Source organism: Mesorhizobium sp. L103C131B0, assembly GCF_000502275.1.
GTDB lineage: Bacteria > Pseudomonadota > Alphaproteobacteria > Rhizobiales > Rhizobiaceae > Mesorhizobium.
This window is the reverse complement of the sequence record NZ_AYXC01000001.1, coordinates 1-222624: the sequence shown is the minus strand read 5'-3', so window position 1 is coordinate 222624 and position 222624 is coordinate 1. Positions and strand designations below refer to the sequence as shown.

The window sequence follows — 222624 nt, the reverse complement described above, 5'->3', positions numbered from 1 at the left end:
TGTTCCTTTCCGCCAGCGCAAAGACCGAGCCCCGGGCGATGACAAAGAAGTCCCTGAGCTTGGCGAGGCGGGTGATGATGTCGTGGGTCAAGCCATCGGCCAGCCCGCCACGAACGCCGCTACCGGCGTCTTCGGCAAATGGCATCACGGCCAGCGCAGCCTTGTGCGGCGTCGCGGCTTCGGTGGCGGCAAGCGCGATCGGACTGTGGCCCGCCACCGGCGCAACCGCAGGCTGTGCCGGCAAAGTGGCGCAGTGACGTTCCGCGCGAATGGCAAGCCACGCCTGGCGCACGGGGCCGAAATCCAGCTCTTCCGATTGGAAGAGCGATGCTGCTGCGGCAAGATGGTCCTCGCAGGCACGGAACTGGCCGCGCCGCGCCAGCCTCACCAGGAGTGCGACATGGGCGCTGCTGTCGAACGGGGTCAATTCCAGCCATTTTTCGAGATGGGCGGAGACGTCTTCGGAATCGGCCGGCAGCGTCTTGACCAGATGTTCCAGTATAGCAGCTTGGCAGGAACCGAAACGGCGGCGCTGCGCGGTCAGCCAGTTGTTGAAGAGAGGGCTGCGGTCGATCTCCAGCCCTTCGAGGAAGTCGCCGACGAACAGGTCGGAGAGCAACTGCAGTCGCGTCGGCTCGAGCGTTTCGATGCCTGCGGCAGCCGCCGCCGCAACATCCAGAACGTCGACTGAGATGCCGTCGAGGTCGAGCGCGATCGTATCGCCCGATGTTTCGATCCTGCGGCGGCCCGGTTCGTCGAGCGCGGCCCGCAGCTTGCTCAGGCACCAGCGAAGCTCACCCCTGGGATCATTTGGAACATCCCACAGCAACTCGCAGAGCTTGCCACGTCCGACCGGATGGGGCGCCAGCGCCAGATAGGCCAGCAGCGCGCGCAGCTTGCGCGATGCCGGCAAGACCACCGGGACGCCGTCGCGCGCAATCGTCGGCGGCCCAAACAGGCGCACGACAACACCTTGATGGCTGCTCGCCAGGCTCGATTCCACGCCAGATACCACGCCTGCTCCCACGCTGACCTGTCGGCCCCTGCTTTACCACCGAGCACGACAAAGTGCACCCGGCTCGCAAAATTTGTGCGCCGAATGTGGTGTTTACCACACTGCCGCACGTCAAGGATCTGTAGTGCGGCAAGGTGTCGAAATCTCGCCGCCCAAACCGCCGGTGTGTAACCGGCCCGTGAGCAAGAACCAGGAGTTTACCCATGTTGCATCAGCAGAAAATCAGAACCACGGCCGGCCGCGGCCGCCTGTTCGACAGCATTCTCGACACCATCGGCGACACGCCGGTCATCCGCGTCAATAATCTCGGACCGGCGCACGCCACCATCTACGTCAAGGCCGAGTTCTTCAATCCGGCGGCGTCGGTGAAGGACCGGCTGGCGCTCAACATCATCGAGGAAGGTGAACGCACCGGCGCGCTCAAGCCAGGACAGACCATCGTCGAGGCGACCAGCGGCAACACGGGCATCGGTCTTGCCATGGTCTGTGCGCAGAAGGGCTACAAGCTGGTGGTGACGATGGCCGACAGTTTCTCGGTCGAGCGCCGCAAGCTGATGCGGATGCTGGGCGCCAAGGTGGTGCTGACGCCGCGCGCCGAGAAAGGCTTCGGCATGTACAAGAAGGCGGTGGAACTGGCCGAAGCGAATGGCTGGTTCCTGGCGCGCCAGTTCGAGACCAAGGCCAACGCCGACATTCATGAAGCAACCACGGGACGCGAGATCGTCAACGATTTCGCGGGCTCGCGGCTCGACTATTTCGTCACCGGCTACGGCACCGGCGGCACCGTCGCCGGCGTGGCGCGGGTGCTGCGCCGCGAGCGGCCTGAGACCCGGATCGTGCTCACCGAACCGGCCAATGCGCAGCTTGTCGGCAGCGGCAAGCCGCAGATGCGTGGCGCCGGCGGAGCGCCGGCCGCCAGCCATCCGGCTTTCGAACCGCACCCGATCCAGGGCTGGACGCCGGATTTCATCCCGCACGTCCTGCAGGAGGCCATCGCTGGCAACTTCTATGACGAGGTGATGCCGATCGCCGGGCCGGAGGGCATGAAATGGGCCAAGGCGCTGGCGCAGCAGGAAGGCATCTTCACCGGCATTTCCGGCGGTTCGGCTTTTGCCGTGGCACGCCAGATCGCCGGCACGGCGCCGGCCGGTTCGGTGATCCTGTGCATGCTTCCCGATACCGGCGAACGCTATATGTCGACACCGCTGTTCGATGGCATCGAGGCCGAGATGAATGCGGAAGAGCTTGCTCTCTCGCGCTCGACGCCCGGTTGCCAGTTCCCGGCATGATGACGCGGGAGCAAATTTCATGGACGCGATGCCTGGACACTCGGCTACCGAGGAAACGCTTGACCCCTCGGACTGGGCCGATGTGCAAAGCCTGTCGCATCGGATCGTTGACGATGCCGTCGCTTACCTGCGCGATGTCAGGCAACGGCCGGTGTGGCAGGAGATGCCTGGAGATGTGAGGCATTTCTTCACCGCCTCGCTGCCGCAATCGCCGACCCCGCTTGCCGACATCTATGGCGATGTCGTGGACAAGGTGATGCCCTATCCGATGGGCAACATCCATCCGCGCTTCTGGTCCTGGTATATGGGGTCGAGCAATTTTACCGGCGCGATCGGCGATTTCCTGGCGGCAATCCAGGGCTCCAATCTCGGCGGCGGCAATCATGCCGCCGCCCTGATGGACGGCCAGGTGGTCGACTGGTGCAAGCAGATGACCGGCATGCCGGCTTCGGCCAGCGGCACGCTGGTCAGCGGCGGTTCGATGGCCAACATCATCGGGCTGACCGTGGCGCGCAACACCAAGGCCGGCATCGACGTGCGCGAGCACGGCGTTGGAGCAATCGAAAAGCCTTTGCGTTTCTATGGCTCGGACCAGGTCCATTCCTGTCACCGCAAGGGGATGGAAGCGCTCGGTCTCGGCAACAAGGCGCTGCGCCGCATTGCCAGCGACGCCGGCCTGCGCATCGACATTGAAGGTTTGAGGACTGCGATATCGGAAGATCGCGCGGCCGGGTTCAAGCCGGCCTGCATCATCGGCAACGCCGGCACTGTCAACACCGGCGCCATCGACGATCTGCAGGCGCTGGCCAAGCTGGCGCATGAGGAGGACCTCTGGTTCCATGTCGACGGCTGCATCGGCGCGCTGATCGCGATCGCGCCTGAGAATGCACATCGCGTCGCCGGCATCGAATGGGCCGATTCCATCGGGCTCGATCCGCACAAATGGCTGCATGCGCCTTTCGAGGCAGGCTGCGCGCTGGTGCGGGATGCCTCGGCGCATCGCAAGACCTTCGCGGTGACGCCGGAATATCTGGAATCGACACCGCGCGGCCTCGCCTCCGGCCAATGGCTGCACGATTACGGCCTGCAGACGTCACGCGGCTTCAAGGCACTCAAAGTGTGGATGGCGTTGCGAGAACACGGCGTCGAAAAATTCGGCCGCCTGATCGACCAGAACATTGCGCAGGGGCAGTATCTCTCAGGGCTGATCGCGGCCGAACCAGCGCTCGAACTGTCGGCGCCGACCAGCATCAACATCGTCTGCTTCCGCTATCGCGCGGATGGTCTCGATGGCGAGCGCGCGAAAGCGCTCAACACCGAGATCATGCTGAGGCTGCAGGAAGACGGAACCGCCGCCATTTCCGATACCACGGTGCAAGGCCGGCATTGCCTCAGGGTGGCGATCAACAACCACCGGACCCGGCGCGAGGATCTCGACCTTCTCGTCGCCGAAACGGTCCGCCTGGGCAACGAGATCGCTTCTGCCTGACCGGCCATGGGGTAGTTCTCAGCCGCTGGCGGCCTCCTTTAAATCGCCCTCCGTAGCGGGAAACGTCACGCCGGGAAGGTAAAATGTGATCGGCCGGATTTCGTAGACTGCCGAGGGATTCACGCGGCGCAAGTCGCGCGCAGCCGCAATCGCCGCCTCCTGCGTGGCGCAGTCGAGGACATAAAGACCCAGCAATTGTTCCTTGGTCTCGGCAAACGGCCCGTCGATGACGATGCCTTCGCCCGGACCGCGCAGCGTCACGGCGTCGGCGGTCGCGCCCAGTCTTGCCGCCGGCCCGAGCTTGCCTTCGCGGGTCAGCCTGGCGTTGACTTCGAGCAGGTCGTGCATCAGCGCCGCATCCTGCTGCGGCGTCAGGGACTGGATGGTCTGTTCGACGTGATAGGCCAGGATGGCGTAAAACATGCGGCGATCTCCTCCTGTTCGAGCGGCTGCACTATTGCAAGGTTGGGTTGGCTGATCCACCCCCGGTGCCCATCGAGACGCTAGTCTGCTGCCTCATGCCGCCAGCGGCAGGCTGAGCTCCGTCAGCAGGCCGCCGCGAGGATGGTTGGACAGGTTGACATCGCCGCCGGCGGCACGCGCAATGTTGCGGGCAATGGTCAGGCCTAGCCCGAGACCGCCGGTCTGGCGGTTGCGCGATTGCTCCAGCCGCACGAAGGAACCGAACACCTGGTCGAGCTGCGCCTGCGGTATGCCCGGCCCCTCGTCGCGGATAACCAGCGTGACCGTGCCGTCCGACTGCCGCAAGCTGACATGGGCTTTCTTGCCGTAGGTCACGGCATTCTGGACCAGATTGTTGACGCAGCGCTTGAGCGCCACCGGCCGCGCCATGCAGATCATGCCACGCGGCCTGGCGCCGTCATGGTCGAACGTGACGTCCTCGAAACTGTCGGCGATCGATTCCACCAGCGACCAGAAATCGATCCGCTCGCTCTTCTCCTCGGTGACTTCGAAGGTGGCGAAGTCGATGACGGAGCTGGCGATGCTCTCGATGTCGGCGAGGTCGTGGGCGAGCGCCTCGCGCGCCGTCGATCTGCGCAACAGTTCCAGGCGCAGCCGCATGCGGGTCAGCGGCGTGCGCAGATCGTGGGCGAGCGCGGCGGCCAGATGTTCGCGGTCCTCGACATAGTCGCGCAGCCGGACCTGCATGGCGTTGACGGCTTTGGCCGCGGCGCGGATTTCGCGGCTGCCGGTCTCGGCGATCGGCGGGCTCTTCAGATCCGTGCCGATCCGGTTGACCGCCGTTTCCATCATCCGATAGGGCGCCGTCAGCCGGCGCAGCGACCAGATCGACATGATCACCACCAGGGCCGCGATCAGCGAATAGAGCGGCAGGCTGTCGAAGCTCAATATCGGTCCGACCGGCGTGTTGGGCTCGGTGAAATTCAGCCATTGGCCGTCGGCGAAGCGGACAGATGCCGTCAGCTTGTCGCTCTGGGCGAAGCTGGCCGCCAGCGATAACAGGTCGCGCTCCACCGCGCCGACATCCTTGGTCACGGCCACACCGCCGGGCGCGTTGGCTGCCTGGGTTGCCGGATCGCGCCGGACGCGGGCGTCGGTGATGCCGAATTTCGACAGCCGCCCGACCAGGATGTCCTCGAGTTCGGCCAGTTCGTCGTCGCCGGCGATCGACGAGGTGACCGCGGGCGTGTCCGAAACGGTGAGCGCATAGGTGGCGTTGAACAGACCGGAGGCCGTCAGCTTGCGCTGCTCCGGCGTGTCGTCATGCATCAGCTGCACCAGCGAATAGGCGCGGTCGTTAAGCCGGTAGAGATCGACCTCGTCATTGGCGACGGCGCGATCGCGCGAGACGATATAGAGCGTAGCGACCTGGCTGATCAGCAGGCCGGCAATGACGATGAGCAAAACCCAGACCGGCAGGGTTTGCGGCAGGAAACGTCTCATTCGGAGGTGGTCTCGGGCAGAAACTGGTAGCCTCCGCTGCGCACGGTCAGGATCAGTTTCGGCGTCTTGGGGTCGTCTTCCATCTTGCGCCTGAGGCGGCTGACCAAGATGTCGATGCTGCGATCGAAGGAATAGTCGCTGTCGCCGCCGGAAAGCTCGATGAGCTGGTCACGGGTGAGCACTCGCTGCGCGCTTTTAACGAAGGTCTGCAACAGGTTGAACTCCGCCATCGTCAGCTCGACCCTGACGTCGCCCGGCGCCATCAGCCGGCGGCGCGAGCAGTCCATCGTCCAGCCGGCGAAATGATAGATCTGCTTGGTGGTGGCGCGCTTCGGCTCGGCAGCACCATTGCGCCTCAAAACGGCGCGGATACGGGCCAGCAGCTCGCGCGGATCGAAGGGTTTGGGCACATAATCGTCGGCGCCCATTTCCAGGCCGACGACGCGGTCGGTGGTCTCGGTCACCGCCGTCAGCATGATGATCGGCGTCGAGTAGCTGGCGCGCAGGTCGCGGCAGAGCTCCAGCCCGCTCTTTCCTGGCAGCATCACATCAAGCACGATCAGGTCTACCTGCGTGCGGCGCAGTATGTCTTCCATCTCGACGCCGTCGGCGGCAACCGTGGTGCGCAGGCCGCGCTTCTGGAAGAATTCCTGAAGCAGGTCGCGAATGCCCTTGTCGTCGTCGACGATCAGTATGTGCGCATCGGATTTCACGGCGATCCTGTCATTGCTGGCGGCCGGTCGGCGGCTGCCTTCTGAGTCTGCTTCTGTGGCGTCACCCACACGATAGAATTCTGGCCACATGTTGGCCAGCGGCGATGATCGCCCGCAAAGCCGATTTGCCAGAAACAATTCAGAAACAAAATTCTATAGTCCGGAAAAACTCCCGAAAAAAATCAAGGGCATAAAGGGTGCCGTGGCGGTCAGGACATCGGCTGCGACGCGAAGTCTCCGGAGTAACGGACATCACCAATGCACAGGTTCACGATCAGCTTGATGGGTGCGCTGCTCAGCATTCCGCTCGCCACAGCCGCGGTCGGAGCCACAACCGCAAAGGTGACGCCGATCACAAGGAGCGAGCGCTGCATCGATCTCAATCGCCAGGTAGACGAAGCCCTTGAAACCCATGCCGCGGCAACGCAGGTCACCGCGGCGAAAGCACTGCAAAGAAAGGGAAACCGGTTCTGCGCCAACAAGAAACAGGCACAGGGTATCCGGATGCTCGCGAACGCTTTGAAGCTGCTTGGAGTGACACCGATCGACCCGGTTCAGTGACACTCGAAACTGACCCGCACAAAGAAGGAAATGAAGCCATGAAAAAGTCCATCCTCTCCGCCACCGGTCTCGCCGTCGCTCTCGCTTTCGCAATGCCGGCTCTGGGCAATGCCGCTGCCACCACGACCGCTGCTCCGGCTGCTTCCACGACCACCGCTCCGGCGACCACGACCGCCAAGCCCCCGGTGAAGAAGGTCGTCGCCAAGAAGCCCGTCAAGAAGCACAAGAAGGCGAAGAAGGTCGTCAAGACGGACGCCCCGAAGGCCTGATCCAGACAGCCAACAGGCTTGTCTGTAACAAGGCCGCTCCAGCACCCCCCCGGCTGGAGCGGCCTTGTCGTGTGAGTGCATGATTACCCGTTGATGGGTGCCGGCCACCCAGGACTTTAACCCGTTTGCAATGCCGGTCCGGTAGGATAGCCCGCATGAAGAAGCGGCTTTCATCCATTCTGCGCTCGATGGCCATCGGCGGCCTTGTGGCCTCGGCAATGGTCAGGGTGCTGATCCAGTTCACCGCCAGCCCGGTGCCCGATCCGGTGAGCGGGCGCACGGAGCCGTCGCTGTTTGCACCGGCAATCTCCAGCAGCTGGCAATACATCACACCATGGCAAAGCCTGCTGCTTACCGTGATCACCGGCGCGGCGCTGGCCTGCTTCTTCGGCTGGCTCGCGGTCGCCTGGGTCGAATACAAGGTGGCCGGATCAAGGCCGGATGCGGCATCCAGCGCACGGCAATTCCAGGCTCGTCGCGTCGCCGATCGCCAGAGCCGTTGAACCGCAGCGTACAGTTCCTAAATTTGTGAACAGCAGCACTTCCGGGAAGCCGGTTTGGCGCGCCGATCAAAATGGACGACGGCTTTCCCCCATGACAAAGTGAGAGCGACCCCTAGCGCGATACCGGTTCCCGATGCCTGAAATCAGTTCCAAACCCCGCACCAAGACGAAGCCGCGGACCGAGCGGCCGAAGCTCTATAAGGTCATCCTCATCAATGACGATTTTACGCCGCGCGAATTCGTGGTGACGGTGCTGAAGGGCGAGTTCAAGCTCAGCGAAGACCAGGCTAATCGGGTGATGATCACCGCGCACCGGCTCGGCGTTTGCGTCGTTGCCGTCTTCACCAGGGATGTCGCCGAGACCAAGGCGACACGGGCCATCTACGCGGCCAAGGCCAAGGGGTACCCGCTGCTGTTTACGACGGAGCCGGAGGAGTAGGTTGAGCGTCTTTCTCCCCGTATAGTGACGGAGAAGGGATCCTTACCTTCCCTCTCTGTACCACATCGCGCCCATGGCCAGCAGCAGCAGGCAAAGGCCGAGGAAGCCGCCGAACAGGGGTACGCGCGAGACGGCTTTGAGCACGCTGTCGTCGGTGCTGCGCAGGCCGATCCAGTCTGCGCCCGAGGCCGCACCGGAGGCGCGGACCGGGACGATGGAGGGCAGGGCGACGCTGCCGGTGAGCTGGCCAAGGGTGGAGGAGGCCGCCAGCCGGCGCACGCTGCCGCCGGTGGCCTCAGTCGGAGCCTTCAAGCGGTCCTCGGTAGAGACGACGTCGGAGAATTCCGGCGCGTTGACCGGGCCGACATGGGCGAGTGCGGTCAGGTCACCATTGCCGATCTGGTAGAGGCCGATCTCCTTGGTCTCGATGCTGCCCAGGAAAACGCCGGGTTCGGACTTCTCCAGCTTGACGATCAGCGCCTTGCCCGAAGGGGTGATCACCTGCGCCGGGCCGGGATCGTCGCTCATCGTCTGGCGGCGGATTTCCAGCATCATGCCGCGGCCGTCGGCGGTCAGCCGCTCTTCCTCGAGTTCAGGTTCCTTCATCAGCCAGTGGGCGATGCGGCGGTAAAGCTGGACATGCGGCCCGCCACCCTCGAAGCCGCGCGCCCATAGCCAGCCCTGATCGGACAGAAGCATGCCGACGCGGCCTTCGCCCTTATGATCGAGCAGAAGCAGCGGGCGGTTGTCGGCGCCCTTCATCACCACTTCGCCTTCGGGGTTCTGCACGCCGATGGTGCGGAACCAGCGGCTCCAGCGCGGCGGCTCGGTCGCCGAGCCGTCGAGGCCGCGCGTCACCGGATGACGCTGGCCGAGATCGGTGAGGCGCGGATAGAAGGCCTTGTCGATGACTTCGCCGGTCGGCATTGCCGGCAGCGACGACATTAGCGGGGTGCGGGCAATCGAGGAGTCGCCGGCATATTCCGGCCCGGCGGCGATCAGCAGCGCGCCGCCCTTTTCGACGTATTCGGAGATGTAGTCGTAATAGAGGATCGGCAGCACGTCGCGGTGCTGGTAGCGGTCGAATATGATGAGATCGAAATCCTTGATCTTCTCGACGAACAACTCGCGGGTCGGGAAGGCGATCAGCGACAGTTCGTTGATCGGCGTGCCGTCCTGCTTTTCCGGCGGCCGCAAAATGGTGAAATGGACGAGATCGACCGAGGCGTCGGATTTCAGCAGATTGCGCCACGTGCGCTCGCCGGCATGCGGTTCGCCGGAAACCAAAAGCACGCGCAAGTTCTCGCGGATGCCGTCGATCAGCGCGATGGCGCGGTTGTTGGCGTCGGTCAGTTCGCCCGGCTCGCGGTCGATGGAGAGTTCAACGATGTTCCGGCCGGCGCCGGGGATGGTCACCTGCAGCGGCATCGCCTGGCCGATGGTCGCCTCTTCGACCGCGACCTGCTCGCCATTGACCGAGACGCGGACATCGACCGGGCCGGTTTCGCCGTCGGTGGCGATGACGCGGTAGGTCATGTCGAGCGGCTTGCCGACGAGGCCGAAGCGCGGCGCGTTCTCGAAGCGGATGCGGCGGTCCTTCTCGTGCTCGTTGCCGGTGATCAGCGCGTGCAGCGGCGCATTGAAGTCGGGGGCGGCCGGTGCGTCATGCACCTCGCCATCGGTGATCATGATGGCGCCACCGATGCGCGAGGGCGGCACGTCGCGGAAGGCGCCTTCAAGCGCTGCAAAAAGCTTGGTCTCGGTGCGCTCGTCGGCGGCTTCCGACTTGCCGGCCTCGACGACGCGGACGTCGAACTGCTTGAAGCGGCCAAGGCGCTGCTGCAAACCGGCAAGCGCTTCGTCGGTCTGTTTGGTCCGGTCACCGATATCCTGGCTCTGGCTGCGGTCGACGATGACGGCAACGACGCTCTTCAGCGCCTCGCGCTCCTCATCGAGGAAGACCGGATTGAGGAGTGCTGCGCCCAGCGCAATCAGCGCCGCGAAGCGGAAGATCGCGCCGCGCTGGCGAAACCACAAGCCGACAGCCGCCAGCACCAGCAGCGGTGCGAGCACCAAAGCCAGCAAGGGCCAGGACAGCAGCGGTTCGAAGGAAATCGACCAGTTCATCGTTTACCCTCCCCCTTGTGGGGAGGGTCGATCCGCGTAGCGGAGCGGGGTGGGGGTAGGCGACAGAGCGCTAGCGCTGCACCCCCACCCCGGCTCACTGTCTTCGCTTCGCTGCGGCAGCGAGCCGACCCTCCCCACAAGGAGGAGGGTGAGGCTGCGCCGCCGGCGCCAGACAGGATCGAGACGAAATTAGCCAATACCGCCATTCTACTGCCCCAGCCGTTCGAGCAGGATCGGCACGTGCACCTGGTCGGATTTGTAGTTGCCGGTCAGCATGTACATCATGATGTTGACGCCGGCGCGCAGCGCATAGATGCGCTGCATCGGATCCGATGGCACGGTCGGCAAAAGCGGGTCACCATTCTCGTCGACGGCCCAGGCGCCGGCAAAATCATTGGCGGTGATCAGGATCGGCGAGACGCCGTCGCCGACGCGTACCGGCCGATTCTCGGCATTGCTGGCCTCCAGCGAGGCTTCCACCCAGAGCGGGCTGCCGGAGAAGCGGCCGGGAAATTCGGGCAGGATGAAGAAGGATTTGGTCAGCACATGGTCGGCGGGCACCGGCTCCAGCGGCGGCACGTTGAGATTGCCGAGAATGTCGCGCAACCGTTCCGTCGCCGGGCTCGCCGAATCCGCACCGATGCCGTTGGCGAACTGGTCGCGCGTGTCGAACAGCACCGTGCCGCCCTGCTGCATATAGGCGTCGATGCGGGCGATCGCGGCTTGGCTCGGCATCGGCGCGGAAGGATCGATCGGCCAGTAGATCAGCGGATAGAAGGAAAGCTCGTCCTTCGAGATATCGACGCCCGCCGGCGCGCCCGGCTCGAGCGCGGTCTTCTCGATCAGGAAGCGGGTCAGGCCTTCGAGCCCGGCGCGGCTGATCGAATCGTCACCGGGCACACCGGTCAGCACATAGGCGATGCGGGTCTTGGCAATATCCTCGATAGCCGCGGCATCGCCGGGCTTGGCATCGTCGGCGCGGGCGAGGTCGGCATGGCCAAACAGCATGCCGAGGCCAAGCAGCAGCGCAGCCGTCGTTGCCGCAGCCGAGCGGGCGCGGCGCGGCCGGCGCGACATCAGCCCGCCCATCCAGAACACCGCCAGCGTGTCGAGTAGCATAAGCACAAGTGCCGCTGTGACCAGCGATCCCTTGAGGTCGCGCGATTCATCGAAAGCGTACTGGATATTGGTCACCGGCACTGTGAATTGCGGGCGCACCAGCGGCGCGAAGGCGGTGGCCGGGTCGAGCAGATTGTGGGCGAAAACGCCGGTTTCCGAGCCATAGAGGCCGGGCGGGTTCTCGAACGTCACCGGCAGCGAGCCGGCGCCGGGGACCAGCGGTCGTGCGTCCGGCGTCGGCGGCACCAAAGTGCCGTCGGCGGCTATCATGCGATAAGGCGCCAGCGACGTAGCAGCGGCTTCGGCGTTGGCGACCGCCGCACCCTGGTTGCGCGACAGCTGCACGATGCGCCGCAGCATCTCGACGAAGCTGCCGGAGATCGGCAGCGTCGACCATGTCGCTTCCGGGGTGATGTGGAACAGAACCAGCGTGCCCTTGCCCTTCTTCAACCCGGTCACCAGCGGGGTGCCATCGGCAAGGGTTGCCCAGGTGCGTTCGACGATGTCCGGGGTCGGTTCGGCCAACACCTGCCGGCTCACCGTGACCTCGGCCGGCGGTGCGAGGTCGGCGAACGGGCCGTTCTTCGGGAATTCGGTCACCGCTTGCGGCGTTGTCCATGACAGCGCGCCGCCAAGCGAGCGCTCGCCGGTGCGCAGCCTGACCGGCAACAGATCATCGTCATTGCCGGCGGCGGCCAGCCGCGAACCGGCAAAGCGCACCAGCGTGCCGCCATTGTCGACCCAGTCGACCAGCCGCTGATGGACCTGCGGCGGAATGGTACCGATATCGGCCATGACGATCATCGCCGGCTTCTGGTCGAGAAGCTGCGGGATGGCGTCGGCGAGATCGACGCTCGACGGTTCGACCAGATCGGCGAAAGGCTGCAGCGCGCGCCTGATGTAATAGAGCGGCGACAGAAGCGGCTGCGCCTGGTCGGCCTCGGCCTGCGATAAAAGTCCGACGCGGCGGCGCTTGGAGCTTTCGTCGAGCACGCGCACCGCACCTGCCTGGCGTTCGCCGTCGAGCGCGATCGAGGCGAAGTCGTTGCGCAGTTCGAACGGCACCGCCATCGTGCCGGTGGCGGTGGTCTCACCCGGCGCGAAGGTCAGCGTCGCGTCGGCGATGCGGCGGCCCTTGTCGTCGAAGGCGCCGGCTGTGACTTGTGCCGGCGCCGGATCGCCGGGCGCGCGAATGGCGGTCAGGGCGAAGCCGTCGACCTCGTTCTCGGCGCCGGTGAGCCCAGTCAGCGCCAGCCGGTCGGAATTGGCCCAGACGACACGGGCGGCATTTTTCGACAGCAGTGTGTTGAAGGCGGCCTCGTCGCCCTTTGCCGCAAGGCCGTCGGCGAGAACGGCAACGCTGGCGCCGAGCAAGGCTTCCAGCACGCCGGCGACGCGGGCATAGACAGCGGGTCGGTCGGTCGGGATCGGCCTCGGCTTGGCGGCGCGCAGCCGGTCGAGGGCAGCCGCCGCATCGAAGGGGCCGATCTCGGCGTTCGGCTTTTCGGCGGTGAAGGCGATGACGACCGGTACGCCGTTCGAACCGGCATCGGCGATCAGCCGCTGGGCGGTGGCGACGCGCTTGCCCCAGTCGGCGGCACTCGCCCAGTCATTGTCGATGACCAGCGCCAGGGCGGCGCCCTCGGCCGGCAATTTTTCGCGCGGATTGAAGACGGGTTCGGCCAAAGCGGCGACGACAAGGGCTGCCATCAGCAGCCGCAGCAGCGTCAGCCACCACGGGCTCTGCTGCGGCGTTTCCTCGCGCTTCAGCACGCGAGCGAGGATCTTCAGCGGCGGAAAGATTTCGGACTGCGGCTTGGGCGGCGTGAGCCTGAGCAGCCACCAGATCACCGGCAGCGCCAGCAGGCCCCACAACACGATGGGAGCGCCAAAGGAGAGCGGCAGCCAGCTCATGCGCCGGCCCTTCCCACGAATGCGCCATCGGCGGTCATCGCCATGTGGATGCGCACCAGCGCCTCGGAAGCGAGGCGGTCGGTGTGGTTGACGGTATAGCTCCAGCCGAGGCGCTTGCACCAGCTGGCCAGCTCCTGGCGGCGGGCGGTGTAGAGCAGGCGATATTCGTCGCCGAGCATTTCGGCGCGGCCGGCGGTCAGCTTGTCGCCGGTCTCGGGATCGGTGAATTCGGTGCGGCCGGCATAGGGAAAGGTCTCCTCCGCCGGATCGGCAACCTCGATCAGATGCGCACGCACGCCATGCCGCGCCAGCACATCGAGCCATTCCATGGTCTCCTCGACCGGGTCGAGGAAATCGCTGACGACGACGATGTCGCAGAAGCGGCGGACGGCGGACAGGTCAGGCTTTGCCGGCGGGTCGGCGGCGTGCATCAATTGCGCCGCGATGCGCTCGGCGCCGTTGCGGGCGGTGAACGGATCGGTCAGGCCGGGCCACGCGATGCGCTCGCCGCTGCGAGATAGCAATTCGGCCATGGCCAGTGCCAGCACCAGCGCGCGCGATTCCTTGGAAACGCTGGCGCCAGTCGATTTGTAGAGCATGGAGGGCGATGGGTCGGCCCAAAGCCACACCGTGTGGGCTGCTTCCCATTCGCGGTCGCGCACATAGGTGTGGTCGTCCCGGGCCGAACGGCGCCAGTCGATGCGCGAGGAATCGCCTTCGACATAGGGGCGGAACTGCCAGAAATTCTCGCCGATGCCGCGCTTGCGGCGGCCATGCCAGCCGGCAATTACCGTATTGACGATACGGCGTGCCTCGACCAGCAGGTCCGGCACCAGCGAAGCCCGCAACCGGCCCCTGGCGAGCGCGTCGCGCGTCGCTGCCGGTGCCTGGACTTCGCCGATACGCGCCATCAGATTCCTTTGGCCAGTTTCGCTACCACGTCGCGCACGGTCGTGCCCTCGGCGCGGGCGGCAAAGGTCAGCGCCATGCGGTGCTGCAGCACCGGTTCGGCCAGCGCGCGGATGTCGTCCACCGACGGCGCCAGCCGCCCGTCATAAAGCGCGCGCGCACGGGCGCACAGCGTCAGCGCCTGGCTGGCGCGCGGGCCGGGACCCCAGGCGACATGCTTGTCGGTCTCGGCATTGCCCTGGCCGGGACGCGCCGAACGCACCAGTTTGAGGATGGCGTCGACGACGGTTTCGGGCACCGGCATACGGCGGATCAGCGTCTGGATTTCCCTCAGCCGCGCCGGCTGCAGCACGTTTTGCGCCTTGGCGTCCTCGATGCCGGTGGTTTCGAGCAGGATGCGCCGCTCGGCCTCGATTTCGGGATAAAGGATGTCGACCTGCATCAGGAAGCGGTCGAGCTGCGCTTCGGGCAGGGGATAGGTGCCTTCCTGCTCCAGCGGGTTTTGCGTCGCCAGTACATGGAAGGGCGCGGGCAGGTCGTGGCGAATGCCGGCGATGGTGACGTGATATTCCTGCATCGCCTGCAGCAGCGCCGACTGGGTGCGCGGCGAGGCGCGGTTGATCTCGTCGGCCATCAGCAATTGCGCGAAGATCGGGCCGGAGATGAAGCGGAAGGAGCGCTTGCCGGCCTCGTCCTGTTCCATCACCTCTGAGCCGAGAATGTCCGACGGCATCAGGTCGGGTGTGAACTGGATGCGGCGCGAATCGAGGCCGAGCACGACACCGAGCGTTTCGACCAGCTTGGTCTTGGCAAGGCCGGGCACGCCGACCAGCAGCGCATGGCCGCCGGCAAGCAGCGCCACCAGCGTGCGCTCGACCACCACTTCCTGGCCGAAAATGACGCGGCCGACGCCGTCGCGCACCCTGGAAATATCGGCCAGCGCCGTCTCGGCCTGGGCGATCATGTCCTTTTCGCTGATTGGGCTTTCCTTTACCATTACGCTCATGCCGCATCGATCCTTGTGCTGGAAGTACCGGCTTGCACTGTAGTGCCTTAGAATGCCGCGATTCGGCTTCGCCTGGCGCCTACGAATGAATTTAAATCACAGACTTAGGCTGACAAGCGGAACAACAGTGACTATTTCGTGACCATGACGGAACGCTCCGAACATCGCGAACACAGCCTTGCTGCCGCAACCGAGGCGCGCGGTCTCGAAGCGTTGATCTCGCGTGCGGCTCGCGCCGGCAAGGGCGCGGCGCCGGTGGAGCGCTGGAATCCCGACTTCTGCGGCGATCTCGACATGGAGATCAAACAGGACGGAACGTGGTTCTATCTCGGTACGCCGATCGGCCGCATGCCGCTGGTGCAGCTGTTTTCCAGCGTGCTGCGCAAGGACGAGGATGGCAGGACCTATCTGGTGACGCCGGTCGAACGGGTCGGCATCCGCGTCGTGGACGCGCCTTTCATCGCGGTTGAAATGGATGTTTCCGGCGCCGGCGCCGAGCAGACCATCACTTTCCGCACCAATGTCGGCGATGTCGTCGAGGCCGGGCCTGGCCATCCGCTGCGCTTCGTCGACGAGAACGAGACCGGCGGCCTGAAACCCTATGTGCTGGTGCGCGGGAGGCTGGAAGCGCTGGTGGCGCGGCCGGTGATGTACGAACTGGTCGAGCATGGCGAGGAGATCGATATCGGCGGCAAGACGATGTTTGCCGTGCGCTCGAAAGGCGAAATCTATCCGATCATGCCGGCGGAAAAACTGAAGCGGCTGAGCGCATGATGGATCAGGTGAGGCCGCCGCCGTTTTCCACAGCGGATTTTCGCGCGCGGGTTGCGGCGCAAGCTGAAGCCCATGCCGGCGACGATTATGGCGATCATCGCTTCAACCCCGGCCATCCACGGTTGACGCAGCTCAAAGCGCTGCGCGACGCCGCGGTGCTGATCCCGGTCGTCGATCATGGACGCGACGCGACCGTGCTTTTGACGAAGCGGGCGGAAAAACTGCGCAGCCATTCCGGGCAGGTGGCTTTTCCCGGCGGCACCATTGATCCCACCGATGCGACCCCGGAAGCAGCGGCCTTGCGCGAAACCTTCGAGGAGATCGGGCTCGGCCAGGACCGCATCGAGATCATCGGCCGCATGCCCGATTATGTCGCCGGCAGCGGCTATCGCATCGCGCCGGTGCTGGCGATCGTCGAGCCCGGTTTTACGCTGTCGCTCAATTCCGACGAGGTCGACGCCGCCTTCGAAGTGCCGCTTTCGTTCCTGATGGATCCGGCCAACCACACCAGGGACAGCCGCATGTGGAACGACCTGGAATGGTTCTTCTACGATATGCCCTATGGCGGCCAGCGCATCTGGGGCGTCACCGCCGGCATCATCCGCACGCTCTATGAAAGGCTCTATGCTTGAGTGATCCGATATCGCTGGCGGGCAGAGCCGACTGGCTGGGTGAAAAGCATCTGCAGCGGCTGCTTGCCGTGCTGGCGCAGGGCGGCGAGGAAGCCCGCATCGCGGGCGGCGCGGTGCGCAATGCGCTGATTGGGCAGCTGGTCGCCGATATCGACCTTGCTACCACTTGCCTGCCCGAGGAAACCGTTCGCCGCGCCGAGGCGGCGGGCTTCAAGGCGGTGCCGACCGGCATCGAGCACGGCACGATCACGGTGATTGCCGGCGGCGCGCCCTATGAGGTCACCACGCTGCGCGCCGACATCGAGACCGATGGCCGCCGCGCCAAAGTGTCGTTCGGCCGCGACTGGAAGGCCGACGCCGAACGGCGCGATTTCACCATCAACGCGCTCTATGCGGAGGCTGACGGGACGGTCGTGGACCTGGTCGGCGGCGTCGGCGATATCGAGGCACGAAGGCTGCGCTTCATTGGCGATGCCGAGCAGCGGATCCGCGAAGACTATCTGCGCATCCTGCGTTTCTTCCGCTTTTTCGCCTGGTATGGCGAGGGTCGGCCCGATGCCGAGGGATTGAAGGCCTGCGCCCGGCTCAAGGACGGTCTCGCCCATCTCTCGGCCGAACGCATCTGGTCCGAGCTGAAGAAGTTGTTATCGGCCCCAGATCCGTCGCGCGCCTTGCTGTGGATGCGCCAGGCCGGCGTGCTCACCAGCGCCCTGCCGGAAAGCGAGAAATGGGGCATCGATGCCATTCATGGGCTGACCAAGACAGAGAAGGATCTGGGCTGGGCGCCGGACCCGCTGCTCAGGCTGGAGGCGATCGTGCCGCCCGATGCGGCGCGGATGAAGACAGTGGCCGAGCGGCTGAAACTTTCGACCACTGAGGCGGAGCGCCTGCGCCACTGGGCGCTGACGGCTGCCGTCGAGCCCAAGACAAGCGAAGCGGAACTGGCCAAGAAACTCTATTCCGGCGAGCGCCAGGGTTTTCTCGATCGCCTGCGGCTGTCGCTGGCGTCGGCGCGAGCGCGGGCTCTCGAGGACAATGACGCGCTGGTTCAGGCCGGCGGGTTTTCGCGCCTGCTCGCTTTTGCGCTGAAATGGGAAAAACCGGTGTTCCCAGTCAAGGGCGGCGATCTGACGGCGCTTGGCGCGTCGCCGGGGCCAATACTCGGTGCGATCCTGAAAAACCTGGAAAAGGAATGGATCGGGTCCGGCTTTGCGCTCGATCGCGACGCGCTGCTGGAGCGCGCCGCGGAAGCCTTGAAGGCCAGATAGGACTGCTCAGGCCGCGTCGCGAACTTTCTCGATGCGCGAGCGGATCGCCTCGATCATCGTCTCGCGAATGACCGTTTCGCCATGTGTCTCGCGCATATGGTCCACGGCGCGGCGCATGACCTCGGCTTCCTCACCGGCACGCGTGTGCCACTCACAGCCGGGAACCAGCGAGCCGCAATGGAATTCCTTCATGGGATTTTCTCCTTTCCTCCTTGGAGCCTGTGTCTCTCATGGGCACACGAAGCTCCGCCATCTCTGTTCCGCGCCCTGTCACAGCAGTCGGTTTCGGGGGCACGCACGGGGGAGCTAGCATAACACGGTTCGACCATTTTGGTTGCCGTGGGTGCGAAAAAGGCGGAGCAGCGCTGCTCCGCCCCTCTTGCCGGGCTAAGCCAAGGCGAGAACGTTCGGTCTTGTCCCGGTCACTTCTCGATCTTGACGGACTCGGCAACCTTGTTCTTGCCGCTCATGTCCCAGGAAACGCGGACCTTTTCGCCGGCCTTCAAGCCTGGATCCTTGAAGGTCTGGGGCAGCGTGAAGGTGGATCCATCGTCCAGAACAAGGCTCATGGCCGTGCCATCATAGGTCTTGACCGTACCGGTGGTGTGCTTGACGGCGGCAAAGGCGACCGAACCGGAAGCGAGAAGGGCAGCGGCGGCTGCCGAAACAATGAGCTTTCGCATGTAATACTCCTGGAAATGCGGGCATCCGTTTGGAAAATGCTCCGCCTTGTTCAGGGCCGTCCGGTAGCGTCGTGTCGCGGTTCGGGACTGAACCGCCGGCGCTTCCCGGCCCGAAACGACAAATAGTCTTTTTATTTCAATTGCCTATTAGACGAAAAAGATAATGGCGATGCCACATTGGCTGCCCAGATTCGGCGAATGGGACGTCAATGCGGCTCACGTTGCGCTCACCGATAGTTTACGGCCACCTGACCTCCGGCGGCAGGCTGGACAGGATCGAGGCGACATTGCCCCCGGTCTTCAGGCCGAAAATGGTGCCGCGATCGTGAAGCAAGTTGAATTCTGCGTAACGGCCGCGGCGAATGAGCTGCTCGTCGCGGTCGTCGTCGGTCCAGTTCTCGTTGAAATGGGCGCGAACCAGGTGGCCGTAGACGACAAGGAAAGAACGCCCGACATCCTGGACGAAGTTCAAATCGGCATTCCAGCCGCCTTTCTCCTCCCCCGAATGCAGCCAGTCGAAAAAGATGCCGCCGACGCCGCGCGGCTCGTGGCGGTGCGGCAGATAGAAATACTCGTCGCACCAGGCCTTGAACTTCGGGTGGTCGGCGACACCGGCATTCTTCTCGCAGGCGAACTGCATGGCGCGGTGGAAGGCGATGGTATCGGGGTCGTCTTCGGTGCGATGGCGATCAAGCACCGGTGTCAGGTCAGCGCCGCCGCCAAACCAGTGGCGCGACGTCACGACCATGCGGGTGTTCATGTGCACGGCCGGCACGTTGGGGTTCCAGGGATGCGCAATCAGCGAAATGCCTGATGCCCAGAAGCTCGGGTCTTCCTCGGCGCCGGGCATCTGCTTCCTGAATTCGGGCGAGAATTCGCCATAGACGGTCGAAGTATGGACGCCGACCTTCTCGAAGACGCGGCCCCGCATCATAGACATGGTGCCGCCGCCGCCCTTTCCATTGTCGCGTTCCCACGGCGTCTTTTCGAAGCGGCCGGGCGACCATTCGGCCAGTGGTCCCTGCAGTTCCTGTTCGATCTGCTCGAAGGTTGTGCAAACGCGCTCACGCAGCGTCTCGAACCAGAGCCTGGCCTTCATCTTCTTCTGTTCGATGTCGGCTGGCAGGCCTGCCGGTATTTCTGGTCGTTCCAAAATGCTGTCTCCGGTCGCAGCCGACAAAGGACCTAGTGGAGTGAATTTGACATTTGCAGACAGCGTGGCGCAGGGCACGACGCAAATGTCAAATTCGAAAACTCTGCTAGAAACATAAACTTGCTAGTGGTCCTTGTGATTCCAACATTCGCAACGGCGCCTGGGGATTAGGGAGGCGAATGTTGGAATCGGACCACTAGCCTTTTCCGGGCGCGATCCCTAATCTCTTAGGGGCAAGGGTCAAGTGTCATCTGGTTCGGCCCAGGAGTTCTTTCATGCGCACGCCGGCAAGACCGCCGCTGCATGGCCTGAAGAAAAGGCTCGATCGTTCACGCGCCGAGCGCGAGCGCATGCCGCGTGACGGGTTTTTGCGGGAGACCTTTGTCTTGCCGCGCCCCGATGCGCGGCTCAAAGCCAAGGAATGGTTCGAACGCTTTCCCAAGCAGGCCTACTGGACCGAGATCGAAAGCTGGTTCGAACGGCCGGGCGATGTCATAGAATTCACCATACGGCGGCTGCCGGCGGCGGATTAGGATCCCACCAGCAGTCGCCTTGCGCCCGGCCCTTGCGCACTCAAGCGATCTTCCCTGTTTCGCAGCGGGCATTTGTCGATCGACATGCAGCCGCAGCCGATGCAGTCGGTCAGGCCGTCGCGCAGCTTCTTTAGCTGAGTGATCTTGCGATCGAGGTCGTCGCGCCAGCCGGTCGACAACAGGTTCCAGTCCTCGCGCGTCGGGGTGCGGCCTTCTGGGAGCGATTCAAGTGCGGCGCCGATCTCGGCCAGCGAAATGCCGACCTCCTGGGCGATCCGGATGATCGCCACCCGCCGCAGCACGTCGCGGCCATAGCGCCGCTGGTTGCCCGACGTGCGGTGGCTGCGGATCAGCCCGCGCGCCTCGTAGAAATGCAGCGCCGACACCGCCACGCCGCTGCGCATCGCCACCTGGCCGACCGTCAATTCCTTTACCGGAGCCATCTCGATTTTCCGCTTGACCTCAACTTAAGTTGAGCTTGTAGCCAGGAAACGTCGATAGGCCAACTGAGGAGAAGGCGATGTGCGCCTGGGTGAGAATGATGCAAGACGCAACGGCCGTTGGCGATGACGACAACGCGCTGAAGGTCTAGCCGAGCTGCCGGATGGCTTCACCGGCGACCATGGCGACGGACAGCGCGACGTTGATGCTGCGCGTGCCCGGCTGCATCGGGATCGTCAGCCGCTCATCCGCCGCCTGATGGACAGGATCCGGCACCCCAGCGGATTCGCGGCCGAACAGCAGGATGTCGCCTTGGGCGAAGCTGAAGCCCGCATAGGGGGTCGCGGCTTTGGTGGTGAGCAGCACCAGCCGGCAGGCTTCGCCCTTGCGCCAATCCTCGAAGGCGTTCCAGTCGACATGGCGGGTCAGGGCAGCCATTTCGAGGTAGTCCATCCCGGCGCGCTTGAGCGCTTTGTCGGAGAGCGGAAACCCGGCTGGTTCGATGATGTCGACGCCAAGGCCGAGGCAGGCGGCGAAGCGCAGGATAGTTCCGGTGTTGCCGGAGATGTCAGGCTGGTAGAGGGCGATGCGGAGACGGTGGTTCATTTCCGCGTCTTTCTAATAAGTGGCAGATCGGCCACAGCGGGTGGCTGGTTTTGGAAATTGCTGGACCTGCGGGTGGCCATTTTCTGCGAAGTCGATTATACCGCACGCATTGTCAACCCGAACCGATGGAGGGGTATTTCATGATGACCATGCACATCCAGCGCCCCTCCCGTGGGCTTACCTGCCTGCTGGCGGTTTCGGTACGACGATTTACCTGATTTCTTGGATCTGATCGCACCGATTCCCGCCGAAGCCAATTTTCGGCTCTCGAAGGAATCCTGCGATGTTTTTCAACCGGTTAAAGGGGCCAAGCGCCCCAGCTGAGCATGTCGCGACCGAGGCCTATCCTCGTGTCTCGACGGATACAATCCGTGCCTCCGGCCGAACGCCGGCGCACGACATTGCTTCGCCTTTTTATGTCTATTTTCACACGGAGGACGGACCGATGTTCGATCCCTATAAGATACCGGGTTCAAGAAGCCTGCACGAACGCAAGACGGCGACCTGGGCGTTGCTGGTCGGCGAGACCTATTCGTCGGCGGTTCACGCCCAGACGCGCCGGCGTCCGCATCGCGGCATGTTGCCGGATGTCGATTTCTCGCGTGCGGTTCCCGACCACAGCCGGCCGTCGCTGGTGCGCCGGATCATCCGGCTGATCCGGCCGGGCGCGAAAAACCGGACTGGCGGCGGCGTGCCGTCAGCTCAGTCGAAGGCTTCTGTCGGTGAAAAGCCCGCAAGTCCCTATATTGCGCGAAGCAGGACCGATGGCCCGGGTGATTCCGGGCCGTCGGTCCCCGCCGACGTACGGTCTGGGGACGCGGAGCGCCCCGGGGATTTTTCCCGCGCCGCATGAGCGGACAAAAGTTTTGTGAGCATCACTATGTTTAGCTGGTTTGAAAGAAGGCTCGATCCGTTCCCCGCAGCGGAACCGGTCGAGCCGCCGAAGACGCTGGTTGCCTTCTGCGTGCATTATACCCGCGGCGCCTGGCCATACATCATCCTCGACGCGGTGCTGGTGACGGCGATTGCCATCGCGGAAGTGTGGATGTTCGGCTTCATGGGCCACATCGTCGACTGGCTGTCCGGGCAGAACCGCGAAACCTTCCTGCAGACCGAGAGCTGGAAGCTCGCCGGCATGGCCTTCGTCGTGCTGTTCGCGCTGCCAGGTACAGTATGGCTGCATTCTTTGCTCAACCAGCAGACGCTGATGGGCAACTACCCCATGCGCATCCGATGGCAGGTGCATCGTTATCTCTTGAAGCAGTCGATGAGCTTCTACCAGGACGAATTCGCCGGCCGCATCGCCACCAAGCTGATGCAGACGGCACTCGCCGTGCGCGAATGCGTCATCAAGGTGATTGAGGTGCTCAATTACGTAATCGTCTATTTCCTCGGCATGCTGTTCATCGTCGGCTCGGCCGATTTGCGGCTGGCGGCACCTCTCGGCGTCTGGCTGCTCGGCTATATCGGGTTGTTGCGCTATATCATCCCGAAGCTGGGCAAGGTCGGGGAGGCGCAGGCCAATGCGCGCTCGACTATGACCGGCCGCGTCGTTGACAGCTACACCAACATCCAGACGGTCAAGTTGTTTTCCCATGCACGGCGCGAAGCAACGTTCGCGAGAGAAGGCATGGCAGGCTTCCTTGACACGGTCTACCGGTCGATGCGGCTGGTGACGGTGCTTTACGGCCTGCTCTATATCCTCAACGCGCTGCTCCTGTTTTCGGTGACGGCGACGGCGCTGTGGCTGTGGCTCGGCCAGGCGGTGACGATCGGCGCCGTCGCCGTGGTCATCGGCCTCGTGCTCCGTATGTGGGGCATGTCGCAGTGGATCATGTGGGAAATGTCGAGCCTGTTCGAAAACATCGGCACGGTGCAAGACGGCATCGCCTCGATCTCGCTGCCGCGCCTGGTCGAAGACCGGCCGGGGGCGAAGGACATTGCCGTCACCAAGGGCGAGATCCGCTTCGACGACATTCGTTTCCACTATGGCAAGCAGAAGGGCGTCATCGAGAACCTGTCGCTGACGGTGAAGCCCGGCGAGAAAGTCGGCATTGTCGGGCGCTCGGGTGCGGGCAAGTCGACGCTGGTCAATCTCCTGTTGCGGTTCTACGACCTCGAAAACGGCCGGATTCTGATCGATGACCAGGAGATCGCCTCGGTGACGCAGGATTCGCTGCGCGCGCAGATCGGCATGGTGACGCAGGACACCTCGCTGCTGCATCGTTCTGTGCGCGACAATATCCTTTACGGGCGGCCCGATGCGACGGAGGAAATGCTTGTCGAGGCAGCCGGGCGGGCCGAGGCGCTGGAGTTTATCGGCAGGCTTTCGGATCACACAGGACGTAAAGGGCTCGACGCTCATGTCGGCGACCGCGGCGTCAAATTGTCCGGCGGCCAGCGGCAACGCATCGCCATTGCTCGCGTTATGTTGAAGGACGCACCGATACTTATCCTTGACGAAGCGACGTCGGCGCTGGATTCCGAAGCCGAGGCCGCCATCCAGGAGAATCTCTACAAGCTCATGCAAGGCAAGACCGTCATCGCCATTGCGCACCGGCTGTCGACCATCGCGGCAATGGACAGGCTCGTCGTCCTCGACAAGGGCCGTGTCATCGAGGAGGGGTCGCACGAGGAACTCGTCGCCAGCGGCGGGCTCTACGCGCAGCTCTGGCAGCGCCAGTCGGGCGGGTTCCTGCTCGACGACGGTCCGGTCGATGCCGCCAATGACGCTGTTGCCAACGACATCGGCGTGAAGGGTGAAGCCGCAGAGTGATGACGTCAGCATGATGACAGCCGTCTATCGCTGGTTCGAGAACTGGGTCTATCCGTTCAGGGAGCCGGCGGACCTTCGGCCGCAGTCAAGCGTCGGCGGCTTCCTCTGGCACTATGTCGGCCAGGCGAAGTTCGCCTTCTTCGCCATGCTTGTCATCGGCGGCATCGCGCCGCTGATCGAGGCCGGGCTTTTCTACTTCGTCGGGCGGCTGGTCGATATTCTCGACCAGCTTCCTGGCGAGCGCAGCTGGCACGCGCTGTGGACCGCCGCCGGTCCTGAACTGGTGTTCATGATCGTCGTGGTGGCGGTCATCCGCACCGTCGTCGTCGGCCTGTCGGCGCTGGTCAACGAACAGACGATCACGCCGGGCTTCTACAATCTGGTGCGCTGGCAGGCGCACCGGCACGTATCGCGCCAGTCCTACACCTTCTTCCAGAACGATTTCGCCGGCCGTATCGCGACAAAAGTCTGGCAGGCGGGGCAGGCGACCGGCGACCTGATGGAGAGCTTCATCGAGGTCATCTGGTTCATGCTCATCTATACGGTGACGACCTTGGCGCTGGTCGCCGGGCTGGATCTGCGCCTGGCCGTGCTGGTGGTGATCTGGATCCTCGCGTTCGCCTGGCTGGCCAAGCTCTATCTGCCCTCGATCCGCAGGCATGCCGAGGCCACGGCTGAAGCTGGCTCGATGATCAATGGGCGCATCATCGATTCCTATTCCAACGTGCAGACGCTGAAGCTATTCTCGGCCGACGGCGACGACCGCTACATCAAGAACGGCTTCGACATCTATCTCGATGCACTACGGCCCTTCACCCGCCGGCTGACCGGCGTGCGCATGGCGCTGACGACGCTGTCGGGCATCATGATCACCGCGATTGGCTGCTTTGCCGTCTATCTCTGGGTCGAAGGGTCGATCACCGTCGGCGCCGTCGCGTTCACGCTGTCGCTGGTCTTGCGGCTCAACATGCTGCTCGGGCGCGTGATGATGCAGCTCAACGGCATATTGCGAAATCTCGGCGTCCTGGAAAACTCCAAGGCGCTGATCTCGCAGCCGCTTGGCCTTGTCGATGCGCCGGATGCGAAAGAGCTTGTCGTCGCCGGCGGCCGCATCGAGGTGAAGAATGTCGAGTTCCACTACGGCAAGGGTTTTGGCGTGCTGAATGGCATCGACCTTGTGGTCAAGCCTGGCGAGAAGGTCGGGCTGGTCGGGCCGTCGGGCGCGGGCAAGACGACGCTCGCCAACCTCATCCTGCGCCTCTACGACCTCGAGAGCGGCAAAATCCTGATCGACGGGCAAGACGTCGCCGAGGTGACGCAGAACTCACTGCGCGCCAATATCGGTGTGGTCAGCCAGGACACGGCGCTGTTCCACCGCTCGCTGCGCGACAACATCAAGCTCGGCATGCCGGACGCGACCGAGGCCGAGGTGATCGCGGCGGCGAAGAAGGCCGAGGCGCACGAGTTCATATTGGGCCTGCGCGACAACCGGGACCGTACCGGCTACGAGGCTTTTGTCGGCGAGCGCGGCGTGAAACTGTCGGGCGGCCAGCGCCAGCGCGTCGCGATCGCCCGCGTCTTCCTCAAGGATGCGCCGATCCTGATCCTCGACGAGGCGACCTCGGCGCTCGATTCCGACATCGAGGCGGCGATCCAGGAGAATCTGGCCAGGCTGATGGAGAACAAGACGGTCATCGCCATAGCGCACCGGCTGTCGACCATCGCCGCGCTCGACCGTCTTGTGGTGCTGGACGGAGGCCGCATCGTCGAACAGGGCACGCATGACGAGCTGGTGGCGCTCGACGGGCTCTATGCGCGGCTGTGGAAGCGGCAGTCCGGCGGCTTCCTCTACCACGAGGAAAGCGTGCTGGAAGAGACACGGCCGGCGGAGTAGGGCATGGCAGCGTCGCCTGATATCGGCTACGTCCTCAAGCGGCTGCGGCCAACCGCGCCGGCCTTCGATGCGCTGAAGGAGGAGAGCCGGCTGGAAGGCTACTGGATGCTGGTGCGGCTGGCGGATGGCTGGGCGGGCGCCGCAACAAGTTCCTGAAACGAGGCGAGGCGCTGTTTGGTGCATGGCATGGCCGAGAACTCGCTGGTGTGTGCGGGTTGAACATCGATCCTTATTTCGAAGGCAGGGACCACGGCCGGGTCAGGCACCTGTTCGTCAGCGCGCGTCATCGCCGCAGCGGCATTGGCCGCATGCTGGTCGAGACCGTCATTGACAGGGCACGTCAGCATTTTGCCGTGCTGAACACCCGCGCGCCACAAGAAGCCTTTGGGTTCTATGAACGGCTTGGTTTCCAGCCGGTGGTGAGCGAAGAATTCGTCACGCACCGCATGATGCTCTCTCAAGACAGAAAAGGAGGCTGAGATGTCACTGCGTCCGCCATCCCTAGGCGCCTCGGCTGCCGAAGCCGCGTTCGACGCCCTCGGCCATGAGATACTGGCTGAAAAGGCCGCAGCGCTCGGCCGTGCCGGCCAACGGGTCGAGGAAACGCTGGCCAAGCTCCGTCAGAACAACGGCGACGAGGAGCAGCGACCGCGGCTGCTCAAGGAGGCTGCCGCGGCGGTGCACGCCTATTTCATCCAGCGTGAACTCTGCGGCCTGCGCCGGCATGAGTCGGCCATCCGCGAATACGATATCCCAAGGGCCGTGCTGGTCAGGCTCGGTGCAAGCTAGAGGTCACCAGCCGGCAACAATCATTCCAGCCATTCGGTGATGAAGCTGCCGTTTTCGTGGATGTCGGTCGTTTCGAGCGGGCCTGGGCCAAGATTGGTGAATTTGTGCGGCGTATCGGGCGGCACGATCAGGATCTGGCCGGCCGTGGCCTCTATCTGCTGGTCGCCGATCGTGAACAGGCCGGTGCCTTGCCGGATGATGAAGATTTCACAATAGGGATGCGTGTGCAGGCGCGGGCCGCCGCCAATCTCTTCCTGATAGTTGAAAATCAGGCAGGAGTTGGAGTCGTAGGCGCCGCATTGCAGTTCGCCCTGCCAGCGGCCGGGCGTCCTGGTCCAGGTCTCGCGGTCGATAATATGTGCCATGCCGGCGAGACTAGATCACGGCAACCTGTCCTGTCGAGAGAGGCGGGGAGCCTCGGATTTGCTGATATTTCCCTGTTGTTTAGCCGCCTTTGCCGACCTTTGGGCATCTGGCCAACTGACGCGCTGTTCTGTCCCCGCGACAATCTGCCCTTGTGGCTTCAGCCCGCTGGACAAAAACGGGCTTCACGCATAAACCGAAATCCAAATGCCGGAGGAATTCGCTAGCTTGTTCGCCATGCGCTGTCGGGCCGGCGCGATGGAGCGGGGACAAAGCTCGGCCGCCGGCTCGGAAGAGGCGAAAGGATCAGGCACCCGTGAGCGCAACCGACACCCAGGATCCCAACCGTCGTGATTTTCTCTACGTCGCCACCGGCATGGCCGCAGTGGTTGGCGCAGGCGCCGTTGCCTGGCCCTTCATCGACCAGATGCGCCCCGATGCCTCGACGCTGGCGCTGGCCTCGGTCGAGGTCGACGTCGCCTCGCTGACGCCTGGCATGTCGCTGATCGTCAAATGGCGCGGCAAGCCGGTCGTGGTGCGCAACCGCACCGAGCAGGAGATGAAGGACGGCGAGGCCGTGAACCTTGCCGACCTCAAGGATCCTATTGCCCGCAACGCCAATCTGCCCGCCGATGCGCCGGCGACCGACGCCAACCGCACCACGCCCGGCAAGGAAGCCTGGATGGTGATGGTGCAGGTTTGCACGCATCTGGGGTGCATTCCGCTTGGCCAGGAAGGCGATTTCGGCGGCTGGTTCTGCCCGTGCCACGGTTCGGTGTACGATACCGCCGGCCGCATCCGCAAAGGCCCGGCGCCGGAAAATATGGCCGTGCCGGTATTCAAGTTCATTTCCGATACCAAAATCCTTATTGGTTGAGGCAGGGGATAATTCGATGAGCGAGGGACACTCGACCTATACGCCCAAGACCGGTATCGAACGCTGGTTCGACGCCCGCATGCCGCTGCCGCGCATGGTCTATGACAGCTTCATCGCTTATCCGGTGCCGCGCAACCTCAACTATGCGTGGACCTTCGGCGGCATCCTCACGATCATGCTGGTGGCGCAGATCCTGACCGGTATCGTGCTCGCCATGCACTATACCGCCGACACCAATCTCGCCTTCAATTCGGTCGAGAAGATCATGCGCGACGTCAATTCCGGTTGGCTGTTGCGCTACATGCATTCCAACGGCGCCTCGTTCTTCTTCGTCGCCGTCTACATCCACATCTTCCGCGGGCTTTATTACGGCTCCTACAAGGCGCCGCGCGAGCTGCTGTGGATCCTCGGCTGCATCATCTATCTGCTGATGATGGCGACCGGCTTCATGGGCTATGTGCTGCCCTGGGGTCAGATGAGCTTCTGGGGCGCCACCGTCATCACCGGCTTCTTCAGCGCCATTCCGCTGGTCGGAAACTGGATCCAGGAACTGCTGCTCGGCGGTTTCGCCGTCGACAACCCGACGCTCAACCGCTTCTTTGCGCTGCACTATTTGCTGCCGTTCATGATTGCCGGCGTCGTCGTGCTGCACGTCTGGGCGCTGCACGTGGTCGGCCAGTCGAACCCGACCGGCATCGAGGTGAAATCGAAGACCGACACCGTTGCCTTTACGCCCTATGCGACCATCAAGGATGCATTCGGCATGATCGTGTTCCTGTTCTTCTTCGCCTATTTCGTCTTCTACCTGCCGAACTTTCTCGGCCATCCGGACAATTACACGATCGCCAACCCGCTGAAGACGCCGGCCCACATCGTGCCGGAATGGTACTTCCTGCCGTTCTACGCGATCCTGCGCGCCATCACTTTCAACATCGGGCCGATCAACTCCAAGCTCGGCGGCGTGCTGTGCATGTTCGGCGCCATCGTCATGCTGTTCCTGGTGCCGTGGCTCGACACCTCCAAGGTGCGCTCGGCGGTCTACCGGCCCTGGTACAAGCTGTTCTTCTGGCTGTTCGTCGCCGACGCTGTCCTGCTTGGCTGGCTTGGCTCGCAGCCGGCGGAAGGCGGCGGTCTGTTGACCCTCCTGATAGGTGAGGTCTCGGGCAACTACGTTGGCTACGCTCAAGCGGCGACACTGTTCTACTTCGCCTTCTTCCTCGTCATCCTGCCGGTGCTTGGCCTGATCGAGACGCCACGCAGACTGCCGAATTCGATCACCGAGGCGGTGCTGGAGAAGAACAAGGGTGCCGGAGGGGGACATCCGGCCGGTGCGACCGCGGCGCCGGAAACCAAAGGCTGAGTGAGAATCTAAGGGGATTTGGCATGAAAAAGATTCTCACCTCGCTCGCCCTGCTAGGCGTGTTTGCCGCTGGCATCGGAGCCGTCGGCAGTGTGGCGATCGCCGCTGAAGAGGCGCACAACGCGGCGGCACCGACGCATTTCCCGATCCACGAGCCGAAGGAGATGGACTGGACTTTTGCCGGTCCGTTCGGCACCTACGACAAGGCGCAGCTGCAGCGTGGCTTGAAGGTCTACAAGGAAGTTTGCTCGGCCTGCCACTCGATGAATCTGGTGGCGTTCCGCACGCTGGAGGACCTCGGCTATTCGGAAGCGCAGATCAAGTCCCTGTCGGCCGAGTACACCATCCATGATGGACCCAACGATGCCGGCGACATGTTCGACCGGCCGGGCAAGCCGTCAGACCATTTCCCGGCGCCGTTCGCCAATGAGGAGGCGGCTGCCGCTTCCAACGGCGGCGCTGCCCCACCGGATATGTCGCTGCTGGCCAAGGCGCGCGGCGTCGAGCGCGGCTTCCCGCGCTTCGTCTTCGACATCTTCACGCAATATGCGCAGGGCGGCCCGGACTACATCCATTCGCTGCTGACCGGCTACGACGAGACGCCACCTGCCGGCATGGTGATCCCCGAAGGCACCCACTACAATCCATACTTCATGTCCGGCGTGTCGCTGAAGATGCCCAAGCCGCTCTCTGACGGCCAGGTCACCTACGATGACGGTTCGCCGCAGACGATCGACCAGTATTCGCGCGACGTCTCGGCGTTCCTGATGTGGGCGGCCGAGCCGCACATGGAAGACCGCAAGAAGACCGGCTTCCGCGTGCTGGTGTTTCTGCTTCTGTTCGGGGCGCTGATGTATCTGACCAAGCGCAAGGTGTGGGAAGGCGTGGCGCACTAAGCAGCATCTTATTCCTCGGAAATGGAAAGGGCGTCTTCGGACGCCCTTTTTGCTTGCCAAACCGGACATGGTTCGCGTCTTGGCACAGCAGCCGTCCAGTAAGAAGTCCGTTGGCACGGCGCCATGCGATTGGTATTGCACGTGCGCCCGGCGGATCGCCGGCTAGAGGGGCATTTGGATCGATGATGCGGCTACGCGACTGTCACAACTTTTCCGATTTCCGGCGCATGGCCCAGCAGCGGTTGCCGGGCCCAATCTTCAACTACATCGATGGCGCGGCCGACGACGAGGTCACCTATCGCCGCAACACCGAGAGTTTCGAGCGCTGCGACCTCGTTCCCAACGTGCTGCGCGGGGTAAGCGAGATCGACATGTCGGTGACGGTGATGGGCCAGAAGCTGGCCATGCCCGTCTATTGCTCGCCGACCGCCTTGCAGCGGCTGTTCCATCATCAAGGCGAGCGCGCGGTGGCCAAGGCTTCGGCCAAATTCGGCACGATGTTCGGCGTGTCCTCGCTCGGCACTGTCAGTCTTGAGGAAGCGCGCAAGATCAGCAGCAGCCCGCAGGTCTACCAATTCTATTTCCACCGGGATCGCGGCCTCAACCGGGCGATGATGCAGCGGGCGAAAGCGGTTGGAGTCGAAGTGATGATGCTGACCGTCGACAGCATCACCGGAGGCAACCGCGAGCGCGACAAGCGCACCGGCTTTGCCATCCCCTTCAAGCTCAACCTTGCCGGCATGCTGCAGTTCGCGCTGAAGCCGGGCTGGGCGATCAACTATTTCACCCATGAGGGGTTCAAGCTGCCGCAGCTCGACGAGCATGTCGACATGGGCGGCGGCACGATGTCGATCAGCCGCTACTTCACCGAGATGCTCGATCCGTCGATGACCTGGGACGATGTTGCCGAGATGGTCAGACTGTGGGGAGGTCCGTTCTGCCTCAAGGGCGTCATGTCGGTGGAGGATGCCAAGCGCGCCGTCGAGATCGGCTGCAGCGGCATTGTGCTGTCCAACCATGGCGGCCGGCAGCTGGACGGCTCGCGGGCGGCGTTCGACCAACTGGCCGAGATCGTCGATGCCGTCGGCGACAGAATAGACGTCATCATGGATGGCGGCGTGCAGCGCGGCACCCATGTGCTGAAGGCGCTGTCGCTCGGCGCCAAGGCTGTTGGCGTCGGCCGCTACTATCTGTTCCCCTTGGCGGCGGCCGGACAGCCGGGCGTCGAGCGGGCGCTGGAGCAGATGCGGGTCGAGATCGAGCGCGGCATGAAGCTGATGGGCTGCAGTTCGATCGAACAATTGTCGCGCAACAACCTCCGTTTCAGGTAATCTCGACCCATGAAATCCTCGCTCGAAGACACGCTGCTCGCCGCGATCCGCACCATTCCGGACTACCCCAAGCCCGGCATCCTGTTTCGCGACATCACCACTTTGCTCGGCAATGCGCGCGCCTTCCGCCGCGCCATCGACGAGCTGGTGCATCCCTATGCCGGGCAGAAGATCGACAAGATCGCCGGCATCGAGGCACGCGGCTTCATCCTCGGCGGTGCGGTCGCGCACCAGCTTTCGGCCGGTTTCGTGCCGATCCGGAAGAAGGGCAAGCTGCCTTACGAGACGGTACGCGTCGCCTACAGCCTGGAGTACGGGCTGGACGAGATGGAGATGCACAAGGACGGCGTTGCGCCGGGCGAGAAGGTGATCCTGGTTGACGACCTGATCGCGACCGGCGGCACGGCGGAGGCGGCGGTCAAGCTGCTAAGGCAGATCGGCGCCGATATTCTTGCCGCGTGCTTCGTCATCGACCTGCCGGATCTCGGCGGACGGGCGAAGCTCGAAGCGCTGGGCGTGCCGGTGCGGACGTTGATCGGGTTTGAGGGGATTAGTGAATAGTGAATAGTGAATGTCAGCGTTCAATGACAGGCGCTAGGCTTACTCACACACTCTGATATTGAATACTCACTACTCACTATTCACTACCCAGCCTTCACCAGCACGGCGCTGTCGAACTCCAGCACCTTGTCGCCTGCCGAATCGGAACCTTCCGAGCGCAGCGCCAGCAGGCGCCAGCCGGGGCGGGTGGCAAGCGGGCGGTGGGACAGGGCCGTGCGCATGAAGGTGACGGTTTCTCCGGCATAGACCGGCTTTGGCCATTTCAGGTTCCTGAAGCCGGGGGAGGGGCCGAATTCTGGTACCGGGCCGGGTCCGGTCCATTGAGAAGCGTCCATAGGATTTTTGAGATTGAGCTTCATCCAGGTGGCCGCGGTGTGCCAGCCTGAGGCGCAGAGGCGGCCGAACACGCTTTTCTTCGCCGCCTCCTCGTCGACATGAAAGACCTGTGGATCGTATTTGCAGGCGAACGCCTTGATCGCCTCGGTTTCGAATGTGTGCGAACCGAGGTTGATGGTTTCGCCGATGCGGAAGAACGCGTCGAGGCTCATGCGCCGGCCTCGCGGGTCAAGAACATGACAGTGTTCTCAAGTTCGAAGACGCTTTCACCGCGCTGGTTGAACAGTTCGCTGCGCAAGGTGACGAGGCCGAGCTGAGGCCTGGATTTCGACAGGCGCCTGGCAAGCACGCTGGTGCTGCCGGCCAGTGTGTCGCCGGCCAGCACCGGCTTCTTCCATTTGACCTGGTCGATGCCGGGCGCGCCTTGCGCGGTCGAGTCGAGCAGGAAGGCGTCGCACAGCATGCGCATGAAGATCGCGCAGGTGTGCCAGCCGGAGGCGGCCAAGCCGCCAAGGATGCTGGCCTTGCCGGCGGCTTCGTCGAGATGCATCGGCTGCGGGTCGAATTCGGTGGCGAATTCGATGATTTCGGCCGCACTCACCTGCTTGGCGCCGAGGTCGATCGATGCGCCCTCGGTGAAATCCTCGTAGGCCCAGCTTTTTGCGGTCATGATCCCAATCCGGTTGTACGATCACCGGGCATCCGGATGCCGTCCGGGCGGCGTTTGGTCAAGCGAATTCTATTGGGCCTACAACCAGCCGCGGCGGCGGAAATACCAGAACGGCAGGATCGCCGACAGGATCATCAGGCCGATGGCGAAGGGATAGCCGAGCTCCCATTTCAGCTCCGGGATGACGTCGAAATTCATGCCGTAGATCGAAGCCACCAGCGTCGGCGGCAGGAAGATGACGGCGGCGACCGAGAAGATCTTGATTATGGCGTTCTGCTCGATCGAGATCATGCCGAGCGTCGCGTCGAGCAGGAACGAGATCTTCTGCGACAGGAAGGTGGCGTGGTCGGCGAGCGACAGCACGTCGCGCGATACTGTCTTGATGCGGGCGCGGACGTCCTTGCTCATCTTGATCTGGGTCGCGACATGGGCAAGGAAGCCGGTGAGGCGCTGCAGCGAGATAAGGCTGTCGCGGATCGAGGAGGCAATGTCCTCCTTGCGGCCGATGGCCTTGAGCAGTTCCTGGAAGTCGCGATTGCGCTTGTTCACCTTAGTCGACCGCGCTTCGAAGATATCGCGCGAGATCGTCTCGATGTCACGGCCGGCGCGTTCGAGAATATCGGCTAGGCGATCGACGATCGCCTCCAGCAGGCCGATCAGGATGGTGTTGCCGGTGGTGCAGCCTGTCGCCACCTTCTCGGCGCGCAGGGGAAAGGTCTTGAACGCCTTCGGCTCATGATAGCGGATGGTGACCAGTCTCGGGCCGGCAAGCACAAAGGTAACCGGTGACATCAAGGGATCATCGATTTCGGTCTGCGCCGGCAAGGTGGCGGTCATGAAGTAGGCGCCGTCCTCGATGTAGAGGCGGCTCGAAATCTCGATCTCCTCCATCTCCTCGCGCGTCGGGATGGCAACGCCGAGCCAGGTCTCGATCGTCGCTTCTTCTTCCTTGGTCGGGTTGAGAAGGTCGGCCCAGACGACCTGATCGCCATTGGCCACGAGATCGTCGGCGAGGCGCAGGCGATCATTGTCGACGACGAAGGCCTTGATCATCGCCGGTCTCCGTTGGTTGAGCCCAAGGTTTCGTTTAATAGCGATGGGTCTTGCACGCGCCGCCGTTCCCACGGGGATGGCCAAGTCGCATGCAAACGGCCATAGACCCGGTGCCAAGGGCAGTCAAGCGAAGCGGCATGCCGGCTCCTCCACTTGACGAAGCCGTGATCGGTCGCCGTCAGCGCGCCAGCCGCGGCGCCTCAGGTGTTGAACTTGAACAGCAGGACATCGCCATCCTGGACGACATATTCCTTGCCTTCGTCGCGCGCCTTGCCGGCTTCCTTGGCCGCCACTTCGCCGCCCAGTGTGACGTAGTCGTTATAGGCGATGGTCTGGGCGCGGATGAAGCCGCGCTCGAAATCGGTGTGGATGACGCCGGCCGCCTGCGGGGCCTTGTCGCCCTTGTGGATCGTCCAGGCGCGGGTCTCCTTCGGCCCGGCGGTGAAATAGGTGATGAGATGCAACAGATCGTAGCCGGCGCGGATGACCTTGTTGAGGCCAGGTTCGTCGAGGCCGAGCGAGGACAGGAACTCCATCTCTTCCTCGTCGGAGAGCTGGGCGACTTCGGCTTCGATCGCGGCTGAGATCACCACGGTGCCGGCGCCCTGCGCGGTCGCCATCTTTTCCACGGCCCTGGTGTGCTCGTTGCCGGTGGCGGCGTCGGCTTCGGCGACGTTGCATACATAGAGCACGGGGTGCGAGGTCAAGAGGTTCAGTCCCTGCAGGATGCGCAGGTCTTCCGCTGAAATGCCGTTGAGCAGGATGCGGGTCGGCTTGCCGGCCTGGAGGAGCTCGAGTGCGGCCTCCATCATCGGCAGCACGGTGGTTGCTTCCTTGTCCTTGCTGCCGGCGCGCTTGCGGATCTGCACGATGCGGCGCTCGAGGCTGTCGAGGTCGGCGAGCATCAGCTCGGTCTCGACCGTATCGGCGTCGGCGACAGGGTCGATCTTGCCCTCGACATGGGTGATGTCGTCATCCTCGAAACAGCGCAGCACATGCACGATGGCGTCGACCTCACGGATGTTGGCGAGGAACTGGTTGCCCAGCCCTTCGCCCTTGGAGGCGCCGCGCACCAGGCCGGCGATGTCGACGAAGGAGATGCGGGTCGGGATGATCTCCTTAGACTTGGCGATTGCGGCGATCTTCTGCAGCCGCGGATCAGGCACCGCCACCTCGCCGGTGTTCGGTTCGATGGTGCAGAACGGATAGTTGGCGGCCTGCGCCGCCGCCGTCCTGGTCAATGCGTTGAAAAGCGTCGACTTGCCGACGTTGGGCAAGCCAACGATGCCGCATTTGAAACCCATGTGTCCGGTCCTATCGGGAAACTAGAAATTTGATGAGGGCTATGGGCGATAGGGGTGAGCAACGTCAAGCCCCGCAGTCCCGATCCTATCGACGCTCAGTCCTTCTTGCCGAACAGTTTCTTCAGCATGGCGGCCATAGGGCCGCTTTCCGGCAGCTTGGCCGGCGCCTGCTGTGGCCGTGCCTGGCGGATGTGGCTCTGGGCTTTCGGGCTCTGCGTGTTCGGCGCCTTGGGCGGCGGGCGGTCGTCGTCGCTGGTCGGCACGAGCTTGTCGCGAAGCGCCAGCGTGATGCGGTTCATGAAGGAACTGTCTTCGCCCTTGGCCAGCAGTCCGGCATCGTCGGCGATGGTGTCGAGCAGCACGTCCAGCCACCCGCGGTCGGCCTTGGCGAAGTCGCCTAGGACATGGCCGTGCACCATTTCCGGGACACCGGGGTGGCCGACGCCGATGCGCACGCGGCGAAAATTCTTGCCGACATGCTGGTCGAGCGAGCGGATGCCGTTGTGGCCGCCGGCGCCGCCGCCGACCTTGACCCGCAATTTGCCGGCCGGCAGGTCGATCTCGTCGTAGAAGACGGTCAGCGCCTCGGGGCCGAGCTTGTAGAAGCGCAAGGCTTCGCCGACCGGCTGTCCCGACAGGTTCATGAAGGTCTGCGGTTTGATCAGGAGAATCTTCTCGCCGGCAATCGTGCCTTCGGCGATCAGGCCCTGGAACTTCTTCGACCAGGGCGAAAAGGAATGGCGGCGGGCAATTGCGTCCGCCGCCATGAAGCCGACATTGTGCCGGTTATCAGCGTATTTCGCGCCCGGATTGCCGAGGCCTGCAAAGACAAGCATCGTGCGCTCCGGGCTCGAAAATTACTTCTCTTCGGCAGCAGGAGCCGCCGCTTCGGGGGCTGCCGCTTCCGCCGTCTCTTCCGTCTCCGGCTTCATCGCCGAGGAGCCGGCAATGGTCGCGATGGTGAAGTCGCGATCGGAGATCACCGGCTTGACGCCGGCCGGCAATGTAACCGCCGAGATGTGGATCGAATCGCCAATGTCGGCGCCGGTGAGATCGACGGTGATGAATTCCGGGATCGCATTGGCCGGGCAGTGGAACTCGACTTCGTGACGCACGATGTTGAGCACGCCGCCGCGTTTGATGCCGGGCGACTTGTCTTCATTGATGAAGTGCACGGGCACGTCGACGTTGACCTCGGTGTCCTTGCCGATGCGCAGGAAGTCGACATGGACCGGGAAATCCTTGACCGGGTCGAGCTGGAAATCCTTGGGCAGAACCTGGATTTTCTTGCCGTCGACATCGATCGTGGCGATCGTGGTCAAAAACCCGCCGCCATGGATCTTGTAGAAGACGTCCTTGTAGTTCAGCGCAATCGCCAGGGGAGGCTGTCTGTCGCCGTAGATAACTGCAGGCACTTTACCGTTGCGGCGAACTGCACGGGCGGACCCCTTACCGACCTGTTCGCGCGCTTCGGCCTTGAGCTCGTAAGTATCGTGGCTCATGGCATTTCCTTTCGCGTTTTATGGAGCGTTTGCGGTGGCAGTGTGCCTGGACCGTAAACGTCGAAAGCCGCCAGGCCTGGATGTCCGAATGCCAGAAACCGCATACGCGGAGCTTTGTTCGGGATCACAAGGGAAGGCAGCCTTCCGCCGCGTTGCCTCCAAGGGTGTCTACGCGGGTGGCGGCTCTATAGCGGAAGGCGGGAAAGGGTGCAAGCCATGGCGGGCAAGGGTGGCCGATGCCTGCGTTGGGCGCCGCATTGCGCTCAGGCCGGCAGGTCGGTGGGCGGATTTGATCCGTTTCCCTTGGCGCCACCGAGCGTGGACAGAGCGCTCAGCAGTTTCGTCCGGTCCTTGCCGATCATGAGCACGCCGCTGTCGGGCGCCAGCAGCGCCGAGAACGGCAGCATGGCGGCGCCGATCGAGGACGCTTCGGGGCCGAATTGCCCCGGCACGATCTCCGGCGCCACGATGCCGATGGCGCTGGCCTGGTTGAACTGGGCCTGCACCCTTGCCAGCAGTTCGAGATGGATCGGCCTGGGCAGGATCGAGTCGAGAACGATGGCCTCGATATCGATGATGGAGGTGATGGCGATGATCGCCTCGACCAGCGCGCTCGCGCAATCGTCGATCCATTCGAACAAGGGCGCGCGCGCCTCGGGCGGCAACGGATCGAGCTCTCGCACGCGGTTGATCACCACGCCGCGCGACCTCAGGTGATTGACCAGCACATAGATCGAGGCGCGATGCAGCAGGCTCTGGTAGCGCGCAGGCTTCGCCGCCACCGAATCGAGGCTTGAGGGCGAGACCGGCAAGGGTCCGAGGGCAGCGCTGTTGCCATGCGGCCCGGTATGGACCCTGCCGCCTTGCACCAGGCCGCCGCCGACAAAAGTGTCGATCGAGATGTGCATGAAATCGCGGAAGCGGGCGCCGGCGCCCTGGACAAGTTCGGCCAGCGCCGCCGACGTGGCGTCGTTTTCCACGAACACCGGCGTCTTCGCCGGCGTGGCAAAGCATGTCGTCAGGTCGATCGCCTCCCAGCGGCTGCCGAGATCGTCGGGAAAGCCGAGTTCCTCGCTCCAGCCGCCGAGGAAATAGGGTGAGGCAATGCCGACGCCGACGATGCTGGCATCGCCAAGCCCATCCACCAGCTTTTCGAAGGTGGCCAGCGCCATGTTGCCGGCCTTCAGCACCAGATCAGGATCGGGGAAGCGGTATTCGTGCGACTCTCTTGCGCGGATTTCACCGGCGAAGTCGACCAGAACGGCTTCAAGCGCACGCCGGCCGATCTTGATGCCGACGCTGTAGATGCGTTCCGGTGTCAGCCGGTAAAGCGTGGAGGGCGATCCGCGTTGCCCGAACCTTTTTCCCACTTGCTTTACGAATCCGGATGATTCCAAGCCGTCGACGATGGCAGCGACGGCCGCCGGCGTCAGGCTGGCCGCGCGCGCCAGATCGGACTTGGAGGCTTCCTTGAGGCGACGGATGGCGTCGAGCACGAAACGCTCGTTGTAGTGGCGAACTTTGACAGAATTGCTGCCTTTCCCTGACAAAACCCGCGTCTCCTCAAATGTCGCCGTTCTTACCGCAAGAGGCCGAAACCACCTTCGACCGAAGCATCCTGCGACGCCTGTGCGAGAGGCGACAGTGCGCGTCGGAACCATGGAAGTCAATTTTGCCGTTGCGCCTTTGCGCTATTTAATATAGCAAATTGAAAAAATAACTAGTCAGGGAGGAGACGTGCTGCACTCGGGCACACAAAGCGAAGCCGACGCTGCGGTGGTGCGGGCTGTTCCTGTTGCCCTGGTTCAGGCGACGAAGGCTTTCGGCGGCACGATTGCGCTCAAGGACGCCTCCTTCGAATTGCGCTCCGGCGAGGTGCTGGCGCTGCTTGGCGAAAACGGCGCCGGGAAGAGCACCTGCGTGAAGCTTCTGGCCGGTGTGCATTCTCCCACCAGCGGTCATGTCGAGGTTGACGGCAAATCAGCCGTCTTCCATTCGCCGCATGACGCGCAGGCGGCCGGCATTGCGGTCATGCACCAGCATCCTGGCTTGTTTCCCGATCTGTCGGTGGCGGAGAACATCTATCTCGGCCACATGCCGCGCGACCGCTTTGGCGGCATCGACAATGCCGCCATGCTGGCCGGCGCGCGCAAGGTGCTGGCGACCGTCGGGCTCGACGTGCCGGCGGCAACGCGGCTGGGAACCCTGCGTACCTCAGAACAGCAACTGGTCGAAATAGCCCGGGCGCTATCGCTGGATGCGCGCGTGCTGATCATGGACGAACCGACGGCGGCGCTGTCGCAGCGCGAGGTCGAGCGGCTGTTTTCCGTCGTTGCCGATCTCAGGCTGCACGGCGTGGCGATGATGTTCGTCGGCCACCGTATGGACGAGATCTTCCGCATCGCCGACCGCATCGCGGTGCTGCGCGACGGGCGCCTGATCGGCGTCAAGCCGAAGGCCGAGCTTGGCCGTGCTGCCGCCATCAGCATGATGGTCGGGCGTGAAGTCACCGACCTCTATCCCGAACGGCGCCATGCCTCAGGCGCGCTGGTGCTGGAGGCGAAGGGACTTTCGCGCGCCGGCGGGTTTGCCGGTATCGACCTCAAGCTTCACGCCGGCGAGGTGCTGGGGCTTGGCGGCCTGGTCGGCAGCGGACGCACCGAGATTGCGCGCGTGCTGTTCGGTATCGACCGGCCCGACGCCGGCGAAATCCTGATCGACGGCAAGCCCGTGCAGTTCGCCTCGGCGCGCGACGCCATGGATGCGCGCATCGCCTATGTGTCGGAAGATCGCATGGGCCAGAGCCTGGTGATGGATTTCTCCATCCTCGACAATGCGGTGCTACCTGTTCTCGACAAGGCCGCACAACGCGGTCTCTACGGCACCGACCGCGCCATCGGTCTGGTGGCGGACTGGCTGAAGCGCATGAAGCTGCGCTTTTCCGGCTACGGGCAGCCGGTGAAAGAGTTATCCGGCGGCAACCAGCAGAAGGTGGTGCTGGCCAAATGGCTGCGCACCGAGCCGCGCGTGCTCATCCTCGACGAGCCGACGCAAGGCATCGATGTCGGTACCAAGGCGGAAGTGCATGCAATGATCGCTGACCTTGCCGCGCAAGGCATGGCGATCCTGCTGATCTCGTCAGAGATGCCCGAGCTGATCGGCATGTGCGACCGCATTATCGTGCTGCGCGAAGGCCGCCAGACTGCTGAGTTTTCGCGCGGGCAAGCCACGCAGGAAAAGGTACTGGAATCGGCGACCAGGACCGATGAACGTGCCGGCCAGGCAGCGCAGATAGAACGCGCCGCCGAGGAGGAAAAGGCAAAAGGACCGTTCGATTTTCTGAAGCGGCGGGAATTCGGCCTGCTTGCGGCGATGCTCGCCGTCGCCATTCCGGTCACCATCATCAACCCGCGCATGGTGAGCGCGGCGAACCTCACCGCTGTGTCGATGGACGCGGCCTTGCTGATTGTCGCCGCACTGGCGCAGATGCTGGTGCTGATCACCCGCAACATCGACCTGTCGATCGCAGCTGTGATCGGCCTCTCCGCCTATATGGCGGCCAGCATGGTTCAGGCCTATCCCGGATTGGACATCGGCATCGGCCTGATCACCGCCTGCGCGGTCGGCGGCTTTGCCGGACTGCTCAACGGCCTTGTCGTTACCAGGGGAAAGATCCCGGCCATCGTCGTTACGCTGGCTTCGATGTCGATCTTCCGCGGTTTCAACTCGATCTGGGCGGCGGGCGACCAGGTCAGCGCCGACGAAGTCACGCAAGCCTGGCTCGACATGACCGGGCTGAAGATCGCAGGCGTGCCGCTGATCGTCATCATCGCTATTGTCATCCTGTGCGCCGGCTATGTGCTGCTCTATCGCACCGCAACCGGGCGCGAGCTGTTTGCCACCGGTTCCAACCCGGACGGCGCAAGGCTGATCGGCATTCCGGTCGACCGGCGCATCCTGCTGGCCTTCGGCATGGCCGGCCTGCTAGGCGGCCTGTGCGGCGCCCTGTGGGCTTCGCGCTACGCCACCATCGATGCCCGCGTCGCGCTCGGCTTCGAACTCACGGTGATCGCCTCTGCGGTGGTCGGCGGCGTCGCCATCCGCGGCGGCTCGGGCACGCTGCTCGGCATCATCCTTGGCGCGCTCACGCTCTTGGTCATCAAGAACGGGCTGACGCTGGTGCGCGTCGATCCGCTCTGGCTGCAGGGCGTCTATGGCCTGGTGATCCTGGTTGCCATCGGCATCGACACCTTCATCGTGCGGCGCGCCGAACAGGCGAGACAGGCGAGGGCGAGATGAGAAAGTTTATCCGCTCGATCGACTTCTGGGATCTGCTGCTGGCGACCGCCTGCCTCGCCGTCTTTATCTATGCGGCGGTCTTCGTGCCGAATTTCGTCTCCGGCTTCAACCTCTCGCAATTGGCCGCAAGCGCCTCGGAAAAGGCGTTGCTGATCCTGCCGATGACGCTGCTCATCATCACCCGCGAGATCGACCTGTCGATCGCCTCGGTGCTGGCGCTGACATCCGTGGTGTTTGGCCTGCTCGTCCAGGGCGGCGTGCCGACGCTGGCGGCCATTCCGCTGACGCTGGTCTTCGGCGGCCTGCTCGGCGCCTTCAATGGCTATCTGGTTTCAGGGCTGGGGCTGCAGTCGCTGGTGGTGACGCTCGGCACCATGGCGCTCTATCGAGGCATTGGCTACATCCTGCTCGGCACCGGTTCGGTCAACATATTGCCGCCGGCGGTCGTCGATTTCGGCATCAGCAATCTGCCGGGCACACAAATCCCGTGGACCATCGTGCCGTTCCTGCTGCTGGCGCCGATCTTCGCGGTGGTGCTGCAGAAGACGCCGACCGGCAAGCGCATCTATGCGCTCGGCGGCAGCCCCGAAGTGGCGCGTTATTCCGGCATCGATACGCGCAAAATGGTGCTGAAGCTGTTCGTTGTTTCGGGCATGGTCGCAGCCATCGCCGGCATCGTCTACACCGCGCGCCTCTCCAACGCCCGCGCCAACAATGCGCTCGGCATGGAGCTCGATGTCATCACCATCGTGCTGCTCGGCGGCGTCAGCGTCTTCGGTGGTAAGGGGCGGCTCACGGGGGTCATGCTGGCGCTGCTGTTGATCGCCATCATCCGAAATGTGCTGGCGCTCAACCAGATCGGCGGCGACGCTCAAGGCATGATCATCGGCCTGCTTCTGATCGGCTCGCTGCTGGTCGGCAATTACTGGCGCTCCCTGGAGGAGCGGCTGTCAAGATCGCGCGTCCTGCGCGAAACCAAGGGGTGATCTCGGGCCCCTTTCTTCAAGCCCGAATTCTGACGGAGGAGACACAATGAAAGCGTTTAGAATAGCCCTGCTCGCATCCGCGGTTCTGCTTGCGCCGGCCTCGCTGGCCTACAGCCAGGAATGCGCCAAGGAACCGGTGACCGTCGGCTTCCTGCCCAAGCTCGACACCGATCCCTACTTCAAGGTGGCTTTCGGCGGCGCCGAAGAGGCGGCGAAGGAAATTGGCGGCACCGCCACCCAGGTCGCCCCGTCGCAGGCGACGGCCGAGGCACAGATCGAATTCATCAACAGCCTTGTGTCGCAGAAGGTCGGCGTCATCGCTATCGCCGGCAACGACGCCAATGCCGTTGCGCCTGCGCTGAAGCGCGCCGTTCAGCAAGGCGTCCGGGTGATCTCGTACGATTCCGACGTCGCGGCCGATGCGCGCGCGGTGTTCGTGAACCAGGTGAAGGGCGACAGTCTGGCCGAAATGATGCTGGAAAGCGCATTCAACCTCAGCGGCGGCGAAGGCGAGTTCGCCATCCTGTCGTCGACGCCGACGGCGACCAACCAGAACGCCTGGATCGACTTCATGAAGGCGAAGATGGCGGCAGAGCCGAAATACGCCAAGATGAAACTGGTGCAGGTCGCCTATGGCGAGGAGAGCGAGCAGGTCAACCAGCAGCAGGCCTTGGCGCTGGTGCAGGCGTTTCCGGATCTCAAGGTGATCATCGTGCCGGCAGGCATAGGCCTTCCGGCGGCCGCGCGCGCACTCGAGGAAGCCGGTATGATCGGCAAGGTCAAGCTGACCGGCCTTGCGCCGGCCACTTTGATTTCGAAATACATCAAGGATGGCGCTGCCCAGGATATCTGGTGGAATGTCACCGATCTCGGCTACCTGACCTATCAGGCGGCCCAGGCGCTGGCGCAGTGCAAGATCACCGGCAAGGAAGGTGAGAAGTTCACGGCAGGCAGGCTCGGCGAGTACACGATCGGCGCCAGCGGTGAACTGATCCTCGGCCCGGCCAAGATCGTGACGCCGGAAAACCTGGCCGAGTTCAAGTTCTAGAGCGTTTCACCGTTTCACGGAAACGGCGAACCGCTCTATCCCTTTGTTTTACGCAATTCCGGACGGAAAACCGGTCACACTTTTCCTGGAATTGCTCTAAGCCTCCCAAGGCTTTGCGGGCGCCGGTTCGAGCCGGCGCTCGCCTTTCAATCCTCAGTCGAACAGTGCGAGGGCGACGATGAAACTCTTGCTGGCAGGCGAGACCTTCGCGGCGACGACCTCGGTCGCCGCCGGCGGCGATGTGCTGACGAGTGCGACGTGGGTAAACGGCGCGACGGCCTTCAATGCCGCACTTGCCGCAGAGGGCATAGCGGTGACGCAGATCGGTGGCGATCGCTGCGCGGCCGAATTTCCGTATGACCTCGACGCGCTGGCCGAATACCAGGCGGTGGTGATCTCCGATGTCGGCGCGCTGACCTTGCTGGTCACGCCGGAGGCCCGCGCCGGGCGCATCGGCGTCAACCGCCTCGACGTCCTCAAGGCCTATGTCGAAGGCGGCGGCGGGCTGATGCTGGCCGGCGGCTATATGGGGTTCCAGGGCATGTTCGGCACGGCGCGTTTCCACGACACCCCGGTCGAGGACGTGCTGCCCGTGCGCTGCCTGCCATTCTCGGACGGGCTGGAAGTGCCGCAAGGCCTGCAGCCGTCGATCCTTCAGGCGTCGCATCCAATCCTTGCCGGTGTCGCGGGCCCGTTGCCGCCGATCCTCGGCATGAACAAACTCGATTTCAGGCGCGATGGCTCGTCCCAGCTGCTGGCGACCTGCCATTATCGTGGCACGGACTGGCCGCTGCTTGCTGCTCGCAGCGTTGGCCACGGCCGCACTGTCGCCTGGGCGACGGATATCGGCCCGCACTGGCTGTCGCAGGACTTTCTCGGCTGGCCGCTCTACGGCAAGCTGATGGGCAACGTCGTGCGCTGGCTGGCCGGCAAGGATTAAGCCTGGCGTGTTTGTAGGGCAGCTAGTCCGGCTTGCTGCTCAACGCTTCGCGCAGCGCCTGGATCCGCCGATTCAAGGCATCGAGATCAGCCATCGTCATGCCCGAGCGTTCGATCAGGGTTTCGTTGAGGCAGTTGCACTGGACGAGCAGCGCGCGGCCGGCAGGCGTCAGGTCGACCTGCACTTGGCGCTCGTCCGTCTGGCTGCGCTGGCGGGTGACGAGACCGGCCTGTTCCATGCGCTTCACCAGCGGCGTGATGGTGCTCGATTCCAAAGCGAGCCTGTGCGCAATCGAGCCGACCGACATCCCGCCGGCTTCGGCAAGTGCGTTCAGCACGAGATATTGCGGATAGGTGATGCCCATCTCGTCCAGCATGGGCTTGTAGGTGCGATTGATTGCCATGCTGGTGGCGTAAAGCGTGAAGCAGAGCTGGTTGTCCAACGGGAGAGGCACGAGGCATTCCTTTGCCGACTGAGCACATCAATATGTACCACGAAAAATGATATCGCGATACATATTTTCTGTAGACAAGGATTTGGACCTGCGCTAGTCGTATGGTTATCGCGATATTGATTATCGCGGAAGCAATCAATGGAGAGCGAGATGACCAAGCCCGGCAGCAGCACGATCACCACCAAGGACGGCACCGAAATTTTCTACAAGGATTGGGGAACGGGACAACCCATCGTCTTCCATCACGGCTGGCCGCTGAGCAGCGACGACTGGGACGCCCAGATGCTGTTCTTCCTGTCCAAGGGCTATCGCGTCATTGCCCATGACCGGCGCGGCCATGGCCGCTCCACCCAGACCGATACCGGCAACGAGATGGACACCTACGCCGCTGATGTCGCGGAGCTTGCGGCGCATCTCGACCTCAAGGACGCGATCCATGTCGGCCATTCCACCGGTGGCGGCGAAGTGGCCCGCTATGTCGCGAAGTACGGTTCCGGTGGCCGTGTCGCCAAGGCCGCACTGCTCGGCGCGGTGCCGCCGATCATGCTGAAGACGGCGGCCAATCCGGGTGGCCTGCCGATCGAGGTGTTCGATGGTTTCCGCTCCGCCCAGGCAGCCAACCGCGCCCAGTTTTTCCACGATATTGCGGCCGGCCCGTTCTACGGCTTCAACCGCCCCGGCGCCCAGGTATCGCAGGCTGTCGTCGAGAATTGGTGGCGCCAGGGCATGATGGGCGGCACCAAGGCGCATTATGATTGCATCAAGGCGTTCTCGGAAACCGACTTCACCGACGATCTGAAGGCCATCGACGTGCCGGTGCTGGTCATGCATGGCGACGACGACCAGATCGTTCCCATCGCCGACTCTGCCCTGCTCTCGGTCAAGCTGCTCAAGAAGGGCGAGCTCAAGATCTACAAGGGCTTCCCGCATGGCATGGCGACCACCCATGCCGATGTCATCAACGCCGACCTGCTGGCCTTCTTCAAGGCGTAGAACCGTTCAGTTGAATAGACATCATCCAGTCGGATAAGCAAGGCACCCGCCGCCGGGCGGGTGCCTTTGCTTTCATCGAAATGTCAGCGAGGCGGTGCCTTATTTATCGAGAAAACCAGTGATCAGCTTGACGGTCGCGTCGGGGTTTTCCTCCATGATCCAGTGTCCGGAAGCGGGCACGATGCCGCTCGTGACATGGGTCGCAACAAGCCGCAGGAGATCGGCCTGCGTGGTGCCGGCGGATTTTTCACCGCCGACAGCCAGCACCGGCATGGTCAGTTTGCCGCCGGCGGCAAGCATCGCCTGGTTGTCGATCGCGTCCTGGTCAAACGCCTTGAACTGCTCGAAAGCGTCATGCATCGCATGCGGGCGGGCATAGAGTCTGGCGTAGTGCTTGCGCGTGGCCTCGTCGATCTTCTTGGGGTCAGCCGACAGTTCGTTGTAGAAGCGATCGAGATAGATGCGCTCGCGCCCTGCGACCAGCCGCTCCATATCCGGGCCGCGGAAGTTGAAGTGCCAAAGCAGTGGGCTTTGCTTGATCTTTTCCCAATCGCCGATGCCGGGCAGCGGCGCATCGATGATGACCCATTTGGTGATGCGCTTGGGATATTGCGCGGCAAGCGCATAGCCGACCATGTTGCCGATGTCGTGGGTGACGAGATCTGCCTTGTCGATCTTCAGGGCATCCAACACGCCGGCGATGTCGACGGCCTGGCTCTTCTTGGCGTAGCCCGCTTCCGGGTGGGCCGACAGACCCATGCCGCGCAGGTCCGGCACGATGACGGTGTGGTCCTTTGCGAGGGCGATGGCCGCGGCGCCCCACATGTCTCCGGTATCGGCAAAGCCGTGCAGCAGCACGACGGCGGGACCCTTGCCGCCAACGCGCACATAGAGTTTGGTGCCGTTGGTTTCGACGGACTGCGTCTTGAAACCCGGCGGAAAGGGAACGATGCGTGCCGTCGCCGGCAAGGTAACAAGAAGCACACCCAATACGGCCAATACGATCTTGCGCATGTCATCCCCCAGAGACGTCGAAGGCCCCAAGCCTTCGTTGATGACTATCTCTAGCAGGCTTTTCAACCAGCGCATGGTGAAAGAATCACAGAGGGCGCAGCAATGCCGCGCCCTGCGTCAAATCCGCAAAATCGACCGGTTTTATCTGGCCGCCGCTTGCGCCTTCCTGGCTTCCTTCATGTTGGGCAGGAACACCGTCAGCAGGCCGAGCAGCGGCAGATACGAGCAGATCTGGAAGACGAAATCGATGCCCTTCATGTCGGCGACGACGCCGAGCACAGCGGCTGCAATGCCGCCCATGCCGAAGGCGAAGCCGAAGAAGATCCCGGCGATGGTGCCGACACGTCCCGGCACCAACTCCTGCGCAAACACGACGATGTTGGAGAAGGCCGAGGACAGGATCAGGCCGATCAGCACCGTCAGCATCATCGTCCATTCGAAATTGGCGTAGGGCAGCGCCAGCGTGAACGGCAGCACGCCGACGATCGAGAACCAGATCATCGCCTTCTGGCCGTAGCGGTCGCCGAACGGTCCGCCGAGCAGGATGCCCAGCGCCGAGGCGCCGAGGAACAGGAACAGCATGACCTGGCTCATCTGCACCGACACGCCGAACTTATGGATGGAATAGAAGGTGTAGTAGCTGGAGAGCGAGGCGATGTAGGCGTTCTTGGTCAGCACCAGCAGCGTCAGCACCGCCAGCGCTCCCATCACCTTCTTGCGCGGGAAGGGGGAGACGAAGCTTGCCGCCTTGCGATTGCCCTGCGCGGCGCGCATCCGGCTGTACCAGCCGCCGACCCGCGACAAAACGATGATGCCGATCAGAGACCCGACGGCGAACCATGAAATGCTGGTCTGGCCGAAGGGCACAACGATGAAGGCAGCGAGCAGCGGCCCCATCGACTGGCCGAAATTGCCGCCGACCTGGAACAAAGATTGCGCCAGGCCAAAGCGGCCGCCGGAGGCAAAGCGGGCAATGCGCGAGGATTCCGGATGGAAGATCGCCGAGCCGATTCCGATCAGCGAGGCGCCGACCAGAAGCAGCGCATAGTGGCCGGCATAGGCCAGAACGATCAGGCCAATCAGCGAGGACGCCATGCCGTAGGGCAGCGAATAGGGCATTGGACGCTTGTCGGTGATCATGCCGATGACCGGCTGCAGCAGCGACGCAGTGACCTGGAAGGTGAAGGTCAGAAGACCGATCTGCCAGAAATCGAGACCGTAATTCTCTTTCAGCAGCGGATAGATCGCCGGCAGCAGCGATTGCATGATGTCGTTGATGCCGTGGCAAAAGCTCACCGCCAGAATGACGGTGAAGGCGGTCGCCTGGGCTGAAGGGAGGCTGGCGCTTGGCTGCGGTGCAATGCTGGTGGCTGTATCGGTCAAGGCAGGCTCCGAGGTCTTTTGGCGGGTGTTTGCCCGCGGGCAGGCTTGGTGGCCGCTCCCGCGGACCGCCTTAAGGACGCTCGTCTGAAGCGCATGGGGCGACGCCCCTGCGGAGCGCCTTGGGGATGGCTGCCTTATAAGCTGCTTGCGAGGCGACTTCTTTCGTGGTTTGGTCCAATAGTTTCGCAAGTGGGCCATAGCCGATGCCACATCGCAGGGATATCTTCCGCGCCGGCAATGCCGATCTCGGCCGATTGCACGAAAGCCGCTGGCAGTGGCTGGAGGAGGTTTCCGGGCCGGCGGTGGCTTTGCCGACCGAATATCCCGACGGCTACCACGTTCCGCAACACCGCCACAGCCGCAGCCAGCTGCTGCATGCGCTGGTCGGTGTCGTGCTGGTGACGACCAGGTACGGGCGCTGGATGGTGCCACCCGACCACGCAATGTGGATACCGGCCGGCACCGAGCATTCCGTCGAAATGCTGGGCGATGTCTCGATGCGCTCGGTCTATGTCATGCCGGGCGCGATCCCGGGCCTGCCGGAAGGTTTGCGCGTCGTTGGCATCACGGAGCTGATGCACAGCCTGATCGTCGAATCGGAAAAGCTGCCGCAAGGCGGCGAACTGGAAGGCCGCGGCGGGTTGATCATGAACCTCTTGCTGCACGAGATCCCGACCTTGCCGGAACGGCCGCTCGGCCTGCCGTTCCCGTCTGATCCCAGGCTGGCGGCGCTCTGCCGACGCTTCGTGGCGGCACCGTCGCCGCATGCCACGATCGACGAGTGGGCCGATGCCGCGGGGATGAGCCGGCGCTCCTTCACCCGTGCCTTCCACCGCCAGACCGGACTGTCCTTGTCGACATGGCGCCAGCAGGCCTGCCTGTTCGCGGCACTTCCCAGGCTCGCCGACGGCGAGCCGATCACCAGGGTGGCGCTCGACCTCGGTTATGACAGCGTGCCGGCATTCATAACCATGTTCAAGCGCATGCTCGGCGCCTCGCCGCGCGGCTATATGCGCGGCGCCCGCGACGAAGGCATGCGGCGGGCTCAGCCTCGGCTTGAGGCCCCGGCGCCGTAACGCCAGGAAAAGCCCGCAGCACTTTGTCGTAGGCCCTAGTCCAGCTGAACGCCGCTGGCCTTGACGATCGGTTCCCATTTGGCGAGTTCGGCCTTCACATGCGCTCCAAGCTCTTCCGGGGTGGAGGCCACGATCGAGGCGCTGAACTGGGCCATGCGGGCGATCACATCAGGGTCTTTCAGGGCTTCAACTGCCGCCTTCTGAAGAACGGCGACGACCTCCGGCGGCGTGCCTGCGGGCGCGAACAGAGCGTTCCAGCTGTAGGTTTCATAGCCGGGAATGGTTTCGGCAATGGCCGGTATGTCGGGGAAGGAGGGAACGCGCTCCTTGGTGGTGACGCCAAGCGCTCTCAGCGTCCCGCTCTTGATATGGCCCGATGAAGAGGGGAGGTTGTCGAACATCATCGGCACCTGATTGCCGATAACGTCGTTCAAGGCCGGTCCGGCGCCCTTGTAGGGAATGTGCTGCATGCTGACGCCGGCCATCGTCTTGAAAAGCTCGCCGGAGAGATGGAGCGGGGTGCCATTGCCTGATGAGGCGTAGGCATATTTGTCCGGATCCTTCTTCAGCATCTCGATCAGTTCCTTGACGTCCTTGGCAGGGAATTCAGGGTTCACGACCAGGACGTTTGGCACCAGCACGAGCAACGATATCGGCGCAAAATCCTTCTCCGCATCGTAGGGCTTTGTCTTCAGGATCAGCGGGTTGAGCGCGTGGGTTGCGACCGTGCCCATCAGGATCGTGTAGCCGTCCGGTTCGGCTCGGGCGACCTGGGCAGCGCCGATGCTGCCCCCGGCGCCGCCGACATTTTCGACGACAATCTGCTGGCCCAGCTTTTCGGACATCTTGTTGGCGACCAGGCGCGCGACCAGATCCGTCGAGCCACCGGCGGAAAAGGGGACAACCATGGTGATGGTCCGGTTCGGAAAATCGGCGGCCCAGGCCGCCGGTGCTGAAAGGGTGGCTGCGATGGAAACCGCGAGCCCGAGCAAAGTCCTACGCCGCATCTGCTACTCCTCCGTTGATTGGAGGGGCAGTATGGCCATGGTGAACTCCTCGCACAATGCAACCATGGACTGACTGCCCGCCTCAGGAGATCGGGCTTGACACCGATGCTTCGGTTGGCGTGCGCGAGAACGCCTCACCCCTCAGTTCAATCAGCCTTGGTCCAGCTGAAAACAAGCCATTTGTATCGTGACGTCTCTTCAGGCTCGGCCGTGTAGGTCATCTGCATGTCGCCGCCCTCGGCGTAGATGTCGAGCCTGGGCGCCGTGTCCAGTTCGAGCCACAGGGAATCGTTCTTGAACGACCATGTCCCGCACCAGACGCAAGGCCCCGATGCTGGGTCACCCGGTTGGTGAAAATTGTAGCGGCCGTCCGCCGTGATCTCCAGATAGTCGGAGGCGCCGTAAAAGGCGGTCACAGTCTGCTGAAATTCGGTCGCAGACGCTTCCTGGTCGGGCTTCGCCGGCTCTTTCAGATCACGCGGTGGCCGGATTGCGGACCCTGCGATGCTCCATTTGCCGATGAAATCCTTTTCGGTGGGAAGATATTCCGTTTGCGCCTGCGCGGTCGAAACCGGAGCGATTGTCGGCGCATAGGCCGCGCTGGCGATGCCGATTGCGAGAAGCATTCCTGCGATGCCTGCAGCCTTGATTCGATTGCGCATCAGCTGGCTCCTTTCACGACGGTTTGGGGCAGATTCCAAAAAGGAGATTACCCCCGAGCCAGGCCCGTGGGCACGCTTTTGGGCAACATGGATTAATCGAACAGGCTCGACACGGACTCTTCGGTCGCTGTGCGCGAAATCGCCTCGCCCATCAGGTCGGCGATGGAGATGACGCGGATATTCGGGGCGTCGAGCACGCCTTGCGTCGGCTGGATGGAATCGGTGATCACCAGTTCCTGCAGCTTCGAGCCGCTGATCCGGGCGACCGCACCGCCCGACAGCACGCCGTGGGTGATATAGGCGGTGACGCTGGTAGCGCCGTTGGCGAGCAGCGCATCGGCGGCGTTGCACAGCGTGCCGCCGGAATCGACGATGTCGTCGATCAGCAGGCAATCCTTGCCGGCGACCGCGCCGATGATGTTCATCACTTCGGATTCACCGGGACGTTCGCGGCGCTTGTCGACGATGGCCAGTTGTGCGTCGAAGCGTTTGGCGAGCGCGCGGGCGCGCACCACGCCGCCGATGTCGGGCGAGACGACGACGACATTGGCAAGCTGTTTGTATTTTGCCTTCACGTCACGGGCCATCACCGGCACCGAGAACAGATTGTCGGTCGGAATGTCGAAAAAACCCTGGATCTGGCCAGCATGGAGGTCGAGCGTCAAGACGCGGTCGACGCCGGCGCGGGTGATCATGTTGGCGACCAGCTTCGCCGAGATCGGTGTGCGGCCCGAGGCCCGGCGATCCTGCCTGGCGTAACCGAAATATGGGATGACCGCGGTGATGCGCTTGGCCGAGGAGCGCATGAAGGCATCGATCATGATGAGCAGTTCCATCAGATGATCGTTGGTCGGGAACGAGGTCGACTGCAGGATGAAGACATCCTCGCCGCGCACGTTTTCCTGGATTTCGACGAAGATTTCCTGATCGGCGAAGCGTCTGACGCTGGCCTTGCCCAGCGGGACATTGAGATAGCGGGCGACCGCTTCGGCCAGCACCCGGTTGGAATTGCCCGCGAAAAGCTTCATGCACCGTTCCTGGCGAAGGATGGGGAGGTCCTCTTAATCGGGCTTGTAGCGAGCCGTGCCGGTATTGCAAGCCTCGTTGACGGGAATCCGCCGGCTAATCTCAAAAACGTCAACAGTGAACGGGAGCCGGTAACAGGCGGATCAGCCGGCGCTGCCGCCGAGCCAGGCCGCGAACTGGTCGATCGTCTGGTCGGCGATCGCCTGCATGGTAGCGGGTGCAACCGCGGGCCAGCCTTCGGCGGCATTGACCGAGGGCGCCTTCTGCTGGCCATTGATGCGGTGTAGCCGGTTGCCGGCGGGGTCATAGACGTCCCAGACATAGATAACGGTGGTGTCCTTGCCTTCCGTCATCGTCGAGAAGTAGCCCTTCAGCACATGGGTGGCGGCTTGGTCGGCGCTGCCGGCAAGGGTGATGCCGCGCTGCTTGGCGCGTGTCTGCAGTTCGGCCGTCAGCGGCGTTGCCGCTTCCACCGAGGCGCCGACGATCGGCGCGATCTGCAGCCGGGTCTTCGACGAAGCGGCGGCGCTCTGCGCGGGGTTGGCGGGTGTCGTGGCGCCGACGGCCGGCGCTGGTGTGGCGGCGGGCGCAATGCCCGGGGCGGCCAAGGGCTGAGCCGAGGCTGCCGGCGGCGTGATGGCGGACGGCTCAAGGACGTCCTTGGCGTTGGTGCAAGCGGCTAGCACAAGCGCTGCGAGCAATGACACGGTCGTCACATGCGATCGTCTCATCTGCCCGAAAACTCCTTAGTCGTGAACGCCCCCGCGTGGACCAACCATTATGGATTCACTGTACGATCAAGTCGAGATCATGGCGTGAAAGCGGCTTCGGCTGGGATTCGGTGGTCAGGTAGGTGCGGCCAAGCGTCATCGCCGTCTCGGTTTCGGAGTCCATGATGATCATGTGCGCGAACAATGTCATGTTGGGCGCGATCGGCTCGGGATTGCCCTGGTAGAACATCGGCATGTCCATCCAGGACGGGGTGAAGCGGGCGCCGACGGAATAGCCGCAGGCATTCAACCGATGCTTGGTCAGGCTGTGCGCCTCCAGCGTGCGGGCATGCGCGTCGAAGACGTCGCCGAAGGTGTTGCCGGGCGTCATCGCCTTCTCGACCGCCAGAAGAGCCGCGCGGGCGGCGTCGAACAGCTCCTGATGACGCTTCGACGCCTTGCCGGTCAGCACGGTGCGCATCATCGGCGCGTGATAGTGATGGAACACGCCGGCCCATTCGAGCGTCAGCTGATCGTTCTTGGTCAGCTTGCGGCGCCCGGCCTTGTAGCGGCAGAGCAGCGCGTCGATGCCCGAGCCGATGATGAATTCATTGGCCGGATAGTCGCCGCCGCCGGCAAACACCGCGCCCTGCATGGCGGCAAGGATCAGCGCTTCGTCGCCGCCCTGCTTGATCAGCGGCAGGGCCGCTTCGAGCGCGTCGTCGGAAAGGTTGGCGGCCTTTTCGGCCTTGGCGATTTCAGCCGGGCTCTTGAACAGGCGCAGACGGCCGACAATACCGGAGGCGTCGGCGATCTGGCCGAAGGTCTGCAGCTGCTCGTCGACGCGGCGGCCATTGAAGGCGGTCAGGCCATGGGTGTCGTATTCGACGCCGATGCGAGCGCCGAGGAGATTGAGGTCGTTGAGCAGGTTGCGCAGGTCGACCGCCGGGTTGGCGCCGTCGCGGTCGGTCCACAGCACGATGTTGTCGATGATCGATGTGTGGCGCGCCTGGCGCAAATCGGCCGAGCGGGTGAGCAGCACCATAGAGCCGTCAGCCTTCATAACCAGGCACTGGAAGAAACAGAAGCCGAACGTGTCGTAGCCGGTTAGCCAGTACATGCTCTCCTGGGCGAAAAGCAGTACAGCATCGAGCTTCTTTTCCGTCATCTCGATCATCAACCGGTCACGCCGGGCGTCAAATTCCGACCGTTCGAAATGCAGCGCCATTATCCGTTCTCCAAAACAATTGCCGAAACCTGCCGACCGTAGTCCGGTTCCTTGCGATGCGTCGCGCGCCGGTAGGAAAAGAAGAGATCCTCCTCAGCATAGGTGCAGCGGCCAAGCCCCTGCGCGGTCACGCCAGCCTTCTTCAGCCGGTCGACCGTATAGAGGTTGAGATCGAACATTGCATGCGCCGGATTGGCCGAAGGCGCGAAATAGCCGATGTTTTCGGCATCGGCTTCGACGAAACGGGCGACGAATTCCGGCCCGACCTCGTAATTGTCGGGGCCGATCGAAGGACCGAGAACCGCAATGATGCGCTCACGGCGGGCGCCAAGGCTTTCCATCGCGGCAATGGTGTTTTCAAGCACGCCGGTAAAAGCGCCCTTCCAGCCGGCATGCGCTGCGCCAATGATGCGCGCTTGCGCATCGGCGAACAGCACGGGGCCGCAATCGGCCGTCGAGGCGCCGATGGCGATGCCCGGCCGGTCGGTGACGATGGCGTCGGCCTTGGGCCGCGGGCCGGGAAAGGGTTCCCTGGCAATAACGACATCGGGCGAGTGGACCTGATGCGCGGTCAGGAGATGGCTGGCCGGCACACCCATCCAGGCAGCGACGCGGCGGCGGTTCTCGGCGACCAGCATCTGATCGTCATCCGAGCCGGTGCCGATGTTAAGTCCCTGATAGATGCCGCCGGAGACGCCGCCGATACGGGTGAAATAGCCATGGCGGATACCTCGCGGCTTGGCCGCTTCCAGCAGCGGCGAGCGAACAGGATCCGGTTTGGTCTGATTCAGCATGGATGGGTTTGTTGTCCGCGCCGGCGTTTTCGTCAAGGCGAAGTTCGGCCGAGTGATTGCGACAGTGCTGCCGCGTCGACTTTGCATTGGCCAAAAGCAGGCATGCGACCATAGGCGGCGTCGCGGGACGGCTTGTAACGATCTCTGAGAGTCAGACTGGCTGATGCGGCAGGATTTTCAGGATTTTGAACAGCGTGCCCATGCCGTCGGATCCGGCCAGGCGCTCGACAGCATCGGCAATGGTTTGTCGTGCCTCTTGGCTTGCCTGGCTGCCCAACTGGCCAGCTCGCTCAAGCAATCCCATGCCAAGCAGAAAGTCGCCCTGCGTCGCCAATTCCACATCGAGGCCATGTGCCCGCACGACGGCGGCCAGTGCCGCGAAGTCGACATGGGCGGTGAGATCGGCTTCGCCGGGATTGGCCAGCACATCTTCTGGGGCGTGTCTGCGCACGGCCTGCAATGTGTCGCCGAAACCGGGCTGGAGATGGCCGTAATCAGGGAACAGCCCGGCGCCGCCGTGGTCGGCTATGCGTTCGACAATGGTCGCCATCAGTGCCGCGCGGGCCGGTGCTATTTCGAAAATAGAGCCTTGTGGCGCCTCGGCGGCGTCTTCCGGCAGCAGCGTCGCCTCGACCGAGCCGGCGCCGGCGAAGAAGCTCAACTCGTCTGAGACGTCGAGGCCGATCACCCGTTCGCGCCAGCCGGCGCCGGCGCGGATGAACTGGCGGATCGGCACAGCGTCGAACAATTCGTTGCCGACAATCAGCAACGGCGCCTGCGGTAGTGTGGCGATGGTTTCGTGCCAGCCGAGCTCAACCGAAGTTTCGGCAAGCGTCTGCTTCTGGATTTCAGTCAGCCGCGGACTGGTCTCGACCAGAGCGAAGGAGGCTCTGGCGGCGATAGCCGGATCGAGCCGCGTCAGGGTGCGAAGCATGTCCTTCATCAGCGTGCCGCGGCCAGGCCCGATCTCCGCGATGGTGACCGGCAGGGGTCGGCCGATCGCCAGCCAGGCCTGATAGAGCCAGACGGCGACGAGTTCGCCGAACATCTGGCTGATCTCGGGTGCGGTGACGAAGTCGCCGGCGGCGCCGAACGGCTCGCGCGTGGTGTAGTAGCCGTCGCTGGGATCGAAAAGGCAGAGCGCCATGTACTCGTTGACGGGGAGGGGCCCGAGCGCGCCGATCAGGTCGACGATGCGGGTCTTCAGCCGTGTCATGCCGGCTGTGGTTGCGGCGCCGGTTTGGCGGTGGCCATCGCCCAGATGCCGGCTAGCACCATCGGCAGCGACAGCACCATGCCCATGGTGAGCCAGCCGCCGAGGAGGTAGCCGAGCTGCTGGTCGGGCTCGCGGAAGAACTCGACGAAGATGCGTGACAGGCCGTAGCCGCAAATGAAGGCGCCGCCGACAAAGCGCGACGTCTTCAGCTTCAGCCGCGAATGGGTGAGGAAGCGCAGGACCAGGAACAGCACCGCGCCCTCGAGTAGCGCTTCGTAGAGCTGGCTCGGATGGCGAGGCTCCAGGCCCGCGACACAACCCGCCACGGTCTGCTGGAGACGCTCGTTGCAGAAGACGACGCCCCACGACACGTCGGTCACGCGACCCCAGAGTTCGGCATTGACGAAGTTCGCGATGCGGACGAGGCCGAGCCCGACCGGCACGCCGGCTGCCACCACGTCGAACAGCGTCCAGGTGCGGATGCCGCGCTTGAGGGAAAACAGCGTCATGGCGAGGATGACGCCAAGCAGGCCGCCATGGAACGACATGCCGCCCTGCCAGACGGCGAAGATGTCGAGCGGGTGGTCGATATAGCGCTTTAAATCGTAGAAAAGCACATAGCCGGTGCGTCCGCCGAGCACGACGCCGACGGCGGCCCAGACGATGAAATCGTCGAGGTCGATCGGCTTCATCGGCAAGACGCCATCAGGCCACAGCCTTGTGTTGGTGACGAGCCGCTTGGCGTACCACCAGGCGAACAGGATGCCGACGATATAGCCGATGCCGTACCAGTGCACAGCCAGCGGGCCGATCTGAACCAGGATCGGGTCGATGTTGGGGAAGGACAGCGACGCCATCGGCAGCGGGAAATAGTCGTTCAACAGGATCTCCTGGGAGGGCTCGCGTTAGGGCGCGGACCATGCGGCAGGGTTTTGGCGGGGTCAAGGCAAGGTGACGACAGCCTGATCGTCAGAGATAATGGGCTCAACCCTGCGGCTTGCCGGCGACCAATTGCCTGAGCGCATCGTTGATCCTGTCTTGCCAGCCGGGGCCATCTTCCTGGAAATGGTCGAGCACGGCGCGATCGATCCTGATCGAGACAAGCTCGCGAACGTTTGGTGCGGCGGAGGGTTCGCGAATGGGAGGCGCGGGTTTCTTGACCGGCTTGAAGGCCGCTTCAGCGGCTTCCATCGGATTGGTCGGTCGGCGCGGGGGCGTTGCCATTGGTTGATCCTGAATGAGAGTGACTCTTGCCTGGAGCAAGTCGTGAGGAAAACTAGGCCGCTGGTCTGTGAAGACCAGTAACTTCACTTGGTTCTCTCTGCCATTGCCCTGTATTTGGCTTCAAGCCTGTCCAGCACCTCGTCGCCAGGCTAGACCCGGCCCGCACTGGCATCCGAAATGCCCTTTGCGAGTGCTGCATCGAGTGCTGCAAAGCGCTTCTCCAAGTCCGTACTGTCCGTCACGGCAACCGTCGTTAAATCGCGTCCGACATTAAGCCGCACCAGCTTCAACGTTCTTGCATTCCGCAGGCAGTGCCACTACGTCAATTCGAGCAAGCGAGGATTTGCCATGTCAACCGGACCGAACCGCATTCTCGATGAATTCGCCAAGCTGATGACCGATGCCGCGGGTGCCGCACAAGGCGTGCGCCGCGAGGTGGAGACTGCCTTCAAGGGGCAGGCCGAGCGCATCCTCAACACCATGGATGTGGTGCAGCGCGAGGAGTTCGAGGCTGCCCGCGACATGGCTGCCAAGGCCCGCGAAGAAAACACCAGGCTGGCCGCCCGCATCGATGCGCTCGAGGCCAGGCTTGCCGAATTGACCGGACAGGCCGCACCTGCGGCTGCGGCAAAGCCCAAAGCAAAAAAATAAAATTTAAACTTTTCCACAAAGCACAATCCGAAAAAGTGCTTTGCCGTGAATCGTTTACCGGCAATGCATGAATCTTTGTGACAGCGCCTTTCCACATGCTGATGACGCAGTGCGAAAAATTAGGCTGTTCACGCGACTCCCGATCAATAGACTGAATTTGTTGCATGATTCGAGCAGGGTCATGCGGCCGGGCGGTGGGTTCCGGTCCGGGGTCTTTGTGTCGTGAAGTCCTGGCCGTCCGAGTTCAAGACAAGATTGTTCGTCGTGTGTGCCCCGCGGAGCGTGTGGCGCTCCCCTGAACACAGGAAGCATTCCATGGAACTTCTCGAACTCGAATTCTCCCGCGAAATCCATCCGGTGGATGTCATCGAGCAGGTCGCCCATAACAATGACTGGTCCTTCGAACGGGCCGGCGATGACGAAATCTCGATCTCGGTTGCCGGCAGCTGGACCGACTATCACGTCTCCTTCTCATGGATGGAGGACTTCGAGGCGCTGCATCTGGCCTGTGCTTTCGACATCAAGGTGCCGGAAGCCCGCGCGCTGGAAGTGATGCGGCTTTTGTCGCTGATCAACGAGCAGATGCTGTTTGGCCATTTCGATCTCTGGGAGCAGGAGGGCGCGATCATGTTTCGCCAGTCACTGCTGCTCGCCGGCGGGGTCGAACCGTCGAGCCAGCAGGTCGAGGTGCTTTTGTCGTCGGCGCTTGAAGCCTGCGAATGCTATTTCCAGGCCTTCCAGTTCGTTGTCTGGTCGGGAACCTCGGCCAAGGATGCGCTGGCCGGTGTCCTGTTCGAGACCTATGGCAACGCTTGAGCTTCCATGAGTTCGAGCAGCGCGCGCAAGCCCGAGATCAGCTTTGCCGATTTTGATCGTGTCGACATCCGTGCCGGCACGATCGTCGAGGCCGAGCCTTTCCCCGAGGCGCGCAAACCCGCCTTCAAGCTGAAGATCGATTTCGGCCCTGAGATCGGCGTGAAGAAATCCTCGGCACAGATCACGAAATACTATGCGCCGGAAACGCTGGTGGGACGGCAGGTGTTTGCGGTGGTGAATTTCCCGCCGCGCCAGATCGGTCCGTTCATGTCGGAAGTGCTCACGCTCGGCTTCCCTGATGAGGAAGGCGCCGTGGTCCTTGGCGCCATCGAGCGCAAGGTGCCGGACGGCGGCAGGTTGTTTTAGGAAGATTGCGTCAGGCGGCCAGCTTGCGCCTTGTGCTCAGCGCCTCTTCGACCGTGTCCATGAACATTTCGGCGCAGGCTTTCCAGCTGTAGCGCATGGCGCGTTCGCGCGCCTCGGCGCGGTCGACATTGAGCGCGGCGAGCGAGGCCTCGCGCAGATCGGTCGACACCGCGCCGCCGATGCCGTCGCCGACAATGTCGATCGGTCCGGTGACCGGATAGGCGGCCACCGGCGTGCCGCTGGCCAGCGCCTCGATGATGACGTTGCCGAACGTGTCGGTGCGGCTGGGGAAAACGAAAACATCAGCCGAGGCGTAGATCTCGGCCAGCTCATCGTTCGGGCGATGGCCGAGGAAGTGCGCCTGCGGGTACTTCGCCCTGAGCCTAGCCAGTTCCGGTCCTTCGCCGACGATCACCTTGCTGCCGGGCAGGTCGAGATCGAGGAAGGCGCTCAGGTTCTTCTCGATGGCGACGCGGCCGACGCACAGGAATACCGGGCCGGGAAAGCCGAGGTCCTTCTTCTTGTCCGGGCGGAAGTGATCGGTGTCGACGCCCCGCGTCCACGGCCTGAGCTTGGTGAAGCCTCGCGACGCAAGGTCCTCCGCCAGCGACTGGGTGGCGACCAGCGTGCCTTGTCCCGAATTGTGGAAATCACGCAGCCAGCGATAGGCCCAGCTCTCCGGCACCGGCAGGCGGGCGCTGAGATATTCGGGAAAGCGGGTGTGATAGCTGGTGGTAAAGGGACGGCCAGCATTGCGGCAATAGCGCCGCGCCATGATGCCGAGCGGGCCTTCGGTGACGATATGGATATGGTCGGCCTTGCGAGCCTCGATCAGCCGCGCGACATGACCGGGCGTGGTCAGCGCCAGCCTGATGTCGGGGTAGGTCGGCAACGGCAAGGTGCGAAAGATATTCGGGGTCAGGAAGTCGACCGCAACGTCGAAGGTTTTCAGCGTTTCGGTGAGCCGCTCCAGCGTGTGGACGACGCCGTTGACTTGCGGCCGCCAGGCGTCGGTGACCATCAGGATGCGCATGGCGGTCCTTTGCTCGGGTCGACGGTTGCCTTGATGCGATAGCGGTACGGGCCGGCTGCCCTCGCTTCGCTCCACCGCACCCGGGCATGCACGAGGTCGAAGTAAGGCGGCTGAGCCGAATCAACTGAGGTCGCGCGCTTCATGCGCGCTCTTGACCATGGTTTCATGACGGGCGGATGAAGGTGGTTTTTGGCCGAGCCCGCCTTCCAGATCATGCTTTGGTCAGGCGGGCACCTTGATCACCGCCCGCAGGCCGCCGAGCGGGCTGTCTTCCAGCATGATGTCGCCGCCATGGCTGCGGGCAATATCGCGGGCGATAGAGAGACCAAGGCCGGTGCCGCTGGCGTCGAGGTTGCGCGCCTCGTCGAGCCGCACGAACGGTTTGAACACGTCCTCGCGCTTTTCCGGCGGGATGCCCGGACCGTCATCGTCGATGGTGACGACGAGTGAGCCGCGGCCGTGATCGGCGCTGATCTCCACCGTCTTGGCATAGCGCAAGGCATTGCCGGCGACATTGGACAACAGCCGGGCGAAAGCGTGCGGGCGCACATGCACGTCCGGATCACCGGCAAGCACGGTCGATAGCTTGCGCTTGTGCAGCGACGCCTCCTCGCCGAGCTTTTGGAAATAGGCCTCGAGATCGAAATGGCCGGCATCTTCCGACGCTTCGCCGCGGGCAAAGGCGATATAGCCTTCCAGCATCGACTGCATGTCGTCGATGTCCTGGTTGAGCGCGGCCTTGGTCTCGGGCTTGCCGCCAGCCAGCGCCAGCTGCAGCTTGAAGCGGGTGAGGATGGTTCTGAGATCGTGGCTGACGCCGGTCAGCATGGCGGTGCGCTGTTCCAGCTGGCGTTCGATGCGCTCGCGCATCTGGATGAAGGCAAAGCCGGCCCGTCGAACCTCCTCGGCGCCGCGTGGGCGGAAATCGCGCGGCATCGGCCGGCCCTTGCCGAAGCTTTCGGCGGCCTCGGCCAGAGACAGGATCGGCCGGATCTGGTTGCGAAGGAAGGGGATGGCAATCGTCAGCAGCACCAGTGACGTCCCGACCATCCAGATCAGGAAGATGTGGGTGTTGGAGGCATAGGCCTGGCTGCGGCGCACGAAGACGCGCAGCACCTTGCCCTCGAGCTGGATGCGGACCTCGACGATGTTGGAATTGCCGACCGTGTCGATCCAGAACGGGCGGTTGATCTGGCGGGTGATCTCGGTGGAAAGGACGTCGTCAAGGATCGAGAAGAAGGGCTTGGGTCCAGGCGCCGGCAACGGGTCGGGCGGCAAGAGGTCGACCTTCAACTGCATGCGGTCTTGGGCGATGCGGATGATGTTGGCGTAGTCGCCATCATGCGGATAGGTCTCGATCATGTCGATGATCGCGGCGATGTCGCGCACGGTGGCCTGCGACAGGCGCTGCGTCACGGTTGCCCAGTGGCGTTCCATGAAGTCGAAGGCGACGACCGACTGCAGAAGGATCATCGGCGCGATGACGATGATCAGCGAGCGGGCATAAAGCCGCTTGGGCATATAGAACGCAACCAGCCGCCAGAACCGCTTCCAGGCACGCGGCATTGCTTTCAGCGCGCGTGATACGCGCGCGCCAAAGCCGCCTTGTTCCGGCCGTTCCAGTTGCGTGGTCGCCATTTATCCTTCCGCTGGGTCAATGGCCGCTGGTCGATGGCCACACATCTATGGCCAAGGGCGGCCGTCAGCGGCATTCTATTCCACGCTGAGCCGATACCCAATACCGCGCACCGTCTGCAGCCAGACCGGATTGGACGGATCGCGCTCGATCTTGCGGCGCAGGCGGTTGATCTGGACGTCGATGGTGCGCTCGCCGACTTCCGAATCGTCGCCGACAAGCTCGTGACGCGGGATCGTTTCGCCGGCCCGCGCGGCAAAGATCGCCAAGATCTCCTGCTCGCGGTCGGTCAGCTTCAGCGCCTCGCCGCCCCGCTTCAGCTCGCGCCTGGCGATCTGGAAGGTGTAGGGGCCGAAGACCAGCTGCTCGACCTTGGGCGTCGTCGCCGGGCCGCCGCGGCGCAGAATGTTATTGATGCGCAGGATCAGTTCGCGCGGGTCGAAGGGCTTGGGCAGATAGTCGTCGGCGCCGGCCTCGAGCCCAGTGATGCGGCTGTCGGTTTCCGATAGCGCGGTGAGCATCAGGATCGGTACGTTCTTCTCCGCCCGCAGCGCCTTGGTGAGGTCGACGCCGGTCTCTCCGGGCATCATGACGTCGAGGACAAGGAGGTCGAAGTCGAGTCCTGCAAGCTTTCGCCTGGCCTCGCCGGCATTTCCGGCGACTGTGACGCGAAAACCATTTTCGGTCAGATACTGCTTGAGCAAATTGCGAATGCGGGTGTCGTCGTCGACCACAAGCAGATGCGGCGCGTCATCGTCCGGCGCCGTCGGCTGGTCCACCCTCTCAATGGTCTCCATGGCTTTTCCCTGACATGTTTGCAGGCACAATGTCGATCTGCGCCCTTAGTTCCGGATTGACCATGGCTTCCAGGAATCGTTCGATCAAGGGACGCTCGCTGGCTCCGGAATCTTCCAATGCAGCACGGATGCGGCGTGACTGTGGCCGCGCCAGGGCCAGCGCCAGGGCGCGCCCCTTGGCTGTCGGATAGAGCTCCCGCTGGCGGCGGTCGCGCGGACCCTGCAATTGCACGATATGGTCGGTGTCGATCAACTGCTTGAGCACCCGCGCCAGGCTCTGCTTGGTGATCTTGAGCACGTCGAGCAGTTCAGCGACCGTCAGTCCCGGCCGGCGGTTGACGAAATGCAGCACCCGGTGATGGGCGCGGCCAAAGCCGTAATCGGCCAGGATCTGGTCCGGATCGGAAGTGAAATCGCGATACGCAAAGAAGAACAGTTCGATGATGGCGAAGTCGATGCCGTCCTCGTCGGTGATCGGCGTCTTGATCGGTTTTCCGGCAGCTGGGCTTCGATCCGTCATCATTTCTCCGTCCATAGAGGGAAATTATGTCAGTACTATTGACGTAATTTCCCCGCAATGGTAATTTTTGACAAGCTTTTCGGCTGAATGCGAACGAAAAGGCAAGGGAGTGCGGTTTTTCCGGAACTTCCTGAGTTTGCCAGAGTTCGATTCTCCGCTTACGCTTCAAGGGCCGCCCGACGCGGCTGTCGCGCAACAAGAACAACACTAATGATGTGCGGGTCGCCGCCCGCGGGAGGTTTCCATGGCATCCGTTCCCTTCGACCAACTGGACGGCTTCATCTGGATCAACGGCGAGTTCGTCAAATGGGCCGATGCCAAGATCCACGTGCTGACCCACGGCCTGCACTATGCCAGCGCCGTCTTCGAGGGCGAGCGCGCCTATGGCGGCGCCATCTTCAAGCTCAACGAGCACACCGAGCGTCTGCATGAATCGGCGCGCCTGCTCGGCTTCAATATTCCCTATTCCGTGGCCGAGCTCAATGACGCCTCGACCACGCTTCTGAAGAAGCAGGGTTTCCAGGACGCCTATGTCAGGCCGATCGCCTGGCGCGGCAGCGAACAGATGGGGGTGTCGGCGCAGAACAGCCGCATCAACTGCGCCATCGCCATCTGGCAATGGCCGAGCTATTTCGACCCGGCGCAGAAGCTCAAGGGCATCCGTCTCGATCTGGCGGAATGGCGCCGGCCCGATCCGCGCACCGCGCCGTCGAAGTCGAAAGCCGCCGGCCTCTACATGATCTGCACCATGTCCAAGCATGCCGCCGAGGCCAAGGGCTATGCCGATGCCATGATGCTCGACTGGCGCGGCCAGGTCGCCGAAGCAACGGGCGCCAACATCTTCTTCGTCAAGGATGGCAAGATCCACACGCCGAAGCCCGATTGCTTCCTCGACGGCATCACCCGCCGCACCGTCATCGGCCTCGCCAAGGACCGCGGCCTTGAAGTCGTCGAGCGCGCCATCATGCCTGAGGAACTCGAAGGCTTCGAACAGTGCTTCCTCACCGGAACGGCAGCGGAAGTGACGCCGGTCTCCGAGATCGGTCCGTACCGATTCGAGGTCGGCGAGATCGCCAAGACTTTGATGAACGACTATTCTGCTGCGGTGCAACCTAAGCATGCGATAGCCGCAGAATAACGAAAGTCACAGCTTTTTTCGCAAGCAGGGGCGGTTTTGAGGCCGGCCCCTTTATTTCAGCATCTGTGCATTTGACTTTCGTACAATTCAGCGTCTCATGATGGTGTCGGCCCGGGAGGCTGGCAGCTATGGAGGGACTAGGTACATGGATACGAATACGCTCATTGCGCTCGTTGTACAGGTAATTGCAGGTGTTGTCGGTGGTCAGGCGGTCGGCGTCGCGCTGAAGAATGCGGCGATGGGCCAGTTGACCAAAATCCTCGGCGGCGCGGTTGGCGGCGTCGGCGGGGCGGCGATCCTCGGCAGCCTGCTCGGCGGCACGGCCGACCCGGCAGCGGCTGCAACGGCAGCGGGCGGATTGGGCGATACGCTGAACCTCAAAAACCTGCTCGGCGGCGCCGGCGGCGGCGCCATCCTGACCGGCATCATCGGTGCGGTCATGGGCGCGATGAAGAAGTAAGCCTCTAGATCATTCACCGTTTCACGGCGAATGATCTAGTTTGTTGTTTTACCCAATTCCGGACGGAAAACCGCTTTACACTTTTCCTGGAATTGCTCGAGACTCAGGCTTCGTCAAATGGGCGGCCGTTGGGCCGCCCATTTCTGTTTTGGGACGGACTGTTTGCCTTTCAGCAGTGGACGGCCTTCGCCCGCGCCTCTACATCACGCTGGAACAGCGAAAGGACAATCATGGGTCAGCTCAATGCCGGCATCGTGCCGGTCACGCCTTTCCAGCAGAACTGCACCATCCTGTTCGACATGGATGACAAGCATGGCGTCGTCGTCGATCCGGGCGGCGACATCGACAAGGTGCTGGCGGTGCTGAAGGACAATGCGATCACCGCCGCTGCGATCTGGATCACCCATGGCCACATCGATCACGCCGGCGGCGCCATGGAGCTGAAGGAAGCACTCGGCATCGAGATCATCGGCCCGCACGAAGCCGACAAGCTATTGCTCGACAATCTCGAGAACCAGGGCCAGCGCTACGGCATTGCCGGGGCGCGCAACTGCGTGCCCGACCGGTTTCTCGCAGAGGGCGAGACGGTTTCGTTCGGCTCACATATGTTCGAGGTGCTGCACTGCCCCGGCCATGCGCCTGGCCATGTCGTATACTACAATCGCGCGGCGAAGTTCGCTCATGTCGGCGACGTGCTGTTTCGCGGCTCGGTCGGGCGCACCGACCTGCCGGGCGGCGACCATGCGGCGCTGATCGCCTCGATCAAGGACAAGCTTTTGCCGCTCGGTGACGAGATCGGCTTCATCTGCGGCCACGGCCCGGGTGGCCGCTTTGGCGAGGAGAGGCGGACCAATCCCTTCCTGACTTAGCGATGTCTTTCTGCCAAAAAAAAAGCGCTGGCCTTGCGGTCAGCGCTTTTTGTGGGACAGGGAAGCTCAATTCGCGACGCAGAAATGCTGCTCACCGTCATTGCCGGTGAACGTGCCGCTGCGGGCATTGAAGCTCCGGTAGCGGTCCGAGCAGTATTCGTACCAGTCGCGGGTCCACGGCTCGGCATAGCGGTCGGCATAGACGACCCGCGGTTCGGCATAGTAACGGCGCACCGGCGCCGGCCGCACTTCGCGGTAGTCGTAATCGTCATCATAGCTGCTGTAGCGCGGCTGCGGGTTGCTCAGCGCACCGGCGATCAGAGCGCCGGCCGCAAGGCCGACGACACCGGCCGCAAGCGCGTCGCCATTATGATGACGACCATGGCCATGATGCCAGCGGTTCCAGTCCTTGGCATTGGCGGCAGGCAAGGTGGCGAGGGTGGTCGCGGCGAGAGCGGCGCCCAGGATGGCGGTCTTGAAAATGCGATTCATTTTGGTCTCCTTCGTGCCGGCCCGGATAGTTTTCGGGGATGCGGTCCAGCCTAGGGGACGATTAATAGAAGACCGTGGCTGAACGGGGGCTGAACGGAATTGGCTGATACGATCCAGTTCTTGCGGCAAAACCAAGCGCGTACGCAAGGCGCTCCGCCTCGTCAATCTCCGTCCGGACTGTCTTGAGCCAGCTTAGCCGACCGACAGGTTGACGGCCTTCGGACCCTTGCCGCGCTTGTCCGGCTCGGTGTCGAATGTCACTTTCTGTCCATCCTCCAGACCGGAAAGACCCGAAGCCTGCACGGCCGAAATATGAACGAAGACATCCTTCTGCCCGTCGTCGGGCGTAATGAAGCCGAAGCCTTTGGCATGATTGAAGAATTTGACGGTGCCGGTCTGCGGCATGGGAAGCTCCCTTTGATCCCATAAAGTCCAGTTTCGGGCCGGCAAATGCCCGAAGGGAAATTTGTCCTTTATTTTAGCGCTATCGGCAAGAGAAAGTTTTGGCGACGGCGGCAACGCTGAAGGCTGGTCAAATAGATCGTGGCACCGAAGGCAATTCGCGCCAGACGATTGCTCCGGCGATCAGCCACGGCATTGACCGATAAAGCGTCCTTTGCCTCCGGCGACGGCGGTCATGAAAAAGGCGCAACGGGAAACGTCGCGCCTTCGAAACTCTGGACGGCTGACAAAGCCGGTTCAAACACGCTTTAGGTGCTTTTTCGAGCGCCCTGACGGGCGCGCGGGCACCGCCGGTTCAGGCCGCGCGGAGGTTGACCGCCTTCGGACCCTTGCCCATGCGGTCGGGTTCAACGTCGAAGGTGACCTTCTGGCCGTCGACGAGGGTACGCAGGCCCGAGGCCTCGATCGCGGAAATGTGGACGAACACATCCTTGGCGCCGCCGTCGGGCGTGATGAAGCCGAAGCCTTTGGTCGCGTTGAAGAATTTAACGGTGCCGGTCTGGGCCATTGGGGAAACTCCTTCACCCGTGTCAGTCTTATGGTTTGCCCGCCGCCTGGCATCGTGGGCAAGTCCCGGTGGTTGCTTCGGCAGTCCTGCATTTGCGCATGGTAAAACCCCCCGCCGAAAACGGGGCCGTCAGAGATTCACAGTATCGGGGAAAGGTCGTCCAAAACGTTCCGCTCTCCGGGTCGCAAATGCCCGAACACAAAATTTATCGCACGGAAACGTGATAGTTGCAAGATAGCGCCGCGGGCCGCGTCCATCGACGCATCCCAACGAAGGCGCTTCGATAAACCTGGGTTCTTAAGAGTTCATCAGCCAGAGCCCGGCCACGCATGGTCCAGCGGTCTGGTCCAGGGCCAAACCAATGCGCGGGCCAGGCATCGCATGGCTCCCGCGCCGCAAACGGGGGTTGCATTTGGCAAGGGAATGGCGAGGATCGACAGGCGCGTTTTGCGCCGGGGACGGGGGTCTCGAGGGAGGCATATTCATGAGATTTCTTGCGACGATCTTCTCGCGCCAGGGTTTTACTATTCTCTTCCTGTCGGGTCTTCTTGCGGCCTGCACCGTCGTCGTCGATGACGGGCCGGGACCACGTCCGCGCCCGCCACGGCCGGAACCGGAATTCTGCACCAGGCAATACGAGCCGGTCTGCGCGCGGCGCGGCGGTGACCGCCAGACCTTCGCCAATGCCTGCCTTGCCGAACGGGAAGGCTACCGCATCGTTCGCGACGGCCCTTGCCGCGACGGCGGTGGTGGCGGTGGTGGCGGTGGTGGCGGCGAAGAGCCGACATTCTGCACGCGCGAATACGCCCCGGTCTGCGCCCGCCGCCATGGCGAGCTGCGCACCTTTCCCAACGCCTGCGAGGCCCGTGCCGCCGACTACCGCGTCGTCGAGGACGGCCCCTGCTGATTTTTCCTTCTCCCCTGTCGGGTGAGTCCGCCGGAGGCGAATTCACCGTCCCACTGGCACGATAAAAGGCGGCGAATGCCGGGACCCTGCGAAGCAGCGGGGACCGGGCGGGTGGACCGGACCACCCTTGGTCCTTCGCAGGCTCAGGGCGTTCGAAACTCGAAAAGCCAACAATCGGCTTTTCGTCTGCTGCGCGGACCGCTTCTCACCCCCAAGGGAGAAGGCAAGGTCGCGGATCGGAGTGGTTGCCTACGCCGAATACGCCCCGTCGGCCGGGCCGGCATAAAGCTCTGCGCCGTCCTCGTCGCAAATGCGCAGACGGTCGGGGGTCTGCGGCATGGCGAGGCTGTGGAACAGCGCGGTGGCGCCCTGCAGGGCGGCGCGCAGGTTCGGCGCGTCCAGCGATACCTTGTCGAGCGTGGCTTCGTCGGCGTCGCGCGAGCGGCTCGACGAAGAACGTCAAGCAAGCCTCCGTTGCAGAGTTTTGGGCGAGATCGTCAGTCCGAGATCGTAAGTCCATTGCCGGCAGGTGCGCCAGGCGCGCCCTGCCTGGTCAGCCCTTCGACTTCGGCTTCAGGCTGCTCTCTGCCTGCTTGACCGAGGAACCGAACGGGGAGGCGGCCTTGGCCACCACCTTGTCTTTCTTGGGCTTGCGAGTTTCGCGATTGCTGCGCTGCTGACCCTTGGCCATCTGTCTGCTCCTTCGTACGTGCTGGGTGGGTGCGGTGTCAGACTGCCTGGCTGTCGGGGACAGCCGGGGCGTCCGCCACTTCGAGGTTGTCTTCCGTGGTGACCCGCTCATAGGTCTCCTCCTCGCTGCGGATGCGATATTGCGGCGAGCCATCCTTGACCGGCAATCTGCTCTTGATCTGAAACAGCTCGGCGGTCTGCTGGGCGAGCCCGCTGCGGCTCTTCATGCGCACGGTCTGGCCGATGGCGAAGAGGTGCGAGGGCGTATCGGTGCGCGGACGCGCATTCTGCTGGAAGCGGATCATGCTGCGTTCTCCTGGTCGCGCCTCAGCGCTGTTTCGAGTTCGAGGTAGTCGATGGCGACAAGCTGGCTGGTGGCCGGGTTCTTCACCGCCCTTGCCGGCAAATGGATGAAGGTGGCGACGCGACGCCAGGCAAGCCGCGACATGCCCTCGATCAGCTCTTCGTCGTGATCGATGTCATAGTCGCCGGCCGGCAGTTGCCCTTCCAGCCCGCCAAGCACGAAGGGTGCCGCGAAATGGGCGATGGAACGGGTGGTGCGATCCGGCATTGGCTTGGCTCTGGTTCGTCGATGCTTTCCGGCATCAACCGGGAACTCAACCATCGGCGATTGGAATGAGTTTGGCGGGTCGAGTATCTCCGACGCCGCTATATGCCAAGCTTGACCCAAAAAACGATCTCAGATCAATAATCCGAAATTGTTGGTTATTCAAGCTGATTTCCGCCACGGCTCGACCGGTATAAAAAATTTCTCGTATAAACCCCTAATAAATCTGCTATCGTGGAACAATATCAGCCAATTTCTTATTTAGAGAGCATCGGAATAATTATTCCGGTGCCCCTAAGATTATTTTTTACGAAAGGCAAAAATATATGAGATTCATGAAAACGCCGGATCGTCCGACCGCAACAATCGAGCCAATCGTCCTCTTCCCCAAGGCAATATCAGTGCGCCTGACGATAAGAAGCGACGAAGCGGCACGGCGCAAGATTGCCGACACCGACGGCACGCTACGGCGGGAGCGCCGGCTCGCCGAGAGCCACCGGCTGATTTGAACGCTACATTTTCCTGGAATTCCTCTAGAGTTTCGAAGAGGTCCGCGCCCTTGGCGAGCCCACTCTTCCCTTGAACCTGCAGCGCCGATGGCCTAGATCGCGGCAAGCGGACAAAACACGGCAGGTTTCCCATCAACAGAGATCAGAGAAGAGCGGCGGGTGCTGGAGCTGGCGGACAGGCGCCGCTGGGCCTCGACCAATATGTGCAGCAGGCGCTGCAGCTGCATCAGGCCGGGCGCCGGCAGGAGGCCGAGACGCTGTACCGGCAGGTGCTGGCGCGCAAGGCCAATCACCCGGCAGCGGCGCATTTCCTGGGCCTGTTGCTGCACCAGACCGGGCGCAGCCCCGAAGGGCTGGAGCTGATCGAGCAGTCTGTGCGTCTGCAGCCGAAGAATCCCGATTTCCTCAACAATCTCGGCACGGTGATGCGCGATCTCGGCCGCGTTGCCGCGTCCGCCGATTTCTTCCGCGGCGCGGTCGATCTCAAGCCCGACCAGCTCGCGGCACGCGACAATCTGGGTTCGGCGTTGAAACAGCTCGGCCAGTTCGAGGCTGCGGAGGACATCTATCGCGGCACAATCGGGCGCAATCCCTTCCATGTCCGCGCCCGCATCGGGCTTGCCGAAACGTTGCAGGAAGCCGGTCGTCTGGATGAGGCGCTGGCGACCTTTCGCGAGGCGCTGACGATCCGGCCCAAGGATGCCGACCTGTTGCATGGGCTCGGCGTCGGGCTGATGGAAAAAGGCAAGCTCGATGAGGCGGCCGACCTGTTCCGGCAGGCGTTGGCGATCACGCCAGGCATGGCAAAAGCCTGGCTGATGCTGACGCAGGTCAAGCGCCAGAAGGAGCGCGACGCCGAACTCGCCGGCATGGAGGCCCAGCATGCCAAGGCGCCGGCCGACAGCCTGGCACGCATGCAGCTGTCCTTCGGTCTCGGCAAGGCCAATGACGATTTGAAGGACTATAACAGGGCCTTCGACTATTTCGCTGAAGGCAATGCGATCCGCCGCAAGGGCATCGATTATGATCCGGTCAGGACGCGGGCCGAATTCGAGGCGATGAAGACGGTGTTCAACGCCGGCTTTTTCGAAAAGCACAAGCCAAGTGCAATCTCCGACGACACGCCGATTTTTGTCGTCGGCATGCCGCGCTCCGGCACCACGCTGGTCGAACAGATCATCGCCAGCCATCCACAAGTCTATGGCGCGGGCGAGCTCAGCATGTTGAAAACCGCGGTCGGCAAGCAATTTCCGCTGACTATGCCGGGAGGTTTCCCCTGGGGACTGGTCGATGTATCCGACGCGGAGTTTGCCGAAGCGGGCCAAGCCTATCTCGACACGCTGCATGAGCGCTATCCCAACTTCAGGCATGTCACCGACAAGATGCCCGGCAACTTCCTGCTCATCGGCTTCATCCATATGATGCTGCCGAAAGCCAGGATCATCCATTGCGCGCGCGATGCGGCGGCGACCTGCCTTTCGATCTACAAGGTGCATTTCCGCGGCGACAACCACCGCTACGGCTATGATCTGGGCGAGCTCGCCGATTTCCACAACATCTACACCGACATCATGGCGCATTGGCACGATGTTCTGCCGGGCGTCGTCCATGACGTGCGTTACGAGGATTTCGTGGCCGACCAGGAGGGACAGACGCGGGCGCTGATCGGGCATCTCGGCCTGTCCTGGGACGACAAGGCGCTGTCGTTCCACGAGACCGACCGCCCGGTGCGCACGGCCTCGGCCGCGCAGGTGCGCCAGCCGATGTATCAGGGCTCGGTCGATCTCTGGAAGCGCTATGGCGACAGGTTGAAGCCGCTGCTGGACAAGCTGGCCTGAGCAGCGGCTAAAGCTCGATGAAGGGCTGGAAGCCGCCGAAGATCATGCGCTTCATATCGAAGGGCATGGGCCCCGAATCGGGCGTCAAACGCGGATCGGCCATAACCTTGGCCATTACCGCGTCGCGGCTTTGCCTGGACGAATAGACGGCCCAGGCGAAGACGACGATCTCGTCGTCTTTTGCCTGAACGGCACGCGGAAACGAGGTCAACTCGCCATAGGGCACGTCGTCGGCGGTACATTCGACGTAGGCGAGCGCTCCGTGTTCCTTCCATATCGGGCCTGCGAGGTTGGCCAGCTTCTTGTAGTCATCGATATTTGCCTTCGGCACGGCGAGCACGAAACCATCGACATAGGACATGAGGTTCTCCTTGGAGTATCTCACAAAGCTCCTTACCGGCGTCAGCCGGTGAGGAGCTTTGTCAGCGGTGGTCAGTCTTTCTTCGCCGGCGCGTTCATCGCCCATTCGACCCCGAAGGGGTCGCGCATGTTGCCCCACTGGTCGCCCCAGAACATCAGCTGCAGCGGCACTGCGACTTCGCAGCCGGCACCGACCGCGCGCTTCCACCAGCCATCGATCTCGTCGGCGCCGAGATGGAGCTGCATGGTATAGCCCTGCGGCTTGACGGCAGGCATGCCGTTTTCGGGGTAGAAATCGGAAATCATCAGCGTCGAGCCGTTGATGTGGAGATGGATGTGCATCGTGCGGCCCTGCTCATCGGGCGGATAGAAGAACACCTGTTCGGCGCCGAAAGCCTTCTTGTAGAATTCGGCGGCCTTGAAGGCGCCGTCCAGCTGCAGATAGGGGGTCAATCCACCGAGAACTTTCGCGGCCGGCTGAATGGGGGTCTGGTCGGTCATGTCTTGTTCCTCTTTGGGTTTGGTCTGGGCATTTGGTTTGGCCTTGCGAACCCTAGGACGAACGAGCCGGCCGCGATCCTACATGTCTGATGCGATTTTCTGGCGAAACGAACTTGCGTCGGCGGCGCCCAATCAGAGCGCAATGCTCGCTGTCAGCAGGCTAGAAAGGGGACTGCTCCTTTAACCCCGCTGAGACGACAATGATCCTCTATTACCAGACCCATTCGCCCTTTGCGCGCAAAGCGCTCGTCTTCGCCCATGAGGTCGGGCTTGCCGACCGGCTCGAGGTCATTCATCACGAGACCAGCCCGACCTTGCGCAATGCCAGTGTCTACGCCGAAAACCCGCTCGGCAAGGTGCCGGTGCTGCTGCGGCCGGATGCGCCGCCGCTCTTCGATTCCGATGTCATCTGCGCCTATCTCGATACGCTGCATGACGGCCGCAAATTGCTGCCGCAGGACGGCGAAGCGCGCTGGCAGGCGTTGCGGTTGCAGGCGGTCGCCCAAGGCCTGGCGCAGACGGGCATAGGCCTGCGCTGGGAGACGGAAAGGCGGCCCGAACAGTTGCGCTATGCAGCGCTTGCCGAAGGCTACCGGGAAAAAATCGAGGCCAGCTATGACTGGATCGAAAGCGCGCTGGACGACGAGACACCGCTCCATGTCGGCCATATAGCGCTTGCCACCACGCTGTCCTGGATGGCGTTCCGCCAGCTGCCGTCCTTTCGCGCGCGGGCGCGGCTGACGCGCTGGTTCGAGGCGTTCGAAAAGCGTCGATCGATGCAGGCGACGCCGCTGTCGGGCGATACGCATGACTGAGCAACGGTCGCCCCGCGGCGGCCTGCATCGATCTTTCCCGACCGCATGGTCAGGGCGCCCTGCAGATCCGCGGGCCGTTTTGCGCGTCGATGAGGATTTCCGGCCAGCCGATATCCTTGCGCAGTTCGATCGGCAGGGCCAGAAGCTCGCGCTCGCTGCGATAGCGGGCGCGGTTCTGTGCGTAACGGGCGGCGACGCGGCCTATGGATGACAGAATGGACATGATGCGTTCTCCTCAGATGAAGCCGGCATCATCGTGTCGGCATCCCAAGGACGCAGCAGGTTCAGGCGATCCGACAGAGCGCTGAAAATATTTGCGGGAGATGCGAAAGCATGGGCCGCAACACGGTACGGCCCATGGTGGTAGTTCCTCAGCCCGCCGTTTCAGCCACCGAGCGGAAGAAATCCTCGGGGTCTTCGACTTCGGTCAGCTTCCGCTTGTCGATCAGCCAGAAGCGGTTGCCGATGGCGCGGATGAAGGAACGGTCATGCGAGGCGAGCAGGCAGCTCGCCTGATGTTCCAGCAGTTCCGCTTCCAGCGCTTCCTGGCCGTCTATGTCGAGATGGTTGGTCGGCTCGTCGAGCAGGTAGAAGTTAGGGTTGGCGAGCCTGAGCGCCAGCATCATCAGCCGCGCCTTCTGGCCACCGGACAGCACGCCGATCTTTTTCTCCTGCATCTCGATGACCACGCCGGCGCCGGCAAGCAGCGAGCGGGCGCGTTGCTCGCCGACATCGTAGCGGTGCGAGACCAGGGCCAGCGGCGTGTCGTCGCCACTGATGCCGGCCAGCGCCTGGTCGCTGTAGCCAAGCACCGTCGACGGCGTCACCTTGACGTTCGGCACCGTGTCCGGCTCGGCGATGGCGTTGCGGATCAGATCGACGAAACGCGACTTGCCGACGCCGTTGCGGCCGAGCAGCACGATGCGATCGCCCTGGCAGATGTGGCGCTTGCCGGTCTTGAACAGCAGCATGCCGTCGGGCGTTTCCACCGTGGCGTCGTCCAGCGTAATCAGCACCTTGGCATGGGTGCCGCGGTTGGCCAGCCGGATCGCGCCGGCTGATTTCTCGCGATGCGCCGATACCGCGGCGTCTTCCAGCTTCTCCGCCCGTTCCCTGAGTTGCTTGGTCTTCACCGTCAAAAGGTCGCTGCCGGAATTGATGCCGATGTTGTTGAGCTTGGCGGCCTGCTTGCGCAGCTGCTGCGCCACCTTCATGTCGCGCTCGAACCGGCGCGCCGTCGAAGCGTCCAGGTCGTCGAGCGCTTGCCTCGCCCTGGAATAGGGCAGTGCAAACACCGGCGAGTCCTCCGGGCGCAAGAACAGCGTGCGGTTGGTGACAGCGTCGAGAAAGGCGCGGTCGTGACTGGCGATGACCACCGGCACCTCGCGCGGCAGGGCGTTCAGCCAGCTTTCCAGCTGGCTGATCTTGGCGAGGTCGAGATGGTTGGTCGGCTCGTCGAGCAAAAGCACATCCGGATCGGTGACCCAGACGCGGGCGATCAGCGCCAGCCGCTGCCATCCGCCGCTCAGCGCCTGCATCGGCCGTTCGCGCATCGGCTCGGGCACGTCGAGCGAATCCAGCACCACATCGACGCGCCACATCTCGCTGTCGGCCTGCTCGGCCGGCAAGGCATCGGCCACCACCTGATGGAAGGTGCGGCTAAGAAGGGCAGGTGGAACCGACTGCTCGACATGGCCGACACGCAGGCCGCGCGTGCGAGAAATGTCGCCCGAGGTCGGCTCCAGCGCGCCGGTCAGGCATTTAAGCAAGGTCGACTTGCCGCGGCCATTGGCGGCAACGATGCCGAGCCGGTCGCCGGCGCCGATGGTGAGGTCGAGGTTGGAAAACAGCGGCGCACTCATGGTGACGCCGAAGGATTTGAGGCTGATCAGGGCCATTGTGATTTCTCTGGTCTCGCCGGAGACAACTCCGGATGCACTTTGACGGTGTGCTTGCCGGCCATCAGGCTCAGCTTTGCGCACCACGAAGGGCAGACCAAAAAATCGAAACGGGAAAAAACCCGTAATGTCCCTGGTCAACCCTGCAAGCGAACTCGCAGGGCAGAAATCGGGCCACGCTGATGATGGTGATCGATAGACACGCAGCCCTCCTTTCAAGACAAAACTTTGAGTGTGTGGAGCGATTACACCAAAGGCGGGGGTGGAGGCAAGTGGGCGGGTCGGTTGGCAATCGGCCGCTACTGTCACACGGGCCTCAGATGGCCTCCGCTCACTCCGTATTCCCTGTTTGGATCCAGCAGGAAATGTCCGAACACTGCGCTCCTGTGAAGATCAACAACGATCACAAGCAGGGCGTTGAACCTGCCGGTGCCAATCAGAACTTGATCGAACCGGTTTTGGGCATCCCGGTAGACATAGTGGACGTCGTTCACATAGGGCAGGCCGATCTCATCGAGATCCAGCGCCTCGACATACGGCCATATGTCCACGGCAGCCTCTGCCTTGGCGGTGACGTTCGTCATGGGCTCGGCGAAGCAAGCCTTGAACTCGTCTTCCTGAAGTCTGCGCGTGACGATCATCACGCATTCTAGTGGCCGGCGTCGAAAATTCGCAACGGTGCAGCGGGTCGGTTCTTACCTTCTCCCCTTGTGGGAGAAGGTGGCCGAGCGAAGCTCGGTCGGACGAGGGGTGTTCCAGAAAACACCAACGTCTCACTCCGCTGGAACACCCCTCAACCGTCTCGGCGCTGCTCGCCGATCCACCTTCTCCCACAAGGGGAGAAGGGGAAGGGCGCTTACTTTCCTGGCCGTCCCGTCTTCCCCGGCCGCCGCTTATCACGACGCGCATCGCCTGGGTCCTCGTAGGAGCCGATGCCAGCACGCTGGCGAATGATTGGCTTGGGGGAATCGTCGCGATCCTTCGCGCCCCCCTCTGTCCTGCCGGACATCTCCCCCACTTGGGGGGAGATTGGGTTTGGCTTGGCCGGCACTTTTCCTTCGACCGGCTTTTCGGTCCGCCGCACGGTCATCTCGTCCAGCGAGTTTTTCTTGAACAGCGGCTTGGTGGCATCGCCCGGAATGCCGAAGTCGGAGCCGTGCGCTTCCTGCGCCGACTGTTTCTTGAACAGCGAGCGCGACACCGCGCCTGACGGTGTCGGCATGTCGGTACCAGGCCCCATATCGTCGATCGACGGCTTGGCAAACAGCGGTTTCTTCACCGGCACGGCGCCGTCGGCACCCATTTCGTCGAGCGCCGGCTTGCGGAAGAGGTTGGACCGGGCAGCCCTGGCCGCCTCTTCAGCCGCGCGTGCGTCGTCGAACTTGCGAAAACGCTCCTGTTCCTCAGCCGTACGGTGCTTGGCCACGCCCTTGTTGTGCTTGCCCTTCTCGCGGCCGGAGACCGGGCTTTCCATGTCGGCGTATTTGGCCAGAGGGTCTTCCGAGATGGACAGTTCCATCTCGCGCAGCCGCTTGATCTCGTCGCGGATGCGGGCGGCCTTCTCGAAGTCGAGATTGGCGGCGGCGTCGCGCATCTGCTTTTCCATGGCGTCGAGATGAGCCTTGAGATTGTTGCCCATCATCGCACCGGCGCCGTCGGTGAACTGCGAGATATCGGCGCGGACATGGTCCTTCTCGTAGACCGAGTCCAGAATGTCGGAGATGCGCGACTTCACCGATTCCGGGGTGATGCCGTTGGCCGCGTTCCATTCCATCTGCTTTTCGCGGCGGCGGTTGGTCTCGGCCATCGCCCGCTCCATCGAGCCGGTGACCTGGTCGGCATAGAGGATGACCTTGCCGTCGACGTTGCGGGCGGCGCGACCGATGGTCTGGATCAGCGACGTCTCGGAGCGCAGGAAGCCCTCCTTGTCGGCGTCGAGGATGGCGACGAAACCGCATTCGGGAATGTCGAGGCCTTCGCGCAGCAGGTTGATGCCGACCAGCACGTCGAAAGCGCCGAGGCGGAGATCGCGCAGAATCTCGATGCGCTCCAGCGTGTCGATGTCGGAGTGCATGTAGCGAACGCGCACGCCTTGCTCATGCAAATATTCGGTCAAGTCTTCGGCCATGCGCTTGGTCAAAACGGTGACCAGCGTGCGGTAGCCGGCGGCCGTGGTGTCGCGGATTTCGCCGACGACATCGTCGACCTGGCTTTTCGCCGGGCGGACTTCGACCGGCGGATCGATCAGGCCGGTCGGGCGGATGACCTGCTCGGCGAACACGCCGCCGGCCTGTTCCATCTCCCAGGCGCCGGGTGTCGCAGAAACCGCGACGGAGAGCGGTCGCATGGCGTCCCATTCCTCGAAGCGCAGCGGACGGTTGTCCATGCAGGAGGGCAGGCGAAAACCATACTCCGCCAGCGTCGCCTTGCGCCGAAAGTCGCCACGATACATGCCGCCGATCTGCGGCACGGTGACGTGGCTTTCGTCGATGAAAACCAGCGCATTGTCCGGGATATATTCGAACAATGTCGGCGGCGGATCGCCCGGCTGGCGTCCCGTGAGATAGCGCGAATAGTTCTCGATGCCGGCGCAGGAGCCGGTGGCTTCCAGCATCTCAAGATCGAAGCGGCAGCGCTGTTCGAGCCGCTGTGCCTCCAGCAGGCGGCCGGCGCGCTCGAGCTCGACCAGCCGGTGCTTGAGCTCCTCCTTGATCGACTTGATCGCCTGGTTGAGCGTTGGACGCGGCGTCACATAGTGCGAGTTGGCGTAGATCTTGACGCTCTTCAGCTCTCCGGTCTTCTGGCCGGTGAGCGGATCGAATTCGGTGATCGCCTCGATCTCGTCGCCGAACATCGAGATGCGCCAGGCGCGGTCCTCAAGGTGGGCCGGGAAGATTTCGATCGTGTCGCCGCGCACGCGGAACGAGCCGCGCACGAAATTGATGTCCTGGCGCTTGTACTGCTGGGCGACCAGATCCGCGAGCAGAGCCCGCTGGTCGAGCCGGTCGCCGATCTGCATCTGGAAGGTCATCGCAGTATAGGTCTCGACCGAGCCGATACCGTAAATGCAGGACACCGAGGCGACGATGATGACGTCGTCGCGCTCGAGCAGCGAGCGGGTCGCCGAATGCCGCATCCGGTCGATCTGCTCGTTAATCGAGGATTCCTTCTCGATGAAGGTGTCGGTACGCGGGACGTAGGCTTCGGGCTGGTAGTAGTCGTAATAGGAGACGAAATACTCGACCGCATTGTCGGGGAAGAATTTCTTGAACTCGGAATAGAGCTGCGCGGCCAGCGTTTTGTTGGGCGCCAGGATCAAAGCAGGGCGCTGCGTCTGCTCGATCACCTTGGCCATGGTGAAGGTTTTGCCGGAGCCGGTGACGCCGAGCAGCACCTGGGTGCGGTCATTGTTATCGACGCCCTCGACAAGATCCTTGATGGCGGTCGGCTGGTCGCCGGCCGGCTCGAAATCCGACACCATCTTGATGGCGATGCCGCCTTCGGATTTTTCCGGGCGGGCAGGGCGGTGCGGCGTCCACAGCACGCCGTCCTTGTGCAAGGGGTTGCCGGATTCGATCAGCGCCGACAGCGCCGCGACCGTGGCGGTGACGCTGCCCGAGGCCATGGTCTCGGCGTCTTCCAGCGAGATGTCGAGACCGGCGACCGGGTTGAGGCCGGCGGCGGTGCGCTCGCGGGCCGTGGCCGCGCCGCCCATCGAGGTGCCGCGCGAACTGCGGCCGGGGGAGGTTGAGCGTTCCGGAATCTTCTTCGCCACCTTCGGCGGCTTGGCGCCGCCGGAACTACGCCCTTCCTTCTCGGCCTCCTGCTCTATCTGCTCTGCCCAGTCGGCAATCGAGCCGCTCAGCGGCGTGCCGGTGAAGTCAGCCTGCGGCGCCTCGGCGAAGCCACCCTTGTGCAAGGGCTCCGAAGCATCGAGGAAATCGGTCAACGGGCTGCGCCGCTTGGGCGGCGAAGCGCTGTTGTCACCCGCCGGAGACGGTGTCTTGTTCTCGGGAAGTTTGGCCATGCCCCAAATATGGGCAGAGTCCGCCAAAATGGAAAGAGTGCAGTGGCAAGGGACACTAAGCGGGTCGAAGCTCCTGACACAAGGGTGTCAGGAGCTGTGTCACGCAAAGCCGGGCCACCTGCTCAATTGAACCACAGCGCGAAGGTCAAAAACCCACCGCCACCGAACTGACGCTGGATCTGGTCGAACTCGCCGCTGGTCACGATTTCACCGCTCTCGAGGTAGGGCGCGATGGCCGGGCCGGTAATCGACAGCACGAGGTCGAAAGGCTTCGGTTCTTCGAAGAAACGCTTCATGTTGATGCCCTGGCCGGTGCTGGCCGTGATGCGGAAATGCGGCAGCAGCTTGCGGCCTTCCAAAAGGTCTTCGGCCATGGTCAGAGTGGCGAGCCAGGCCTCGACCTGCTCCTCGCCGACTTCGAGCCCGGTGAGCGGGTTCTCGCCCTTCTGCTGCGGTCCCGGCAGCCATTCGCGGTCATTGTCGGTCTCGGCGCGGATCGCCTTCCAGTCCTCGCGCGACAGCCGGATCATTTCGAGCAGATGGCGGCGCGCCGCTTGACGGCGCTCCGGCTCGACCACCGGCCAGTTCACGAGGTGAACCATGGAGATGAAATCCGCGATGCGCCATTCCGATGAGAAGATGCTGCTGCCCATGTCGCCGGCGGGAGGCACGAGAATGTCCTGCAGCGGCAGTTTGGCGCGCGGAAACAGCATGTGGAACGAGCCGTCGAACATGGTCCTGAAATCATGCGCCAGCCAGAAATCGGCCTGCGCCATCAGGAATTCGGCATAGCCCTGCAGCCAGAAACCGTCGGCCCGGTCGAAGCGGAATGTGAGCGAGGGAGCGGCGCCGTCCGACGAGATACCGCCGCGCGACAGCGCGGCCATGACCGCCGCGATGCTTTCATCCGGCGTGATACTGCCGTCCTCGTTGAGATCGATGCCGGCATGGGTGAGGTCGACGACCATGCCGATATCGGCTCCCGCGGGCACCGAACCCAGTGTCGCCGCCGACCGTTCCAACCGGTCGCGAAAGGCGACCAGGATGGCGCGGAACTGCTCATAGGTCAGCGGTTCGGGATTGGGATTGTCCGGAATCGGCAGCCGCATCAGCGGCAGCATGAAGGATTGCGGGCTTTCGAACCCGTGGCGGTGCAGGCCGCCGGCCAGGATTTCCAGGGCGGTGAAGAATTCGCCGGCGCCGGCGGCGTAGGCTGACGCCGGATCGCCTTTCGCTGCAGACTCAAGCGTTGTGAGCGCACGGTTGCGCTCAGCCACCGTTTTGGCCTCGAACAGCGCGGTCGCTGCTTCGGGCGCGGCGGCGTGGGCCGAAGATAAAGGCAGCAACAGGAGGAAGGCGGACGCCAGCAGGCCTGCAAAACGTGTCATCTCATTCCTCCACTATGCCATTGCGCAGACATTACACGCATTTGGCGCCGTGTCTGCCGGCGGCAGTGTTTCAAGGACTGACGGTCGACACTTCCCGGGCAGACCGTCTACACAAGCTAACCGATTGGGCAAACGATTGGGCGTCGCGTGTCGAACTATCCGCTTTCCTACAAACTGTCATGGCTGCCGCGCTTCCTGAAACCGTCTCTCGGCGGCGATGTCAGGGATTTTGCGCCCATCGCGGCGACGACACTCATCGATCCACCGCCAGGGCGGAAGGTGCGGCTGGCCTTTGTCGGCGATATTTCGGCGGTGGCCAACCGTAGTGCGCCGGAGTGCGATCCGGAAATCGCAAAGCTCTTGGGCTCAGCCGATCTGGTGATCGGCAATTGCGAAAGTCCGGTCGTCGAGCGGCCGAGCGTGGCGTTTGGCACGCGGCTTGGCACTCACCATGCGATGAGCGAGCGGTTTCTTGCCGCGGCGCTTGCCGCCGTAGGCATCGCGCGCGAAAAGCTCGTGCTGTCGCTGGCCAACAACCATGTGCTCGACCAGGGCGTCGCCGGTTTCGACGAGACGGCTGCGGCGCTGAAGCGGCTTGGCATCCGCACCATCGGCACCGCGAAAAAAGGACCGGTCGAGCAGGTCAAGGCCGGGCCGCTGACGATCGGCTTTGCCGCCTTCACACTGTGGCGCAATGGTGACGCCGGGCCATTCACCGAGCTTGTCTCGATGCAAGGCGATCCGGCGGCATGGCCGAGCGGCGCGGCCGACAAGAACATCGATCTCACCTGTGCGGTGCCGCACTGGGACTGGGAGTTCCGGCATTTTCCGCAGCCGCAAACGCAAATGCGGGCGAGGGTGCTGGCCGGTCACGGCGTCGGGCTGATTGCCGGGCACCACGCCCATGTCGTGCAGCCGGTGCAATGGGTCGGCAAGACGCTCGTGGCTTACGGGCTTGGCGACTTCCTCGGCACGGCGCTGGCGCGACAGCCCTGGCCCGGCCGCATCGGCGGCATTTTCGTCGTCGATGTCAGCGCCGATCTCGGCAAGCGCGGCGCGATCGCCGGCTACCGGATGCATCCCTTCATGCGGCTGCGCTCAGGCGGGCATGAGCGGTTGGTTCCGGTCGAGGCGCTGACTGGCCGGATGAAGGGCAAGGTCGAAGCCAGGCTGAAGGCGATCTTTGGCGACTGACGACTTTCCCGCTATTATAGGTATAAACGGACTTTGCGAGGGGGCGATGGAAGCAGCTGAGTTCATGCCTGATGAAGCGGTGGTCGCCGGCATCAGGAAGAATATCGAGATCTATGAGGCTGGACGGGCTTCGGCCTACCGCCAGGTGCGCTGGCGGGTGCCGGTGTTTCTGGGGCTGCTGCTGGTTTTTGTCGTGCTGGTGGCCTGGCTGTTCAACAAGGTCGCTGACTTGAACGAGCAATGGTTCTCGACGCCGCATGTGTTCCTCTATGCCGGCGGTTTCTTCGCGGCGCTGCTGCTGTACTTCCTGGCGATCAGGCCGGCGACGCGGCTGCAGCAATCGTTCCGTGACACGCTGCTGCCGATCATCTTCGGCTTCATCAGGGATGTGCGCTATCAGCACAGCGTGACGCCGAATTCCTTCGACCGGCTGCCGCGCGCCGTGGTCGGCGCCTTCAACCGGCAGAGCTTCGACGACATCGTGTCAGGCCGCTACGAGGATTTTCCGTTCGAGCTCTACGAGGCGGAGTTGCGCCAAGGTTCGGGCAAAGGCTCGTCGACGGTCTTCAAGGGCGTCATCGTTGCGTTCGAGACGATCGCGCCGTTCCCCGGCATATTGGTCGCGACGCGCCGCAGCAACGCGGTGGTCGGTTTCTTCCGCGGCATCTTCGCCGGCAAGATGCAGGAACTGTCCAGCGGCGATCCGCTGCTCGACGGCGACTACGAATTTAGCACCGACAATGTCGCCGCCGCCCAGCCGTTGGTGAGCGGCCGGCTGGCGCAGGCGCTGAAATGGCTGCACGAGACATGGCGCGATGATCCGGCGCGGGTGGCGCTTAATGGCAGCGATGGTTTCCTGCTCTTGCCGCAGCCGAAGAATTTCTTCGAACTGCCCGCCATTTCCGTGCCACTCGATTACACCAAGCACATCGCGCCGATGATCGCCGATATGGGCGCGATCTTGGCGACGGCGGCGCTGGTGCGCAAGACCGGCGCGACGGATGGCGAGGCCTAAAGCGCCGCGCGTCGAAACGAATTCATGCGACGCGCTTCAGGTCTTGTTTTGATGCATATCGTTGCCCCAAAACGGAGGTCCTGTTTAGGCGCATGCATTAGCCAGGCTGCCGCGCGTCAGCAGGCGAAGCCGTAGTTCTGGCGGTAATATTCGACGTCTTCTTGCGCCATCGTCTTGAACATCACGCAGACGGTGAAGCTCCCGACCTGGCGACCGTTTCTGGTGTAGCCCCAGTCGGAAATATCGTCCCGCTTGAATTCGAGTTCCTGGCCGGCCACGACATTGTGCACCGCTTGCGGCTCATTGGCCAATGTTCCTGCAAATCCGGTCGCGGTCTTGTGGAAGGGGATGATCCAGAAATGCTCCGAGGCGTCTCCGTCCCTGACCTCGACTTTCAACTTGTAGCTGGTTGTCCCGGCTGGCGGCGCATCCGACAAGGACAGGAATTCATCGAGGCTGGCGCGCGCCTGCGCAATGGCCGCCGCCATGTCCGGATCGTCCCTGGCGACGCCTACAACCTTGTCGCCGCCCTGGCCGGAATCCTGCGCACCGGCCGGAACCGGCGCCAACGCCAGCACCAGGGACAGCACGGTTCGAACTGCATGCTTCATGAAATGGCGCTCCTGCGTGTCGATGCCTGACACCATCTTGCATCTATCTGGAGTTTTCAACGGCAGTGCGACAGCGTGGTATGGTCCGAACGGCAGGCCGCTCACAACCCGCTCGGCACCAGCCCTGCCAGCCAGTTCGCGGACCGCTTGGCAATGCCGACCGTTGCCGACGCGACGCGGCCGAGATCTGTCTTGACCACGGCGTAGCCGTTCCTGGTGCGGTAGAGCACGCCTGTTCCGCCATCGACCACTTGCTCGTAGGCGACGGGCCGTACCGCTGCTGCCTCCATGGCCGTCGTCGGGGAGCCGACGGGAACGCTCGGCCGATGGCTCAGTTCCGGCGGCAACGGGGTTTGGACATTCCGGCTGGCCGGCTTCAGTTCCGGGCGGGATGCGGCCGCCGCCAGTTGCGAAGAAGACGCCGACCCCTTGCTGCGGCAGATGCCAGAGACCAGCGGATAGTCGAAGTTCTTCTGGTGCAGCATCTGGCTTTTCATCGCCGCTTCGCAGTCGGCGATGGTCGCCCACTTCGCCGGCGTCTCGCCGATATATTCGCAAAGCTTGGCGTCGCAGTCGCAGCCGACAATGGTCATGGCGACAAGGGCGGTCTTGATCACGGTCTTGTCCTTCGGATTGCCCCCCGGCAGCCAGTCCTTCCATCGCGCGCGAACAAGGCGGGATTTTGGCCGCAATCACGCGATGAGCCGGGGGATGCGTTTTTCGGGTACGGCTCACTATAGGTGGATTTCGAGACACCCGGTAGCAGATATGGCGGGGGCGTGATGCATTTGCAGGAAGAAGCCTGAATAAATCTTGTCGGCTATGGCCGCGACAACTGTTTCTTGGCCCGGTTTTCTACTACGATACTCACGGGGCGATACAACAATATAGGAGGGGTTTGTCATGGGAAGAATTGTCCGGTCCGCCGAGCCTGTGCCGAAAAGGGATTCAACGCTCGAGGCATTCCAGGCGATGCTCCGCTCGGCGTCGACGATGACAAGCAAGAAGATCAAGGATCGAAAGGCGGCGACGGCTATCTCGACCGGGTTGCGAAGTACGTGCCTGCCGAAGTCGTGGCATTTTTCATCTTCGTCAACTCCATCCTGGTCAATGCCACTGAGCAGCCGGTTGCCAAGGCGTTGACCGATGCGGTGGCGGAAGAGACCAAAGGCAATCCGGGGGACATTCCGGGTAAGGTGCAGGCAGCCATCTATAAGATTGAAATGGCCGGTATCAGCGTCTGGACCATTTCATGGATCATGTTGATCGTCGCGCTGGCGATGACGCCGGTGTATCTGAAATCGGTCAGCGATTCAGCCGACAATGCGGAGGCTCCGGGAGCCAACATCGTCATGTCGATGCTCGCCTTCCCATTCTGGGCCTATGCCGTCAACGCGCTGGCCCTCAGGCCATGGCATGACGGTGCGCTGGCCAGCATCATGCTCGCCACCTTCACGCTCATCAGCGGCGCCATACGGCCGGAATATATAAACGCTGGCCTCAATTTGATCCCGGGCATCGGCCCGAAGAAGTAGCTTGGCCTGCCGGGCAGGCCGCGGTGCAGGGCGCGGCTTCAGTTGTAGACGCGCTCCAGCCTCGCGCCTGCTTCGAACAGCGCCGGCAGCACGATGTGCAGCTTGCGCACGGCGACGATCAGCCCGGTGCGACGGGTGGCCGGATCGATCGGAACGGTTGGCTGAACAGCGCCCGGGCGCCTTCGGGCGGAGCGAAGTCTGCCGCCGAAACCACGGTGAGCATGATCGCGTCATTGCCACCGATCTCGACGAAGGACACGCCTCTGTCGATCAGGCGCGGGATCATGTCGGTGAATTGCTGATCGCGCCTGGTGATGAAGATGGTTCCGTCAGCGGCGAAATCTCGTTCCAGCAAAGTATCGGCTTCTTACGCGTCGCTTCGCCGACCGGACCTTGGCCCAAAAGACAGTCGGCGCCGGGATTTCTCCCAGCGCCTCCCTGTCAGATCAGGACACGGTCGCGGCAGCAACTTCCGCAAAGTCGTCGCGCCATGCCGGCCTTGATTTTGACGGTCCTGCCAGTCACCGCCCGAGGGCAGTGCCCGTTCCAGACCACGCCGTTCTCCACCCTTGCGAGCTTCGTTCGGCGCGCCATCGAAGGTTTTCGCCGTCCTTCATGGCAGCATCGGTCCGCCGTTGGCGTTCGCACGCTTTCCGCGGCCCCGTAGGTCTCGGCATCCGTCCCTCCAACAGGCAAGCCTGCTCTCGCTTCGGGCCGTACGGGCCTCAGGAAATCCGCCTTTTCGCTTTGCCTTTCGGCGTGGCGATCGGTAGCCGCCTGAGATGGGCTAAACTTACGCCGGGTAAGGGTTTTGGGGAATGGGCGTGAGCCTGTGGATAACGGGATTATCGGGGATCGTTCGCCACAAAGCTCGGAATTTCGACTCCAGCTGCATTAGACAGCCCGCCCGCTTTTTGGCGCCTGATCGGCTGTGCCCCTTGCTCCGCCGGCTGGCGCGGGCTTCAATGCCGGCAAAGCATCGAGCCTATCGGCTCGGTGCGGGGAGGGTGCGCATTGAAAGTCGGGGTGGTGCTCAATCCGATTGCCGGCGGCGGCCGGCTGAAACGGCATTGGCCGGAGGTGGCCGCATCGCTGAAAAAGCATTTCGGCGAATTCGAGCTGCGCGAGACGCAGGCCGAGGGCGACGCCGAAAGGCTGGCGCTCGACCTCGCGGCAAGCGGCTTCGAGCTGGTGATCGCGGCCGGCGGCGACGGCACCGCCAGCGAGGTGGCCGACGGATTGCTGCAGGCATTCGATGAGAGCGGCCGGACAACCGAACTTGGCTTGCTGCCTTGCGGCACCGGCATCGATTTCGCGCGCGGGCTCGGGCTGCCGAAAGAGGTGGATGCGGTGCTGAAGCGGATCGCCGAAGCCAAGGCGCGCAAGGTCGATGCCGGGCGCATCTGCTACATCGACGACCATGGCGCGCTGGCCAGCCGGCACTTCATCAATATCGCCAGCCTCGGCCTATCCGGCGCCACGGACCGTGCGGTCAATGCCGACAAGCGCAAGGGCAGGATGTCGGCCAAGGCGCTGTTTTTCTGGCGCACCGTGGTCGAGTTCATCCGCTACCGCTTCCAGGATGTCCGGATCACCGTCGACGATGGCACCCCGGTCGAGGCGCGCATGGCGCTGGTGGCGGTCGCCAACGGAAAGTTCTTCGGCGGCGGCATGATGATCGCCCCGGACGCCGAACTCGCCGACGGCCAGTTCGACATCGTCATCCTGCGCGCGGCCGGCAAGCTGAAGCTGATCTGGGATATTCGGCTGCTCTATGGCGGCCGGCACCGCAACCATCCGGCCATCACCATATTGCGTGGCCGGAAAGTGGTGGTCGAACATATCGGCGATGTCGAGAAGAACGGCGCGCTGGTCGACATAGATGGCGAGTCGCCGGGGCGTATACCCGCGACGTTTGAGATCCTGCCCGGAGCGCTGACGCTGAGATATTGAATCAAGGCGTTGAGGGATTGATTCAGGTGGTTTGAGCGGCGATTCCGGCGAACCGGCCAAGGGCCTGAAATCGCAGGACATATCTACCCGGCTTAGCTTTCCAGCTTGGCTGGGAAACCGGGCGCGCGCAGATCCATGTCGACGGCATCCTCGAGCAGTTTGACGATCTGGGTCGACCAGGCGCCGCCGCCATATTCCTGTTTGCCCATCAGGAAAATCTCACTCACAAGCGGCGCCAGTTGGAGTGGCAGTCTGAACTCCCTGCCCATCGCAAGCGCAAAGCCGAGGTCCTTCAGTGCCAGGTCCATGGTGAAGCCAATGTCGTAGGAGCCGTTGAGGATGAGCTGGCTTTCGGTCTCATGGACGAAGCTGTTGCCGGAGGAGGCGACGATGGCGTGGTAGGATTGCGCGAGGTCGAGGCCGCCTTGCTTGGCCAACATCAGCGCCTCGCCGGCGGCGACGAGATGGATGAAGGCCAGCATGTTGGTGATCACCTTGATCACCGCCGCGGAGCCGACCGGACCCATCAGGAACGACTTTGCGCACATCGCTTCGATGGCCGGACGATGGCGCTCGTAAAGCGCAGCATCGCCGCCGACAAGCGCGGTGATCTTTCCGACCGCGGCCAGATGCACGCCGCCGGTGACCGGGCACTCCAGCGTCTCGATGCCTTTGGCCGCGGCGAGGGCGGCGAGGCGCAGGATCTCGTCGCGGCCGTTGGTCGACATCTCGATCCAGGAGCCGCCCCTGGGCAGACCCTCGAGCAGGCCGCCGGCATTAGCCAGCACCGCTTCGCTGACCTTGGGCGAGGGCAGGCAAGTAATGGCATTGCCGGCCTGTGCCGCCGCTTCGGCCGGGCTGGTCGCGGCCGTGGCGCCGAGCGCCACGAGGCGCTCGACGGCGGCGGGGTCGCGGTCGAAGACGATGACGACAAAACCGTTGCGCAACAGGCTGGCGGCAAGGTTGCCGCCGAGATGGCCAAGGCCGATGAAGGCGTAGCGTTCGCTCACGGCATCAGCGGCGTTTGCATCATCTGCAAATGCAGGTCCTTGCCGGTGTAGGGATGCGCGTCGCAGACCGCTTCGTCCAGCTCGACGCCGAGGCCCGGCTCCTTCGATGGAATGACATTGCCGTCCTGCCATTCGATCTTCTTCTTGAGCAGTGTCGCGTGGAAGCCGTCCCACTGCTTCAGCGATTCCAGGATGAGGAAATTGGGCAGCGTCACCGCCAGCTGGATGTTGGCGGCCCCAACGATCGGCCCACAATAGCAGTGCGGCGCGATCTGGATGTGGTATGCCTCGGCCATGGCGGCGATCTTCTTGGTTTCGAGAATGCCGCCGGAACGGCCAAGGTCCGGTTGCAGGATGGTGGCGGCGCGGTTCTCGATGATTCGGGCGAATTCGAACTTGGTCGTCAACCGCTCGCCGGTGGCGATCGGGATCGACGTGCCTCGCGCCACCTGAGCCATCACTTCGGGCATGTCGGGCGGCACCGGCTCTTCGAACCACAAGGGATCGTAGGGCTCGATGGCGCGTGCCATGCGCAGCGCACCCGATGCGGTGAACTGGCCATGCGTGCCGAACAGAATATCGGCGCGGGTGCCGACGGCTTCGCGGATCGCCTTGACCATGCGGGTGGAGACATCGATGTCGATCAGGCGCGGCTGGTGGCCGTCGAAGGCGGTGTAGGGGCCTGCCGGGTCGAGCTTGACGGCGTTGAACCCCTGCTCGACATATTCGAGCGCGCAGGCGGCCGCCAATTCGGGGTCATTGTAGACGTTCCGGCCGTCCGGCGCGTCCTCCGAATGGACGCTGCCGGTGTGCGGATAGAGATAGGTGTAGGAGCGCAGCGTCTCGTGCACCTGGCCGCCGAGCAGTTTGTAGACCGGCTTGTCGGCTTCCTTGCCGACAATGTCCCAGCAGGCCATTTCCAGCGCCGAGAAACAGCCCATGCCGGTAACGTCGGGGCGCTGGGTAAATCCTGAGGAATAGGCGCGGCGGAAGAAGGTCTCGATGTCATGCGGATCGTGGCCGATCAGGTAACGCTCGGCCATGTCCTCGACCAGCTTCGCTGTTATGTGAGCCGAGAAGGTGGCGTTGTAGGCCTCGCCGTAACCGACGACGCCGCCATCGGTGGTCAGCTTGACGAAGATGAAATACTTGCCGCCGATGCCGGGCGGCGGGTTGCCGACTACCCAGGTCTTGACGTCGGTGATCTTCATTTTTGGTCCTCCAGAACCAGTTCGGCGCCCTTCCATCCGGTCATGACCGAGGCGGCGTTGGTGTTGCCGGTGATGTTGGCGGGAAAGATCGAGGCGTCGATGACACGCAGACCTGCGAGCCCGTGCACTTTCAGGCGCGGGTCGACGACGGCGGCCCCGGCGCCCGGCCCCATGCGGCACGTCGAGACCGGGTGATAGACGGTGCCTGAGCGCTTCCTGAAATCCTGGATCAGATCGGCATCCGATTGGATCGATGGGCCCGGCAAAACCTCCTCAGTGATGATCTCGGCCATGGCGGGCATCGAGGCTATCTTGCGCACGAATTTCACCGCCGCCAGCATCTCGTCGACATCGGCGTTGGTGGAATAGGCGTTGGCGACGATCCTGGGATAGTCCAGCGGATTGCTGGAGCGGATCATGATCTCGCCGCGGCTGGACGGGCGGCAGTTGGAGAGGCCGATGGAAAAGCCCGGCCACGGATCCGGCGTCAGGATCGGCCGCTCGCCGCTCTTCGGAATGACGGTCGAGAAAGCCTGGAAATAAAGCTGCATGTTGGGGCGCGAAAACGCCAGGTCGGTTCGGAAGAAGCCGCCGCCATGGTTCATCGACAGCGACAGCGGGCCGGAGCGGGTGAGGATGTACCGCATGCCGACCAGCAGCTTGCCCCACCAGGGCCGCAGGATTTGGTTGAGCGTCGGCACGTTTCCCTTGAAGGTATAGTTGATGCCGACATGGTCCTGCAGATGCGCGCCGACATTTTCGTTGCCGTGGACGACCGGGATGCCAAGCCCCTTGAGCAGTGACGAGGGGCCGACGCCGGACAGTTGCAGCAGCTGCGGCGAGTTGATCGAACCGGCGGACAGGATCACCTCGCGGCCGGCCCGCGCCGTCTTGGTCTCGCCGTTCTGCAGATATTCGATGCCGACGGCTCGCTTGCCCTCGAACAGGATTCTGGTCGCCAGCGCATTGGCTTCGACGCGCACATTCGCGCGCTTCATCGCCGGGCGCAGGAAGGCGCGCGCGGCCGACATGCGGCGGCCATTCCTGGTCGAGATCTGGTAGACGCCGACGCCTTCCTGGGCGGCGCCGTTGAAGTCAGGGTTGAGCGGCAGCCCAGCCTGCTGGCCGGCTGCGAGGTAGCGCCTGGTCAGCGGATGGACGGCGTTCGTCGTGTCGGTGATATGCAGCGGCCCGCCGGTGCCGCGCCATCTGTCGGCGCCGGCCTCATTGTCCTCAAGCGCCTTGAAGCCCGGCAACAGATCGTCATAGCCCCAACCGGGATTTCCGGCATCGCGCCAGTCGTCAAAGTCCTCGCGCGCGCCACGGATCCAGACCATGGCGTTGATCGAGCTGGAGCCGCCAAGCAGCTTGCCGCGCGGCCAATGGTCGACATTGCCGGCAAGGCCGGGGTCCGCCTCGGGCTTGTAGTTCCAGTTGACCGCCGGATCGAAGAAGGTCTTGCCGTAGCCGAGCGGCATCTGGACATAAAAGCGGCGGTCGCTGCCGCCGGCCTCCAGCACCAGCACGGAGAAGCGGCCCGAAATCGACAGCCTGTCGGCCAGAACCGAGCCGGCCGAGCCGGAGCCGACGATGATGAAGTCATAAGTCTGCATGATTGGTGTTGGCGGCTCCGCAAAACTGAGCGCAGCCTATCCGCGACGGCTTGGCCGCGCCCCTGCGGCTTCCGGCATGGCTTGTGAAAAAAGCGACCGTGAGACGCCTGGTCGGAAAAGCCACCATGGAACCGACATTGCGCCGGGAGCCTCGCCCGTCGCGTTGACCTCTTGGGCCCGTGACGCTACGGGATCAAGGGCTATCGCTTTAGGGGAATCTCGGATGGTGCATTACGCGGACGGACGGCCGATCGGCGATCTGACCTTGCGTACGCTCGCCATGCCGGCCGATGCAAATGCGGCCGGCGACATCTTTGGCGGCTGGGTGATGGCGCAGATGGATCTTGCCTGCGGCATCCGTGCGGCCGAGCGGGCCAAGGGCCGCGTGGTGACGGCGGCGGTCAAGGAAATGTCCTTCGCCAAGGCGATGAAGATCGGCGACACGCTGTGCATCTACACCCATGTCGAGCGCGTCGGCCGCACCTCCATGACGCTCAAGGTCGAGGCCTGGGCGCAACGCTACCTCTCCGACCTGATGGAGAAGGTCACCCACGCCGATTTCGTCATGGTGGCGCTGGATAGCGACGGCAAGCCGAAGCCGATTCCAACCGAAAGTTGACATCGTCGATTCTGCCAAGCTTGCGCTTATGTAACATCCCCCGCGCGGGCGATGCGCTGCGCGACATCCAATGGTTGCCTTCACATCCGATTCTGCGGGCGGCGGAGGGAAGACAATGCGTCAACACATGCTGAACGGCTGGCTCGTGGCGGCCCTCGTCGCGGTGATCTGGCTGCTTGGCACGACCGCTTATACCGAGATCAGGAAAGAGCTTCCAAGCGTTGCCTGCACGCACGACCGGACCGTTGGCAACGAGCGGACTGCCCAGCAGTCTGCAAGGGTAGAGACGTGCGGCGCAGTGTGTTGCAGCAACCCTGCGTCAAAGGCCTGAGGGCCCGTCAGCGGAAGACCTCGTCAGCATCAAAATGATCATGCGCCGGCGAACGAAACGCTGCAGCTATGTCGCGATGGCGCGACCAACGATGCCAGGGCGGATCCAGTTAAACCCGGGTACGCGTCGTCGACGGCAAAATCCGTAAACTATTGCTGGGCAACGGTTTTCAGGCGTGCACGCCATCGAATCTTTCACGCGCCGCCTGGACCCGCGAGGTGTTCTTCCGCGCCCATTCGCCGAGCGCGCCGACCGGCACCAGCAGCTCATGGCCGAGCTCCGTCAGCTCATAGTCGACGCGTGGCGGGATGGTCGGGAACACGGTTCGGGTGACGAAGCCGTCGCGCTCAAGACCGCGCAAGGTGGTGGTCAGCATCTTCTGCGAAATGCCGCCGACAGCGGCGCGCAACTCATTGAAACGCAGCGGTCCGCCGCCCAGCTTGCCGACGACCAGAACGGTCCATTTGTCGCCGACGCGCTGCAGGATTTCCGAGACGGCGCGGCAGTCTTCGGTGTTGTGCGGGTGCCTCAGTAACATAACGGTGCCTCCTTGCGCTGCCATTTGTCAGTATCTCATATAGCGCCGGTATCCAAACGATACCAGCTTTTGCATATATGGAGAGCCCCATGTCCAAGCCCAAAATCGCCATCGTCGTCGGTTCGACACGCGCCGCGCGTTTCGCCGATGTGCCCGCCCAGTGGATCGCCAAGATCGCGAAATCCCATGCCGACATCGACGTCGAGACCGTCGACCTGCGCGACTGGCCGCTGCCCTTCTTCGACGAGGTCGCCTCGTCCGCCTGGGCGCCGTCGCAGAACGAAGTTGCCCAGCGCTGGCAAAAGAAGGTCGCCGAATTCGACGGCTTCATCTTCACCGCCGCCGAATACAACCATGGCCCGACGGCCGTGCTGAAGAACGCCATCGATTACGCCGCCAATGAATGGAACAAGAAGCCGGCCGGTTTCGTCGGCTATGGCAGCGTCGGCGGCTCGCGCGCTGTCGAACATTTGCGTCTTGCCGCGGTCGAATTGCAGATGGCGCCGGTCAAATCCGCCGTTCACATTGCCTGGAGCGATTTCCTGGCGGTGCGCCAGGGCGAGAAGAAGCTCGAGGAGATCGAGCATCTGAACCAGGCTGCCACGGCGCTGGTCAACGACGTTGCCTGGTGGGCCCGCGTGCTCAAGGCAGCGCGTCAGGCCGACGCGATTGCCGGCGAAGCCCAGGCGGCCTGAGCCTTATCCTCCCAAGGACCGATGATTTTTCCAAAGGGCGGCGTTTGCGCCGCCCTTTTTCATTCACGTGAAGAGGCGCTCTCGGCTCCCTTGGCCGGATGGTGGAGTCGGACCGGCAAGGTCGCGCTGATGCCTTGACGATCCCGCGCGAAGGATCGCCGCCTGTCACAGCCAACCGCCGGAAAACCCGGCCCGGCGCAGTCCTGTGGTGATGGCCGGCACGCGGCGCATCAATCGCCACAGGAAGTCGGACCGGTAGTTCTCGATCATCAGGGCGATCGGCCCCTGGTTGATGCCGACATGGTCCGGCGATACCCAACCGCAGGCGCGGCCGTCGTCGGCAGCGATCGTCGGGTTGAAGCTCGCGGTGAAGCCGTAAGGGTTGCCGTCGCGCAGGTCCATCTCGTGGAAATGGCGCAGCGCCGGCAGCACGATTTCCGGCGCAAAAGGCAAGGAGGCGATTGCCGCCCATGGCGACAGCGTGCCGTCATCGGGGCCAAACGGTGCGCCGCGGGCGAGATAACCGAAGAAGCGGCGTCCATCGGCTCGCCGCGCGATCGGACCTGGGCCGTCGCTGGCGGTGACGCCCCAGCAATTCTCGCCATAGCCCGCGAACCCCCTCGGATTGCGGATTGCGTAATCGCGCTGCAGATACGTCGCCTGGCGGCTGTTTTCGAAATAGTCCCGGTCGTGATCGCGCATGAAGGCGTCGCGGATGTCGCGAAAATCGATCCAGATATGCGAGAACTGGTGGATGAAAAGCGGGCCGGCATAGACCACCTCGCGGCCGTAGATGGTCTTCCATTTGTAAGTGGACAGCCAGGCCGCGTAGCTCTCGGGAGTTAGCGAGTGGGTCGGCGAACCGAGACCCAGGACGTACAGGATCAGCGCCTCGTCAAATCCTTCCCAGCGGTAGCGGAGAAAGCCTTTTCCAGGCCGCCAGCCATGGGTGACGGTGGCGCCGCCGTTCTGCGCCCAGCGCCAGTCGGCACGGCGGTAGAGCGCATCGGCAAGCTGGCGGATTTCCAGTTCGAGCTCATCGTCCTCGTCGAAATAAGCGCCGGCGGCCAGAACACCGGCAAGCAAAAGGGCGGTATCGATCGTGGACAGTTCGCAATTCCAGACGCGGCGGCCGGTCTTCATGTCGAGGAAATGATAGTAGAAACCTTTGTAGCCGGTGGCATCGGGCTCCGGCCCGTGCGGGGCGTTCCAGAAGAAGCGAAGCGTGGCGAGCGTCCGCTCGATTGCGGCATCGCGCGTCATGAAACCGCGCTCGACACCGACGGGATAGGACGACAAAGTGAGCCCGACGGCGGCTATGCTGGCAGGCGACGCCTGCGTGTTGCGGTCGGCGACTAGGCCGTTGGCAGGGTTGGCCTCGTTGAGAAAATACTCGAAGGACAGGCGCTGGATATCTTGGAGAAGCTCGTCGTTTAGCGCGTGTTCGTTCGATGCATCCATGACAATCGATATAGAGGCTTTGGCTGCTTTTGCCATTCGTCCAGCGGATCAATCATGGGTGAGGGCAGGCTGGGGCCGATAGCGAAAGGCGCTGCCGACGCACCGAATTCAAATCGAGGGGCTGCGAAGATCGGTTGGACCGCCATATGCACGGCCCTGCCATCTGGCCTGGCCGTCCTCCCCTGATATATCCGGCTGCGATCCATCACATGAGCATGCCCCGTGAAGTTACCCAGCCCGTCAGGCGTCGTTTCCCCCATGACCCCGGTGCTGGTCTGTGCACTTGCGATCTTCCTTCTGTCCGCCATGGATGCGGCGATGAAAATCCTGGTGATCGCCGTCGGTGTCTACAACACGGTGCTGTGGCGAAGCATGCTTGCGAGCGTGGTCGCGGGCACGGCCTGGGCGGCGGGGCCGCGTTCCCTTCCCACGCCTTCCGTGCTGCGGCTACACGCGCTGCGCGCCGTGGTCGTGGGCATCGTTCTGCTGTCGTTCTTCTGGGGCCTTGCCAGATTGCCGCTGGCGGATGGGATCGGGCTTAGTTTCGTCGCGCCGCTGTTCGCTCTCCTGCTGGCGGCGCTGCTTTTGGGCGAACGCATACAGCGCCAGGCGATCTGGGCGTCGCTGGCGGGCATCGCCGGCGTCGTCATCATCATGGCCGGACAGTTCGGGCAAGGGAATTATACCGGGGATGCCCTGCTTGGCACGGTGGCGGTGCTCGCATCGACGGTGTTCTACGCCTACAATCTGATCCTCTCGCGGCGGCAGGCGCTGGTGGCCAAGCCAGTCGAGATCATGCTGTTCCAGAACCTGTGCGTTGCCGCCGTCCTTCTCCCCGCCGCTCCCTGGCTCGCGGTTGCCCTGCCGGGCAATCTCTGGCTTCCGCTGGCCGGGGTGACGGCGCTGTCGCTCTCCGGCCAGTTCCTGATGAGCTGGTCCTACGCGCGGGCCGAAGCGCAATATCTGATCCCGACGGAGTATTCTGCCTTCATCTGGGCGATCGTGTTTGGCTGGCTGTTCTTCGACGAGGCGGCGACCTGGACCACGCTGGCTGGAGCGGCCCTGATCGTGGCCAGTTGCCTGATCGCCTCGCGCTCCAATCCGAAGCTTGCCGAACCGATCGAAGCCGCGGTCTGAGCGCGCTATTCGCTTTGACGGCAGAGCGTCAACGCACCACTTCGCGATGGCCGCTGGGCAGCCGGGTGGCGATCAGCTTGTCGATGCGGCGGCCGTCGAGGTCGACGACCTCGAAACGCCAGCCTTGCGCGTCGACGCATTCGCCGGTCGCCGGCAGATGGTGCATGTGCGATAGCACATAACCGGCGACGGTCTCGTAATCCCGATTTTCCGGCAGGTCGATACCGAGAACGTCAGCCATCTCGTCGGCTTGCATGTATCCCGCGAGCAGCCATGAGCCGTCCTCGCGCTTGACGGCGTTTTCCTCGTCGCCGGCGTCGGTATCGGCCCGGAAGACGCCGGTGATGGCCTCGAGAATGTCGGCAGGTGTGACGATCCCTTCGAAATGGCCGTATTCGTCATGCACCAGCGCCATCGGCACGTCGGATTCCTTCAGCTTCTGCAGCACATCCAGCGCGTCGGCCTGGTCGTAGACGATGGGGGCGGCGCGCACATGCTTGCGCGGATCGAGTGCGCGGCCGGCGAGCAGGGCGGCCAGCACGTCGCGCGTCTGAACAACGCCAACCATGACGTCGACCCCGCCATCGCCGGCCGGGAGGCGCGAATGCTGGGTCTCCATCAAGAGCTTGCGGATGGCGCCCTCATCGGACTGCAAATTGATCCAGTCGACCTCGGTGCGCGGCGTCATCACGGCGCGCACGGCGCGATCGCCGAGCCGCATGACGCCGGCGATCATGCGCCGCTCGTCGGATTCGATGGTGCCGTGATGCTCGGCCTCGGCGACCAGCATCTTGATCTCTTCGTCGGTGACCTTCTCCTCGCTCTCGCCGCGCTGGCCAAGCAGCCACAATATGGCGCGGCCGGAAATGTCGAGCAGGAACACCAGCGGCGCGGAGACGGTGGCTAGGATGGTCATTGCAGGCGCCGCGCGGGCGGCAACGCGCTCGGGATCGCGCAGCGCGATCTGCTTGGGCACCAGCTCGCCGACGATCAGCGAGAAATAGGTGATGATGGCGACGACGATCCCGACGCCGAGCGGGTCGGCGATGTTTTCGCGCATGCCGGTCGAGGCCAGGTACACCGAAAGCCTGTCGCCCAGCGTGGCGCCGGAGAAGGCGCCCGACAGCACGCCGACCAGAGTGATGCCGATCTGCACCGACGACAGGAATTTGCCGGGATTGGAGCCGAGCGTCAGCGCACGCCCGGCGCCATTGACGCCGCGGTCGATCATCGCCTTGAGCCGCGCCGGGCGCGACGACACGATGGCGAGCTCGGACATCGACAGAAGGCCGTTCACACAGATGAGGACGACCACGGTGGCGATTTCGACGTATAGCATCAGGGCTCAATAGCATTGCGGCGGGCCGCAGGAAAATAGTCCGCGATGATTTTTGGAAAATGACAGTGGTTCAGGGGAATTGCCTGAGCACCCCGACAACAACCTTGCCGTCGGTGAAATAGGGATCGCCGCCGCCGTTGCGTCCGGTCCTGGTGGCGCCGATGCCCGGGATGTCGCTCACCGAGATCANGATCACCATGCCGGCCGCCGACAGGTCGTGGATCACGAGATCGCGCTCGGCGTCGATGTCAGGGGCGATATGGTGGGTGATGGCGCCGGTATCGTGGCTGAGACCAACGCCGCGGTCGAAGCTGGCCGAGCCCATCCAGAGCGTTCGGCCGTCGTCGCCGGTCGCATCGCTGCGCCAGAAGCGGACATGATGGCGCCGGTCGGCGCTGCCGCCGACCGGCTTTTCGAAGGCGAGATCCTGGGCGCGGCCTTCGAACAGCAGCCGGCTGACCGGGGCGTCAGGATAGGGATGATCGAACAGCACGCTCTCACCGATTTCGATCGCGGTCTTTAGCGTCACGCCATCGGCCGTATCCCATCCGGCCATGGCGAAGGCATGGACCATCTCTTTTTCGGTACCGACAAGGCCGATATTGATCGGGTCGCCCGGAATGCCTTGCGGCGTGTGTGTCACCATCTCGAAAGTCTGCGTGCGAAAGCCGCGGTCGCGAACCGTCCAGAATTCCGGCGCAGCGACATAGGCGAGGGCCAGCCAGACCGCCAGAAGAGCGGCGAGCCAGGTCAATGCGCGTCGTTGCAGGCTTCGTCGGCTCATGAAAGCGGCTCGATCCGTGCGGTATCTGTGCCTGACGGACCCTGGAAATCAATGGCCAGCGGCGAGCAGCCGTTCTATCGTCGGCCATCGTTTTTGCGGGGGGTGAGCAGGAATGGATAAGAAGCCGGTGGGTCGCAGCTCGATGGCATTGACCGCGGACCTTGTCGCAAGGGTCGAGCGTGTCGAACCGGATCCGGGTCCCGAGCCCGGAACAACCGAGCATACAGACGCGGAGTTCGATAGTCTTGTCGAGCAACTTCTGTCGGAGCATCGGCCTGAAGCGCTATGGGTCTTTGCCTACGGGTCGCTGATCTGGAACCCCGAATTTGCCCATGTCGAGCAGCGCCCGGCCACGGCGCCAGGATGGCACCGCTCGTTCTGCCTGACGCTGACCCGTTGGCGCGGAACCCGTGATTTGCCGGCGCTGATGCTGGCGCTCGATCGAGGCGGCAGCTGCAACGGCATCGTCTATCGGCTGCCCGCGGAAGACCATGTCGGGCAACTTGGCCAGTTGATGCGCCGCGAGATCGATGCCAATCCGCCGACTAACGTGCCATGCTGGATCAAGGTCAAGACCAAGGATGGGCCGTTGCGGGCCTTGGCTTTCGTCGCCGCGCCAGACGGCAGGGCCTATGCCGGCCGGCTGCCATTGGAGCAGGTTGCCGACACGCTGGCGCGGGCTGCCGGGCATTGGGGCTCGTCGGCTCAATACCTGTTCCGAACCATCAGCAAGTTGGAAGAGAGCGGTATCCGCGACAGGAACCTTTGGCGCATCCAGGATCTGGTGGCCCAGCAAATCATCGCTTCCACCAGGAACGCCAATCCCGACTGATTTCTGAACGGTGAAACGCCTTAGCGGCAGGCGCGGTAGCCGCTTTTGCGGTTCTTGATGTCGAAATGGAAATGGTTGCGGTGATCGTAATTGTAGCCGGGACCGAGCACGGTGGTGAAATACTGGCAGCCGTCGGCACGCACATTGTTGAGGAAGCCGCGGGTGCGGAAGGCAAACAGGCCGGGCTTGCGCACGTCGATGTCGTCGCCGTTGTTGAGCTCGATGCTCATGACGTCGAGGGCGTTGCCCTTGCCGTGCTCGGACAGGACACCTTCGCCGGCGATGTTGCGGCAGGAATAGCTTGAGCCCTGGTGGATGGTCTTGACGCCCGAGAAATAGCGCCAGCGGGCGGAGGGAACCAGTTCGTTGCTGGTCCAGGCGGCGAAACTTGCGGCCATGTCGCAGGTCAATGTTGCGGCGGGCTTCATCTGGATGCCGCCGATGGCGGAGACCTTGACCGGCCAGTCTATGCCGCACTGTCCCTCGTGGATCGGCTGGACATCGGTGTAGACGACGCGAAGCCGCTTCAGCTCGCCACGGCAATCGGTTTCGCTGGCCGGCATCTGCTGCGGCTCCGACTCCGACATCGGCTCGTCCATGTGCGGATAGGCGGCAGTCATATAGGGATTGGACGGGACGAGCTTCTGCATGCCTTCATATTGCGGCACGGCCGCGGTCTGCGAGCCGACATCGACGGCCGGCTGCAGCGACAGCACGCTGCCAGTGTTGCAAGCCGAAACGGCGGCCAGCGCAAGACCGGCGGCCAGTATCGCTGCGCTTTTTGCCTTCGCGGCGCGAAATATTGCGGCCATGGGCGGAATCCTGTCCTTGATCGGTGGGATTTTAACGATCAAGGGTAAAGGAAAACTCAGCGTTCCCGTTCATGCCTGCGGCCGAAATGCGGCAGCCAGACCATCACCGGCATGACGATCACTGAAGGGCCATCACTGGCAGAAAGTGCCACCATTCCGGCGCGGTTCGAGATCGAGATGGAAATGCAGGGAATGGTCCGGGTCCGCGCCCGGTCCAAGCACGGTCTTGAACGGTCCGCAGGCGGCCTTGCGCACCGCATTGAGGAATTTGCCGTCCTTCTCGGGCGGCGTTGGACCGACTTCGACCTTTCTGCCATCTGACAACGTGAAGCTGGCAATATCGAGCGCGTTGCCGAAGGCATGTTCCGACAGATGGCGCGTGCCGTTGCGCGGCCGGCAGACAAAGGCCGATGCCTGGTTGATCGATTTCAGGTCGGCTCCGAACTCGGCTTTCGCCGCCGGCTGTATGATTTCGGCGGCAAAGCGGGCTGCAGCCTCGGCCATCGGGCAGTTGAGTTCGGTCGCGGGGCCGATGGCGATGGATTTTCCGAGCGACTTCAGCACCAGGGGATAGGGGATCGAGCAGCCGATGTCGGGATTGCTTTCCGCCTTATGCTCCTCGAATTCGACACCAAGGGCCGTCAGCCGCTCGCGACAGGCGGCTTCCGCCGCCGGCATTTTTGCATCGGGCAAATCGGCCGAGCGCGCATCGGGCAGCATCTTCTTGTCGCCGGCATCGGGTTTTTCAGGTGGTTGCGGAGCAACGGCCGGCGGCTGAGCTTCAGGTTCCGAAGTGTCTGGCTTTTGTGTCGGAATCGGCGCCGCGGCCGGCGGCTCGGGCTCGCTTTGCCTATCGGTCGACGGCTTCGGAGCTGACGGTCCGGGCCGCGCCTGCTTTTTAAAACCGGACTTTTCTTCGTTGAATCGATCGTCATTGGACCGTTTGGGCGCGCCAAGGGGGTTCGGACCTTCGGCCTTTTGCTTTTCGATCGGTGCTGCGCCGGTCTTCGGCGCCTCTGAAGGACGCGCCTCGGGCAGCGGGACAACGCGCGAGGGCTGCACCGGAACATCGGCGGGCGAGGGCTTTTTATCCGGGGTCTTTTGTTCCACCTGCTTTGGCGTGATGTGCCGCTTTGGACTGGGCTTCTGGCGGTGCTTGCTGCGCGGCTTAGGATGCGAGTCGACCCGCGGTGAAAACAGCTGCTCCAACCGCTGTGACAGCGGCGTGTAATGCTTCTTGCGCTGTTTGGCGTCGGCTTGCGTCAGCAGGGGCGTCAGCAGCAGAGCCGTGACGACCATGACCAGTGCAACCCTGCATGTTCGGGAAAGTACAACAGACCCCATCGTCCTCAACGGCGCGAGCGCCCGGAGGTTGCCTGCGGCCCTCTTCCTCGGTGAGGTCTTCCGCGCTTTCCTCCGCCAGACCGTCATGGTGGTGATTGGCATGTGATTCACCATCGAGCTCGACCTCATGCTCGGCACCGTCGGCATAGTCTTCGTTGACGGCAGCACTCAGTCCCTTTGCCTTGAGAATGAACAGGCGCACGGTGTCCGGGCCGATCGATAGCTCCCATTCCCGCTCACGGCGCTGTTGCACTCTCGGGCACCCCCGCTGATCATTTCCCGAATGATAGCGGATTTGCAGCGCGCGTCACGTCATGTTCTGATCCCTGGCTCCCGCCTTTGACCGAATTCAGGTTAGGCACGGCCGCACAAATAGTTTCGGCGGCTGCGGGTTTCCGGGATGAAAAGTCTGCATCCCGGCGTTAGCTTTTCATTATCGTCATTTTCCCTCAAGATCGTCATTATCCCTCAAGGAGGCTTCGATGCATAAAAGAGTGTTGATCCAGGCGGCTGCGGCGCTTGTCGCGCTGCAGTTCTTTGCGGTTCCGGTGTTTGCGGCCGGCGGCGGTGGCGGTGGTACCGAGACCACCACCCAGTGCAAGAAGGGGCAGGTCTGGGACAAGAAAAAGCAGAAATGCGTCGCGCCGAAGTACGGCATGCTGGACGACGACAACATCTACGATGCTGGTCACGACCTGGCCATGGCCGGGCGTTATGATGAGGCGATCGCCGTGCTCAGCCTTGCCGCCAACAAGCAGGATCCGCGCATCCTCAACTATCTCGGCTATTCGCATCGCCATTCCGGCCGTGTCACCGTCGGCCTCGGCTATTACGAGGAAGCGCTGCGCATCAACCCGGATTACACGCTGGTGCGCGAATATCTCGGCGAGGCCCATCTGCAGATCGGCGACCTGGCCGGCGCCCAGGCGCAGCTGGCCGAGATCGAGAAGCGGACCGGCAAAGGTTCCCGCGAATACGGCATGCTGGCCGAACAGATCTACCATTTCATGAGAAGCTGACCCCACCCCAACGGCTTCTCTGGGCCGGCTGCGAGCAATCGCAGTCGGTTTTTTGTTGTCGCAACTGCAACACGCTGCACGTGCCGTAACGACAATTGGACAATCGGCTCATGATTTTTCAAAAAGCCTGCTTTTTCAGCGTGAAAAACGCGCGAGGATCGCTATATTGGGGAAAATTGCGGTGAAACGGTTCCGTTAGCCCGAGGCTGCCGGACCCGTTTTCTTTTTATACCCATCGACAAGGCTTTCCCCGAAATGCGGGGGTGGCGGCAGGAAAGGTCAGGCATCATGAACAAGGTCCCGATGACAGGCGAGGGGTTCGCGTCATTGAAGGAAGAGCTGCGTTGGCGCCAGCAGGAGGAGCGGCCGCGCATCATCGAGGCGATCTCCGAAGCGCGCTCGCATGGCGACCTGTCCGAAAATGCCGAGTATCATGCCGCTAAAGAGGCGCAGAGCCTCAATGAGGGCCGTGTCAACGAACTGGAAGACTATATTGCTCGGGCCGAGGTGATCGACGTCACCAAGCTTAGCGGCGACAAGGTCAAGTTCGGCGCCACGGTGGTGCTGGTCGACGAGGACACCGAGGAAAAGAAGACCTACCAGATTGTCGGCGATCAGGAAGCGGACGTGAAATCGGGCCGTATCTCGATCTCATCGCCGATCGCGCGCGCGCTGATCGGCAAGGAAGTCGGCGACGCCATCGAGGTCAACGCGCCTGGCGGCGCCAGGGGTTATGAGATCGTCCAGGTGCAATTTATCTAGCACCTCAGATACTTCTGAAAGGCTCTAGGCTGGTGCTCGTGATTTGAGCGCCAGTTGCTTCTTAGCTTCCGCCACCACCTTCGCCGGCGTTAGGCGCTCCCCCGATGCGGCCAGCAACGTTGAGGCATATTGCCCGCGCGGGCCGGTCAAACCCGGCTCGGTCGCCAGGAACACCGCGACCGTCGGCAGGCCGAAGGCGCTGGCGAGGTGGGTCAGACCGGTGTCGGCGCCGATAACCAGCGTCGAGCGGCCAAGGATCGCGGCAATGTCTGCCAGCGGCGATCTCGGCACCACGATCGTTGACGGCACGGCTTTCGCGATTGCCTCGGCGACCGCCTTCTCACGCTCGTTCGACCAGGTGGTGACCGGCGTCATTCCGGTACCAACCAGCAGGCGAGCGGTTTCGATCCAGTCTTCGGCGGGCCATTTCTTGTCTTCGCGGCTGGTGCCGTGCAGCAGGAAGGCCGTCTTGCCGTCGATGCCGGCCAGGCGGCCCGGAGGCGGCACAATCCCGGATGCCAGGGTCGAAAGGTCGGGCTCGTAGCCGAGCGCCAGCCCGAACAGCCGGCGCGTGCGTTCGATGGCGTGCAGGTTGCGCGGCACGGCGTATTTGCGCTGGTAAAACAACGTTGCCGAGGGCTCCCGCGCGCTCGCGCGGTCGAAACCTGCGATTGGTGCCGCTGCCTGTTTCGCCACCAGGGCCGATTTCAGCAGCCCCTGCGCATCGATGACGAGGTCGTACTCGCCTGCTTGCAGAGCGCGGCGCAAGCTTGTCGCCTCCCGCCATGTGCCGGCGTTGAACAGATGCTTGCGCCAGCGCCGGATGGCGACGGTATGGATCTTTGCTATCGCCGGATGCAGCGCGACGATGCCGGCAAAGGCTTCTTCGACGCACCAGTCGAAGGCGATATCGGGGCGTTTGCGGCGTGCATCTTCGACGGCGGGGAAGGTGTGGATGACGTCGCCCATCGAGGAGGTCTTGACGATCAACACCTTCATGCGGCGGCCGGGAGTTCCAGCAACCTGTCCGCCGCCGCTGCCACTCGGGCAACGTCCAGCGTCTTCAGGCAGTTGAGGTGGCCGAGCGGACAGACCTTCCGGTGGCAGGGCGAACAGGACAGATGCAACCAGATCAGTTCGCGCTGTTCAGCCAAGGGCGGCGTGTTTTCCGGCGAGGTCGAACCGTAGACGGCAACGACCGGCGTGCCGACGGCGGCCGCGACATGCATCAGCCCGCTGTCGTTGGACACCGCCAGCCTGGCCGCGGCGATCAGGTCGATGGCGTCCTCCAGCCGCGTCTTTCCTGCCAGATCGACGACACCGGGCGCGAGTGCTGCGATCTCGGCGGTGACGTCGCGATCGTTCTTCGAGCCGAACAACGCGACCTTGAATCCTTTCGCCATCATCTCTCCGGCGAGGCCGGCATAGCTTTCGCTAGGCCAGCGTTTGGCCGGACCGAATTCGGCGCCGGGCATCATGGCGACGAATTTTCCCGGCTGCACTGCGAAGCGAGCGAGCAGATCTTTCTGATTGCCGGCGTCGACGGTGAGCCGCGGCGGCCGGAAATGTCCGCCTTGGGCGAGGCCAAAATAGGCCTGCGCGGTGCGCCGTTTGACGGCATCGGGCAGCGGCACGATGTCGGTCAGCAGGCCGTAGCGCATTTCCCGGAGATTGCCGAAGCGGCGGGGGATGCGGGCAAAGAACGGGATCAGCGCCGATTTCCAGCTGCCCGGCAGGACGTAGGCCATGTCGTAGCGGCCGCGCAGCAGGCGGCCGAAGCGGCGGCGAATGGTGAATTCGAGCGCGCCCGGTTGCAGCGGGAAATCGATCTGCTGGCGAATCTCGGGCATGCGCTTGACCAGCGGGGCCGCCCAGGCCGGGGCCAGCACGTCGATGGCGGCGTTGGGATGGACGTCCTTCAGCGCTGAAAACAGGCACTGCGCCATGACCATATCGCCCACCCAGCGTGGGCCGATCACGAGGATCGTTGGGCTTTCAGCCATTCGACATAGTCTCTGACGCCGGTTTCCACGCTGCGGAATTGCCCATTATAGCCGGCTGCGCGCAAGCGGGACATATCAGCCTGGGTAAAGCTCTGGTAGCTGCCCTTGAGGTGATCGGGGAATTCGATGAACTCGATCTCGCCCTTGCCCAGCGTATCGATCACGGTCTCGGCAATGGCGCGGAACGGCTGGGCGCGGCCGGTGCCGCAGTTGAAGATGCCGCTCGAGCCGCGCTTCCACAGCCACAGATTGACGTCGGCGACATCGCCGACATGAATGAAGTCGCGGCTTTGTTCGCCGGGGCCGAAGCCGTCATGGGCGCCGAACAGCTTTGGGTTTTCGCCGCGCCCGACCTGATTGAACAGATGGAAGGCGACCGAGGCCATGGCGCCCTTGTGCGCCTCGCGCGGGCCATAGACGTTGAAGTAGCGCAGGCCGGCGACCTGCGAATGATCGGTGTCGAACACAGTGCGCCTGACATAGTCGTCGAATAGTTTCTTCGAATAGGCGTAGACGTTGAGCGGCCGCTCAAGTGCGGGGTCCTCGCGAAACTCCGAACCGCCGCCGTAGACGGAAGCCGAGGAGGCATAGAGGAACGGTATGCGCAGCGAAAGACAGCCATGCAGCAAGCGCTTTGAGAAGGCGTAGTTCACGTCCATCATGAACTTGCCGTTCCATTCCGTGGTGGTCGAGCAGGCGCCCTGGTGGAAGACGGCCTCGACGCGGACTAGGTCGCCGGCTTCCAAGGTGGCCAAGAATTCGTCCTTGTCGAGATAGTCGGCTATCTGCAAATCGGCCAGGTTGGCGATCTTGTGGCCGTCGGTGAGGTCGTCGACGACGAGGATGTCATCATGGCCTTCGGCATTGAGTGCGGCGACGATGTTGGAGCCGATCATGCCGGCCCCGCCCGTGACGATGATCATGAATGCCTCTGGTTGCTTGCGATTCCGGTCCTTATAAGGGAGGCCAAGCGTACTGTCGATGAAGCACCACGACGCCACAGTGAGACCGCGAAGCGGCCCGCTTTATTCGAGGCCCGCAAGCTAGGGGACAAAAAATGCCGTCGACCGAACTGCTCATTGCGTTTTTCGCCACCACGGCGATCTTTGCCTATATTCCAGGACCGGCGATGCTCTATGCCGCCGCGCAGACCATGGCGCGCGGGCGCTGGTCGGGGCTGACGGCGGCACTTGGCATCCATCTTGGCGGTTATTTCCATGTCTTTGCGGCTGCCGCCGGGCTGTCGCTGCTCTTCCATGCGGTGCCGCCGCTCTACATGGCGGTCAAGCTCATCGGCGCGCTCTATCTGATCTGGCTTGGCGTGTCCTTGTTCCGCAAGCGCGGGGACGGTGACACGGCGCTGCCGGCGATCGAGCGCAAATCGGCGCGCCGGGCATTTTTCGAGAGCATCACCGTCGAAGTGCTCAATCCGAAGACGGCGATCTTCTTCATGGCGTTCCTGCCACAGTTCATCGATGCCTCGGCGGGGTTCCCGGTGTGGCTGCAATTCGTCGTGCTGGGCACCATCGTCAATTTAATGTTCTCTTCGGCAGATATTGTCTGCGTGTTGCTGGCAGGCATGGTGATCGCCCGGCTGAAGCGCTCCAGCCGTGCGCAGCGCATCATGCAGCGGGCGGGCGGGGCGGTGCTGGTCGGACTGGGCGTCCACGTCGCGTTGCAGAAGAGCTGACGGCCGCCCTGACGTTGCGCTGCGCGGATTTGCGGTATATCGGCTTCGCCATGAACGATCCGGCCCGTAAATTGACAATTTTCAGCGTGATTGAGGTCGGCCTTTCCCTCGCATTGCCAGTGACATGATCAAGCACAATCCGCCTTCGCCCGAACCTTTGCACCGCGCCATTGCCCGCTTTGGCGACGTTGCCGTGCTGGTGGTCGGCGACTTCATCCTCGACCGTTTCGTCAACGGCGTCATCGAGCGCATCTCGCCGGAAGCGCCGATCCCGGTGCTGCACGGGCGCGGCGAGACCTCGACGATGGGCGGCGCAGGCAACGTTGTCGCCAACATCGTCTCGCTGGGTGCCAGCGCTATTCCCATATCGGTGATCGGCACCGATGTGGCCGGCGACAATCTGGTGCGCATGCTGCGCGAACTCGGCGCCGATACGGCTGATATGGCGCAGGAGCGCGGTCGCATGACGTCGTCGAAGAGCCGCTTCAGCGCGCTCAATCAGCAGGTGCTGCGCTTCGATGAGGAAGAGATCAAGCCGCTCGACGACAAGGAACGGGCGGACCTGGTCCGGCATTTTCGCGCCGCACTCACGCGCGCCGACATCGTCATTCTGTCCGACTATGGCAAGGGCATCTTGCTCGACGGCGTCGCCGCCGACCTGATCGCCATCTGCCGCGAGGCGGGAAAACCGGTGCTGGTCGATCCCAAGGGCCGCGACTATGCGCGCTATGCCGGCGCGACCGCCATCACGCCCAACCGCAAGGAGCTTGGCGAAGCTGTCGGTCGCCCGGTTTTCGCCGACGACGAGATCGTCGCGGCGGCACGCCAGCTGATTTCGGCACATGGCTTCGACTTCGTCGTCGCCACCCGCAGCGAAAAGGGCATGAGCGTCGTCGGCGCGGATGAGGCGCGCCACATCGCCACCCAGGCGCGCGAAGTGTTCGACGTTTCGGGCGCCGGCGATACGGTAATCGCGAGCTTCGCGCTGGCTCTGGCCGCGGGCGCCGATCGCGTCATGGCCGCCTCCATCGCCAATGCCGCCGGCGGTGTGGTGGTGGGCAAACGCGGCACCGCGCGGCTGACCGTGGAGGAACTCACCGGCGCGCTGTTCCGCTCGCACGGCCCCACCGCCCATAAGGACGCCATCCTCGATGCCGCATCGGCCGCGCGCATGGTGGCGGCGTGGAAGGACGAGGGCCTGAGCGTCGGCTTCACCAATGGCTGCTTCGATATATTGCATGCCGGCCATGTCAGTCTTCTCCACGCGGCGCGCAGCCAGTGCGACCGGCTGGTGCTCGGCCTCAACAGCGATGCCTCGGTGCGTCGGCTGAAAGGCGCCGGGCGCCCCGTCAACGATCAGCATGATCGTGCCTGCGTGCTCGCCGCCCTGGCCTCGGTCGATGCGGTCGTGGTGTTCGAAGAGGATACGCCGCTGGCGCTGATCGAGGCGCTTCTGCCCGACATTCTGGTCAAGGGCGCCGACTACACGGTCGAAACCGTTGTCGGCGCCGATGTGGTGCAGAAGGCGGGCGGGCGCGTCGTCCTGGTCGACCTTGTCGCCGGCAAGAGCACCACCGGCACGATCGGCAAATTGCGCGCCGGCGGCGGTACCAACTGAGGGATTTCATGTCCGGACTGAATGACTATCTGGTCCGCTCGGCGGCCGCGATCACCGCGACAGTCGAGCGTGACCTGACCGCCGAGATGGAACGTGCTGTGAGTGCGGTCGTCGCCGCGCTTTCCTCGGGCAAGGCGCTGCTGGTCTGCGGCAATGGCGGCTCGGCCAGCGACGCCATCCACATTGCCACCGAACTGGTCGGCCGCTTCCTTAAGGAGCGCAAGGCCTACAATGTGATTGCGCTGCCGGCCAACGCGGGCATGCTGACCGCCTGGGGCAATGACTATGGCTTCGACACCGTGTTTTCGCGCCAGGTCGAGGCGCATGGCGCGCCCGGCGGCGTGCTGCTTGCCATCTCGACCAGCGGCAATTCGCCGAGCATTCTGGCTGCCGCCGAACAGGCTCGGATGATGGGCATGACGGTGGTCAGCCTCACCGGCGACAGCGGTGGCAAACTCAAGCCGCTCACCGACATACTGCTCAACGTGCCCTCGACCTCGACGCCGATCATCCAGCAGGGACATCTCTGCCTCTACCACTATCTCTGCGAGATGGTGGAAGACCGTCTGTCGAATGGCTGACACCGGGGCCTACGGTCCATACCCGCTGGCTGAGCCCGGCCTGTGGGTTGAGCGGGTAGGTTCGCGGGTGTTTCCAGCCAACGCGCCGGCGCTGTTCCTCGACCGCGACGGCACCATCAATGTCGACACCGGCTATCCCGACGATCCAGCCAAAATGGCGCTGCGCGACAGCATCGTGCCGGTCATCGCCGCCGCCAACCGGGGCAACATCCCGGTGGTCATCGTCACCAACCAGTCAGGCGTCGCGCGCGGCTATTTCGGCTGGAAGGAATTTGCCGCGGTCAACGGCCGGGTTCTCAAGCTGCTTGCCGCCGGCGATGCCTTCGTCGACATGGTTCTGGCCTGTGCGTACCACGAGGCGGGCAGCGGTCCGCTGGCGGTCGCCGACCATCCGATGCGCAAGCCCAATCCGGGCATGCTGCTACAGTCCCGGCAGCGCCTCGGCCTCGATCTCAAACGCTCGCTGATCGTCGGCGACAATCCCGCGGATATGCAGGCCGGACAACGTGCCGGCCTGCCGCGCGGCTGGCTGGTGGATGGCGAGGGAAGTAATGAGCCGGGCTTCGAGGTTCTGCCGCTGCGCAACCCCGATGATCTGGAAGGGCTTTTGAGGGCTGTCGAGTCGCTCGGATCGAGACTGATTTAGCTTTCCGGATCTGTTGCGACGCAATCTCAATGGGTTAGCTTGAGCGTTTCACCGTTTCGCAGAAACGGCGAGCCGATCCATTTCTTTGCTTTGACGCTATTCCCCAGGAAAGCACCACGCTCTTTTGCGGAAAAACTGCAGAGATCAGACATCATTCAAGCAAGAAATTTGCAGATGTCATTCCATCGAAGAACGAGGGGAATTCATTGAAGAAAGCAATCTCTGTTGCCGTTGTCTTATCGGCATTGGTTGTGCTGTCAGCCATAGGGTATGTCTGGCAAAAACACGGCGTGTATGGGCTCAATGCACTTCTTCGCCGCGGCGGAAGCTACTGGATCGCCGTTGCACCCGACGATGCGCGTCTCTCGCCTGCCATGCAGCTTGCGTTGAAATCGGAAATTCCTGATGTGACCGCTGGAGCCAGCTCATGGAATGAAACCGAGCCTGGATTTCAGGTCAGAGAAATCCCCGTCATGGCGGGCGACCGTGAAATTGACCGGCTCTATCTCAACCGTTTCGATCCAGCCAAATTCCGTTTCGTTGCCCGTAACGAGCCCAGTGGTGCCAAGGACATCGACCAGTGGGAAGCGGCACTCAATCCACAAGGCACAGGCGGCACCGTTCTGATCGTCAATGGCAGTTATTTCGGACTGAAGGGCGAAGCCGACACGCCCTTTGTCAGCATGGGTGCGAGGCTCGGGCCGGATGAATACGATGCGAAGGCCGGCGCCTGGTTCGTGAATGCCTCCGGCACGCATGTGGTCGATCTCAATTCACGTGACTGGCGCGCAGTCACGGAGAATGCCGAAAACGCTATGGTTTCCTATCCATTGCTTGTCGGTGAGGACGGCCGCAACAATGTACGCGCCAAGAGCAACTGGTTGGCCAACCGCACCTTTATCGCGGAAGATCGTCAGGGCTGGATCATCGTCGGTTCGACCAAGGACGCTTTCTTCTCGCTGGACCGGCTAGCAAACTTCCTGTTGCAGACCGACCTCGATCTCAAGACGGCGCTAAACCTCGATGGCGGGCCTGTTGCCTGCCTCAGCGTCCGCTCCGGGAACTACCGGTTGAAACACTATGCCAAGTGGGAAGCCCAGGTCGCAGATGGCGACGTCTCACTGCTTCAAGCACCGCTAGATGTGCCCTGGGGATTGCCTGTTGTTCTCACGGTGGAGCGCAGGTAGCAGATCCTGCCCTTGGCAGGGTGGGTCAAAGTACTCCCGATTCCGTAGCTGAAACCGGATGGCATATTCAACCTTGGCCGCTCATGTTCACGCAATCTGACCCGGAATACCCTACGATTTCGGCGCCAGAATTCGCTTTCTGGCTCATATTCGTCGTCAACATAATTGTGATCGGCGCGGCGTTTCTCGCGTCAACAAACATTTTCCGTCTCAAATGGTTGCCGCATGTCATCACATTCGTCTGGCTTGCTGCTCACCTATTTTGCTAGGCTTTTTAGCTTTGCCGGAGATGTCCCCTGGTGAGAGCCCCGGCCCTGGCGACGGCTTCATTCTTTTGCCAGTTGTCGGAGAGGTAGCAGTGTGTCTGTTGGGGTATGTCTTGGTCGGCGTCGCACATGCTTTTTCGAAGTTAATCTCGCTTATGAGGCGCTGAACGCCACCAGCCCTTCGTCCTTGACGCGGCGGATGGTCAGCGCGGTGCGCACCGTGTCGACATTGGGGGCCGAGGCCAGTTCTTCAATGACGAAGGTCTGGAACGTGCCGAGATCGCTCGCCACGCAATGCAGCAGGAAGTCGGATTCGCCCGAGACCATCCAGGCGTCGCGCACGATCGGCCAGCCGCGAGTGCGCTCGGCGAAAGCTTTGAGCTCCGCGTCGGCCTGGTGATGCAGGCCGATCAGGCAGAAGGCGACGACATCCATGCCGAGCGCCGGCGCGTTGAGCAAGGCGCGATAGCCTTTGATGATGCCGGTTTCCTCCAGCCGCCGGACACGGCGCAGGCAGGGCGGCGCGGAAATGCCGACGCGGCTCGACAGTTCGACATTGGTCATGCGCCCGTCGGCCTGAAGCTCGCGCAGAATCTTCCAGTCGATGGCGTCGAGGTCGGCTTTCAGGGGCATGGCGGTCTCGGCTTAGCGCAAGAATCTTTCGCGATCTCGTCCTTAAACGACTTTTGTGGCGATGCCAGCCCTTGGTCGGGCGATTTTGCGACCGTAACGGAAGCGGCCATTGCGCGAATAAGCCTGTGGGCCGAAGCTTTCCGGGGACGACGGCCTGATCGTCTTGCTGGTGTGGTTGGCAACCCTTACATTACCAGCACCGTTTCACGTCTTTTTCCAAGGCACACTCGATTGTCCGCCCCGCAGAGGCTTTAGATGACCACCAAGCACGCGCCTGTCCTTATCATCGGTTCCGGCCCGGCCGGCTATACGGCGGCGGTCTACGCCGCGCGCGCCATGCTGAAGCCGATGCTCGTCGCCGGCCTGCAGCAGGGCGGCCAGCTGATGATCACCACCGATGTCGAAAACTATCCGGGCTTCGCCGATCCGATCCAGGGCCCGTGGCTGATGGAGCAGATGCTGAAGCAGGCCGAGCATGTCGGCACTGACATCGTCAACGACATCATCACCGAGGTCGACCTCAATGTGCGGCCGTTCCGCGCCACGGGCGATTCCGGCACCACCTACACGGCCGATGCGCTGATCATCGCCACCGGTGCGCAGGCGAAGTGGCTGGGCATCCCCACCGAACAAACCTTCATGGGCTTCGGCGTGTCGGCCTGCGCCACCTGCGATGGTTTTTTCTATCGCGGCAAGGATGTCGCTGTCATCGGCGGCGGCAATTCGGCGGTGGAGGAGGCGCTCTATCTCTCCAATCTGGCGAAGAGCGTGACCGTCATCCACCGGCGCAACGATTTCCGCGCCGAGCGCATCCTGCGTGAGCGGCTGTTGAAAAAGGACAATGTCCGAGTCATCTGGGACACGATCGTCGACGAGATCACCGGCCGGCCCGGCAAGACGCCGCTGCCGCCTTCGGTCGAAGGGCTGAAGCTCAGAAATGCGATGACCGGCGAGGTCAGCCATCTCCAGGTGGACGGCGTGTTCGTGGCGATCGGCCATGCGCCGGCGGTGGAATTGTTTGTCGGCAAGCTGAAGCAGAAGCCGAACGGCTATCTGTGGACGGCGCCGAATTCGACCCGCACCGATGTGCCCGGCGTGTTCGCCGCCGGTGACGTGACCGACGATATCTACCGTCAGGCGGTGACCGCCGCCGGGCTCGGCTGCATGGCCGCGCTCGAGGCGGAAAAATACCTGGCCGGCATCGAGGTGCACCGCGAAGCGGCGGAATAAAATCTATCAAGACGGCGTCGCAAGCCGTTCAAAAGCCTGATTTTTCATTCAGACGCCAAAAACAGAACGAGGGGAACTCAATGGCGTTGGACTGGGACAAGCTTCGCGTGTTTCACGCAGCGGCGGAGGCTGGGTCGTTTACCCATGCCGCCGAGACTTTGCACCTGTCGCAATCGGCGATTTCACGCCAGGTCAGCGCGCTCGAACATGATGTCGGGGTGCCGCTGTTCAATCGCCATGCCCGCGGCCTGGTGCTGACCGAGCAGGGCGAAATGCTGTTCCGCACGGCGCATGACGTGCTGATGAAGCTGGAGACCATCAAGTCGAAGCTGACCGAGGCCAAGGACCGTCCCTCAGGCGTGCTGAGGGTAACGACCACGGTCGGGCTCGGCGCCGGCTGGCTGACCGAGCGGGTGCAGGAATTCATCGAGCTCTATCCGGAAATCAGCCTGCAGCTGATCCTGGCCAATGAGGAACTCGACCTCACCATGCGCCAGGCCGACTGCGCGATACGGCTGCGCCAGCCGCAGCAGCCCGACCTTATCCAGCGCCGCCTGTTCACCGTGCATTTCCACCTCTATGCCTCGCCGTCCTATGTCGGCAAGCACGGCAAGCCGACCTCGGTCGCCGATCTGAAGAACCATCGCATCGTCACTTTCGGTGTGCCGGTGCCGTCGCATCTGTCGGAGCTGAACTGGCTGGAAACGATCGGCGATTTCGACGGTGGGCAAAGGGTGCCGACGCTGCAGATCAACGACATCTTGTCGATCAAGCGCGCCGTGCAGGGCGGCGCCGGCATCGCCATGCTGCCCGACTACGTGATCTCCAAGGAATCGGATTTGGTGCAGCTTTTGCCGGAGACCGAGGTGCCGTCCTTCGACACCTATTTCGCCTATCCCGATGCAATGAAGAACCAGGCCAAGCTGCACGTCTTCCGCGACTTCATCATCGCCAAAGCGCGCAGCTGGTCATTTTAAACATGCCCTTGGGAGGTGCTGGTCACCCCCGCCAAGGCGTCAGCCGTGGCAGCCAGCCGGGAACATTGCGGCGGTAGGTCTCGTATTCGCCACCGTAGCGGCGGGCGAGAGTCGGCTCCTCATAGAACCTGACGAAAGAGCCCATGACGATCGCGCCGATGGCGGCATAGGCAGCGACGCTCCAGCTTGAAAACAGCAACGCCTGGCCGAGGATGATCGACAGCACGGCGACGTACATCGGGTTGCGGACATGGCGGTAGACGCCGCCGATCACCAGTCTCTCGGTGGGTGCTACAGGCGCCGGCGTGCCCATGCCTTCGAGCGCGAAGCGGGCAAAGGAATGGACGAGCAGGGCGATGGCCGCGACGATTAGGATGGAGCCAGCCGGCACGAAGCCGGGCACCGTCGACAGCGGCAGACGGTAGCGGTCCGTCAGCAGCCAGGGCACCAGCCCGGCCACGACACAAGGTGCGGCGATGAAGAAGACCGCGCTGCCGGCGATCGCCTGGGGTGTCCGCATGTCAGGTCTCCCTTCTTCCGGCCGACCCTTCCCATCCCGCTGCCGCAAAAATAAACGCCTGCTGCCCGATTCAACGTCATTCGGCTTTTTGCCCGCGAGCGCGAGAATCAGCCCGACTTGCGGTTCTGCGAAGGCAACCGCACGGTCGCGCCATTCATTTGGCAACTTTTCGTGGTCCTATGGCCCCTAGACATGGGTTAGACCACAGCCTGTACCTTTTTGCATGCGTGTGTTGCAAAATAGATGCTTGTTTCTTGGGCATGAACAGCACATATATAGATCATCTCCTGGGCGCGTTCTCCTCCCATTAGCGCCCTCGAGTGTTCCCCTCTGGAGGTTAGCCTTAACAGGCACTTCCAATCAAACTCAGCCGGATCTTCATTGATCCGGCTTTTTTGTTTCCGGGCCTGCCGTAGCCAGCGAAAAATCGAGCAAAATCGCCGCGTAACAGTGACATGTAACCTCAGGTAACATGCCGCAGGCGCGATTCATCGTTTAAGCAGATCATAGGACGCGGTGTGGTTCGACCGGGAGATGGGGGCATCACTCGGAAGATCCGGGCTCAGGCGGCTACCGCGTCCGAACCTATTCGTCTGTCAGTGCCGCATGGCGCGGCGGATACGTGCGGCGGACCTGCCGTTTTCCTCCCAAGAAGACGGTCCGCAATAAGAGCGGCGTCCGGGTCATCCGGGCGCCGTTTTTTGTGCGGATCATCCTTCGGCCTGTCAGGCAGCCTTGCCGTTGGCGTTCATCGCCTCGTCGGCCAACCGACCGGTCAGCTCGGCCATGTGATCGAAGGCGCAACGATAGCTGGCGACGCCGGAGGTCGCCGAGCGCAGTTCGATGATCAGGTCGCCGATCTCGGCCTGCGGCATGGTCGCCTCCACGACATCCCATCCCGGCCAGTCAGGCCGCGCGTCGTAGCCAAGGATCTGGCCGCGCCGTTGCGGGATCAGCGCGATGATCTTCGAAGTGGCTTCGGACGGCGTGACGATCTCGACCTTCATGACCGGCTCGAGCAGCACCGGCGAGCAGGCCGCCATGCCTTCCTTCATGGCCAGCTTGGCCGCCATCTGGAAAGCCATGTCGGAGGAATCGACGGCGTGGTAGGAGCCGTCGGAGAGGTTGACGGCGACATCGACGACAGGGAAGCCGAGCGGGCCGGATTTCAGATAATCGCGCACGCCGGTTTCGACCGACTGGATGTAGGTCTTGGGCACGACGCCGCCGGTGATGGTGTCCGAGAACTGAAAGCCGGAGCCGCGCGGCAGCGGCTTGATCTCGATCACCACATCGCCGAACTGGCCATGGCCGCCGGACTGCTTCTTGTGGCGGCCGCGCTGCTGCACCGTCTTTCGGATCGTCTCGCGATAGGGGACGGCAGGCGCATGGCCTTCGACCGGAATCTGATTCTTGCCTTCCAGCCGCTCGCGCACGACCCGCAGATGCATCTCGCCATGGCCGGACAGCACGGTCTCGGCCGAGTCCTGGTTGTGGCGCAAGGTGAGCGAGGGATCTTCCTCGGCCAGGCGCTGGATGGCCGCCGACATTTTGACCTCGTCCTTGCGCTCCTTCGGCCGTAGCGCAAAGGCAAAGACCGGCTGCGGCGGCGTAAGCGTGACCAGCGGCTTGATACCGCCCTTCGTGGAACTCAACGTCTGGCCGGTCTTGACCTCGTCCAGCTTGCCCAACGCCACCGTGTCGCCGGCCTTGGCAGCGGTGAGCTTGGACTGGTCCTTGCCGAGCATCTTGTAGATGCCGGAGACCTTCGCCGTCNGCCTTGGCAGCGGTGAGCTTGGACTGGTCCTTGCCGAGCATCTTGTAGATGCCGGAGACCTTCGCCGTCTCGCCATTCGACAAATAGAGTTCGGCTGCATCGGCGATCTGGCCGGAGAGTACGCGCGACACGGACAGCTTGCCGCCATGCGCGGTGTGGATGGTCTTCATCACCTGGACCACGGTGTGATTGCCGTCGAGGACGCCGAGCCGTTTGCGCGTCGCCTCGACATCCGGTGCGTCATGGCGGATCGCCTTCAAAAGGCGCAGCACGCCGTTGCCTTTTTCGGCGGTGCCGATAAGCACCGGCGTTATGGCGCCGGCGCGCAGGTCGGCGGACAGATCGTCGAAGACCGCGTCTTTCGGCGGCTCGATCTCCTCCAGCAACTGCTCCATCAACTGGTCGTCATGGTCGGCAAGCGTCTCCAGCATGGAGAAGCGAGCCTCCAGTTCGCGCGCCTTGTCGTCAGTTGGAATTTCGGCAACCTGGCTTTCGGCATATTCGCGGTAGATGTAGGCGCGCTCTAGCGCCAGGTCGATGGAACCGATCACCACATTGTCCTTGCGCAGCGGAATCTGGCGCAGCAACAGCGGCGCCGCGCTCGCCGGCTGCAGCATCTTCAGCGTATCGCGTACGCCGGCGATTGCCTTGTCGACCTTGTTGAGGAACAGGATGCGCGGCACGCCGAGATCGTCGAGCTTGCGCATGATGAGCTGCAAGGCTGGGATCTTCTTCTCGTCGGCCTCGGCGACGACCACCGCGAGATCGCAGGCTGCCAGCACCGGCTCGGCCTCGAAGGAGAATTCGATCGATCCGGGACAGTCGACGAAGGTGATCTGCTCGCCCATGAATTCGGTGGTGGCAAAGGTCGCCTCGACGCTCATGGCGTGCGCCCGCGCCTCGGGCGAATGATCGGAAACGGTGCTTCCCGATGAAACGGGATTTTGGCGGGGGATGGCGCCCGTACGGGCGAGGATGGCTTCGAGAAGTGTCGTCTTACCGCTTGCAAAGGGACCGACTATGGCAATGCATTTCGGTCCCGTGCGTCGTCCTCCGGCGCGAGTACCCATGGCTGACCTCCACTCAGGCTTGGCCCTTGGAGTGCGATCAGCAAAAGTGGAAACGGTTTTGCGCCGATCGCACCCTGTCGTGAGCGGCGGCCGGCCTGTTCGACCGTCGCGGGGCGGGGTTGTTTCTCTTAGCCACCTGCCCAAGCCCATCGTCCCACGGGTTAGCCGGCAGGGCAAGGAAAATAGAAATCGCGCCGCCGTCAGGCGGCCGAGGCAAGACCCGGGGATCAGAACCGTCGGGCGATTTCAGCTTGCCTGAGTGCGGCGCGTGGGCGTGGCGGCTGCACTCTGCTTCACCACCATCTCGGCGTAGCGCGACAGCAACGGGTTGAACAGGTCCGGACGTTCCCAGAAGGGCGCATGGCCGGCGCCTGGTATGACATGGCATTGTTCCCACAGCGAGCCATAGGCCACCGTCTCGAAGTAACTCAGCCGCACCAGCGGATCATGCTCTCCATTGATCACCGCAACCGGGAACGGGGCGTGCTCGACCACCTGTTTCTGGTCGGCGCCCTTGCCCGCAAACATGGAGCGCGCCACGCCGGCGCGAAGCCGGCCGTCGGTGCGCCTGATGGCTTCGCGGAAAGACGGACTGGCGGTGTCGCCGTAGCACAGAGCCTCAAAACGCTCGATGTCGCGTTCGGAGTAGACCTTCTTGGAGGCGAGCAGCATGTCCCAGTTGGCGTGAAAGCCGCGCAGCATGCCAAGCGGCCCCCGCGACACCGGCGGCGCTCCGGTCAGCACCAGGCCGCTGACCGCATGGTGAAAGCTGGCCAGTTCGACCGCCACATGGCCGCCGAGCGACCAGCCGAAGATGATGGCGTGGCCGATGCCCAAAGCGTCGAGAAGCCGGGCTGTGGTCTGGGCAAGGCCGGTAATCGTATAGGCGGTCGCCGGGTCGCGGGCATCGGAGGACTCGCCGTGGCCGGGAAGGTCGAAGGCGATCAGCCGATGGGCGTCGGCAAGCGGGCTATCGAACTGACGGGCAAACACGGCGCGCGAACTGCCCGAGCCATGGATCATGACGATGGGCATGCCGGACCCAGACGACTGGCTGAGGCGCAAGTCGGCCTGCGGCGTGCGGATGGTGCGGTGAGTGATGCTCATGCTGGATTAGACCTTGAGATTTGCCTGACCGCCAACATCGCATCGCTGGCTCTATATGTTCTTTAAACATGTGGTTAAGAAACGATTTCTAAAGAGATAGCCGGCACGAACCTCCGGCTCCATGGCAACCACCCGCGGAATCCCGACAATGGAACCAGTCCTCGATCTTCTTGTCTCGATCTGCAGCATCGCGACGCTTGGCCAGTATGTCTGGTCGATGCGGGCGCATTTCCAATCGCAGGCGATGTCTCCAGGCGCCATGGTGATTTCGGCGGCGGTCATCGCCACGGCGCTGTTCTTTCTCGCCATCCTTTGGATCCAATCGCAGCCGGGTTCGGCAAAGCTCACCGGACTTGCCGTCGAACTGGCGAGCTCTGCCCTGTTCTGGTGGGCGATTGTCACGTCGCGCAAGGCGCGGTTGCGCTTCGCCTTCGCACCCGACGATCCGCACAGCCTGCTGACCGACGGCCCCTACGGCCATGTCCGCCACCCCTTCTATACGTCCTACATCGTCTTCTGGATCGGGTGGGGGATCGCGATCTGGTCGGTCTGGGCGGTGGTGCCGGTCGCCGGGATCGCTATCCTCTATGTGTTTGCGGCGCTGGACGAAGAGAAGAAATTTTCGCGCACGCCGCTGGCCGGAGCCTACGCGGACTATCGCGTACGTGCCGGCCTGTTCTGGCCCCGGCTGGGGTGGTAGCCGGCACCGGGGCAGGGTAGGTTCTGCCAAACTTAGGGGTCACCAGAGATGAAGATCATTGCCTGCGGCAGCGTGCCGACCCTCATCGCACCGGAGAAGTATTTCACTGGCCGCGTGCTGCAGACGCCCATCATCGAGAAGGAAGCGCCGGCGCGGCTGCGGGCCACGCTGGTCAGCTTCGAGCCTGGCGCGCGTACCCACTGGCACACGCATCCGCTCGGCCAAACGCTCTATGTCACGTCGGGCGCCGGCCTTGCGCAGACATGGGGCGGGCCGATCCAGCAGATCAAGGCGGGCGACGTGATCTCGTTCGAGCCGGGCGAGAAGCACTGGCACGGCGCGGGTCCAAAGACGACAATGACCCACGTCGCCATGCAGGAAGCGCTGGACGGCGTCCACGCAGATTGGATGGAAGCGGTCACCAGCGAGCAGTATGGCGGCTGAGGTCTGCTCCTGACAAAAACCCGGCTCGAAGCCGGGTTTCATGTCTCGGTGCCGCCAGTTCAGGTCAGCGATGCCGTGAACCGCTGGATGCGGGTGCAGGCTTCCTCCAGCAGCGTCTCCGACGTGGCGTAGGAGATCCGGAAGTTGGGGCCGAGGCCGAAGGCCGAGCCGAACACCACTGCGACACCCTCGCCTTCGAGCAATTCGGAGCAGAAAGTCTCGTCGGTGTCGATTATCTTGCCGGCTTTGGTCTTCTTGCCAATCAGCTGGGCACAGGACGGGTAGACATAGAAGGCGCCTTCCGGCGACGGGCAGGTTATGCCGCGCGCCTGGTTGAGCATCGACACGACGAGGTCGCGACGGCCCTGAAAGATCGCCTTGTTCCTGGCGACGAAATCCTGCGGGCCGTTGAGCGCCTCGACCGAGGCCCATTGCGCGATGGTGCAGGCGCCCGAGGTCTGCTGGCCCTGGATCATGTCCATCGCCTTGATCAGCTGGACGGGACCCGCGGCATAGCCGATGCGCCAGCCGGTCATGGCGTAGGCTTTCGAGACGCCGTTCATGGTCAGCGTGCGCTCGTAGAGTTTCGGCTCGACCTCGGCGATCGTCCTGAAGACGAAGTCGCCATAGGTCAGGTGTTCGTACATGTCGTCGGTCAGTGTCCAGACATGCGGATGCTTCAAGAGCACGTCGGCCAGCGCGCGCAGCTCGGCTTCCGTGTATGCGGCGCCGGACGGGTTCGACGGCGAGTTCATCAACAGCCATTTGGTCTTCGGCGTGATCGCCTTTTCCAGCACGGCGGGAGTCAGCTTGAAACCATTGTCGATCGAAGTATCGGCGAACACCGAGGTGCCGCCGCAGATCGCCACCATTTCGGGATAGCTGACCCAATAGGGGCGGGGGATGATGACCTCGTCGCCTGGGTTCAGCGTCGCCATGAAGGCGTTGAACAGGATCTGCTTGCCGCCGGTGCCGACAATGGTCTGCTCGGGCTTGTAGTCGAGATTGTTCTCGCGCTTGAATTTTTTCGCGATCGCCTCTCGCAGCGGCGCGATGCCCGAAACCGGCGGGTATTTGGTCTCGCCGCGGCGGATCGCCTCGATCGCCGCATTCTTGATGTTGTCGGGCGTGTCGAAATCCGGTTCGCCAGCGCCGAGGCCGATAATGTCGCGGCCGGCATTTTTCAGCTCGCGGGCTTTCTGCGTCACCGCGATGGTGGCGGAAGGCTTTACGCGGGCAAGGGCGTCGGCAAGAAAGGCCATGACCAGATATCTCCAGAGGGGTCGGCGCAACCGCAAACAGCTGCGGCGCTTCTCATGTCGCATCGACTCGGCAAGTGCAAGCATTGTCGGATGAGCCAGGGCTCAAGGACCTGTGAAGATGCCTTTTTGGAGCGCGTGCATGACGGTTTCACTCTGAGTTGCGGGCTCTGCAATCGACGGCTTATCCCCGGCAAGACTAAATTCATCAACGGCCGCTAAAACCTTTGACGGCAGGATCGCCAGCCATTTCGCCTGTCTCGCGGAGCGAGGGACCCTTGTCGCGCAGCACCGGGCTTGCCCACATCATCCGTCACGATGACGGCACCGCTTCAGGTGTCTGGGGTCCCTACACGCTGCAGAGCGCCTTTCAGCCGATCTTCGCCTTCAAGGACGGCAAGCTCTCGATCGCAGCGTTCGAGGGGCTGATCCGGCCGTTTCGTGACGGCGAGCCGCAATCGCCGATGAACTTCTTCCGCACCTGTCCGGCCGGCGACCGCCTGCATATCGAGGCGCTGACGCGCACGCTGCATTTGCTCAATGCCGGCGCCTGCCTGCCGCAAGAGGCTTCGATCTTCGTCAATTTCGATCCGTCGGTGTTTACCGAGCGCTCCATCGCCGATAACGCGCTGCGCGACATGCGGCTGGTGCTGCACGAAGCCGGGATCGATCCGCGCCGCATCGTGTGCGAGGTGACCGAGCAGAAGTCGGCGTCGCAGGAAACGCTCTACAGCTTTGTCGAGGCGCTGCGGGCCAATGGCTTTCGCATTGCCGTCGACGATTACGGCGCCGATGAATCCGACATCAACCGCATCAAGGAGCTCAAGCCCGACATCGTCAAATTCGATGCGCACTGGATCACGCAGCTCATGGAATCCGGCGCCGGCTTTGCCCTGCTGACTGCCATGGTGACGAACTTCGAACTACAGGGCATCCGCACGGTGTTCGAAGGCATCGAGGAAGGCTGGCAGCTTGAATTGGCCGAGAAATCCGGCGCATCGATGGTGCAGGGCTTCGTGCTGGCAAAGCCGGAACTGGCGCCGACCAGCTTTCGCGCTTTCGGCAAGGATACGCAGCCGTCTGTCGCGGCGGCCGAGCCTGGCAAGACGCCTGCCGGCCCGACTGCAGCGCCTCCGGCGCGGCCGGGCAGGGTGTTCGGGCGCAGGACCGGGCCATGACCGGGCAGCGCGAGAGGCGTCGCGATATCGGCGAAGCGATCTTTGCCGACGAGGTCGGCATCGAATACGGCGTCTACGGCGCGTTCCGGCTGAAGAGCGCCTACCAGCCGATCTTTGCGCCACGCGGCGGCGCGTTGGCCGCGGTTGCCGTCGAGGCGCTGATCGAACCGCAGCGCGCTTCCATGCCGGTTGCACCGGCCATGTTCTTCGACAGTGTTGCGCCGGGCGACCGCCTGTTTGTCGAGACGATGTGCCGGATGCTGCATCTGAAAAACTTCCGCAACATCGGCGCCGACGGGCTCGACCTGTTCTTCAATTACAACCCGATGATCAACGATCATCTCGGGCGGGCGCTGGCCGAGATCCGGCTGATGACGCGGCATCTCGGCGATCTCGACCTGCATGCCGCCATGCTGGTCTGCGAGATCACCGAACAGGCGGCCGACGATAATGTGCTGGCTCCGCTGGTGCGCGAGATGCGGCGCCACGGCATCCGCATCGCCATCGACGATTTCGGCACCGGCCACTCGACCGCGGAGCGGATGAGCCTGCTTCAACCGGATATTGTGAAGATCGACGGCGGCTGGTTCGCCGAATTCTGCCGCCACGCTGCCGCCGAGCGCTTCTTCCGGCCGCTCGTCTCGTCGCTGCACGATCGCGGCGCCAAGGTGCTGGTGGAAGGCATCGAGCAATCCGTGCATCTGCGCGTCGCGCTGGATGGCGGCGTCGACCTGCTACAGGGGTTCCATCTCGGCCGCCCGGCGCTGGCCGGCACGATCTTCAACCGGGAGCCGCTGTCGATCGAGGCGCTGCTTGGCGCCGACAACAAGGTGGTGCCGCTGCATCTGCGGCGCTGATTTTGTCCTCACGCTTGCCGCCGCTTCGCGGCTCGTTCCGGACGGGACGCCAACGGGCGCGATGCCCGGTTGGGCTTGCGGCCTTCGGCCGTAGCGCGCATTCAAAGAGGGCGAACTCGGCCCGCGTGAAGTTCAGCCAAAGCCTGCTCGGCAAACTTATCCAGCCGGCCAGCCTTGGCGTCCGCCTCGATCTGCATATCCCACACCTCTGCCTGATACGCTGCGAACCATTTGGCAAAGGCCTTTAGTTCTGTGGTGTTCAGGGCTGCGATGGATCTTTCAATCTGTTCGAGCTTGGTCATGGGGCGAAACTAATAGCATGGCCATCGTCCAATTCCAGACAAACAAAAAGGCGGGATAAATCCCGCCTTCCCATTTTCGGTAGCCTGATCGAAGCTTTAAGTCCGGGCCGGCAGCTATCTGCTGATCCAGCTTGTCGGGTCTTTCCGCTCCAGCGCGCTTCTCGCGCGACCGTCAGTACATCCGTGACTTGCCGCGCGCCCCGAACTCTCGTCCGGCGCGCGCTATCGCAAAATCAGGCTGCCTTGCTCAGAGAACCAGCGGACGACTTGCCTGTGCGGCGGTCCTGCTCGATCTCGAAGTTGATTTTCTGGCCTTCGACCAGGGTCGACAGTCCAGCGCGCTCGACAGCGGAGATGTGAACGAAAACGTCCGCACCGCCCGAATCAGGCTGAATGAAGCCGAAGCCCTTGGTGGCATTGAACCACTTGACCGTACCAGTTGCCATATGAATAGTCCTCGCATTTGCTTTGGTTTGACCGAACCGAGGTTCAGCCGGTTTGTATCGAGATTTTGGAGATAGACGTCAGCAAACGCGAAGATCGCGAGGCCCGGATCGATCGGCCGAAATATCAATGGAGCTGATATAGGCGGGTTTCGCACCAAAAACAAGATGGCTCGAAAAATGGCGTTGCGGTGGCGCCGCCCAAAGGCCGCCCCAATCGCATGAAAGCGTCGAGCAATCGGGAAGACCGGGACGCCCGACGGCGTTAGTCCGGTTTTGGGAGACAGTCATGAAAACCGTTGTGAAAACCATTCTGCTTGCCGCCTCCCTGACGCTGGCGGCCGCCGAGGCGCAGGCAATTTCGCGCTACGACCCCACTCGTATGAGCTGCGACAGGGTGCAAGGCACGATCGCCCGCCAGGGCGCGGTCATCCTGCGCTATCAGTCCAGGCGCGTGCCCGGGCTGCCGCTCTTCGACCGCTATGTGCAGAGCCAGCAATTCTGCAATGTCGGCGAGGTCAGAAAGCGCGCCTATGTGCCGAGCGCCGATACCGAATCCTGCCCGGTCTATCTCTGCAAGCGGATCGAGAACGACCATTTTCACCGCCGCTTCCTGCGCCGTCATTAGGCATATTGATATTCAGGTGAGGCCGGCCTGCGAACGATGGTCTTCTGCGCTTCCTTCGCCCACGTACATTAAGTACGCTCCGCTCCGGTTCTCGAAGACCATAGTTCTCGGTGCGGCCTGACCTGAATCTCAACATCCCCAGCCGGCATACCATTCAAGCTCTTAGAACCCGAACGAGACCTGCGCCGCCGGCGGCGGGCCGACGCGCACGCCTTCCATGGCCAGCATCTTTTCCTTGGTGGCCGAGCCGCCGGGCGCCGAGAAGCCGCCGATCTTGCCGCCCGCGGCTAGAATCCGATGGCAGGGGATGACCAGCGGCACCGGGTTGGCGCCCAGCGCTGCCCCGGTTTCGCGCGGCAGGCCGGCTTGGCCGGCGCGCTTGGCCAGTTCGCCATAGGTGGTGGTTTCGCCGTAATGCAGTTTCCGCGCCGCGTCGTAGATGGCGAGACGGAAGTCGTCGACGCCGTCGAGATCGACCGGCACGCCGGAGAAATCGACGTCCTCGCCTGTGGCATACGCCTTGATCGAGGCGATCAGCTCGACCACCCATTGCGGCTGCCCAGTGTTCGCAGTCGTATTGGCGGCAGCACCGGCATGCCGCATCAGCCGGCGTTCCACCGCTTCGCGGCTCCTTTCGGGCAGGCAGAGCCGGATCAGGCCCTTTTCGCTCCAGGCGATGCCCATGAAGCCGATCACTGTTTCTAACACTGCGTGGCCGGCTGTGATCGAAGATGCCGTTTCCATGATGCGCTCCTTTCCGCAAAGCGGCGAAAACCGGGATACCGACCGGTACATATGCAGAACAATATGGCATCTGAGCCCGGCTCTCGCCACCCGAAAACCACCAGATGGTCCCGATTGCCCACCAGGAATCGCTGGTGTAAGGACTTCTTAACAACCGACAAATCGGACCCGCGCGGCTTGCCAGCAAAATTCAACCTTTTCGCGATCTCTGTGATCGTCGGCGCAGCTGCCCTCAGCGGCTGCCAATCGACCTCGCAGATGAAGGCCACGCCTGCGCTGACCGAAACCGCGACCGCCGCCGGCAGCGATGCCGGCTTCACCTTGCCGCTGCCCGATACGGTTTCGGTGCTACCGCAATCCTCGGGCATAACACCCGTTCAGTCGGCCGAAGCGACGCCGGCCACGCCAGCGCTCGATGCCGCTGCGCAGCCGGTTGCCGCGACGGCGGCCTTTGCCGGCGCGACGCCCACGGCCCCGGCCGTGCCTGCGGTGATGGCCGCCAATGCCTGGCAGGCGCCTGCGCCCGCCAACGCCGGACAGCCGGTCGCGGCGCAATATACGACCGCCAGCCTTGTCATGCCGGCGACCGCCAAGGGCGGCCAGAACGCCATGCCCGGCGTGCAGCAGGTAGCCTATGTCGTGCCGCAGAACCCGGCGTCCCTGGGCCAGTTCCCCGCCGCGCCGCTCGGTCTCCCGGAAGAAGAGCATGCGACCGGCATGCGCGGCGACGTCGACCGGCTGATCCAGAAATACGCTGCTCTCTACGAGGTGCCGGTCGATCTGGTGCGCCACGTCGTCAACCGCGAAAGCACCTACAATCCCAAGGCTTACAATAACGGCCATTGGGGGCTGATGCAGATCAAGCACGCGACGGCGCGCGGCATGGGCTATGACGGGCCGGCCAAGGGCTTGTTCGACGCCGAAACCAATCTGAAATACGCGGTCAAATATCTGCGTGGCGCCTGGCTGGTAGCGGGTGGCAACGCCAAGAAGGCCGATTGGCTCTACCAGACCGGCTATTATTTCGACGCCAAGCGCAAAGGCCTGCTCGAGGCGACCGGCCTCGGTGTCGACCGCAAGCGCCGCCGGCTGCAGCCCGACGCCTGAGCGCGATGCCTGAACCGCGCCCGCCGGCTCCAAACGACATCCGGCTGCGCAAGATCCTCGACGAGACGCTCGTTGCACCGCACTGGCCGGACGGCTTTACCATGCGCTGCTTCGAACATGGTGACGCGCAGCCCTTGCATGCGCTTTTGACCGAGGTGTTCGAGGACGGCGCTGACGGCCCGTTCGACGAATGGTGGCCGCGCATATCCAGCGATGCCGAATTCGACCCGGCGCTGTGTTTCCTGGTCATCGACGCCAAGGACGGCTGGCGGCGGCAGCGCTGTGCTGGACCAGGGCCTTCGTCAAGGACCTCGCGGTCCATCCCGAAGCACGCGGCCAAGGCATTGGCGAAGCGCTGATGTGGCAGGCTTTCAACGCCTTTCGGGATCGGGGCGCGGCCCATGTCGACCTCAAGACCAACACGGTCGAGAACGCCGCCGCGCTCAGGCTCTACGAGCGGCTGGGAATGGTGCCTGTCGCCTGGGAAGGGTAAGGGCTTTTTTCTTGCCGCAATTCCCTGGGGAAAAAGCTACGCGCTTTTCCCGGGAAAACCGGTTCCCACCTTTCCTGGAATTGCTCGAGCGCTGTTGAAAACCTCCGGATTGTGAACTGCTTCACATTGGCCGCCGCAACCGGATGCTACCTCACCATCCATGCCTTTCGACCGATGGCGGATCGACGACTGGCAGATGTGGGGCGGCTGCACCGGCATGTGTTCAGCCACTCCTTGGCGGGTCCCAGGCGGGGGTTTGGGGCCCGCCAGTCGTTTTGCGGTAGCCCTCAGATATCGGGCGCATTGCCGATCTTCTTTTTGAGCTCAAGCGCCCAGGCGCGGCCCTCGTCGCCGCCCCACAGCAGCCAGGCGATATGGCCGGCCGATGGATTGTCTTCATTGCCGTAATTCTTGCCGCGCTTGTCGACCTCGTGGCGGGCGAAGTAGCTGACCATGCGGCGGATAGTGGATGGCGCCAGCTTTTCGCGGTTCTTGAGTTCCGTCGCCCGCGCCACGCCGATCTCGGTGCCGCCCCGGCCGAATTCTCTTCGCAGCCTCAACCCCTTGGCGGCATTGTCGGCCACCACTTGCGGGCAGCGCAGATCGATCTCTTCATCCTCTTGCATGTGTCTCCCCAGCTCCGGAAACCTAACCTGCAGACTCAATACAGGGAAGTGCAACCGGCTCCCAATGCAGCGCCGTCCATCAGGACCAGGATCAGCGCGCCATCGGCATCTGCGAGATCCTGTGGAACCTTATGGATTTCACGCCTGAGGGTCGGCCGAACTGGAACGAACAGCTGCAATATGGCGAGGCGTGCTGTCCTCAGGTTTGTCCGCCAGGGGCTCGGGACGGCCCTTCGGCAGATGGTCGCTGACGAATAGTTCTCCGGACGCAACCCTGCCGCCAATGCCGCGTTTGATTAGCCGAGGGAAATTTTCAAAATCGGAGACCTCAGATGAAAACGCTTCTCACCATTGCCGCCGTCGCCTTGTTCGCCGGTGCCCCTGCCGCCCTTGCGGCCAACTCGACCGCGGTCGCGCCTGCCATGGCCGCCAGCAAGGTCGATACCCCAAGCTTCGTCAAGACCGTGCCTAGCTCCAACGAATTCGAAATCCAGTCGAGCAAGCTCGCGGAGGAGAAATCCAAGGCGGCTGATGTCACGAAATTCGCCAAGCAGATGGTCAAGGACCACACCAAAGCCGGAAAGGAGTTCAAGGCGGCGCTGAGCCAGGGTCAGACCACCGGTTCGACCAAAGCCGCGGGACCGGCCCTGCAGCCGAAGGAGCAGGCAATGCTCGACGAGTTGAAGAGCGCAAGCGGCAAGGATTTTGACGCCAAGTACATCCAGATGCAGACGGACGCGCACAAGGAGGCCGTAGCCCTTTTCAGCAGCTATGCCAACTCGGGCGACGACCCGGCGATGAAGGAATTCGCCAAGAAGACGCTGCCGACGCTGCAGATGCACGAGAAGCACGTGAAGGAACTCGCGGCCGCGCATCAGGGTTGAGGGTTGGTGACTGGCCAGCAATAGCATTCTACGGCGCCCCCTCTGTCCTGCCGGACATCTCCCCCACGAGTGGGGAGATCAGCAGCGTCGGCGCCGTGCTTTTCTTGCGACGGTGAAAATTGGCGAAGGCTGAGGCGACAGCCAATCTCCCTTCTTGTGGAGGAGATGTCCGGCAGGACAGAGGGGGGCGCCGTAGAGTGCGACGGCCGATGCCTGCCGTTGGCAAGGCATTGCGGCAAAGTGGCTCTGTGGCTGCGCCGGCAGTGACATACACTGCCGCCACCAATCCATGGAGCTCCCATGCCCAAGATCGACCTGTCCACCGTGCCTGTCCGCAAGGGCTCCGGCTACCCCGCACCCTTCGACGCCCCTTGCGCCGAGCGTACGCGCAAGCGCCTCGGCGATGCCGGCGGCCTCACCGATTTCGGAGTCAACTTGATGACCCTGCCATCAGGCGGCTGGTCGAGCCAGCGCCACTGGCACAGCCACGAGGATGAGTTCGTCTATGTGCTGGAAGGCGAACTGGTGCTGGTCGAGGATGGCGGCGAGACGCTGCTCAAGGCCGGCGACTGCGCGACCTTTGCCAAGAACAGCGGCAACGGCCACCACATGATCAACCGCTCGTCCACAACGGCGCGCTATCTCGAGGTCGGCTCGCGCAATCCGGATGATCTCATCACCTGCTCCGACATCGACATGATGAGCCCGAGTTCGGATGGCAGGTTCCTGCACAAGGACGGCATGCCCTATCCAGGGCAGGGGTGAAGGCTGGACCATGGTTCGGCGCTGGCGTTCGCTGGGCGGGGGGATAAGCTCCTCACAATCAAAGGTGGCGCAGGCCCCCTCATCCGACCGCTTCGCGGCCACCTTCTCCCCACTGGGGAGAAGAGGGGAGCGCTGGCGCTGACCGGCTCCTCTCCCCTCGGGGAGAGGTCAGCCGAGCGAAGCGGAGGCTGGGTGAGGGGGCCCTGGCGCCAGCTTGGCAAACAAGGGGAAGATCACCATGAAAAAAGAAATCATCGAAGTGCCCGTGATGTCGGCCAAAGTGCGGGCGCTCGGGCTGCCTTGCTCGACGGCGGTAAGGGCCAACGGCTTCGTGTTCATATCGGCGACGCCGCCGGTGGACATGGTTACCGGCGAGATGGTGCGCGGCGACATCGAAACGCAGACCGAGGCGTCGCTGAAGGCGCTGAAACACTGCCTGGAAGCCGCCGGCACCTCGCTGGACAATGTGGTGATGGTGCGCATCTACGCCGTCAATTCCGGCTTCCACAACGCCATCAACCGGGTCTATGCGAAGTACTTCAGCGTCAACCCGCCTGCGCGGAGTTTCGTGCCGGTGGCATCGTGGCCGATGGAGTTTGATATCGAGATCGAGTGTGTCGCGGTGGCGTGAGCCGTCCCTTCTCGAGCTGACACTGATCGAAAGATGGGGCAAAACGCAACTCGAGACAGGCGATTGCGCGACTCCGTCAGGGCCAGTAGCACCGGACACAACCTGGTGGCGCGCCTAGCGCCTTTCTGTTTTCGAATTCGGGCGTTGTAAGAGCCAAGATGGACGCCGAAAATAATGTTGGCATTCCAAAAGTGAGAAAGCTAGATTTGTAGAAATTCTAGACAGAGGAAGGCCCCCTAAGATGAAAATAAAAAGCTTAGAGATCGTTGGCCTCTTTGGCAGGGAAAGCAGGATCTTCTGCGAATTTGATGATGGACTCAAACATATTGACCGGCCGAAATGGAGCAGGAAAGACAACTATATTAAAGCTAATGTGGTACATAATGAGCGGCAATATCCTGATCGCTTTGAATGAAATTCAATTCCAAAAGGCCACATTAAAAACAGATGAATATGAATGCGTCTTATATAAACTAGGTCGCGTAACATGCAAAATAGAGCTTACAATTGGTGGTATAACTACCTTATACGAAGACCGAGGGGACGATGAAGATTTTCGAAATGCAGAGGATGACGTAAATGAAATATTAGTCCAGCATGGGAGTTCGATTTTCTTTCCGACATTCAGGCGTATCGAGGGTGGATTCACGCTCAATTCCCAGAGGATGCCTACCCCGGGATCTCGCCCTCCAAGACCTAAAAACGAAGTTGAGGAGGCGCTCGTTTCTCTCGCAAGGAGACTTACCAACGACCCACACGTCTTCGTGTCGTCTATTTCCACGGTTGATATCGTAGGCCTTTTGTTGCGACAGTACGCCGACCTGTCTGAGGTGGCCAATAGAACCCAACAGAAGACTTCCCAGGAGATCATTGAAACAATTAAGGCCTTCAAATCCGACAAAGATGATGTTCAGCAGATTGATACGGCTAACGGAGTTATCGATCAGATAAGGCAGAAAATTGAACAAATGGAGGAGAATCGTGAGTCTATAATGACTCCTATCGTATCCGTTGGGTTTATTGTCGAGAAGCTATTTAGAAACAATGGAATAAATTTTGGACCTCGCTTAAGCTTTGGTGATGCGGCTAGTGCCGTAAATTCTGAGGTACTATCGGCTGGTGAGAAGCAGATGCTTAGCTTTATCTGTTACAATGCATTTTACAAAAATAGTGTTATTTTTATTGATGAACCTGAGCTAAGTCTTCATGTGGACTGGCAGAGACTTTTATTTACTATTTTAGAACAGCAGCAGTCGTCAAACCAGTTTGTAATCGCAACTCATTCGCCTTTTATCTATAGCAAATACCCTGACAAAGAAATTATAATTGACCGTGATCGCGGGGATCGGGGGATCTAAAGACTATGGGCTCAAAGCGGCGGGTTGTTGATATTTCTGTCGACGAGTTGGTGTCGGTCCTAAAGCGATCCTCGTTGCCAACATTAGTGACGGAAGGTGGGGATGATGTTGTGGTTCTGCGCGAAGCAGAATTTTTCTTTTCTTCGATTGGCCTTGGGCTCCTTCCTGCAGGAGGCCGAGAGAAGCTGCTTAAGATATACGACAGAAGACAAGAATTTGTTGGAATACCTGTCGCCTTCGTTACGGATCAAGATTTGTGGGTGCTAACCGGAGTTCCGAACGAGTATGTGGCGGATGTTCTGGTATTTACTTGGGGGTACTCCATTGAAAATGACCTGTATCAAGACGGCAATTTCGAAAGGCTTTTATCGAAGAAGGAAAGGCGCAATTTCTTTGACGAATTGAATATTTTTGTCCGATGGTATGCTTTAGCCGTCCATCGCTATCTTTCCGGAAAGCCGGAACGAATACGCACCCATCCAAATTATGTTCTAGATGACAATAATTTTTCAAGTAAAGAGGCGGTGCTGGAGAATGGTGAATTTTATCCAGAGGAGCTCTTTGAGAAAATTATGGGAAATTATCAGATGTATGTAAGAGGTAAATCTTTATTGCCGCTCTTGATGCGACACTTATCTTACTCAGGAAGGTCGGCCCGTCACAACCACATGTCTTTATTAGAACTGGCCGCTTCTGATCGTGGCAAACTATTGCAGTCGATCTATGATAAACTTTCCGCCGTTTTTCTGTAATACGACTACGTCGAATTTATTGACTCTAAGCAAAATACTCTTGCAGCGGCCTGACCTCCAGGCTCCCCGCCTTCAGCGCCGCAATCGCTTCCGCCACAGCCGCAGCGCCCGACAGCGTCGTGTAATACGGCACCTTCTGCATCAGCGTTGCCCTGCGCAGCGATTTCGAATCCGACACCGCCTTCTGCCCGTCCGTCGTGTTGAAGACGATCTGGACCTGGCGGTTGCGGATGGCGTCTTCGATGTGCGGACGTCCCTCCAGCACCTTGTTGATCTTCTGGGCGTCGACGCCGTTTTCGGCGAGGAAGCGGGCCGTGCCGGATGTCGCCAGCACCTTGAAGCCCTGGCCGGCGAGGCGCTTGACCGCCGGCAGGATGCCGGCCTTGTCCTCGTCGCGCACCGAGACGAACAGCGTGCCGGAGCGCGGCAGGTCGACGCCGGCCCCTAACTGGCTTTTGGCGAAGGCCAGCGCGAAATCGCGGTCGAGGCCCATGACCTCGCCGGTGGAGCGCATTTCGGGCCCAAGCAATATGTCGACGCCGGGGAAGCGGGCGAAGGGGAAGACGGCTTCCTTGACGGCGATGTGGCCGGGGTTCCTGGGGTCGGGCAGGGCGCCGTAATGGGCGAAGGCGTCTTCCAGTTTCTCGCCGGCCATGATGCGGGCGGCGATCTTGGCAATGGGCCGCCCGATGGTTTTTGCGACGAAGGGCACGGTGCGCGATGCGCGCGGATTGACCTCCAGCACATAGACCGTGCCGTCCTTGATCGCATACTGCACGTTCATCAACCCGCCGACATTGAGCGCGCGGGCAAGCGCCGCCGTCTGGCGCTCCAACTCGTCGACCAGTTCGGAAGGCAGCGAGTGAACGGGGAGCGAGCAGGCGCTGTCGCCGGAGTGGATGCCGGCCTCTTCGATGTGTTCGAGAATGCCCGACACAAAGGTCGACGTGCCGTCGCAGAGGCAGTCGACATCGACCTCGATGGCGCCCGAGAGATAGGTGTCGAACAGCAGCGGGTTCTTGCCCAGCAGCGTGTTGATCTGGCCGGTCTTGTCGTTGGGGTATTTCTGCTTGATGTCCTCCGGCACCAGGCCGGGCACGGTGTCGAGCAGGTAGCTCTGCAGCATGCCCTCGTCATGGATGATCTGCATGGCGCGGCCGCCGAGCACATAGGACGGGCGCACCACCAAGGGAAAGCCGAGCTCGCCGGCGACAAGGCGGGCCTGCTCGACCGAATAGGCGATGCCGTTCTTCGGCTGGCTGAGGTTGAGCTTGTGCAGCAGCTTCTGGAAGCGGTCGCGGTCTTCGGCGAGATCGATCATGTCCGGCGAGGTGCCGAGGATCGGAATGCCGGCCTTCTCCAGCGCGTCGGCAAGCTTCAGCGGCGTCTGGCCGCCGAACTGGACGATGACGCCGACCAGTTCGCCCGAGGCCTGTTCGGCGCGCAGGATCTCCAGCACGTCTTCGGCCGTCAGCGGCTCGAAGTACAGCCGGTCCGAGGTGTCGTAGTCGGTCGAGACCGTCTCGGGGTTGCAGTTGATCATGATCGCTTCATAGCCGGCATCGCGCAGCGCGAAGGCGGCGTGGCAGCAGCAATAGTCGAACTCGATGCCCTGGCCGATGCGGTTGGGACCGCCGCCGAGGATGACGACTTTTTTCCGCGATGACACTTGCGCCTCATTGGCCAGCGCGCCGGCGAAAGGCACTTCGTAGGTCGAGTACATGTAGGCGGTGGGCGAGGCGAACTCGGCCGCGCACGTGTCGATGCGCTTATAAACCGGATGAACGTCGAGCTTTTCACGAACCTTCGCAATCACTTCGGCGTCGGTCTTCGTCAGCGAGGCGAGGCGGGCATCGGAGAAGCCCATCGCTTTCAGCATGCGCAGATTGACAGCGTCCTGTGGGATGCCGTGCTCGCGGATGCGGGCTTCCATGGAAACGATGCCGGCGATCTGTTCGAGGAACCACGGGTCGATCTTGCACATGGCGTGCACGTCTTCCAGCGAGGTGCCCATGCGGATCGCCTGCGCCACCATGCGCAGCCGGTCGGGCGTCGGCGTGCCGAGCGCGGCGCGGATGGCGTTGCGGTCGTCGGCGTGGTTGGCAGCTACGGCACCGTGGCCGAGGCCTGGGATTTCGATTTCGTCGAGACCAGTCAGGCCGGTTTCCAGTCCACGCAAAGCCTTCTGCAGCGATTCCTGGAAGGTGCGGCCGATGGCCATGACTTCGCCGACCGACTTCATGGCGGTGGTCAGCACCGGCTCTGCGCCGGGAAATTTCTCGAAGGCAAAGCGCGGGATTTTTGTGACGACGTAATCGATGCTTGGCTCGAAGGAGGCGGGTGTGGCGCCGCCGGTGATGTCGTTCTCCAGCTCGTCCAGCGTGTAGCCGACAGCGAGCTTGGCCGCGATCTTGGCGATGGGGAACCCGGTCGCCTTGGACGCCAGCGCCGACGAGCGCGAGACTCGCGGGTTCATCTCGATGACGACGAGGCGGCCATCGGCCGGGTTGACGGCGAACTGCACGTTGGAGCCGCCGGTCTCGACGCCGATCTCGCGCAGCACCGCGATCGAGGCGTTGCGCATCATCTGGTATTCCTTGTCGGTCAAGGTCAGCGCGGGGGCAACGGTAATCGAGTCACCGGTGTGTACGCCCATCGGGTCGATGTTCTCGATCGAGCAGACGATGATGCAATTGTCCGCCTTGTCGCGGACGACCTCCATCTCATACTCCTTCCAGCCGAGCACGCTTTCCTCGATCAGCACTTCGGTGGTCGGCGAGGCGTCGAGGCCGGACTGGACGATGTCGTAGAATTCGGCGCGGTTGTAGGCGATGCCGCCGCCGGTGCCGCCCATGGTGAAGGACGGGCGGATGATGGCGGGCAGGCCGACATGGTCGAGCGCCTGGGCGGCAATCGCCATGCCATGGCTGATGTAGCGCTGCTTGCGGTCGCCTTCGCCGAGGTTCCAGCGGGTTTCCAGCGCGTCGAGCGCGGCATCGAGGTCGGCAGGCGCCTCGGCCTTGACGGCGGCGCGCTCGGCCTCGTGCGTCTTGCGGTCGGCATTCTTGACATCGGTGGCATTGGCCAGCATCGACTTCGGCGTTTCCAGGCCGATCTTCTTCATCGCCTCGCGAAACAGCGCGCGATCCTCGGCCTTGTCGATGGCCGTGGCGTCGGCGCCGATCATCTCGACATTGTACCGCTCCAGCACGCCCATGCGGCGGAGCGACAGAGCGGTGTTGAGCGCGGTCTGGCCGCCCATGGTTGGCAGCAGCGCGTCGGGCCGCTCCTTGGCGATGATCTTGGCGACGACTTCAGGCGTGATCGGCTCGATATAGGTGGCGTCGGCCAGTTCCGGATCGGTCATGATAGTGGCCGGGTTGGAATTGACCAGGATGACGCGAAAGCCCTCCTCCTTCAGCGCCTTGCAGGCCTGTGTGCCGGAATAATCGAACTCGCAGGCCTGGCCGATGACGATGGGGCCGGCCCCGATGATCAGGATCGACTTGATGTCGGTGCGTCTTGGCATCGTTGTGAGTTCCGTTCGGCGAGCGGCTTGCACGAAAAACCGGGACGGGAAGACCCGGCCGGTTGTGCTTGCGATTCTGGTATCAGGCTAGGAGGGCCTTATAGGGAAGAGTTTTGGGAGATGTAACCCCGAAAATGAGGCTAGGCAGTAGGGATCAGGCAGTAGGGATCAGGCAGTGGGGATTAGGCAGGAGCAAGGTTAAGGCGCCTATTGCCCATTCCCTACTGCCTGACACCTAATCCCCCAGCGCGAGCTGATCCGTAATCTCAAACCGCTCGGATACCCCGACGCGGATCATGTTGAGGCTGCCTTCCCTTGTGAAGCGGAAGTCCTTGCCCAAATCCGAGTTGGCCGGCATGCCGGCAGAGAAGGAGATGACGCGGGTGCCGCCATCGGGCCAGGTCACGGTGATGTCTGCCTTGTCGGCGCCATTGTGGACGATGTTGACGGCGCAGCGGGTCATCGGTTGTCCGACATAGCGGGCGCAGGGGATCTCGGCGGTGGCGCCGAGGGCGGGCGGGGGTTCCAGCCGTGCATCGGTTTGCGTAGCGGTCGCAGCTTTGGCCTGGTCCGGCCGTGGCGTCGGGGATGGTACCCCCGGCGCGGACGTCGCATCTGGTGCGACTTCCGCATTCGCGGCGGAATCCTGTACCGGCTTCCCTGTGGTCTCCGTCGCCGGAGCCTCCGTGGCAGCGATCTCGCCCGTCGTCGGGCTTTCATTGGCTGCGAAGGCGAGGCCATAAGCATCCTGCATGGCGGTCCTGCCGATCTCGGCGGCGGACTTCGGCGCGCCTGGATTCGTGCCGCCAAGGCGCTCCGTCAGGTCGAGTGGAGCCGGCGCGGGTGCAGCCGGGGTGGGTAGAGCCTGAGTGGGTGCAGCCGGAGCGGCAGAGGCGGCAGGTGCAGTCGTCCGGGGCGCTGCGGCCACGTCGGCCGGCTGCGTCGACATGTCGGGCGCGAGCGTCGGGCCGCCGGCTTCAGCGCTGGCGGTCACCTGGGGCGGCGCGGCGTCAACTTCGACCACGGTCGGATTGTCGGGGATAAGATAGCGCGCGGGCGCCCAGCCTTTGACCAGTGGATTGTCAATCTCCTCGACCTTGCACCAGCGGTGGCCGTCCACTTCGTTGCAGCCGAAATTCCTGACGCTCGAGCCGATCGGCAGACGCGCCTGGGTTCTGCCGACCGGCGACGGCGTGGCGCGGATGTTGAGGAGATCGCCTGGGCCGAGCTCGGTCACTATGGAAACGATGTCGGCAGGCGCGTCCTCGGCATTGGCCGGCAAGCTCACCAACAACGGGCCCACCACCAACGGACCCGCCAACAACCGGGCTGCCCGCAGGAGCGGAGCGCCAGTCAGTCGATGCAAAATGGTTCGGATTGTGCGCCTCATCATTTGGCCGTGCGCCGATTACCCTTGCGGCAGCAGTCCTGCCGTATGCCAAGGCGGTTTTATAAGGGACGATACGCGGCCATGTAAGTCTGAAAATGCGTCCGATGTTTGGTGCCGCGAGGCGGAAGCAGGGCGCAGCCATGCGGTCAAGCGGAGCCTTGCCAAGAGGGTTTCGGCATGAAGCCGGTCCTCAGCGCATGCGCCCATTCCGGTCGGCCCGCCTGTGCGGCCTGTCTCGCCGCCGCTTCGTGGTCGTAGTCGACGGCGATGGTCTCGAAACGGTCTGGACCATCGCCATCCAAGGTGAGGATGCCGTAGCGCGCATGCGGGCTGCCTTGCTCCGAAACATGCGCCGGGGGCGTGTCATCTTCATAGGCGGGGGCGCCGACGCTGCCGGGATTGAAGAGCAAGGGGCCGCCGGGGATACGGACCAGTTCCGCGCGGTGGCTGTGGCCGCACAGCACGATGCGGCAGGCCGGGTCCAGCGCCTGCAACCGCCGCTGAATAGCGGCAAGCGGCGCGCGCACCAGTTGGCCATCGACGATCGCGTCGAGCAGGTATTTCTCGTCATGGTCGGGCCGCGCATGGAAAGCGACCACGCCGGGAACAATCTCCAGCGTGAAAGGCAGGGCGAACAGCGCCTCGCGCTGCGTCTCCGTCAGCCGCTCCTGGGCGTACCGGTCAGAAGCCCACATCGTATCGTCGGCCGGATCGACGGCGACGCGGCGGTCATGGTTGCCGCGCACAGTCGGCAGGTCGAGCGCTTCGAGCCGCTCGAACGTCTCGCGCGGCCAAAGCGGACCGGAGACGCAGTCGCCCAGGTTGACGGTTAGATCGGCGCCGCCGCGCCGCGCCAGATCGGCGAGCACGGCATCCAGCGCCAGCACATTGCCATGGATGTCGGCGAGAACGGCAATGCGCATGCGGCGGGCTCCTTGGTGCAGCCCCGTTGGAGGCTTGCGGCCCGTCTTCCTATCAAGGCGCTGCCTTCATTATCAAGCCTTTGAGATCGTTCGAGACAGCCGGGAGCTGGCTATCGCGGAAGCACTCCATCTGCTAGCGTCCACGCCGTTCCAGAGTTCATCTGGGGAGGGACCAGGCGATGACCCGCGACCAGATGGTTGCCCACCTCCGCGCCGCCAATGACGTCGCGCGCGAGACTGCCGCGCATGGGCACCATCCTTTCGGCTGCGTGCTCGTCGGCCCCGACGATCGCATCCTGATGCGGCAAGGCAACATCAACACCGTGCGCCACGCCGAAACCGAGCTCTCCCGGCGTGCCGCCGACACCTATCCGCCGGATTTCCTCTGGTCCTGCACGCTGGTCACAACCGGCGAGCCCTGTGCGATGTGCACGGGAACGCTGTACTGGGCCAATATCGGCCGGCTGGTCTACGGCTTCGAGGAGACCAAGCTTCTCGCGCTGACCGGCAACCACGCCGAGAATCCGACGATGAACCTCTCGTCGCGCACAGTCCTCGGCTCCGGGCAGAAGCCGGTCGATGTCCACGGCCCTTTCCCCGAGATGGACGAGGAGCTCCTCGCCCCGCATATCGGTTTTTGGGAGCGCTAGGACCTTGACTTCTAAACCGGTTAGGCCGGCATTTCGATGTCGTGGCCACCGACGATGGGCAGTGCCGGATCATCTCCGGCCGCCGCAATCACGCTATCGAGCAGGCCGGGGAAGCGGGCGTCGAGGTCGGCGCGGCGCAGCGTGATCATCCGGTTGGTGCCAGCCACTTCGGCGCGGGTGACGCCGGCCTCGCGCAGTTTGGCCAGGTGATAGCTGAGATTGGTCTTGGAGCCGAGGTCGAGGAACCGGCTGCAGTTCAGCGGCACGCCTTCCTTGCTGGCGAGATAGCGCACGATGGCGAGCCGGGTCGGGTCGCCAAGCACGCCGAGCACAACCGGCAGGCTGATCTGGTCTGTATTGGGGTGCGGCAAAGTCATGGCCCGAAACTAAGCACAGTCGGTGGCGATTTCAACGCGTCGATCTTTCGCGGGCATGCACAGTCCGTTTCGCGATTGGCCCAATGGCTGTCCTGACACAGGGCTGTCAGCAGGCTTCAGCTATTTTCACCTGGCTTCATTGACATCATGTCCTGTTATGTCCAATTGTTCAATAAGTTTTGAACTAAGGACACGCCCTATGGACAAGCGCCTCTTCTGGCTTGCGCTCGGATCGTTCACGATCTCGACCGAAGGCTTCGTCATCTCCAGCCTGCTGCCTGATATCGCCACCGACGCCCGCATTTCCATTCCGCTCGCCGGCACCCTGATCACCGCCTTCGCGCTGGCTTACGCCATCGGCACGCCGATCCTGGCAACGCTGACCGGCGAATGGGACCGGCGCCGCGTCATCTTGTGGACGCTGGCGTTCTTCGTCATCGGCAATGTGGTGGCGGCGCTGAGCTCGTCCTTCGAGCTGCTGCTCATTGCCCGCATCATCATGGCGCTGTCGTCAGGCCTGTTTGCCGCGACCGCTCAAGGCACGGCGGTGGCGCTGGTCGATGACCACCACCGGGCGCGGGCCATTGCAGTCGTCGTCGGCGGAACCACGGTGGCGGTTGCGCTGGGTGCACCGCTCGGCGCGCTGGTTGCCACGATAGCCGGCTGGCGCGGGACCTTCTTTGCCATTGCCGGGCTCGGCGCGCTGGTCGGCGCCATCCTGTGGTACCGGCTGCCGCGCGGAATTGTCGGCACCAAGCTGCCGCTCAGGCGGCGGCTGGCTGCGGCGCTGCGCCCCGGCGTCATGCCGATCCTGCTGACCACCGCTCTTGCCCTGATCGGCGCCTTCTCGGTGTTTTCCTATATCGCGCCGCTGGCCATCCAGAGCGGCGGCCTCAGCCCGATTGCGCTGCCCGGCATGCTGCTCGCCTTCGGTGTCGGCGCCGTCATCGGCAACATAGCCGGCGGCCAGGCGGCCGACCGTTTTGGTGCGACGCGCACCGTCGGCTGGTCGCTGGCGCTGAGCGCCGTCATGCTGGTGATGCTCTCGGTCATCCCGACCTTCCTGCCGCAGCATCTCGCCGGGCCGGCATTGATGGCCATGATGGTGCCGTGGGGCATGGTTGGCTGGGCATTTCCGCCGGCGCAGGCCAGCCGCATCATCAAGCTGGCGCCCGACGCCGCCCCGATCGTGCTGTCGCTCAACGCTTCGGCGCTCTATCTCGGCGTGGCGCTGGGTGCGGTGGTCGGCGGCGCCGTGCTGCGCTACGGCGTGCCGGCCGACCTCGGCCTGGTCGCCGCCATCTTCCCGCTGATCGGGCTTGGCGTGGTGCTGGCCGGCCGCTGGGCGGCCCGGCCGGTCGCCATGCCGGCGGAATAGACCTTTGCAAATCACTGGCGGCCGCTCTTTCAGCTTGAAGGGGCGGCCGCGGGCACGTCGTAGTCCAGCGCCGCGACTTCATCCAGCATAGCGCGCAGATCTGCCGCTCGTTGCGGGCCGACCAGCGCCTCGAAGCGCTGCTGGGCAATGGTCCACAATTTCGTCGTCTCCTCGAGCTTGGCCTGGCCTTGCGGCGTCAGCCGCACCCGCTTGACGCGGCGGTCGTCCTTGTCGGCGAAGGTGTCGACATAGCCGTCGCGGATCAGCGGCTTCAGCGTATGGCCGAGCGCCGAGAGATCCATGACCATCGCTTCGGCTATCGTGCCCATCGCCGGCTCGTTGCTGACATGGATCTGGTAGAGCAGGCCGTACTGCGTGCCCTTCAGACCCGAAGGCGAGATTACATCGTCATAGAAGCGGCCGAGCTTGCGCGCGGCCCGCCGAAGCGTGGCGTTGTTGCAAAGGCTAAATCCCGGCAGCGCGGTCTTGGTCATCACGACTCCTTGCCGGCAAAACCGCTGCCGGCCTGCCGCAGAAATAGTTTCTGCCGCCTCCGTTGACAAGATGGTGGCATATGCCTACTTCCGGGAAAGTGGCATATGCAACTAATTAGAAATCAGGCCGGGGCGAGGGTCATCGACCTGTCTCGCCGGGCAGAAAAAAGGAACAAGACAATGAGTGGACAGGACAACAAGGGTACCGCAGTCGTCACCGGCGCATCGGCCGGCATAGGTGCTGTCTATGCCGACCGGCTGGCCGGGCAGGGCTACGATCTGGTGCTGGTGGCGCGGCGCGCCGACCGACTGGAGGAACTGGCTGAAAAGCTGCGTTATGCCTACAAGCGCAAGGTCAGCGTGATATCAGCCGATCTTGCTGACGACAATGATGTGCGCCGGGTCGAGCAAGCGATCGCAGCCGACGATAGCGTCACGCTGCTGGTCAACAATGCCGGTATCGGCGGCCAGCAGGTGGTGGCAACGGCCGACGCCGACGAGGCCGAGCGCATGATCAAGGTCAACGTCATCGCCTTGACCCGCCTGACCCGCGCCGTTCTGCCGGGGCTTCTTGCGCGCAACCGCGGCGCCATCGTCAACATCGCCTCCGTGCTCGCCTATGATACCTCGTTCGGCGGCATCTACAGCGGCACCAAGGCCTATGTCGTCAACTTCACCGAGGCCCTGCACCGCGAAGTCGCCGGCACCAATGTGAAGGTGCAGGCGGTGCTGCCGGGCGCGACCCGGACCGATTTCTGGGAGCTTGCCGGCGGTGATATCGACAATCTGCCGAAGGAGATCATCATGTCCGCCGACGATATGGTCGATGCCGCGCTTGTGGGCCTATCCAGGGGCGAAGCCGTCACCGTGCCGGCACTTGCCGACACAGCCAAGCTGGACACGTTCCTCGGCGCAAGGCAAGTCTTCTACGGCAGCCTGCACGCCGACAAGCCGGCTGCCCGCTACGCGGCTTGAGGAGAGAGCTGGTTCGCTTCGCGAACCAGGACCCCCACCCCGCTCACTACGTTCGCGGCCCTCCCCACAAGGGGGAGGGTAAAGTGCGCGCTCCCCTACCTCCCCTTTGTGGGGAGGTCGGACCGCAGGTCCGGGTGGGGGGTACTGGCGCCGACCTCTGCGTTTACGCTCCCCGCCACATCGGTATGATCGATGCAGCCAGCACCAGCGCCAGCACGATGTTGAGCGCGCGCCATTGCCATTCGGTCTCGAGCAGCCGTGCCAGCACCATGCCCGCCACGCACCAGATCGACAGCGAGACGGCTGCAGTGAGGCCGAAGGTCGAGCCGAGCAGCAGCGCGAGTTGTCCCGGCCCGTCGGCAAGGGCTGCGAACGAGGCCGCCGCCCCCAGTCCCATCGCCCAGCCCTTCGGGTTCATCCATTGAATGCCGGCGCCGCCGAAGAAGCTGTTGGGTTTTGCCATCGCCACATCGAGATTGGGCGGCCCGGCGCGGCCGATCTTGATTGCCAGCCAGATGAGATAGAGCGAGCCGATGATTTTCATCGTCAGTTGCAGCGAAGGCATAGCCAGCAGCAGACCGGCGAGCCCGGCGGCGGCAGCAGCGGTCACGGTGGCGAGGCCGGCAGCGCTGCCGATCAATAGGGGAACGGAACGGCGAAAACCGAACTGTGCACCTGAGGCAGTCGACAGGGTGGTGGCGATGCCGGGCGTGACGGTGGCCACGAAGGCAAACAGGATGAGCGGAAAGATGGGCTGCAACATGAGGCGTCCTTCATCAAAAGCCCAATGGTAGACTTCCGCATACTTCAGTAAATGCAATGTTTGCGATGGTTGGCATTAGCAGATATAATGCCAACCATGATCCGCAACCTCGACACAGCGCTGATCCGCACCTTCGTCACTGTCGCCGACAAGGCCAGCATGACGGCGGCGGCGAACGCGCTGCATCTGACGCAAGGCGCCGTAAGCCAGCAGATCAAGCGGCTGGAAGAAGCGCTCGGCTGCAGCCTGTTCGAGCGCGACCGGCGTGGCTTGCGGCTGACGCGGCCCGGCGAGCGGCTGTTCGGCAAGGGCAAACGGTTGCTTGGCCTCAATGACGAGATCTGGGCCGAGATGGCGGGCACCGAGGTCGCCGGCCAGGTGCGGCTCGGTGTTCCCTATGACCTTGTCGGCACTTTGCTGGCGCCGGTGCTGAAGGCCTATGCCGAGACCTATCCGCAGGTCGAGATTTCACTGCTCTGTGCGGCTTCGCCGGACCTTGCCGCGGCCCTCGCGGCCGGCACCATCGACCTTGCCGTCATCGAGGAACGGGTCGGCCCGTCGGCCGGTGAGTGCCTGACCATTGACCGGCTGGTCTGGGTGGGGGCCAAGGGCGGCGTCGCCCGCGCCAAGCGGCCGCTGCCGGTGTCGATCGTCGCCGACACCTGCGCCTTCCGCCCGGTGGTGCTGTCGGCGCTGAACGAGCACGGGCTGGAATGGCGCACCGTGTTCGAGAACGGCAACATCGACGCCACGACCGCGACGGTGCGCTCCGACCTTGCCGTCACCGCCTGGCTGGCCTCCACCGTGCCCGCCGACCTCGACATCCTGCCTTTCGATGCCGGGCTGCCGCCGCTGCCGAATTTTTCCATCAATCTGCATTTGCCGAAGTACGGCACGGCGCCGGCAGCGCAGGAGTTCGCGCGGTATATCCGGGGTGGGTTGGCACGGCGGGCTGTGGCGGCTTGACAGAACTTGCATTTCCTCTCCCCCGTCGATCGGGGGAGAGGAAAGGTGCCAAGCCTGTCCCTGTCACTTCCAGTTCTTACGGCGCTCGAGCTCGGCCTCTGACGGCTCTTGCGTGGCGAACGACCCGACCTTGACCTCACCCCCGCGTTCGTAGGTCGCCATGATGACGCCGGTGGTGGTAGCCTGCGACTTGACGAGCTTGAAAGCGGCCGGCATCGCACCACCATCGAACAGCCGCTTGCCCTTGCCCAGCAGCAGCGGGAAGATCATCAGCCGGATTTCGTCGATCAGACCGTTGGCCAGCAAGGTCTGGATCAGTTCGCTCGAACCCTGGATGAGCAGGTCAGGCCCATCTTCCTTCTTGAGGCGGCGCAACGCCGCGACGATATCTTCCTCAAGCCATTGCGTGTTCTCCCAGGTGAGCGAATCCGGCCGATGTGTCGCCACATATTTGATCGCGGGGTTGAAGACGTCTCCGATCGCATCTTTCTGGTACGGCCAGTACGCGGCGAAGATGTCGTAGGTTCTGCGGCCGAGCAGCAGGGCGAAGGGCTTGGAGAACAATTCCTCCATGGCCACGCCCGCCACCTCGTCGAAGTAGTGGAACGTCCAGCCGCCGAACTCGAAGCCGCCAACCGGGTCTTCTTCCGGGCCGCCTGGCGCCTGCATGACGCCATCGAGGCTGACGAAGGTGGCGGCGATGATCTTTCGCATTGGATTTTCCTTTTCCAGGATCCGCGCCGTCAGGGCCGGATTTCTATCTAAGGACGGACAGGCCTGCGGCCGCCCGACAGGCGTTGGCAAAAAAACGCTGCCGGCCGACAAGAGTACCTACCGCCGTCGCCCGCCGCCAAGCGCCTGCGACGAAAACCAGACATCGCCGATGATGGCGGTGGCGGTCCGGTCCGGCGCCCTGTCTGATGTCAGCCAGATCGAACGGCTGCGCGCGGCCTTCTGGAGGTCGGGGATTTTGGCCGCCGAACCGGCGACCGAGGCGCCGACGCAGGGGATGAACCACGAGCGCATGAAGGGGTCGCAGGCAAAACCTTGTTTGGTGCGGGTCACCATCACGGCCAGGCCGACGCTCTGGGACGGGCGCCAGGGAAAGATCATGCGGCCACCGGGTTTCAGCGCCCGCAGCCAGGCAGCCGGCGGTGCGACGACACCGGCATTGACATAGATGATGTCGGACGGCGGCACATCGCCGGTGACGGCATCGCCGTGGATGACGCTTACATTGCCGTAGGTCTCGAGATTCTTTGTCGCTCTGGCAGCAAGATCGGCCTCCATTTCGAAGGCGGTCACCGGGCCGGGCGCAACCAGCCGGGCCAGCAAGGCGGTGTAGTAGCCGGTGCCGGCGCCGATATGGGTGACGGCCTCGTCCGGTCTGGGAGCGATCCTGCCTATCCACATGGCGTGCAGGGAGGGTTCGCCATTGTTGATGCCCTTGTCGGCATCGAGCGCCACCAGCACGTCCTGATAGATGTGAACAGGATCGGCGCTCGGCGTCATGATCTTGCCGTTGCCGGTGGTGAGCGCCCTGCCGGCGACTACCGCCCAGGGTCCGGGACCGAGAAAAGCCTCGCGCGGAACGGTGGCGAACGCCTCTTCGAGGCGCGGATCGGCCGAGCCGGCATTGGCCGCCATCAGCTGCGCGTAAAATTTCCTGGCGTCTTCGACACTTGTCATGATGGCCGGTAAGATAGCGCAAGCCACCGGTTTGTCGCCGTCTTGAGCAATTCCAGGAAAAGTGTGAGGCGGCTTTCCGCCCGGAATTGCGTCAAAACAAGAGATAGAGCAGTTCGCCGTTTCGGCGAAACGGCGAACTGCTCCAGAAGAAACTCAGCCGACGCCGAAGACGGTGTCGTAGAGCAGCTTGAAGTTGAGCACCAGGATGACCGCCGCGACGACCCAGGCGAGGACCGCCACGCCGCGGGGAATGGCAAGGTTGCCCATCTTCTTCTTGTCGGAGACGAACTGCACCAGCGGGATGACCGCGAAGGGCAGCTGCATCGACAGTACCACCTGGCTGAAGACCAGCAACTGGCCGGTGCCCTTTTCGCCATAGAGCGCGGTGACGACCACCACCGGGACGATGGCGATGCCGCGCGTCAGCAGCCGGCGCGCCCATTGCGGAATGCGCAGGCGCAAAAAGCCTTCCATGACGATCTGGCCGGCAAGCGTTGCCGTAACCGTCGAGTTGAGGCCGGAGGCCAGCAGCGCCACCGCAAACAGGATGGAGGCGATGCCGAGGCCGAGCAGTGGCGACAAGAGCTCGAAGGCTTGGCCGATCTCGGCGACATCCTGATGGCCGGTGCCATGGAAGGCCACCGCCGAGACGATCAGGATCGAGGCGTTGACGAACAGCGCCAGGACGAGCGCGATGGTCGAGTCCGTCGTCGCCCATTTAATGGCGTCGCGCTTGCCTTTTTCGGTCCGTTCATAGGCGCGTGTCTGTACGATCGAGGAGTGCAGGTAGAGATTGTGCGGCATCACCGTGGCGCCGATGATGCCGATGGCGATGTATAGCATCGCCGGATTGGTGACGATCTCCGTCGACGGCACGAACATCGAATGCAGGATCGAGCCGACCGGAGGGGCAGCGGCAAAGATCTGGATGGCGAAACAGCCGAAGATGATGATCAGAAGCGCGATGACGAAGGCTTCGAGATAGCGGAAACCCTTGTTCATCAAGAGCAGCACGATGAAGGCGTCGAGCGCCGTCAGCAACGCGCCGCCGATCAGCGGAATGCCGAACAGAAGCTGCAGCGCGATCGCCGTGCCGATCACCTCGGCGAGGTCGCAGGCGATGATGGCGAGTTCGCAGGCGATCCACAGCACGAAACTGACGGGACGCGGATAATAGGCGCGGCAGGCCTGGGCGAGGTCGCGGCCGGTGGCGATGCCAAGCCGGGCGGCAAGCGCCTGCAGCAGGATCGCCATCAGGTTGGACAGCATGATGATGAACAATAGCGTGTAGCCGAACNCGGGCGGCAAGCGCCTGCAGCAGGATCGCCATCAGGTTGGACAGCATGATGATGAACAATAGCGTGTAGCCGAACTGGGCGCCGCCGGCGAGGTCGGTGGCCCAGTTGCCCGGATCCATATAGCCGACCGAGACCATGTAGCCCGGTCCCATGAAGGCGAACAGGCGACGGAACCAGACGCCGGACTGTGGCACCGCGATCGTGGAGTTCACCTCGCGCAGGCTGGGAGGATTGTCCTCCGGCCTGTCAAATCGCCAGGATGATCCCAAGGTAGCGTCAGCTTCGGACATGGAGGGCTTTCCACTGGGTGGATCGGTTGACGTCATCCTATCTATGCCAGGGCTCAACATTATGCAATAGGCTATATTTCATTGTATGTGCTTCCTGTTGCGCCGACCGGCAGGCCGGCAGGGGATCGCAAACGCCGGTTGCGCCTGCCATGGAATGGAAATAAACGGCTGGAATAGTTAAGCCCGTGCTATGAATGGCAAAGGGCGATTGCTTTGCCCAAAGCCGATTCTTGTCAAAAGATAGGAAGGAGCGCGTGTTGGCGCTGAAGCACAGACGGGTTGGACGCGAGGAGCCGCTGCCGGACGCCGAGATTCATTCGAAAGGGTTCCGGCAGCAGCGCGAAGCGCGCCGCGGCGCGCTGGTCGAGGATTATGTCGAGCTGATCGCCGACCTGATCGAGGACGGCAATGAGGCGCGTCAGGTCGATATTGCTGCGCGGCTGGGTGTCGCCCAGCCGACGGTGGCCAAGATGCTGACCAGGCTGTGCGCCGACGGGCTCGTTTCCAGAAAACCCTATCGCGGTGTGTTCCTGACCGACGCCGGGCGCAAGGTGGCGGAAGAGAGCCGCATCCGCCACCAGACGGTAGAAGCGTTTTTGCGTTCGCTCGGTGTCAGCGCCGAGACGGCGCGCATCGATGCCGAGGGCATCGAGCATCATGTCAGCGCCGAGACGCTGGAAGCCTTTCGCAAGGCGATGATCGCGCCGCGCTGAGGGGTGCCGGGGCCGCACCACTGGAACCTCCGCACGTCAGGCTCGTTGCTCCTGACGTTGCGCGTGATTGTTGCGCGCCAAGGAGGAAAACATGGGCGTCGAACAGGCACCGACCGCGAAGGGCAAGCAGGCGGCCGAGGGTTTGAGGCAGGCAGCGGCAAAGGACGAACGCAAGACCGAGGTCGAAACCGGCCATGCGCTGAAAAAGGGCGCCGCGCGTTTCGAGGAACGCTCCAAAAGCTCGGACGGCAAAAGCGCCGGCACCAAGCAGAAGATCTGAGTTCTGTTCGCAAGCGGCAACCTGCCGCTCATTCCTCGGTGTCCTGCACCCAACTGCGCGGATGGCCGTCGACGCGGAACTGGAAGATGAAATAGGGCGGAATGCAGGAGCCCTTGCCAGGCTTGGCTGCGGCCAGATCGTCGTAGCCGGCGGTGCAGATATAGTCCTCGCGGCAGGGATGCGCCTTGTCGCAGGCGCGCAGGCCGGCGGTCTTGGTGAATTCCTTGGTGCAGAATTTGTGGTCCTTGCCCGACGCGATGCAGTCGTTGAAACCGGTCTTGGCGAGGCGGCCGCAAGTCGCCTCGTCGGGAAGCTTGTCGCAGCTTGCCTTGCGCAGCATGCCCCCGGGAAAGCCACCGGTCTTCTGCTCGGGGTTGTCGTAGCGTTGGCGCGCCGCGCCATAGCCGGCGAGCTTGATTACCGGTTTCTTGTCGCGCGCCGGATCGATGGCGCAGGCTTTTGCGGTGGCCGGCGACAGGCGGCAATATTTGTCGCTGCCCCAGCTCGACATCTTGATCTCGCCAAACTCGACGGGGTCGCCGACTTCGGTGGCCGCCTCGCTGACGCAGGTGCCGAAGCCCGGATGGATGTCGCTTTCATGGACGCCGGCGCAGCGCAGGCTTTCGCCGCAGCTCCAGTCCTTGAAGCTCGCATCCTCGCCGCTGTAGCAGATCGAGCCCCAGCCATTGTAGAGATCGGTGCCTTTCAGCGCTTCGGCGAGTTTGGCGTCCGGACGGGCGGCGAAGCCGCGGGAGAAATCCGGATGGCCGCCTGTGGCGAAGTCCTCGACGATCGCGCGGCGGCGCGGCAGGTCGGCGAAGAACACCGCCGAGCCGGGGACGAAGACGGCGTTGCGGCGCGGCTCATTGGCCGGATCGGCGCCTGTATAGTGGAAGCCGGCAATGCCGTGCGTCTGGTGGCAGCCGGTGCAGGTCATTTCGTTGAGACGCAGATTGAAGCCGGCCACCGATTTCACGCTGCGCAGCGTGTTGCCCCTGGCGACATAATCCTGCAACGCCCTGTCGATGTCAGCATCATCGAGCAGCCCATAGGCGATGTTGTTTTGCGATCTGGCCATGCCGCCGGGTGCGACCGAGACGGCGCTGGTCGCCAGGAATTTGTCGCCGATGACCAGCCGGCCGCGGTCGAGATCGTAGATGTTGCGGTCGGTGAGCAGCCATTTGGCGAAGGCCGGCCGGTCGGCCAGAACCACTTTCCGGTCGATCTGGTTCTCCATCTTCGATTCCTGGAAGGTGGACGTCGTTGGGTCCCATTTGAAAATCTTGAGGAGATATTCGGCGTGGCCACCGAAGTCGCGGCGGCTCGAGGCCGACAGCCGGAGAACCTGCATGTTCAGCTCAAGCCGCATGATCTGCGACGAATTCAGCATGGCGTTGGAGAGCGGCCCTTCGTCGGAGCGCAGCCAGGCTGCCAGTTGCTCGGGCGCAAGGTTCTTCTGGCCGGCGGCGAGCCAGCGCTTGGCGATTTCGGCACAGGAAACGGCGGTGGTGCTTGGACGGTCTCTCGAAGCGCGGGGGCGAGCCTCGCCGGGCCTGGCGTTGAAGACCAGACTCATGGTCAGCGGCAGCCGCGACGAGATGCGTTGCGCTGTCTTTCCCTTCGGGGGCTTCTCCGCCACCGAATAGTGGAAGCGGTAGATCAGCCTGATCTCGCCGCATTCGGTGTGGCCGAGATAGCCGCGGTCCATGCGGTTGACGACGCCGGTCAGGTCGAGCGTCGAGCCGTCATCGTCGATGTATTTCGGGTTGAATTTCTGGCTGGTGTCCTTCGACTTGGCCATGGCCGCGACGTAAGGATCGGGGCTATTGGCAGGCTCGTCGGCGATCTCCTGCTTGACGGCGTTGCGCACAGGGGTCAGCGCGCGCACCGAAAACAGGCCGCGATTGTCGACCTCGCGCGTGAGACCCAGCGCCGGGCCGAGCAGGCGGCTGATCGACAGGCCGCCACGCTCAAGCGCCTGCAATGTCTCGGGGTCGGTCACGGCGACGCTGGAATCGAGCGTCACGGCGCGCGCCGGCGACGGGCCGAGGCATAGCACCACGGCCAGCAGCAGAAATCGACCGATCGTCCGCAAGTCCCCGACACCCCGTTCGAACCGGATGCTACAGCGCGCATGCCGCCTCGACCAGAGTGCGAACGCGATGCCGCCGCCACGAAAAATACTGTGACTTGGCGCAACCATTGCGATAATTGTCTGTTGGGTCGGACTGGGCCACGACAATCGGCCAGGCCAGCCGAAAATTTGCATACGGGGAGTTGCCATGCTCTGGAAGGGCCGCCGTCAGAGTGACAATGTCGAGGACGAGCGCAGCGCCAGCGGCGGCGGTGGTGGTTTCGGCGGCGGCAGCCCTGGCCAGTTCCGCATCCCGATCGGCGGCCGCACCGGCGGCGGCGGCAGCATCCTGCTGGTCGTCCTCGTGGTGCTGGCCGGATGGTATTTCGGCTTCGACCCGTCGCAGATCCTGGGCAGCGGCGACGGCGGCGGCGTGCTGCCGGGTGGCGGTGGCCAGATTACCGACAACAGCGGCGGCCAGGACGACGGCGCCGGCACGCCTGCGTCCGACGAGATGAAGCAGTTCGTGTCGACGGTGCTGGCCGAGACCGAAGAGACCTGGACCGGCATCTTCCAGTCGCAGGGCCTGAAATATGAGGACCCGAAGCTTGTGCTGTTCAGCGGCCAGATCCGCTCGGCCTGCGGCTCCGCCTCGACGGCAGCCGGACCGTTCTATTGTCCCGGCGACCACAAGGTCTACCTCGACACCACCTTCTTCCAGCAGCTCGACCAGCAGTTCGGCGCCTCGGGGGATTTCGCCCAGGCATATGTGATCGCCCATGAAGTCGGTCACCATGTGCAGAACCTCACCGGCATCCTGCCCAAGTTCAACCAGATGCGGCAGTCGATGGGTGAGGCGGAAGCCAACCAGATGTCGGTGCGCATCGAGCTGCAGGCCGACTGCTTCGCCGGCGTTTGGGCGCATTTCACCGCGCAGAAGGGCATTCTGGAACAGGGCGACATCGAAGAGGCGCTCAACGCCGCCAAGCAGATCGGCGACGATACGCTGCAGAAGAAGATGCAGGGCTATGTCGTGCCGGAAAGCTTCAACCACGGGACGTCGCAGCAGCGGCAGACCTGGCTGGCGCGCGGCTACAAGAGCGGCAAGCTGTCGGATTGCAACACGCTGACCGGTCCGGTTTGAGGCGCTCGCAAGTTCCAGCCGACCGCGGTCCAAAGCGCATCCGTCGGCGGGCCGATTCACCACCGGCAACAGATGTCAGGAGGAGAACGCCTGAGGCGTTCTCCTATTGTTCCAAAGTGGCGCCTCGCCTATAACGGGCGCCCGCCCAAGGGCGGTCTCAGGGAGCAGACGCCATCATGATCAACCCCAAAACCGCCAGGCGGGGCCTTGCGCTCGTCTTCACCACGCTGCTGCTCGACATTATCGGCTTCGGCATGATCATGCCGGTGTTGCCGGCCTTTCTCAGGGAGCTTTCCGGCGTCGGCATCAGCGAAGCGGCGATCGAAGGCGGCTGGCTGTTCTTCGTCTATGCGGCGATGCAGTTCTTCTTCGCGCCAATCATGGGTGGATTGAGCGACCGCTTCGGGCGGCGGCCGATCCTGCTTGCCTCGGTGCTTACATTCTCGATCGACAATCTGATCTGCGCCATCGCCTGGTCCTATCCGATGCTGTTCATCGGCCGCGTGCTGGCCGGCATTTCGGGCGCCAGCTATTCGACGACGTCGGCCTTCATTGCCGACATCTCGAACGATGACAACCGGGCGAAGAATTTCGGTCTGCTCGGCATCGCCTTCGGCGTCGGCTTCGTCATTGGGCCGGTGCTGGGCGGGCTGCTCGGCACGTTCGGGCCGCGAGTGCCGTTTTACTTTGCCGCCGGGCTTGCCTTCGTGAACTTCCTCATCGCCATGTTCTTCCTGCCTGAAACGCTCGATGAAAAGCACCGCCGCCGCTTCGAGTGGAAACGCGCCAACCCGGTCGGCACGCTGCTGCAGATGCGCCAATATCAGGGCATCGGCTGGATCGGGCTCGCCTTCTTCCTAATGACGCTCGGCCACATGATGTATCCGGCGGTGTGGTCGTTCGTGTCCAATTATCGTTATGGCTGGAGCGAGCAGCAGATCGGCTTCTCGCTCGGCGCCTTCGGCCTGTGTGGGGCGATCGTCATGGCGACGGTGCTGCCGCGCGTGATCCCCAAACTTGGCGAATGGAGGACGGCGGTCATCGGCCTGACATTCACGGCGGCCAGCGCCTTCGGCTACGCCTTCGCCTCGCAAGGCTGGATGATTTATGCGGTGATCGTCGTCGGCTGCCTGGAAGCACTGGCCGATCCGCCGCTGAGAAGCCTTGCCGCCGCCAAGGTGCCGCCGTCGGCGCAAGGCGAATTGCAGGGCGCGATGACGTCGATCTTCTCGATCACCTCGATCATCACGCCGCTGCTCTACACCGCGATCTTTTCCTGGTTCACCGGACCGAATGCGCCCGTGGTGTTCGGCGGCGCGCCCTATCTGGTTGGCGCGTGCTTCCTGACGCTTGCGGTCATTGTCTTTGTGACGAAAGTTGCGAGGCCGACGGCGGTGAGAAGCGTTGCCACCGGCGCTGCGGAAGACGGAGCCCAGATATGAGCCATGACAGCCGCATAGAGCTGACCAAGGACGGAGTGTCGCTGTCGCGGCTGGTGTTCGGCGCCTGGCGCCTGCTCGACAACGCCGCGCGCCCGGACGCCGACCAGATCGCGCGGCTGATCGGCACTGCGGTCGATCTCGGCCTGACCAGCTTCGACCATGCCGATATTTACGGGCATTACCAGGTGGAAGCTGCCTTTGGCGCCGGCTTGTCGCGCTGGAAGGGCAAACGCGACAGCATCGAGCTGATCTCGAAATGCGACATCATGCTGGCATCGGCCAACCGGCCTCAGAACCGGCTGAAGCATTACGACACCAGTGCGGCCCACATTGCCGCCTCAGTCGACCGTTCGCTCGCCAATCTCGGCACCGACTATCTCGACCTGTTGCTGCTGCACCGGCCGGATCCGCTGATGGATGCCGACGAGACGGCGGCGGCCCTTGCCGGGCTGGCCAAGTCGGGCAAGGTGAGAGCGGTCGGGGTCTCCAATTTCACGCCGTCGCAGTTCGACCTTCTGGCTTCGCGGCTGCCGTTTGCCTTGGCCACCAACCAGATCGAGATGTCGGTGCTGAAGACCAATGCGCTGATGGATGGCAGCCTCGATCACGCGCAACGCCTCGGCTATGCGCCGATGATCTGGTCGCCGCTCGGCGGCGGCTTGCTGTTCACCGGCAAGGAAGGGCGCGAGGCGCGGGTCAGGGCGGCAATCGCGGCGGTGGCTGCCGAGATCGGCGCCGGCGATCTCGCCGCCGTCGCCATCGCCTGGTTGCTGCGCCATCCGGCCCGGCTGGTGCCGGTGCTGGGCACGATGAAGCCCGAGCGGCTGGCCGCCATGGTCAAGGCACTCGATATCGCGCTCGACCGCCAGCAATGGTTCGCCATTTTGGAAGCCAGCGAAGGCCGGCCGGTGGCATAAGGTTACCCAGGCGCGAACTTCGAACCCGCCATAGGTGTGTGCTTCGTCCGTTAATGCGGCGCGCAAGCGAAGCGATGAGGGGGGCTTGGGCTCAGGGGATGCCGTCGGCGCTCTCGAAGCCTTCGTCGCTTCGCGCCGTCACAAACAGACCGGTTGACCGGTTTATTCCATTGACCCAAGACAAGGGCAATCGCGCCGCGTTTGTAACTCCGGCTATTCGGAGCATCACGATCTGGGCAACGGCTAGACGAAGACCTGTAAAATCAAACCCGTTCGGCCAGCAGTTCCTCGCCGCGCTTTTCGCGGATCAGGTTGACGAAGCGGCGGAACAGATAGTGCGAATCCTGCGGGCCGGGCGAAGCCTCGGGGTGGTGCTGGACCGAGAACACCGGACGTCCGGTCAGCGCGATGCCGCAGTTGGAGCCGTCGAACAGCGAGACATGGGTTTCCTCGACGCCCTCGGGCAAGGAGTCGGCATCGACGGCAAAGCCGTGGTTCATCGAGACGATCTCGACCTTGCCGGTGGTATGATCCTTGACCGGGTGGTTGGCGCCGTGATGACCCTGGTGCATCTTGGCGGTCTTGCCGCCGAGCGCCAGGGCCAGCATCTGGTGGCCGAGGCAGATGCCGAACACCGGAATATCGGTCTTGAGCAGGTCCTGGATGACCGGCACCGCGTAGTCGCCGGTGGCTTCCGGGTCGCCGGGGCCGTTGGAGAGGAAGATGCCGTCGGGCTGCATGGCCAGGATCTCTTCCGAGCCGGTGCCGGCCGGAACCACGGTGACCTTGGCGCCGAGGCCGGAAAGCAGGCGAAGGATGTTACGCTTGACGCCGTAGTCGATGGCGACGACGTGCATCGACGGCTCGGCCTGTTCGCCAAAGCCTTCGTTCCACACCCAGGGAGTTTCACGCCAGACCGAGGACTGGCCGGAGGTGACTTCCTTGGCGAGGTCAAGCCCGATCAGGCCCGACCAGGCGGCGGCCCGCCGCTTCAAATCGTCGAGGTCGAAGATGCCGTCGGGCGCGTGCGCAATGACGGCATTGGGCATGCCCTTTTCGCGGATCAGCGCGGTCAGCGCCCGGGTGTCGATGCCCGACAGCGCGACGATGCCGCGCTTCTTCAGCCACTGGTCCAGCCCGGTGCCGGCGCGGTAGTTGGACGGGTTGGTGACATCGGCCTTGAACACCGCGCCAACGGCGCCGGCACGGGCGACCGGGTTCAAGTCCTCGATGTCCTCGTCATTGGTGCCGATGTTGCCGATATGCGGGAAGGTGAAGGTGACGATCTGGCCGGCATAGGATGGGTCGGTGAGAATTTCCTGGTAGCCGGTGAGCGCGGTGTTGAAGCAGACTTCGGCAACGGCGGAACCGGTGGCGCCGAGGCCGCGACCCTCGATGACGGTGCCGTCGGCCAGCACCAGGACGGCGGTCGGCTTTTCGGTTGCCCAAGGCGGGGTCAGTTCGGGGGTCATCTCGGCCATGGCGACGCTCCTGTCACGCTGCGCGCTTCGATGGCGGGCCATCTGCGCAGCAAACGGCGCGGCCGATCTCTCGAGCCTGCGCGCATCAATTCTTTGTCTTGTGCAAGGCCGAGTACATAGGGGAAGGCGCCAGAGCGGTCAATGATGCCCGTGCCAAAAACGGCGAGCATTTGTTTCGCCGAACGATATCAGGGCTTTGGCGCGTTTGCTTTGCGGATGGGCCGCGGTTATTGTCCGCGCCGTTCGAAGGAGAAAGCATCATGCGCGCAAAAATCGCCGAATCCCTGAAAAGCGCGATGAAGGCGCAGGACAAGCACCGGCTGCCGACGCTCAGGCTGATCCAGGCCGCCATCCACGACCGCGACATCGCCAATCGCGGCTCGACCAAGGACCCCGCCAGCGACGAGGAGATCCTGCAGATCCTGGCCAAGATGGTGAAGCAGCGCGAGGAATCGGCCAAGGCGTTCGAGGACGGCAAGCGCCCGGATCTGGCCGCACAGGAGCGTGGCGAGATGGAGATCATCCGCGGCTTCCTGCCGACGCAGCTGGATGACGCCGCCGTAACAGCTGCGGCGCGCGAGGCGATCGCTGCGACCGGTGCCGCCAGCCAAAAGGACATGGGCAAGGTGATCGCCGCGCTGAAGCAGAAATATGCCGGCCAGATGGATTTCGGCAAGGCCAGCGGCATCGTCAAAGGCCTGCTGCAGTAAGAGCCGACACCGCTTCAGTGGCGAAGGAGAGCAGGGGGCGGGACATCACCTCTGGGCAAGAAACGGTCCGCACCGGCTTAAGCGAGCCAAGCCTTGACCTGCCGGAGAGACCCACCATGATCGAGATCGTCAAACCCACGCTCGAACATCTGCCCTCCTACAAGGCGGCGCTCGAGCGTGGCTGGTCGCCGGACAATGTCCGGCTGATGGAAGCGACGCGCGAGCAACTTGCGGCGATCGACGAGGATCCTGCGGCGTTCCTTGCCAGCCTCGACGATCCCGAGGCCAAAGGAGGCCCGATTACCTTGCCTAATGGCACGAAAGTGCCGCGGCTGCCCGGCTTCCGGCGCTGGATCTGGGACGGCGAGGCCGCCGGCTCGATCGGCTTTCGCTGGCAGCCCGGTACGGCCGCACTGCCGTCGCATGTGCTCGGCCATATCGGCTATGCCGTGGCGCCGTGGAAGCGCGGACGAGGCTATGCGACCGAGGCGCTGCGGCTGATGCTGGACGAGGCGAGGGCTGTTGGTTTGCCATATGTCGAGCTCACCACTGACCTCGACAATCCGGCCTCGCAGAAGGTGGTGCTGGCCAATGGTGGCCGTGTGGTCGGTCCGTTCATCAAGGACGCCGCGTATGGCGGCGCCGAGAGTTTGTTGTTCCGGATCGATTTGTAGTCCGACGCTATTCGGCCGGTGCCGGCAGCGGCGGCGCTGCCCGGCTGCGCCCCTCCCAGATGTAGGAGGCAAGTGCCACCACCACCGCCACCAGCATGGCGGCAGCGCCCACAAACGGCAGGCTGCGATAGCCGTAGCCGGCATTGAGCATGGCAGCGCCCAGCGACGCGGCGAGCGCGATGNTGCGCCCCTCCCAGATGTAGGAGGCAAGTGCCACCACCACCGCCACCAGCATGGCGGCAGCGCCCACAACCGGCAGGCTGCGATAGCCGTAGCCGGCATTGAGCATGGCAGCGCCCAGCGACGCGGCGAGCGCGATGCCGACATTGAAGCCGGAGGGGATGAGCGAGGAGGCGAGGTTGGAGGCGTCCGCCGTCCAGGCCAGGATGCGGGTCTGGATCGGCGTGCCGATGGCGAAGTTGAGGCCACCCCAGACGACGATGGCGATGACCATCGGCACGGGGTAGGGGCTGACGGCATAGATCACGCCCAACATCACCGCGTGCAGCGCAAGCATGGTGATCAGCGACGGCATCAGCTTCCAGTCGGAAAGCTTGCCGCCGAGAAAGACGCCGACGGTGGCGCCGACGCCGTTGAGCAGCAGCACCCAGGGGATCAGGCTCTCGTCGAGATGGGTCACCTCAAGCAGTGTCGGGGTGATGTAGGTGAACAGGCCGAACTGGCCGATCATCAACGTCAGCATCAGGATCAGCGAGGTCCAGACTTGCTGGCGCGCCAGCACGCGAACCTCGCTGCCAAGGCTGGTGGATGGGCTCGATGCGCCCGTTTTGCGCGGCAGGAGGGCGGCCATGGCGGCAAACGCCACCACGCCCAGCGCGCACATCACCCAGAAGGTGGCGCGCCAGCCCCAGAGATTGCCGATTGCGGTGCCGGCCGGCACGCCGATGACATTGGATACTGTGAGGCCGGAGAGGATCACAGCCACGGCCATGCCGCGCTTGTCCTCGGGCACGAGGCCGACCGCCACCACCATGGCGACGCCGAAATAGGCGCCGTGTGCGACGGCGACCGCAATGCGCAAGAGCAGCATCGAGGTAAAATCGGGCGCCAGCGCGCAAGCGGCCTGGCCGATGGTGAAGGCGACGGTCAGGCAAAGCAGCAGCGTCTTGCGGGAAATGCCCTTGGTGGCGAGCGCCAGCAATGGGCCGCCAACCGCGATGCCGCCGGCATAGCCGGAGACGAGGTAGCCGGAGGTCGGGATCGAAACGCCAAGGCCGTCGGCCACTTGCGGCAGCACGCCGGCAATGACGAATTCGGTGGTGCCGAAAGCGAAGGCGGCGATGAACAGGGCAATGAGCGGAAGCATGGCGCGGAAGCGATCCTTGAACGAGTTGGCCTCAAATCATGGATGGCGCTTGCCGGCCAATGCAGAAATTTTTGCGGCCGGTTTAGGTTTTCTTGATCAGCTCGCCTTCAACCTGGAGCCGCCGAGCAGGCCGCGCTCTTCCAGCACCGGGTAGGCCATCGACGCCAGCAGCGAGTTGATCTGCTTCAGGTCGCGGATGGTGTCGAGGTGGATGGAGCTGGTCTCGACGCTCTTGGCGGTGCCGTCGCGCAGGCGCACGAAATGGCTGGCGCTGGTTTCCTTTTCGCGGTCGCGCAGCCGGTCCTTTTCCAGCACCAGCTGGCGGGCAGTCTCAGGGTCGCGCGACACCAGCACGTTGAAGGCAAGCCTGGCATTGGCCAGCACCGAGGTGTGAAAGGCGAGCAGCTCGCTCCAGCCCTCGGGCGTGAACTCCAGCCCGCGCTCGAACTTCTTCTTCACATGCACCAGCATGTTGCGCACGATGATGTCGCCGACCTGCTCGAGCTTGACGCAGGCGCCTATCAGCTCCTGGCAGCGCAGCGCCTCGTCCTCTGTGAGCGAGTTCCTGGTCAATTTGGCCAGATAGAGCTTGATCGCCGCGTGCTTCCTGTCGACGCGGTCGTCAAGGGCGGCCAGCGCCTTGATCTTGTCGCCGTCGGCGCTTTCATACAGCTCGATGATGCGCTTGAGCATGATCTCGACCGTCTCGCAGACGCGCACCACCTCGCGGGTGGCGTTGGCCAGCGCCTGGCTCGGAACGTCGAGCGCGCCGTCGTTGAGGGCGGAGAGTTCGACCACATCGAGCTCTGTAGCCGGCCCTGGCTTGGTGCCCATTGCGACGATCTTCTCAGAGGCACGATAGATCAGGCTGGCAAGCGGCAGGCCGGCGAGCAGGATCAGCACATTGAACAGTATGTGGGCGTTGACGATCTGGTCGGGCACGGTGGCGCCGAGGAAGGCGACCGGCGGCTTCAGCGTCATGAACAGGATCAGCATCACCAGCGAGCCCATGCCGCGCATCAACAGATTGCCGATCGGCACGACGCGCACGCCAGGTTCGGCACTTCGGGTGAGCAGCGGCGCGATGATCGACGAGCCGAGATTGACGCCGAGCACCAGCACGATGCCGAGTTCGGGCGGGATGAAGCCGCGGCCGGCCAGCGTCACCATCAAAAGAACGGCGGCGATCGAGGAATGGAACAACCAGGTGACAAGCGCGGCGAGCAGATAGGCGGTGACGTAGTCGCTGGAGAAATATTCGATGATGAGCGGCATCAGCGTGCTCTGCCGCAGAGGCTCCGAGGCCTGACCGATCATCTCCAGCGACAGTACCAAAAGGCCGATGCCGACCAGGATGCGGCCGAACTGGCGCCAGTCGCGCCGCTCGGTGGCCATGAACATGACCGTGCCGGCGACGAGGCAGATCGGCACCAGCAGCGTCAGATCGAAGGTCAAGAGCTTGACCACCAGCGCCGAGCCGATCTCGGCGCCGCGCACCGCCAATTGGCCCGACATGCCCGAGACGATGCCGGCGCCGGCGAAGGAGCCGACGAGAAGCGTGACGGCGGTCGAGCTCTGCAGTGCGATCGACAGGCCGCAGCCAGCCAGCACCGCCATGATCGGATTGCGCATGGTGGAGCGCAGCCGGTGACGCAGCACGTCGCCGTAGGCGCGCTCGACGCCTGTCTTGACCATGCGGGTGGCAAACAGCATCAGCGCCACCGCGCCCGCCAGATGCAGCAGGACGACGGAGCCGCTCATTTCGAAACCCGCACGCAGACAGCTACCGCGACGCGGAGGGCGCGCAGTGCAGGGAGGAAAACGGGGCTGCGAATCATGGTCATGACAGTCTTGAACAATATCCGGAATATTTTAGCCGGGTAATAAAATCTTGTCGATTTCAAGAGCCGTCGCGGCGCGACAGGGCGTGTCGGAAAATGGACGGATGCGCAAATGGTTGCATGGCGGATCCCCGGTGATGGCAGCGGATCGTCCCGGTTTGCCGGACTCCCGGCAATCGCCTTTGCGATGATGTTCAAATATCCAGGATAAGCACCGGATTTCATTACGTAAATGTAATGCTAGTGTTCAGTTTCGGTTCATCCTTCGGGCGCTATTCCCTAGGCATCGACAACCAAGGAGCCCCGCTATGAAACGTATTGTTCTTTCCGCCCTCGCTTTCTCGATGCTGGCCGCCACTTCGCTTACCGGCCAGGCCGCACCGGTGAACGCACCGGTCGCACCGCAGTCGAATTACACGCAGGTCGACTGGCAGAGGCCCGGCAAGCATGTCGATATCAGGAAGCGCGTCGTGAAGAAGACGGTGGTCGTCAAGCGCAGCCATTGGCGCAATGGCCAGAAATATTCCAGCTGGAAGCGGCACCAGCCGATCCGCGATTATGGCCGCTATGGCCTGCATCGCCCCGGCCGCGGCCAGGAATGGATCCGCGTCGGCAACGACTATGTGCTGGTCAGCGTCCTGTCCGGCATCATCTTCGGCGCCATTGCCGCGCATTAAGCCCGGCCTCGCCGGCGCAATGCAGAGACTTGAAAGGAGGCGGCCCGAAAGGGCCGCCTTTCTTTTGGCTGTAGAAACCGGGCTTTTTGGCTGTGGAAACCGGGTATGGTCCGCAATAAGGGTCGTCGGATTCCGCGAGCATGATTATATGAGGGACAAACGAGTTCCCCAATGCGCTTTCCGCCCGCCTTTCTCGATGAGATACGCGACCGTGTGCCGATTTCATCGGTCATCGGCCAGCGCGTCGCATGGGACAGGAAGAAGACCAACGCCTCGCGCGGCGACTATTGGGCCTGTTGTCCGTTCCATGGCGAAAAGAGCCCCTCCTTCCACTGCGAGGACAAGAAGGGCCGCTATCACTGTTTCGGCTGTTCGGTGTCGGGCGATCATTTCAAGTTCCTGACCGAGCTCGACGGATTAAGCTTTCCCGAAGCGGTCGAGAAGATCGCCGACATGGCCGGCGTGCCGATGCCGGTGCGCGACGAGCGGGAAGAACAGCGTGAGAAGGAACGCGCCAGCCTGACCGATGTCATGGAGATGGCGACTGCCTTCTTCCAGGAGCGGCTGCAAGGACCGGAGGGTGCAAAAGCCCGCGCCTATCTCAGGGATCGCGGGCTGACGCCGGCGACGCAGCAATCGTTCCGGCTGGGCTTTGCGCCCGACAGCCGCAATGCGCTGAAGGAACATCTTGCCGCCAAGGGTGTGCCCAAGGCCGACATCGAGGCCTGCGGGCTGGTGCGTCATGGCGACGACATCCCGGTCTCCTATGACTGGTTCCGCGATCGCATCATGTTCCCGATCCCGGATTCGCGCGGCAAGATCATCGCCTTTGGCGGCCGCGCACTGGCGCCCGATGCGCTGGCCAAATACATGAATTCGCCCGACACGGAGCTCTTCCACAAGGGCAACGTGCTCTACAATTTCGCCCGCGCCCGCAAAGCGCTGGCGAAAGGCGGCACGGTGATTGCCGTCGAAGGTTATATGGACGTGATTGCGCTGGCGCAGGCCGGCTTCGAGAATGCCGTGGCGCCGCTCGGCACCGCGCTCACCGAAAACCAGCTCGAACTTCTGTGGCGCATGGCGCCTGAGCCGATGCTGTGCTTCGACGGCGACCAGGCCGGGCTGAAGGCGGCGTGGCGGGCCGCGGATCTCGCGCTGCCGTCGGTGCAGGCCGGGCGGTCGGTGCGCTTTGCGCTGTTGCCGGAGGGCAAGGATCCCGACGATCTGGTCAAGGCAGAAGGGCCGGACGCGTTTCGTGCCGTGCTGGCGGAAGCGCGGCCTCTCGCTGATTTGTTGTGGATGCGTGAGACATCCGGTGGCGTCTTCGACACGCCGGAGCGGCGGGCGGGGCTGACAAAGACGCTGCGCGAACTGACCAGCCGCATCCGCGATGAGAGCCAGCGCTACCACTACCAGCAGTGGATGCGCGAGCGGGAGCTGACCTTCTTCAGCGCCCAGCGCGAAGTGCGGCAAGGTCGCCAGGACTGGAAACCGGGGCAGGGCAAAACGCCCGCACCCGGCGGACAGTTCGCCAAAGGCAGCGGGGCAGGCGCGCGCGCCGCGATCACCGAAAGCCTCGGCCGCTCCGCCATGGTCAAACGCGGTGGCGAGATGATGTCGGTGCGCGAGGCGACGATCATCGTAGCCCTCGTCAACCATCCGGCGCTGATCGACGAGAACTTCGCCCATGTCGAGTTCCTCGATCTCGCCAACACCGATCTGCAGCGGCTGCACGCCGCCATCCTCGATGCGATGGCGCACGACATGGCCAATGACCGTAGCGCGGTGATCGCCACCATCGAACGTGCCGGCTGCAGCGATATCTGGGGGCGCGCCGTGGCGCTCATCCAACGGGCCAGGCAATGGCCCGCGCTGGAAACCGCAGCGCTTGACGATGCCCGCGACGCCTTCAACCAGGCGCTGCACTTGCAGCGCAGCGCGCGCACCTTACATAAGGAGCTGAAACAGGCGGAAGCAGCGCTCGCCAGCGATCCCACTGACGAAAACTACCGGCACCTCATCGAGATTCAGGCGCAATTCCGTGATGTACAAGCAACGGAAGCGCTGATCGAAGGGTTCGGTGTATCCTCGGGCAGGGGTGGGCGCGTCTAGGTCGAAACCTGCGCAAGAATGAATGTTGTACGTGCTGCGCGTCGAATCGACGCCTCTAAGTCTGGTAATTGATTCGCTTTTTTGATGCGAATCATGCGAGAGGCGCTTGACCTTCTGGCAGAATGACGGAATCAGGACGATTCGAAACCTTAACCCGCGCCGGCGTCGACGGAAATGCACTGACGCGAGGTGCTGATCACTGGACAGGCTGTCAGCCTGCCACAGATATCAGGGTTAATCTGGACTTAATGCATATCGCCCAAAAGTGAAAACCGGTTTTGGGGGCACGATATGAACAAACAAAAGAGTTGATTCGGTTACCGGCCCGGTTAAGCGCCACCAGCGCATGTAGTTTGACCGGTGCGGCAGCTACGCGGCTTCGATGCTCGGCCGCTAGGAGAAGATAAAGACTATGGCGACAAAGGAAAAGGAAGAGGTCGAGACCGAACGTGAAGGCGCCACCGATGGGCCTCTGCTCGACCTTTCCGATGATGCTGTCAAGAAGATGATCAAGGCCGCCAAGAAGCGCGGCTATGTGACTCTCGACGAACTGAACGCGGTGCTGCCGTCGGAAGAGACCGATCCGGATCGCATCGAAGACATCAATGCGATGCTGTCCGACATGGGCATCAACGTGGTCGAGGACGACGATCAGAGCGAGGAGCCCGAGGCCGCCGACAGCAATGCCGACGCCGAGGAAGACGCCAACGAGCTGGCCGAGCAGACCGGCACCGCCGTCGCCGCCACGACCACCAAGAAAGAGCCGACCGACCGCACCGATGACCCGGTGCGCATGTATCTGCGCGAGATGGGCTCGGTCGAGCTCCTGTCGCGCGAGGGCGAAATCGCGATCGCCAAGCGCATCGAGGCCGGCCGCGAGACGATGATTGCGGGCCTCTGCGAAAGCCCGCTGACCTTCCAGGCCATCATCATCTGGCGTGACGAGCTCAACGAATCCAAGATCCTGCTGCGCGAGATCATCGACCTCGAAGCCACCTATGCCGGCCCCGAAGCCAAGCAGGCGCCGGTGGTCGAGCGCATCGAGGAGGCGCCCAAGGCCGAGGACAAGCCGAGGCGTGGACGCGACGAGGAAGACGACATCACCAATGTCGGCGCCGACACGCGCGGCCTGGTCGATGACGACGAGGAAGACGAGGACGAGGCGAGCCTGTCGCTGGCGGCGATGGAAGCGGAACTGCGCCCGCAGGTGATGGAGACGCTCGACGTCATCGCCGACACCTACAAGAAGCTGCGCAAGCTGCAGGACCAGCAGGTCGAGAACCGTCTGGCCGCGACCGGCACGCTGTCGCCAAGCCAGGACCGCCGCCTGAAGGAGCTGAAGGACCAGCTGATCAAGGCGGTGAAGTCGCTGTCGCTCAATACGGCGCGCATCGAGGCGCTGGTCGAGCAGCTCTACGACATCAACAAGCGGCTGGTGCAGAACGAAGGCAAGCTGCTGCGCCTGGCCGAAAGCTATGGCGTGCGCCGCGAGGAGTTCCTCAAGGAATATCAGGGCTCCGAGCTCGACCCGAACTGGACACGCTCGATCGGCAATCTCACCTCGCGCGGCTGGAAGGAATTCACCAAGAACGAGAAGGACGCGATCAAGGATCTGCGTTCGGAAATCCAGAACCTCGCCACCGAGACGGCGATCTCGATCCTGGAATTCCGCAAGATCGTCAACCAGGTGCAGAAGGGCGAGCGCGAAGCCGCTATCGCCAAGAAGGAAATGGTCGAGGCCAACCTGCGCCTCGTCATTTCCATCGCCAAGAAATACACCAATCGCGGCCTGCAGTTCCTCGACCTGATCCAGGAAGGCAATATCGGCTTGATGAAGGCGGTCGACAAATTCGAATACCGCCGCGGCTACAAGTTCTCGACCTATGCGACATGGTGGATCCGGCAGGCGATCACGCGTTCGATTGCCGACCAGGCGCGCACCATCCGCATTCCGGTGCACATGATCGAAACGATCAACAAGATCGTGCGCACGTCGCGCCAGATGCTGCATGAAATCGGCCGCGAGCCGACGCCGGAGGAACTGGCAGAAAAGCTCGCAATGCCGCTCGAAAAAGTGCGCAAGGTCTTGAAGATCGCCAAGGAGCCGATCTCGCTCGAAACCCCTGTGGGTGACGAAGAGGATTCGCATCTGGGCGATTTCATCGAGGACAAGATGGCGATCCTGCCGATCGATGCGGCGATCCAAGCCAATCTGCGCGAGACCACCACGCGGGTGCTCGCCTCGCTGACGCCGCGCGAGGAGCGGGTGCTGCGCATGCGCTTCGGCATCGGCATGAACACCGACCACACGCTGGAAGAAGTCGGCCAGCAGTTTTCGGTCACCCGCGAACGTATCCGCCAGATCGAGGCCAAGGCGCTGCGCAAGCTCAAGCACCCGAGCCGGAGCCGCAAGCTGAGGAGCTTCCTCGACAGCTGATACCGGCAACAGACCAGCATTCGAAAAGGGCGCCGATGGCGCCCTTTTTGTTGCCGGGTGAAGGCTCTTGTCGCCCATCTCCGTCGGGAGGATACTTGCCTGGTCGGATGCATGTTCTGGGCGAAAAACCGGATGTCCGCCCCGGCTGATGTCCTCAGCCGTGCTCCGTGGCGCCGGAGGGAGGTGTGTGATGACAACCTACATCCTGCTGATGAACTGGACAGAACAGGGCGCCAGAAATATCCGAGAGTCGCCGAAGCGGCTCGATGCCGCCAAGAAGCAACTGGCCGACATGGGCGGCTCGTTCAAGGCGTTTTACCTGACTATGGGCGAATATGACATGGTGGCGATTATCGAGGCGCCCGACGATGCTGTGCTTGCTCGTTTCGCCCTGATGCTGGCAACGGGTGGCAGCGTCAAGACGCGAACGCTCAAGGCTTTCCCGGAATTTGCCTATCGCGAGATCGTCACTTCGCTTGGATAGCGCTGGGCGTGGGTCCGTGCGGCTCGGCGTCATATTGCGGGGCCGTGCCGTCAAGGCGATAGTCGCGCCATGTCCAAGCCTGCGCTGACCGTCTGGTACAACACACGCTGCCCGGTTTGCGATGGCGGCATCACCCGGCAGAAACGGCGGCTGATCGAGGCGATCAAGGCCGGGCGGATCGAATTCCGCGACATCAACCTCGAACCGGCGGCGCTCTCTGGCTACAGCGCCTCGCTGGAGGACATACGCCGCCGGCTGCATGCCACCGATGCCGAAGGCAGGCTGCTGGTCGGCGCCGATGTCGCGGTTGCCGTCTGGCGGGCGACGCCGGGCGAGGGCTGGCTGGCGACGCTCTTCGGCAATCCGGTCGCGCTGCCGCTGACGCGGTTCGCGTACAATCGCTTCGCCGNGGGCTGGCTGGCGACGCTCTTCGGCAATCCGGTCGCGCTGCCGCTGACGCGGTTCGCGTACAATCGCTTCGCCGATCTTCTCTATGCCTGGAACCGGCGCAAGGGCCGCTGGTAGCGAGGCAAGGCCCGAAGATATCTGCGGGCCTTACCGTCATGGGCGTTACCGGGACGCCGGCTCGCAAAGCCAGCCGACAATGCGGCGCACCGCCGGCAGCACCGTGAGCAACGTTGGGAACGCTACCAGCCAGGACAGGCCCCAGGCAGTGAGCCAGACAGCCGGCAAATCAGGTTGCAGTCCAAGGCTTTTCAGCGTCGATATGAACGAGACGATGAAGGTCATCAGCAGCGACAGCACCAGCGGGCTGACGATCGCGGCATAGCGCGCCGGCAGCTTGCCGCGCTTACGGTTCGTGGTCATTTTTGGATTTTCCTGAAACATCCGGTCCGTCGCATTTGGCATCCATTGCGCCGGGTTTCCGGCGGAACTGCCCGGAAAGACCGGGGTGGATGCGTTGCTTGACGTCAGACGCTTACGGAGAGGTTTTGGCCCTCACGCGCTTTCTAGCTGCCGGCGGCGGCGAAATCAACCTTCTGGCGCCGCCTTTAGATACATCGTAAGATATATCTTGACTCGTCGGCGGGGCAAGCCTAATTAAGATGTATCGTAAGATATAACTCAAGGAGCAATTCATGCACAGACATCATCCCTTTGGCGAGCGCGCCGAGCGCGCATTCCTGCACATGGCAGGCAAATTTGGTGGAAGAGGGGGCAGCGGCTTTGGTCCGTTCGGCCACGGCGGACGTGGCGGTGGACGCGGCGGCCCGGGCGACATGTTTCGCGCCGGGCGCATGCTGGCCGACGGCGATCTCAAGCTGATCACGCTGTCGCTGCTGGCCGAGGCGCCTCGCCACGGCTACGACATCATCAAGGCGCTGGAAGAGCGCACCAGCGGCATCTACAGCCCGAGCCCGGGCGTCGTCTATCCGACGCTGACCTTCCTGGAAGAGGCCGGCTATGCGGCTTCAGCCGCCGACGGCAACAAGAAGGTGTTTTCGATCACCGAGGCGGGCCAGGCGCATCTCGCCGAGAACCGCGAGATGATCGACGGCGTGCTGGAGCATCTCGAGCGCTTCGGCCGCAAGATGGCGAAAGCGCGGGACTGGTTCGGCTGGAACGACGACGGCGAGGAAGGCGGACGGCGTGGTGGACGGGGTCGCTCGGATGCCCGCGAGGAGTTCCGCGCCGTGCGCCACCGGCTGCGTGCCGCGCTCGGCGATCTCGTCGACGCGCCGGCTGAAAAGCAGGCCGAGGCGATTGCAGTCCTGGAAGCCGCCGCTGAAGCCCTGGAAGCGCTATCGCGCGGTTGACCCCTGGCGAGAACGCTTGCCCGTTCGACTGAGGAACGGTACTGAAAATCATCCTGCACCGCGAGACGTGGTGCAGGATGATTGCCGTTGGAGGAAGCCCCATGTCTTTTCTGAAGCGTCTTTTCGGTGGTGGCGGTGAGGGGGGCGAGCCCAAGAGCGCAGCACCGGCAAAGCAGGTTGAGCACAAGGGATTTTTGATCAGCGCCACGCCCTACAAGGCGGAGGGGGGCCAATACCAGACCTGCGGCGTGGTTTCGAAGGAAGTCGACGGCGTGATGAAGGAACACAAATTCATCCGCGCCGATCGCTTTGCCGGACTGGACGACGCCGTCGACATCTCGATCAAGAAGGGCATGCAACTGGTCGACGAGCAAGGCGAGAGGATGTTCGGGTAAGGGCCGAACTGGTCGAGGCGCCGAACATAGGTTTTGCGCCGGTCATCCGTCGCCAGAATCTCGAATAACGGCAGTGGGCGGCAAGCAGAAAGTATCGACAATTGAGCGTAGCGTTTGCCAAGGAGGAAAGCGCCGAGGCAGCATCGGAAACCATCCTGCCGGCTCGCCCTGTCTCCGATCGGGTCAACCTTGTCACGGAAGCGGGCCTCAAGACGCTGCAGGTTGAATTGGCTCGCGCCCAGCAAGCTCTCGAGGCCGCTAGCGTGCTGGAAGATGTCAATGAGCGGCGACGCCAGTCAGCGGTTCCGGTTCGAGATATGCGTTACTATGCCGAGCGCGTCCGTACGGCACAGCTTATGCCGGTGCCCACCTCTAATGAGGTGATCGCCTTCGGGCACACCGTTACCTTCAAACGTGATGATGGCCGCACTCAGACCTTCCGCATCGTCGGAGAGGATGAGGCCAACCCGTCTGAAGCTTCCATATCGCATGGTTCGCCGGTTGCCATCGCGCTGACCGGAAAAACCGTTGGCGACTTTGTCCAGCTAGGGCCGCGCGAACTTGAGATCCTGTCCATTTCCTAGGACGCAGGTATGATGCGCGACCGAGGCCGGTGCACCTTGAGACGTGATCAGATGCCCGCAATTGCCAAAAGCCAAGCCAGGATGTCGAGCAGCAGAAAAACCAGCGCAATCTGCAACGCCAGCCGGAGCCGCTGGATAATTCGCCAGTTGCCGGCCATGTCCGCCTTGATCCGAAGGGCAAGCGCGCGGCGCATGGCCGACATTGTCGTCGGCCTGTCGCCGTCGACATATTGATCAAGCAGATCTTCCGGATCGAAGCGGAATGTATATTGGTGATAGGGCCAAAGCATGAAGACGATCAGCCCGCCGATGCCGAACAACAGGGCCACTGCGGTCCAATCCCAAAGCCCAAGCCCGTTGGAAAGCGCCGCACCGCCGAGTAGCGAGTTGGCAAATGCGATGGCAAAGACAAGGCTGCCGGCGCGGGTGCTCATGTTCTCCACAAGCGTCTGCTGTTGAGTGAGACCTCTCACCGCCTCCTGATAGATGAACGCGAGACGCGGATCATCGTCGGCAACAGCGCTTGCGACAATTCCGTTGTTCTCTCCTCCACTCGGACATTCGGCCATAAGTTGCCTCTCTGTTTTGACAGGGTTGCACGAGTTTAGCCCGATCCGTCGGTGCAAAAACAGATTGGCCGTGGACCAACGGCAAATCCGATGGCGATGCCGGGGGCTTCCAAACCTATGAGGGCCAGCTGATGAACGGGCAAGAATAGTTGGCAGCCATCGAAAACCCCGCCACGAACACCACGCCATCTGCCGGTGGACCCTGCTCTCGGCCCCGGACAGCAAGAAGGCAGGCACCGAAGCGCCTGCCTTTTCAATGCGAATGACGGGGTGTGCTTACGCGGCGATTTGCGCGCTCGCGGTCTTGGCCACCACGGCATCGACCTTGGCGGTCGCCTTGGCAAGTGCGGCGGTGACGGCATCAGGGCCCATGCCGACGCCTTCGATGCGGATGACGTCGACATCGGTCATGCCGAGAAAGCCGAGCACGCCGCGCAGATAGGGGATGGCGTGATCGAACTGCACGGCCGCACCTTCGGAATAGATGCCGCCCGAGGCGAGTACGATATAGACCTTCTTGCCGGTGACGAGGCCCTTGGGACCACCCTCGCCATAAGAGAAGCTCTTGCCGGAGCGGGAGATGTGATCGACCCAGGACTTCAGGGTTGAGGAGATGTTGAAGTTGATGAAGCCGGTGGCCAGGATCACGGTGTCGGCTGCGAACAGTTCGTCAAGCACGATGTCGGAGACGCCGACGACTTCGGCCTGGCGCGGCGTGCGGGCTTCAACGGGGGTGTAGATGCCGGTCGCATAATCGGTGTCGATGTGCGGCAGCGGGTTGGCCACGAGGTCGCGTACGACGAGCGTATTCGACGGGTCGGCGGCGACGAGCTTTTCAGCGAATTCGGTAGCGATACGGGTCGAGTGCGAGGCAGCGCCGCGCGGGCTCGAGGTTACAAGCAGGATAGACATAGCGGTTCTCTCCAGTGGGAATTGATTTCTCCCGCCTGATATGGGCCTACCGAGCCATTCAAAAAACTGGTATATTTTCTATACGATCCATCCATAAAGTAGGTATGCCGTGCAACCCAATCCGACGCTCGACCAATTACAGATCCTGGTTGCGGTCGCCGACACCGGCAGCTTCTCAGCCGCCGGCCGCAAGCTTAACCGCGCGCAGTCCGTCATCAGCTACGGCATCGCCAATCTTGAAGCGCAGCTTGGCCTGAAACTGTTCGAGCGCGAGGGCACGCGCGAGCCGCAGCTGACCGAAATCGGCCGGGCGATGCTGGAGGACGCCCGGCGCATGGTCGGCATGCTGCAGCGCATCCGTTCGCGTGCCGACGGTCACCATCAGGGGCTGGAGGCTGAAGTTGCGCTATCGGTTGACGCGGCGCTGCCCTCGCCGGTGCTGGTGCGGGTGCTGAAGGCGTTCGAGGCGCAGTTCCCGACCGTGATGATGCGACTGCATATCGGCACGCTCGGTCTGATCCCCGACCATGTCGTCAGCGGACAGTCGGATCTTGGCATCGGTGGCTTGCTGGGCGAGGTCGACGTGCATCTCGTGCGCATCGGCTTCATGTCGATCGTGCTGGCTGCCGCCCCCACCCACCCTCTGGCACTGCTGCCGAAACCGGTGGCGCTCGAGGATGCGCGAGAGCACACCCAGCTGGTTGTCAGCGACCAGTCGGAACGCACCAAGGGACGCGACTTCGGCGTCTTTGCCTATCGTACATGGCGGCTGACAGATGTGCGTATCAAGCATACGTTGATGCGCGAGGGGCTGGGCTGGGGCGGGTTGCCGCGCTGGCTGATCGCGGACGATTTGGCCAGCGGCAGGCTGGTCGAACTCGACCTTGAACCCTTTAGCGAGGTGCGCTCATCGCTCTATGCCATGCACCGCGCCGACCGCAGCCCGAAACCGGCGGCGGCCTGGCTGATCGACCAGTTCAAACGCCAGCTCGGCTGCTTCAACGAGTTCGACCCGGACGACCTGCCTGAGGATGAGCCGGAGACAGCCCATCGATCAGAGCCATGAGCACGGCGCGATAGTCTTCGGCCGAGGCGCCGGCCTCGACGGCAAGTGCTGCGCGGTCGAAGGCAGCGGCGAGCAAAGCGGTCAGCGCATCGGCCGGCAGTCTGGTCATCGACTGTTCGCGCATTGCCGCAACCAGGCCTTCGCGCAGCGACCGGTTGCCGTGGCGATTGTCGATCGCATCCATGGCGGCGCGGCCAAGCACGGCCGGCCCGTCGAGCAGCAAAAGCCGCGTGCGGCCGGGCGCGCGCATGGCGGCGAGATAGGCGTCCGAGCCGGCAATCAGCGCATTGCGGGCAAACAAAGAAGGCGGCGAGGCGCGCTCGATCTCTTGCGCCACCGCCGCCGCCTCCTGCTCGACCACGGCGGCAAACAGCGCCTGCTTGTCGGCAAAGTGGTGATAGAGCGCGCCGCGGGTGACGCCGGCGGCCGCAACGATCTCCGGCGTGCCGGTCTCGGCATAGGACTTTTCGATGAACAGTTTGCGCGCCGCAGCGATCAGGTCGGCCCGCGTCGCTTCGGTGCGGTCGCGGTTGGAGCGGCGCGGGGTTTCTCGTTGCATACATGCAGCCTGTATGTTATTTCGAATTACATGCAAACTGTATGTTGGCTAACGGGAGAAAGAAAGATGAAGACGACGAGCTATTATCCGGTGCTGATGACGGGCGACGTAGCCGGCACAAAAGCCTTCTATATCAATCACTTCCGCTTCAAGCCGCTGTTTGCGAGCAACTGGTATGTGCATCTGCAGTCTGCCGAGGATCGCCGGGTCAATCTCGGTATCGTCCAGGGCGAGCACGAGACGATCCCCGAGGGGGGGCGCGGCCGCACATCGGGGCTGCTGCTCAATTTCGAGGTGAGGGATCCTGATGCTGTCTATGAACGGATCGTTGCGGCCGGCCTGCCGATCCTGTGCCCGCTGCGCGACGAACCCTTCGGCCAGCGCCATTTCATCACCAGGGATCCCAATGGCGTGCTGATCGACGTCATCAAGCCGATCCCGCTCAGCCCGGAATTTCAGGCGCAATTCGCGGCGGGCGCGGCGGGCGCCTGAACAATGGCAGCAAATGTCGGCAGCGGCTCCGGCCGCTGTGGCCGGACCCGCACCATGCGGTCTATGTTGGTGATGTTGAAGCTGGGCCTGCCGCATGCGTGACATCTGCCTTGTTCGTGCGCCATCCAATCTCGGCCTTCGGCCCTTGGAGCCGGGCCATGTGCCCGGCACCTGGCGTGCGCCGCAGGCGCTGAGCGAAGCTGGTTTGATCGAGTCGCTGGCGCCGGGGCGGGTGGTCGATCTCGACAGACCCGCCTACAGTACCGAACCGCAACCGGGCACTAGGCTGCGTAATGGTCCGGCGATCCGCCGCTTCAACCTCGATCTTGCCGAGATCGTCACCCGTGCGCTTGGGCAAGGCGAGTTCCCGCTGATCATCGGCGGCGACTGCTCGATCCTGCTTGGCGCACTGGTCGCCGCGCGGCGCTCGGGCGCAGTCGCCCTGATCCATTTCGATGGCCACAGCGATTTCCGCCATCCCGGCAACTACGATGTCAATGCCTCACTCGGCTCGGTTGCCGGCATGGATCTGGCACTTGCCACCGGACGCGGCGAGGCTTTGCTGGCGCAATGGCCAGGTGTTGTCGGTCCGCTCGTCGCCGACGAGGCGGTGGTTCAGATCGGCGAACGCGAGAGCCGCGATGCCGATTTTGCCTGGCCCGACATCAATGCGACCGCCGTGACGCGCATCGACGTCTTTGCCGCGCAGGAACTCGGCGCGGCTGGAGTGTTGCAAACCACAAGAGCGACGCTGGCGCGCGCCGGCTGTCCCTACTGGCTGCATCTCGATGTCGATGTGCTCGACCAGACGGTGATGCCGGCGGTGGATTCGCCCGGCAGCCCCGGCATCGACCCCGATGAACTCGTTGCCATTCTGTCGGCGCTGGCAGCGGACCAGCGCTGCACCGGCTTGGACATGACGATCTACGATCCCGACCTCGACCCGACCGGTGACCTTGCGCGACTGCTGGTGTCGCTGCTCGGGCGGGTGCTCAAGCCTCGATAAAGGCTCAGCTCGCCCTTGCTACCGGCGTCACCGTCACCTGGCTGACGCCGGTGCGGCGCACCACTGTGCATAGCGTCTCGCGGCCGATGCGTTCGGCGTCGAGCATGCGCACGAGGTCGTCGACGCCGGTGACCGGGCGACCGTCTATCGCCGCGATGATGTCGCCTTCCCTGAGGCCGGCCTTCGCCGCGGGTCCGTCTTTCTCGACGCTGCGCAGCCGCACCGCAGTACTGGTGGTCACCTGCGACAGGAGCGCTGCGCGGCGCGGCAAACTGGTGGTGTCGGCCGAGATGCCGATGAAGGCGCGCCGCACGCGGCCGAAGCGGATGATCTCCGAAATGACGAAGTTGGCGGTGTTGGAAGCGACCGCGAAGGCGATGCCTTGCGCGCCGTGGATCATGGCGGTGTTGACGCCGATGACTTCGCCTGCCGACGACACCAGCGGTCCGCCGGAATTGCCGGGATTGAGCGCGGCATCGGTCTGGACGACATCGTCGATCAGCCGCCCGGTCGAGGCGCGCATCGAACGGCCAAGTGCGGAGACCACGCCTGACGTTACGGTCCATTCGAAGCCGAGCGGATTGCCGATGGCAATGGCGATCTGGCCGCGCCGCAGCCGCTTGGAATCGCCGAGCGGCGCGACTTCGGTGAAGCTGCCATCGGCGCGCACCAGCGCGATGTCGGTGTCAGGGTCGCGGCCTAGCACGCGGCCTTCGCTGGAGGCGCCGTCGGGCATAGAGACGCGCACCGTTTTGGCATCGCCAACGACATGGAAATTGGTAACGACCAGCCCGTCCGGCGCGATGACGAAGCCGGAGCCATGGCCACCTTGGCCACCGACGCGCTCGATGCGGCAGACGGCTGGGCCGATGCGGTCGACGGCGTCGGCGACTGTCGTCGAATAGGCGTCGAGCAGTGTGTCGTCGGTTTCGAATTTGTGGGCGGCGAGGGCCATTGGCGGGGCTCCGTGTTTTCAGGCGCGATGATGACTATATGTGCGGAGCGGCTCGAACTGCCGCGACCTGACCAGATGGCCAGTCACACCAGTAACTAGCCGTCAGACGAGTACCTCCGGGCGCACTGCCGAGCGATATCTGGGGCATGAGAAAACCCAGGAGATCATCATGAGTGACTTCAACCTTAATGCATTTTCCGACGCCATCGCCGATCTCGCCGCCAAGGCTGCGCCGGCAACGGCAAGTTTCACCACCCATCACCATCGCACCGCCAGCGCCTTCCACTGGCGTGACGGCTATTTCGTCACCGCCGAGGAAGCTGTCGAGGCCGGTGAGGAGATCGAATTGACATTGGCTTCGGGCGAAGCGGTGAAGGCCGAACTGGTCGGTCGCGATCCGTCGACCGGCGTAGCGCTTCTGAAGCCGGCCGGCGCTGCCGCAGCGCCTGCGCTGGCCAAGGCTGACGCGGTACGGCCCGGCAATCTTGCCATCGCCATCGGCAGTAGTCAGGGTTCGGCGCTGGCCGTATCGGGTTCGGTCGGCGAGGTCGGCCCCGCCTGGCGCTCGATGCGCGGCGGCAGCATCGATCGGCGCATCAATCTCGCCGTCAATGCCGGCGGCCGTTTCGAGGGCGGGCCGGTGCTTGACGCCAAGGGCGCGCTGATCGGCATGCTGCTGTTTGGGCCACGTGGTCGTGCGCTGGTCATGCCTTATGAGACGATCGAGCGGGCCGTGGCGACGCTGCGTGAAAAGGGCCATGTCGCGCGCGGCTATCTCGGCGCCGGCCTGCACCCGATCCGTGACGGCGCGGCGCGCGGCGCCATCGTCATGAGCCTCGACGACAATGGTCCGGCCAAGGCCGCCGGCCTTGCGCTGGGCGACATCATCGTGGCGTGGAATGGCGAGGCCGTGCACGGCCCGCGCGAACTGATCCGAAAGCTTGGGCCGGATAGCGCGGGCGCCGCGGTGACGCTCGGCGTGGTGCGCGGCGGCGAGCAGCGCGACGTCGCGCTGACCGTCGGTGAAAAACCGCTGAGCTGAGAGGGGCGATGGAAAGCGACACGCTGACAAGGCCGGAGGCGGGTGGGCCGGAGGTGGGTGGGCCGGAGGTGGCGGGCGGCGGACGCCAGCTCGTGGTGCTGATCGCGCTGCACGATGCCGCGCGTGCCGAGCGCCTGTCAGCTTCGCTTGCCATGGCGGACGATCTGCTTCCGGTCGTGGCCGGCAGCGGGATTGCCGACGTCGCTGTCGTCGATGACGCTGTTGCGAACAGTCCGGCCTGGCTCGATCGGGCCGATGGTGGCAACAGCGCAATCCCACGGGTGCTGCTATCCGCGAGCGCTGGCCGGCCGGAAAACCGGGTGCTTGCCGTGCTGCCTTTGGCGTCGGATGCGAATCTGATCGCGGCTGCCGTCAGACTTGCGGCGGCCGGCTACCGGGTGTCCAGGGATGGGCGTTCGACGCCCGCTCGCCACGACGATTTCGATGGCGCCGCCAACGGCGGAAGCCATAGCGGGCTGTTCGGCGAGGAGCCGTTGGACGATGGCGCTACCGCCCGTCCGGCGCTGTCGCCGCGCGAGGCCGAAGTGCTGGCGCTGCTGGCCGAAGGCGCGCCCAACAAGGTGATCGCGCGGCGGCTGAACATCTCCGTGCACACGGCAAAGTTCCACGTCGCCGCGATCCTGATCAAGCTGGGTGCTGCGAACCGCACGGATGCCATCGCGATCGCGATGCGGCAGGGCCTGGTGCTGGTCTAACCCCCTTATCCATTTGAGCCTACGTTGCGTAACCCGTTGCAGGCTGCCGAGGCCTTGCGCAGTGCATTGCCGCCGCGCAATGGTTCGCGTCAGTGATGTAGCAAGGGAGGTGCCAAGACATGTCGCTCAAGGGAAAGACGCTGTTCATCTCCGGCGGGTCGCGCGGCATCGGTCTTTCGATCGCGCTGCGAGCTGCGCGCGACGGCGCCAATGTGACGATCGCGGCCAAGACCGCCGAGCCGCATCCGAAGCTGCCGGGCACGATCTACTCGGCAGCTGAGGAGATCGAGCAGGCCGGCGGCAAGGCGCTGCCTGTTTTGTGCGACATCCGCGAGGAGGCGCAGGTGGCTGAGGCGGTTGCCAAGACCGTCGAAAAGTTCGGCGGCATCGATATCTGCGTCAACAATGCCAGCGCCATCCAGCTCACCGGCACGCTGGAGACGGACATGAAGCGCTACGATCTGATGCACCAGATCAACACGCGCGGCACCTTCCTGGTGTCGAAAATGTGCATTCCGCACCTGAAGTTGGCAAGCAATCCTCACATCTTGAATCTGGCGCCGCCGCTCGACATGAAGGCCAAATGGTTCAAGAACCATGTCGCCTACACCATGGCCAAGTTCGGCATGTCGATGTGCACGCTGGGGATGAGCGCCGAGTTTGCCAAGGACGGCATCGCGGTCAATTCGCTGTGGCCGATCTCGACCATCGACACGGCTGCGGTGCGCAATCTGCTCGGCGGCGCGACGGTGGCGGCGATGAGCCGCTTGCCCGACATCATGGCCGATGCCGCACACGCCATCTTCATGCGCTCATCGCGCGAGACATCAGGCAATTTCTACATCGATGAAGAGGTGCTGCGGGCCGAGGGCGTGACCGATTTCGCGGTCTATGCGCCGGGCGCGACCGGGCCGCTGGCCGGCGACTTTTTCGTGCCGGACGCGGTATTTGCCAATTCGCCGACGAACGTCAAAAGCATCTACTGACGGAAATCACGGGCCGACGGCGCTGCTTCCTCATCCACCTGCCGGCGTTTTTCGAAAAACCAAGCAATTGGCTTTTCGCCCGCTGTGCGGACCAGCCTCACCTCCCCATGAACGGGGAGAAAGGGGCTCATCACTCCTCGCCCTTCTTGCCTTTGCTCAGTCCCATCAGCCGGTCGATATAGGCCAGCATCAGCGCCGAGACGACGAAAGCGAGGTGGATGATGGTCAGCCACATCAGCTGGTCGATCGTATAGGAAGACGAATTCAGGAACACCTGCAACAGGTGGATCGAGGAAATAGCGACGATGGTCGAGGCGACCTTGACCTTCAGCGAACCGACATCGATCGTACCCAGCCAGTGCACACCGCCATCCTGGTCGTCGAAGCGGCTGACGAAATTCTCGTAGCCGGAGATGATCACCATCACCACCAGCGAGGCGACAAGTGCGGCGTCGATGAGGCCGAGCATCTTCAGGATGGTGTCGGTGTCGTCGAGTGTGAAGGCGACCATGACGAACTCGTAGAGTTTTTTGCCGAAGGACAGCGCATAGACGGCGAGCGCCAGGGCCAGCCCGATGTAGAAAACCACCAGCAGCCAGCGTGAGGCGAGGATGATCGATTCGATGGCGAGTTCGAGACGTTTCATGCAGCGGTTCCGGTCAGCTTTCTGAGGTCGACTGGGGTATTTCGATCAGCTTGCCGCAGTTTGCAAGGCAAATTGCGACGCAAAAAAACCCCGCCGGGAGGGCCGGCGGGGTTCAATGCATCCCGCTGGAGTCGGGACGGGGCAGGGAACGCCCAGGCTTGAATCTGGGGAGGGCGGCCGCTCTATTCAATGAGCCGGTTCTAATACCAGTACAATTCTTGCTGAACCGGGATTGCTGTCCGCAGCTCGACCCATCCCGATCTGCCGGGATGGGTCCTTGTTGTCGATCTGATTCCAGAAAGCTGCTCAAGCCATTGGAAAGCAGATCAATTGTTACTCGCCACCGGTGCCACCAGCGAGGTGATGCGACGGATGCCGACACGGCGGTTCTCGCGGTTGGGCGCCGTGGTGTTGACCTTCAGGTATTCCTCGCCATAGCCCTGAGTGGTCAGGTTTTCCGGCGGGATCCCGAAGGCATTGGTCAGCGCTTCGGCGACAGACTCAGCGCGCCGGTCGGACAGAGCAAGGTTTGCTTCCGGCGTGCCAACCGCATCGGTGTGGCCTTCGATCAGGAAGGTTTCGGCCGGGTTCTTCTTCAACAGTTTCTCCATGGCCGTGGCGACGCCTTCCAGTTTCTGCACTTCGGCGTCGGATATTGAGGCCGAGCCGAACTCGAAGTTCAATGTATCGAGGTCGACGCGACGGGCAATGTCGCGCACGCGCGCCGAACGCTTCACTTCGTCGATGGAATAGAGGCGCTGGACCTTCTCCACCGGCGGTTGTTCGAGGAACTCGTAATAATCGTCCGGGCTTTCGACATCTTCCGAATCGAGGATGTACTCGCGGCGCGGGATGGTGAGCCGCATCGGCGGCAGGTCGTCACCGGGATCGCGCCAGTCATTGTCGTCGTCATAGCTGCGCTCGTCGACATAGCTCAGCACATATTCGTGCCCATCCGGCGTGATGCGCGATCGCCTGATGACGTCGCCATTGCGGTTGCGGATGGTGACGATCTGGATGCCATTGTCGCGCTCGACGATTTCCCGAGAGCGATCGCCCGACAGTTCCTCATAGTAAACATTCCTGGCGCCGCGGTGCATGCGCGGAGCGTCATTGCTTTCCACGATCGTCTGGTTGTTGAACTGCAGGATGACGCGGTCGCCGAGTTCCTTGACGACGTCGACGCCTTTCGGACGCCGGCGGTCGCGGACGTTCTCATCGGGTGCACGCTCGACGCGTTTGCCTTTTTCCTCCGTCACCGGGGCGATCTTTTCTGGCTGAATTGCCTGCTGAGCTGACTTGTCGTCGGTGGGCGGCGGTCCCTGGTCGACCGGAGCCGGCTTCGGGGCTTGCGCCTCGGTGCCGCCCTGCGCGGGCTGCTCGCCCGTCTGGCCGCCAGCATTCTGGCCGTTCCCATTTTGGCCGTCGCCATTCTGGCTGTTGCCGCCCTGGTTCTTGCGATGCTTGCGCCTGGCATCCTTCTGGCTGTCCAGGATGGGTGCTTCGTCGGGGTTGGCCGTGGCTTCGCCTTGCGCCGGCGTCTCACGTTGCGCGGGCTGCTCGGCATTGGCCGGTTGCTCCGCAGGCTGTGGTTCACCGGTCGCAGGCTGCTGTTCGCCCGTCACCGGCTGTTCGCCGACAGTTTTTTTGCCGTGCTTTTTCGCCTGATCCTTCGGCTGTTCACCTTCGGCGGGAGCCGCTTGCTGATCGGCCGGGGGCTGAATCGGCTCGGCCTGCGGCGCGGGCTCTCCGGCAGGCGCAACTTTGACGTCTGGCGCTTTGTCGGCAGGCGCGGCCTCGATCTGCTGATCCTGCTTGCGCTTTTTCTTGCCCGACTTGTTGTCGTTTGCCGGCGCCACCTGTTCGGTGGGCGCTGCCTGCTCGGCAGGCTGCTGGGCCGGCTGTTCAGCGGGCGCCGCTTCGATCTGCTGTTGGTCGCGCTTCTTCTTGCGTGGCTTTAGCGGCTGTTCTTCATTTGCCGGAGCTACCTGTTCGGCCGGTTGTTCAGCCGGTGCTGCCTCGATCTGCTGCTGGTCACGCTTCTTCTTGCGTGGCTTGAGCGGCTGCTCATCGGTCGCCGGCGCTGCCTGGGCGCCGCCCTCATCCGCAGGCGCCGCCTCGATCTGCTGCTGTTGATTGCGCTTCTTTTTGCGCGGCTGCTGTTCCTCGGCGGCAGGTGCGGCCTGTTCGGCCGGGGCCTGCTCGGTCTGCTGCTGATCCCGCTTCTTCCTGCGCGGCTGTTGTTCCTCGGCGGCAGGGGCGGGTTGCTCTGCAGCCGGTGCAGGCTGCTCGGCGGCCGGCGCTGCCTGTTCGGCCTGCTGGCGTTTCTTTTTGCGCGGCAGTTCCTGGTCGGTCTGCTGACCATCTGCAGCAGGGTCGTCCTGGACCAGGATCAGTGGCGCGGCCGTGTGCTGCAAGGGGCCGAAAACGGCGTTGCCCTGCAACGGGGATGCGCCCAACGGCGCGGATGCCATAAGCAGGCCAAGTGCCGTACCTGCCAGTACCCGTGGTTGGCGTTTCATCTTAAATTCTCCTTGTGGGGTCCCATCCCTGCCCAAACTGTCCTTGACCGGATTGGTTCCGGTTTGCGGGCATTACCCGCACCCAAGGACGATTGACCGGCGTTTTGAAGGCAACTTCATGTTTTTCCTATGGTGCGGCCGGAATTTGAAGTCACACAACAGCTTGACCTTGCCGCATGCGGAGGCCACATCTCGACCCATAATGGAAACGCCGTTCTGGAAGACCAAGACGCTGGAAGCGATGACGCCCACCGAGTGGGAATCGCTGTGCGACGGCTGCGGAAAATGCTGCCTGTCTAAACTCGAGGACGAGGATACCGGCGAGATCTACTGGACATCAGTCGGCTGCCGGCTGTTCGATGGGCAAAGCTGCCGCTGTTCGGACTATGCCAACCGGCTGGCGCGCGTGCCGGACTGTGTCGGGCTGACGCCGCAGAATGTGCGCACCATCACGTGGCTGCCGAAAACCTGTGCCTACCGGCTGGTTGCCGAGGGGCACGACCTCTATTGGTGGCACAGGCTGGTGTCGGGAAGTGCCGAGACTGTTCATGATGCCGGCATCTCCATGCGCGGCCGCGTCCGCGCCAGTGAGACCGATCTGGCCGAGCCGGACGACTATTTCGACTATATGCTCGATGACGAGCCCTGAGCATTCTGGAACGGACGCTGCCATAGGGCGTTCTGCGCCATTGGACGTTTTTGACGGTCAGGATCGTTTGCAGCGGTGGAAGGGGCGGTTGCTTTCAACCTGTCGGGCAGATTAACCGAAAATGAACGGCCGGTTCGCGAAGAGTTCAGATTGCAAGGAGCATTCTCCCCCCATCGGTTCGACCAAGACGGGCGCAAGCCCTCAACAAGGAGAGAAGACAATGTTCAACTCATTCAAGACGGCAGCCCTTTCGGGTCTCGTAGCTCTCGGCACGCTTGCCGCAGTGCCCGCCCAGGCGGACTCGATCTATCTCGGCTTCGGCAACAACCATGACCGCCGCGTCGGCGTCTACACCGGCGACGATGAGGACGGCTTTCGCCGTGACCGCAATTGGCGCCGCTGCTCGCCGGATCGCGCCCTCGACAAGGCCGAGCGCATGGGCCTGCACCGCGTCCGCATCGTCGATGTCAATCGCCGCGTGGTGAAGGTCGCCGGCCGCCAGTATGGCGATCGCGTAGTGGTCGTGTTCGCCAATGAGCGCGGCTGCCCGGTTATCTATCGCTAAGAGAACCAGACTGATCTTCTGCGAAGATCAGTCTGGGATACGACCTTCTGCGAAGGTCGATCCGGAGGCATGCTCCTCTGCGAGGATCAGCCTGGAGTAGCGGCATGACCCTTCTAGGGTCAGCCAGGAGCCCCTTTCCCTCCGCGGAAAGGTGCGGCTCGAAAAAACCCCGGAGGCCAGTCCTCCGGGGTTTTTCACGTCGGAAATCTGCGGTTCCGGCCGACGGCCCGGCCCGGTGGCCTGCTACTTAAGCTCGAATGTCACTGTTACCTGCACGGCGTAGGCATTCTCGCCGGCCTGCACGGGAACCGCGGCGCCTGCCGCATCGAAGGCCTTGGCATTGATCGGCATCGGCGCCGGCGCAACGTTCTGGTCGGTGATTTCCAGCACCCGGCCGATGCTGACGCCGGCGGCTTCGGCCAGCGTCTTGGCCTTGGCCATGGCATCGGCGACCGCCTTCTTGCGGGCTTCGGTGACGGCAGCTTTCGGGTCTTCGTTGGAGAACGAAATGCCGCCGCCCTGGTTGACGCCGAGCGACACAGCCTTGTCGAGAATCTCACCTGTTTTGTCGATGTCGCGGATGCGCACCGAGAGTGTGTTGGTCACCTGGTAGGCTACAAGCTCGGCTTCCTGGCTGCCGTCCGGTTTGTTGGTGTAGTTGTAACGCGGGTTGATCTGGATGCCGGCGGTCTGCAGGTCGCGATCCTTGATCCCTGCCGACTTCATTGCCGCGATCACGGCGGCCATGGCGTCGTTGTTGGCGTCGAGTGCCGCGCGTGCGGTCTTGGCCTCGCGCATGACGCTGAGCGTCAGCAGCGCCAGGTCAGGCGCCACGGTCGACTGGCCTTCACCCGACACGATGATGCGGGGCGGGGGCAGCGAATCGGCAGCGCTTGCCATCGCCGGAAAAGCGATCGCGGCGGCAAGTGCGAGCGGCAAAATATGTCTGGTCATGAAAATCTCCTCGGTGTGCGATCCAGTCGCGCCTGTCGACTAGGGCGCGAATATGGGCTGATTTGGGCGATCTCGGCCAGCCCGTCCGGAAAGCCTTGTGCCGCGCAAGGAAAAACACTAATCCAGCGCGCGTGGGGCCTGTAGCTCAATGGTTAGAGCCGGCGGCTCATAACCGCTTGGTTGGGGGTTCGAGTCCCTCCGGGCCCACCAGTCGCCTTGATGCATAAGGCTTTGCGTCGAGGGTAGACGACCCGGTTAGACATCGGTTAGACAAACCGCTTCAGAAGCTTCGCCATGCCATCCACGGCGAGCCGCTCCTGCTCCGTCCTTGCTGTAAAGCTCTACGTGGTCCAGGTCGTCGTGGCCGAGAATGCCTGCCGATTGTTTCGGGGTCGCGCCCTCCTTGGCCAGGTACTTCCCCAGCGTCTTCCGAAGTCCATGCAGCGTGCAGCCGGGCCCCATGCTCGCCATCTTGCTCCAGTGCGCCATCATGCCGGTCAGCGACCTCTCCGAGAAGGAATTGCCGTAGGCGTTCAAAATCACCGTGTCGGCCGAGCCCCAATGCTTCGGTGAGCACATAGGTGATCGTTAGCGGACTTCAAATGCGATCCGCTGCTCACTAATTACTTGATCCCGTAAATTACATGATCACGTACCGACTTTTTTATTGAAATCCCGAATTCGGTGGCCTTATAAGACCGATGTTGCCATTGCTCGTAGGTCGGCTGTGATGGATAACGTGGTTCCATTCCGCAAGGCCGTGCCTTGCGTCGAAGTGACAGAAACCTGCGGCGAATGGTTCGTCCGCGTGGTTGAGAAAGATCAGGAAATTGCCCGGTCATTCAATCAGGAATCGTTCGCGTTGTCCTTTGCAGAAGGCCAGCGGACACGCCTAGGGCTAGCGAAGGTCGTGCGCCTGTAGGGCGCTGTGGGGCGGCATTGTAGGCATTCAAGCATGAGCGGAACCTAATTTGCAGCCGCAAATTAATGTCCAATGAATGAACTCCCAAACCGGAAAAAACTCGTGCCTGACCCTCAACCTCGGCGGGGCTCCAACAAAGGTGTGTTGCTAGCGGCTGCAGCGCTGCTGTTTGCCTTTCTCGCTCTTATTCTGTTTGGGTTTTTTCAGTAAGTGCGCGCGGCGCCGGCTTCCCAGAGAGGGCAGAGCACCTGCCGACGTGATCTTCGATCCGCTCGCGTCCTTGCGGTGGGGCGACTATCCAAGCCGGCTCGGTTCGTCGCTCCTGACGGGTTCGGCGGTCCCACCACAGCAGGATGATCATTCGGCAATTCTTGGCAGCGCCGGTATTCAACTCACGCCCAAAGCGATTGAACTGAAGCTGGCCGTCGATGTCGTGACTGACGCAGCATGAGCCGAACAGGCGAGGCAAGCGCAAGCCTTGGGGCCCAACCTCAGACAGACGAAGCACGCTCGTGCAGTCTGGAGACAGCGCAACGAGTTATTCATTCGGGCGCCTTCGCATCACCAGCGGAACGAAAGAGTTAATTGGCGGTTTACTAGGGAAGGATTGCAGGACGAAAAACATTGAGGATTTCTGCCATGACAATGTTGTTCGAACCACTCGACTCTGAAGGTTACAAGCGCAGCGTGGTCTACCATGCCGCACGCTTGTCCATGCTCCACAATCGAATGCTGAAGCGTTTCGACAAGGTCGATAAAGCGGCTGAAAAGGTTGAAGCCGAGGTGGAGCTGTTTGATGAAGCTGTTCGCACTCTCTGCGAATGAGCGGCATGTTGACCGCCGACGTTCCTGCTGGCGCGTATACGGGCGCGGGGTTCACCGTTGCGTCACCAGGCGATGTCGCGCCGCGTATTTGGGCTTGATAAGCACGATCTAATGTATACGATTCACCCAGCCGGCCTGGCTCCCCCGCCATCGGGCCGGTCAGGCCCGACGGTCCAACGCACCACCCCAAACGACTGTCGGGCCGCCAGGACGCTCACTGCGCAGCCGGGTTCATGCTTTGCCTTTTTTTCTCGAAAAGCGCGAGCTTGGTCATATAACCAATTCTGATTTTTGCATGGCATTGGGTGCAGTTGAAGTTGGATATCACCTTCAACCACGATCCCTTTTTTATGATGACATGAGAACAATTTGGACATTCCAGTTCCAGGTACTCGTCCCCCATATCGTTTGAAATCGGCACTACGACACTCCCCAACAGTTGCCCGTGAAACTTGCGCTTCGAGATCGGCCGGCACCTCCGTGCTCAAACCCCGAACGTGGGTCCTTGGCAGATGTTCCGCAATCCGACCTCTGGCGACCGGGATCGGACCTAAGTCCAAATCGCCGCCAACAGGCCGAGAAGTGGAACCCCGGCGGATGCTTTTTGAACGCTGAATTTCCGTCCTCGCCGGTCGTAGTCCGCCGTCCTCCTGGCCAAAGCGCCAATGTTGCCCTTTGTGAGACTGACCTCGTCCGGCCTACCAGGTCGCCAGGGCGCAACTCCGGTAATAATGCGGCGGAGCGAATGTCAGCGCGAAGCTGTGCGCAGGGACGCCAACTCGCTGACAGCAGCAAGGATGACAGCATCGGTTGCCGGCTTCGGCAGGAATCTGCAGTCGCGGAAAGCCGCGGGAACGTCGGCGGGGCCAAATCCCGACAAGAAGGCAAAGGGGATGCCTCGCGCCTGCAATATCCTCGCCACCGGCAGACCCGTTTCACCGTTCAGCTGGATGTCTAGCAACGCCACGTCAATCTTGTCCGATTCGACAAGACGCAGAGCGGCGGATACCGACGGCACAGGTCCGACCACCTGATAACCGGCGCGACGCAGCCGCGCGGCAGTGTCCTGCGCGACTAGCCATTGATCCTCAACAATCAGAACACTCACGCTTTCGCTCACGGCCCCTCTCTGCGATTGACCGGAAATGAGATGTCGATCCGAGACCTTCGGACAGTTGTTTCGACATGTCCGCAAACCTATAGGTAACCTCTCCATGCAGCAAGGTGAGGCTGATGCTGGAGCGGAGGCGCTTCCACCGACCACTTGCTGAATTACCGGAGCCGAAGATTAGCGCGTCAATGGGGCTGCGGTCCGCGCCTCCGCTCCATCAGAGTTGGATAGGCGTTTACCCCTCTCCACGATCCACAAAATCTAAAAGCCGCCGTACCGCGCCATTGGCTCTTCAAAGCATGAGCAGCACCTCTCTCTCCATCTTGGGCGACCTGAGATTGCAATCGGTCAATGAGCGTCAGAAGTGCGATGCACCGAGTTTGTGCCTGCAGTTTTTCGAAGGAAAGGCTTGAGAATTCATGATTTCGGAGCAGGTTTGGCTGGCGCATGAGCGCCGCAGATCTATACTGGGGAGATCAAGCGATGGGGTCGCCATGAGCAAAGAGTTCAGTGTAGCTGATGCCTATGGCGCCGGCCGCGCCATGTTCATGGGACTTGAACTGCTGGTTTCGCCCGGTGCGCTCGTCCCCAGACCTGAGACCGAGTTGCTCGGCAAGACCGCGCTTGGTGTGTTGCATCAGATGAACCTGCCGGCTCCGCGCATAGTTGATATGTGCTGCGGCACTGGGAATCTGGCGTGCGCGATCGCCTACCATGTGCCCAGCGCCCTTGTCTGGGCAAGCGATCTCACCGATGAATGCGTCGAAACGGCACGCCGCAACACCTCAAATCACGGCATGGCTGAGCGTCTTTCGGTGCTTCAGGGCGACTTGTTCGACTCTCTCATCGGCCTTGGGCTAGACGGAACTATCGACGTAATCGTCTGCAATCCGCCTTACATTTCTGAAAAGCGGCTCGAGGGCGACCGCGCCCATCTGATCGAGCTTGAGCCGCGCGAGGCGTTCGCAGCCGGCCCTTACGGCCTGAGCATTCATATGCGCGTACTGAAAGACGCACCGCGATACCTGCGGCGTGGCGGCATCCTGCTCTTCGAGGTCGGGCTTGGCCAAGACCGACAGGTAGCGGGTCTGCTGGAACGCAGCAAGGCATTCGAGAACATCCGTTCGGTCTCGAACGAAGCGGGCGAGGGCCGGGTGGTTCTGGGGCAAGTCAAGTCGCAGGCATGAATCCTGCGACAGTCAGACCAAATACGGGCTGCTCTGGGCGTTACGCTTACTCATCAGTTCATTTTGCGGATGATGTATTGCTCGATCCCCTGGATGGAATCGAGGTTTTCAGGCAGAAGTTCGCTATCCTCGACGGTAATGCCAAAGGTCTCCTCGATGAAGCCGATAATCTCAAGCACACCCGTCGAGTCGACAATGCCTTGATCGAGCAAGGATGCGTCATCCAGCAATGCCTTGACGTCGCTGACGTAGAAATTTGAAACCAAGAAACTACGAATCTGCTCGCTGTAGATTCCGGTGCGTTCCTTGATGGTCAACATGAATTCGTCCTCCGTGGCGTCACCATTAAATCAGCGACTTGGTTCTGGCCCCGTATCATGACAGCGCCGTTTTCTTGAGTTTTCCCGTGTCCGTCATCGGCAGGTTCGCCACAACGACGATGGATTTCGGGACCATGAAGTTTTCCAGACGCTTCTGGCACTCCTTCTGCAGTTCCCTTTCGCCAATGGCTCTTCCATGCTCCATCACCACAAAAGCTTTCACCGCTTGCCCGAGGAGCTCGTCGGGAACACCGATGACAGCCGCTTCTCGGACTCCTGGAATGTCCATCAGTACGTTTTCCACTTCCCTTGGCGCCACCTTCTCGCCTCGCGACTTTATGATCTCATCCCCACGGCCAACGAAGTAGAGGTAACCCTCCGTATCCATCCGGCAGTAGTCGCCGGTGTATAGGACCTGCTCGCCGGGCAGCGGGCCGGGTTTGAGTTTCCTGGCCGTTGCCTCGGGCTTGCCCCAATACCCGTTCATCACCGTTGCGCCGCGAATGACGAGTTGGCCGACAACGCCTGGGCCTATCCGCCTGTCATGCTCGTCAACGATCCACATCTCCGTATTCGGGATTGCGATCCCTACGCTCAATGGCTTTCGCTCGAGGTCCTCTGGCGGCAAATAGGTGCAACGTTTGCATTCGGTGAGACCGTACATCGAATAGATGCGTGCACCCGAAAACAGCTCGCGAAGCATGAAAATATGCTTGAGGGGTAGGGCTGCCGCAGTGTTTGTGACGTAGCGGATGCTCGAGAAATCCTGGTCTTTGAGGGACCTGAGTTCGGAGAGTGCGGCAAAGATTGTGGGCACGCCGGGAAAGCCCGTAACTCCCTCCTGCCTGATCAACCCGAGGATCTGTGCCGGGAAAGCGAACGAGCGTTCGAGCACCAGCCGGGCGCCGGTACGAAAAGCCATGATCATCTGGTACAGTCCATAATCGAAGGCGAGGGGTAGGACATTGAGGATCACCTCGTCCTCGGCAATCGCCAGGTAGGAAGCGACAGACGCGCACGCGGCCATCATGTTTCTGTGCGTCAGCATCACGCCCTTGGGTTCGCCCGTCGACCCGGACGTGTAGATGATGGCTGCCAGATCAACATCGATGCACTGCCGTGCCGGCGGCGTATCCGCGCCATTGGCGAGGGCGGCGTCCCAGCGCACGGCAAACGGCAGCTGGGCGAGTTCGACGTCGTCGATAGGTCCCGATACGATCACCCGCAGAAGTGACGGGCAGCCGCGCGCCGGCTCGCGGAAGATCGCTTGCAGATGGCCGTCCGTGATGAGCGCCGTCGGCCGGCAGTCGTTGAGCAGATAATCGAGCTTGTCGCTCTTGGTGAGCGGGTTGACGATGCACACCACCGCATTCGCCTTTAGCACCGCCCAGAAGCTAACCACCGTCTCGACGGTGTTGTCGGCGAAGATCATCACGCGGTCACCGCGAACGACTCCGGATGCGGACAGGTCCCAGGCGATCGCGTTGGCTCGCGTTTCGAGTTCGAGGTAGGTGACACGCTGCCTGTTGCACACCAGCGCCACCTTACTTCCGTGTCGGACGGCGGAATGGGCTAGGTAGTCATGCAGCAATGGTACGGCATCATGCAACATACAGGCGCTCTTCCCGATGTTCGCAGTCGACGTCGACGCTGAGCGTGCATTCGAGCGTTGCACTGGGACAACCCGCGACGAACTGCTGATGAAGAAGTTGGGTCGACAACACGCCGACCAGCGCCATGTTGTCGGCATTGGACAGGTCGCCACCGCCAGTTCTGGCCTGGCATTTGGCAAGCAGGTGCGTGACCCCCTTTGGATCGAAGACATTCGCCTCGCGCAGGGCCGTCTGCGAAACCGCCTCGCGAGCGTAATCCGGAGCGTCTGCGCCGACGAAGCAAAGCGCGTTGGGCGCGCGGAAGGGCTGCTTCTTGCGGGCTACGATCTCGGAGGGCAGGATGGGTGCCGCCATGCGCTTCAGCACGTGCTTTTCGTCGAGGCCGCGGAGTTTGAAGGAGGGTGGCAGCGAATTCGCGAGCCTCACAAGTTCATCGTCCAGGAACGGGAAGCGCCCCTCGACGGAGTGAGCCATCAGCATCCTGTCGCCTTGCGAGGAGAGCAGATAGCCCGACATCAGTGTTTGCACCTCGAGATACTGGTCCTGCGCAAGGGGACTCCAACGGGCAAACTGCGCGGGCAGACGGGCGAGCAACTCGGACACGGCGTCGCGGCCCTGCGTTCGAGCCCGCATATCGGCCGTAAACAAGCGCTTGATGGCCCTGGTGGTTTGCCAGCGGGTTTCATGAGCAAAGCCCGGCGCGTCGTAAGCCTGAATATTTCGCCCGAAGAACTGACGCGCCATCGCCTGCTGTTGCACCGGCGAGCGGGTGAGATAGGGGTAAAGGCGTTCCAGGAGCCGAGAGCGTCGTGTCGAAGTCGGGTGGCGCCCCCAGAAGCGGCGGACCTTGCCTTCGCGGAACAGGTCGTAGCCGGCGAACATTTCGTCAGCGCCTTCGCCGGTCAGCACGACCTTGATTCCACGCTCGCGCACCAGGCGCGAGAGCAGGAAGAGTGGCGCCGGGGCAGTCCTCAGTATCGGGCGTTCGGTGTGCCGGATTACCTCCGGAAAGATTCCGGCTATATCTCTGCGCGAAACGACCACTTCATGGTGCTCACTGCCGGTCGCCTCGGCAACCATTCGCTGGAAGCGGGTCTCGTCATATTCGGCGTCGTCAAAACGCAAGGAGAAGGTTTGGAAGCGCTCGCCCGCGAAGCGCCTCGCGAGCGTGGCCACAAGCGAACTGTCCAGCCCTCCGGAGAGGTAGCACCCGACAGGCACGTCGGCGCGCACCATTCTGAGCGCCGTCGCGGCCTCAAGAGCGCTAGACACGCGGTCCACCGCGTCATCGCTGGACCCGGTGAACTCGCCCTGCCGCGATCCGAACTTGTCGGGATAGGAAGGCTGCCAAAAAATCCGCTCACGAACGGTGCCATCCTGATAGATGCGGACATGACCCGGCTCGAGTTCGTTGATTCCGTGGAAAACTCCTTGCGGCGGAACGACCGTCCAGAGCGTGAACGTCTGATCGATGCCGGCTGGATCAAGGGCGCGAGGTATGGTTCGATCGGCCGCGAAAATGGCTTTCACTTCGCTGGCGAAATAAAGCCGGTGCGCATGTTCGCTGAAATACAGCGGGCAAATGCCGAAGCGGTCGCGCGACAATATGAGACGATTGGCCACTGAATCCCAGATCGCAATTGCCCATTGGCCGTTCATCCGCTCGAAGGCCGTTTCTCCCCACTCACGATAGGCGTGCAGCGCGACCTCCGTGTCGCTGCGGGTTCGGAAGCGGTGGCCGAGTGCCGTGAGTTTTTCACGCAATTCGACGTAGTTGAATATCTCGCCGTTGAACACGATCCACGTCGTATCGCCTGTATCCGCCATCGGCTGCTGGCCACTAGAAAGATCGACGATGGACAGGCGCACATGCGCCAGCCCCGCGCGTCTGTCCCGGTAGAGACCGCGCCCGTCGGGACCGCGATGCGCCAGCGCGCCCATCATCTGCATCAGCGCCTGCCGCGAAGGAGAAGCCGCTGTGGCATTCAGCGCCACGATTCCAGCGATGCCGCACATGCTCGGTCAATCTCCGCCTTCGGCGGACAGCAAAGGCCGCGCGTGAAGATAGTGGGCCGCCCTTCGTTTCGCTTCGATGTCCTTGAACACTTTCTGAAGCTGGGGCTCGGTGAGGCCAGCAACCGCCGCGAGCTCATTGCTGGCGACCCCGTGGTTCAGGCCGTAGAGGCATAGATCCATCAGGTGATAGGGCAGCGCGAAATAGAATTCTTCCTGGCTTTGGGTCATGGAAAAGGTGTCGGTGGTCGGTGGCCGCCGCCGGATTTCATCATCCACCTCGAGATATTCCGCGAGTTGATAAACCTGGGTTTTGTAAAGGTGAACGATCGGCATCACGTCGGCGGCTCCGTCGCCCTGCTTGACAAAAAAGCCCTGGTCGTACTCGAGGCGATTTGGAGTGCCGACAACCGCGTATTTGAGGCGGTCGGCGTGATAGTATTCCGTCATCTTGCGCAGGCGCTGCTTGTAGTTTGTCGCAGCAACGATCTGCAGATAGGCAGCTGGCGGCAGACGCACGGTATCTACTTTACCCTGCGGATCCTGGACCGTGAGGCGGGTTATATTGAGCCCGCTGCTCTCCAGAACCGACGCGATCACCAGCTTGCATTTCCATCCTTCCCCATAATCGGGAACGACGGTCTGGATCGCCTCGATCTGCCGGCGGTAGGCCCCAATGGCCTCCAGTGCCGGTGCTATGTCCTCAAGGACGCTTTCAATGCCAAGCTGTGCCGCGAGGCGGCGGCCAAGTCTCAGGGAGTCGCCGGAAGAATCCCGCTCCGGCATGAACAGTCCCAGGACCTTGTCTTTCCCGAACGCGCGCATGCACAAGGTCGCGACGACGGAGCTGTCGATACCGCCGGAAAGACCGACAACCACGCCGCGACGATGCAGGGTGCCGAGAACCTGAGTGCGCAAGGTGTCAACGATGCGATCGACCTCCGCGCGGGCATCGAGCGTCAGCATGTCCTTGCTGAATTCCGGAATTATGTCGATGACAAGTCCTCCCTTTTGCGAGATTCGGCGGGGGAATAGGTCTGCACGATGGCCGTCTCGATAAGCGGACGGTTGGTGGCAAGGTTTGGTTCGACGACAAGGTCGATGTGGCTGCCCGTGATCGAAATGACGTCCAGGTGTGCCAAGACGCTGTCCCAGCCCAAGGCCCGCGGCATTCCCTCCCTGCGACATCGGAACAAGGTACCGGAGAGGGGCAGAGCCGGCTTCGGTGCCTCAAGCCACTGGAAGAATGACTTCGCCCTTAAAACCTCCTGCAGTTCCAGTTTGGTCCTGAAGATCGTCGGGTTGAACTCTCCATTGGCAAATCTGTCCAGAATCCTGGCCAGACGCGCTTCGCCGCCCACGGCGACGGTGATCTTCGCAAGGGCTCTGCAAGCCATCCGGTGCGCGGATATGCGGTTGGTGCGAATACGATAGAACGTACGGGTAAGAGTCTCCCAATGGTTGCTCGGCTCGTCCAGAAGGCTCGTGTCGAGGATGCCCAGGAACCGCACCGTTCGCCCGGCCTTCATGAGCCGTGCGGCAACCTCGAATGCAACCGCGCCACCCAGAGAATGGCCGAGAAGTCGCACGGGGCCCGCAGGTTGGATGCGGCTTATCTGCTCGAGTGCGGCGCCAGCCATGGCGCTGAGGGTGTTGTGTCCGTCCAGTATCGCCGCAAGGCTCGGATATCGGATGGGGTTTACACGGGCGACTTTCCCCATGGCGGCTGCGAACGCAGCCAGGCTCGGACCATAGCCAACGGACCCTGGAAACAGGAAAAGAACCGGGGGGTGGTGCTTCTTTTCGCGCCCTTCGCCTAACCGTGCAGAGACGACCGCCTCAACCATCTCGTCCAAGCTCATGCCGACGGTGAATGCCTCGAGGCCCAGCTCTTGCCCGATGGCGTTTTCGATCGCCATGACGCAGTGCAGCAGCTGCAGCGAATCTCCTCCAGCATCATCCCAGTTTCCCGTGGCAGTGCCTGTGTTGAGAACCTGCGTCCACGCGTGCTGCACTATTTGACGCGTGTCCTTTGCTCCTCCGGCGGGCGGAGCATCGAGAGTGGACGACCGGGCGGCTCGCGCCCTCCTTCCGTGCGAACGATCTATCTCGGCCAGTGTTGCCAAATCGACCTTACCTCCCGACAGGCGTGGGATTGCGTCAACGGTGTGCAATCGCAAGGGACGCAATGGTGCCGGCAAGGTCATTCTGAGGAGCTTGCGAAGGTCGTCTGCAAAAGCGCCGCCTGCGAAGCGCTGGGGAACCGCGAAGGCGATGAGTTCCTGCGCGGCAGTTACCATCACCACGGCATCCGCTACCGAAGGCGCGCAACGCAAGACCCGTTCGAGTTCGGCGGGCTCGATGCGTCGACCATTGATCTTGATCTGGCGCCCTTTGCGGCCGACGATCCTCAAGATGCCATCATCGTCGAGCCGAACGAGGTCCCCGGTCGAAAAAAGCCGAGCCTCGGGATCGTCGGGGTCCGGCTGCGCGGGAACGACCACACCGTTCTCCCAATGACCAAGCAGGACATAGCGGCTTTTGATAAGAAGCTCTCCACTTTCGCCTGGCCCTACATTGCGCTCCGCTTCGTCGACGATAGCGAATGTCATACCAGGGAGCAGCCTGCCGACGGGAACCGACGCGTCTTGCTCGGGCCAGTCAGGCGGCAAGAACCATTGCGAACCGATGGTTTCAGTCGATGAGTAGCCGATCTGGATCAGACACTGGTCCGAAACGGCTTTGCGCAGCAAAGCGATGTCCGTCCATGACACTTTCTCCCCACCGATCCGCGCCACTCTGAGCGGCCAGGAAGCGTCGGCGGGCGCCTCAGCCAGGAGGGCTCGAAGCAGTGCCGGCACAAGATAGGCGATCGTCACACCTTCGGACTGCAACCGAGCGCGCGTAGCACGCAGGCCGACAGCCTCCACCTCGAGAAGATGCAACGTGGCGCCCGTCAGCAGCGCCGCAAAGATCTCCCGGCAACCGGCGATCGTGGCTGGCCCGGTCAGCGGCAGGAAAACGTCATCCGCGCTGATATGGCACGCATCGACATATTGCCGGACCCGCCATAGCAGGCTGCGTTGGCTGTTGACGATTCCCTTGGGGCGCCCGGTGCTGCCCGAAGTGTAAAGCACCAATGCGGGCGCATCGACCGAAACCATAGGGGGCTTATGCTGCTGTTCTGGGTGTTGATCGTTGGACGCCACGGCGGCCGCAATTTCGATCCAGATGATCTCTTGGGCCAATTCGACCGGGCGAACATTTTCGGCGCCTATAATCGCGCCGAGCCCCGCGGCACTGACTATATCGAAAATGCGAGAGGCGGGATCTCTTGTGTTGAGCGGAACCGAAGGCCGTCCCGCCGCCATGGTCGCCAACATCGCCACAGGATACCAAGCGGAGTTTGCTTGCAGGATGCCGATGGCCTGCCCTTCGGGGACGACGGCAGCGATATGAGTTGCCAGCGTCTCGACCGCCCGGAAAAGCTCAGAAAAAGTCAGGCGGTTCGCGCCGTCGCTGATTGCGAGCTTGTCAGGATGCCGCCTGGCGACATCTCCAAGGTGGTCGAAGATTGGAATGTCTGCAAATTTGGCACCCATCTGTCGGTAACGGCGCCAGACTGGCCCCCCTTGGTCAAGGTCATATTCGGGAACGACTGACCACCTTCGGGTGGGTCGCAGATCCACCTGTAGGTTTTGATTTGCCACTTCCGAATGCAAACACACTGAGGACATTCAGGGCCCCGCCAAGCTGTCGGTCGAACATCGCTCGCCGCGGAGATCTTTTCATCAATCATTCGGATGATGCCTCGATCTTGCCTAGCCAGCGCTTCCCGAGCGTCCTTCAGAAGTTTTGCCATTCGTGTCCAGCACCGGTCGTTTTTCCTTGCAAGCTCCGTGGAGCGCAAGACGGCTTGCCCAGGCGAACGGATGCGATCGGCATCTCCGCTAGAATCCGGGCTCGGTGCCTAGATTCACTGACTGGAACAATCATTCAAATGAACGTTGGTGTGATCTGAAATCCGGCTAAGCTTGATCCGTAGGGGAATGACTGCTCGTTCGGAGACGCTTGAGCATATGATCATCGAGTTGTTTGGGCCGCCTGGCGCGGGTAAAACCACGCTGCTTCGCGGCCTCTGCCAAGGGCTGGCGAGACACGGCATCAATGTGAAGACAGTAAATGGGTATCGCCTGATTGAACCTGGATCGGCCCAGGATGACGCTCCGGAAATCCGCCATGGCATAGGAAGAATTGGCAAAAAGATTGCCACATCCGGTCCTATCTTGCTGTCGACCTTGCCAAAGGACAGTGTCGCGGCCCGGCTTCTGGCATCGATCCCTCTTCGAAGCCGCGTGTGGTCATGGCGAATGAAGGTCGACATCGCCCAACTGTGCCAGTCCTGGCGCCAAGCGCGGGAGTCGCCCGGTTGCTTCATCTTCGAAGAGGGCATGATTCAGGCTTTGTGTGCGCTGGGTGTGCTGGCTAGAACTCCAAGCCTCGACGCGGTCCGCGAGTGCCTGGCGTTCCTGCCGCGGCCGGATCTCGTTGTGCAACTCGACGCGCCCCAGGAAACGTTACGCCGCCGTCTTGTGGATAGGCATGCGCAGCAACCGCTCCTCGAGGTTATGCTGTTCGAACTTGGCGTGGACAAAGGATTAAGGCAGGCCGAAATCTCAAGAGAGGTCGGCGAGTGCCTGCGCCAGGACCGATGGCCGTTGATACAAGTCAATGGTGCTGAACCTCACGACGTGGACGGGGTCGTCGCGCGCGTTCTGGGAGAGCATGTTGGTCATGCTGCCTAGGCTGGCCCATGACCTATGATCCACGACACATTTATGCATTTGGCGCCAAGCCGGGCAGCATCTGCCGCCAAGCGCGCAATCATGTCGAATCGTGCTGATCGAGCACTTCGAGCATGGTCGTCAACATGCTTCCGACTTCCTCAGAGATTTCCTCGGGGCGGATTCCCGCTCTGATGGCATCCGCCGTTGCTTGGTCCGCAAGTTTCGCCGCAAGAGCCGGATCGGCCTTGGTGTAGAGTGGGATCTTATCCTCTACCCATTTCTGCAGGAATTCGATGCCGCGCGCGCTCATACCAAGTACAAGCTCGGCCGGGCTTCTTGGTTCCGTCAGCCATATTCAAGAACGTCAGACCATCTTGCTCAGGCTGACGTTCCCACGGTCACGTCACGATGAACGAGGACGCCGTCAGAGCCAGATGTGGCGATAGAGTGGCAAATTGGATCTGATGTGCGCCGCCCGAGCCGTCGCTGTCAAAGGAAAGCGCGCCGGTCGTGCTGTTATAGACGATGTGATCGCCGCTGTCGTGCGCGGCCCTGCCGGCGTAAAACGCCGAAGAGGGAAGGGCGCCTGTATGCAGGCCGGCAAACACGGTGTGGTCGAGTTGGATCTTGTCGTGGCCCACTTTGAAATCGGTGACCTTGTCGATATTGCCGACCTTGAGAGCCGAATCGAAGACAAAGACGTCGTTGCCGCCATGTCCCGTCAGAACGTCTCTCCCGCCACCGCCGTTGATAGTGTTGCTCCCGGAATTGCCATCAATGGTTTGGGCGAATTCGTTTCCCGTGAGCTTGATGGCGGCAGTTCCCAATTTGCTGGTGGTCGCAAGATGCTCGACCTGCGAGCCGGCCGACAGCGCGTAGCTGACCGATGCCAGCACGCTATCGTTGCCGCTGTGCCGCAGTTCCACCACCTTGTCGCCGGCGTTGTTGACATAGTAGGTGTCGTTGTAGCCGCGGCCCATCATCGTGTCCGCGCCAGCGGTGCCGCGAAGCACATCCGCGCTACCCGTGCCGTAGAAAATGTGATCGCCGGTGCTGGTCGGAGGGACACTTGTGGGCGGAGGCACTGTGCTGGTAGGCGGCGGCGTCGGTTCGCTGGCCGAAGGACCGCTTGCGGTGCTCTGGTTGTGTTGAAGGAACAGAGCCTGCAGCGTCGGCGAGCTCTCAAGCGCCGTGTCGCCCTGTTGAGAACCCCAAGCATAGGCATAGTCGAAGGCGGGCGAAGGCGCTACCTTGGCCCAGTGGTCCAACATGGTCTTTTCCTGAGCAACGCTGGGCAGGACATAGCGACCGCCCGTGTCGGTCGTCCAGTCGCCGCCGCCGAAGGTCTGATACACGGGAACGACCTGACTGAGCGGGATGCCCGAGGCGACGGCCGCCGCCACAGTCCTGTCGATCATGTTGTAGTCAATCGTGCTTGTTCCGGTCCGTACCGGGTAGGGATCCAAGCCGTAATAGTCGATATGCGTGTTGGCAGGATTGAATGTGTTTGAAAAGTCGGGGTTAGCGGAAGACCCCATGTTCATCATGGTTATGAAGGTCTTGGCGCCGGGCAGGTGGCTGTGGATCCAGTCTGACTCCGCCTTCAGATCAGCGGCGGTGGCATAAGTTCCCCATTTGCCGGTCGGGTCCGGCTCATCGACGAGGAAGAAGCCAAACACTTTCGGATTGCCGATGAAGGGCGTGACCTTCTGGATAAAGGAGGAGGTTGCACCATCGGCTTCATTGAGCCACACCAGGCCTTTCTGGCCGGCCGGCAAGGCGTTGAGCTGGTCCAAGGAAGATACATCAACAAGATTGAATCCAGCTTTCGCGACCTCGGAGGCCGACCCGCCCGAGGCGTAATGGAGTGTTGTCATTGACATACCCTTCGTCCGATTCGGTAGGCGCCCCACACCTGCCTAGGGAAAGGATCCATTAGCGACAAATCAAATACCGGCGTCCCTTGATAGAATCTTTGATCATCGTCCGGAAAACACAACAGCCTCGATGTTACGCTTGCGTTAGAGGTTTGTAGATGATCCAAGTATGTCGGGCGCTCAAGCCTGCAACGAAAGCATTGCAGCGAAGTCTGCCGGAGCGCCTGCGCATTTGCAGTGGCGGCAATCGGCCAATGCGCGCTTCGGTTGCGCGAGCCACCGCCCAAATGCGCGCTTCCGCAGGATTTATTCGAGCTCAGACCGCAAAAGGAACCGCGTCCTGGCGAAGCCTCCCATTGCAGCCGCTCGATGCTCCTCAACGCGGTCGCCTAGCCGCGGGAAGATGCGGCTGGTGGGTCCGACCATATCCAGAGACCGGGTGAAAGCCTGTTTCCAGACGAAGCGATCGGAGAACTGGCGGTGCGAGTCATCACACCGCCTGGTCGCGATGTTGATCCGGCGAGAGAAGGCGGGCGGAAGTTGCTTTGAACGCGGCGCGCGGACCTTTCGAACACAGCCCTTTTTTATATCCGGCCCGCCGTGTCGTACGCGAAGATGTCGTCCTTGCACCGTCAGACCGGATGATCCAACGCACTGACCGAGGCGACAGCGATTGTGGCTGCATTGCCGCATCGTTGATCAGCTTGCTTCATGCAAACAGACGAGGACAGCACGAAAGCCTCCTCCTAGCGTGGGACTGGCTGTTGTGTGTTCAGGGGCGATAAAACCGGCCATGGAAACCGCGGATAGGATCAGCTGTTTTAAGCGATTGGTATCGCATCCAGGAGCGACAGGATGAGTCCGCATCTGGTTTGCGTTGGAGGCGAGGATCATAGACTAAGAATCCCGTTTCTTTTGGCGCTTCGCGAAAGGGGTTTTCAAGTCACTGCCGTTTCGAGTGATCTCGGAGCCGCCTTTTCACCCCATGGCATTGCCCATCGCCGATTCGGGTTCGACCGCTTTGGCAGCGGCGGTGCAGAATGGGGTGCTGTCAGCGCGATCCGTGAACTGATGTCCGAACTGCGTCCGGACATCATTCAAAGTTTCGACACCAAGCCCAATCTCCTAACTCCACTGGCGGTGCGCGGGCACGTTCCCGTCGTTCGCACCATCAACGGGCTTGGTTGGACATTCTCGTCGCGGGAGCCGCGGGCCCTGGCATTGCGTCCTTTCTTTTGCGGCCTTCAGGGGGTGGCGTCTCGTTGGACAGCCATGACCGTCTTCCAGAATAGTGATGATCAGGCCTTCTTCGAGCGCTACCGGCTGGTGGCTCGCGGCAAAGGGCGACTGATCCGGAGTTCTGGCATCGACCCCGATGCATTCTCGATGGCAAGGTATCGTGGTCCTTCGGCTGCCACGATGCGCGAGGAACTTGGCCTACAATCGGCCCAGGTCATAATATTTGTCGGTCGGCTCACGCGGCAGAAGGGGATTCCAACCCTCATCGAGGCGGTTCCTCGCGTTATCCGCGAGAGGCCCAACGCGCGTTTCGTACTTGTCGGCCCGCAAGACTCCGAAGGTCCGTTTGCCGTCAGCAGAGCCGATATCGAGCGCCATGTTCCCCACGTTGTCGCATTGGGGCCAAGGCGCGACATTCCAGCCCTCCTGGGGATGGCGGATCTGTTTGCGTTTCCGACGCAATATCGCGAGGGAATTCCGCGTGTCCTGCTGGAGGCGGGATTGTCCGGATTACCGATCGTCGCCTCCAACATGCCGGGCTGCAACGATGTGGTTGAGGATGGCTGGAACGGCTATCTCGTGGCGCCGCGCGATGCGGATGGCTTGGCCTCCCGGATAGTCGATATTCTTTCCGACCCCGCCCGTGGCAAGACCATGGGGAGCCGTTCCGTCGGATTCGTGCGGGAGCGGTTCTCGTTGTCGTGGGTCATCGACCAGTATTGCGACCTGTACAAGACAATCCTGGGTGGCAGATATCGCAGCAGGCTTGTTCAAGCTGCGCAGGCGAATCCGAGGGAAGAGGCGGTGCCGAGCCCCCATCGACTGGGCGAGGCGCGGCAATGATGCGTGATGCGCTTCTGGCCTTCGGCGTCGCGATGTCCTACGCGGCGCAACTCAGCATCCCAGGGCTGCCCTTCGGCTACAGCGAACTGTGCCTCACGCTCTGGATAATGCTGTCGATGACGCGAATCCTTGCTGGCGGCCAACTGGAGGTTACGCCGGCACTGGCCAAGCTTGGGCTTTTCTGGCTGATCCTGGCGCTTGCCATGGGCGTGGGTTACATCATCGGTTTTCTGACAACCACGTTGTTCCTGGATCCGTTGTTGCACGACACGCTGGCCTATGTGCTGTTGGCGTGCGTCACCTGTCTGGCCGCTGCGGAGCCCAACGCGTCTTTCCGTTTGCGTCGTATCGCCTGGTGGATGGTTGCTGTCGCGAATGCGGGCTTCATCATTCAGGTAGGGCTTGGTTTCGGCTGGCTCCATCAGGCTGGGGTCGAACCCTGGTACTGGGACCGCTTCTGCGGGTGGTCCGACAATCCGAACCAGCTTGCGCTCTACTGCGCCCTACTCGGTCCACTGGCCTTGCATCTTGCCACAACCACCAGCAATAAATGGGGAAGATGCCTTGCCCTATGCAGCCTCATATTCACCGTTTACGTCGGAAGGCTGACAAAAAGCGATACCTACCTTTATACCACGGTCCTGGCTTGTCTGATCCTTCTCGGGCTGCGGGTCCGGGCCTGGCTGGCGAGCGACGGCAATAAGGCGAGCCTTTCAAGGCAGCTTGCCGTCCTGATGGCCGTTGGCTTCCTGCCGCTGGCCCTGTCTATAGCGCCCTATGCCCTCAGCGAGGCCTCCAGCGCCGAAGACTTCGCCAAGAGCCTGACCAAAGACAAGGGCGGGGAAGCGACTGCCCAAACCGCGGCGCTTCGCCTCTACCTCTGGAATGCAGCCTTGGAGAAGGGGGCACGATCGGGATCGCTTGGACTGGGTCCGGGCCCGCATCTAGATAGTCCGCCCGTGGTCAATCAACAGTTTTTGCCGCGGCCCTTCGAGGCGCACAGCACCATCCTGGATCTCTACACTCAGGGCGGCCTGATTTCGGTTCTAGCCCTGATGTGGATCTTCGGCTCGGCTGCGTTGTCCGCCTGGCGGGCGAAGCTGGACGCTCTCGTGGCGCTCGTGGCATCGATCGCCGTTTTCAGTGCTCCGCATTTGGTCATCCGCCATCCGATCGTGTGGTTCTGTCTGACCCTCTGCCTTGCCGCCGGGACGCCGGAAGCGATCCCCGCGATTGTTCGCCAGAGGAGATGCTAGAATGTGTGGGATCGCCGGAATTTTGTTGGCGCCCGATGCAGCCAACGCAAGTGCGCTCAGGGCCATCGGACCGATGGCGACGACGCTTCGTCATCGCGGACCTGACGGTGAGGCCTTCTGGGTGAGCCGTGAAGGGGGGGTAGCCTTCGGCCACCGGCGACTGGCCATCGTCGACCTGTCCGAAGCGGGTCGCCAGCCAATGCTCTCCGCGAGCGGTCGGTATGTCATCACGTTCAATGGCGAGATATACAATTTTCGCGATCTGCGCCGTGAACTGGAAGGGGCGGGCCATCATTTCCGCGGCGCCAGCGACACGGAGGTCATGCTGTGCGCGATCGAAAGCTGGGGCCTTGATGCAGCCCTCGCGCGCTTCGCTGGCATGTTTGCTTTTGGGCTGTGGGACCTGAAGAACCGAACGCTTCAGCTTGCCCGCGACCGAATGGGGAAGAAGCCACTCTATGTCGCCTTGACACGTGATGCGCTCGTCTTCGCCTCGGAGTTGAAGGCGATCACTTGCTTCCCAGGCTTCACCCCGGAACTCGATGTCGATGCGGCGACGACAATGGTTTCCAAAGGCTGGGTGCCGGATGACCGTTGCATTTGGCAGGGCGTGTTCAAGCTGCCACCTGGATCAGTCCTGTCGGTCACTGCGGCGCAATTCGCCAACGCCCGAGGCAGCGGTTCGCTTGCGCATCGCATTCACCCTTGGTGGTCGCTGGCCGATGTCGCCTGCAAGGGACAGCGCGATCCGATAGCTGCCAGCGACGAGGACCTCGCAACCGAGCTCGACAGCCTGCTCCGCCTGGCCGTCAAGGAACGAATGATTGCAGATGTGCCGCTGGGCGCCTTTCTGTCGGGCGGAATCGACAGCTCGACTGTCGTCGCGCTGATGCAGGCACAGTCCCGAAACCCCGTTCGTACGTTCACCATAGCGTTCGGCGAAGGTGGGTTTGATGAAGCTCCCCATGCGGCCGCGGTGGCTCGGCATCTGGGCACCGATCATACGGAACTTCATCTCTCGCCGGCCGCCGCGCTTGAGGTCATTCCGGAGCTGCCCCGGATTTGGGACGAGCCGTTTGCCGATGAATCGCAGATACCGACGCTGCTGGTGTCGCGGCTCGCGCGGCAACATGTAACCGTGGCGCTTTCAGGCGATGGTGGCGACGAGTGCTTCGCAGGCTATTCTCGACACTTCCTGGCAGCCCGCCTCACAAAGCAGCATGAGCTGCCATTGTCATTTCGCCGGCTGTTGGCATCGGGGGCTGGGTTGCTGGCCCAAGCCTCTCAGAAAGATATCTTCGGCAATCTGCCGCTTTCATCGAATATGCGGCATGGCTTGCGCGGTGACCGCCTGGCTCGCCTTGCCCGCCTGCTCGCGGCGCGAGATGAGGACGAACTCCTTCTGCAACTGACCAAATCTTCAGCCAACGACCTTGTTCATCGCAAGCCGTCGACAGCACCTACCGACACGACAAAGCTCGACGGCCTGCTCTCGCGTCTCCTATTCGCCGACATGACAGGCTACCTACCGGGCGACATTTTGGTGAAGCTCGATCGAGCCACCATGGCCAACAGCCTCGAGGGGCGATGCCCGATCCTGGACCATCGCGTCGTTGAATTCGCCTGGCGCTTGCCAGCCCGTGCCAAAGTCCGAAACGGGAAGGGCAAATGGTTGCTTCGCCGACTGCTTGATCGTTATGTACCACGCCGACTGGTCGACCGGCCCAAGCAAGGTTTCGACGTTCCGGTCGGGACTTGGTTGAAAGGGCCCTTGCGCGGCTGGGCAACCGATATCATTGCCACGATCGGCCGCTCCGGGGACGGGGTCATCGACCGTGAGAAGGTCGACGCATGCTGGCGCAATCATCTGCATGGAAGCCAAGATAATTTCCGCGACCTGTGGCCGGTGCTCATGTTTCAGGCGTGGCGCAACGAAGCCATGCGGCCATCGACGGTCGCCACGCACCCTTCTTACCATATCGAACTGACAGGGGATTGAGATGGAAGGTTCCATAGCCAACCGCGCCCGGCGTCCGCGCGCCAAGCAGATGGAAGCTGGGACACTTGAAACCAATCTGCGCTTGATGCGGCCGCCACGCGAGCCAACGCAATCGTCACCCTTCCACCAGCTCGTCATCATCCTGACGACGCGAAAATGGTTCTTGCTTGCCATGGCCCTTCTGGGCGGCATCCTGGCCGGACTGGCAGGCTTCACCCGCCCGGTGCTGTTCGAGGCAACTACCCAGGTCATTATCGATGCCCCGAGCAGCAGTGCTTCGGGCGGCGTGGCATCCGCCCAGGACTCGCTGGAATCGAACATCGATGATCATCTGACGATGCTCTCCTCGCAAGGCCACCTGCGTCGGGTCCTGGCAGCACTCCGCAAAGCCCAACCAGTCGACGGTAACGGAAAGACCGTCGTCAATGCCGTCCCGCCCGCGGCTGGCTCGTTCCTCATCGATCTCCTGAGCAGGGCCTGGAGACAGGATAACACGGTGGCGGAAAATCCGGACGCAGCGGACGCGCCCGAACTGAAGGCGCTACGCAACGGAATGAGGGTCGGACAAGAGCTGCGATCACGCGTCATCACCATCGGCTTCACCGATCCAAGTCCGGCGCGTGCGGCACTTGTCGCGAACACGTTTGCCCAGGTCTACATTCAAGATCTGGTACAAAAAAGCCGGGCATCGGATCAGGTTAATCTGGATTCGATAGTCGCCAGCCTTCCGCAAGTACAAAGGGATCTTGTCGAAGCGACAGATCGGCTGGAGACATACCGGCTCACGCATGGCGCCGTCGATCAGACTGCGGCCAACAACGCAGCCAGTGAGACAGCGGAACTCGGCCGGCAGATATTCCTATCGAAAGCCAGTCTTTCCGCGTCGGAAGCGCGCCTTCGCCGTATTGAGGACCTGCGCAAGGCGGACGCCCCGGTCACGGCCATCGCTGAAGAAATCGGGTCGCCCGTGTTGACGGACCTGGTGACACGCCAGTCGGGTGCCGCCGCCGACGGCGATCTGCGCTACGCGATCGCCCGCGAAATGGAGCAAAGCGTTGCCCGAATCGCTGCCGAGGCAAATGTCTACCGGTCTCAGGCTACGGCTCTTGAAAGTCGCAAGGCGATGCTCGACGCGGCCGTGGCCGACACGGCGAGCCAACTTTCGGGGCTGCGTTCCCTTGAGCCTAGGGTAGCCATCGTGACGCAGCATTACAACGAACTCCTGAGCCGGCAGCAGGATCTGATACGTCGCATCGCCGCTCCTTCGTCAGGCGTAGCGGTCCTTTCGACCGCCTGGCCGCCGTCGACCCCCGTGACATTGTCGCCGATTTTCCTGATTCCCCCCGGCATGGTCGTCTTTGGTCTCATGGGGGCGGTCATTGTCCTGGTCCGCAACGGTTTCAACCAAACCTTGCGCAGTGAAGCCGAAGCCGAGGCCGAGCTTGGGGTCCCGTGCGTAGGACTGCTTCCCAGGGTTGCGGGACTTAATGCCAGAAAGCTGCGGCATCTGGTTCTGAGCCAGCAGAACTTGCCGTTCAGCCGCGCCGTGACTTCGCTGCTCGTCACTGCGGCGCCAACTCAGGGGAAGGGGCAGCCGCCGCATATCATTCTCGTGACGTCCAGCATCCAGGACGATGCCAAGACCGAGTTGGCATGGAGCCTGGCGCTGGCGGCAACGCGGCTGGGAGGAAGAGTGCTTTTCCTCGATCTCGATCGCAAGGATGTACGGCTCACGAACGGGTTTCGTGGTGAATTCAGCACCGACAAGGCCCGGAACTCCTTCGGCGACTATGTGAATGAACGTTGCGTGCTGAAGGATGCAATTACGAGGATGCCGGAAATCGGTATCGACCTCATGGCCGCTCCGGCACCTTCCGATGATCTCCTGACGCTTCTGTCCACCGTCGACAAATGCCAGTTCACCGAGGAGCTGCGTTCGGCCTACGACGTGGTCATCATGAACGGTCCCCTGGGCCTCGGGGGGCCTGAAACCAGGCTGCTTAAGCGCTGGGCCGATTCGGTGCTTTTTGCCGTTCGCTGGGCAAGGACGAGGCGCAGCATTGCCCGTGGTGCTCTGGATGCAATAGGGGCCGGCGGATCCGCCCCCGTTCCAGTAGGGAGTGTGCTCACCCGGGTGAACCTGAAGAGGCTAGCCGGCTCCAGGCTCGGAGACAACGCCGATCTTCTGTTGGAGAGGGTTTGAAGATGCGTGTGCGATCTTCAACAGAAGCTCCAGGGAGCGATCGAGCCCCTAAATCGAGCCAGCTACACGATGATCATTGAATTTTTCGGACCTCCAGGATCCGGCAAAACAACCTTCGCACATGCGCTTGCGCAGCAGCTGCGCGGGAAAGGCTATCACGCCAAGGTCGCTCTCAGCTACAAGCCAAGCACCAGGGCCGCCAAATATGATCTCGGAATCTTTCTGTTCATATCACGGATCGTATCGGCGATGTTTTCAACAGCCAGAATACTGCTTTTTTCGGCAGGGCGAGCCGATGATATTTCCAATTCCTTTGCAATAGTGAGGATGATACCGCCAAAAAACCGAATATGGCGCGCGCGAATCTGGCGATACATCCTGCACCTTTCGCGTTGCTGGAAGTCTGCGGAGCAATCGCCCGAAATTATAATTTTCGATCAAGGATATGTTCAAGCGATTGGTTCGCTTGCGATGTTTAATGGGAGCACCAACCCCAGAGCGCTGGAAAAGGCGCTCAGCCTCGCACCGGCGGCCGATCTCACCGTCAGGCTCTTGGTGCCAGCTGCGGTCGTGGAAAGTCGCCTTCGTCGGCGGATGGAGCTTGAGCCGCCGGCGGAACGGATTTTCGAGGCCGACTTGAGCGTTAACATGCGCTCATTCGCCGTTTTTGAAGCGATGCATGACCTCCTGACAACATCTGGCCGGGAAATCATCTCCGTCGAAAACACCGATGGTCCATCGACCTTTAAAAGTATTTGTCGGATTGAGAGACAAATACTTTCTGCATTGTCGCGCTTCGATAGGTCGGTCGGCGAAAAGCAAATTGAGTTGCCGGCTCATCGCGCAGATGTAACTGGTTCAGCAACCGCACCGCCGCGCAACAAGGACATGGGCTCGCGGCTGGCTTGGGCAAGCATATTCGCCTTGTTGATCTATATTGGTGGCGCTGGTTTGACCAGTCTTGCACAGTTGGCAATTGCACGCCTTATCGGACCTCACAACTACGGTATCTATTCCTACGTTCAGGCTTGGACGTCAGTGCTCGCCTATCTGGCAACGCTTGGCTTTAATGTATCATTGTTGCGTTTCCTCCCGGCCTATAGGGCCAGTGGCAGGCTTGATCTAGCCCGCGGGGTGATAAGATTTGCGCTGCAGAGATCGCTGATAGCGGCAACCTTGTTCGGGATGATCGGCGCTGCGTCCGTCCTGTTCCTTTCAGATCCAACGGAAAGAGGGCTTGAGACAAGCATCGTGCTCGGCATGATGGCTGTGCCCTTGGTTACGGCCTATGCTCTCGGAGCCACGCTTGTGCGTGCTTTCGGCGGCGTTGTCTCGGCGTTGTTGCCGGAGCGCATCATGCGAGACGGACTCCTGCTCGTGTTGGTAGCGCTCCTGGCATTGTCGGGATTTCGAACAGTGGATGCGCCCTCGGTGACGATGGCGGTGCTTGTGAGTTCCGCTTTCACAGCGGCGCTGGTGTTCATCATCGCGAGGAGGTTTGAACCACCCGGCCTGGGACACGCCAAGCCAAGTTATGCCTCGAGGGAATGGTGGCTTGCCGTCCCCCCGCTCATGCTCATCACTGGGCTCGATGTTTTCGTCAGTCGGGCAGGAGTCCTGGTTTTAGGCTGGACAAGCCATATTGCTGAAGCGGGTATTTTCGCGCTGGCCTTGAATGTCGCGATGCTCGTGGGCCTGTCCCGTATCGCCGTGGCAACCATGTTTTCGCCAACAGCAGCCGATCTCTACGTCAGAGGCGATCGCAGAGGCCTACAACAGCTGTTCGCGCGCGCAACCCTGCTTTCTGCTGGCGGTGCCATCCTGGTGGCCGTCCCAATGATGGTGATAGTCGAGCCGTTCTTGAGCTATTTCGGTGAGGGTTATAGCGCGGGAGCGCCGATCGCACGGGTTCTGATTTTGGGATATGTCTTTGTCGCGCTGTGCGGGCCCCAACAGAATCTCCTGACCATGACTGGAAATGAATGGGCTGCGGCAACGACGATGGTAGCGGGTGCTGTGGCCAATATAATTGCCTGTGCAGCCGGAGTTGCGGTGTACGGCCTGCTTGGCGCTGCGGTGGGTGTGGCACTTGCACTGAGCATCTGGAGCATTGCCATGGCCGTCTATATCCGCAAGCGACTGAAAATCATGCCAGGCTTGGTTTTTGCCTTGCTGTCGATCAGGCCGAGCGCGGTCGATGCCCGTCAATGGCATTGGTTCTTGAGGGCGAGCAAATGAGACCACTGTTTTGGCTACGGTGATTGCCGTCGTTCGGGCAGGAAGTCACGAAGCCCGGATCGCACAAAGGCCATAGGGCTGCACAGACGCTTCGGCGTATCTCTGTTCCGGACACCCGCGCGGGCAGCCGATACTTCGCGGGCTGTGTCCGTCATTTGAAGGATGCATCAGTTTCGGAGGCGCCCCAGGGTGTGCTCACAATCTGCGGAGCATCCATGGAACAAGCCCGAATGGCGAGCGCCTCGGCGCCTGCAGTGCGCCGTCGCTCGGAGAGATCGACGCCTGTCGAGCGCAGCCAACGCGAAACCCTCACCCAAGTTCAGGTCCTGCGCGCCCTCGCGGCTAGTTCGGTCGCGCTGCGACACGCCCAGCATGATGCGGCCACCCTGGAATTACAGGCCGGCCGCACCTTTCAGAGCTGGAATCCGATACCATGGAGCGCTGGAGTCGATATTTTCTTCGTGATTTCCGGCCTTATCATGGTGCATACGTCGCGACAGCTGTTCGCAAAGCCCGGGGGCGCGCGTCTCTTCATTTCCCGCCGGATCGCGCGAATTGTCCCGCTATATTGGGCGCTCACCTCGCTCTACATTGCGGTAGCGGTGGCCGCCCCAAATCTTCTCAACCAGAGCTACGTCGATTTCAGGTTTGTAGTCGAATCCTACTTATTCGTTCCGGCCAGTCGCCCTGACGGCGTCGTTCAGCCGGTCTACGAGTTGGGTTGGACGCTCAATTATGAGATGCTGTTTTACGTGCTGTTCACGGCGACGATCGTGCTGCCCATGCGGTGGGCAGTTACGGTCCTGCTCGCGATCCTGGTTGGGATGGTGCTCTCGGGCGCTCTTGGGGCTCCTTTGCCTGAGCCCTGGGGTTTCTGGACCAATCCGATCATCCTCGAATTTGCTTTCGGCGCGATGATCGGGGTCATGTGCGCCTCAGGCCTGCGGCCTTCCGGCCCAATCAGGGCCTGTATGGCCGCAACGGGACTGGGTGCCCTGATGCTTGCGGCGGCGTTTCCCGATATCTCGGCCGGCTTTGGTCGCTCTGTCGTGTATGGCATTCCGGCGTCTCTAATTGTTTGGAGTGCTGCCTTGGCACCGCCGGGTAAACTGAGGCATGACAGCCTGGCGGCGAGGTGGGCCGCTGGCGTTGGCGATGCGTCATACGCTCTTTACCTCATGCATCCATTCGTGATCCGCGCCATGCGCATATTGTTCTGGCGTACAGGGTTGATCTTTGTGCTCGGCCCGTGGGCCTTCATCGGTTCGGCCTTGGCGATAACCCTCGGCGTGGCATTTATCACCCATCGTCTGTTCGAGAAGCCGCTCACCCGCTATGCGCGGCGCCTTTTGGGGGTCGGGCACAGTACAGGACGGCAGCTTGGGCCCCTTCCAGTGCCGGCGTATCCCAAGACAGATTGAAGGCGAGCCGCGACCCTGCCACACCAAGGAAATGGCGGCGTTGTGCTCACTATGCCGTTGCCGGAAGGCCAGCTGGTCGCACCTGCCCCACAGGGCGTGCATGGAATTCCCGATACCATTCCACGAAACGTTGCACGCCGTCCTCCAGTGTTGTCGCCGGTGCGAAGCCAACGGCGCGGCGGAGGTCCCTGACATCGGCGCGGGTTTCCAGGACGTCACCTGGTGGTAAAGGTACGTTGACGCGAAGGGCGCGGCGACCAAGGGCCGTCTCGATGAGCGCGATCAGATGGTTGATTTCTTCAGGCCGATCATTGCCGATATTGTAGAGCCGATACGGCGCCGAGCTGGTGGCAGGATCGGCAGCGCGACCGTCCCAACCGGGATCCTGACACGGTGGTTTGGCGAGCACGCGAACAACCCCCTCTACGATGTCGTCGATATAGGTGAAATCCCGCCATACGCGCCCGGCATTGGCGATTTCGATCGTTCGGCCCTCGGCGATGGCATGGGTGAAAGTATAGACAGCCATGTCGGGCCTGCCCCAGGGACCATAGACGGTGAAGAAGCGCAGTCCGGTTGCGGGCAAGCCGAACAGATGGCTGTAGGAATGCGCCATGCACTCGTTGGCGGCCTTGGTGGCGGCGTAGAAGCTCACCGGATGATTGGCACCATGATGCTCGGAAAAGGGTATGCGTCGATTGGCACCATATACGGAGCTTGACGAGGCATAAACGAGATGGCTGACGCCGGTGTGTCGGCAGCCCTCCAGAACGTTGAGAAACGCGACTATGTTTGACTCCACATAGGCATGCGGGTCCACGAGCGAATGACGTACCCCGGCCTGGGCGGCCAGATGCACGAAGTGCGATGGCTGGAATTCGCAGAACAGCGCTTTCACCAGCGACCGGTCCGCCAGGTCGAAGCGCATCGGCGTGAACCTCGGCTCGGCGCAGAGCCGTGTAAATCGCGCCTCCTTCAGCTTCAGGTCGTAGTAAGGCGTGAAGTTGTCGACGCCGATGACCTCGGCGCCGAGCCGCAAAAGGCGTGACGCAACATGAAATCCGATGAACCCAGCGGCGCCCGTGACGATGATCGGCCCCGTGTGCGGAAGGTTCGACGCAGCACCATCCTGCAGCCCGTGAACGATATCCGCCAGCTTGTTGACCTTCGAATCTGCTTCGGCCATGGCAAGTCACTCCCGTTTCCAGGTTCCGCGTTCCGCGCTATCTCGGCAGCGCTTGAACGATCGGAAATGGCGCCGCCGGCCTTGTGATCTACGCGACAGCGCGCTCGATGCGGGCTGCCGCTGTCTGAATCAAAGCGGATGCAGACAGCAGTCGATTTCTCATGGCAAAACCGAAATGCGCCCTAAAAGAGCCACTAGTTCCGCCTGACGCCTCGTGTCGGTCTTGGCGAACAGCGAGGCGAGCTGAGAGCGGATAGTCGTGCGACTGAGATGCCAGCTACGGGCGATCTCCAGGGGCGCGTCGCCATGGGCCAGGCGTAGCGCCAACTGCGTTTCCGCGCTGGTCAAACCGAACATCCTTTGCAACGTGCGAGGGTTGGCCGCCGATTTGTTATCCCGGTCCAGCAATGCGACGACGGTTGTCCCGTCCGGTGTAACGACGCCCGTCTCGTTCATGGTCACCGGCCTGTCGCCTCTGCTGTGGATCACTACCCATGAGAGTGAGCCCGGCTGGAGGTGGACCGGAACATTCGCGACCAGCCGCCTCAACCCGGCAGCAAGCTCGACGGCTGTATCAGTTGCTTCGCCCTGGCGTGCGAGGGTGTCCCGAGCGGCAGCGTTCCATTCTATTACTTTCTTGTCTCGGTCCAGGACGAGATAGCCGCAACCCATACGATCAAGCATGCCGGTGATGGATTCCAGGCTGCGTCGTCGAGATCCGCCGACCCTTGCGTCCGGTCGGTCCACAAGGCTTATCGGCCTTTCGTGGCGGGTATCGTTCAATACAATGTATTGCCTGCCTGCAAGCGCATCGTTTCGCGTTTCAATCAGTGTCATCGCTTCCACCCAACCCATTGCTACTGACGCAAATCAAATCTGATGAAGTTGCTGCTTCAACTTGAATTTCCACATACTGCGAGAAATCTGCGAATGGTTTTTCCGCAGCGTCTCTTGGATATATCTTTCTGAAGAGCGCTCCTGACACCATGATTTTATTCGCCGGCAAAGTCATGGCAATCGGGCATTGGGATTAGGTGCCACCCCTTCGGCCTAGTCTCGACGGACTAGACCGAAAGTTGTAGTCTTTGCGCATGGGTTCGGACCTGCGCTGGCTCAAATCGAATGTGTCGAGCACTACGTGGGCTCATCTAGCTTCGCTTTTGGTGTTTGCAGCATCGATAGCATTCGAGGCGATAAGTACGGTATATGGCGGCCAGCCGTTGCCGCTTGTTGCGTTTATCCCCATAACCGTTGTCATCGTGTATCTTGAGGGCCGTTTTGTTGCCATCGCAGCAACGCTTCTGATGGCGGTCGCCGGCTTGTGGATGCGACACCTGTTGGACGGTCACCTCACTGGTCGAGACTGGACCGGGGCCGTCTTCCTTCTGGGTTCGGGTAGCCTGATCGCAACCGTGTTCCACCGCCTGCGACAAGATCTGCACGGCGCGCTCAGGGTGGCAGAAGCGAGGCTCGCTGCCATCGATGCTGCCGCCTTGGGCTTTGCTAATACCAATCGCCATGGCGAACTGCTGCAGTCGAACAGACGGCTTTTGGAGATGACCGGCTACGCGCACAAGGAACTTGCCCAACTGGAGCTGGAGGAACTCATTTTCCCCGACGATCGAGGTACTGTGCGGAAGCTTTTGCAAGATTTGGGCAATGGGACCGCGTCGGCGACGGATATCCGCGTTTTGCGCAAGGATGGCACGGCATTTTGGGCTCACCTGGCCCTGTCTTCGTCGCGGCCGGACGAGGCGCCAAATGAGAGCGTATTCGTGGTGGTTGACGATATTTCCGAGCGACAAGCGGCACGCGAGGCCCTTCGGGCTCAGAAGGAATGGCTCGATCTCGCCGTATCTGCCGGGCGCCTGGGCACATGGCAAATAGACATTGAGGATGGGACAGTCGCCGGCTCCGGCAAGTTCTGGGACATCCTTGGTCTGCCTCCGGCCCCAGTCCGCCGCTTGGAAGAACTCTCGGCCGTAATCCATCCCGTCGACTGGCCGAAGTTGTCCGCCTCGGCAAAGCCTTCATCGGCATTGAACTTTGACGTCGAGATTCGCGTCCGGCAAGTGGATGGTCACACACGCTGGATTGCATTGCGTGGACGGCAGGAAGAGCACGGCGACCGCAAAATGCGCATCGGGGTGGCGGCGGATCTGACCGAACGTCGACAAACAACTTTGCTTCGCGCCGCCGTAAAGAGACGCGAGCGCATAATGCGCGAAGAGCGCCATCGGTTCAGCAATGTGTTTCCAGTGATTAGAGCTCTGGTCAACATGATCGATACTCCCGACAATGATGTTGCCAAATACAAGGAGATGTTGATCGATTGGATTCGAACACTGGAGGCGACCCATCGCATCCTTTCTCGTCATGCCAACCTGTCAGGGATGCTCCATGAACTCGTGGACCGGGAATTGCAGCCCTTCAAGGAGACACGCGACATTACGATCAGTGGACCTTCCCTCACTGTGCCAAGCGGCGCCGCCGAGGGCTTGGCGATGATCCTTCACGAGTTGACGACAAACTCGGTGAAACATGGTGCGCTGGGTGACCCGAATGGCAAGGTCGAAGTTAAGTGGCGATTTGCATCCGAGGACGAAGGCGACGACCTCGTGTTCGATTGGGTGGAATCGGACCGACGGAAGAGTTCAAAAGTCGTACGCCGCGGGTTCGGGTCACTGATAATCGGTGTGGACAGCACGCCGCTTGTCGGGCATTCCCCGAATATGGAAATAACCGAAGATGGCCTTCGATATTCGCTGCGTGTATCGCGCAAAGAAATTGAGGAATTTGGACTGCAATAGAGCCCCTCCAAGTCGAAGCCGACCAATTAACCGATGGTGTGGGCCCTTTGCTGCGATTTCCTGCAAGCAAACTCGGGCCGGTTCGAGGGGCATGCGTCAACTCGCCTGTCTCGTAAGCCAGCTTTGGAGCAACACAGCTGCTTCGGTACGGTTTCTAACCCCAAGCTCACGCAGCACGGCTGCGGCATGGATTTTCGTTGTCGCCTCGGCAATGTCCAGATTGCGGGCAATCTCCTTATTCGAGTACCCCTCTGCCATCAGCTTGAGGACGTCCTTCTGTCTAGACGTCAGCCTAGCGACGTCGCCCGAGCCCTCGTGCCGGCGGCTGGCATTTTGAACCGGAGGTGGGGGGGCATGCGATCTCTGGTCGGCAGACGTTCGAGATAGGAGAGATGGCACATAGATCCGGCCAGCGAGGATTTCGTTTACAGCCAGCACGACTTCTTCGTCGCTCTGCGATTTGACGATATACCCGTGAAGTCCGATCGAAAGCGCGGTCAGTATCTCCGAGCGGGAATCATCCCCGGAAACGATCGCAAAGCGAGTGTCAGGATAGGCAGCCATAAAGTCGCTGAGCACTTCCTGATGGAACAGCCCAGGCATGTTCAGATCGAGGATCGCAAGATCGATGGACGCCTGCTCCTCTAAAAGATTGACCGCGGCATCGAAACACGAAGCTTCGAATATTTCGGCGCTTGGAATTCCAGCCATGAGTGCCAGCCGGAGACCACGCCGATATAAGCCGTGATCGTCGGCAATGACGATCCGAGCCATGCAACTACCCCAACGCGTTACTCGGTTCCCGACGAGAAAACCCGCTGGAACCTCCCATTCGCCTATGATCGACAATCCGTGGTGGTCCTAAAATGGCGGCCATCCACTGGTCAACGCATCACAGTGATGTCCGCAGCGTCCCATCCACGCACATCCAGAACGTCTAATATAATACTAAATTGCGAAGCTCATCCATAGATTTTTAACCCTGGCGTGCGGTGCCTGTCCGCAAAACGATGCCGGTTTCCCATCTCTGGGTCCAAGCCAGCTGTTCAGGACCATCGTAATCATGTGGCATCTGTTATGTCGCCACCCGCTGTCGCCGGACCTGTAGGCCGGTCCGGCCCTGGCGGATCGCAGCTTTCTTGAAAGCAACTGCTTTCGTTTTATCGGCGTCATGATCAGTGCCCAATCGCGCTTCTGTAGGCTGTTGATCTCGTGGCCATCTAATACCTTGAACGTTTTGAATCCCTACCATTCGAATGCACGACGACAGCCGCCCCGGCTGTCACATACCTTTTCGCATATGATGTTCGGATTGCCGCCGAGGTTTGGCCGGATTTGAGGGGGTGCCCTGGCCGGACAATGGAACACCGATCCCGAACAAAGCCAACTGCAGATCAGGAGGATCGAATGAAAGCGGTGATTCAATGTGGTGGGATGGGTACGCGCCTTCGACCGTTTACATCGGTCCTGCCGAAACCATTAATGCCGATAGGGGCCCGGCCTGTTCTTGAGTTGCTTTTGAAGTGGCTGCGGCGCAACGGCATTGAAGAGGTATATATTACGACAGGGTATCTAGGACATTTGATCCGTAGCGTCTGCGGCGACGGATCGCAATGGAACTTGAAGATCAAATATACCCAGGAAATGGAGCCACTCGGCACCGTCGGACCTCTCTCTCTGATTAGGGATGAACTGAACGAAACATTTGTCGTTCTGAACGGCGATGTCCTCACAGATCTAAGCCTGAGCCGGTTTGTAGCCGCGCACCGCTTGCATAGGGATCCCGTTACGATTGCCACGGCGTGCCGTCATATCAAGATGGACTTCGGGGTCATCGACGAGATCGACAATACCGTCCAGCTCTTCCGGGAAAAGCCGACGCTTTCCCATCTCGTCAGCATGGGGATTTACTGCATGAACCCAGATGTCCTGCGGTTCATTCCGTCCGGGATCCCATTTGGGTTCGATGACCTGATGCTGCAGATGATGCAGGGCGGCACGACCGTGCATGTTTACAAGCATGACGGTCTTTGGCTCGACATCGGTCGTGTCGATGACTTCCAGAATGCACAGGCAATTGCCTGGGAAGATCAGTCGTCCTCAATCGAGGTCGCGGCTGCCGCTGCAGCCGCATGAAAGTCTGATGCAGAGGTCTAGCCACTAACAAGGCTTTCAGGAGGTCAAAATGCTCTTGGTGAGCGCCCCGATCCTAGGCGTGCCAGAGAAGGCAGCCCTGTCGCAGGTGATTGATAGCGGCTGGCTTACGATGGGGGACAGGGTACGAGAGTTCGAACAGGCCTTTGCCGGCATGCATGGCGCGCGAGATTGCGTTGCGGTTGGTTCCTGCACCGCAGCGCTCCATCTTCTCCTCCATGCTTTGGGCATCGGCCCTGGCGACGAAGTACTGGTTCCTTCGCTGACGTTCGTGGCGACGGCGAATGCGGTGCTGTATGTAGGGGCGACGCCGGTCTTCGTCGATATCGAGTCCGTCGACGTGCCGTTGATCTCGGTTGCGGAAGCCGAAGCGCGGTGCACGACGCGCACGAAAGCGGTCATTCTCGTTCACTTCGCCGGGTATCTCCCCGATCGGGAACAATGGCAGCGGTTCGCCCGGCTTCGCGGGCTGCATATCATCGAGGACGCTGCGCACGCGCCCGGGCTTAGGGAAGTCGGGACATTCGGCGCCGCGGCCGCGTTCAGCTTCTATGGCAACAAGAACATGACAACGGCCGAAGGGGGCGCCGTGATCGCACGTGACCCCGATCTGCTCGACAGGGTTCGCCTGGCCCGCGGGCACGGAATGACCACGGGGACGCATCAGCGGCTGAACAGTCGTACGCCGCAATATGATGTCACGATGCTCGGGTTCAACTACCGAATGGACGAGATGCGAGCGGCAATAGGGCTGGTTCAGTTGCAGAACCTGCAAGAGTGGAACGAAATCAGGCGTATCATAGCTGTCTTGTACCGACGCCTGATCGCGGACCGTTGCCCAGCCATTGTCATTCCATTTAGCGAACCCCGGACGTCGGCTTACCACATCATGCCGATCGTCCTGCCGCGCTACGCGAGCCGGCAGGATGTCATCGACGAGCTGCGGACACAGGGCATACAGACCACCATCCACTACCCGCCGGTGCACCAAATGACGTTCTACCGCGAGCGCCTTCCCGGCGTGAGTTTGCCCCACACAGAGGATTTCGCTCAGCGAGAGCTCACAATTCCGCTGCACCCCCAGGTCACTTCCGCCGCCGCCGAATCAGTCGTGGCTGCCCTGGCAGCCGCGCTCAAAACAGGCGCGCTCAAAGCAGGCGCCCAAAGAGGAACTGCTGCATGAATGCGTTAGACCCTGCCTTTCACCGGATGTTCGTTCCAAATCCTGATCACGGCTTTGCGAGACGCGCAATCGATCTTGCGGTGGCGGGCATCGCTACCGTCGCATTGGCGCCATTGATGCTGCTGATCGCCGGAGCGCTTCTGCTCGAGGGCGGTGGCTCGATCTTGTTCGCTCAGACCCGCATCGGGGCCGGCGGCCGAACCTTCCGCATGTACAAATTTCGCAAATTCGGTGTGAACTGCGGCTCTCAAGGCCTTGCGCTGACGGTCGTGGGCGATACACGCATGACCACCGTTGGCCGCTTTCTCGCAGCGACGAAGCTGGACGAACTACCGCAGCTGTGGAATGTCCTCAAAGGCGAAATGGCGATCGTCGGTCCACGACCCGAGAGCCTGGCTTTCGCCGATTGTTTCCGGGGCGAGCTTAGGGCCGTGCTGCAATACAAGCCAGGCCTGCTGGGTCCAGCCCAGGTCGTTTTTCGGCACGAAGCACATTACTTCCCCCAATCCGTGGATCCGATCGTGTTCTACCGGGAGGTCATGTTCCCCGCCAAGGCAACACTGGACCTCTCGTATTATCCGCGACGCACCATCGTCTCCGACCTCGCGTGGATGGTGCGGGGAGTGCTGGCAGTGGTCGGTTGGGTTCCGGTACCGCCGATCGACGTTTGAATATCCAAGGGAAGCGTTCCAAACAGCCAAGGGAATGCGCAGTGATGAGCTACAATGGAAAGAAAGTCCTGGTGACCGGCGCGGACGGATTCATCGGTTCGCATGTCACGGAGGCGCTTGTTCGCAACGGGGCAGATGTCACAGCCCTTGCCCTTTACAATTCCTTTGACAGCCATGGATGGCTAGACGATCTGCCGGACACCATCCGCAGCCAGTTGAGGCTCGTCCGTGGTGACGTCCGCGACAGTGCGTTCCTTAACCGGATCATGCGCGGCCAAGCCGCGGTTTTTCATCTGGCGGCGCTTATTGCGATTCCATACTCCTACGCCGCTGCCCAGTCCTATGTGGAAACCAACATCTTAGGCACGGTGAATGTCCTCGAAGCGGCGCGCCTATGGGAGACGGAGCGGGTGATCCATACCTCGACGAGCGAGGTCTATGGAACTGCCCAAACCATGCCGATCGGCGAAACACACCCCCTGCAGGGACAGTCACCATATTCGGCATCCAAAATCGGCGCCGACATGATGGCGGAGTCCTACGCCAGGTCGTTCGATGTCCCTGTGGTCATCATGCGACCCTTCAACACGTATGGCCCGCGCCAGAGTGAGCGCGCCATCGTGCCGACCATTATCCGGCAAGTCCTCGACCCGAAATGTCCTGCGATCATGGTCGGGGATACCAGCCCGATCCGCGACCTGACCTATGTCGAAGACACCGCGACAGCGTTCCTGACCGCAGGTCTCGCCCAGCTCGAGTTCGGCCACGCCTACAACGCTGGCAGCCAACGCGCTGCGACCGTCTCGGACGTATTGGCCATTGTTCTTGAGTTGACCGATTGCAAAAAGCCGGTCCGTCGTGATGAAAGCCGCCTGAGGCCGCAAAATTCCGAAGTTCGCGCCTTGCTCGCCGATTCCTCGCGCTTTGAACGTGAGACTGGATGGCGGACACAGACCAGCCTGCGCGATGGGCTGGAGCGAACAACCACGTGGTGGCGCGAGCGCCTTAGTGAAGGCCGGGTACGGCGCGAAGTGGGTTACATGACATGACCCTGGGCGGCCGTCATGCGTTGGCGCTGTTGCTGGCTGCCGGTGCCATATCTCCCAACATCTATGTTGCCGGCGGCCGTCAAAGCAAGGCAGCGGAGGTGGCGGCCACAGCGGTCGTGAACAACCTGCCGGGCTATGTGCGCCAAACAAGGGATCCTTGGTCTGGCATGGTTTTCGCACGGATCACCAGACCGGGCGTTCTCGGCCGGGCGGGTGTATGCGGGAAGAAGTACTGCACCCACCGTTACTCAAGCGCACAGGCTTGGAATGCCGACCAGAGCCTGCTCCTGATCGCCAATGGCTGCGGTGGCCTGTGCTTTCTCGACGGACAAACCTACTTGCCTTTGTTCCACCGCAACCGCGCGACCGAATGCGAATGGCATCCCACTGATCCCGAGTTGATGATCTGCGTCGGGGGCCGGCAGATTGCGACATGGGCCCCACGTACCGATCATGAGGACGTCGTGTTCGCCTCCGGAGCGTACTCCAACCTCAAATTTGGACCCAACAAAGGCAATCCGAGCCGCGACGGCAGCCGGATTGCGGTGCGTGCAACGAACAATGACGGCCGAGCGGTGGTTTTTGGCTACGATCTCAAGCAACGGCGGAAATTCCCGGATATCGATCTTGCCGAATTCCCGGGAACGACCGGCTCCTGCTCGATCTCACCACTCGGAATCAACATAGTGTGTTCCCAGCAATCACCGGACGGAATTGAAGCGAGTTTCGTCTTCTCCATAGACGGCATATTGCGCCAGAAGTGGATGGAGCACCATCGACCAGGCCATGGCGACATGACGGTCGATTCCGACGGAAGCGAAATCTATGTCGGGATCAGCAAATCGGATCCTGACAAATATCAGGTGATCAAGCGCCGCTTGGCTGATGGCAAGGCTACCTCGCTGATGAAATATGGCGAGGCCATGCATGCGTCACTCAGGTCGCTCGGCAGGCCCGGCTGGGTGTTTCTGAGTTATGGCGGCACGCCAGCCGAACTATCGCAGCACCCGGATTGGGCGCCTTACGCTCAGCAAGTCATTGCGCTGCGTCTAGACGGCAGTGGAGAGGTCCGCCGTGTCGCAGACACGCACAACGCGCCCTTCGACTACTGGAGCGAGACGCATGCCTCTCCGTCTCCAGACGGCTCCCAGGTGGTCTGGTCCAGCAACTGGGGCGTGCCCGGTGGCCCGGTATACGATTTCGTTACTCGTGTTGAATGGCCTTTGAAGCCGGTGTTCGACCGGAAGGAGATTGTCGCAAATGACCTTCAGTAGACGATACGTTCTTGGCGCAGTCGTGATGATGTCGCTAACCTCGATGGCTTGCGCAGGCGAGGTCGAGCCCTATCAACTCTCACCTGGCGATACGGTCGAGATAGGAATAGCGCCGATCCCTGATCGGACGCAGCGCGCCATAGTCCAGATGGATGGCAATATCGCCCTTCCGGAGGCGGGGATGATCATGGTCGCAGGCCTGACGGCGTCCCAACTGCAAAGGCGCATGCAAGAGGTCTTGCCAAGCAAGATTTTTCACGTGCGTCTGACTGATGGGCGGGAGCAGACAGTTACTGTCGAGCCCGACGATGTCACAGCGATCATAGCGGACTATCGCCCGATCTATGTAACGGGCGATGTGCTCACCCCGGGACAACAGGCCTACCGTCCGCTCATGACTGTACGGCAGGCGCTCGCCGTTTCCGGCGGCTTCAGTTTTTTGCGATCACGGGCGGGCCAGGCCGGGCCTGATCCGGTTGATCTCAAGCGCGATTACGAAATGCTCTGGGGAGATTACACGAAAGAATACCTTCACGCTGCCCGCATTCGCGCCGAGCTTCAGGGCCAGGCGGATTTCGACAAGAAGACACCACAGGGATCACCTCTTTCGCCGAGCGTTGTAGCCGCGATGGCTCAGGCTGAAGCAGAGGCGCTAAAGGTTGCGCTGAGTGATTTCCGGCAAGAGCAGGATTTTCTGGAGAAGGGCCGGACGGACGCTGCCGAGCAAATTGGCGTTTTGCAGAAACGCGAACGAGTCGAGGGCGAGAGCGTGAAGGCGGATGAGCAAGATTTGGCGCGAGTGACGAAGGCATTCGATGCAGGCAATCTGACCAACACCCGGCTCGCGGATGTCAGGCGCGCGTTGCTTCTGTCTTCAAGCGGCGCGCTTCAAACCTCGGTCGAACTGATGAGGGCGCGGCGCCAGCAGGAGGACTTTGTCAGACAGCACGAACGCAACGACAATCAAAGGAGGATTGGCCTGCTGACGGATCTGAAGGACACCAACGCCCGGCTGGCGGATGTCACCGCCAGGCTCCATGCCGCCAGCGAGAAGCTGCAGCCGACCGGAGCATCCACACAGCCATTGCCGATTGCCGGCGAAACGGTACGGGCCCAGGTGACCATCGTGCGCAAGATCGGCAATGAATGGCGCAAGCTGTTGGTTGACGAAGATGCGATTGTGCTGCCGGGGGATACTCTCGAAGCCAGATTCAGCAGTGAACTGCAAAGTGTGGCAGTCCAATAGGGCGTCAGCGCAGTCCGTGCGGAGCTTACTGTTCTATCGGGGGGGCAACCCAACTGAACGGAGATCCAAGGTGAGGCGCATTTTCAACCAGGGAGCGACCCTGACACCCTCAACGAACGCGGATCAGATGACGCAGTCTGCAAGTTATCCTTCCCATATGCCGTCAGCGCGAATTGTGCGGTCCAGGTCGCGCGCCGGTGAGTCCGGAAATTGGCATGAATTTACGTCCAGCAAGGAGAGCAATGCGCAGGGCGGCTGGGTGTCGGACGGCTACAGGACCAGCCATTGCGCGCCCGGCTACGGCCTACATTACAACAAAACGCACAGTTCCGGCTATTATGGCGCGCTTTGGGAGAACATCGAAAAGCCCCTGATCCTCGACGTTCTTCGCCCCTTGAGCGGAGCGAGCCGAAACTGCCTCGATTTCGCATGCGGAACAGGTCGCATCGCCGAGGTAGCCGCCGGCCTCTTCAGCGAGGTGGTTGGCGCCGACGTTTCCAGAACTATGCTCGACAGCGCTCAAGTACCGCCCAACGTGAGTTTGCGTCACGTCGACGTGACAAGGGAGCAGTTGGGTATGACGTTCGATGTGGTAACCGCATTTCGTTTTTTCCTGAACGCAGAGGATGAACTGAAATGGCATGCACTGAAAGCGATCAATGAGCACCTGAAAGATGGCGGGCGGCTTGTGTGCAACGTTCACATGAATGCGACGTCGCCCGTCGGCCTGGCGTGCCGGCTGCTCAATCGAGTGTCTGGACGCACAATTCGCCACACGCTGAGCGCAGCGAGGTTCAAGGCCCTCCTGACTGCCTCGGGATTCACGGTCGAGCAGACGATACCGTACGGTTACCTGCCTCGGCCGGGAAACCTGTTGCCAGGGTTCTGTGAAATGATGATGCAGCCTGTCGAGAAGGCCTGCAGAAGGCTTTGCGTTCCTGGCCAGCTGGCGCAACACTTCCTGGTTGTTGCGAGGAAGCGCTAAATCCCGAGAAAGCCCCGAAAACGGCAGGCAGCGGTTTTCTTGGGGTGGCTCGCCCGGCATGAAACCCCGTATAAATACGGTGGAACGGCAGTTTTCCCCCGATTTAATATGTGGGTTCCGGGTTTCTCTGGTCAGCGCCACGATTTTGCTACATTTTGACTAAAGTCCAATCATGTTAGTGGGGCGTAATATTAGAAGGCTAAGGGGATACGCTCCTGAACAGCAAGAGATTGTCCGTGCCCAGTGGGGCCAGTGAGCTTGCGCAACGATCTCTCACGGGAGGTCGAAACCCATGAACCCTGGTGGAAGGAGTTCGTCGGATCTGCGAGGCGCAATGCTTGGCACCGTGCCTGGCCTGGTAGGCGTCGGCATCTTCTCGGCAGTCATAAACCTTCTCGCCCTGACCGGCTCGGTCTATATGCTGCAAATTTACGATCGCGTTTTACCTTCGCAGAGCGTTCCGACGCTTGTCGGGTTCACCATCGGAATGCTGGGTCTTTACGCTGTCTACGGGCTGCTGGATTTCGTGCGGCTGCGCCTGCTGGTTCGAGTGGGCAATCGTGTCCATAGGAATTTGAAGCAGAGGGTGTTCGGCCTCTCGCTGTCCTTGCCGCTCATTGGCGGGCAGGATGCGAACCGGATACAGCCCCTCCGTGATCTCGATCAGCTACGCGGCTTCCTTTCCGGAATGGGGCCGACTGTCATCTTCGACGCGCCGTGGATTCCATTTTACCTGCTGATCATCTATTTCCTGCATCCCGCGCTCGGTGTGTTGTCCACAAGCGGTGCGATCATTGTCGTGCTGCTCACGGTCATGGCGGAAGTTCTTGGCCGCACATCGGTGACACGCGCGTCCGAGACGCTGGTGTCGCAGCGCAATCTCGCCGAATCCGGACGCCGCAACGCGGAGGTCGTACGCGCGATGGGCCTTTCCGCACGGCTTGCCCACCGCTGGGGCGAGATCAATAACGCATATCTGAGGCACCAAGAGAAGCTTTCCGACGTCGTCGGCGCCACCGGGGCACTCTCTAGGGCACTGCGTTTGGCCTTGCAGTCCTGCGTTCTTGGACTGGGTGCCTACCTGGTGATAGGAGGCGAAGCCTCGCCAGGCGTGATCATCGCATCCTCCATCTTGCTGGGCCGCTCATTGGCTCCTGTTGACGCCGCTATCGCGAACTGGCGAGGCTTCGCCGCGTTCCGGCAAAGCTATTCGCAACTGGCAACGGCCCTGGCCGCTTTTCCTGACCGGGACGAACATATGGAACTTCCGCGCCCCCAAGCGGAGCTTGCGGTCGAGGACCTGACCATAGCGCCACCGGGCCAGCAAAAACCGACGGTAGCCAATGTCAGCTTCCGCCTGGCTGCAGGGACGGGAATGGCCGTTGTCGGCCCGAGCGGTTCTGGCAAAAGCACGCTTGTGCGCGCGCTGGTGGGCGTCTGGCAGCCACTTCGCGGCACGGTGAGGCTGGACGACGCCTCGCTTGACCAATGGGACCAAGAACGTCTTGGCGCACATATTGGCTACCTGCCCCAGGACGTCGAACTGTTTGATGGAACGGTTGCCGATAACATTTCGCGATTTGGCGGGAAGGGCGACGCCAAGGGCGTGCTTGCAGCTGCCAAGGCAGCGGGCGTCGACAAAATGATCCTGCGATTGCCGAACGGTTTTCAAACTCGCATGGGCGAGGGAGGAACAGCGTTGTCGGCTGGACAGCGGCAACTCGTAGGGCTTGCCAGGGCACTTTACGGCGATCCGTTTCTCGTCGTTCTGGACGAGCCGAATTCAAATCTGGACGTCGATGGCGATACCGCCTTGGCCGGCGCGATCCTGGCAGTGCGCAGACGTGGAGGCATCGTCATCGTAGTTGCGCACCGTCCTTCTGCCCTTACCAACATCGACAGGGTACTCGTAATGTCCAATGGGATGCTTCACGCCTTCGGCTCACGCGAGGAGGTCCTGGCCAACGTCATCCGCCCCTTTGCTGCGCCTGTTGAACGCCCGGCAGCGGCCGTCGCGATGCACAAAGGGGTGAGCGGTCATGCATGAGGGATATTTTTTTGTCTGAGGCGACGATGGCTCCATCGGCCCCGATCGGCAATGGGAGCCGGCGCAACGCGATGATTTCGGGCACGCGCGATGGAATCAGGGCCAACCTGATCCTGGGGGCGGCGGTCACGGTTACGTTAATTGCCGGCGGCGGGCTCTGGCTCGGTCTGACCAAGATTGCTGGCGCGGTAATTGCGCCGGCGACCGTGGTGGTCGAGAGCAACATAAAGAAGGTGCAGCATCTGACGGGCGGCACGATAGGTGGCATCTTCGCGCAAGACGGGGATCATGTACGGGCCGGCGATGTGATGGCACGGTTGGACGACACACTGACACGGGCCAATCTGCAGATAATTAGCAAGGATCTTGATCGGGCAACGGTTCGGCTTGTGCGGCTGGAGGCAGAGCGGCAAGGCCTGTCGGAGATGCAGCTTCCGTTCAGCCTTCAAGCGCGAATGGGCGAGCCGGAACTGGCTGCCCTGGTGAACGGTGAGCGCACGCTGTTCGAAAGCCGCGCTACGGCCCTCAACGGGCAGAAGGCACAATTGCAAAGCCGCTCAAAGCAACTCGAACGCCAAGTTGAGGGCCTCAAGGCGCAACAGACCGCGGAAGAACAATCCGTGGTCCTGCTGGATGGCGATCTTGTCGATGTACAGGCGCTTTTTACAAAGAAGCTGGTGTCCAAAGAGCGACTTAGCAACATCAGGCTGGATGCCACCCGGGCGCACGGAGAATCGGGGCGCCTCGCAGCGGCAGTTGCCGAGGCGCAGGCCCGGATCAGCGAGACCGAATTGCAGATTCTTCAGCTCGATGAACAAAGGCGTAGTGACGTAACGAGCGAACTTCGTGAAACGGAAGCCAAGCAAACCGAACTCAGCGAGCGCAAGGTTGTGGCACAAGACGAACTGGCCAAAACCACCATCCGCGCTCCGCAATCGGGAACGGTACAGGAATCTTCCATTCACACGATCGGCGGCGTGATTGCCGCGGGCGAAGTTCTGATGATGATCGTCCCTGACACCGGCAACCTTGTGGTCGACGCGCTGATTGCGCCGTCGCGCATAGATGACGTTCGTCCAGGTCAGCGGGTCTCGATCCGGTTTCCGGCTTTCGACGCCGGCACCACGCCTGCCTGCCAAGGGTCTGTCAAGCGCATCTCGGCGGACCTGATAAAAGATCAACAGCGCCAGCTTTCTTATTTCTCGGCGCGCATCAATGTCGAAGACAAGTCCACCTGTCTGACCGATGCCAAAGTGCTCAAACCCGGTATGCCAGCGGAGGTTCACATAAGTACGGACGAACACAGCGTCTGGTCTTATCTGCTGAAGCCGCTTACCGACCAGATGTCGAGGGCTTTCCGGCAATGACATGGCGGCTGTGAGCGGTCGACCGCGGGAACACGGCAGGCGTGCTTGCTGACATATTAGGGTAGGCGACGTGATGCCGTTGTGTGCGTCAAGTTCTGCAAAATGGGGCAGCCATGATGCTGGTCATGCGGCTTGGGGCAGAGCGAGCTTCTTNGTCCTCCGGCGGACAAGAAAACTGTCACCCATGCTATCGGTCCATTCTGTTACCTATCTATCCGGTTCGGACACCCTGCCGGGCATCTCCCCCCTCGAGGGGGGAGATCGGCAGCGGTTGTGTGCGTCAAGTTCTGCAAAAGGGGCGGCCATGATGCTGGTCATGCGGCTTGGCGCAGAGCGAGCTTCTTGTGCTCGCGCAGGTCGTCCATGTTGATGTATCGGTTGGCCTCCATCCAGTTTTCATTGGTCTCGACGGCCAACGCCCTGACCAGGCGCAGGCAGCTTTCGGTGTTGGGGAAGATGCGCACGACATAGGTGCGCCGGCGGATTTCCTCGTTGAGCCGCTCCAGCATGTTGGTGGATTTNTTGGGGAAGATGCGCACGACATAGGTGCGCCGGCGGATTTCCTCGTTGAGCCGCTCCAGCATGTTGGTGGATTTAAGATGCTTGTGGTGCTGTCTCGGCAGCCTGAAGAAGGTCAGGGTTTGTTCGATGGCATCCTCGGCCCAGCCTGTCAGGCGCGGATAGCG

The 222624-nt window shown here is 62.4% G+C and carries 220 protein-coding genes, 1 tRNA gene and 4 pseudogenes (1 of these 225 only partly in view); 116 read left to right on the top strand and 109 right to left on the bottom strand.

All coding sequences use genetic code 11. The features are described 5' to 3' along the window. Positions 1-1015, bottom strand: partial view of a transcriptional regulator gene (locus tag X730_RS163020; protein WP_050588061.1) — the 5' portion only. The gene continues 1016 nt to the left of window position 1, outside the view; the window shows 1015 of its 2031 coding nt (coding positions 1-1015); its start codon is at positions 1013-1015; its stop codon lies off the left edge, out of view. 203 nt (positions 1016-1218) lie between these two features. On the opposite strand from X730_RS163020, the gene X730_RS163025 reads away from it, so the two are divergent. Together X730_RS163025 and X730_RS163030 are read left to right on the top strand one after the other, a co-directional pair. Further along, positions 1219-2304: a pyridoxal-phosphate dependent enzyme gene (locus tag X730_RS163025; RefSeq protein ID WP_023825370.1), complete on the top strand. Its 1086-nt coding sequence runs from the start codon at positions 1219-1221 to the stop codon at positions 2302-2304. Positions 2305-2323: 19 nt separating this feature from the next. Then, positions 2324-3793, top strand: a complete 1470-nt coding sequence (locus X730_RS163030) for an aspartate aminotransferase family protein (RefSeq protein ID WP_023825369.1) — start codon at positions 2324-2326, stop codon at positions 3791-3793. 18 nt (positions 3794-3811) lie between these two features. On the opposite strand, the gene X730_RS163035 is transcribed toward X730_RS163030, so the two are convergent. From X730_RS163035 to X730_RS163045, 3 genes are all read right to left on the bottom strand, one after another. Beyond that, entirely contained in the window at positions 3812-4216 is a 405-nt protein-coding gene (locus tag X730_RS163035) for a YciI family protein (RefSeq protein WP_023691602.1), read from the bottom strand. A 93-nt stretch (positions 4217-4309) separates the two neighbouring features. Next, complete coding sequence (locus tag X730_RS163040; protein WP_023670001.1) at positions 4310-5719, bottom strand: ATP-binding protein; 1410 nt, start codon at positions 5717-5719, stop codon at positions 4310-4312. Beyond that, positions 5716-6432: a response regulator transcription factor gene (locus tag X730_RS163045; RefSeq protein ID WP_023670002.1), complete on the bottom strand. Its 717-nt coding sequence runs from the start codon at positions 6430-6432 to the stop codon at positions 5716-5718. The genes X730_RS163040 and X730_RS163045 overlap by 4 nt, the downstream gene beginning before the upstream one ends. A gap of 258 nt (positions 6433-6690) precedes the next feature. On the opposite strand from X730_RS163045, the gene X730_RS163050 reads away from it, so the two are divergent. The 4 genes from X730_RS163050 to clpS all read left to right on the top strand — a co-directional run bounded on the left by X730_RS163050 (position 6691) and on the right by clpS (position 8204). Next, positions 6691-6993 carry a hypothetical protein gene (locus X730_RS163050; protein ID WP_023825368.1) on the top strand — a complete coding sequence of 101 codons (303 nt, stop codon included), beginning with the start codon at positions 6691-6693 and terminating at the stop codon, positions 6991-6993. Between the two features lie 38 nt (positions 6994-7031). Further along, on the top strand, positions 7032-7262 hold the full coding sequence (locus X730_RS163055) for a hypothetical protein (RefSeq protein ID WP_023670004.1): 231 nt from the start codon (positions 7032-7034) through the stop codon (positions 7260-7262). Positions 7263-7417: 155 nt separating this feature from the next. Continuing rightward, on the top strand, positions 7418-7765 hold the full coding sequence (locus X730_RS163060; protein ID WP_023825367.1) for a hypothetical protein: 348 nt from the start codon (positions 7418-7420) through the stop codon (positions 7763-7765). A gap of 133 nt (positions 7766-7898) precedes the next feature. After that, positions 7899-8204, top strand: coding sequence for an ATP-dependent Clp protease adapter ClpS (gene clpS / locus X730_RS163065; RefSeq protein WP_023754938.1), 306 nt, complete (start codon positions 7899-7901; stop codon positions 8202-8204). A gap of 42 nt (positions 8205-8246) precedes the next feature. Here the strand turns inward: clpS and X730_RS163070 are convergent, their stop codons facing one another. The 4 genes from X730_RS163070 to X730_RS163085 all read right to left on the bottom strand — a co-directional run bounded on the left by X730_RS163070 (position 8247) and on the right by X730_RS163085 (position 15279). After that, entirely contained in the window at positions 8247-10331 is a 2085-nt protein-coding gene (locus X730_RS163070; RefSeq protein ID WP_023754937.1) for a membrane protein, read from the bottom strand. A gap of 207 nt (positions 10332-10538) precedes the next feature. Next, positions 10539-13364, bottom strand: coding sequence for a DUF4159 domain-containing protein (locus X730_RS163075; RefSeq protein WP_023825366.1), 2826 nt, complete (start codon positions 13362-13364; stop codon positions 10539-10541). Beyond that, positions 13361-14275: a DUF58 domain-containing protein gene (locus X730_RS163080; RefSeq protein ID WP_023823398.1), complete on the bottom strand. Its 915-nt coding sequence runs from the start codon at positions 14273-14275 to the stop codon at positions 13361-13363. Before X730_RS163080 ends, X730_RS163075 begins: the two co-directional genes overlap by 4 nt. Further along, positions 14275-15279: a MoxR family ATPase gene (locus X730_RS163085; protein WP_023754586.1), complete on the bottom strand. Its 1005-nt coding sequence runs from the start codon at positions 15277-15279 to the stop codon at positions 14275-14277. Before X730_RS163085 ends, X730_RS163080 begins: the two co-directional genes overlap by 1 nt. 144 nt (positions 15280-15423) lie before the next feature. Here X730_RS163085 and X730_RS163090 point away from each other — a divergent pair, with 144 nt between their 5' ends. From X730_RS163090 to X730_RS163100, 3 genes are read left to right on the top strand one after another with little or no spacing between them, the layout of a single operon-like run. Continuing rightward, positions 15424-16053: a DUF1285 domain-containing protein gene (locus X730_RS163090; protein WP_023670010.1), complete on the top strand. Its 630-nt coding sequence runs from the start codon at positions 15424-15426 to the stop codon at positions 16051-16053. After that, positions 16053-16685 (top strand): CoA pyrophosphatase, encoded by a 633-nt coding sequence (locus X730_RS163095; protein WP_023724971.1) that lies wholly within the window; start codon positions 16053-16055, stop codon positions 16683-16685. Before X730_RS163090 ends, X730_RS163095 begins: the two co-directional genes overlap by 1 nt. Continuing rightward, complete coding sequence (locus tag X730_RS163100) at positions 16682-17953, top strand: CCA tRNA nucleotidyltransferase (protein ID WP_031196468.1); 1272 nt, start codon at positions 16682-16684, stop codon at positions 17951-17953. The genes X730_RS163095 and X730_RS163100 overlap by 4 nt, the downstream gene beginning before the upstream one ends. A 6-nt stretch (positions 17954-17959) precedes the next feature. Here the strand turns inward: X730_RS163100 and X730_RS163105 are convergent, their stop codons facing one another. The 3 genes from X730_RS163105 to hemF form a co-directional block, all read right to left on the bottom strand. Then, positions 17960-18145, bottom strand: coding sequence for a DUF1059 domain-containing protein (locus X730_RS163105; protein ID WP_023670013.1), 186 nt, complete (start codon positions 18143-18145; stop codon positions 17960-17962). A 230-nt stretch (positions 18146-18375) separates the two neighbouring features. After that, positions 18376-18636, bottom strand: a complete 261-nt coding sequence (locus tag X730_RS163110; RefSeq protein WP_023754584.1) for a DUF1344 domain-containing protein — start codon at positions 18634-18636, stop codon at positions 18376-18378. A 238-nt stretch (positions 18637-18874) separates the two neighbouring features. After that, positions 18875-19789, bottom strand: a complete 915-nt coding sequence (hemF, locus tag X730_RS163115; RefSeq protein WP_023754583.1) for an oxygen-dependent coproporphyrinogen oxidase — start codon at positions 19787-19789, stop codon at positions 18875-18877. 275 nt (positions 19790-20064) lie between these two features. Here hemF and X730_RS163120 point away from each other — a divergent pair, with 275 nt between their 5' ends. Continuing rightward, the gene (locus X730_RS163120; protein WP_023683688.1) at positions 20065-20322 is read left to right on the top strand and encodes a hypothetical protein; all 258 of its coding nucleotides are present in this window, start codon (positions 20065-20067) and stop codon (positions 20320-20322) included. Here the strand turns inward: X730_RS163120 and soxR are convergent. Together soxR and X730_RS163130 are read right to left on the bottom strand one after the other, a co-directional pair. After that, a complete protein-coding gene (soxR, locus tag X730_RS163125; RefSeq protein ID WP_023683689.1) occupies positions 20319-20765 on the bottom strand; it encodes a redox-sensitive transcriptional activator SoxR in 447 nt (148 codons plus the stop codon). The two genes, X730_RS163120 and soxR, sit on opposite strands and share 4 nt — an antisense overlap. A 145-nt stretch (positions 20766-20910) precedes the next feature. After that, positions 20911-21369, bottom strand: a complete 459-nt coding sequence (locus X730_RS163130) for a tRNA (cytidine(34)-2'-O)-methyltransferase (protein WP_023754582.1) — start codon at positions 21367-21369, stop codon at positions 20911-20913. Between the two features lie 445 nt (positions 21370-21814). Here X730_RS163130 and X730_RS0132950 point away from each other — a divergent pair, with 445 nt between their 5' ends. From X730_RS0132950 to X730_RS163145, 6 genes are read left to right on the top strand one after another with little or no spacing between them, the layout of a single operon-like run. After that, positions 21815-22222, top strand: coding sequence for a hypothetical protein (locus X730_RS0132950; protein WP_023670019.1), 408 nt, complete (start codon positions 21815-21817; stop codon positions 22220-22222). Positions 22223-22249: 27 nt separating this feature from the next. Next, the gene (locus X730_RS163135; RefSeq protein ID WP_023825365.1) at positions 22250-24145 is read left to right on the top strand and encodes an ABC transporter ATP-binding protein; all 1896 of its coding nucleotides are present in this window, start codon (positions 22250-22252) and stop codon (positions 24143-24145) included. 10 nt (positions 24146-24155) lie between these two features. After that, positions 24156-26039 (top strand): ABC transporter ATP-binding protein, encoded by a 1884-nt coding sequence (locus tag X730_RS163140; protein WP_023728258.1) that lies wholly within the window; start codon positions 24156-24158, stop codon positions 26037-26039. 3 nt (positions 26040-26042) lie between these two features. Further along, a complete protein-coding gene (locus tag X730_RS1000000168440) occupies positions 26043-26195 on the top strand; it encodes a hypothetical protein (RefSeq protein WP_245261279.1) in 153 nt (50 codons plus the stop codon). Positions 26196-26245: 50 nt separating this feature from the next. Further along, positions 26246-26518 (top strand): GNAT family N-acetyltransferase, encoded by a 273-nt coding sequence (locus tag X730_RS1000000168435; RefSeq protein ID WP_348528058.1) that lies wholly within the window; start codon positions 26246-26248, stop codon positions 26516-26518. A gap of 1 nt (position 26519) precedes the next feature. Continuing rightward, the gene (locus X730_RS163145) at positions 26520-26828 is read left to right on the top strand and encodes a DUF6665 family protein (RefSeq protein ID WP_023670023.1); all 309 of its coding nucleotides are present in this window, start codon (positions 26520-26522) and stop codon (positions 26826-26828) included. 20 nt (positions 26829-26848) lie between these two features. Here the strand turns inward: X730_RS163145 and X730_RS163150 are convergent, their stop codons facing one another. Further along, positions 26849-27193 (bottom strand): cupin domain-containing protein, encoded by a 345-nt coding sequence (locus X730_RS163150; protein ID WP_023683696.1) that lies wholly within the window; start codon positions 27191-27193, stop codon positions 26849-26851. Positions 27194-27507: 314 nt separating this feature from the next. Between X730_RS163150 and petA the strand changes: the two genes are divergently transcribed. The 5 genes from petA (at position 27508) to X730_RS163175 (ending at position 32216) form a co-directional block, all read left to right on the top strand. After that, a complete protein-coding gene (gene petA / locus X730_RS163155) occupies positions 27508-28068 on the top strand; it encodes a ubiquinol-cytochrome c reductase iron-sulfur subunit (protein WP_023670027.1) in 561 nt (186 codons plus the stop codon). 16 nt (positions 28069-28084) lie between these two features. After that, entirely contained in the window at positions 28085-29428 is a 1344-nt protein-coding gene (locus X730_RS163160) for a cytochrome b N-terminal domain-containing protein (RefSeq protein WP_023670028.1), read from the top strand. 23 nt (positions 29429-29451) lie between these two features. Continuing rightward, positions 29452-30324 (top strand): cytochrome c1, encoded by an 873-nt coding sequence (locus tag X730_RS163165; RefSeq protein ID WP_023670029.1) that lies wholly within the window; start codon positions 29452-29454, stop codon positions 30322-30324. 185 nt (positions 30325-30509) lie between these two features. Further along, positions 30510-31655, top strand: coding sequence for an alpha-hydroxy acid oxidase (locus tag X730_RS163170; RefSeq protein ID WP_023691587.1), 1146 nt, complete (start codon positions 30510-30512; stop codon positions 31653-31655). 9 nt (positions 31656-31664) lie between these two features. Beyond that, positions 31665-32216 (top strand): adenine phosphoribosyltransferase, encoded by a 552-nt coding sequence (locus X730_RS163175; protein ID WP_023825364.1) that lies wholly within the window; start codon positions 31665-31667, stop codon positions 32214-32216. 83 nt (positions 32217-32299) lie between these two features. Here the strand turns inward: X730_RS163175 and X730_RS163180 are convergent, their stop codons facing one another. The 7 genes from X730_RS163180 to X730_RS163210 all read right to left on the bottom strand — a co-directional run bounded on the left by X730_RS163180 (position 32300) and on the right by X730_RS163210 (position 38631). Then, positions 32300-32764 carry a MaoC family dehydratase gene (locus X730_RS163180; protein ID WP_023749786.1) on the bottom strand — a complete coding sequence of 155 codons (465 nt, stop codon included), beginning with the start codon at positions 32762-32764 and terminating at the stop codon, positions 32300-32302. After that, the gene (locus X730_RS163185; protein ID WP_023670033.1) at positions 32761-33222 is read right to left on the bottom strand and encodes a MaoC family dehydratase; all 462 of its coding nucleotides are present in this window, start codon (positions 33220-33222) and stop codon (positions 32761-32763) included. The genes X730_RS163180 and X730_RS163185 overlap by 4 nt, the downstream gene beginning before the upstream one ends. Before the next feature lie 78 nt (positions 33223-33300). Beyond that, positions 33301-34275 carry a magnesium/cobalt transporter CorA gene (corA, locus tag X730_RS163190; protein WP_023741062.1) on the bottom strand — a complete coding sequence of 325 codons (975 nt, stop codon included), beginning with the start codon at positions 34273-34275 and terminating at the stop codon, positions 33301-33303. A 200-nt stretch (positions 34276-34475) separates the two neighbouring features. Next, positions 34476-35579, bottom strand: a complete 1104-nt coding sequence (gene ychF, locus X730_RS163195; protein ID WP_023686133.1) for a redox-regulated ATPase YchF — start codon at positions 35577-35579, stop codon at positions 34476-34478. A 95-nt stretch (positions 35580-35674) separates the two neighbouring features. Then, positions 35675-36415: an aminoacyl-tRNA hydrolase gene (pth, locus tag X730_RS163200; RefSeq protein ID WP_023741063.1), complete on the bottom strand. Its 741-nt coding sequence runs from the start codon at positions 36413-36415 to the stop codon at positions 35675-35677. 21 nt (positions 36416-36436) lie between these two features. Further along, positions 36437-37081: a 50S ribosomal protein L25/general stress protein Ctc gene (locus X730_RS163205; RefSeq protein ID WP_023686131.1), complete on the bottom strand. Its 645-nt coding sequence runs from the start codon at positions 37079-37081 to the stop codon at positions 36437-36439. Between the two features lie 263 nt (positions 37082-37344). Then, entirely contained in the window at positions 37345-38631 is a 1287-nt protein-coding gene (locus X730_RS163210; RefSeq protein WP_023825363.1) for an ROK family transcriptional regulator, read from the bottom strand. Positions 38632-38818: 187 nt separating this feature from the next. On the opposite strand from X730_RS163210, the gene X730_RS1000000165680 reads away from it, so the two are divergent. From X730_RS1000000165680 to X730_RS163225, 4 genes are all read left to right on the top strand, one after another. Continuing rightward, positions 38819-41380 carry an ATP-binding cassette domain-containing protein gene (locus tag X730_RS1000000165680; RefSeq protein ID WP_023825362.1) on the top strand — a complete coding sequence of 854 codons (2562 nt, stop codon included), beginning with the start codon at positions 38819-38821 and terminating at the stop codon, positions 41378-41380. Then, positions 41377-42366 carry an ABC transporter permease gene (locus tag X730_RS163215; RefSeq protein WP_023670040.1) on the top strand — a complete coding sequence of 330 codons (990 nt, stop codon included), beginning with the start codon at positions 41377-41379 and terminating at the stop codon, positions 42364-42366. The genes X730_RS1000000165680 and X730_RS163215 overlap by 4 nt, the downstream gene beginning before the upstream one ends. Positions 42367-42412: 46 nt before the next feature. After that, on the top strand, positions 42413-43414 hold the full coding sequence (locus X730_RS163220; RefSeq protein WP_023701576.1) for a rhamnose ABC transporter substrate-binding protein: 1002 nt from the start codon (positions 42413-42415) through the stop codon (positions 43412-43414). Between the two features lie 178 nt (positions 43415-43592). Further along, positions 43593-44354 carry a glutamine amidotransferase gene (locus tag X730_RS163225; protein WP_023691578.1) on the top strand — a complete coding sequence of 254 codons (762 nt, stop codon included), beginning with the start codon at positions 43593-43595 and terminating at the stop codon, positions 44352-44354. A gap of 22 nt (positions 44355-44376) precedes the next feature. On the opposite strand, the gene X730_RS163230 is transcribed toward X730_RS163225, so the two are convergent. Beyond that, entirely contained in the window at positions 44377-44808 is a 432-nt protein-coding gene (locus X730_RS163230) for a MarR family transcriptional regulator (protein ID WP_023670043.1), read from the bottom strand. 150 nt (positions 44809-44958) lie between these two features. Here X730_RS163230 and X730_RS163235 point away from each other — a divergent pair, with 150 nt between their 5' ends. Then, positions 44959-45801, top strand: a complete 843-nt coding sequence (locus tag X730_RS163235) for an alpha/beta hydrolase (RefSeq protein ID WP_155921599.1) — start codon at positions 44959-44961, stop codon at positions 45799-45801. Between the two features lie 99 nt (positions 45802-45900). Here X730_RS163235 and X730_RS163240 read toward each other — a convergent pair whose 3' ends face one another. Both X730_RS163240 and X730_RS163245 read right to left on the bottom strand, forming a co-directional pair. Next, the gene (locus X730_RS163240; protein WP_023825361.1) at positions 45901-46815 is read right to left on the bottom strand and encodes an alpha/beta hydrolase; all 915 of its coding nucleotides are present in this window, start codon (positions 46813-46815) and stop codon (positions 45901-45903) included. Between the two features lie 141 nt (positions 46816-46956). Next, complete coding sequence (locus X730_RS163245) at positions 46957-48198, bottom strand: MFS transporter (protein WP_023825360.1); 1242 nt, start codon at positions 48196-48198, stop codon at positions 46957-46959. Positions 48199-48401: 203 nt separating this feature from the next. Between X730_RS163245 and X730_RS163250 the strand changes: the two genes are divergently transcribed. Then, positions 48402-49274 carry a helix-turn-helix transcriptional regulator gene (locus tag X730_RS163250; RefSeq protein ID WP_023825359.1) on the top strand — a complete coding sequence of 291 codons (873 nt, stop codon included), beginning with the start codon at positions 48402-48404 and terminating at the stop codon, positions 49272-49274. Between the two features lie 35 nt (positions 49275-49309). On the opposite strand, the gene X730_RS163255 is transcribed toward X730_RS163250, so the two are convergent. The 9 genes from X730_RS163255 to X730_RS163295 all read right to left on the bottom strand — a co-directional run bounded on the left by X730_RS163255 (position 49310) and on the right by X730_RS163295 (position 57141). After that, positions 49310-50281 (bottom strand): tripartite tricarboxylate transporter substrate binding protein, encoded by a 972-nt coding sequence (locus X730_RS163255; protein ID WP_023825358.1) that lies wholly within the window; start codon positions 50279-50281, stop codon positions 49310-49312. A gap of 146 nt (positions 50282-50427) precedes the next feature. After that, complete coding sequence (locus tag X730_RS163260) at positions 50428-50943, bottom strand: hypothetical protein (protein WP_023825357.1); 516 nt, start codon at positions 50941-50943, stop codon at positions 50428-50430. Positions 50944-51035: 92 nt separating this feature from the next. Then, positions 51036-51971: a ribose-phosphate pyrophosphokinase gene (locus X730_RS163265; protein WP_023686119.1), complete on the bottom strand. Its 936-nt coding sequence runs from the start codon at positions 51969-51971 to the stop codon at positions 51036-51038. Between the two features lie 141 nt (positions 51972-52112). After that, positions 52113-52700, bottom strand: coding sequence for a hypothetical protein (locus tag X730_RS163270; protein WP_023825356.1), 588 nt, complete (start codon positions 52698-52700; stop codon positions 52113-52115). Between the two features lie 55 nt (positions 52701-52755). After that, positions 52756-53907, bottom strand: coding sequence for a Xaa-Pro peptidase family protein (locus tag X730_RS163275; RefSeq protein ID WP_023695794.1), 1152 nt, complete (start codon positions 53905-53907; stop codon positions 52756-52758). After that, positions 53907-54701 (bottom strand): peptidoglycan editing factor PgeF, encoded by a 795-nt coding sequence (gene pgeF, locus X730_RS163280; RefSeq protein WP_023695793.1) that lies wholly within the window; start codon positions 54699-54701, stop codon positions 53907-53909. The genes X730_RS163275 and pgeF overlap by 1 nt, the downstream gene beginning before the upstream one ends. Before the next feature lie 151 nt (positions 54702-54852). Then, complete coding sequence (locus tag X730_RS163285) at positions 54853-55917, bottom strand: class I SAM-dependent methyltransferase (RefSeq protein ID WP_023825355.1); 1065 nt, start codon at positions 55915-55917, stop codon at positions 54853-54855. Further along, positions 55914-56798: a prolipoprotein diacylglyceryl transferase gene (gene lgt, locus X730_RS163290; protein WP_023713942.1), complete on the bottom strand. Its 885-nt coding sequence runs from the start codon at positions 56796-56798 to the stop codon at positions 55914-55916. Before lgt ends, X730_RS163285 begins: the two co-directional genes overlap by 4 nt. 103 nt (positions 56799-56901) lie before the next feature. Then, complete coding sequence (locus X730_RS163295) at positions 56902-57141, bottom strand: BrnA antitoxin family protein (RefSeq protein WP_023683720.1); 240 nt, start codon at positions 57139-57141, stop codon at positions 56902-56904. 348 nt (positions 57142-57489) lie between these two features. Here X730_RS163295 and X730_RS163300 point away from each other — a divergent pair, with 348 nt between their 5' ends. From X730_RS163300 to X730_RS163310, 3 genes are all read left to right on the top strand, one after another. Beyond that, a complete protein-coding gene (locus X730_RS163300) occupies positions 57490-57792 on the top strand; it encodes an accessory factor UbiK family protein (RefSeq protein ID WP_023711152.1) in 303 nt (100 codons plus the stop codon). A gap of 315 nt (positions 57793-58107) precedes the next feature. Then, positions 58108-58608 (top strand): YbjN domain-containing protein, encoded by a 501-nt coding sequence (locus X730_RS163305; RefSeq protein ID WP_006202532.1) that lies wholly within the window; start codon positions 58108-58110, stop codon positions 58606-58608. 6 nt (positions 58609-58614) lie between these two features. Then, complete coding sequence (locus X730_RS163310; protein ID WP_023672028.1) at positions 58615-58974, top strand: tRNA-binding protein; 360 nt, start codon at positions 58615-58617, stop codon at positions 58972-58974. Between the two features lie 10 nt (positions 58975-58984). On the opposite strand, the gene X730_RS163315 is transcribed toward X730_RS163310, so the two are convergent. The 4 genes from X730_RS163315 to X730_RS163330 all read right to left on the bottom strand — a co-directional run bounded on the left by X730_RS163315 (position 58985) and on the right by X730_RS163330 (position 62960). After that, entirely contained in the window at positions 58985-60007 is a 1023-nt protein-coding gene (locus tag X730_RS163315) for a glycosyltransferase family 1 protein (protein WP_023683722.1), read from the bottom strand. Positions 60008-60229: 222 nt separating this feature from the next. Continuing rightward, complete coding sequence (locus X730_RS163320) at positions 60230-61645, bottom strand: ATP-binding protein (protein ID WP_023672026.1); 1416 nt, start codon at positions 61643-61645, stop codon at positions 60230-60232. 75 nt (positions 61646-61720) lie between these two features. After that, positions 61721-62440 carry a response regulator transcription factor gene (locus tag X730_RS163325; protein WP_023672025.1) on the bottom strand — a complete coding sequence of 240 codons (720 nt, stop codon included), beginning with the start codon at positions 62438-62440 and terminating at the stop codon, positions 61721-61723. Further along, on the bottom strand, positions 62427-62960 hold the full coding sequence (locus X730_RS163330; protein ID WP_023683723.1) for a MarR family transcriptional regulator: 534 nt from the start codon (positions 62958-62960) through the stop codon (positions 62427-62429). The genes X730_RS163325 and X730_RS163330 overlap by 14 nt, the downstream gene beginning before the upstream one ends. Before the next feature lie 244 nt (positions 62961-63204). On the opposite strand from X730_RS163330, the gene X730_RS163335 reads away from it, so the two are divergent. The 3 genes from X730_RS163335 to X730_RS163345 all read left to right on the top strand — a co-directional run bounded on the left by X730_RS163335 (position 63205) and on the right by X730_RS163345 (position 65427). Continuing rightward, positions 63205-64098 carry a branched-chain amino acid aminotransferase gene (locus X730_RS163335; protein WP_023672023.1) on the top strand — a complete coding sequence of 298 codons (894 nt, stop codon included), beginning with the start codon at positions 63205-63207 and terminating at the stop codon, positions 64096-64098. A gap of 145 nt (positions 64099-64243) precedes the next feature. Further along, complete coding sequence (locus tag X730_RS163340) at positions 64244-64558, top strand: hypothetical protein (protein ID WP_023672022.1); 315 nt, start codon at positions 64244-64246, stop codon at positions 64556-64558. Between the two features lie 230 nt (positions 64559-64788). Then, entirely contained in the window at positions 64789-65427 is a 639-nt protein-coding gene (locus X730_RS163345) for an MBL fold metallo-hydrolase (RefSeq protein ID WP_023683724.1), read from the top strand. Between the two features lie 66 nt (positions 65428-65493). Here X730_RS163345 and X730_RS163350 read toward each other — a convergent pair whose 3' ends face one another. From X730_RS163350 to X730_RS163360, 3 genes are all read right to left on the bottom strand, one after another. Then, a complete protein-coding gene (locus tag X730_RS163350; protein ID WP_023672020.1) occupies positions 65494-65919 on the bottom strand; it encodes a BA14K family protein in 426 nt (141 codons plus the stop codon). A 192-nt stretch (positions 65920-66111) separates the two neighbouring features. After that, entirely contained in the window at positions 66112-66324 is a 213-nt protein-coding gene (locus tag X730_RS163355; RefSeq protein WP_023672019.1) for a cold-shock protein, read from the bottom strand. Between the two features lie 352 nt (positions 66325-66676). Then, a complete protein-coding gene (locus X730_RS163360) occupies positions 66677-66889 on the bottom strand; it encodes a cold-shock protein (protein WP_006202520.1) in 213 nt (70 codons plus the stop codon). A 484-nt stretch (positions 66890-67373) separates the two neighbouring features. Here X730_RS163360 and X730_RS163365 point away from each other — a divergent pair, with 484 nt between their 5' ends. Then, on the top strand, positions 67374-67796 hold the full coding sequence (locus X730_RS163365) for a Kazal-type serine protease inhibitor domain-containing protein (protein WP_023825354.1): 423 nt from the start codon (positions 67374-67376) through the stop codon (positions 67794-67796). 553 nt (positions 67797-68349) lie between these two features. Here the strand turns inward: X730_RS163365 and X730_RS1000000168035 are convergent. Genes X730_RS1000000168035 through X730_RS163375 form a run of 3 tightly spaced genes read right to left on the bottom strand, consistent with a single transcriptional unit; the run spans position 68350 to position 69057 of the window. Then, positions 68350-68487, bottom strand: coding sequence for a hypothetical protein (locus tag X730_RS1000000168035; protein ID WP_023683725.1), 138 nt, complete (start codon positions 68485-68487; stop codon positions 68350-68352). 37 nt (positions 68488-68524) lie between these two features. Next, positions 68525-68791, bottom strand: coding sequence for a hypothetical protein (locus X730_RS163370; RefSeq protein WP_023728230.1), 267 nt, complete (start codon positions 68789-68791; stop codon positions 68525-68527). Next, the gene (locus X730_RS163375) at positions 68788-69057 is read right to left on the bottom strand and encodes a hypothetical protein (RefSeq protein WP_023672014.1); all 270 of its coding nucleotides are present in this window, start codon (positions 69055-69057) and stop codon (positions 68788-68790) included. The genes X730_RS163370 and X730_RS163375 overlap by 4 nt, the downstream gene beginning before the upstream one ends. A 323-nt stretch (positions 69058-69380) precedes the next feature. Between X730_RS163375 and X730_RS163380 the strand changes: the two genes are divergently transcribed. After that, positions 69381-69563 (top strand): hypothetical protein, encoded by a 183-nt coding sequence (locus X730_RS163380; RefSeq protein WP_023728228.1) that lies wholly within the window; start codon positions 69381-69383, stop codon positions 69561-69563. 203 nt (positions 69564-69766) lie between these two features. Then, the gene (locus tag X730_RS163385; RefSeq protein ID WP_023825353.1) at positions 69767-71401 is read left to right on the top strand and encodes a sulfotransferase; all 1635 of its coding nucleotides are present in this window, start codon (positions 69767-69769) and stop codon (positions 71399-71401) included. 7 nt (positions 71402-71408) lie between these two features. On the opposite strand, the gene X730_RS163390 is transcribed toward X730_RS163385, so the two are convergent. Together X730_RS163390 and X730_RS163395 are read right to left on the bottom strand one after the other, a co-directional pair. Beyond that, positions 71409-71762: a DUF1428 domain-containing protein gene (locus X730_RS163390; RefSeq protein WP_023733342.1), complete on the bottom strand. Its 354-nt coding sequence runs from the start codon at positions 71760-71762 to the stop codon at positions 71409-71411. 71 nt (positions 71763-71833) lie between these two features. Next, a complete protein-coding gene (locus X730_RS163395; RefSeq protein WP_023691563.1) occupies positions 71834-72262 on the bottom strand; it encodes a glyoxalase/bleomycin resistance/extradiol dioxygenase family protein in 429 nt (142 codons plus the stop codon). A 200-nt stretch (positions 72263-72462) separates the two neighbouring features. Between X730_RS163395 and X730_RS163400 the strand changes: the two genes are divergently transcribed. Next, positions 72463-73077, top strand: a complete 615-nt coding sequence (locus X730_RS163400; protein ID WP_023672010.1) for a glutathione S-transferase — start codon at positions 72463-72465, stop codon at positions 73075-73077. 49 nt (positions 73078-73126) lie between these two features. On the opposite strand, the gene X730_RS1000000168030 is transcribed toward X730_RS163400, so the two are convergent. The 5 genes from X730_RS1000000168030 to X730_RS163420 form a co-directional block, all read right to left on the bottom strand. Further along, a complete protein-coding gene (locus X730_RS1000000168030; RefSeq protein ID WP_023672009.1) occupies positions 73127-73300 on the bottom strand; it encodes a hypothetical protein in 174 nt (57 codons plus the stop codon). Between the two features lie 148 nt (positions 73301-73448). Next, on the bottom strand, positions 73449-74975 hold the full coding sequence (locus X730_RS163405; RefSeq protein ID WP_023825352.1) for an ABC-F family ATP-binding cassette domain-containing protein: 1527 nt from the start codon (positions 74973-74975) through the stop codon (positions 73449-73451). Between the two features lie 305 nt (positions 74976-75280). Continuing rightward, a complete protein-coding gene (locus tag X730_RS163410; RefSeq protein WP_023825351.1) occupies positions 75281-75616 on the bottom strand; it encodes a hypothetical protein in 336 nt (111 codons plus the stop codon). 215 nt (positions 75617-75831) lie between these two features. Next, entirely contained in the window at positions 75832-79002 is a 3171-nt protein-coding gene (uvrB, locus tag X730_RS163415; protein ID WP_023825350.1) for an excinuclease ABC subunit UvrB, read from the bottom strand. 122 nt (positions 79003-79124) lie between these two features. Further along, a complete protein-coding gene (locus X730_RS163420; protein WP_023825349.1) occupies positions 79125-80390 on the bottom strand; it encodes a hypothetical protein in 1266 nt (421 codons plus the stop codon). A gap of 147 nt (positions 80391-80537) precedes the next feature. Between X730_RS163420 and X730_RS163425 the strand changes: the two genes are divergently transcribed. Next, positions 80538-81584, top strand: a complete 1047-nt coding sequence (locus tag X730_RS163425) for a CapA family protein (RefSeq protein ID WP_023825348.1) — start codon at positions 80538-80540, stop codon at positions 81582-81584. Positions 81585-81630: 46 nt separating this feature from the next. Next, positions 81631-82599 carry a DUF3137 domain-containing protein gene (locus tag X730_RS163430; RefSeq protein WP_023825347.1) on the top strand — a complete coding sequence of 323 codons (969 nt, stop codon included), beginning with the start codon at positions 81631-81633 and terminating at the stop codon, positions 82597-82599. Between the two features lie 116 nt (positions 82600-82715). Here X730_RS163430 and X730_RS163435 read toward each other — a convergent pair whose 3' ends face one another. Both X730_RS163435 and X730_RS163440 read right to left on the bottom strand, forming a co-directional pair. Beyond that, entirely contained in the window at positions 82716-83210 is a 495-nt protein-coding gene (locus X730_RS163435; RefSeq protein ID WP_023748171.1) for a DUF2314 domain-containing protein, read from the bottom strand. A gap of 101 nt (positions 83211-83311) precedes the next feature. Beyond that, positions 83312-83827 (bottom strand): hypothetical protein, encoded by a 516-nt coding sequence (locus X730_RS163440; RefSeq protein ID WP_023672002.1) that lies wholly within the window; start codon positions 83825-83827, stop codon positions 83312-83314. A gap of 225 nt (positions 83828-84052) precedes the next feature. Between X730_RS163440 and X730_RS163445 the strand changes: the two genes are divergently transcribed. After that, a complete protein-coding gene (locus X730_RS163445; RefSeq protein ID WP_155922377.1) occupies positions 84053-84745 on the top strand; it encodes a hypothetical protein in 693 nt (230 codons plus the stop codon). A 118-nt stretch (positions 84746-84863) separates the two neighbouring features. On the opposite strand, the gene X730_RS163450 is transcribed toward X730_RS163445, so the two are convergent. Further along, positions 84864-85100 (bottom strand): hypothetical protein, encoded by a 237-nt coding sequence (locus X730_RS163450; RefSeq protein WP_023825345.1) that lies wholly within the window; start codon positions 85098-85100, stop codon positions 84864-84866. Positions 85101-85759: 659 nt separating this feature from the next. Between X730_RS163450 and X730_RS163455 the strand changes: the two genes are divergently transcribed. Continuing rightward, complete coding sequence (locus tag X730_RS163455; protein ID WP_023825344.1) at positions 85760-86698, top strand: diacylglycerol kinase family protein; 939 nt, start codon at positions 85760-85762, stop codon at positions 86696-86698. A gap of 92 nt (positions 86699-86790) precedes the next feature. Here the strand turns inward: X730_RS163455 and X730_RS163460 are convergent, their stop codons facing one another. Genes X730_RS163460 through X730_RS163470 form a run of 3 tightly spaced genes read right to left on the bottom strand, consistent with a single transcriptional unit; the run spans position 86791 to position 90532 of the window. Continuing rightward, positions 86791-87708 carry an NAD(P)-dependent oxidoreductase gene (locus X730_RS163460; RefSeq protein WP_023683741.1) on the bottom strand — a complete coding sequence of 306 codons (918 nt, stop codon included), beginning with the start codon at positions 87706-87708 and terminating at the stop codon, positions 86791-86793. Next, the gene (locus X730_RS163465) at positions 87705-88919 is read right to left on the bottom strand and encodes a mandelate racemase/muconate lactonizing enzyme family protein (protein WP_023671997.1); all 1215 of its coding nucleotides are present in this window, start codon (positions 88917-88919) and stop codon (positions 87705-87707) included. The genes X730_RS163460 and X730_RS163465 overlap by 4 nt, the downstream gene beginning before the upstream one ends. Next, positions 88916-90532 carry a GMC family oxidoreductase N-terminal domain-containing protein gene (locus X730_RS163470; RefSeq protein WP_023825343.1) on the bottom strand — a complete coding sequence of 539 codons (1617 nt, stop codon included), beginning with the start codon at positions 90530-90532 and terminating at the stop codon, positions 88916-88918. The genes X730_RS163465 and X730_RS163470 overlap by 4 nt, the downstream gene beginning before the upstream one ends. Before the next feature lie 223 nt (positions 90533-90755). Here X730_RS163470 and X730_RS163475 point away from each other — a divergent pair, with 223 nt between their 5' ends. Further along, on the top strand, positions 90756-91151 hold the full coding sequence (locus X730_RS163475; RefSeq protein WP_023671995.1) for an acyl-CoA thioesterase: 396 nt from the start codon (positions 90756-90758) through the stop codon (positions 91149-91151). Between the two features lie 500 nt (positions 91152-91651). Here the strand turns inward: X730_RS163475 and X730_RS163485 are convergent, their stop codons facing one another. Next, a complete protein-coding gene (locus tag X730_RS163485; protein WP_023683744.1) occupies positions 91652-92020 on the bottom strand; it encodes a helix-turn-helix domain-containing protein in 369 nt (122 codons plus the stop codon). Between the two features lie 89 nt (positions 92021-92109). On the opposite strand from X730_RS163485, the gene X730_RS163490 reads away from it, so the two are divergent. Further along, positions 92110-92715: an NADPH-dependent FMN reductase gene (locus X730_RS163490; RefSeq protein WP_023671992.1), complete on the top strand. Its 606-nt coding sequence runs from the start codon at positions 92110-92112 to the stop codon at positions 92713-92715. A 165-nt stretch (positions 92716-92880) separates the two neighbouring features. Here X730_RS163490 and X730_RS163495 read toward each other — a convergent pair whose 3' ends face one another. Further along, a complete protein-coding gene (locus X730_RS163495; protein ID WP_023825341.1) occupies positions 92881-94176 on the bottom strand; it encodes a glucoamylase family protein in 1296 nt (431 codons plus the stop codon). A gap of 258 nt (positions 94177-94434) precedes the next feature. Between X730_RS163495 and X730_RS163500 the strand changes: the two genes are divergently transcribed. Beyond that, positions 94435-95313, top strand: coding sequence for a DMT family transporter (locus X730_RS163500; protein ID WP_050588054.1), 879 nt, complete (start codon positions 94435-94437; stop codon positions 95311-95313). A gap of 28 nt (positions 95314-95341) precedes the next feature. Here X730_RS163500 and X730_RS163505 read toward each other — a convergent pair whose 3' ends face one another. Continuing rightward, positions 95342-96652 (bottom strand): hemolysin family protein, encoded by a 1311-nt coding sequence (locus X730_RS163505; RefSeq protein WP_023683747.1) that lies wholly within the window; start codon positions 96650-96652, stop codon positions 95342-95344. 70 nt (positions 96653-96722) lie between these two features. Further along, positions 96723-97436, bottom strand: coding sequence for an LssY C-terminal domain-containing protein (locus X730_RS163510; protein ID WP_023825340.1), 714 nt, complete (start codon positions 97434-97436; stop codon positions 96723-96725). Between the two features lie 142 nt (positions 97437-97578). Here X730_RS163510 and X730_RS163515 point away from each other — a divergent pair, with 142 nt between their 5' ends. Further along, positions 97579-98268, top strand: coding sequence for a gamma-glutamylcyclotransferase (locus tag X730_RS163515; RefSeq protein ID WP_245261278.1), 690 nt, complete (start codon positions 97579-97581; stop codon positions 98266-98268). Positions 98269-98288: 20 nt separating this feature from the next. On the opposite strand, the gene X730_RS163520 is transcribed toward X730_RS163515, so the two are convergent. Both X730_RS163520 and X730_RS163525 read right to left on the bottom strand, forming a co-directional pair. Beyond that, complete coding sequence (locus X730_RS163520; protein ID WP_023695766.1) at positions 98289-99080, bottom strand: extensin family protein; 792 nt, start codon at positions 99078-99080, stop codon at positions 98289-98291. Between the two features lie 132 nt (positions 99081-99212). Continuing rightward, complete coding sequence (locus tag X730_RS163525) at positions 99213-100289, bottom strand: extensin family protein (protein WP_023825338.1); 1077 nt, start codon at positions 100287-100289, stop codon at positions 99213-99215. Between the two features lie 79 nt (positions 100290-100368). Here X730_RS163525 and X730_RS1000000168025 point away from each other — a divergent pair, with 79 nt between their 5' ends. Further along, on the top strand, positions 100369-100530 hold the full coding sequence (locus X730_RS1000000168025; protein ID WP_196814780.1) for a hypothetical protein: 162 nt from the start codon (positions 100369-100371) through the stop codon (positions 100528-100530). Here the strand turns inward: X730_RS1000000168025 and X730_RS1000000168430 are convergent. Further along, a pseudogene (locus tag X730_RS1000000168430) lies at positions 100465-100677 on the bottom strand (hypothetical protein); the annotation flags it as partial. The gene X730_RS1000000168025 and the pseudogene X730_RS1000000168430 sit on opposite strands and share 66 nt — an antisense overlap. Positions 100678-100906: 229 nt before the next feature. Between X730_RS1000000168430 and X730_RS163530 the strand changes: the two are divergent. Both X730_RS163530 and greA (X730_RS163535) read left to right on the top strand, forming a co-directional pair. Then, positions 100907-101443 carry a tetratricopeptide repeat protein gene (locus X730_RS163530; protein WP_023741092.1) on the top strand — a complete coding sequence of 179 codons (537 nt, stop codon included), beginning with the start codon at positions 100907-100909 and terminating at the stop codon, positions 101441-101443. A 288-nt stretch (positions 101444-101731) separates the two neighbouring features. Beyond that, complete coding sequence (greA, locus tag X730_RS163535) at positions 101732-102205, top strand: transcription elongation factor GreA (RefSeq protein ID WP_023671981.1); 474 nt, start codon at positions 101732-101734, stop codon at positions 102203-102205. A 24-nt stretch (positions 102206-102229) separates the two neighbouring features. On the opposite strand, the gene waaC is transcribed toward greA (X730_RS163535), so the two are convergent. Genes waaC through rfaD form a run of 3 tightly spaced genes read right to left on the bottom strand, consistent with a single transcriptional unit; the run spans position 102230 to position 105131 of the window. Further along, positions 102230-103204, bottom strand: a complete 975-nt coding sequence (gene waaC, locus X730_RS163540) for a lipopolysaccharide heptosyltransferase I (RefSeq protein WP_023825336.1) — start codon at positions 103202-103204, stop codon at positions 102230-102232. Then, entirely contained in the window at positions 103201-104208 is a 1008-nt protein-coding gene (waaF, locus tag X730_RS163545; RefSeq protein ID WP_023695762.1) for a lipopolysaccharide heptosyltransferase II, read from the bottom strand. The genes waaC and waaF overlap by 4 nt, the downstream gene beginning before the upstream one ends. After that, positions 104181-105131 (bottom strand): ADP-glyceromanno-heptose 6-epimerase, encoded by a 951-nt coding sequence (gene rfaD, locus X730_RS163550; protein WP_023825335.1) that lies wholly within the window; start codon positions 105129-105131, stop codon positions 104181-104183. Before rfaD ends, waaF begins: the two co-directional genes overlap by 28 nt. A gap of 134 nt (positions 105132-105265) precedes the next feature. Here rfaD and X730_RS163555 point away from each other — a divergent pair, with 134 nt between their 5' ends. The 5 genes from X730_RS163555 (at position 105266) to X730_RS163575 (ending at position 109930) form a co-directional block, all read left to right on the top strand. Then, entirely contained in the window at positions 105266-105898 is a 633-nt protein-coding gene (locus X730_RS163555) for a LysE family translocator (RefSeq protein WP_023825334.1), read from the top strand. 124 nt (positions 105899-106022) lie between these two features. Beyond that, positions 106023-107516: a D-glycero-beta-D-manno-heptose-7-phosphate kinase gene (gene rfaE1, locus X730_RS163560; RefSeq protein WP_023671976.1), complete on the top strand. Its 1494-nt coding sequence runs from the start codon at positions 106023-106025 to the stop codon at positions 107514-107516. Between the two features lie 8 nt (positions 107517-107524). Next, a complete protein-coding gene (locus X730_RS163565; RefSeq protein ID WP_023825333.1) occupies positions 107525-108097 on the top strand; it encodes an SIS domain-containing protein in 573 nt (190 codons plus the stop codon). Next, on the top strand, positions 108090-108743 hold the full coding sequence (locus X730_RS163570) for an HAD family hydrolase (RefSeq protein ID WP_023728202.1): 654 nt from the start codon (positions 108090-108092) through the stop codon (positions 108741-108743). Before X730_RS163565 ends, X730_RS163570 begins: the two co-directional genes overlap by 8 nt. Positions 108744-108949: 206 nt before the next feature. Further along, entirely contained in the window at positions 108950-109930 is a 981-nt protein-coding gene (locus X730_RS163575; RefSeq protein WP_245261277.1) for a phosphodiester glycosidase family protein, read from the top strand. Between the two features lie 419 nt (positions 109931-110349). Here X730_RS163575 and X730_RS163580 read toward each other — a convergent pair whose 3' ends face one another. Further along, on the bottom strand, positions 110350-110829 hold the full coding sequence (locus tag X730_RS163580; RefSeq protein WP_023825331.1) for an Lrp/AsnC family transcriptional regulator: 480 nt from the start codon (positions 110827-110829) through the stop codon (positions 110350-110352). A 255-nt stretch (positions 110830-111084) separates the two neighbouring features. On the opposite strand from X730_RS163580, the gene trxB reads away from it, so the two are divergent. Further along, on the top strand, positions 111085-112059 hold the full coding sequence (gene trxB, locus X730_RS163585) for a thioredoxin-disulfide reductase (RefSeq protein ID WP_023671971.1): 975 nt from the start codon (positions 111085-111087) through the stop codon (positions 112057-112059). A gap of 80 nt (positions 112060-112139) precedes the next feature. Then, positions 112140-113036: a LysR family transcriptional regulator gene (locus tag X730_RS163590; RefSeq protein ID WP_023671970.1), complete on the top strand. Its 897-nt coding sequence runs from the start codon at positions 112140-112142 to the stop codon at positions 113034-113036. Between the two features lie 22 nt (positions 113037-113058). Here the strand turns inward: X730_RS163590 and X730_RS163595 are convergent, their stop codons facing one another. The 3 genes and pseudogenes from X730_RS163595 to X730_RS163600 all read right to left on the bottom strand — a co-directional run bounded on the left by X730_RS163595 (position 113059) and on the right by X730_RS163600 (position 117510). Then, positions 113059-113556, bottom strand: coding sequence for an isoprenylcysteine carboxylmethyltransferase family protein (locus X730_RS163595; RefSeq protein WP_023671969.1), 498 nt, complete (start codon positions 113554-113556; stop codon positions 113059-113061). A gap of 725 nt (positions 113557-114281) precedes the next feature. Continuing rightward, positions 114282-116403: pseudogene (locus X730_RS01000000164085) on the bottom strand (elongation factor G). A gap of 246 nt (positions 116404-116649) precedes the next feature. Beyond that, a complete protein-coding gene (locus tag X730_RS163600; RefSeq protein WP_023825330.1) occupies positions 116650-117510 on the bottom strand; it encodes an alpha/beta hydrolase in 861 nt (286 codons plus the stop codon). Between the two features lie 148 nt (positions 117511-117658). On the opposite strand from X730_RS163600, the gene X730_RS163605 reads away from it, so the two are divergent. Next, entirely contained in the window at positions 117659-118210 is a 552-nt protein-coding gene (locus X730_RS163605) for an isoprenylcysteine carboxylmethyltransferase family protein (RefSeq protein ID WP_023695759.1), read from the top strand. A 48-nt stretch (positions 118211-118258) separates the two neighbouring features. Continuing rightward, on the top strand, positions 118259-118654 hold the full coding sequence (locus tag X730_RS163610; protein ID WP_023695758.1) for a cupin domain-containing protein: 396 nt from the start codon (positions 118259-118261) through the stop codon (positions 118652-118654). A gap of 59 nt (positions 118655-118713) precedes the next feature. Here the strand turns inward: X730_RS163610 and X730_RS163615 are convergent, their stop codons facing one another. Continuing rightward, entirely contained in the window at positions 118714-119916 is a 1203-nt protein-coding gene (locus X730_RS163615) for a pyridoxal phosphate-dependent aminotransferase (RefSeq protein WP_023683765.1), read from the bottom strand. A 275-nt stretch (positions 119917-120191) separates the two neighbouring features. Here X730_RS163615 and X730_RS163620 point away from each other — a divergent pair, with 275 nt between their 5' ends. Together X730_RS163620 and X730_RS163625 are read left to right on the top strand one after the other, a co-directional pair. Then, positions 120192-121091 carry an EAL domain-containing protein gene (locus X730_RS163620; protein WP_023683766.1) on the top strand — a complete coding sequence of 300 codons (900 nt, stop codon included), beginning with the start codon at positions 120192-120194 and terminating at the stop codon, positions 121089-121091. Next, a complete protein-coding gene (locus tag X730_RS163625) occupies positions 121088-121948 on the top strand; it encodes an EAL domain-containing protein (protein WP_023825329.1) in 861 nt (286 codons plus the stop codon). The genes X730_RS163620 and X730_RS163625 overlap by 4 nt, the downstream gene beginning before the upstream one ends. A 101-nt stretch (positions 121949-122049) precedes the next feature. On the opposite strand, the gene X730_RS163630 is transcribed toward X730_RS163625, so the two are convergent. Both X730_RS163630 and X730_RS163635 read right to left on the bottom strand, forming a co-directional pair. Further along, a complete protein-coding gene (locus X730_RS163630; protein WP_023748189.1) occupies positions 122050-122250 on the bottom strand; it encodes a hypothetical protein in 201 nt (66 codons plus the stop codon). A gap of 233 nt (positions 122251-122483) precedes the next feature. Then, entirely contained in the window at positions 122484-122696 is a 213-nt protein-coding gene (locus tag X730_RS163635; RefSeq protein WP_015316174.1) for a cold-shock protein, read from the bottom strand. A 298-nt stretch (positions 122697-122994) separates the two neighbouring features. Here X730_RS163635 and X730_RS163640 point away from each other — a divergent pair, with 298 nt between their 5' ends. Next, a complete protein-coding gene (locus X730_RS163640) occupies positions 122995-123321 on the top strand; it encodes a hypothetical protein (protein ID WP_023825328.1) in 327 nt (108 codons plus the stop codon). A gap of 162 nt (positions 123322-123483) precedes the next feature. Here X730_RS163640 and X730_RS163645 read toward each other — a convergent pair whose 3' ends face one another. Next, complete coding sequence (locus X730_RS163645; RefSeq protein WP_023695753.1) at positions 123484-124065, bottom strand: methylated-DNA--[protein]-cysteine S-methyltransferase; 582 nt, start codon at positions 124063-124065, stop codon at positions 123484-123486. Positions 124066-124242: 177 nt separating this feature from the next. Here X730_RS163645 and X730_RS163650 point away from each other — a divergent pair, with 177 nt between their 5' ends. Together X730_RS163650 and X730_RS01000000164080 are read left to right on the top strand one after the other, a co-directional pair. Continuing rightward, positions 124243-125172 (top strand): lytic transglycosylase domain-containing protein, encoded by a 930-nt coding sequence (locus X730_RS163650; RefSeq protein ID WP_023825327.1) that lies wholly within the window; start codon positions 124243-124245, stop codon positions 125170-125172. A 5-nt stretch (positions 125173-125177) separates the two neighbouring features. Further along, positions 125178-125665: pseudogene (locus tag X730_RS01000000164080) on the top strand (GNAT family N-acetyltransferase). Between the two features lie 287 nt (positions 125666-125952). On the opposite strand, the gene X730_RS163655 reads toward X730_RS01000000164080, so the two are convergent. Next, positions 125953-126291, bottom strand: coding sequence for a hypothetical protein (locus tag X730_RS163655; protein ID WP_023697061.1), 339 nt, complete (start codon positions 126289-126291; stop codon positions 125953-125955). 332 nt (positions 126292-126623) lie between these two features. On the opposite strand from X730_RS163655, the gene X730_RS163660 reads away from it, so the two are divergent. From X730_RS163660 to X730_RS163680, 5 genes are all read left to right on the top strand, one after another. Further along, on the top strand, positions 126624-127175 hold the full coding sequence (locus tag X730_RS163660; RefSeq protein ID WP_023825326.1) for a DUF4142 domain-containing protein: 552 nt from the start codon (positions 126624-126626) through the stop codon (positions 127173-127175). A gap of 300 nt (positions 127176-127475) precedes the next feature. Further along, positions 127476-127940: a cupin domain-containing protein gene (locus tag X730_RS163665; protein WP_023825325.1), complete on the top strand. Its 465-nt coding sequence runs from the start codon at positions 127476-127478 to the stop codon at positions 127938-127940. A 238-nt stretch (positions 127941-128178) separates the two neighbouring features. Continuing rightward, positions 128179-128571 carry a RidA family protein gene (locus tag X730_RS163670; protein ID WP_023825324.1) on the top strand — a complete coding sequence of 131 codons (393 nt, stop codon included), beginning with the start codon at positions 128179-128181 and terminating at the stop codon, positions 128569-128571. Positions 128572-128954: 383 nt separating this feature from the next. Continuing rightward, a complete protein-coding gene (locus X730_RS1000000165645; protein ID WP_348633120.1) occupies positions 128955-129929 on the top strand; it encodes an AAA family ATPase in 975 nt (324 codons plus the stop codon). A gap of 5 nt (positions 129930-129934) precedes the next feature. Next, a complete protein-coding gene (locus tag X730_RS163680; protein ID WP_023825322.1) occupies positions 129935-130681 on the top strand; it encodes a hypothetical protein in 747 nt (248 codons plus the stop codon). A gap of 25 nt (positions 130682-130706) precedes the next feature. On the opposite strand, the gene carB is transcribed toward X730_RS163680, so the two are convergent. The 3 genes from carB to X730_RS163695 all read right to left on the bottom strand — a co-directional run bounded on the left by carB (position 130707) and on the right by X730_RS163695 (position 136523). Continuing rightward, on the bottom strand, positions 130707-134210 hold the full coding sequence (gene carB / locus X730_RS163685) for a carbamoyl-phosphate synthase large subunit (protein WP_023825321.1): 3504 nt from the start codon (positions 134208-134210) through the stop codon (positions 130707-130709). A gap of 235 nt (positions 134211-134445) precedes the next feature. Then, entirely contained in the window at positions 134446-135498 is a 1053-nt protein-coding gene (locus X730_RS163690; RefSeq protein WP_245261276.1) for an SH3 domain-containing protein, read from the bottom strand. Between the two features lie 248 nt (positions 135499-135746). Continuing rightward, positions 135747-136523 (bottom strand): metallophosphoesterase family protein, encoded by a 777-nt coding sequence (locus tag X730_RS163695; protein ID WP_023705854.1) that lies wholly within the window; start codon positions 136521-136523, stop codon positions 135747-135749. A gap of 179 nt (positions 136524-136702) precedes the next feature. Between X730_RS163695 and X730_RS163700 the strand changes: the two genes are divergently transcribed. After that, a complete protein-coding gene (locus X730_RS163700; RefSeq protein WP_023825319.1) occupies positions 136703-137173 on the top strand; it encodes a nucleoside deaminase in 471 nt (156 codons plus the stop codon). 20 nt (positions 137174-137193) lie between these two features. Here X730_RS163700 and X730_RS163705 read toward each other — a convergent pair whose 3' ends face one another. Further along, positions 137194-137550, bottom strand: coding sequence for a helix-turn-helix transcriptional regulator (locus X730_RS163705; RefSeq protein WP_023683780.1), 357 nt, complete (start codon positions 137548-137550; stop codon positions 137194-137196). Positions 137551-137749: 199 nt separating this feature from the next. Here X730_RS163705 and X730_RS163710 point away from each other — a divergent pair, with 199 nt between their 5' ends. After that, entirely contained in the window at positions 137750-138928 is a 1179-nt protein-coding gene (locus X730_RS163710; protein WP_023683782.1) for an MFS transporter, read from the top strand. Between the two features lie 29 nt (positions 138929-138957). On the opposite strand, the gene X730_RS163715 is transcribed toward X730_RS163710, so the two are convergent. Next, complete coding sequence (locus X730_RS163715) at positions 138958-139422, bottom strand: MarR family winged helix-turn-helix transcriptional regulator (RefSeq protein ID WP_023754541.1); 465 nt, start codon at positions 139420-139422, stop codon at positions 138958-138960. 180 nt (positions 139423-139602) lie between these two features. On the opposite strand from X730_RS163715, the gene X730_RS163720 reads away from it, so the two are divergent. Next, positions 139603-140397 (top strand): SDR family oxidoreductase, encoded by a 795-nt coding sequence (locus X730_RS163720; RefSeq protein WP_023754540.1) that lies wholly within the window; start codon positions 139603-139605, stop codon positions 140395-140397. Between the two features lie 163 nt (positions 140398-140560). Here the strand turns inward: X730_RS163720 and X730_RS163725 are convergent, their stop codons facing one another. Then, the gene (locus tag X730_RS163725; RefSeq protein ID WP_023825318.1) at positions 140561-141160 is read right to left on the bottom strand and encodes a LysE family translocator; all 600 of its coding nucleotides are present in this window, start codon (positions 141158-141160) and stop codon (positions 140561-140563) included. Positions 141161-141256: 96 nt separating this feature from the next. On the opposite strand from X730_RS163725, the gene X730_RS163730 reads away from it, so the two are divergent. Then, the gene (locus X730_RS163730) at positions 141257-142126 is read left to right on the top strand and encodes a LysR family transcriptional regulator (RefSeq protein WP_023754539.1); all 870 of its coding nucleotides are present in this window, start codon (positions 141257-141259) and stop codon (positions 142124-142126) included. A 63-nt stretch (positions 142127-142189) separates the two neighbouring features. Here X730_RS163730 and X730_RS163735 read toward each other — a convergent pair whose 3' ends face one another. The 3 genes and pseudogenes from X730_RS163735 to X730_RS01000000164075 all read right to left on the bottom strand — a co-directional run bounded on the left by X730_RS163735 (position 142190) and on the right by X730_RS01000000164075 (position 145403). After that, a complete protein-coding gene (locus X730_RS163735) occupies positions 142190-142840 on the bottom strand; it encodes a dihydrofolate reductase family protein (protein WP_023754538.1) in 651 nt (216 codons plus the stop codon). A gap of 117 nt (positions 142841-142957) precedes the next feature. Further along, positions 142958-143815, bottom strand: a complete 858-nt coding sequence (locus X730_RS163740; RefSeq protein WP_023754537.1) for a protein-L-isoaspartate O-methyltransferase — start codon at positions 143813-143815, stop codon at positions 142958-142960. A gap of 153 nt (positions 143816-143968) precedes the next feature. Then, positions 143969-145403, bottom strand: a pseudogene (locus tag X730_RS01000000164075) (Nramp family divalent metal transporter). 257 nt (positions 145404-145660) lie between these two features. Here X730_RS01000000164075 and mntR point away from each other — a divergent pair. Together mntR and X730_RS163750 are read left to right on the top strand one after the other, a co-directional pair. Continuing rightward, complete coding sequence (mntR, locus tag X730_RS163745) at positions 145661-146116, top strand: manganese-binding transcriptional regulator MntR (RefSeq protein ID WP_023683789.1); 456 nt, start codon at positions 145661-145663, stop codon at positions 146114-146116. 91 nt (positions 146117-146207) lie between these two features. Further along, entirely contained in the window at positions 146208-146396 is a 189-nt protein-coding gene (locus X730_RS163750) for a hypothetical protein (protein WP_023672434.1), read from the top strand. Between the two features lie 28 nt (positions 146397-146424). Here X730_RS163750 and X730_RS0132910 read toward each other — a convergent pair whose 3' ends face one another. After that, positions 146425-148491, bottom strand: coding sequence for a hypothetical protein (locus tag X730_RS0132910; protein WP_032909821.1), 2067 nt, complete (start codon positions 148489-148491; stop codon positions 146425-146427). A gap of 187 nt (positions 148492-148678) precedes the next feature. On the opposite strand from X730_RS0132910, the gene X730_RS163755 reads away from it, so the two are divergent. The 3 genes from X730_RS163755 (at position 148679) to X730_RS163765 (ending at position 151973) form a co-directional block, all read left to right on the top strand. Next, entirely contained in the window at positions 148679-149614 is a 936-nt protein-coding gene (locus tag X730_RS163755; RefSeq protein ID WP_023754535.1) for a neutral zinc metallopeptidase, read from the top strand. A 176-nt stretch (positions 149615-149790) separates the two neighbouring features. Continuing rightward, positions 149791-151056 (top strand): tetracycline resistance MFS efflux pump, encoded by a 1266-nt coding sequence (locus X730_RS163760; protein WP_023754534.1) that lies wholly within the window; start codon positions 149791-149793, stop codon positions 151054-151056. Continuing rightward, positions 151053-151973, top strand: a complete 921-nt coding sequence (locus tag X730_RS163765) for an aldo/keto reductase (RefSeq protein ID WP_023754533.1) — start codon at positions 151053-151055, stop codon at positions 151971-151973. Before X730_RS163760 ends, X730_RS163765 begins: the two co-directional genes overlap by 4 nt. Before the next feature lie 263 nt (positions 151974-152236). Here the strand turns inward: X730_RS163765 and carA are convergent, their stop codons facing one another. Further along, entirely contained in the window at positions 152237-153454 is a 1218-nt protein-coding gene (gene carA / locus X730_RS163770; protein WP_081731488.1) for a glutamine-hydrolyzing carbamoyl-phosphate synthase small subunit, read from the bottom strand. A 260-nt stretch (positions 153455-153714) separates the two neighbouring features. Between carA and X730_RS163775 the strand changes: the two genes are divergently transcribed. Both X730_RS163775 and X730_RS163780 read left to right on the top strand, forming a co-directional pair. Next, positions 153715-154164 (top strand): GatB/YqeY domain-containing protein, encoded by a 450-nt coding sequence (locus X730_RS163775; RefSeq protein WP_032894020.1) that lies wholly within the window; start codon positions 153715-153717, stop codon positions 154162-154164. A gap of 116 nt (positions 154165-154280) precedes the next feature. Beyond that, positions 154281-154838, top strand: a complete 558-nt coding sequence (locus tag X730_RS163780; RefSeq protein WP_023825316.1) for a GNAT family N-acetyltransferase — start codon at positions 154281-154283, stop codon at positions 154836-154838. Between the two features lie 7 nt (positions 154839-154845). Here the strand turns inward: X730_RS163780 and X730_RS163785 are convergent, their stop codons facing one another. Both X730_RS163785 and X730_RS163790 read right to left on the bottom strand, forming a co-directional pair. Continuing rightward, positions 154846-156165 carry an MFS transporter gene (locus tag X730_RS163785; RefSeq protein WP_023825315.1) on the bottom strand — a complete coding sequence of 440 codons (1320 nt, stop codon included), beginning with the start codon at positions 156163-156165 and terminating at the stop codon, positions 154846-154848. A gap of 96 nt (positions 156166-156261) precedes the next feature. Further along, positions 156262-157926: a Na/Pi cotransporter family protein gene (locus X730_RS163790; RefSeq protein WP_023754528.1), complete on the bottom strand. Its 1665-nt coding sequence runs from the start codon at positions 157924-157926 to the stop codon at positions 156262-156264. Positions 157927-158314: 388 nt separating this feature from the next. Between X730_RS163790 and X730_RS163795 the strand changes: the two genes are divergently transcribed. From X730_RS163795 to X730_RS163815, 5 genes are all read left to right on the top strand, one after another. Beyond that, positions 158315-158683: an RcnB family protein gene (locus X730_RS163795; protein WP_023754527.1), complete on the top strand. Its 369-nt coding sequence runs from the start codon at positions 158315-158317 to the stop codon at positions 158681-158683. Positions 158684-158854: 171 nt separating this feature from the next. After that, entirely contained in the window at positions 158855-160795 is a 1941-nt protein-coding gene (gene dnaG, locus X730_RS163800) for a DNA primase (protein WP_023683795.1), read from the top strand. Between the two features lie 412 nt (positions 160796-161207). Next, the gene (gene rpoD, locus X730_RS163805) at positions 161208-163232 is read left to right on the top strand and encodes an RNA polymerase sigma factor RpoD (RefSeq protein WP_023672446.1); all 2025 of its coding nucleotides are present in this window, start codon (positions 161208-161210) and stop codon (positions 163230-163232) included. A gap of 190 nt (positions 163233-163422) precedes the next feature. Then, positions 163423-163716 (top strand): GYD domain-containing protein, encoded by a 294-nt coding sequence (locus X730_RS163810; protein ID WP_023672447.1) that lies wholly within the window; start codon positions 163423-163425, stop codon positions 163714-163716. A gap of 69 nt (positions 163717-163785) precedes the next feature. Then, the gene (locus X730_RS163815; RefSeq protein ID WP_023825314.1) at positions 163786-164241 is read left to right on the top strand and encodes a DCC1-like thiol-disulfide oxidoreductase family protein; all 456 of its coding nucleotides are present in this window, start codon (positions 163786-163788) and stop codon (positions 164239-164241) included. Positions 164242-164286: 45 nt separating this feature from the next. Here X730_RS163815 and X730_RS163820 read toward each other — a convergent pair whose 3' ends face one another. After that, the gene (locus X730_RS163820) at positions 164287-164544 is read right to left on the bottom strand and encodes a DUF2798 domain-containing protein (protein ID WP_023825313.1); all 258 of its coding nucleotides are present in this window, start codon (positions 164542-164544) and stop codon (positions 164287-164289) included. Between the two features lie 272 nt (positions 164545-164816). Between X730_RS163820 and X730_RS163825 the strand changes: the two genes are divergently transcribed. The 3 genes from X730_RS163825 to greA (X730_RS163835) all read left to right on the top strand — a co-directional run bounded on the left by X730_RS163825 (position 164817) and on the right by greA (X730_RS163835) (position 166473). Continuing rightward, complete coding sequence (locus X730_RS163825; protein WP_023689755.1) at positions 164817-165494, top strand: PadR family transcriptional regulator; 678 nt, start codon at positions 164817-164819, stop codon at positions 165492-165494. A 101-nt stretch (positions 165495-165595) separates the two neighbouring features. Next, entirely contained in the window at positions 165596-165889 is a 294-nt protein-coding gene (locus tag X730_RS163830; RefSeq protein WP_023672451.1) for an HlyU family transcriptional regulator, read from the top strand. 101 nt (positions 165890-165990) lie between these two features. Beyond that, positions 165991-166473 (top strand): transcription elongation factor GreA, encoded by a 483-nt coding sequence (gene greA, locus X730_RS163835; RefSeq protein WP_023825312.1) that lies wholly within the window; start codon positions 165991-165993, stop codon positions 166471-166473. A 47-nt stretch (positions 166474-166520) separates the two neighbouring features. On the opposite strand, the gene X730_RS163840 is transcribed toward greA (X730_RS163835), so the two are convergent. Next, positions 166521-167099 carry a hypothetical protein gene (locus X730_RS163840; RefSeq protein WP_245260622.1) on the bottom strand — a complete coding sequence of 193 codons (579 nt, stop codon included), beginning with the start codon at positions 167097-167099 and terminating at the stop codon, positions 166521-166523. 219 nt (positions 167100-167318) lie between these two features. Beyond that, positions 167319-167954 (bottom strand): FMN-dependent NADH-azoreductase, encoded by a 636-nt coding sequence (locus tag X730_RS163845; RefSeq protein ID WP_023689756.1) that lies wholly within the window; start codon positions 167952-167954, stop codon positions 167319-167321. A gap of 109 nt (positions 167955-168063) precedes the next feature. Between X730_RS163845 and X730_RS163850 the strand changes: the two genes are divergently transcribed. Further along, positions 168064-169020 (top strand): LysR family transcriptional regulator, encoded by a 957-nt coding sequence (locus X730_RS163850; protein WP_023727447.1) that lies wholly within the window; start codon positions 168064-168066, stop codon positions 169018-169020. Here the strand turns inward: X730_RS163850 and X730_RS163855 are convergent. Beyond that, entirely contained in the window at positions 168953-169579 is a 627-nt protein-coding gene (locus X730_RS163855; RefSeq protein ID WP_023672456.1) for a TetR/AcrR family transcriptional regulator, read from the bottom strand. The genes X730_RS163850 and X730_RS163855 overlap by 68 nt on opposite strands. Positions 169580-169645: 66 nt before the next feature. On the opposite strand from X730_RS163855, the gene X730_RS163860 reads away from it, so the two are divergent. Further along, a complete protein-coding gene (locus tag X730_RS163860) occupies positions 169646-170071 on the top strand; it encodes a VOC family protein (RefSeq protein ID WP_023689757.1) in 426 nt (141 codons plus the stop codon). 94 nt (positions 170072-170165) lie between these two features. Continuing rightward, positions 170166-171077 (top strand): arginase family protein, encoded by a 912-nt coding sequence (locus tag X730_RS163865; protein WP_023825311.1) that lies wholly within the window; start codon positions 170166-170168, stop codon positions 171075-171077. Positions 171078-171081: 4 nt separating this feature from the next. Here the strand turns inward: X730_RS163865 and X730_RS163870 are convergent, their stop codons facing one another. Next, the gene (locus X730_RS163870; protein ID WP_023689759.1) at positions 171082-172032 is read right to left on the bottom strand and encodes a trypsin-like peptidase domain-containing protein; all 951 of its coding nucleotides are present in this window, start codon (positions 172030-172032) and stop codon (positions 171082-171084) included. 169 nt (positions 172033-172201) lie between these two features. Between X730_RS163870 and X730_RS163875 the strand changes: the two genes are divergently transcribed. The 3 genes from X730_RS163875 to X730_RS163880 all read left to right on the top strand — a co-directional run bounded on the left by X730_RS163875 (position 172202) and on the right by X730_RS163880 (position 174776). Next, the gene (locus X730_RS163875; protein ID WP_023689760.1) at positions 172202-173074 is read left to right on the top strand and encodes a S1C family serine protease; all 873 of its coding nucleotides are present in this window, start codon (positions 172202-172204) and stop codon (positions 173072-173074) included. 8 nt (positions 173075-173082) lie between these two features. Continuing rightward, positions 173083-173790, top strand: a complete 708-nt coding sequence (locus X730_RS1000000167305; protein WP_155922376.1) for a helix-turn-helix transcriptional regulator — start codon at positions 173083-173085, stop codon at positions 173788-173790. Positions 173791-173909: 119 nt separating this feature from the next. Further along, positions 173910-174776, top strand: coding sequence for an NAD(P)-dependent oxidoreductase (locus tag X730_RS163880; protein WP_023672462.1), 867 nt, complete (start codon positions 173910-173912; stop codon positions 174774-174776). A gap of 130 nt (positions 174777-174906) precedes the next feature. Here the strand turns inward: X730_RS163880 and X730_RS163885 are convergent, their stop codons facing one another. Continuing rightward, the gene (locus tag X730_RS163885) at positions 174907-175422 is read right to left on the bottom strand and encodes a TIGR00645 family protein (RefSeq protein WP_023672463.1); all 516 of its coding nucleotides are present in this window, start codon (positions 175420-175422) and stop codon (positions 174907-174909) included. Positions 175423-175748: 326 nt separating this feature from the next. Beyond that, positions 175749-177944, bottom strand: coding sequence for an OmpA family protein (locus tag X730_RS163890; RefSeq protein WP_023825310.1), 2196 nt, complete (start codon positions 177942-177944; stop codon positions 175749-175751). Between the two features lie 202 nt (positions 177945-178146). Here X730_RS163890 and X730_RS163895 point away from each other — a divergent pair, with 202 nt between their 5' ends. Then, positions 178147-178593, top strand: a complete 447-nt coding sequence (locus X730_RS163895) for a YcgN family cysteine cluster protein (RefSeq protein WP_023672465.1) — start codon at positions 178147-178149, stop codon at positions 178591-178593. Positions 178594-178813: 220 nt separating this feature from the next. Beyond that, complete coding sequence (locus X730_RS01000000164070) at positions 178814-179158, top strand: hypothetical protein (protein ID WP_023672466.1); 345 nt, start codon at positions 178814-178816, stop codon at positions 179156-179158. A gap of 243 nt (positions 179159-179401) precedes the next feature. Here X730_RS01000000164070 and X730_RS163900 read toward each other — a convergent pair whose 3' ends face one another. Then, positions 179402-180112: an SIMPL domain-containing protein gene (locus tag X730_RS163900; RefSeq protein ID WP_023672467.1), complete on the bottom strand. Its 711-nt coding sequence runs from the start codon at positions 180110-180112 to the stop codon at positions 179402-179404. A gap of 134 nt (positions 180113-180246) precedes the next feature. Here X730_RS163900 and X730_RS163905 point away from each other — a divergent pair. Beyond that, positions 180247-180322: transfer RNA gene (locus X730_RS163905), tRNA-Ile, on the top strand. Between the two features lie 45 nt (positions 180323-180367). Here the strand turns inward: X730_RS163905 and X730_RS01000000164065 are convergent. Next, positions 180368-180691: a tyrosine-type recombinase/integrase gene (locus tag X730_RS01000000164065; protein ID WP_023830102.1), complete on the bottom strand. Its 324-nt coding sequence runs from the start codon at positions 180689-180691 to the stop codon at positions 180368-180370. A gap of 151 nt (positions 180692-180842) precedes the next feature. Between X730_RS01000000164065 and X730_RS163910 the strand changes: the two genes are divergently transcribed. The 3 genes from X730_RS163910 (at position 180843) to X730_RS28800 (ending at position 181859) form a co-directional block, all read left to right on the top strand. After that, positions 180843-181034 (top strand): hypothetical protein, encoded by a 192-nt coding sequence (locus X730_RS163910; protein WP_023754523.1) that lies wholly within the window; start codon positions 180843-180845, stop codon positions 181032-181034. A 256-nt stretch (positions 181035-181290) separates the two neighbouring features. Further along, on the top strand, positions 181291-181485 hold the full coding sequence (locus tag X730_RS163915; protein WP_023714714.1) for a hypothetical protein: 195 nt from the start codon (positions 181291-181293) through the stop codon (positions 181483-181485). 188 nt (positions 181486-181673) lie between these two features. Then, on the top strand, positions 181674-181859 hold the full coding sequence (locus X730_RS28800) for a hypothetical protein (protein ID WP_023825309.1): 186 nt from the start codon (positions 181674-181676) through the stop codon (positions 181857-181859). A 748-nt stretch (positions 181860-182607) separates the two neighbouring features. Here the strand turns inward: X730_RS28800 and X730_RS163920 are convergent. After that, positions 182608-182979 carry a response regulator gene (locus X730_RS163920; protein ID WP_023670881.1) on the bottom strand — a complete coding sequence of 124 codons (372 nt, stop codon included), beginning with the start codon at positions 182977-182979 and terminating at the stop codon, positions 182608-182610. Between the two features lie 485 nt (positions 182980-183464). On the opposite strand from X730_RS163920, the gene X730_RS163925 reads away from it, so the two are divergent. After that, a complete protein-coding gene (locus X730_RS163925; RefSeq protein ID WP_023825308.1) occupies positions 183465-184157 on the top strand; it encodes a class I SAM-dependent methyltransferase in 693 nt (230 codons plus the stop codon). 53 nt (positions 184158-184210) lie between these two features. Here the strand turns inward: X730_RS163925 and X730_RS163930 are convergent, their stop codons facing one another. The 5 genes from X730_RS163930 to X730_RS163950 are packed head-to-tail and all read right to left on the bottom strand — an operon-like array spanning position 184211 to position 191705. Next, positions 184211-184477, bottom strand: coding sequence for an acyl carrier protein (locus X730_RS163930; RefSeq protein ID WP_023670883.1), 267 nt, complete (start codon positions 184475-184477; stop codon positions 184211-184213). A 55-nt stretch (positions 184478-184532) separates the two neighbouring features. Then, entirely contained in the window at positions 184533-186089 is a 1557-nt protein-coding gene (locus X730_RS163935; RefSeq protein ID WP_023830100.1) for an AMP-binding protein, read from the bottom strand. Then, positions 186079-188106: an asparagine synthase (glutamine-hydrolyzing) gene (gene asnB, locus X730_RS163940; protein WP_023825307.1), complete on the bottom strand. Its 2028-nt coding sequence runs from the start codon at positions 188104-188106 to the stop codon at positions 186079-186081. The genes X730_RS163935 and asnB (X730_RS163940) overlap by 11 nt, the downstream gene beginning before the upstream one ends. Before the next feature lie 6 nt (positions 188107-188112). After that, positions 188113-189093, bottom strand: coding sequence for an NAD(+) synthase (nadE, locus tag X730_RS163945; protein ID WP_280814966.1), 981 nt, complete (start codon positions 189091-189093; stop codon positions 188113-188115). After that, positions 189090-191705: an AMP-binding protein gene (locus tag X730_RS163950; protein WP_306413639.1), complete on the bottom strand. Its 2616-nt coding sequence runs from the start codon at positions 191703-191705 to the stop codon at positions 189090-189092. Before X730_RS163950 ends, nadE begins: the two co-directional genes overlap by 4 nt. A 477-nt stretch (positions 191706-192182) precedes the next feature. Between X730_RS163950 and X730_RS163955 the strand changes: the two genes are divergently transcribed. Continuing rightward, complete coding sequence (locus X730_RS163955; RefSeq protein ID WP_023670888.1) at positions 192183-192908, top strand: AAA family ATPase; 726 nt, start codon at positions 192183-192185, stop codon at positions 192906-192908. A 79-nt stretch (positions 192909-192987) separates the two neighbouring features. Here X730_RS163955 and X730_RS163960 read toward each other — a convergent pair whose 3' ends face one another. Together X730_RS163960 and X730_RS163965 are read right to left on the bottom strand one after the other, a co-directional pair. Further along, entirely contained in the window at positions 192988-193200 is a 213-nt protein-coding gene (locus X730_RS163960) for a DUF768 domain-containing protein (protein WP_023670889.1), read from the bottom strand. Positions 193201-193288: 88 nt separating this feature from the next. Then, positions 193289-194767, bottom strand: a complete 1479-nt coding sequence (locus X730_RS163965; RefSeq protein WP_023701115.1) for a calcium-binding protein — start codon at positions 194765-194767, stop codon at positions 193289-193291. A gap of 855 nt (positions 194768-195622) precedes the next feature. Between X730_RS163965 and X730_RS163970 the strand changes: the two genes are divergently transcribed. From X730_RS163970 to X730_RS163990, 6 genes are all read left to right on the top strand, one after another. After that, on the top strand, positions 195623-196849 hold the full coding sequence (locus X730_RS163970) for a glycosyltransferase family 4 protein (RefSeq protein WP_023727383.1): 1227 nt from the start codon (positions 195623-195625) through the stop codon (positions 196847-196849). Beyond that, positions 196846-198105, top strand: a complete 1260-nt coding sequence (locus tag X730_RS163975) for a polymerase (RefSeq protein ID WP_023691498.1) — start codon at positions 196846-196848, stop codon at positions 198103-198105. Before X730_RS163970 ends, X730_RS163975 begins: the two co-directional genes overlap by 4 nt. A gap of 1 nt (position 198106) precedes the next feature. After that, positions 198107-200104 carry an asparagine synthase (glutamine-hydrolyzing) gene (gene asnB / locus X730_RS163980; protein WP_023825305.1) on the top strand — a complete coding sequence of 666 codons (1998 nt, stop codon included), beginning with the start codon at positions 198107-198109 and terminating at the stop codon, positions 200102-200104. 1 nt (position 200105) lies between these two features. Continuing rightward, positions 200106-202307, top strand: coding sequence for an exopolysaccharide transport family protein (locus X730_RS163985; protein ID WP_023825304.1), 2202 nt, complete (start codon positions 200106-200108; stop codon positions 202305-202307). Between the two features lie 69 nt (positions 202308-202376). Beyond that, on the top strand, positions 202377-204545 hold the full coding sequence (locus X730_RS1000000165110; protein WP_031194976.1) for a polysaccharide biosynthesis C-terminal domain-containing protein: 2169 nt from the start codon (positions 202377-202379) through the stop codon (positions 204543-204545). 215 nt (positions 204546-204760) lie between these two features. Continuing rightward, entirely contained in the window at positions 204761-205966 is a 1206-nt protein-coding gene (locus X730_RS163990; protein WP_050588050.1) for an acyltransferase, read from the top strand. A gap of 49 nt (positions 205967-206015) precedes the next feature. Here X730_RS163990 and X730_RS163995 read toward each other — a convergent pair whose 3' ends face one another. After that, positions 206016-207152 (bottom strand): NAD-dependent epimerase/dehydratase family protein, encoded by a 1137-nt coding sequence (locus tag X730_RS163995; protein WP_081731487.1) that lies wholly within the window; start codon positions 207150-207152, stop codon positions 206016-206018. Positions 207153-207311: 159 nt separating this feature from the next. Further along, positions 207312-207989 (bottom strand): helix-turn-helix transcriptional regulator, encoded by a 678-nt coding sequence (locus tag X730_RS164000; protein WP_023689781.1) that lies wholly within the window; start codon positions 207987-207989, stop codon positions 207312-207314. Between the two features lie 254 nt (positions 207990-208243). On the opposite strand from X730_RS164000, the gene X730_RS164005 reads away from it, so the two are divergent. Further along, a complete protein-coding gene (locus X730_RS164005; RefSeq protein ID WP_023825302.1) occupies positions 208244-209962 on the top strand; it encodes a PAS domain S-box protein in 1719 nt (572 codons plus the stop codon). A 96-nt stretch (positions 209963-210058) separates the two neighbouring features. Here X730_RS164005 and X730_RS164010 read toward each other — a convergent pair whose 3' ends face one another. After that, positions 210059-210736, bottom strand: coding sequence for a response regulator transcription factor (locus X730_RS164010; RefSeq protein ID WP_023681040.1), 678 nt, complete (start codon positions 210734-210736; stop codon positions 210059-210061). A 633-nt stretch (positions 210737-211369) separates the two neighbouring features. Between X730_RS164010 and X730_RS164015 the strand changes: the two genes are divergently transcribed. From X730_RS164015 to X730_RS164055, 9 genes are all read left to right on the top strand, one after another. Next, positions 211370-212098, top strand: a complete 729-nt coding sequence (locus X730_RS164015; protein WP_023681041.1) for an NDP-sugar synthase — start codon at positions 211370-211372, stop codon at positions 212096-212098. A gap of 49 nt (positions 212099-212147) precedes the next feature. Further along, positions 212148-213299, top strand: coding sequence for a DegT/DnrJ/EryC1/StrS aminotransferase family protein (locus tag X730_RS164020; RefSeq protein WP_023825301.1), 1152 nt, complete (start codon positions 212148-212150; stop codon positions 213297-213299). Beyond that, complete coding sequence (locus X730_RS164025; RefSeq protein ID WP_023681043.1) at positions 213296-213970, top strand: sugar transferase; 675 nt, start codon at positions 213296-213298, stop codon at positions 213968-213970. Before X730_RS164020 ends, X730_RS164025 begins: the two co-directional genes overlap by 4 nt. Before the next feature lie 44 nt (positions 213971-214014). Beyond that, positions 214015-215019: an SDR family NAD(P)-dependent oxidoreductase gene (locus tag X730_RS164030; protein WP_023825300.1), complete on the top strand. Its 1005-nt coding sequence runs from the start codon at positions 214015-214017 to the stop codon at positions 215017-215019. Beyond that, the gene (locus X730_RS164035; protein ID WP_023825299.1) at positions 215016-216293 is read left to right on the top strand and encodes a hypothetical protein; all 1278 of its coding nucleotides are present in this window, start codon (positions 215016-215018) and stop codon (positions 216291-216293) included. Before X730_RS164030 ends, X730_RS164035 begins: the two co-directional genes overlap by 4 nt. After that, positions 216280-217539, top strand: coding sequence for a polysaccharide biosynthesis/export family protein (locus tag X730_RS164040; protein ID WP_023825298.1), 1260 nt, complete (start codon positions 216280-216282; stop codon positions 217537-217539). Before X730_RS164035 ends, X730_RS164040 begins: the two co-directional genes overlap by 14 nt. A gap of 70 nt (positions 217540-217609) precedes the next feature. Beyond that, positions 217610-218524, top strand: a complete 915-nt coding sequence (locus X730_RS164045) for a class I SAM-dependent methyltransferase (RefSeq protein WP_245261275.1) — start codon at positions 217610-217612, stop codon at positions 218522-218524. A 334-nt stretch (positions 218525-218858) separates the two neighbouring features. After that, complete coding sequence (locus X730_RS164050) at positions 218859-220571, top strand: type I secretion system permease/ATPase (protein ID WP_023825297.1); 1713 nt, start codon at positions 218859-218861, stop codon at positions 220569-220571. Positions 220572-220642: 71 nt separating this feature from the next. Beyond that, positions 220643-221938, top strand: a complete 1296-nt coding sequence (locus X730_RS164055) for an HlyD family type I secretion periplasmic adaptor subunit (RefSeq protein WP_348524295.1) — start codon at positions 220643-220645, stop codon at positions 221936-221938. Positions 221939-222252: 314 nt separating this feature from the next. On the opposite strand, the gene X730_RS0132890 is transcribed toward X730_RS164055, so the two are convergent. Continuing rightward, positions 222253-222624 (bottom strand): IS256 family transposase (locus X730_RS0132890; protein ID WP_031196436.1); only part of this gene is annotated, 372 nt, incomplete at its 5' end.

What these genes read in the sequence shown, in the direction of transcription:
- X730_RS164025 (WP_023681043.1), top strand. Translation starts at nt 213,296, where the DNA reads ATGAATGCGTTAGACCCTGCCTTTCACCGGATGTTCGTTCCAAATCCT.
- X730_RS163765 (WP_023754533.1), top strand. Translation starts at nt 151,053, where the DNA reads ATGAGCCATGACAGCCGCATAGAGCTGACCAAGGACGGAGTGTCGCTG.
- X730_RS163730 (WP_023754539.1), top strand. Translation starts at nt 141,257, where the DNA reads ATGATCCGCAACCTCGACACAGCGCTGATCCGCACCTTCGTCACTGTC.
- X730_RS163040 (WP_023670001.1), bottom strand. Translation starts at nt 5,719, where the DNA reads ATGAGACGTTTCCTGCCGCAAACCCTGCCGGTCTGGGTTTTGCTCATC.
- X730_RS164020 (WP_023825301.1), top strand. Translation starts at nt 212,148, where the DNA reads ATGCTCTTGGTGAGCGCCCCGATCCTAGGCGTGCCAGAGAAGGCAGCC.
- X730_RS163930 (WP_023670883.1), bottom strand. Translation starts at nt 184,477, where the DNA reads ATGTTGACCATCAAGGAACGCACCGGAATCTACAGCGAGCAGATTCGT.
- waaF (WP_023695762.1), bottom strand. Translation starts at nt 104,208, where the DNA reads ATGGCTGAAAGCCCAACGATCCTCGTGATCGGCCCACGCTGGGTGGGC.
- X730_RS163750 (WP_023672434.1), top strand. Translation starts at nt 146,208, where the DNA reads ATGGGCGTCGAACAGGCACCGACCGCGAAGGGCAAGCAGGCGGCCGAG.
- X730_RS163335 (WP_023672023.1), top strand. Translation starts at nt 63,205, where the DNA reads ATGGCATCCGTTCCCTTCGACCAACTGGACGGCTTCATCTGGATCAAC.
- X730_RS163755 (WP_023754535.1), top strand. Translation starts at nt 148,679, where the DNA reads ATGCTCTGGAAGGGCCGCCGTCAGAGTGACAATGTCGAGGACGAGCGC.
- rfaE1 (WP_023671976.1), top strand. Translation starts at nt 106,023, where the DNA reads ATGATCAAGCACAATCCGCCTTCGCCCGAACCTTTGCACCGCGCCATT.
- X730_RS163185 (WP_023670033.1), bottom strand. Translation starts at nt 33,222, where the DNA reads ATGACCGCAAAAAGCTGGGCCTACGAGGATTTCACCGAGGGCGCATCG.
- X730_RS01000000164065 (WP_023830102.1), bottom strand. Translation starts at nt 180,691, where the DNA reads ATGTGCTCACCGAAGCATTGGGGCTCGGCCGACACGGTGATTTTGAAC.
- X730_RS163700 (WP_023825319.1), top strand. Translation starts at nt 136,703, where the DNA reads ATGACCCGCGACCAGATGGTTGCCCACCTCCGCGCCGCCAATGACGTC.
- X730_RS163035 (WP_023691602.1), bottom strand. Translation starts at nt 4,216, where the DNA reads ATGTTTTACGCCATCCTGGCCTATCACGTCGAACAGACCATCCAGTCC.
- X730_RS163515 (WP_245261278.1), top strand. Translation starts at nt 97,579, where the DNA reads ATGGCATTGACCGCGGACCTTGTCGCAAGGGTCGAGCGTGTCGAACCG.
- X730_RS163500 (WP_050588054.1), top strand. Translation starts at nt 94,435, where the DNA reads ATGACCCCGGTGCTGGTCTGTGCACTTGCGATCTTCCTTCTGTCCGCC.
- X730_RS163655 (WP_023697061.1), bottom strand. Translation starts at nt 126,291, where the DNA reads ATGCAAGAGGATGAAGAGATCGATCTGCGCTGCCCGCAAGTGGTGGCC.
- X730_RS163695 (WP_023705854.1), bottom strand. Translation starts at nt 136,523, where the DNA reads ATGCGCATTGCCGTTCTCGCCGACATCCATGGCAATGTGCTGGCGCTG.
- X730_RS163025 (WP_023825370.1), top strand. Translation starts at nt 1,219, where the DNA reads ATGTTGCATCAGCAGAAAATCAGAACCACGGCCGGCCGCGGCCGCCTG.
- X730_RS163970 (WP_023727383.1), top strand. Translation starts at nt 195,623, where the DNA reads ATGAGTCCGCATCTGGTTTGCGTTGGAGGCGAGGATCATAGACTAAGA.
- X730_RS163495 (WP_023825341.1), bottom strand. Translation starts at nt 94,176, where the DNA reads ATGGATGCATCGAACGAACACGCGCTAAACGACGAGCTTCTCCAAGAT.
- X730_RS163430 (WP_023825347.1), top strand. Translation starts at nt 81,631, where the DNA reads ATGGAAGCAGCTGAGTTCATGCCTGATGAAGCGGTGGTCGCCGGCATC.
- X730_RS163330 (WP_023683723.1), bottom strand. Translation starts at nt 62,960, where the DNA reads ATGACGGATCGAAGCCCAGCTGCCGGAAAACCGATCAAGACGCCGATC.
- X730_RS163810 (WP_023672447.1), top strand. Translation starts at nt 163,423, where the DNA reads ATGACAACCTACATCCTGCTGATGAACTGGACAGAACAGGGCGCCAGA.
- X730_RS163095 (WP_023724971.1), top strand. Translation starts at nt 16,053, where the DNA reads ATGGATCAGGTGAGGCCGCCGCCGTTTTCCACAGCGGATTTTCGCGCG.
- X730_RS164010 (WP_023681040.1), bottom strand. Translation starts at nt 210,736, where the DNA reads ATGGCTCGGATCGTCATTGCCGACGATCACGGCTTATATCGGCGTGGT.
- X730_RS164035 (WP_023825299.1), top strand. Translation starts at nt 215,016, where the DNA reads ATGACCCTGGGCGGCCGTCATGCGTTGGCGCTGTTGCTGGCTGCCGGT.
- X730_RS163580 (WP_023825331.1), bottom strand. Translation starts at nt 110,829, where the DNA reads ATGCCCCTGAAAGCCGACCTCGACGCCATCGACTGGAAGATTCTGCGC.
- greA (WP_023671981.1), top strand. Translation starts at nt 101,732, where the DNA reads ATGAACAAGGTCCCGATGACAGGCGAGGGGTTCGCGTCATTGAAGGAA.
- X730_RS163350 (WP_023672020.1), bottom strand. Translation starts at nt 65,919, where the DNA reads ATGAATCGCATTTTCAAGACCGCCATCCTGGGCGCCGCTCTCGCCGCG.
- X730_RS163660 (WP_023825326.1), top strand. Translation starts at nt 126,624, where the DNA reads ATGAAAACGCTTCTCACCATTGCCGCCGTCGCCTTGTTCGCCGGTGCC.
- X730_RS163910 (WP_023754523.1), top strand. Translation starts at nt 180,843, where the DNA reads ATGGATAACGTGGTTCCATTCCGCAAGGCCGTGCCTTGCGTCGAAGTG.
- X730_RS163390 (WP_023733342.1), bottom strand. Translation starts at nt 71,762, where the DNA reads ATGTCCTATGTCGATGGTTTCGTGCTCGCCGTGCCGAAGGCAAATATC.
- rpoD (WP_023672446.1), top strand. Translation starts at nt 161,208, where the DNA reads ATGGCGACAAAGGAAAAGGAAGAGGTCGAGACCGAACGTGAAGGCGCC.
- X730_RS163605 (WP_023695759.1), top strand. Translation starts at nt 117,659, where the DNA reads ATGGAACCAGTCCTCGATCTTCTTGTCTCGATCTGCAGCATCGCGACG.
- X730_RS163865 (WP_023825311.1), top strand. Translation starts at nt 170,166, where the DNA reads ATGCGTGACATCTGCCTTGTTCGTGCGCCATCCAATCTCGGCCTTCGG.
- X730_RS1000000168035 (WP_023683725.1), bottom strand. Translation starts at nt 68,487, where the DNA reads ATGGCCAAGGGTCAGCAGCGCAGCAATCGCGAAACTCGCAAGCCCAAG.
- X730_RS163075 (WP_023825366.1), bottom strand. Translation starts at nt 13,364, where the DNA reads ATGAGCTGGCTGCCGCTCTCCTTTGGCGCTCCCATCGTGTTGTGGGGC.
- X730_RS163475 (WP_023671995.1), top strand. Translation starts at nt 90,756, where the DNA reads ATGGTGCATTACGCGGACGGACGGCCGATCGGCGATCTGACCTTGCGT.
- X730_RS163365 (WP_023825354.1), top strand. Translation starts at nt 67,374, where the DNA reads ATGAGATTTCTTGCGACGATCTTCTCGCGCCAGGGTTTTACTATTCTC.
- X730_RS163950 (WP_306413639.1), bottom strand. Translation starts at nt 191,705, where the DNA reads ATGGGTGCCAAATTTGCAGACATTCCAATCTTCGACCACCTTGGAGAT.
- X730_RS163160 (WP_023670028.1), top strand. Translation starts at nt 28,085, where the DNA reads ATGAGCGAGGGACACTCGACCTATACGCCCAAGACCGGTATCGAACGC.
- X730_RS163260 (WP_023825357.1), bottom strand. Translation starts at nt 50,943, where the DNA reads ATGCGCAATCGAATCAAGGCTGCAGGCATCGCAGGAATGCTTCTCGCA.
- X730_RS1000000165645 (WP_348633120.1), top strand. Translation starts at nt 128,955, where the DNA reads ATGAGCGGCAATATCCTGATCGCTTTGAATGAAATTCAATTCCAAAAG.
- X730_RS163470 (WP_023825343.1), bottom strand. Translation starts at nt 90,532, where the DNA reads ATGCAGACTTATGACTTCATCATCGTCGGCTCCGGCTCGGCCGGCTCG.
- X730_RS163080 (WP_023823398.1), bottom strand. Translation starts at nt 14,275, where the DNA reads ATGGCGCGTATCGGCGAAGTCCAGGCACCGGCAGCGACGCGCGACGCG.
- carB (WP_023825321.1), bottom strand. Translation starts at nt 134,210, where the DNA reads ATGCCAAGACGCACCGACATCAAGTCGATCCTGATCATCGGGGCCGGC.
- X730_RS163570 (WP_023728202.1), top strand. Translation starts at nt 108,090, where the DNA reads ATGGCTGACACCGGGGCCTACGGTCCATACCCGCTGGCTGAGCCCGGC.
- X730_RS163050 (WP_023825368.1), top strand. Translation starts at nt 6,691, where the DNA reads ATGCACAGGTTCACGATCAGCTTGATGGGTGCGCTGCTCAGCATTCCG.
- X730_RS163370 (WP_023728230.1), bottom strand. Translation starts at nt 68,791, where the DNA reads ATGATCCGCTTCCAGCAGAATGCGCGTCCGCGCACCGATACGCCCTCG.
- X730_RS163625 (WP_023825329.1), top strand. Translation starts at nt 121,088, where the DNA reads ATGACCGGGCAGCGCGAGAGGCGTCGCGATATCGGCGAAGCGATCTTT.
- X730_RS163710 (WP_023683782.1), top strand. Translation starts at nt 137,750, where the DNA reads ATGGACAAGCGCCTCTTCTGGCTTGCGCTCGGATCGTTCACGATCTCG.
- X730_RS163295 (WP_023683720.1), bottom strand. Translation starts at nt 57,141, where the DNA reads ATGGCAACGCCCCCGCGCCGACCGACCAATCCGATGGAAGCCGCTGAA.
- X730_RS163265 (WP_023686119.1), bottom strand. Translation starts at nt 51,971, where the DNA reads ATGAAGCTTTTCGCGGGCAATTCCAACCGGGTGCTGGCCGAAGCGGTC.
- X730_RS163105 (WP_023670013.1), bottom strand. Translation starts at nt 18,145, where the DNA reads ATGAAGGAATTCCATTGCGGCTCGCTGGTTCCCGGCTGTGAGTGGCAC.
- X730_RS163360 (WP_006202520.1), bottom strand. Translation starts at nt 66,889, where the DNA reads ATGGCCCAGACCGGCACCGTTAAATTCTTCAACGCGACCAAAGGCTTC.
- X730_RS163375 (WP_023672014.1), bottom strand. Translation starts at nt 69,057, where the DNA reads ATGCCGGATCGCACCACCCGTTCCATCGCCCATTTCGCGGCACCCTTC.
- X730_RS163410 (WP_023825351.1), bottom strand. Translation starts at nt 75,616, where the DNA reads ATGATCGTCACGCGCAGACTTCAGGAAGACGAGTTCAAGGCTTGCTTC.
- X730_RS163900 (WP_023672467.1), bottom strand. Translation starts at nt 180,112, where the DNA reads ATGACCAGACATATTTTGCCGCTCGCACTTGCCGCCGCGATCGCTTTT.
- X730_RS163465 (WP_023671997.1), bottom strand. Translation starts at nt 88,919, where the DNA reads ATGAAGATCACCGACGTCAAGACCTGGGTAGTCGGCAACCCGCCGCCC.
- X730_RS163720 (WP_023754540.1), top strand. Translation starts at nt 139,603, where the DNA reads ATGAGTGGACAGGACAACAAGGGTACCGCAGTCGTCACCGGCGCATCG.
- X730_RS163635 (WP_015316174.1), bottom strand. Translation starts at nt 122,696, where the DNA reads ATGGCAACTGGTACGGTCAAGTGGTTCAATGCCACCAAGGGCTTCGGC.
- X730_RS163175 (WP_023825364.1), top strand. Translation starts at nt 31,665, where the DNA reads ATGAAATCCTCGCTCGAAGACACGCTGCTCGCCGCGATCCGCACCATT.
- X730_RS163880 (WP_023672462.1), top strand. Translation starts at nt 173,910, where the DNA reads ATGTCGCTCAAGGGAAAGACGCTGTTCATCTCCGGCGGGTCGCGCGGC.
- X730_RS163645 (WP_023695753.1), bottom strand. Translation starts at nt 124,065, where the DNA reads ATGGAAACGGCATCTTCGATCACAGCCGGCCACGCAGTGTTAGAAACA.
- X730_RS163855 (WP_023672456.1), bottom strand. Translation starts at nt 169,579, where the DNA reads ATGCAACGAGAAACCCCGCGCCGCTCCAACCGCGACCGCACCGAAGCG.
- X730_RS163870 (WP_023689759.1), bottom strand. Translation starts at nt 172,032, where the DNA reads ATGGCCCTCGCCGCCCACAAATTCGAAACCGACGACACACTGCTCGAC.
- X730_RS163670 (WP_023825324.1), top strand. Translation starts at nt 128,179, where the DNA reads ATGAAAAAAGAAATCATCGAAGTGCCCGTGATGTCGGCCAAAGTGCGG.
- X730_RS163140 (WP_023728258.1), top strand. Translation starts at nt 24,156, where the DNA reads ATGATGACAGCCGTCTATCGCTGGTTCGAGAACTGGGTCTATCCGTTC.
- X730_RS1000000167305 (WP_155922376.1), top strand. Translation starts at nt 173,083, where the DNA reads ATGGAAAGCGACACGCTGACAAGGCCGGAGGCGGGTGGGCCGGAGGTG.
- X730_RS163735 (WP_023754538.1), bottom strand. Translation starts at nt 142,840, where the DNA reads ATGCGAAAGATCATCGCCGCCACCTTCGTCAGCCTCGATGGCGTCATG.
- X730_RS163285 (WP_023825355.1), bottom strand. Translation starts at nt 55,917, where the DNA reads ATGACACGGCTGAAGACCCGCATCGTCGACCTGATCGGCGCGCTCGGG.
- X730_RS163885 (WP_023672463.1), bottom strand. Translation starts at nt 175,422, where the DNA reads ATGAAACGTCTCGAACTCGCCATCGAATCGATCATCCTCGCCTCACGC.
- X730_RS163775 (WP_032894020.1), top strand. Translation starts at nt 153,715, where the DNA reads ATGCGCGCAAAAATCGCCGAATCCCTGAAAAGCGCGATGAAGGCGCAG.
- X730_RS163830 (WP_023672451.1), top strand. Translation starts at nt 165,596, where the DNA reads ATGTCTTTTCTGAAGCGTCTTTTCGGTGGTGGCGGTGAGGGGGGCGAG.
- X730_RS164040 (WP_023825298.1), top strand. Translation starts at nt 216,280, where the DNA reads ATGACCTTCAGTAGACGATACGTTCTTGGCGCAGTCGTGATGATGTCG.
- X730_RS163085 (WP_023754586.1), bottom strand. Translation starts at nt 15,279, where the DNA reads ATGAGCGTAATGGTAAAGGAAAGCCCAATCAGCGAAAAGGACATGATC.
- X730_RS164005 (WP_023825302.1), top strand. Translation starts at nt 208,244, where the DNA reads ATGGGTTCGGACCTGCGCTGGCTCAAATCGAATGTGTCGAGCACTACG.
- X730_RS163110 (WP_023754584.1), bottom strand. Translation starts at nt 18,636, where the DNA reads ATGCGAAAGCTCATTGTTTCGGCAGCCGCCGCTGCCCTTCTCGCTTCC.
- X730_RS163235 (WP_155921599.1), top strand. Translation starts at nt 44,959, where the DNA reads ATGACCAAGCCCGGCAGCAGCACGATCACCACCAAGGACGGCACCGAA.
- X730_RS28800 (WP_023825309.1), top strand. Translation starts at nt 181,674, where the DNA reads ATGACAATGTTGTTCGAACCACTCGACTCTGAAGGTTACAAGCGCAGC.
- X730_RS163180 (WP_023749786.1), bottom strand. Translation starts at nt 32,764, where the DNA reads ATGAGCCTCGACGCGTTCTTCCGCATCGGCGAAACCATCAACCTCGGT.
- X730_RS163860 (WP_023689757.1), top strand. Translation starts at nt 169,646, where the DNA reads ATGAAGACGACGAGCTATTATCCGGTGCTGATGACGGGCGACGTAGCC.
- asnB (WP_023825307.1), bottom strand. Translation starts at nt 188,106, where the DNA reads ATGTGCGGCATCGCTGGAATCGTGGCGCTGAATGCCACAGCGGCTTCT.
- corA (WP_023741062.1), bottom strand. Translation starts at nt 34,275, where the DNA reads ATGATCAAGGCCTTCGTCGTCGACAATGATCGCCTGCGCCTCGCCGAC.
- X730_RS163520 (WP_023695766.1), bottom strand. Translation starts at nt 99,080, where the DNA reads ATGGCCGCAATATTTCGCGCCGCGAAGGCAAAAAGCGCAGCGATACTG.
- trxB (WP_023671971.1), top strand. Translation starts at nt 111,085, where the DNA reads ATGACCACCAAGCACGCGCCTGTCCTTATCATCGGTTCCGGCCCGGCC.
- X730_RS163780 (WP_023825316.1), top strand. Translation starts at nt 154,281, where the DNA reads ATGATCGAGATCGTCAAACCCACGCTCGAACATCTGCCCTCCTACAAG.
- X730_RS163435 (WP_023748171.1), bottom strand. Translation starts at nt 83,210, where the DNA reads ATGAAGCATGCAGTTCGAACCGTGCTGTCCCTGGTGCTGGCGTTGGCG.
- X730_RS163590 (WP_023671970.1), top strand. Translation starts at nt 112,140, where the DNA reads ATGGCGTTGGACTGGGACAAGCTTCGCGTGTTTCACGCAGCGGCGGAG.
- X730_RS163505 (WP_023683747.1), bottom strand. Translation starts at nt 96,652, where the DNA reads ATGCTATACGTCGAAATCGCCACCGTGGTCGTCCTCATCTGTGTGAAC.
- rfaD (WP_023825335.1), bottom strand. Translation starts at nt 105,131, where the DNA reads ATGATCATCGTCACGGGCGGGGCCGGCATGATCGGCTCCAACATCGTC.
- X730_RS163845 (WP_023689756.1), bottom strand. Translation starts at nt 167,954, where the DNA reads ATGTCTATCCTGCTTGTAACCTCGAGCCCGCGCGGCGCTGCCTCGCAC.
- X730_RS163315 (WP_023683722.1), bottom strand. Translation starts at nt 60,007, where the DNA reads ATGCGCATCCTGATGGTCACCGACGCCTGGCGGCCGCAAGTCAACGGC.
- dnaG (WP_023683795.1), top strand. Translation starts at nt 158,855, where the DNA reads ATGCGCTTTCCGCCCGCCTTTCTCGATGAGATACGCGACCGTGTGCCG.
- X730_RS163960 (WP_023670889.1), bottom strand. Translation starts at nt 193,200, where the DNA reads ATGAGCGCGCGCGGCATCGAATTCCTGCAGAAATGGGTAGAGGATAAG.
- X730_RS163275 (WP_023695794.1), bottom strand. Translation starts at nt 53,907, where the DNA reads ATGGCGCTGCATTTCGAACGGTCGGAATTTGACGCCCGGCGTGACCGG.
- X730_RS163600 (WP_023825330.1), bottom strand. Translation starts at nt 117,510, where the DNA reads ATGAGCATCACTCACCGCACCATCCGCACGCCGCAGGCCGACTTGCGC.
- X730_RS163530 (WP_023741092.1), top strand. Translation starts at nt 100,907, where the DNA reads ATGCATAAAAGAGTGTTGATCCAGGCGGCTGCGGCGCTTGTCGCGCTG.
- X730_RS163135 (WP_023825365.1), top strand. Translation starts at nt 22,250, where the DNA reads ATGTTTAGCTGGTTTGAAAGAAGGCTCGATCCGTTCCCCGCAGCGGAA.
- X730_RS163145 (WP_023670023.1), top strand. Translation starts at nt 26,520, where the DNA reads ATGTCACTGCGTCCGCCATCCCTAGGCGCCTCGGCTGCCGAAGCCGCG.
- X730_RS164000 (WP_023689781.1), bottom strand. Translation starts at nt 207,989, where the DNA reads ATGACACTGATTGAAACGCGAAACGATGCGCTTGCAGGCAGGCAATAC.
- X730_RS163300 (WP_023711152.1), top strand. Translation starts at nt 57,490, where the DNA reads ATGTCAACCGGACCGAACCGCATTCTCGATGAATTCGCCAAGCTGATG.
- X730_RS163890 (WP_023825310.1), bottom strand. Translation starts at nt 177,944, where the DNA reads ATGAAACGCCAACCACGGGTACTGGCAGGTACGGCACTTGGCCTGCTT.
- X730_RS163395 (WP_023691563.1), bottom strand. Translation starts at nt 72,262, where the DNA reads ATGACCGACCAGACCCCCATTCAGCCGGCCGCGAAAGTTCTCGGTGGA.
- X730_RS163935 (WP_023830100.1), bottom strand. Translation starts at nt 186,089, where the DNA reads ATGTTGCATGATGCCGTACCATTGCTGCATGACTACCTAGCCCATTCC.
- X730_RS163760 (WP_023754534.1), top strand. Translation starts at nt 149,791, where the DNA reads ATGATCAACCCCAAAACCGCCAGGCGGGGCCTTGCGCTCGTCTTCACC.
- X730_RS163615 (WP_023683765.1), bottom strand. Translation starts at nt 119,916, where the DNA reads ATGGCCTTTCTTGCCGACGCCCTTGCCCGCGTAAAGCCTTCCGCCACC.
- X730_RS163030 (WP_023825369.1), top strand. Translation starts at nt 2,324, where the DNA reads ATGGACGCGATGCCTGGACACTCGGCTACCGAGGAAACGCTTGACCCC.
- X730_RS163990 (WP_050588050.1), top strand. Translation starts at nt 204,761, where the DNA reads ATGGAACAAGCCCGAATGGCGAGCGCCTCGGCGCCTGCAGTGCGCCGT.
- asnB (WP_023825305.1), top strand. Translation starts at nt 198,107, where the DNA reads ATGTGTGGGATCGCCGGAATTTTGTTGGCGCCCGATGCAGCCAACGCA.
- X730_RS163380 (WP_023728228.1), top strand. Translation starts at nt 69,381, where the DNA reads ATGAGATTCATGAAAACGCCGGATCGTCCGACCGCAACAATCGAGCCA.
- X730_RS163310 (WP_023672028.1), top strand. Translation starts at nt 58,615, where the DNA reads ATGAGTTCGAGCAGCGCGCGCAAGCCCGAGATCAGCTTTGCCGATTTT.
- clpS (WP_023754938.1), top strand. Translation starts at nt 7,899, where the DNA reads ATGCCTGAAATCAGTTCCAAACCCCGCACCAAGACGAAGCCGCGGACC.
- soxR (WP_023683689.1), bottom strand. Translation starts at nt 20,765, where the DNA reads ATGGCTCCGGTAAAGGAATTGACGGTCGGCCAGGTGGCGATGCGCAGC.
- X730_RS163250 (WP_023825359.1), top strand. Translation starts at nt 48,402, where the DNA reads ATGCCACATCGCAGGGATATCTTCCGCGCCGGCAATGCCGATCTCGGC.
- X730_RS163205 (WP_023686131.1), bottom strand. Translation starts at nt 37,081, where the DNA reads ATGAGCCACGATACTTACGAGCTCAAGGCCGAAGCGCGCGAACAGGTC.
- X730_RS163340 (WP_023672022.1), top strand. Translation starts at nt 64,244, where the DNA reads ATGGATACGAATACGCTCATTGCGCTCGTTGTACAGGTAATTGCAGGT.
- X730_RS163680 (WP_023825322.1), top strand. Translation starts at nt 129,935, where the DNA reads ATGGGCTCAAAGCGGCGGGTTGTTGATATTTCTGTCGACGAGTTGGTG.
- X730_RS163965 (WP_023701115.1), bottom strand. Translation starts at nt 194,767, where the DNA reads ATGACAACACTCCATTACGCCTCGGGCGGGTCGGCCTCCGAGGTCGCG.
- X730_RS163715 (WP_023754541.1), bottom strand. Translation starts at nt 139,422, where the DNA reads ATGACCAAGACCGCGCTGCCGGGATTTAGCCTTTGCAACAACGCCACG.
- X730_RS164030 (WP_023825300.1), top strand. Translation starts at nt 214,015, where the DNA reads ATGAGCTACAATGGAAAGAAAGTCCTGGTGACCGGCGCGGACGGATTC.
- X730_RS163490 (WP_023671992.1), top strand. Translation starts at nt 92,110, where the DNA reads ATGTCCAAGCCCAAAATCGCCATCGTCGTCGGTTCGACACGCGCCGCG.
- pgeF (WP_023695793.1), bottom strand. Translation starts at nt 54,701, where the DNA reads ATGCTGAATCAGACCAAACCGGATCCTGTTCGCTCGCCGCTGCTGGAA.
- X730_RS163055 (WP_023670004.1), top strand. Translation starts at nt 7,032, where the DNA reads ATGAAAAAGTCCATCCTCTCCGCCACCGGTCTCGCCGTCGCTCTCGCT.
- X730_RS163595 (WP_023671969.1), bottom strand. Translation starts at nt 113,556, where the DNA reads ATGCGGACACCCCAGGCGATCGCCGGCAGCGCGGTCTTCTTCATCGCC.
- pth (WP_023741063.1), bottom strand. Translation starts at nt 36,415, where the DNA reads ATGCTTGTCTTTGCAGGCCTCGGCAATCCGGGCGCGAAATACGCTGAT.
- X730_RS163705 (WP_023683780.1), bottom strand. Translation starts at nt 137,550, where the DNA reads ATGACTTTGCCGCACCCCAATACAGACCAGATCAGCCTGCCGGTTGTG.
- X730_RS163345 (WP_023683724.1), top strand. Translation starts at nt 64,789, where the DNA reads ATGGGTCAGCTCAATGCCGGCATCGTGCCGGTCACGCCTTTCCAGCAG.
- X730_RS163420 (WP_023825349.1), bottom strand. Translation starts at nt 80,390, where the DNA reads ATGACACGTTTTGCAGGCCTGCTGGCGTCCGCCTTCCTCCTGTTGCTG.
- X730_RS163090 (WP_023670010.1), top strand. Translation starts at nt 15,424, where the DNA reads ATGACGGAACGCTCCGAACATCGCGAACACAGCCTTGCTGCCGCAACC.
- X730_RS163270 (WP_023825356.1), bottom strand. Translation starts at nt 52,700, where the DNA reads ATGAGACGATCGCATGTGACGACCGTGTCATTGCTCGCAGCGCTTGTG.
- X730_RS163665 (WP_023825325.1), top strand. Translation starts at nt 127,476, where the DNA reads ATGCCCAAGATCGACCTGTCCACCGTGCCTGTCCGCAAGGGCTCCGGC.
- X730_RS163610 (WP_023695758.1), top strand. Translation starts at nt 118,259, where the DNA reads ATGAAGATCATTGCCTGCGGCAGCGTGCCGACCCTCATCGCACCGGAG.
- X730_RS163565 (WP_023825333.1), top strand. Translation starts at nt 107,525, where the DNA reads ATGTCCGGACTGAATGACTATCTGGTCCGCTCGGCGGCCGCGATCACC.
- X730_RS163820 (WP_023825313.1), bottom strand. Translation starts at nt 164,544, where the DNA reads ATGACCACGAACCGTAAGCGCGGCAAGCTGCCGGCGCGCTATGCCGCG.
- X730_RS163215 (WP_023670040.1), top strand. Translation starts at nt 41,377, where the DNA reads ATGAGAAAGTTTATCCGCTCGATCGACTTCTGGGATCTGCTGCTGGCG.
- X730_RS163070 (WP_023754937.1), bottom strand. Translation starts at nt 10,331, where the DNA reads ATGAACTGGTCGATTTCCTTCGAACCGCTGCTGTCCTGGCCCTTGCTG.
- X730_RS163220 (WP_023701576.1), top strand. Translation starts at nt 42,413, where the DNA reads ATGAAAGCGTTTAGAATAGCCCTGCTCGCATCCGCGGTTCTGCTTGCG.
- X730_RS163130 (WP_023754582.1), bottom strand. Translation starts at nt 21,369, where the DNA reads ATGAACCACCGTCTCCGCATCGCCCTCTACCAGCCTGACATCTCCGGC.
- X730_RS164055 (WP_348524295.1), top strand. Translation starts at nt 220,643, where the DNA reads ATGATTTCGGGCACGCGCGATGGAATCAGGGCCAACCTGATCCTGGGG.
- X730_RS163405 (WP_023825352.1), bottom strand. Translation starts at nt 74,975, where the DNA reads ATGGCCCTGATCAGCCTCAAATCCTTCGGCGTCACCATGAGTGCGCCG.
- X730_RS163875 (WP_023689760.1), top strand. Translation starts at nt 172,202, where the DNA reads ATGAGTGACTTCAACCTTAATGCATTTTCCGACGCCATCGCCGATCTC.
- X730_RS163795 (WP_023754527.1), top strand. Translation starts at nt 158,315, where the DNA reads ATGAAACGTATTGTTCTTTCCGCCCTCGCTTTCTCGATGCTGGCCGCC.
- uvrB (WP_023825350.1), bottom strand. Translation starts at nt 79,002, where the DNA reads ATGGCCAAACTTCCCGAGAACAAGACACCGTCTCCGGCGGGTGACAAC.
- X730_RS01000000164070 (WP_023672466.1), top strand. Translation starts at nt 178,814, where the DNA reads ATGTTCAACTCATTCAAGACGGCAGCCCTTTCGGGTCTCGTAGCTCTC.
- X730_RS164050 (WP_023825297.1), top strand. Translation starts at nt 218,859, where the DNA reads ATGCTTGGCACCGTGCCTGGCCTGGTAGGCGTCGGCATCTTCTCGGCA.
- X730_RS163170 (WP_023691587.1), top strand. Translation starts at nt 30,510, where the DNA reads ATGCGGCTACGCGACTGTCACAACTTTTCCGATTTCCGGCGCATGGCC.
- X730_RS163895 (WP_023672465.1), top strand. Translation starts at nt 178,147, where the DNA reads ATGGAAACGCCGTTCTGGAAGACCAAGACGCTGGAAGCGATGACGCCC.
- waaC (WP_023825336.1), bottom strand. Translation starts at nt 103,204, where the DNA reads ATGAAGGTGTTGATCGTCAAGACCTCCTCGATGGGCGACGTCATCCAC.
- X730_RS1000000168030 (WP_023672009.1), bottom strand. Translation starts at nt 73,300, where the DNA reads ATGTCCATTCTGTCATCCATAGGCCGCGTCGCCGCCCGTTACGCACAG.
- X730_RS163955 (WP_023670888.1), top strand. Translation starts at nt 192,183, where the DNA reads ATGATCATCGAGTTGTTTGGGCCGCCTGGCGCGGGTAAAACCACGCTG.
- X730_RS163725 (WP_023825318.1), bottom strand. Translation starts at nt 141,160, where the DNA reads ATGTTGCAGCCCATCTTTCCGCTCATCCTGTTTGCCTTCGTGGCCACC.
- X730_RS163555 (WP_023825334.1), top strand. Translation starts at nt 105,266, where the DNA reads ATGCCGTCGACCGAACTGCTCATTGCGTTTTTCGCCACCACGGCGATC.
- X730_RS163630 (WP_023748189.1), bottom strand. Translation starts at nt 122,250, where the DNA reads ATGACCAAGCTCGAACAGATTGAAAGATCCATCGCAGCCCTGAACACC.
- X730_RS163485 (WP_023683744.1), bottom strand. Translation starts at nt 92,020, where the DNA reads ATGTTACTGAGGCACCCGCACAACACCGAAGACTGCCGCGCCGTCTCG.
- X730_RS163995 (WP_081731487.1), bottom strand. Translation starts at nt 207,152, where the DNA reads ATGGCCGAAGCAGATTCGAAGGTCAACAAGCTGGCGGATATCGTTCAC.
- X730_RS163740 (WP_023754537.1), bottom strand. Translation starts at nt 143,815, where the DNA reads ATGACAAGTGTCGAAGACGCCAGGAAATTTTACGCGCAGCTGATGGCG.
- X730_RS163305 (WP_006202532.1), top strand. Translation starts at nt 58,108, where the DNA reads ATGGAACTTCTCGAACTCGAATTCTCCCGCGAAATCCATCCGGTGGAT.
- X730_RS163400 (WP_023672010.1), top strand. Translation starts at nt 72,463, where the DNA reads ATGATCCTCTATTACCAGACCCATTCGCCCTTTGCGCGCAAAGCGCTC.
- X730_RS0132950 (WP_023670019.1), top strand. Translation starts at nt 21,815, where the DNA reads ATGTTCGATCCCTATAAGATACCGGGTTCAAGAAGCCTGCACGAACGC.
- X730_RS163225 (WP_023691578.1), top strand. Translation starts at nt 43,593, where the DNA reads ATGAAACTCTTGCTGGCAGGCGAGACCTTCGCGGCGACGACCTCGGTC.
- X730_RS163790 (WP_023754528.1), bottom strand. Translation starts at nt 157,926, where the DNA reads ATGAGCGGCTCCGTCGTCCTGCTGCATCTGGCGGGCGCGGTGGCGCTG.
- X730_RS163325 (WP_023672025.1), bottom strand. Translation starts at nt 62,440, where the DNA reads ATGGAGACCATTGAGAGGGTGGACCAGCCGACGGCGCCGGACGATGAC.
- X730_RS163825 (WP_023689755.1), top strand. Translation starts at nt 164,817, where the DNA reads ATGCACAGACATCATCCCTTTGGCGAGCGCGCCGAGCGCGCATTCCTG.
- X730_RS1000000168440 (WP_245261279.1), top strand. Translation starts at nt 26,043, where the DNA reads ATGGCAGCGTCGCCTGATATCGGCTACGTCCTCAAGCGGCTGCGGCCA.
- carA (WP_081731488.1), bottom strand. Translation starts at nt 153,454, where the DNA reads ATGGCCGAGATGACCCCCGAACTGACCCCGCCTTGGGCAACCGAAAAG.
- X730_RS163150 (WP_023683696.1), bottom strand. Translation starts at nt 27,193, where the DNA reads ATGGCACATATTATCGACCGCGAGACCTGGACCAGGACGCCCGGCCGC.
- X730_RS163320 (WP_023672026.1), bottom strand. Translation starts at nt 61,645, where the DNA reads ATGGCGACCACGCAACTGGAACGGCCGGAACAAGGCGGCTTTGGCGCG.
- X730_RS1000000165110 (WP_031194976.1), top strand. Translation starts at nt 202,377, where the DNA reads ATGATCATTGAATTTTTCGGACCTCCAGGATCCGGCAAAACAACCTTC.
- X730_RS163925 (WP_023825308.1), top strand. Translation starts at nt 183,465, where the DNA reads ATGAGCAAAGAGTTCAGTGTAGCTGATGCCTATGGCGCCGGCCGCGCC.
- X730_RS163355 (WP_023672019.1), bottom strand. Translation starts at nt 66,324, where the DNA reads ATGCCGCAGACCGGCACCGTCAAATTCTTCAATCATGCCAAAGGCTTC.
- X730_RS163120 (WP_023683688.1), top strand. Translation starts at nt 20,065, where the DNA reads ATGCGCACGCCGGCAAGACCGCCGCTGCATGGCCTGAAGAAAAGGCTC.
- X730_RS163985 (WP_023825304.1), top strand. Translation starts at nt 200,106, where the DNA reads ATGGAAGGTTCCATAGCCAACCGCGCCCGGCGTCCGCGCGCCAAGCAG.
- X730_RS164015 (WP_023681041.1), top strand. Translation starts at nt 211,370, where the DNA reads ATGAAAGCGGTGATTCAATGTGGTGGGATGGGTACGCGCCTTCGACCG.
- X730_RS163975 (WP_023691498.1), top strand. Translation starts at nt 196,846, where the DNA reads ATGATGCGTGATGCGCTTCTGGCCTTCGGCGTCGCGATGTCCTACGCG.
- X730_RS163255 (WP_023825358.1), bottom strand. Translation starts at nt 50,281, where the DNA reads ATGCGGCGTAGGACTTTGCTCGGGCTCGCGGTTTCCATCGCAGCCACC.
- X730_RS163165 (WP_023670029.1), top strand. Translation starts at nt 29,452, where the DNA reads ATGAAAAAGATTCTCACCTCGCTCGCCCTGCTAGGCGTGTTTGCCGCT.
- X730_RS163240 (WP_023825361.1), bottom strand. Translation starts at nt 46,815, where the DNA reads ATGCGCAAGATCGTATTGGCCGTATTGGGTGTGCTTCTTGTTACCTTG.
- X730_RS163060 (WP_023825367.1), top strand. Translation starts at nt 7,418, where the DNA reads ATGAAGAAGCGGCTTTCATCCATTCTGCGCTCGATGGCCATCGGCGGC.
- ychF (WP_023686133.1), bottom strand. Translation starts at nt 35,579, where the DNA reads ATGGGTTTCAAATGCGGCATCGTTGGCTTGCCCAACGTCGGCAAGTCG.